The 166,864-nt window shown below is 58.9% G+C and carries 109 protein-coding genes, 30 pseudogenes and 2 riboswitches; of the genes and pseudogenes, 98 read left to right on the forward strand and 41 right to left on the reverse strand.

The genetic code is table 11. The annotated features are described in order from the left end of the window. The coding region (gene groEL, locus IVA96_RS04165; RefSeq protein ID WP_247415474.1) for a chaperonin GroEL at positions 1 to 978 on the reverse strand (978 nt) is incomplete at its 3' end. 85 nt (positions 979 to 1,063) lie between these two features. Next, positions 1,064 to 1,378: a co-chaperone GroES gene (groES, locus tag IVA96_RS04170; RefSeq protein WP_247277985.1), complete on the reverse strand. Its 315-nt coding sequence runs from the start codon at positions 1,376 to 1,378 to the stop codon at positions 1,064 to 1,066. Positions 1,379 to 3,498: 2,120 nt separating this feature from the next. On the opposite strand from groES, the pseudogene IVA96_RS04175 reads away from it, so the two are divergent. Beyond that, positions 3,499 to 4,445 (forward strand): annotated as a pseudogene (locus IVA96_RS04175) (IS630 family transposase). Between the two features lie 106 nt (positions 4,446 to 4,551). Here the strand turns inward: IVA96_RS04175 and IVA96_RS04180 are convergent. Next, complete coding sequence (locus tag IVA96_RS04180) at positions 4,552 to 4,845, reverse strand: hypothetical protein (protein ID WP_346015486.1); 294 nt, start codon at positions 4,843 to 4,845, stop codon at positions 4,552 to 4,554. Positions 4,846 to 5,133: 288 nt separating this feature from the next. Beyond that, complete coding sequence (locus IVA96_RS04185) at positions 5,134 to 6,405, reverse strand: alanine racemase (protein WP_018457197.1); 1,272 nt, start codon at positions 6,403 to 6,405, stop codon at positions 5,134 to 5,136. An 8-nt stretch (positions 6,406 to 6,413) separates the two neighbouring features. Here IVA96_RS04185 and IVA96_RS04190 point away from each other — a divergent pair, with 8 nt between their 5' ends. Then, complete coding sequence (locus tag IVA96_RS04190) at positions 6,414 to 6,836, forward strand: flavin reductase family protein (RefSeq protein WP_083926464.1); 423 nt, start codon at positions 6,414 to 6,416, stop codon at positions 6,834 to 6,836. A 365-nt stretch (positions 6,837 to 7,201) separates the two neighbouring features. Beyond that, positions 7,202 to 7,825: a hypothetical protein gene (locus tag IVA96_RS04195; protein WP_247415476.1), complete on the forward strand. Its 624-nt coding sequence runs from the start codon at positions 7,202 to 7,204 to the stop codon at positions 7,823 to 7,825. 82 nt (positions 7,826 to 7,907) lie between these two features. Here the strand turns inward: IVA96_RS04195 and IVA96_RS04200 are convergent, their stop codons facing one another. Continuing rightward, positions 7,908 to 8,966, reverse strand: a complete 1,059-nt coding sequence (locus IVA96_RS04200) for a pyridoxal-phosphate dependent enzyme (RefSeq protein ID WP_247415478.1) — start codon at positions 8,964 to 8,966, stop codon at positions 7,908 to 7,910. 2,079 nt (positions 8,967 to 11,045) lie between these two features. Between IVA96_RS04200 and IVA96_RS04205 the strand changes: the two are divergent. The 20 genes and pseudogenes from IVA96_RS04205 to IVA96_RS04300 all read left to right on the forward strand — a co-directional run. Next, positions 11,046 to 11,210: pseudogene (locus tag IVA96_RS04205) on the forward strand (HupU protein); the annotation flags it as partial. Continuing rightward, positions 11,207 to 11,711 (forward strand): annotated as a pseudogene (locus tag IVA96_RS04210) (nickel-dependent hydrogenase large subunit); the annotation flags it as partial. The pseudogenes IVA96_RS04205 and IVA96_RS04210, both read left to right, overlap by 4 nt. 339 nt (positions 11,712 to 12,050) lie before the next feature. Then, positions 12,051 to 13,142: a hydrogenase small subunit gene (locus tag IVA96_RS04215; RefSeq protein WP_247415480.1), complete on the forward strand. Its 1,092-nt coding sequence runs from the start codon at positions 12,051 to 12,053 to the stop codon at positions 13,140 to 13,142. 30 nt (positions 13,143 to 13,172) lie between these two features. Then, positions 13,173 to 14,963, forward strand: coding sequence for a nickel-dependent hydrogenase large subunit (locus IVA96_RS04220; protein WP_247415482.1), 1,791 nt, complete (start codon positions 13,173 to 13,175; stop codon positions 14,961 to 14,963). A gap of 16 nt (positions 14,964 to 14,979) precedes the next feature. Then, a complete protein-coding gene (gene cybH, locus IVA96_RS04225) occupies positions 14,980 to 15,723 on the forward strand; it encodes a Ni/Fe-hydrogenase, b-type cytochrome subunit (RefSeq protein WP_247415484.1) in 744 nt (247 codons plus the stop codon). 18 nt (positions 15,724 to 15,741) lie between these two features. Continuing rightward, the gene (locus IVA96_RS04230) at positions 15,742 to 16,326 is read left to right on the forward strand and encodes a HyaD/HybD family hydrogenase maturation endopeptidase (protein WP_247335157.1); all 585 of its coding nucleotides are present in this window, start codon (positions 15,742 to 15,744) and stop codon (positions 16,324 to 16,326) included. Positions 16,327 to 16,351: 25 nt separating this feature from the next. Next, on the forward strand, positions 16,352 to 16,648 hold the full coding sequence (locus tag IVA96_RS04235; RefSeq protein ID WP_247300994.1) for a HypC/HybG/HupF family hydrogenase formation chaperone: 297 nt from the start codon (positions 16,352 to 16,354) through the stop codon (positions 16,646 to 16,648). Positions 16,649 to 16,884: 236 nt separating this feature from the next. Then, a complete protein-coding gene (locus IVA96_RS04240) occupies positions 16,885 to 17,328 on the forward strand; it encodes a hydrogenase accessory protein (RefSeq protein ID WP_247415486.1) in 444 nt (147 codons plus the stop codon). Next, positions 17,325 to 18,182: a hydrogenase expression/formation protein gene (locus IVA96_RS04245; protein ID WP_247415488.1), complete on the forward strand. Its 858-nt coding sequence runs from the start codon at positions 17,325 to 17,327 to the stop codon at positions 18,180 to 18,182. The genes IVA96_RS04240 and IVA96_RS04245 overlap by 4 nt, the downstream gene beginning before the upstream one ends. Further along, a complete protein-coding gene (locus IVA96_RS04250; RefSeq protein ID WP_247335150.1) occupies positions 18,179 to 18,379 on the forward strand; it encodes a rubredoxin in 201 nt (66 codons plus the stop codon). Before IVA96_RS04245 ends, IVA96_RS04250 begins: the two co-directional genes overlap by 4 nt. Further along, positions 18,376 to 18,891 carry a [NiFe]-hydrogenase assembly chaperone HybE gene (gene hybE / locus IVA96_RS04255; RefSeq protein WP_247415490.1) on the forward strand — a complete coding sequence of 172 codons (516 nt, stop codon included), beginning with the start codon at positions 18,376 to 18,378 and terminating at the stop codon, positions 18,889 to 18,891. The genes IVA96_RS04250 and hybE overlap by 4 nt, the downstream gene beginning before the upstream one ends. Further along, entirely contained in the window at positions 18,888 to 19,982 is a 1,095-nt protein-coding gene (locus tag IVA96_RS04260) for a nickel-dependent hydrogenase large subunit (RefSeq protein WP_247335145.1), read from the forward strand. The genes hybE and IVA96_RS04260 overlap by 4 nt, the downstream gene beginning before the upstream one ends. Next, positions 19,975 to 20,316: a hydrogenase maturation nickel metallochaperone HypA gene (gene hypA / locus IVA96_RS04265; RefSeq protein ID WP_247277971.1), complete on the forward strand. Its 342-nt coding sequence runs from the start codon at positions 19,975 to 19,977 to the stop codon at positions 20,314 to 20,316. Before IVA96_RS04260 ends, hypA begins: the two co-directional genes overlap by 8 nt. Further along, on the forward strand, positions 20,316 to 21,200 hold the full coding sequence (hypB, locus tag IVA96_RS04270) for a hydrogenase nickel incorporation protein HypB (protein ID WP_247277970.1): 885 nt from the start codon (positions 20,316 to 20,318) through the stop codon (positions 21,198 to 21,200). Before hypA ends, hypB begins: the two co-directional genes overlap by 1 nt. Beyond that, positions 21,197 to 23,446 carry a carbamoyltransferase HypF gene (hypF, locus tag IVA96_RS04275; protein ID WP_247415492.1) on the forward strand — a complete coding sequence of 750 codons (2,250 nt, stop codon included), beginning with the start codon at positions 21,197 to 21,199 and terminating at the stop codon, positions 23,444 to 23,446. Before hypB ends, hypF begins: the two co-directional genes overlap by 4 nt. Next, entirely contained in the window at positions 23,446 to 23,682 is a 237-nt protein-coding gene (locus IVA96_RS04280; RefSeq protein WP_247301001.1) for a HypC/HybG/HupF family hydrogenase formation chaperone, read from the forward strand. The genes hypF and IVA96_RS04280 overlap by 1 nt, the downstream gene beginning before the upstream one ends. Then, a complete protein-coding gene (gene hypD / locus IVA96_RS04285) occupies positions 23,679 to 24,821 on the forward strand; it encodes a hydrogenase formation protein HypD (RefSeq protein WP_247415495.1) in 1,143 nt (380 codons plus the stop codon). The genes IVA96_RS04280 and hypD overlap by 4 nt, the downstream gene beginning before the upstream one ends. Further along, positions 24,818 to 25,858: a hydrogenase expression/formation protein HypE gene (hypE, locus tag IVA96_RS04290; RefSeq protein WP_247301004.1), complete on the forward strand. Its 1,041-nt coding sequence runs from the start codon at positions 24,818 to 24,820 to the stop codon at positions 25,856 to 25,858. The genes hypD and hypE overlap by 4 nt, the downstream gene beginning before the upstream one ends. Before the next feature lie 8 nt (positions 25,859 to 25,866). Continuing rightward, the gene (locus tag IVA96_RS04295; protein ID WP_247354108.1) at positions 25,867 to 26,034 is read left to right on the forward strand and encodes a hypothetical protein; all 168 of its coding nucleotides are present in this window, start codon (positions 25,867 to 25,869) and stop codon (positions 26,032 to 26,034) included. Between the two features lie 46 nt (positions 26,035 to 26,080). After that, positions 26,081 to 26,296, forward strand: a complete 216-nt coding sequence (locus tag IVA96_RS04300; protein ID WP_247354153.1) for a hypothetical protein — start codon at positions 26,081 to 26,083, stop codon at positions 26,294 to 26,296. 1,528 nt (positions 26,297 to 27,824) lie between these two features. Here the strand turns inward: IVA96_RS04300 and IVA96_RS04305 are convergent. Beyond that, complete coding sequence (locus IVA96_RS04305) at positions 27,825 to 28,067, reverse strand: hypothetical protein (protein ID WP_247354109.1); 243 nt, start codon at positions 28,065 to 28,067, stop codon at positions 27,825 to 27,827. A 127-nt stretch (positions 28,068 to 28,194) separates the two neighbouring features. Between IVA96_RS04305 and IVA96_RS04310 the strand changes: the two genes are divergently transcribed. From IVA96_RS04310 to IVA96_RS04345, 8 genes are all read left to right on the forward strand, one after another. Then, positions 28,195 to 29,580, forward strand: a complete 1,386-nt coding sequence (locus tag IVA96_RS04310; RefSeq protein WP_247277963.1) for a sugar ABC transporter substrate-binding protein — start codon at positions 28,195 to 28,197, stop codon at positions 29,578 to 29,580. 81 nt (positions 29,581 to 29,661) lie between these two features. Further along, positions 29,662 to 30,603 carry a sugar ABC transporter permease gene (locus IVA96_RS04315; protein WP_247277962.1) on the forward strand — a complete coding sequence of 314 codons (942 nt, stop codon included), beginning with the start codon at positions 29,662 to 29,664 and terminating at the stop codon, positions 30,601 to 30,603. After that, positions 30,573 to 31,475 (forward strand): carbohydrate ABC transporter permease, encoded by a 903-nt coding sequence (locus IVA96_RS04320; RefSeq protein ID WP_247415497.1) that lies wholly within the window; start codon positions 30,573 to 30,575, stop codon positions 31,473 to 31,475. The genes IVA96_RS04315 and IVA96_RS04320 overlap by 31 nt, the downstream gene beginning before the upstream one ends. Beyond that, positions 31,472 to 32,413 (forward strand): ribokinase, encoded by a 942-nt coding sequence (locus tag IVA96_RS04325; protein ID WP_247415499.1) that lies wholly within the window; start codon positions 31,472 to 31,474, stop codon positions 32,411 to 32,413. The genes IVA96_RS04320 and IVA96_RS04325 overlap by 4 nt, the downstream gene beginning before the upstream one ends. Beyond that, entirely contained in the window at positions 32,410 to 33,180 is a 771-nt protein-coding gene (locus IVA96_RS04330) for an SDR family oxidoreductase (RefSeq protein WP_247415501.1), read from the forward strand. The genes IVA96_RS04325 and IVA96_RS04330 overlap by 4 nt, the downstream gene beginning before the upstream one ends. Then, positions 33,173 to 34,000 (forward strand): HAD-IIA family hydrolase, encoded by an 828-nt coding sequence (locus IVA96_RS04335; RefSeq protein ID WP_247277958.1) that lies wholly within the window; start codon positions 33,173 to 33,175, stop codon positions 33,998 to 34,000. The genes IVA96_RS04330 and IVA96_RS04335 overlap by 8 nt, the downstream gene beginning before the upstream one ends. Further along, positions 33,997 to 35,112 carry a sn-glycerol-3-phosphate ABC transporter ATP-binding protein UgpC gene (gene ugpC / locus IVA96_RS04340; RefSeq protein ID WP_247415503.1) on the forward strand — a complete coding sequence of 372 codons (1,116 nt, stop codon included), beginning with the start codon at positions 33,997 to 33,999 and terminating at the stop codon, positions 35,110 to 35,112. Before IVA96_RS04335 ends, ugpC begins: the two co-directional genes overlap by 4 nt. Positions 35,113 to 35,146: 34 nt before the next feature. After that, the gene (locus IVA96_RS04345; protein ID WP_256465460.1) at positions 35,147 to 36,922 is read left to right on the forward strand and encodes a phosphoenolpyruvate hydrolase family protein; all 1,776 of its coding nucleotides are present in this window, start codon (positions 35,147 to 35,149) and stop codon (positions 36,920 to 36,922) included. A gap of 28 nt (positions 36,923 to 36,950) precedes the next feature. Here the strand turns inward: IVA96_RS04345 and IVA96_RS04350 are convergent, their stop codons facing one another. Next, a complete protein-coding gene (locus IVA96_RS04350; protein ID WP_247277955.1) occupies positions 36,951 to 37,565 on the reverse strand; it encodes a hypothetical protein in 615 nt (204 codons plus the stop codon). A 1,059-nt stretch (positions 37,566 to 38,624) separates the two neighbouring features. After that, a complete protein-coding gene (locus IVA96_RS04355; protein ID WP_247301015.1) occupies positions 38,625 to 38,786 on the reverse strand; it encodes a hypothetical protein in 162 nt (53 codons plus the stop codon). A 219-nt stretch (positions 38,787 to 39,005) separates the two neighbouring features. Between IVA96_RS04355 and IVA96_RS04360 the strand changes: the two genes are divergently transcribed. The 3 genes from IVA96_RS04360 to IVA96_RS04370 are packed head-to-tail and all read left to right on the forward strand — an operon-like array spanning position 39,006 to position 42,883. Further along, positions 39,006 to 40,256, forward strand: a complete 1,251-nt coding sequence (locus IVA96_RS04360; protein ID WP_247354112.1) for a Tm-1-like ATP-binding domain-containing protein — start codon at positions 39,006 to 39,008, stop codon at positions 40,254 to 40,256. Further along, positions 40,249 to 41,073: a phosphoenolpyruvate hydrolase family protein gene (locus IVA96_RS04365; protein WP_247415507.1), complete on the forward strand. Its 825-nt coding sequence runs from the start codon at positions 40,249 to 40,251 to the stop codon at positions 41,071 to 41,073. The genes IVA96_RS04360 and IVA96_RS04365 overlap by 8 nt, the downstream gene beginning before the upstream one ends. 31 nt (positions 41,074 to 41,104) lie before the next feature. Beyond that, positions 41,105 to 42,883, forward strand: coding sequence for an FAD-dependent oxidoreductase (locus tag IVA96_RS04370; protein ID WP_247354113.1), 1,779 nt, complete (start codon positions 41,105 to 41,107; stop codon positions 42,881 to 42,883). Positions 42,884 to 43,603: 720 nt separating this feature from the next. Here IVA96_RS04370 and IVA96_RS04375 read toward each other — a convergent pair. Then, positions 43,604 to 43,753, reverse strand: a complete 150-nt coding sequence (locus IVA96_RS04375) for a hypothetical protein (protein ID WP_247415509.1) — start codon at positions 43,751 to 43,753, stop codon at positions 43,604 to 43,606. Positions 43,754 to 44,420: 667 nt separating this feature from the next. On the opposite strand from IVA96_RS04375, the gene IVA96_RS04380 reads away from it, so the two are divergent. From IVA96_RS04380 to IVA96_RS04415, 8 genes are all read left to right on the forward strand, one after another. Then, positions 44,421 to 45,278 carry a branched-chain amino acid ABC transporter permease gene (locus tag IVA96_RS04380; RefSeq protein ID WP_247415511.1) on the forward strand — a complete coding sequence of 286 codons (858 nt, stop codon included), beginning with the start codon at positions 44,421 to 44,423 and terminating at the stop codon, positions 45,276 to 45,278. Between the two features lie 3 nt (positions 45,279 to 45,281). After that, a complete protein-coding gene (locus IVA96_RS04385) occupies positions 45,282 to 46,502 on the forward strand; it encodes a substrate-binding protein (RefSeq protein WP_247415513.1) in 1,221 nt (406 codons plus the stop codon). Next, positions 46,503 to 47,591 (forward strand): branched-chain amino acid ABC transporter permease, encoded by a 1,089-nt coding sequence (locus tag IVA96_RS04390; RefSeq protein WP_247415515.1) that lies wholly within the window; start codon positions 46,503 to 46,505, stop codon positions 47,589 to 47,591. Further along, complete coding sequence (locus IVA96_RS04395) at positions 47,578 to 48,312, forward strand: ABC transporter ATP-binding protein (RefSeq protein WP_247415516.1); 735 nt, start codon at positions 47,578 to 47,580, stop codon at positions 48,310 to 48,312. The genes IVA96_RS04390 and IVA96_RS04395 overlap by 14 nt, the downstream gene beginning before the upstream one ends. Beyond that, positions 48,305 to 49,000, forward strand: a complete 696-nt coding sequence (locus IVA96_RS04400; protein ID WP_247415518.1) for an ABC transporter ATP-binding protein — start codon at positions 48,305 to 48,307, stop codon at positions 48,998 to 49,000. Before IVA96_RS04395 ends, IVA96_RS04400 begins: the two co-directional genes overlap by 8 nt. A gap of 78 nt (positions 49,001 to 49,078) precedes the next feature. Next, positions 49,079 to 50,335 carry an amidohydrolase family protein gene (locus IVA96_RS04405; RefSeq protein WP_247415520.1) on the forward strand — a complete coding sequence of 419 codons (1,257 nt, stop codon included), beginning with the start codon at positions 49,079 to 49,081 and terminating at the stop codon, positions 50,333 to 50,335. Between the two features lie 619 nt (positions 50,336 to 50,954). Beyond that, positions 50,955 to 51,479, forward strand: a complete 525-nt coding sequence (locus tag IVA96_RS04410) for a hypothetical protein (RefSeq protein WP_247415521.1) — start codon at positions 50,955 to 50,957, stop codon at positions 51,477 to 51,479. Between the two features lie 34 nt (positions 51,480 to 51,513). Next, positions 51,514 to 51,903, forward strand: coding sequence for a hypothetical protein (locus tag IVA96_RS04415; RefSeq protein ID WP_247415523.1), 390 nt, complete (start codon positions 51,514 to 51,516; stop codon positions 51,901 to 51,903). A 138-nt stretch (positions 51,904 to 52,041) separates the two neighbouring features. Here IVA96_RS04415 and IVA96_RS04420 read toward each other — a convergent pair whose 3' ends face one another. Further along, complete coding sequence (locus IVA96_RS04420) at positions 52,042 to 52,809, reverse strand: serine protease (RefSeq protein WP_247415525.1); 768 nt, start codon at positions 52,807 to 52,809, stop codon at positions 52,042 to 52,044. 392 nt (positions 52,810 to 53,201) lie between these two features. Next, positions 53,202 to 53,984 (reverse strand): enoyl-CoA hydratase-related protein, encoded by a 783-nt coding sequence (locus IVA96_RS04425; protein ID WP_247415526.1) that lies wholly within the window; start codon positions 53,982 to 53,984, stop codon positions 53,202 to 53,204. A 677-nt stretch (positions 53,985 to 54,661) separates the two neighbouring features. Here IVA96_RS04425 and IVA96_RS04430 point away from each other — a divergent pair. Beyond that, on the forward strand, positions 54,662 to 55,987 hold the full coding sequence (locus IVA96_RS04430) for an MFS transporter (protein ID WP_247415528.1): 1,326 nt from the start codon (positions 54,662 to 54,664) through the stop codon (positions 55,985 to 55,987). A 209-nt stretch (positions 55,988 to 56,196) separates the two neighbouring features. Then, positions 56,197 to 58,833: a CehA/McbA family metallohydrolase gene (locus tag IVA96_RS04435; RefSeq protein WP_247415530.1), complete on the forward strand. Its 2,637-nt coding sequence runs from the start codon at positions 56,197 to 56,199 to the stop codon at positions 58,831 to 58,833. A gap of 202 nt (positions 58,834 to 59,035) precedes the next feature. Here IVA96_RS04435 and IVA96_RS04440 read toward each other — a convergent pair whose 3' ends face one another. Next, positions 59,036 to 60,151, reverse strand: coding sequence for a LacI family DNA-binding transcriptional regulator (locus IVA96_RS04440; protein ID WP_247415532.1), 1,116 nt, complete (start codon positions 60,149 to 60,151; stop codon positions 59,036 to 59,038). A gap of 220 nt (positions 60,152 to 60,371) precedes the next feature. On the opposite strand from IVA96_RS04440, the gene IVA96_RS04445 reads away from it, so the two are divergent. The 3 genes and pseudogenes from IVA96_RS04445 to IVA96_RS04455 all read left to right on the forward strand — a co-directional run. Further along, positions 60,372 to 61,580 carry a CoA transferase gene (locus tag IVA96_RS04445; protein WP_247415534.1) on the forward strand — a complete coding sequence of 403 codons (1,209 nt, stop codon included), beginning with the start codon at positions 60,372 to 60,374 and terminating at the stop codon, positions 61,578 to 61,580. A 256-nt stretch (positions 61,581 to 61,836) separates the two neighbouring features. After that, complete coding sequence (locus IVA96_RS04450) at positions 61,837 to 62,991, forward strand: glycoside hydrolase family 88 protein (protein ID WP_247415535.1); 1,155 nt, start codon at positions 61,837 to 61,839, stop codon at positions 62,989 to 62,991. 3 nt (positions 62,992 to 62,994) lie between these two features. Continuing rightward, positions 62,995 to 63,178: pseudogene (locus IVA96_RS04455) on the forward strand (dihydrodipicolinate synthase family protein); the annotation flags it as partial. A 968-nt stretch (positions 63,179 to 64,146) separates the two neighbouring features. Here IVA96_RS04455 and IVA96_RS04460 read toward each other — a convergent pair. Continuing rightward, the gene (locus IVA96_RS04460; protein ID WP_247415537.1) at positions 64,147 to 65,076 is read right to left on the reverse strand and encodes a DMT family transporter; all 930 of its coding nucleotides are present in this window, start codon (positions 65,074 to 65,076) and stop codon (positions 64,147 to 64,149) included. 1,155 nt (positions 65,077 to 66,231) lie between these two features. On the opposite strand from IVA96_RS04460, the gene nodU reads away from it, so the two are divergent. From nodU to IVA96_RS04475, 3 genes are all read left to right on the forward strand, one after another. After that, on the forward strand, positions 66,232 to 67,887 hold the full coding sequence (gene nodU, locus IVA96_RS04465; protein ID WP_247415539.1) for a nodulation protein NodU: 1,656 nt from the start codon (positions 66,232 to 66,234) through the stop codon (positions 67,885 to 67,887). Between the two features lie 1,389 nt (positions 67,888 to 69,276). Next, on the forward strand, positions 69,277 to 69,912 hold the full coding sequence (locus tag IVA96_RS04470; protein WP_256465461.1) for a methyltransferase: 636 nt from the start codon (positions 69,277 to 69,279) through the stop codon (positions 69,910 to 69,912). 514 nt (positions 69,913 to 70,426) lie between these two features. Then, positions 70,427 to 70,615 carry a hypothetical protein gene (locus IVA96_RS04475; protein WP_247415543.1) on the forward strand — a complete coding sequence of 63 codons (189 nt, stop codon included), beginning with the start codon at positions 70,427 to 70,429 and terminating at the stop codon, positions 70,613 to 70,615. Between the two features lie 8 nt (positions 70,616 to 70,623). On the opposite strand, the pseudogene IVA96_RS04480 reads toward IVA96_RS04475, so the two are convergent. Then, positions 70,624 to 71,134, reverse strand: a pseudogene (locus IVA96_RS04480) (acetyl-CoA C-acyltransferase); the annotation flags it as partial. 96 nt (positions 71,135 to 71,230) lie between these two features. Between IVA96_RS04480 and IVA96_RS04485 the strand changes: the two are divergent. After that, positions 71,231 to 71,379 (forward strand): annotated as a pseudogene (locus IVA96_RS04485) (IS5/IS1182 family transposase); the annotation flags it as partial. A 664-nt stretch (positions 71,380 to 72,043) separates the two neighbouring features. On the opposite strand, the pseudogene IVA96_RS04490 reads toward IVA96_RS04485, so the two are convergent. Further along, positions 72,044 to 72,324 (reverse strand): annotated as a pseudogene (locus IVA96_RS04490) (helix-turn-helix transcriptional regulator). 1,435 nt (positions 72,325 to 73,759) lie between these two features. Between IVA96_RS04490 and IVA96_RS04495 the strand changes: the two are divergent. The 7 genes from IVA96_RS04495 to IVA96_RS04525 all read left to right on the forward strand — a co-directional run bounded on the left by IVA96_RS04495 (position 73,760) and on the right by IVA96_RS04525 (position 82,794). Then, positions 73,760 to 75,103, forward strand: a complete 1,344-nt coding sequence (locus tag IVA96_RS04495; protein ID WP_247415545.1) for an NtaA/DmoA family FMN-dependent monooxygenase — start codon at positions 73,760 to 73,762, stop codon at positions 75,101 to 75,103. A gap of 34 nt (positions 75,104 to 75,137) precedes the next feature. Beyond that, a complete protein-coding gene (locus tag IVA96_RS04500; RefSeq protein WP_247415547.1) occupies positions 75,138 to 76,835 on the forward strand; it encodes an ABC transporter substrate-binding protein in 1,698 nt (565 codons plus the stop codon). 53 nt (positions 76,836 to 76,888) lie between these two features. Further along, positions 76,889 to 77,797, forward strand: coding sequence for an ABC transporter permease (locus tag IVA96_RS04505; RefSeq protein WP_247415551.1), 909 nt, complete (start codon positions 76,889 to 76,891; stop codon positions 77,795 to 77,797). Next, positions 77,794 to 78,657: an ABC transporter permease gene (locus IVA96_RS04510; protein WP_247415553.1), complete on the forward strand. Its 864-nt coding sequence runs from the start codon at positions 77,794 to 77,796 to the stop codon at positions 78,655 to 78,657. Before IVA96_RS04505 ends, IVA96_RS04510 begins: the two co-directional genes overlap by 4 nt. A 105-nt stretch (positions 78,658 to 78,762) precedes the next feature. Beyond that, on the forward strand, positions 78,763 to 80,370 hold the full coding sequence (locus IVA96_RS04515; RefSeq protein ID WP_247415557.1) for an ABC transporter ATP-binding protein: 1,608 nt from the start codon (positions 78,763 to 78,765) through the stop codon (positions 80,368 to 80,370). A gap of 594 nt (positions 80,371 to 80,964) precedes the next feature. Beyond that, positions 80,965 to 81,162 carry a hypothetical protein gene (locus tag IVA96_RS04520; protein WP_247415559.1) on the forward strand — a complete coding sequence of 66 codons (198 nt, stop codon included), beginning with the start codon at positions 80,965 to 80,967 and terminating at the stop codon, positions 81,160 to 81,162. Between the two features lie 204 nt (positions 81,163 to 81,366). After that, positions 81,367 to 82,794, forward strand: a complete 1,428-nt coding sequence (locus IVA96_RS04525; RefSeq protein ID WP_247415562.1) for an MATE family efflux transporter — start codon at positions 81,367 to 81,369, stop codon at positions 82,792 to 82,794. Between the two features lie 255 nt (positions 82,795 to 83,049). On the opposite strand, the gene IVA96_RS35555 is transcribed toward IVA96_RS04525, so the two are convergent. After that, positions 83,050 to 83,181, reverse strand: a complete 132-nt coding sequence (locus tag IVA96_RS35555) for a hypothetical protein (RefSeq protein WP_256465462.1) — start codon at positions 83,179 to 83,181, stop codon at positions 83,050 to 83,052. 766 nt (positions 83,182 to 83,947) lie between these two features. Between IVA96_RS35555 and IVA96_RS04530 the strand changes: the two genes are divergently transcribed. Together IVA96_RS04530 and IVA96_RS04535 are read left to right on the forward strand one after the other, a co-directional pair. Then, positions 83,948 to 85,444: a pentapeptide repeat-containing protein gene (locus IVA96_RS04530; RefSeq protein WP_247415563.1), complete on the forward strand. Its 1,497-nt coding sequence runs from the start codon at positions 83,948 to 83,950 to the stop codon at positions 85,442 to 85,444. Positions 85,445 to 85,638: 194 nt separating this feature from the next. Then, positions 85,639 to 86,550 (forward strand): pantoate--beta-alanine ligase, encoded by a 912-nt coding sequence (locus IVA96_RS04535; RefSeq protein ID WP_247415565.1) that lies wholly within the window; start codon positions 85,639 to 85,641, stop codon positions 86,548 to 86,550. 457 nt (positions 86,551 to 87,007) lie between these two features. On the opposite strand, the pseudogene IVA96_RS04540 reads toward IVA96_RS04535, so the two are convergent. Then, positions 87,008 to 87,615: pseudogene (locus IVA96_RS04540) on the reverse strand (integrase core domain-containing protein); the annotation flags it as partial. Between the two features lie 1,863 nt (positions 87,616 to 89,478). On the opposite strand from IVA96_RS04540, the gene IVA96_RS04545 reads away from it, so the two are divergent. The 4 genes and pseudogenes from IVA96_RS04545 (at position 89,479) to IVA96_RS04560 (ending at position 98,857) form a co-directional block, all read left to right on the forward strand. Beyond that, positions 89,479 to 90,366 carry a TauD/TfdA family dioxygenase gene (locus IVA96_RS04545; protein ID WP_247415567.1) on the forward strand — a complete coding sequence of 296 codons (888 nt, stop codon included), beginning with the start codon at positions 89,479 to 89,481 and terminating at the stop codon, positions 90,364 to 90,366. Between the two features lie 1,030 nt (positions 90,367 to 91,396). After that, a complete protein-coding gene (locus tag IVA96_RS04550) occupies positions 91,397 to 91,780 on the forward strand; it encodes a hypothetical protein (protein WP_247415568.1) in 384 nt (127 codons plus the stop codon). A gap of 1,909 nt (positions 91,781 to 93,689) precedes the next feature. Continuing rightward, positions 93,690 to 95,252, forward strand: a pseudogene (locus tag IVA96_RS04555) (peptidase S10). Between the two features lie 1,798 nt (positions 95,253 to 97,050). Further along, positions 97,051 to 98,857: pseudogene (locus IVA96_RS04560) on the forward strand (ABC transporter ATP-binding protein). A gap of 441 nt (positions 98,858 to 99,298) precedes the next feature. Here the strand turns inward: IVA96_RS04560 and IVA96_RS04565 are convergent. From IVA96_RS04565 to IVA96_RS35560, 3 genes and pseudogenes are all read right to left on the reverse strand, one after another. Next, positions 99,299 to 100,512, reverse strand: a pseudogene (locus tag IVA96_RS04565) (IS5/IS1182 family transposase); the annotation flags it as partial. A 43-nt stretch (positions 100,513 to 100,555) separates the two neighbouring features. Continuing rightward, positions 100,556 to 100,918 carry a hypothetical protein gene (locus tag IVA96_RS04570; RefSeq protein WP_247415570.1) on the reverse strand — a complete coding sequence of 121 codons (363 nt, stop codon included), beginning with the start codon at positions 100,916 to 100,918 and terminating at the stop codon, positions 100,556 to 100,558. A gap of 960 nt (positions 100,919 to 101,878) precedes the next feature. After that, the gene (locus IVA96_RS35560; protein WP_256465463.1) at positions 101,879 to 102,007 is read right to left on the reverse strand and encodes a hypothetical protein; all 129 of its coding nucleotides are present in this window, start codon (positions 102,005 to 102,007) and stop codon (positions 101,879 to 101,881) included. Between the two features lie 536 nt (positions 102,008 to 102,543). Here IVA96_RS35560 and IVA96_RS04575 point away from each other — a divergent pair. From IVA96_RS04575 to tnpB (IVA96_RS04590), 4 genes and pseudogenes are all read left to right on the forward strand, one after another. Next, complete coding sequence (locus tag IVA96_RS04575) at positions 102,544 to 102,729, forward strand: hypothetical protein (RefSeq protein WP_247352905.1); 186 nt, start codon at positions 102,544 to 102,546, stop codon at positions 102,727 to 102,729. Between the two features lie 433 nt (positions 102,730 to 103,162). Beyond that, positions 103,163 to 103,357, forward strand: a pseudogene (locus tag IVA96_RS04580) (IS110 family transposase); the annotation flags it as partial. Between the two features lie 120 nt (positions 103,358 to 103,477). Further along, positions 103,478 to 103,855, forward strand: a complete 378-nt coding sequence (locus IVA96_RS04585) for a transposase (RefSeq protein WP_247415572.1) — start codon at positions 103,478 to 103,480, stop codon at positions 103,853 to 103,855. 50 nt (positions 103,856 to 103,905) lie between these two features. Next, positions 103,906 to 104,240: pseudogene (gene tnpB, locus IVA96_RS04590) on the forward strand (IS66 family insertion sequence element accessory protein TnpB). Between the two features lie 230 nt (positions 104,241 to 104,470). Here tnpB (IVA96_RS04590) and IVA96_RS04595 read toward each other — a convergent pair. From IVA96_RS04595 to IVA96_RS04605, 3 genes are all read right to left on the reverse strand, one after another. After that, a complete protein-coding gene (locus IVA96_RS04595; RefSeq protein WP_247415573.1) occupies positions 104,471 to 106,150 on the reverse strand; it encodes an MFS transporter in 1,680 nt (559 codons plus the stop codon). Positions 106,151 to 106,971: 821 nt separating this feature from the next. Then, on the reverse strand, positions 106,972 to 107,448 hold the full coding sequence (locus IVA96_RS04600; RefSeq protein WP_247415576.1) for an Lrp/AsnC family transcriptional regulator: 477 nt from the start codon (positions 107,446 to 107,448) through the stop codon (positions 106,972 to 106,974). A 708-nt stretch (positions 107,449 to 108,156) separates the two neighbouring features. Then, positions 108,157 to 109,404 carry a D-amino acid dehydrogenase gene (locus IVA96_RS04605; protein ID WP_247415579.1) on the reverse strand — a complete coding sequence of 416 codons (1,248 nt, stop codon included), beginning with the start codon at positions 109,402 to 109,404 and terminating at the stop codon, positions 108,157 to 108,159. Positions 109,405 to 109,467: 63 nt separating this feature from the next. Further along, positions 109,468 to 109,555: riboswitch (glycine riboswitch) on the reverse strand. Between the two features lie 3 nt (positions 109,556 to 109,558). Continuing rightward, a riboswitch (glycine riboswitch) is annotated at positions 109,559 to 109,657 on the reverse strand. A 755-nt stretch (positions 109,658 to 110,412) separates the two neighbouring features. Between IVA96_RS04605 and IVA96_RS04610 the strand changes: the two genes are divergently transcribed. The 4 genes and pseudogenes from IVA96_RS04610 (at position 110,413) to IVA96_RS04625 (ending at position 116,375) form a co-directional block, all read left to right on the forward strand. Next, a complete protein-coding gene (locus IVA96_RS04610) occupies positions 110,413 to 111,351 on the forward strand; it encodes a D-aminoacyl-tRNA deacylase (RefSeq protein WP_247415581.1) in 939 nt (312 codons plus the stop codon). An 85-nt stretch (positions 111,352 to 111,436) separates the two neighbouring features. Beyond that, positions 111,437 to 112,660, forward strand: a complete 1,224-nt coding sequence (locus IVA96_RS04615; RefSeq protein ID WP_247415584.1) for a Xaa-Pro peptidase family protein — start codon at positions 111,437 to 111,439, stop codon at positions 112,658 to 112,660. A gap of 390 nt (positions 112,661 to 113,050) precedes the next feature. Further along, positions 113,051 to 114,220: a M20 aminoacylase family protein gene (locus tag IVA96_RS04620; RefSeq protein WP_247415586.1), complete on the forward strand. Its 1,170-nt coding sequence runs from the start codon at positions 113,051 to 113,053 to the stop codon at positions 114,218 to 114,220. Between the two features lie 85 nt (positions 114,221 to 114,305). After that, positions 114,306 to 116,375: pseudogene (locus IVA96_RS04625) on the forward strand (acetate--CoA ligase family protein). Positions 116,376 to 117,071: 696 nt separating this feature from the next. Here the strand turns inward: IVA96_RS04625 and IVA96_RS04630 are convergent. Together IVA96_RS04630 and IVA96_RS04635 are read right to left on the reverse strand one after the other, a co-directional pair. Continuing rightward, the gene (locus tag IVA96_RS04630; protein WP_247415588.1) at positions 117,072 to 118,265 is read right to left on the reverse strand and encodes a glycine C-acetyltransferase; all 1,194 of its coding nucleotides are present in this window, start codon (positions 118,263 to 118,265) and stop codon (positions 117,072 to 117,074) included. Positions 118,266 to 118,277: 12 nt separating this feature from the next. Continuing rightward, on the reverse strand, positions 118,278 to 119,225 hold the full coding sequence (locus IVA96_RS04635) for an aminotransferase class IV (RefSeq protein ID WP_247415639.1): 948 nt from the start codon (positions 119,223 to 119,225) through the stop codon (positions 118,278 to 118,280). Positions 119,226 to 120,475: 1,250 nt separating this feature from the next. On the opposite strand from IVA96_RS04635, the gene IVA96_RS04640 reads away from it, so the two are divergent. Next, positions 120,476 to 121,471: a 3-hydroxyacyl-CoA dehydrogenase NAD-binding domain-containing protein gene (locus IVA96_RS04640; protein WP_247415591.1), complete on the forward strand. Its 996-nt coding sequence runs from the start codon at positions 120,476 to 120,478 to the stop codon at positions 121,469 to 121,471. An 823-nt stretch (positions 121,472 to 122,294) separates the two neighbouring features. Here IVA96_RS04640 and IVA96_RS04645 read toward each other — a convergent pair. Then, the gene (locus IVA96_RS04645; protein WP_247415593.1) at positions 122,295 to 122,858 is read right to left on the reverse strand and encodes a hypothetical protein; all 564 of its coding nucleotides are present in this window, start codon (positions 122,856 to 122,858) and stop codon (positions 122,295 to 122,297) included. A gap of 297 nt (positions 122,859 to 123,155) precedes the next feature. On the opposite strand from IVA96_RS04645, the gene IVA96_RS04650 reads away from it, so the two are divergent. Both IVA96_RS04650 and IVA96_RS04655 read left to right on the forward strand, forming a co-directional pair. Further along, a complete protein-coding gene (locus tag IVA96_RS04650; protein ID WP_247415594.1) occupies positions 123,156 to 123,791 on the forward strand; it encodes a hypothetical protein in 636 nt (211 codons plus the stop codon). 365 nt (positions 123,792 to 124,156) lie between these two features. Next, a complete protein-coding gene (locus IVA96_RS04655) occupies positions 124,157 to 125,038 on the forward strand; it encodes a 3-keto-5-aminohexanoate cleavage protein (protein ID WP_247415595.1) in 882 nt (293 codons plus the stop codon). Positions 125,039 to 125,333: 295 nt separating this feature from the next. On the opposite strand, the pseudogene IVA96_RS04660 reads toward IVA96_RS04655, so the two are convergent. Both IVA96_RS04660 and IVA96_RS04665 read right to left on the reverse strand, forming a co-directional pair. Further along, positions 125,334 to 125,602 (reverse strand): annotated as a pseudogene (locus tag IVA96_RS04660) (transposase); the annotation flags it as partial. Positions 125,603 to 125,621: 19 nt separating this feature from the next. Then, positions 125,622 to 125,725: pseudogene (locus IVA96_RS04665) on the reverse strand (transposase); the annotation flags it as partial. A gap of 594 nt (positions 125,726 to 126,319) precedes the next feature. Here IVA96_RS04665 and IVA96_RS04670 point away from each other — a divergent pair. After that, entirely contained in the window at positions 126,320 to 127,102 is a 783-nt protein-coding gene (locus tag IVA96_RS04670; protein WP_247415597.1) for an enoyl-CoA hydratase-related protein, read from the forward strand. 403 nt (positions 127,103 to 127,505) lie between these two features. On the opposite strand, the pseudogene IVA96_RS04675 reads toward IVA96_RS04670, so the two are convergent. The 4 genes and pseudogenes from IVA96_RS04675 to IVA96_RS04685 all read right to left on the reverse strand — a co-directional run. Continuing rightward, positions 127,506 to 127,905 (reverse strand): annotated as a pseudogene (locus tag IVA96_RS04675) (IS3 family transposase); the annotation flags it as partial. After that, positions 127,838 to 128,152, reverse strand: a complete 315-nt coding sequence (locus tag IVA96_RS35440) for an IS30 family transposase (protein ID WP_346347881.1) — start codon at positions 128,150 to 128,152, stop codon at positions 127,838 to 127,840. The gene IVA96_RS35440 and the pseudogene IVA96_RS04675, both read right to left, overlap by 68 nt. After that, positions 128,092 to 128,595, reverse strand: a complete 504-nt coding sequence (locus tag IVA96_RS35445; protein ID WP_253075122.1) for an IS30 family transposase — start codon at positions 128,593 to 128,595, stop codon at positions 128,092 to 128,094. Before IVA96_RS35445 ends, IVA96_RS35440 begins: the two co-directional genes overlap by 61 nt. Before the next feature lie 165 nt (positions 128,596 to 128,760). Beyond that, positions 128,761 to 128,994, reverse strand: coding sequence for a helix-turn-helix domain-containing protein (locus IVA96_RS04685; protein WP_346347882.1), 234 nt, complete (start codon positions 128,992 to 128,994; stop codon positions 128,761 to 128,763). A gap of 343 nt (positions 128,995 to 129,337) precedes the next feature. Here IVA96_RS04685 and istA point away from each other — a divergent pair. Together istA and istB are read left to right on the forward strand one after the other, a co-directional pair. Continuing rightward, a pseudogene (istA, locus tag IVA96_RS04690) lies at positions 129,338 to 130,850 on the forward strand (IS21 family transposase). A 10-nt stretch (positions 130,851 to 130,860) separates the two neighbouring features. After that, positions 130,861 to 131,600 (forward strand): annotated as a pseudogene (gene istB / locus IVA96_RS04695) (IS21-like element helper ATPase IstB). Positions 131,601 to 131,834: 234 nt separating this feature from the next. On the opposite strand, the pseudogene IVA96_RS04700 reads toward istB, so the two are convergent. The 8 genes and pseudogenes from IVA96_RS04700 to IVA96_RS04735 all read right to left on the reverse strand — a co-directional run. Next, positions 131,835 to 132,083 (reverse strand): annotated as a pseudogene (locus IVA96_RS04700) (DDE-type integrase/transposase/recombinase); the annotation flags it as partial. Positions 132,084 to 132,115: 32 nt separating this feature from the next. Beyond that, a complete protein-coding gene (locus IVA96_RS04705) occupies positions 132,116 to 133,594 on the reverse strand; it encodes an IS66 family transposase (protein WP_247415599.1) in 1,479 nt (492 codons plus the stop codon). 122 nt (positions 133,595 to 133,716) lie between these two features. Next, a complete protein-coding gene (gene tnpB, locus IVA96_RS04710) occupies positions 133,717 to 134,073 on the reverse strand; it encodes an IS66 family insertion sequence element accessory protein TnpB (RefSeq protein ID WP_247415603.1) in 357 nt (118 codons plus the stop codon). Beyond that, positions 134,070 to 134,498: a transposase gene (locus IVA96_RS04715; protein ID WP_247415605.1), complete on the reverse strand. Its 429-nt coding sequence runs from the start codon at positions 134,496 to 134,498 to the stop codon at positions 134,070 to 134,072. The genes tnpB (IVA96_RS04710) and IVA96_RS04715 overlap by 4 nt, the downstream gene beginning before the upstream one ends. A 91-nt stretch (positions 134,499 to 134,589) precedes the next feature. Then, positions 134,590 to 134,947: pseudogene (locus tag IVA96_RS04720) on the reverse strand (IS3 family transposase); the annotation flags it as partial. Continuing rightward, positions 134,948 to 136,311: pseudogene (locus IVA96_RS04725) on the reverse strand (IS110 family transposase). 235 nt (positions 136,312 to 136,546) lie between these two features. Beyond that, positions 136,547 to 136,801, reverse strand: a pseudogene (locus IVA96_RS04730) (transposase); the annotation flags it as partial. Positions 136,802 to 137,025: 224 nt separating this feature from the next. Continuing rightward, positions 137,026 to 137,481 carry a thioesterase family protein gene (locus tag IVA96_RS04735; RefSeq protein ID WP_247415608.1) on the reverse strand — a complete coding sequence of 152 codons (456 nt, stop codon included), beginning with the start codon at positions 137,479 to 137,481 and terminating at the stop codon, positions 137,026 to 137,028. Between the two features lie 762 nt (positions 137,482 to 138,243). Between IVA96_RS04735 and IVA96_RS04740 the strand changes: the two genes are divergently transcribed. From IVA96_RS04740 to IVA96_RS04770, 7 genes and pseudogenes are all read left to right on the forward strand, one after another. Further along, on the forward strand, positions 138,244 to 139,125 hold the full coding sequence (locus tag IVA96_RS04740) for an amino acid ABC transporter permease (RefSeq protein WP_247415611.1): 882 nt from the start codon (positions 138,244 to 138,246) through the stop codon (positions 139,123 to 139,125). A 13-nt stretch (positions 139,126 to 139,138) separates the two neighbouring features. Continuing rightward, the gene (locus tag IVA96_RS04745; RefSeq protein WP_247415612.1) at positions 139,139 to 139,903 is read left to right on the forward strand and encodes an amino acid ABC transporter ATP-binding protein; all 765 of its coding nucleotides are present in this window, start codon (positions 139,139 to 139,141) and stop codon (positions 139,901 to 139,903) included. A gap of 1,243 nt (positions 139,904 to 141,146) precedes the next feature. After that, positions 141,147 to 142,217, forward strand: coding sequence for a hypothetical protein (locus tag IVA96_RS04750; RefSeq protein WP_247415614.1), 1,071 nt, complete (start codon positions 141,147 to 141,149; stop codon positions 142,215 to 142,217). Between the two features lie 521 nt (positions 142,218 to 142,738). After that, positions 142,739 to 143,224, forward strand: a pseudogene (locus IVA96_RS04755) (transposase); the annotation flags it as partial. A 1,399-nt stretch (positions 143,225 to 144,623) separates the two neighbouring features. After that, positions 144,624 to 145,733: a P1 family peptidase gene (locus IVA96_RS04760; protein ID WP_247415616.1), complete on the forward strand. Its 1,110-nt coding sequence runs from the start codon at positions 144,624 to 144,626 to the stop codon at positions 145,731 to 145,733. Positions 145,734 to 146,320: 587 nt separating this feature from the next. Beyond that, positions 146,321 to 146,538: pseudogene (locus tag IVA96_RS04765) on the forward strand (IS630 family transposase); the annotation flags it as partial. 909 nt (positions 146,539 to 147,447) lie between these two features. Continuing rightward, positions 147,448 to 148,219, forward strand: a pseudogene (locus IVA96_RS04770) (transposase); the annotation flags it as partial. A gap of 409 nt (positions 148,220 to 148,628) precedes the next feature. Here the strand turns inward: IVA96_RS04770 and IVA96_RS04775 are convergent. Continuing rightward, positions 148,629 to 149,794 (reverse strand): annotated as a pseudogene (locus IVA96_RS04775) (IS110 family transposase). A 241-nt stretch (positions 149,795 to 150,035) separates the two neighbouring features. Between IVA96_RS04775 and IVA96_RS04780 the strand changes: the two are divergent. From IVA96_RS04780 to IVA96_RS04840, 13 genes and pseudogenes are all read left to right on the forward strand, one after another. Then, positions 150,036 to 150,282, forward strand: a pseudogene (locus IVA96_RS04780) (hypothetical protein); the annotation flags it as partial. 563 nt (positions 150,283 to 150,845) lie between these two features. After that, on the forward strand, positions 150,846 to 151,553 hold the full coding sequence (locus IVA96_RS04785; RefSeq protein WP_247415619.1) for a CoA transferase subunit A: 708 nt from the start codon (positions 150,846 to 150,848) through the stop codon (positions 151,551 to 151,553). Between the two features lie 15 nt (positions 151,554 to 151,568). After that, positions 151,569 to 152,219 carry a CoA transferase subunit B gene (locus IVA96_RS04790; protein WP_247415621.1) on the forward strand — a complete coding sequence of 217 codons (651 nt, stop codon included), beginning with the start codon at positions 151,569 to 151,571 and terminating at the stop codon, positions 152,217 to 152,219. Between the two features lie 2,256 nt (positions 152,220 to 154,475). Next, complete coding sequence (locus tag IVA96_RS04795) at positions 154,476 to 155,285, forward strand: transporter substrate-binding domain-containing protein (protein WP_247415623.1); 810 nt, start codon at positions 154,476 to 154,478, stop codon at positions 155,283 to 155,285. Between the two features lie 435 nt (positions 155,286 to 155,720). Next, a pseudogene (locus IVA96_RS04800) lies at positions 155,721 to 156,692 on the forward strand (IS66 family transposase); the annotation flags it as partial. Between the two features lie 769 nt (positions 156,693 to 157,461). After that, positions 157,462 to 159,333, forward strand: coding sequence for an MBL fold metallo-hydrolase (locus IVA96_RS04805; protein WP_247415626.1), 1,872 nt, complete (start codon positions 157,462 to 157,464; stop codon positions 159,331 to 159,333). 1,296 nt (positions 159,334 to 160,629) lie between these two features. Continuing rightward, positions 160,630 to 161,838 carry an ABC transporter substrate-binding protein gene (locus tag IVA96_RS04810; RefSeq protein WP_247415628.1) on the forward strand — a complete coding sequence of 403 codons (1,209 nt, stop codon included), beginning with the start codon at positions 160,630 to 160,632 and terminating at the stop codon, positions 161,836 to 161,838. Between the two features lie 55 nt (positions 161,839 to 161,893). Then, on the forward strand, positions 161,894 to 163,018 hold the full coding sequence (locus tag IVA96_RS04815; protein WP_247415631.1) for an ABC transporter ATP-binding protein: 1,125 nt from the start codon (positions 161,894 to 161,896) through the stop codon (positions 163,016 to 163,018). Positions 163,019 to 163,025: 7 nt separating this feature from the next. Then, positions 163,026 to 163,919, forward strand: a complete 894-nt coding sequence (locus tag IVA96_RS04820; RefSeq protein ID WP_247415634.1) for an ABC transporter permease — start codon at positions 163,026 to 163,028, stop codon at positions 163,917 to 163,919. A 26-nt stretch (positions 163,920 to 163,945) separates the two neighbouring features. Then, a complete protein-coding gene (locus IVA96_RS04825) occupies positions 163,946 to 164,728 on the forward strand; it encodes an ABC transporter permease (protein ID WP_247415636.1) in 783 nt (260 codons plus the stop codon). Between the two features lie 973 nt (positions 164,729 to 165,701). After that, a complete protein-coding gene (locus IVA96_RS04830; protein WP_018459430.1) occupies positions 165,702 to 165,827 on the forward strand; it encodes an IS3 family transposase in 126 nt (41 codons plus the stop codon). Then, positions 165,809 to 166,747 (forward strand): annotated as a pseudogene (locus tag IVA96_RS04835) (IS3 family transposase); the annotation flags it as partial. The gene IVA96_RS04830 and the pseudogene IVA96_RS04835, both read left to right, overlap by 19 nt. A 7-nt stretch (positions 166,748 to 166,754) precedes the next feature. Next, on the forward strand, positions 166,755 to 166,864 hold a 110-nt coding region (locus IVA96_RS04840), incomplete at its 3' end, for a transposase (protein WP_247415645.1).

A 166,864-nucleotide genomic window follows, 5' to 3' on the forward strand; every position in this document is an offset into this window, starting at 1 on the left:
GTCGATCATCACCTTCTTGGCGCGACCGAGCATGTTGAGCGTGACGTTCTCGAGCTTGATGCCGAGGTCTTCCGAGATCGCCTGGCCGCCGGTCAGGATTGCGATGTCCTGCAGCATGGCCTTGCGGCGATCGCCGAAGCCCGGAGCCTTGACGGCCGCGACCTTCAGACCACCGCGCAGGCGGTTCACGACCAGGGTCGCGAGGGCTTCACCTTCCACGTCCTCGGCGACGATGATCAGCGGCTTGCCGGTCTGCACCACGGCCTCGAGCAGCGGCAGCAGCTCGTTCAGCGAGGAGAGCTTCTTCTCGTTGATGAGGATATAGGCGTCGTCCATCTCAACGCGCATCTTGTCCGCGTTGGTGACGAAGTAGGGCGAGATGTAGCCGCGGTCGAACTGCATGCCCTCGACCACGTCGAGCTCGGTCTCGAGCGACTTGGCTTCCTCGACGGTGATCACGCCCTCGTTGCCGACCTTCTTCATGGCGTCGGAGAGGAACTTGCCGATCTCGGCGTCGCCGTTGGCGGAAATGGTGCCGACCTGGGCGATTTCGTCGTTCGAGGTAACCTTCTTGGAGTTCTTGACGAGGTCGGCGACCACGGCTTCCACGGCCAGGTCGATACCACGTTTCAGGTCCATCGGGTTCATGCCGGCGGCAACCGACTTGGCGCCTTCACGAACGATCGCAGCGGCAAGCACCGTTGCGGTGGTGGTGCCGTCGCCGGCCGCATCGGCGGACTTGGAGGCGACTTCGCGCACCATCTGCGCACCCATGTTCTCGAACTTGTCGTCGAGCTCGATCTCCTTGGCGACGGTGACGCCGTCCTTGGTGATGCGGGGAGCGCCGAACGACTTGTCGAGCACGACGTTGCGGCCCTTGGGGCCGAGCGTGACCTTTACCGCGTTGTTGAGAATTTCGACGCCGCGCAACATGCGGTCGCGGGCGTCTACGCCGAACTTGACTTCTTTGGCTGACATGTGGGTTTTCCTGAATGTTTTACTTGGTCTCACCCTTGGCGACGCCCAGCAGGCGCTCCTCAGGATGAGCGGTGCGAGCGATGGTTTAGGCGGCCTTCTTCTTGGCGGACGCGTCCGTGAGAACGCCCAGGATGTCGCTCTCCTTCATGATCAACAGCTCTTGGCCGTCGATCTTGACCTCGGTGCCTGACCACTTGCCGAACAGGACGCGGTCGCCGACCAGGACGTCGATCGGGATCAGCTTGCCACTCTCGTCGCGGCCTCCGGGGCCGACGGCGATGACTTCACCTTGCGAAGGCTTTTCCTTGGCAGTGTCCGGAATGATGATGCCGCCAGCGGTCTTTTCTTCTGCGTCGATGCGCTTGACCACGACCCGGTCGTGAAGCGGACGGAATTCCATACAGATCTCCTAAGCATTTACACGCGTTGAAAATTTCACGATTGCTAGCAATCGCTGCCTGCGAGTGCCAATGCAGGCGCAGCTGAAATAGGACCGATTTTTTGGGGAACAAGTGTTTGTAGCAGGAAAATCGGCTGGGCCCGCGGGATCTCTGTGGGGCTGCCCCAAATCACCTCTTCGAGTTTGCCGCCGAGCGTCGTTCTTCTTCTGAGTGAGTCGTATGGCTCTGTCTCTCGACCTAATGTCATGTTCAATTCCTCTGCCCTAAATTCGAGATGGTAAAGGCCCGCCGATCTGGTGCCGGTTCAAATGAGAATCGTCGGCTGATTTCGTTCTAAGATTGCGATGCGTTTAGAACCTAACGCGGAGGTCGGGAATTGGAGGTATCGCTCCGCTTGATCGATGATCCGATACTCAGCAACTCGAGGCCAGGCAACGCTGGCTGCGAGAGCTAGCGCAGATCGTTCGGCACCTCGTCCAGTATCAGATCACCTTTGCGCGCCGAAGTCGCTGCTGGGCGGATCGCCCGTGCTCCAGACAGCGTGCGCGCCGATGCCCCGGTTTGCGCGAAAGGGCATGCCGGCATCGCGATAGGTCTATATGCGCAAACAGCTCGCCAAACTGTCCGGCGGCCATGACCTGGCCAAGGCGTTCAACTAAATCCTGAAGCGATGGGCGAGCTGTGAAGACGCCGGTGGCGGCGTGCTGATCAATACCGGAGTCAGCGTAGTTGTGATCTCGACAGGAACAAGAGCTGCACGGAATCTCCGCCCGGTCGCCCCTGGTGCACTTGTCGAAGCCTGGTGAACAGCAGGCTGTGAGCCACCCCGTACCGGCGCGCGACGCCGCAGACCGTCTCGCCAGCCTGCAAGGTCCATCCGACATGACGAACCTTCTCGTCGCAACTCCATCGCCGCCGACCTTCGGCGCCGAACACATCGACTTGCATTCGCCACGTGACCTTAAAGCTAGACTTAAGATGCTGCCTTGTGCTTTGGGCGCGTCTTTAGCTTTGGAGCTTGATAGGATTCATGTTGGACATCGTACACATACTGTGCGCCTCGGATTACCTGCGACACAACCGAGTCGTCCGAAAAGTCTCACACGACAAGCTATCTAAGGCGCTTGAATCGCACCTTACGTCAAAATGTGACGTATCGAAATAGGCGGCGACAGGCTTCGGTACCCGAAGCCCGTCCGAACGAGTGACATAGAGTGCAAATGTCCCAAATCCTAGGCTCATGCAAGATGAGCCCGGTCATCAGCGACTGTCGTGAAGCTCGCTGTGGCTGGTTCATAGAAACGCGCGTCCGACAGATGCGCTTGGCTCACCGCCGGATGGTAAGACGCCGCTCACATTGGGCACAGGCGCGGATATGACGCGGGTTGTCCCCCGGAAGAGCGGGGCTGCGGGAAAGCCGGCTGCCCGGGTCTGTCAGCGGAAAGTCAAATGGTCGCGCTACTCGAGCACGATCATAAGACTAGGGCACGTTGACTGGCGGCATGGACGCGGTCAGCCGCGGCACAAAGCCATCTTGGTGTCGGCCGCGTGCCGCCAACACTATTGTAAGCGCCACAAAAACGATCAGAAGTCCACGCATTCCAAAGAATTACCCACCAATTCCATCGCAATTATGAAACGGCTGACAGCTGATGCGCTTGCTCTAAGCTCGCCGCGAAAATGCCGCCGCGTTCAATGCAGGCTGTTAGGCTTGCAAAGTCGAAAAGATAGGCCCACTCAGTCGCCAAAATCAATATTCCTTGTATTTCCGAGTAAGTCTGCGAACCGGGTGGTCACGCTTGAAAAATGCACCGCGTGCGTATGATGTCCTTGTGGCGGTAAGACGTGGTCCGCTACGAAGCCGATCTCGCGATGCCAGCCCATGCACCGGTAAATTCCGGCATAGGGAGCCGTGGCTCCTCGCTCATGATTCTGGTCAAATGGCTCGCTGTTAGACTCGCGCAGATAACGCCCGTTCTTATAGACCGCGATTCGTCATCTCTCGATCGGCTAGCTTAACTTTGCCTAGAGCGTTTCATTGCTTAATTGAATCGGAGGGGATTCCGGTTTTTGGCGGTTTGTGATTCAAGATGCTGACTGGATTGGAGGCCAGCATCGCATGACCCGACCTCTTTCCCTGGATCTTCGCGAGCGTGTGGTGGCGTCTGTTTTGGCGGGCGAGAGCTGCCGGTCTGTGGCGGGACGGTTTGGTGTTGCGGTCTCGTCGGTTGTGAAGTGGTCCCAGCGCCAGCGGGCGACGGGCTCGGTTGTGCCCGGCAAGATGGGCGGGCATCGCAAACCTGTGCTTGATTCGCACCGCGCCTTCATCGTCGAGCGGATCACTCAGACGCCGCACCTGACGCTACATGGTCTGAAGGCGGAACTGGCAGCCCGCGGGGTCAAGGTCTCGCACAACGCGGTCTGGCTGTTCCTGCGCCGGGAAGGGCTTCGGTTCAAAAAAAACACTGTTCGCCCTCGAACAGGCTCGCGCCGACGTCTCTCGTGCGCCAGCGCTGGCGATCCTGGCAGGCCGGGCTCGATCCGGGCCGGCTCGTCTTCATCGATGAGACCTGGATCAAGACCAACATGGCCCCTTTGCGGGGCTGGGGCCCCAAAGGGGCTCGCCTGCGCGGCTTCGCGCCGCACGGTCACTGGCGCACCCTCACATTCCTCGGCGCGCTCCGCCATGACCAACTCACGGCGCCCTGCGTCTTCGACGGCCCGATCAACGGCGAATGCTTCCGCGCTTATATAGAGCACCTGCTCCTGCCAACTCTGCGCGAAGGCGACATCGTCATTCTCGACAATCTCGGAAGCCACAAGTCGAAAGCTGTCAGGCAGATGATCCAGACTGCTGGCGCCAGGCTCTGGTACCTGCTGCCATACTCGCCCGACCTCAACCCGATCGAACAGGCTTTCTCCAAGATCAAACACTGGATGCGGCAGGCTCAGAAGCGCACCATCGAGGATACTTGGCGCCACATCGGTCACCTCGTCCAGGACATCCAGCCTCGCGAATGCGCCAACTACTTCGCTAACGCTGGTTATGCTTCAGTCAAAATGTGAAACGCTCTAAAGGCAAAACGGGTGTGAGGTACCCATACACCCAGCGCAAAATGTCGCGATGGGCCCAGGAGCGGTCGTCTCAACTCACCCGCATAGCGAGCTAGCCTCACTCGCGGGAGCGTTCTGGCGGTTGAGGATTGTTGGCAGGATTGCTGTCGAACTTAGATATTTGACTGATGATCCCGCTACGGGCGACCGGCTGCAAGTCCGCTTCTAGCGCGTCAGCAATCTCCCTTTCATAGACCTCTTGATCATCCACGTAGAGCGTAAAGGATTTCAGATATTTTTCCTTCTTCTTCGGATCTTCGATCGTTGCCTTCGTCCACCGATAGAGCGGATAACTTTGACGCCGTTTTCCTCTGCCGCGGCGACATACTCCGCAAAGGCGTCGAACTGACATTTCGGTGCCGCACCATGCGCCGTGAGTATATCGAATAGAGGCCTCAGTGCCGGATCGCGAAAATTTCGACGTATTGATTCCGCTACCGCAGTATCGCGGACATCAAACCTAACTTGATATTGCCACTGCGAGGTCACGAGGCCCTACCGCTTCGCCATGCACTGGCTCATTCTATGCCAGTTCGCTCTGGTTACAAAACGAGACATCGCCAACTTCTGCCACCACAAAGCCCACCAGACTTTATGTGGCGAACTTTAGAATTCACCTGATTAGTATGTTCATGAGCAACTACGCGGCGGGCAACACGGTAAGTTCATCCTGCCCTACAGCCACGATCTTATCGACCGAGAACCCGTTGAATCTCGCCATTTGCGTATAGGCGCCCACATTCTGGAATTCAATCCAATCGCCTTCGTGCAAATCGCGTGGCAGTGAATACGAGAATCCAAGCCTGTCCGTGCCGTCGCAAGTTGGGCCGAAGATGATGAAGTCCTGCCACTCCTCAGTCTGGATCGGCCGTCCCCCACGCCAAGCACGGGCGGGGAGCAGAAAATATTGCCGGGCAGGTGAGAGCCCGCTGTAGATGCCCGCGCCGCAGTAGAGCGCCCCGTCTTTTCTTAAGATCACCCGGCAAAACAAAGAGATGCTATCATGAACCAGTGCTCGTCCGGGCTCACACAAGAGTTCAACACGCTTCAGTGCATCCGTTTCGCGCACAAGTTTCGTGATGTCGGAGAGCATGCTCAAGGGAGAGTTATAGGGGACGTTCAGATAATGGCCGGGAAAGCCGCCACCAATATCGAGCGCCGTGGGAGCCGGAGAAACAGCTTCAATAATGTCGACGGCCGCCCGAATGCCATGCAGGTACGGATCGACAACGATCGTTTGGGAACCTGGGTGAAAGGCCAAGCCCGTGGTCCAGCGCGATTGCGCGTTGACGAGACCCAGCAGACGGCTCGCTTCGGCGGGCGAGACACCAAACTTGCCGTTTAAGTCTAAGATGGCGCACGTCCCGCTACACTTGAACCGGACGTAGATTCGTATTTCCGGATCATGCGACGGCAGCACCTCAAGGAGCTTCCGCAGCTCGGCTTCGCAATCGATGACATAGTCGCGAACCCCCAGATCTCGGAACGTCCGTTCGATATCGCGACGAGATTTCACGGGATTCATGAACCATGAACAGGCCCGGGGAACAGTCGAATGGACAAGGCGGGCTTCGGCCAGCGACGCCACGTCGAATCCGGCCACTCCAGCGCGAGAGACCGCGTGAAGAATTTTGGGCAACGGATTCGCCTTCACCGCATACAGCACGCGTCCTGAGAAATGCTCGGTGAATTCGCGCGTGACGGATGCAAGACGCCCCTCATCGAACGTATAGAAGGCATCAACTTCCGCACTTTCCAATGATCTTACCAAGCTCATATTGCACCATTCCTCGCGCGCCAGAAGGGGAGTAGCCAGCGCCGTTGTTGCCGGCTGCGAGAGCAACGACCATGCCAGCGCTCCCCACGCGTTGAACCGCCTGATTACGCTTTGAAACAGCTCGCCATGCGCCACGGCGCGCGATGTCTTCTTTCGTACACGGCTGTGAAAAGCCAGACAAAGATCGAGGGGCCGCGCTGGGTCCCCGCAAACTTCAACGGGTTACCTCGCTCAGCGTCGATCCTCCGCAGCTTCTCGTCAACATCAACAGGCAAGCCTCCTCGTTTTCTCTAATTGCGCGCCACAGGACCTTTGGAGCGAATATCCTTGGCGCGGATCAACGCGACATTGCCGAACGCTTCAGTAATGGCCGATTCAAAGGCAAAGAGCGTTTCGACGGTTTCTCCTGGACGAGAGGTGCCAGTGGCGTGCCCTTGCTTGGCGAGGCATTGGCTGCACTCGAATGCGAAGTCGACGAGATCATCGAACGGTATTCGCACGGGATCGTCGTCGGACGCCTCGTCGACGTCGGACTGTCCCAGCGGCTGTCTGGCCTCGCATATTAAAACTCCGAGTATGTCGAGATCGGCTCTCGCCCGATTTCAACCTGATCGCTGCCGCAGGCTCTCCTGTTTGCTCCATGGCGGACCAGCAGGATTTAGATGGTGAAGCGCGCTAAAGCCATCCATTCAGGCGCAGAGTTGATCTGAGAAGCTGAGCCCGCCTTCTGCGAGCGTGCTTGTTTATCTTTCGATAGAGCGCCCGCAGATTGCGGCCTGTGCGGAGGAGCCCGCGCCACCGCGAGTGTACTTAGAGCTATGGCCGCGATCGTATCGTGCGTTTTTTCATTGCCTGTGCAGCGTTAATGCGCCGAGTGCCTGTTGGCGCGGTAAAACATCGATTTGTTGAACGAGATGGACGCTGAAGCGGCATGATCTTTCCCGATATCTTTGTGCGCATGCCAATTACTTTCACATGGACGCTCTTGACCGTCATCTATTATCTCGGCAACGAGAGCTATTATAGATCGAGAGAAAGAATGATGAATGTGATTGATCAAGCGAACGGTTCGGAGTTGCCGCCCGTCTTGCAGAAGTCATCAAGACGCCCTCCGTGGGTTTTTGGATTTATCGCCGTCTTCATCGGGCTATGCGTTGGGGGTGCATTTTACTGGCCCCATATCGACCGAATGATCGAGGCGTTAACGGCACGTGAAGTCGTCCCAATGCCGGCGTTGTCACCTGAAGACAAGGCAGCGCTTTCGGAGATCCGGTCGGGGCAACAGGAGGTGAGCGAGGAGATTTCAGCGCTTAACCGCAACATCGATGCGCAGCAAGCCGATTTGAAACGGATGTTAGATCAAATCGCAGCCCTGACCTCAAGAATTGAGTCTCTGCAGAACATTGCTGCGCCTCTTCCTGCAGATATTCGTCCGCCGGCAGCCCAGGCCGCATCAAAGCCGACTACAAGAGCCACTCGCCCGCCTAAACCAGAAGGGCCGGTTTCCGTCGGGGGCGCGCCGCTGGTTCCGGAGCCGGAGACGGACCGCCGATGATCTAAATCATGAAGCCTCGAGCCTGCCAGACATGGCCTCACTGAGAGGATGCAAGTCGAACTAGGAGCGAAGATCGCGGTGCTCACGTTCGGTCCTCCCAGGCGCATTCGGTGAGGAGGACGAGAATGCGGCTCGACCGGTCGAGTCCGAGATCGCTTGTATGGCTCGGGTCTGCGAGGGCAGCCATAGCACCCGCCAGGCCCGCTGCACCGGACGGCGTGGTGGCGAGGCCATCATGGGCGGAGAGTACGCGAACAGCATCCACCAATTCCGCCTCGGGCACGGTGATGGCCCGAGCGCCGTGACGCCTGAGCACCGCAACGGCGGGCGCACTCGCCTGGCCGCAGGAGAGCATCTCCGCGGATGTTCGGAGATCGCCCATCACCCGAATCGGGTGACCGGCCGCGAGCGCGGGCGCAAGACACGCGGCGGTTTCCGGCTCGACCGTCACGATGCATCCCGGAGGTGCCAGCCAGCCCGAGAGGCCCTCGGCGATGGCAGCGGCGAGTCCGCCGACACCAGCTTGTATAAAGACGTGTGTCGGACGCCCATGGCCGGCGAAGTCTACTTGATCGCGGATTTCCGCCGCCGTAACGCCGTATCCCGCCATGACGTCGCAAACGATGGGATCGTTCGGTTCGTCGGTCGTGTCGGCGACAAGAATGCCGGCGCCCTGGCAGGCCGCGGCTGCGGCCGCATCAACTGCATTGTCGTAGGTGCCCGGCACCCAGACGATCTCGGCACCCTGATTCTCGATGCGGCGCGCGCGCGCGTTCGGCACGCCCTCGTGCAGGAACACGCGGGCGGGCGCCCCGGCAAAGCGCGCGGCGGCAGCTACCGCGAGCCCGTGATTACCGTCACTGGCGCAGACCAGGGTCGGCTGCCCCTTAGGTCGGGCCGCGAGAAGGTCGGCCAACTGCATGCGCGAGGCCCGGGCGAGCGCGCGCAACCCGGCATAGGTGCCACCAAGCGACTTGAAGCTGCCGAGCATGCGGCGGCCCTCGTCTTTCGCTAGCACCTGCGCCACTCCGAGCCGCTCCGCAAGCGTCGGAAGGTTCAGGAGTGGCGTCGGCGCGTATGCGGGATCGAGGCGGCCAAGCTCGGCTGCGATCGCATTGACTGGTGAAGAGGTGCTGTTCATGCGTTGATCTTGCCCGCTACAGGTGACGGCTGCTGCTGGAGCGTTGCACAGCAACTCTTTCCGCCGATCATAACCAGCTGTACCTGCGAGCACCATCCTCGAGGACTTCGATCGCGCGCTTCTCCCAGGGGCCTTTTCGCGCTCGCGTCCGCCTACGCAAGTTTAAATTGCGGTTGGAGCGATCCCAGCGAAGCTCGACTGAAGGATTGCGGCGATGGCCCTCGCGGGTCCATCTCTGCGACGGAGCCCATCTACACCGACGCGAGCGCCATTGTGCGGGATGCTGCGGATCTTCGCGGATATCACGTCGCAGAACCAGCCGACGTTTCGAGCGAACAGTACTTAGGCTCTTGGGTAGTATTCGCCTGCGTGATCAAGGCGACCGTTTCCGTCATCAAAGTCTGGTCCTCCCTGCATGTGCACTCCGGTATTCGGCAAATGTGTGTTGTGTTCGATTCCGACGCGGTCGTGTTTCAATGCACGCTCATGTGTCGCGAAAACGACATTCCCGAAGCGAGGCAGTGGCGCTTTACAGATCGAAGGAAGTTCTGTCATATTTTATATGCGTTAAGTTTGGCCTCGGCGTGGGTGGCCGCTACTGGGTCACGCGGACGCTATGACATAGTGAACGAGTCTCCCATCACGTCAGCGAAAAGCGTATCGCCAACCGCGCTACTGTGACGCCAGAAAGCCCGGCCTTCCAGTTCAAATTAATCAATTCGCGCCTCGCGGGCTCCCCCGTGCGACTACCACCTTTCACATCCGTAACAGCCATGGCAGGATTTCTGCACTGTCAGCGCGGCGAGACGAGTTAGGATCGTTGGATTGCTCTCGCCCCGCGCGGCCAGAGTTAGAACCTTCTCGGCGAGGCAAGCCTTCAATGAAGACGTCCGCTTTGCTTCAGGCACCATCCGGACAGCATCCTCCAGAGCACCTTTCAGCACAGCATGCAGCTTGGTTTGAGAGGGTGGATATGACATGGCGCAAAATCCTGAAAACTTAGAATCAAACGATGAGGGCCCAGCATGTCCCAGCCTCCTGATGGTCCATCAAGACGGTAACGATGTTTAGTTTTGAGGTGGCGGTCAGTGGCTCAGCTGTGCCCAAAACGAATACAATGACTAGGACCCGTTGAATGTGACAGTGGAGCTTCACCGACAGCTAAATTTTTGTTCTGGTCATTGCTGCGATCTCGACACTAACGCGACCGGAAAGTCGTGCGGCTTCGGCATTGGCGAAGGCATTCTGACGTGGTGACGTCCAGATCAAGCTGAAATGACGCTTGTGCTACGCGGCTTCGTCTTCGAGCCGGACGTGCAGTTGGTGTGTCCCGCGATTGAAGAGGAGTTCGGATCAGCCGAGGCCCGAACGGTCTCTACAGGCAAGCATTGATGGGGCAAGCCACGCCTCTGCATACTATACTCTGGGCTAAGCCGCGGCGATATGTGCCGGCGAGGGGCGCGTTGAGGGTGCGCTAGACACTGCCCCGCGGCGACATAGTGCGTCGGTTCGCGAGGACCTTGCCGATAAAGCGGCTGCCGCAGATCACGAGATCTAGGCATTGACCCCGCTGAGGCCCAGGGCCGCGTTCCAACTTCTTAAGAGCATAAGGTGTCGCCCCTTTGGCCTAGTTATTCATTAGCGCCCGCTCGAAAGCCGATCACCGCCTCTCGTATGTTGAGTATAGCCGCTGCGCTCTGTTCGCTCACTGAGGCGTCAGGACAGGGCTTGCGGACGGCAGCACGGGCGTGGAGTGCGAACCGGAGTCGCGCCGGCCCTCGCCCTGCTTGAAATTCATCCAAGTGGGCGATGAGCCATTCCAACGTTTGTCCACGTGTCTGTTCGGAGGCGCCTTCGCTTTGCGCTGTTGGAATTCAGGCGTGCTCGCCAGCGAAGCGAAAACTGCACATATCGGGCCGATAAGCCGGCTCGGGCACGTGGCTCCGTTGAAGAAGATCTGTCGCGTCAAAAAGCAAGTCGAAGATTGATTGTCTTTCCAACATCGCGCGTACGCACCAGATGTACCGAGGGAGGTCGCGCCGGAGCAAGTCGCTTCGCGTTTCACTGTGGAGAGAGACATCCGCAAAGCTTGCCGGCATTCCGGTCGACTTCCGACCGACATGCCTAAGACCTCGTTCGTGGCGCTCGCGGCTCTGTCGAAGTCGGCGACGCCGCGGCCGGGTGCGGCTGAATGCGACCGCTGTCGTGCTGCCCGGCCGCCCGACGGCCAAGCGCACGCCATGACGCGCTTCACGATGGTCCCCTCAACGCGTCGAGGGCGATCTCGAAGTTGGCCTCGATGTCGAGAGTGGGCGGGCCATGCGCGCGGAGGTGACGGCGCCGCTGTGGCGGCTTCGAGCAGATCCTGGAGGCGCGTCCGCCCATCGAAGCGCGGGCGCTGGCGCCGCGGATCTGCGGCATCTGCTCGGTCTCGCAGTCGGTCGCCGCGGCTGTCGCTCTTCGCGATGCGATGGCGGCCGAGGTCGCGCCGAACGGGATTCTCGCCACCAATCTCGCGCATGAGGCGGAGAAGGCCGCCGATCATCTCACGCACTTCTACATCTTCTTCATGCCGGACTTCGCTCGCGAGGCCTGTGCCGCGCACTCCTGGCATGAGGAGACACGGGACCGTTTCGCAGCGACGCGCGGCCTGCGGCACGCGATGTCTTGCCGGCGCGGGCGCGGCTGCTCGAACCTATGGGTATCTTCGCCGGGAAATGGCCGCATAGTCTGGCCTTCCAGCCGGCCGATGTCGGCGGCCCGCTGGAGCAGGCGCTGATCGGCACTGATGTCGGCGGCGCCGGCGCACGCTCGGTCGCCATCCAACGTCGTGCGCTCGTTCGATCCCTGGATGGTGTGCGCCGCGCATTGAGTGGTCTCTCGCGCGGGGACGGAAACTTCGTTGTCGCCTGAAATCGAATGGTTTCCGTTTTCTCGGTCGGGGCATGCGCGCGCACCGCAATTCGAGCAATTCAAATCTGCAACAATTTGGTATCACTCTACTTTCCTTACGCTCCCGGTGCTTGGCCTGCTTCTTGCTGTCCTTGGCGTCATAGACAAGTCAAAGCCGAGGCGGGACGATTCATGGGCGCGGCGACGGAAACGTTTTACAGCGTGATCAGGCGACAAGGTATCACGCGTCGGAGCTTTCACAAATTTTGCAGCCTGACTGCGACGAGTCTCGGCCTCGGGCCCCTGGGGGCGAGCCGCATCGCGAACGCGCTCGAGACCAAGCCGCGCGTGCCGGTGATCTGGATGCACGGCCTCGAATGCACCTGCTGTTCCGAGAGCTTCATTCGTTCCGCGCACCCGCTGGTGAAGGATGCCGTGCTCTCGATGATCTCGCTCGACTATGACGGCACAATCATGGCGGCCGCAGGCCACCAGGCGGAGGCGATCCTCGAAGAGACCCGCGCCAAGCACAAAGGGCAATACATTCTCGCGGTGGAAGGCAATCCGCCGCTGAACGAAGGCGGCATGTTCTGCATCCACGGCGGCAAGCCGTTCGTCGAGAAGCTGAAGATGGTGGCGGAGGATGCGATGGCGATCATCGCCTGGGGCGCTTGCGCCTCGTGGGGCTGCGTGCAGGCGGCCAAGCCCAATCCGACGCAGGCGACGCCCATCGACAAGGTCATCGCCAACAAGCCGATCATCAAGGTGCCGGGATGCCCCCCGATCGCTGAAGTGATGACCGGCGTCATCACCTTCATCACCACTTTCGGCAAATTGCCCGAGCTCGATCGTCAGGGCCGGCCGAAGATGTTTTACTCGCAGCGTATCCACGACAAGTGCTACCGGCGGTCGCATTTCGACGCCGGCCAGTTCGTCGAGGAGTGGGACGACGAGGCGGCGCGCAAGGGCTATTGTCTCTACAAGATGGGCTGCAAGGGCCCGACCACCTACAACGCCTGCTCGACCGTGCGCTGGAATGGCGGCGTCTCCTTCCCGATCCAGTCGGGCCATGGCTGCATCGGCTGCTCGGAAGACGGATTCTGGGACAAGGGTTCGTTCTACGACCGTCTCACCAACATCAAGCAGTTCGGCATCGAGAAGAACGCCGACCAGATCGGCATGGTGGCGGCCGGAGCCGTCGGTGCGGCAGTCGCCGCGCATGCAGCGGTGACCGCGGTGAAGCGGCTCGCCGGCAAGAGCGAAGACGCGCACCACACCAGCTAAGCGCCAAAGAGATCCAAGAGTAACAAAATCATGGGTATCCAGACTCCCAACGGCTTCAATCGCGACAATTCCGGCAAGCGCATCGTCGTCGATCCGGTGACCCGAATCGAAGGTCACATGCGCGTCGAGGTCAATGTCGACGCCGATAACGTCATCCGAAACGCAGTCTCCAGCGGCACGATGTGGCGTGGGATCGAGGTGATCCTGAAGGATCGCGATCCCCGCGACGCCTGGGCGTTCACGGAACGGATCTGCGGCGTCTGCACCGGCACGCACGCGCTGACGTCGGTGCGCGCGGTCGAGAACGCGCTCGGGATCACCATTCCGGAGAACGCCAATTCGATCCGCAATCTGATGCAGCTTGCCTTGCAGGTGCACGACCACGTCGTTCACTTCTATCACCTGCACGCGCTGGATTGGGTCGATTTGGTCTCCGCGCTTTCGGCCGACCCGCGGGCAACCTCGACGCTCGCGCAGTCGATCTCGAGCTGGCCGCTGTCGTCGCCAGGTTACTTCAAGGACCTGCAAACCCGTCTCAAGAAGTTCTTCGAGTCGGGGCAGTTGGGGCCCTTCAAGAACGGCTATTGGGGCAGCAAGGCCTACAAGCTGCCGCCTGAGGCCAATCTGATGGCGGTCGCGCACTATCTGGAGGCGCTCGATTTCCAGAAGGAGATCGTCAAGATCCAAACCATCTTCGGCGGCAAGAATCCGCATCCGAACTGGCTCGTGGGCGGCGTGCCCTCTCCGATCAACGTCGACGGCACGGGCGCGGTCGGTGCCATCAACATCGAGCGCCTGAACCTGATCTCGTCGATCATCGATCGCCTGATCGAGTTCAACGAGCAGGTCTACCTGCCCGACGTGGCGGCGATCGGTTCGTTCTACAAGGACTGGCTCTACGGCGGCGGTCTTTCCGGCAAGAGCGTACTCTCTTATGGCGACGTGCCGGAACACGCCAACGACTACTCCTCCAAGAGCCTGAAGCTGCCGCGGGGCGCCATCATAAAAGGCAATCTCTCGGAGGTGCTTCCCGTCGATCATGCCAACCCCGATGAGATCCAGGAGTTCGTGGTTCACTCCTGGTACAAATATCCCGACGAAACCAAGGGACTGCATCCCTGGGACGGCGTAACCGAGCCGAACTACGTGCTGGGGCCCAATGCGAAAGGCACCAAGACCGCGATCGAGCAGCTCGATGAGGGCGGAAAATATTCATGGATCAAGGCGCCGCGCTGGCGGGGTCACGCCATGGAGGTCGGCCCGCTGGCGCGTTGGGTGGTGGGCTATGCGCAGAACAAGGCCGAGTTCAAGGATCCTGTCGACAAGTTCCTGAAGGATATGGACCTTCCGCTATCGGCGCTGTTCTCGACGCTCGGTCGGACGGCGGCGCGCGCGCTGGAGTCGGTCTGGGCCGGACGACAAATGCGTTACTTCCAGGACAAGCTCGTCGCCAACATCAAGGCCGGCGACAGCTCGACCGCGAACGTCGACAAGTGGAAGCCGGAGAGCTGGCCGAAGGAGGCCAAGGGTTTTGGCTTCACCGAGGCGCCGCGCGGCGCACTCGCGCACTGGATCAAGATCAAGGAAACCAAGATCGACAATTACCAGTGCGTGGTGCCGACCACCTGGAACGGCTCACCGCGCGATCCGCAAGGGAACATCGGTGCATTCGAGGCCTCGCTGATGAACACCCCGATGGTCAATCCCGAGCAGCCTTTGGAGATCCTGCGCACGATCCATTCCTTCGATCCGTGCCTGGCCTGCTCCACGCATGTCATGAGTCCGGACGGCCAGGAAATGGCCAGCGTCAAGGTCAGGTGAAGCAGGGGGAAACGCCATGATGGATGTAGCTGCACGTCCGGCGGAAGCCGAGCCGGACCTCTCCGCGATAGCGGCCGATGCGGCCGGCGAACATGGGGTCTGCCGTCCCGCCGTCTATGTCTACGAAGCGCCGGTGCGGATCTGCCATTGGGTGAACGCGTTCTCGATCATCGTGCTGATGGTGACCGGTTATCTGATCGGAACGCCATTGCCGTCGGTCGAGGGGGAGGCCTCGGCGAACTTCGTGATGGGCTATATCCGCTTTGCCCATTTCGCGGCGGGGCAGGTGCTGGCGGTGTTCTTCCTTGCCCGCATTCTGTGGGCCTTCGTCGGAAATCACTATTCCCGGCAGATTTTCTATCTGCCGGTGCATCGCAAGCACTTCTGGAAGGAACTGCTGCATGAAATCCGCTGGTATGCGTTCCTGGAGCGCGAGCCGAAGATGTATGTCGGCCACAACCCGCTGGCGCGGACCGCGATGTTCACGGGCTTCACGCTGTTCGTGGCGTTCATGATCGTTACCGGCTTTGCGCTCTATTCGGAAGGTGCGGGTATCGACAGTTGGCAGCACAAGCTGTTCGGCTGGGTGTTCGCGATTTGGCCGAACAGCCAGGACGTTCACACCTGGCATCATCTCGGCATGTGGGCGCTGGTCGTGTTCGTGATGGTGCACATCTACGCCGCGGTCCGTGAGGACATCATGTCGCGCCAGAGCATCGTCTCCTCGATGATCTCCGGCGAGCGGCAATTCCGCGACTGAGAAACTGGAATGATACCGATGCCGACATCTTCGCAAGCAAACCGCATCCTGGTGCTCGGCATCGGCAACATACTGTGGGCCGACGAAGGCTTTGGCGTGCGCGCGGTGGAGAAATTCCACCGCCGCTACGCCGTGCCCGACAACGTCACCATTCTCGACGGCGGCACGCAAGGGCTCTACCTCGTGAACTACCTGGAGGATGCGGATCGTTTGATCGTGTTCGACGCGATCGACTATGGGCTCGAGCCCGGGCAGTTGAAGCTCGTTCGCGACGACGAGGTGCCGCGTTTCACCGGCGCCAAGAAGATGAGCTTGCACCAGACCGGCTTCCAGGAGGTCATCAGCGCGGCCGACCTGCTTGGCCGTTGTCCGCGACATCTCGTATTGATCGGCTGCCAGCCCCTCGACCTCGAGGATTGGGGTGGCCCGCTGACACAGCCGGTGCGCGATCAGATCGCGCCGGCGCTCGAGCTTGGTTGCGAGATCCTGGCCGAATGGGGCGTCGAGGTGATGCCGCGCACCGCGCCGTTGGCAGAATCGGAGCGGCTGCTCGCCAACGACATCGATCATCAGCATTACGAGATGAGGGGGCGGCCGGCCTGACCGGCTGCACCATCGGAGATCCGCCATGTGCCTCGGCTTGCCGATGACGATCGTTGAGACTGACGGGATATCGGCGCTGTGCGAGTTCCGAGGCGAGCAGCGGCGCGTTTCGATGCTGCTGCTCTCGGACCCGCCGGCCGGTGCCAGGGTGCTGGTCTTTATCGACACCGCGGTTCGGCTTCTGCATGAGGCCGAGGCGCGCCTGATCGGCGCCGCGATCGACGGTCTGTGCGCGGCGATCAATGGCGAGGATTGCGATCGCTTCTTCGCCGACCTCATTGACCGCGAGCCGCAACTGCCCGAGCATCTCCGGCTTGATTAGGGCGGCAGCCCGCTCCGCGAGAGCCCGCGTCCTCGCTGGAAGATAAATTTCTATCTGCTAGGTTCATTCATCCGATATGGAAATTAGCTTTCCGTCCTGGGATTGATGCATCTTCTGTCGTGGAAATATATGATTCAAATCAACTAGATAAATCAGGAAAGGTGATAACCGTCCTTGGCACGTACCTTGCTGATCCCTATTCCCAGCAGAATTGTAAGCTTGTCAGGGGAGGTCTGATGAAATTGCAGCAGGGAAGGCAGGAACTGGCGCGGCGTGGCTTGCCGGAGGTGGATGCTGCGACGGTCGATCGTTTTCTGAATACGACCGACGAGGCCCGCGCCATCGCCGTGTTGCTGTCGGCAGGAGACCCCGCGCGTTTTCCGGAGGCGACCGACGTCGCGGTCGTGCTGCCGGAGCTGATCGAGGCATTCAAGGATCGGTTGCGTGCCGCGATGATCGCCCGCGGTGCCGAGAGCGAACTCGGCCAGCGTTTTGGCGTACGCGTGCAGCCGACGCTGATCTTCGTCGCCAAGGGCGAGACACTCGGGCTGATCGCGAAGATCCAGGACTGGTCGACCTATGTCGACCGCATCACCAAGCTGATCGACTGTCCGCGCGGCACGCGCGCCGTTGTCATGACAACCGTCGTTCCCCAACACCGCCAAGGTGTCGAACTGTGAAAGCGGGTTTCTGGACTGCGCCCGAGGGCGCGGAGCAGCCGATCAACGTGTTTCCGATCGGCGATGAGAACCTGAACGCGACGAGCGGCAGTCTGACCGCGGCGGGTGCCTTGGCCAAGCTTGCCAAGCTCGACAGCGCGGAACTCGCCAGGATCTGCCCGAAGGTCATCGAGCTGTTGTCGAAGGTGGCCGCAGCGATCGGGAGCCAGAAGGCCGACATGCCGACGCAACTGTTCCGGCTTGGCAATCTCAACGATCTCGAGCGCAAGCTGATTGCCGACGTGATGGGCGAGGGCGAAGTGGCCGCCGTCGTTGCGCTGCCCGATGGATCATTGGCGCAGATCCAGGAATCTGTGCTGGCCGGGATCTGGCGCGTGCGGCTCGACGCCAATCACGAATATCTCGAGGTCGGGCCGATCCCGGAGATCGTGAAGCGCGCGGCTGCCGATCTCACGGCTGCGGATTTCGAGATCGGGCAGGCCCCCGAAGGTGCCATGAACGTGCTGCCGGTGCTTGCGGAAATCCGCGAGCGGGCGCTCGCATGGTGGCCGGGCATCCGCTCGCAGATCATCAATTTCACGCTGCTGCCGATGAGCCTGGTCGACATGAGCTTTCTCCAGGACACGATCAAGAACGGGCCGATCCAACTGGTTTCTCGCGGCTATGGTAGCTGCCGGGTGCTCTCCACGGGCATTCGCAATGTCTGGTCGGTGCAGTTCTTCAACGCCATGGACGCCATCATCCTCGATACGCTGGAGGTCGGCGGCGTGCCGACGGTGGCGATTGCGGCTGACGAGGATTTCGAGGACTCGGCTGAGCGGCTTCAGGAGATCATCGAGGCCTATTTCAAATGAGCGGGTTCGAGAAGCGCCAGGACGTCGCCGATGTCACGCGGCTGGAATGCGGCATCTGCTGGACGGTCTATGACCCCACTGATGGCGACGGGGTGGCACAGATCGAGCCCCGCACTCCGTTCGCGGCGTTGCCGGAAGACTGGCGCTGCCCGAACTGCGACTCTCCAAAATCCAAGTTCATGGCGATCGAGTCATGACGGCTGATGCGCAAATTCCTGCCAGCGTTGCCGACGCCGACGCGTGGGGCGAGCTCTTGGCAGGAAGCTATCGGGAGATCGGCGAGCGCGCGATGCGCGATCTGCCGATCTACAACGACGCGCTCGGCGTCGAAGCGGTCGGTTTCCGCTGGTTCAACGGCACGATCATCGGCATCATGGTCACGCCCTGGTTCATGAACGTGGTGATGCCGGCGAGCGCGATCCCGCGGGATACGTCGGGCCCGAGCCTGCGAATGCGCTTCCCTGCGGGCGATATCGAATTCACTCTCAGCGAGGTCGGACAAATGGGCCTGATCGCGAGCTGCTCGCTGTTCTCGCCGATGTTCCAGTTCGCGGACATGGTCGCCGCGCGGGCGACGGCCGAAGCGACCCTCGCCGAGCTGATGCTGCCGGCCGACAGCGAGGAGGCGGTCCGTCGTCGCGAGCCCGCAACAAGCCCGATCGATCGGCGTAACTTCCTGCGCGGTGTTCTGACGGAGCGGTGCGGATGAGTCTGGCCTTCCGCAACGAGATCGACATCACGGTGTGGCTCGCCGGCGGCACGATTGCCGACGTCGCGATCCGGCCGCGCAGCCGGCCGCCGTTGACGCGCTTGTTCGCGGGAAAGCCGGCCTCGTCACTGCCGTCGGTGCTGTCGCGTCTGTTCTCCCTGTGCTCGATGGCGCATCAGGTAGCTTTCCTGTCCGCGGTCGAGGCGGCGCGGGGCGAGCATGCCAGTCTCGAGATCGAGCACGGTCGCGTCGTCGCTGTCGTCGCCGAACGCCTGACCGAATTGTTGCGCGGCCTGTTCGTTGGCCGTCTCACGCTTGACGGCCCCGGCGCCGCAGCCGTTCGTGCCATGATGGAGGCCACGGCCGTTCTGGGTGGCAGCATCGCCGAGCGCGGGGAGGCGGTCTCGCGCCGCGAGGCGGTGGCGAAGATCAGGGCATCGCTCGCCGCGCTCGGGATCGCGAGCGAGGAGCAAACCCCCGGGGCCGGCAGCGCGCTGGCGGTACATCTTGCGAATTTCGATGGGCATGCCTTGCTGCCGCCGGTCGTCGAAGAGTCATTCCTGTCGGCAGCCGACGATCTCGAAATCGTCATGCGGCTGCTTGCCGATGGCGCGATATTTTCCGATGCGCCTGATCTCCATGGCCGGATTCCGGAGACCGGCGTCTGGGCACGGCGGGTTGGGCGTGAGCCGATCCTGCCGCCGGGCGCGGGGCCCGCCGAGCGTCTGAAGGCGCGGATCGCGGAAGTGGCGCGGCTCTGCGCCTTCCTAGAGGCGGACGATGGGACAGTCGAGGACGCCGTCCTCCAGAGCTACCGGCTGGGGACCGGCAGAGGCGCGGGTGCCGTCGAATGCGCGCGGGGCCGGCTGTATCATGCCGTCGAGCTCGACGATGAAGACCGCATCGTCCGCTTCGAATTCTTGGCCCCGACGGAGTGGAATTTCCATGCCCGCGGGCCGTTGGTTCGCAGCCTCCAGGGATCCGTTCTCGCCGGGGGCCGGCAGGGGCTGCATGCGGTCCGCACGCTCGTCAGCTCGTTCGATCCGTGCGTCGGCTTCAGCCTCAGCTTCCGCGAGATCGGCCATGCATGAGATAGCGCTGTGCGAAGGAATCATCGAGATTATCCAGGAGGAGTCGCGCAAGCGCGCCTTCGCTAGGGTGAACGTCGTGTGCCTGGAGATCGGTGCGCTCAGCCATGTTGCGCCTGAGGCGATGAAGTTCTGCTTCGAGGCCGTCGCCGCGCCCACCATTGCGCAAGGGGCAAGGCTCGAGATCGTCGAGACGCCGGGGGCGGCCTGGTGCATGGCCTGCTCCAAAGGCGTCGAGATCAAGCAGCGCTATGAGCCATGTCCGTCCTGCGGCAGCTATCAATTGCAGGCGACCGGCGGCGAAGAGATGCGCGTGAGGGAGCTGGAGGTCGATTGATGTGCACGGTATGCGGTTGCAGTGATGCCAAAGCGTCCATCGAACACACCCATGATCATTCCCATGAGCACGATCATTCGCATCATCATGGGCACAGCCACGACCATCACCATCATCATGATCACGCGCCCGGTGATAGCGGGCTGGTCGATTGCAGCGCCAATCCGGCAGGCCAGCAGATCGCCGGCATGAGCAGCGACCGCATCATCCAGGTCGATCGCGACATTCTCTGCAAGAACAATCGGCTTGCCGCCGACAACCGCGCGCGCTTCCGAACCGACGACGTGCTCGTCTTCAACCTGGTCTCGAGCCCCGGCGCCGGAAAAACCTCGCTTCTGGTTCGTGCCGTGTCCGAGCTGAAGGACAGCTTTCCGATTGGCGTGATCGAAGGCGATCAACAGACCTCCAACGATGCCGAACGGATCCGCTCGACCGGCGTGCCGGCGATCCAAATCAATACCGGCAAGGGCTGCCATCTCGATGCCGCCATGGTCGGCGAAGCCTATAACCGCTTGCCCTGGCTTAACGGCGGCATCCTCTTCATCGAGAACGTCGGTAATCTCGTCTGTCCCGCGGCGTTCGATCTCGGCGAGGCCTGCAAGATCGTGGTGTTCTCGACCACGGAAGGCGAGGACAAGCCGCTGAAATATCCGGACATGTTCGCAGCCTCCTCTCTGATGCTGATCAACAAGATCGATCTTGCGCCCGTACTCGACTTCGATCTTGCAAGGACGATCGAATATGCGCGCCGGGTCAGTCCGAAGATTGAGGTTTCGACGGTGTCGGCGCGCTCCGGTGAGGGTTTTGCGGCATTCTATGCCTGGATTCGCAAGCGGATTGCACAGATGAAGCCGACCGAGATGGCCGTGTCGGGATCAGCATGAGCGGCGAGGCCATGGCGCGAGACCGAACACGGCTGCGCCTGCAGGTGCGCGGCGCAGTGCAGGGCGTGGGCTTTCGTCCCTACATCTACGGCCTCGCCGCGCGCTATCGGCTCGGCGGCTTCGTTGCCAATGATCCCGGTGGCGTGGTGATCGAGGTCGAGGGCGACCGCGCCGCCGATTTTGTCGATGCGCTGCCGCTGGAAAAACCGCCACTGGCTCGGATAGACGAGATTTCCGTGCAACCGGTCGGCATCACCGAAAGCGACGAGTTCCACATCCGCGTCAGTGAGCAGGGCAAGGTCTCGACCCGGATCGCCGCCGATGCCGCGACCTGTCCGCAGTGTCTGAGCGAGCTGTTTGATCCGGCGAGCCGCTTCCATCTCTATCCTTTCGTCAATTGCACCCATTGCGGCCCGCGCTACACCATCGCCGAGCGGCTGCCCTATGACCGCCGTACCACCGCGATGAGACGCTTCGCGATGTGCACGGCCTGCGCAGCAGACTATGCCGATCCGGCGAGCCGTCGCTTCCACGCCGAAGCAATTGCCTGCCCGCGCTGTGGGCCAAGGATCAGTCATGATACCAAGCAGATCGCCACTGCGATCGCTGATGGAAGGATCGTCGCGATCAAGGGGCTCGGCGGATATCAATTGCTGTGCAATGCCCGTGAAGATGCGGCTGTGTGGCGTCTGCGGCGCCGGAAGCATCGCAATCAGAAGCCGTTCGCCGTGATGGTCGGTTCGACGGATGTGGTCGGCGAGATCGCTGAAATCGATGGGGTCGGGCTCGCGCTGCTGGAATCCTCGCCGCGGCCCATCGTGCTGATGAGATCCCGCGATATGCTCCCGCCCGCGATTGCGCCGGAGCTGTCGCGGATCGGCGTCATGCTGCCCGTCGCGCCGCTGCATCATCTTGTGCTGAAGGCGCTCAATTCGGCGCATCCGCGAGCGGACGGCGCAAGTTGGGCGATCGTGGCAACCAGCGCCAATCCTGGCGGCGAGCCGCTGGTGGTCGTCAATGACGAGGCCAAACGGCGGCTTGCCGGCATCGCCGACCTGATCGTCACGCATGACCGCGACATCGTCACCCGCGCGGACGACTCTGTCGTGTCGGTGGTCGCGGGCCGAGCGCAGTTCATCCGCCGCGCCCGCGGCTATATTCCCGAGCCGATTAGACTCGCGAAGTCCGTCCCGTCGGTGCTTGCGGTCGGCGGCGCGCTGAAGTCGACGGTCACCGTCATCCGCGGCAACGAAGCCTTCGTCTCCCAGCACATCGGCGATCTCGACACCGCGGAAGGCATTCGCTTTTTCGAGGAGACGGTGGATCACCTGCTCTCGACGCTGGACATCGAGCCGGTCGTCATCGCCCATGACCTGCATCCGAACATGGCCTCGACCCGTTTCGCCGAAGCCAGCGGGAGGCGGCTGATCGCGGTCCAGCATCACCATGCCCATGCGGCATCCGTGATGGCGGAACATGGCGTCGCAGGGCCAGCGTTGGCGCTGGTCCTCGACGGCTTCGGCTATGGCAGCGACGGTGGCAATTGGGGCGGCGAGTTGCTCTCGTGCGATGGTGCACGCTTCCGGCGGCTCGGACATCTGGCGCCGATGAAGATGCCCGGTGGCGATCGCGCGACGCGCGAGCCGTGGCGCATGGCCGCGAGCGTGCTGCACGCCTTGCGGCGCGGCGACGCGATTGCGAAGCGCTTTGCGATGCAGCCGCAGGCTGCGCGTCTCTGCGCTATGCTCGACCAGCCCGGCGTGGCGACGACGACCAGCGCCGGCCGGCTGTTTGACGCGGCGGCGGCGCTGCTTGGTCTCTGTCCGGTGCAGAGTTACGAGGGCGAAGCCGCAATGAAGCTGGAAGCGCGTGTCCGCACACCGAGCCTCGCGGAGGACGGCTGGACGATCGAGAATGGCGTGCTGTCTCTTTTCCCCTTGCTCGAGCGCCTTGCGGTCGATCCGGTCGATGGGGCCGACCTCTTCCATGGCACCTTCGCCGCCGCCTGCATCGACTGGATCGCGCGCGCGGCACTGGAGACCAGCGTAACGACCGTCATCCTGAGCGGTGGCTGCTTCCTCAACGCGATCCTCGCAAGCGAGATCGGGCGCGGCTGCGTCGCCGCCGGGCTCTCGCCGTTGCTGCCTCGCCAGGTGCCGTCCAATGACGGCGGCCTTAGCCTCGGGCAGGCCTGGGTCGCCGCGCTCCAACTCCTCGAACAGCAAGGCCCGGAAGGAAACGCCTGATGTGTCTCGCGATACCTGCTGAGGTCACAAAGCTCCTGCCCGACGACATGGCCGTCGTCTCGATCGATGGCGTCAGCAAGGAGATCTCGGTGGCGCTGATCGAAAACCTCGCCGTCGGCGACTACGTGATCATCCATGTGGGCTACGCCCTGACCAAGATCGATCCGGAGGAGGCGCAGCGGACGCTGGGGCTGTTGCGTGAAATCGGCGCCGAAAGCCGGGAGGCCGCGCAATGAAATATGCCGACGAGTTTCGCGACAAGGAGATCGCGCTGGGATTGGCGAAGGCGATTCGCTCGGAGGCCGATCCGGAAAAATCCTATCGTTTCATGGAATTTTGCGGCGGCCACACGCATGCAATCTCCCGCTACGGGCTGGAGGACATGCTGCCGAAGAACGTGCGGATGATCCACGGCCCCGGCTGCCCTGTCTGCGTCTTGCCAGCGGGACGCATCGACATGGCGATCCTGCTCGCCGAGCGGCCGGACGTGATCCTTTGCGTCTACGGCGACCTGATGCGGGTGCCGGGCTCGCAGGGTGCCTCGCTGCTGAAGGCGAAGGCGCGCGGCGGCGACGTCCGTATGGTTTATTCCACGATTGATGCAATCCGTGTTGCGGAAGAAATTCCCGGCCGCGCGGTCGTGTTCTTCGCCATCGGCTTCGAGACCACGACGCCGCCGACCGCCGTGATGATCCGGCTCGCTGAGAAGAAGCAGCTCAAGAACTTCAGCGTGTTCTGCAATCATGTGCTGACGCCGCCGGCGATGCAGAACATCCTGGAAAGCCCCGATATCCGCAATATCGGCCGCGTCGAGATCGACGGCTTCGTCGGGCCGGGCCATGTCTCGACCATCATCGGCACCGAGCCTTACGAGTTCTTTGCCGAAGAATTCAGCAAGCCGGTGGTGATCGCGGGCTTCGAGCCGCTCGACATGATGCAGGCGATCCTGATGCTGGTGCGGCAGGTCAACGAGCACCGGCATGAGGTGGAGAACCAGTATAGCCGCGCAGTGACCCGTGACGGCAATCTGCGCGCCAAGGAGGAGGTCTCCGACATCTTCGAGCTGCGCGACCAGTTCGAGTGGCGCGGTCTCGGCCTAGTGCCTTATAGCGGGCTCAAGCTGAAGCGGGCCCACGCCAAATACGACGCCGAGGTCCGCTTCGACATGAACGAGCTTCGCGTTGCCGACAGTCCGGCCTGTGAATGCGGCGCCATCCTGCGCGGCGTGAAGAAGCCGGTCGACTGCAAGCTGTTCGGCACGGTGTGCACGCCGGAGACGCCGATGGGGTCCTGCATGGTCTCGTCCGAGGGTGCATGTGCGGCACACTGGACTTACGGCCGCTTCCGCGATCATCAGCAACGGCGCGCGTCATGAAAGCCCATCAGCGCAAGCTCGACATAAGGAACGGCTGCGTCGACCTGTCCCACGGATCCGGTGGCCGCGCGATGTCGCAACTGATCTCGGGCCTGTTCCACGAGGCCTTCGGCAATGAATGGCTGGCGTGCGGCAACGACCAGTCTGCGTTCGATGTCGGCGCCGGGCGCATGGTGATGACGACCGACGGCTATGTGGTCTCGCCGCTGTTCTTTCCGGGCGGCAATATCGGCTCGCTCGCCGTGCATGGCACGGTCAACGACATCGCCATGGCCGGCGCGCGGCCCCTCTATCTCTCAGCGAGCTTTATCATCGAGGAAGGTTTTCGTTTCTCCGACCTGAAGATGATTGCGGATTCCATGGGCGAGGCTGCGCGAGCCGCGGGCGTCTACATCATCACCGGTGACACGAAGGTCGTCGAGCGCGGCAAGGCCGACGGCCTGTTCATCTCGACAGCCGGGGTCGGTGTCGTGCCTGCCGGGCTCGACCTCTCTGCTGGGAATGCCCGCGTCGGCGATCGTGTCCTGATCTCTGGAACGCTCGGGGACCATGGCGTCGCCATCATGTCCAAACGCCAGAACCTCGCTTTTGAGACCGAGATCGTCTCTGATTCCGCGTCGTTGCATGATTTCGTGGCGAGCATGCTGGCGGCCGGCGGCAAGGGCATCCGTTTGATGCGCGATCCCACCCGCGGTGGGCTCGCCGCGACGCTGAACGAGATCGCCCAGCAGTCCGGCCTCGGCTTCCGACTTCAGGAGGCGGCGATCCCGGTGAAGCCAGGTGTTGCTGCGGCCTGCGAACTGCTCGGGCTCGATCCGCTCTACGTCGCCAACGAAGGCAAGCTCGCAGCGATCGTGGCGCCCGAGGTTGCAGCAGCCGTGCTTGCGGCGATGCGGGTGCATCCGTTCGGCCGTGATGCCGCCGAGATCGGCGAGGCCGTGGCAGACGACCACCATTTCGTGCAGATGGCGACGAGCTTTGGCGGCGGAAGGATCGTCGACTGGCTGTCGGGCGAACAATTACCTCGGATCTGTTGAGGCTCAGGATGCGCATTCTGCTTTTGTCGCATTCCTTGAACAACCTGACGCAGCGGCTGCATGTCGAACTCTGCGAGCGTAACCATGAGATCTCGGTCGAGCTCGATATCCATCCCGACGTGACCCGCGAAGTGTTGCGCTGTATCCGCCCCACCTCGTTATCGCGCCGTTCTTGAAAAGGCCGATCCCGGACGATGTCTGGCTGGCGTGCGTTGCCTCATCGTGCACCCCGGCCCGCCAGGTGACCGCGGTCCTGCGGCTCTCGACCGGGCCATTCTCGAGGGCGTCGCGGAGTGGGGTGTCACGGTGCTGCAGGCGGATGGCGAGTTCGACGCCGGTCCGATCTGGGTCTTGTCGGCTCGAGCGATTGCGCTGGCTTTCTTCCCTAACCACGGACACGCTGCAGACCGCGTTCAAAGCGTCATTCCGCTGCGATGATTTCAAACAATAATCGCCGTTGGCAATCTCGCCCATCTTGCCTCTGTCTCATCGAATGCAGGCGGGGGCTCCCAAGGCGGGATTCGATCTGCTCCGCATGCTTTTCTGACGAAGGCAGGCGCTTCGGCTTCGCCAAAGCAGCCTTCAAGTTTACATCTCACCGACCTCATAGCCAGGGGATATCGGATCTCGCCAGTTAAAAAGACTGGCGCACCCTGCGCCAGGCGATGCAGCTATACGCGCCCTACTGGCTCGATCTGTTGATTTGCGCCGAGAATGCGGGTCAGAGCGCAGGATTTCACAGTTAAGACCCTGTTTGTTGCATCAATTAAGATTCAGGTATCGTTAGGTTCAGCAGTCACGGCGAAGCACTCAAATTGAATGTTCCGGTCGCCAAGGAGGGCGCACTCAGACTCTTGCGCCAATCGTGCGCCGAGAGGCTTGGCATTGTCGTCCCGTAGGTCAGTGCTGCGGTGAAGAAGATGCAGGAGGCACCCACGTAACGCCGACAGGAGGCGAGAATGCACGATAGCTCTTATCGTTCCCAGCACGGTTCAGTAAAGTTCTGCGCAATGTGCGGTCGAGGGTTTGGGCTCGTACGCTACTACAGCTGGCGAACGGCACTTTGCTCCAAGAAATGCGTCGACCGGTTCAGGGAGCGGCGGGAAGCCGACCATAAATGGCTTCGTCGGTTGCGGACGGCTTGAGACTGGCGAGATCAGTCCACAAATCGATGATATGCAGTCGGCCGTAGGTTCCCTCGCAATCCAGAAGATCGGCGGGATCATAAGCCGGGTCTCGGAAATCTCATGGCGATCCCGTCTGCAGTTGAGAGCAGGGGGTAGCCAGCCACGCAAAGGCATTTCCCGAAACGTGCAGCAGGAGCGTAAGGCGGCAATGGGATGCATTGCCGACGTCAAACGCGGCGCAACGGACGCCTGTTCGGCTTTAATCCAGCTGCTTGTCTTGGCACAGAGGCGGTCCAACGACAGCGGCGACTGAAGACCCGAGTCGAGAAGTTCCTGATGATGGTTCGCGTACCCTAAAGCTGCCTAGTAGGCGCTTCCACCGTCCTGAAGGAAGATCAACGGGCAGCACAATCCGAAATGAAGGAATCAAATGGATACAGCTGAGACTTCGTCCGAAGTTGCGGGCGCAAACATCATCACTGTTCCGTTCGAGGAGAGAAACCAGATCTCAGAGACCAGGAGACATTGTCAAACATTGCGACGGAGCATCGAGAGTTTGCGCGAATGTCTCAGGACCATTGAGAGCATGACTGGGAGCGTTGATGACCGGCGCGTGCGCGAGAACCTTCAATGCCAAATAAACTCGTTGAATGAACTGCTGCTGCTGAGGCTTAGTCAATTATCGACGATTGATCACGCGTTGCAGCAAACGCTTCGCTCTATCGGGTTGCGGAGCCCGTAGATCGAAACGGGTCCTCGCGTTCAATGCGAGGGCCTGTTTAGGGCCAGGACCTCCGCGAAGGCTGCTTGAGCGCAACTCGAGGAATTGATTTGCACGATCAACCCAACCCCTGACGAGCCTTGCGCTCAGTGCTCTTGAGCAGTTCAGTGGAAGTCATCATAGACGCTCGAGCCGAACCGGCATACGCTTGCGCGGCAAGCTGATCATTAGCCTGCCGTTTTGCATGCGCTGAATAAATGTGCAGCATCACTGCTTCCATGCCTCTAACTTCAATACCCGTCTGGCCCGGCGTCCAATCCGCGATTCTGTGCTGAATCATCCACTTTTTGACCTTACTCAATTTTACCCAACCTGAGTTCGAAAAGCCGGTTACGACGGAAGAATGACCGCTAGCGTTCCCGCCACTGCGGCCTTTCGGATGAGGAGGGCGCGTGGTTTACGGGCCAAAGAGCCCATCGGAGGGGATCATGCCAAGGAAGCTCGCCGCTGGTTGCGGCCATTCTGCCGATTTTGTCAGAAAAGCTCTTATATGCTGCACGCTTTTGGCCGGGTCGGCCATGACGTCTACCCACGCCAAGGCGGACGACATCAACTGGCGGCAGTTCGAAGGTGCATCGATCGTCTGGGCCTACGACATTCATCCGTACGCCGACGCGGTCGCAGCCCAGCTGCCTGAGTTCGAGAAGCTCACCGGCATCAAGGTGACGCCGGAGCTTTATCCGGACGACGCATATTGGAATAAGCTGACGATCCAACTCAGCACGAAGTCACCAAGCTGGGACGTCGTGGGCACGGGGATTCAGCCCGCTTGGGATCTCGCGCCGGGCCAGTTGCTTGAGCCGCTCGATCGATATCTGAACGATCCAAAACTCACCGCTGCAGGCTATGATTACAAGGACTTCTTCCCTGCGCTGCGGGATGCCCTGACCTGGAAAGTCAAGGAGGGCCAGATCGAGCCCGGAAGCGGGCAGGTTTGGGCGATCCCGCATGGTTTTGAGAACATCCAGCTGTTCTACCGTAAGGACATCCTCGACAAGTACGGCCTCAAGGTTCCGACGACCCCGCCAGAGATGTCCGCGGCGTGCGAAAAGCTGAAGGCTGCGGACGGCGCGATTACGCCGTTGGGCGTGCGCGGCGTCCGCTTTTGGAGCAGCATCCACACCGCCGCCATCTCGATTGCCAAATCCTACGGCGTACATGATTTCCTCATCAAGGATGGCAAGCTCGAGACAGGTCTGGAGTCGCCAGAGTCGATCGCGTTCCACAAAGACTATGTCGACATGATCAGGAAATGTGCGGCTCCGTCCTTTGCCAACGACAACTGGTACCAAGTGGTCGATGGTATCAACTCAGGACGAACCGCGATGGCGATCGATTCCAACATGTTCGGGTTCTGGAACGACGTGGCCGGCAAGCCAGCCTCGGGGAAGATCGCCTTCGCACCCTCCTTGCGTGCTCCGAACAGCAAGAACTTCGAATCCAACATCTGGATCTGGTCGCTTGCGATGAACGCTTCTTCCCAGAAGAAGGGTGCGGCCTGGCTGTTCATCCAATGGGCAACGTCAAAGCAGGTCGAGCTGAATGGTGCCGTTGCCGGCAAGCTCGTCAACCCTCCGCGGGCCTCCACCTGGGCGGACAAGGCTTGGCTCGAATATGCTGCCAAGCCTGAATTCAACAACTTCGTCGACACGTTCAAGAGCGTGCAGGAGAGGGCTGCATTGGCCTTTACGCCCCGAGTAGGCTTTGCCGAAGCAATGAATGCTTGGGCGGTTGCCATGCAGAAGATGGTCAATGGAGCCGATGTAAAGACAACCTTGGCTGACCTCGCATCAGAGATCCGTTCCTCTATGTGAAGCATAAGCAAGGGGCGGCAGTCGTAATTGCCGCCTCTTCACATGTTAAAGGTCAATGAGATGGACCTTCGAGGATCCGACGTGATCGCGACACTGCAGTCTTCGACCAGCCAACTTGCCCCATCAAAACATGAGGCGGCAAGGGGTCTTGAGGAGGCGCGTCTCGACTGGTGGAGCATTGCTGCGATCGCTCCTGCTATCATCATATTGCTCGGATTTCTTTTCCTGTTCTTCTATGGCGTGTTTCAATCGTTGACTGACCTCAAGTTTGGGCGGCCGCTGGTCCGCTTCATCGGCCTCGACAATTACGCAGCCCTGATCAAGACAGCCGATTTCTGGAACAGCGTCCGCGCGACCGTTGTTTACGCCGGATCGGCGGTATTTGTGCAAGCCGCGCTCGGTCTCGCACTTGCCAAGCTGTTCGCCACGGAAGTCTTCCTTGCGCGCCTGATGAGGCCCGTCATTCTCCTGCCTCTCGTCCTACCCCCAATGAGCGTCGCGCTCATGTGGACGACGATGATGGACCCGCAAAGCGGGATCATGAACTATCTGCTGTCCCTTGCCGGCATCAGCCGTTTTGCTTGGATTTCAGACCCTGCGACCGCAATGTTCTCGCTCGTCCTGATCGACGTTTGGACCTATACGCCGTTCTTCGCGTTGATCATTTTTGCCGGCCTGCAGGGTATAAATGATGAGATCAGGGAGGCGGCGCGCGTCAATGGCGCGAAGGGATGGGCAATCTTCCTGCACATCGAGCTGCCGCTTATCGCTCCCTACATTCTGATCGCCGCGGTGTTTCGGTTGATCGAATCCCTCAATCAATTCGACATCATCTTCGGCACAACGCAAGGAGGGCCCGGCAACAGTACCGCCGTGCTTTCAGTGCGCGCCTACATTACAGCGTTCCAGAATCTCGCCTTCGGGCGTGGGGCCGCAGTTATGGTGGTCAATTGGATGATCGTGCTGGTCGGGACGTTCGCCATGGTTAAGCTGTGGCGCTTCGTTCGGCAGCGCGTCAGCTGAAAAGGCAACCCATGCGCTTCAGACGTTCGACTGCCACCAATCTGGTCCTGAACCTGCTCGTCGGGCTGTGCGCATTGATCCTGGCCTTTCCACTTGTCTGGATCGTGATGATGTCGTTGAAGCAGCAGGCCGAGATCATGGCCTGGCCGCCGAGTTTCGTGTTCTCGCCGACATTGGACAACTTTCGTGTCTTGTTCGATGTGGCGAAGGCGGGGGCGACCAGCTACGGAACCATCAAAGTCGATTTCCTGACACCGATCACGAACAGTGTCGTGATAGCGCTCGGCTCCGTTCTCGTCTCCTTAGCTGTGGGAGTTCCTGCGGCGTACGTTCTGGCGAGGCGGGATATACCTTTCAAGGAAGATATCGCCTTCTTCATTCTTGGATTTCGCTTTGCCCCGGTGTTTCTGGTCGTCATCCCGCTCTTCAGCGTTTTCCAGACGGTCGGACTGTATGACACCTATCTCGGCATGATCTGGGTCTATCAGGTCGTCACACTGCCGATGATGGTTTGGCTGAGCCGCTCCTACATTGAAGACATCCCAAAGGATATCGAGGAGGCAGCCGCGATGGATGGCGCGAGACCTTTCCGCGTCATGTTGCATATCGTGCTGCCGCTCTTGAAGCCCGGCCTGATCGGTGCCTCGTTGCTCATCTTTCTGCTTGCCTGGCACAACTTCGCGCTCGGTCTCATCCTCAGCTCGACCAAGGCGCCGGTGACGGTGGCTCTTCTCAAGCTGCTCAACCCCGGCGTGCAGTTCTACCCTGTCATGGCCGCAGGGTTGGTCCTGACAATGATCATTCCCGTCATTTTGATCGTTATCGGCCAGCGTCACCTCGAACGTGGCCTCACCTTCGGTGCCGTAAAATGAGTGTCAGGCCATTGATGTTCTTTGGAACGACAAATATCGATCTCTGCTTCAGTGTCGAGCGACTGCCAACGCCGGGTGAAAGCCTGATGGGCACATTGACCCGCAACCCTGGAGGGAAGGCCGCCAATCAGGCCGTTGCCGCTGCCCGGCTCGGGCTCAAGCCACACTTCTACACGCGTCTTGGCGATGACGAAGCCGGGCACTCCCTGTTGCAGTCGCTGCGCGAGGCCGGTGTTCGCGCGGATGCCATCAAGATCTGTGCGGGCGAGATCTCTGGTTCGGCCATGGTTATGGTCGGTGACGACGGCTCCAATATGATTGTCATCGACCCTGGCGCCAATCTGAACGTGACGCCAGATATGATCGAGGGCGCGGCGCAATTCATAGAGCCCGATGCGATCGTGGTCGCCGAAATGGGCATGCCGATCGGAGCGGTCAATCGGCTCTTCGAAATGAAATGCGAGAAGGGATTTAAGCTCATCTTCAACCCGGCGCCGGTGCGGCCGGGGCTTTCATCGGCGGCCTGGCGAAGTGTTGATTTCGTGACGCCGAACCAGGCCGAAGCTTTTGAGCTGACGGGGATCGAGGTGTACGACTTCAACAGCGCCGCGCACGCAGCCATGAGGCTTGTTGATCTCGGGCCGAGTGCCGCGCTGATCACCCTGGGTGCACAAGGCGTATACTATGCCGATGCGGAAACGTCTTTTGCGCTTCGGGCCTTTCCCGTCAAGGTGATTGATACCACGGCCGCGGGAGATGCTTTCAACGGAGCGTTCGCCGCATCACTCGCCCAGCGGCTGCCGTTAAGGGAAGCAGTGAGGAAGGCGCTGGCCGTGGCCTCGCTTTGTGTGACACGGCGCGGCGCTCAAAGCTCCATGCCGAGCGCGGAGGCGGTTGACGAGTTTCTGAAGTCACAAACGATCTTGGAGTTGGAATGACTGAACAGTTCTCAGTTTTAGGTAGAACGGTGCTCGTGACCGGAGCCGGCGGCGGCATCGGGTCTGCCATTGTGAATGCATTTAGGGCAGGAGGGGCGAACGTCCTTGCCACTGACACCAACCTTGCAAACCTCAGAGACACTTTGGCAAGCTTGCGCTATGGCAACGGCGTCCTGCCCATGGCAATGGATGTCACTCGCGAGGAGGACGTCGCCTGGGTCCTCGATGAGATTGCCAAGAACTTTGGCCGGCTCGATGTGCTGGTCAACAATGCCGGCATCAAGTCTGCCCAGCCGCTCCTAAAAGGCAGTGCCGCGACGATCGAGCGCACCATCCAGATCAACTCGGTTGCTGTTCTGCGATGCTCGAAATTAGCGATCGAGCGCTTCATGCAAGCCAGGGGAGGCCGCATCGTCAACGTCGGTTCCTCACTGTCCTCACAGGGGGCAGTCTTCAACTACCAGGCCGGTGGCGCCGACTATTGCTTGTCGAAGGCAATCGTTCACGACGTTACCAAACTGCTTGCCTATGAATGCGCGCCCCTCAACATCAATGTGAACGCAATCGCGCCCGGAATCATCGATACGCCGATGCATGGACGTCCGCGTGAGGAGACCGAAGCTCGCCACAGCGGCCGGATTCCCTTGGGGCGGGTCGGGGTGCCGGAGGATATCGCAGGTCTTGCCGTCTTTCTGGCAAGTCCTGCAGCTTCCTATATGACCGGGCAGATCGTTCACGTGAATGGCGGGATGCTGATGAATGGCTAACACGGGCTTTCGCATCAACTGGCCGCCAATAGAAGGCATCATTTCGGATCTGGATGGCGTGGTCTATCGCGGGAGTGCTGCGATTGCCGATGCTATCCAGGTATTTGGACGATGGCAGGCGGCGGGACTGCCGTTCTGCTTCGTGACAAACAATTCAACGCACACGCCAGAGGACGTCGTCCGCAAACTGGAGGCGTTTGGCCTTGCCATCGCGCCGACAAACGTTGTTACGAGTGCTGTCACCGCCGCCGAACTCCTCCGCGCGAAATACCAGGACCTTGCGCGTGTATTTGTCATCGGCGCGCCATCCCTCGTGAAGGCTATCGCCGACATCGGGCTCGAGGTCACCGATCGGAAACCTGATGCCGTCGTCATGGGGCTGGACCGTCAGATCACGCATGAAAAGATGCGGATTGCGGTGGAAGCGATTTTGGACGGAGCGGTGTTCATCGGTACCAACCCCGATCTCCTCTTGCCGACCGCAGGAGGTTTCGAGCCCGGAGCTGGCGCGACGATCATGGCCGTGGCTGCTGCCACGAAAGTTGAGCCCCTGATCGTTGGTAAGCCCGAGCCGCACATGATTGAGACGGCACTTGCGCGCCTGGGCACCGCTCGCAGTGCCACATTGCTGATTGGCGACCAGATTCCGACGGATATTCAGGCCGGGAGCCGTGCAGGGTTGCTGACCGTGCTGGTGACCACCGGCGTTCCGCCCCGAGAGGATTCATCACTGATGCCGCCCGATTTCGTCGTATCCAGTCTGGCGGAGATCGAGGTGGCGCCGGCGCTGGTTGGAAGCTCGCGACAGAGGAGAGCGTGATGGCCGATGTTCGTTTGGAAGGCGTGAGTAAAGCGTTCGGGACCATCCAGATCCTGCGGAACATCGACCTGACCATCGATCATGGCGAATTCGCCGTCTTCGTTGGACCATCGGGCTCGGGCAAGTCGACGCTGCTACGAATGATCGGAGGGTTGGAGCGCATCAGCGGTGGTCGGCTCTTGATCGACAATGAGGTCGTCAACAATGTTGACGCGGCCGACCGTAACCTCGGCATGGTATTTCAGAGCTACGCTCTCTATCCGCACATGACGGTGCGAGAGAACCTCGCCTTTCCCCTAAGGACGGCCAAGGCTGCGAGGGCCGAGATTGATACCAAAGTCGTTGAGACGGCATCGCTGTTGCAGATCAATCATCTGTTAGATCGTAAACCTCGACAACTTTCAGGGGGACAGCGCCAGCGGGTGGCCATTGGGCGCGCGATTGTACGCGAACCCAAGGTGTTCCTGTTCGATGAGCCGCTGTCGAACCTTGACACGGAATTGCGGGTGCAGATGCGGGTCCAGATTGCCAAGCTGCACAGGCAGCTTGGAAACACCATGATCTATGTGACGCACGACCAGGTCGAGGCCATGACGATGGCCGACAAGATTGTCGTGCTCAAGGACGGCAATATTGAGCAAGTCGGAAGCCCGCATGATCTTTATCACAATCCTGCGTCCCGATTTGTGGCGGGATTCATTGGCTCGCCCAAGATGAATTTTCTCAACGGCCACATCGAGGCTGCACACGAGGCGGGCCTGGACGTCAAACTGGACGCGGGGACGACGGTCTCCGTGCCCGTCCAGCCGGATCAATTGCTCGTCGGCAAGCCGATCACGCTCGGAATTCGGCCTGATGATTTCTCTCCGTCTTCGGCGGTGAGGAAGGAGATCGCAATCGAACTCGACGTCGATTTTGTCGAGCATCTTGGCAGCGTCACATACATCTACGGCAACGCTGGAAATGAAACAGTGGTTGCAAAGGCGTCAAAGGCCGAGCCCCCCAGGGGGCTTGGCAAGGTTCGTCTTGCAGCCTCGCCTGTGGACTGCCATCTCTTCATGGCGAACGGAAAGGCGCTGCGACGGTTGCACGCGCCCGCAAATTGGGGCTAGTTATTGGACCTGCCGTGCAAAAAGCGGGGCCGGTATGCACACGCGGGCGGACCAGGTAAGGGGCGGCGGGATCAGGCAGTTCTTCCGGAACTCCCGTTCGTTTGTGCTGGGAGCGGGAATCGGATCGGGCATGACCGCAAGAGCGGCCGAACGCGCGGGCGCAGATTTCGTGCTCGCGCTTAATGCTGGTCGTTTTCGGGCGATGGGCGGATCGTCACCAGCCTCGATTCTTCCAATACGCAATTGCAATGAATTCGTGGCCGGCTTCGGCAGGACCGAGATCCTGCCTAGCACGAAATTGCCGGTGTTTTTTGGAGCCTGCACCTTCGATCCGCAGCTTGATATCGACCGGTGGCTTGAGCGCATCATCAGATGGGGCTTTTCGGGGGTCACCAACTTCCCATCTGTCATCCATATCGATGACTACAGGAGGTCACTGCTTGAGAAATGCGGCCTTGGCTACGAGCGGGAAATCGAGCTCTTGGTGAAGGCGGCAAAACGCGGCCTGATGACGATCGCCTATACGCGCACCCAATCCGAGGCAAGGCGCATGGTTGAAGCGGGCACTGAGGCCATCTGCATCAACTTCAATCTCAACCGGAGCATCGAAACCGGATCTGCCCCATCGATCAGCCTCGCGGAGCTTGCCGCGCGTGCCAGCGCCGTTGCGCGTGTGGCTCAATCGATTGACAGAAACGCTATCTGCCTGCTTGGCGGCGGGCCAATAACCAAGCCTGACGAACTCTTGGAGATCTGTCGCGAAACGGGTGTCCAGGGCTTTATCGGCGGCTCTTCGCTCGACCGTGTCCCACTGGAAATGTCAGTCCTCGAGGTGACGTCGGGGTTCAAGACCATTCACTTGTTGCGGGAGAAGGTCGATCTCCTGGAGCGTCAGCTTCAGTTAAGTGGGTTCAGACATGGGGTGATCGCACAGTCCTCAGTCATGAAGCGCACCCTGGAGACCGCAAGACGCCTTGGTGCTAGTCCCAACCCTGTGCTCGTTTGGGGCGAGACGGGATCAGGGAAGCGGAGAATAGCAAGCCTCGTTCATTCCTTTAGCGACCGGAAGCACGTGAACGCGGCGCTGTTTCATTGTCGTCGGGGCCTCGCGATCGATATGATCGGTGCGCTGTTCGGCGCCGAGGCCGATGAGAACAGGAGACGCCAACTGTCGCTCCTGGAAGGCGCAAGCGATTCTGCGCTCTTGCTGACGCATGTCGATCAGCTGTCGCGAGATGGGCAAGAACGTCTTGCCGACTATCTTGAGACAGGTACTTTCACGCCGCTGAACGGCGCATCCCTTGTAAGGTCAAACGCCCGGATCATCGCAACCGTAACGGTGGCTCGCGGAGCAAGCTTGGAAAGTGTTCTATGTCCCCGCCTTCTTGCCTTCTTTGCTGGGCTCGACATAGAACTACCCGCTTTGCCAAACCGGCTGGAGGACCTTCCGCAGCTCATTCAACATTTCACGGTGGAGGCGAAGGGAGTTTCGAACGCGCAAACGCTCGGGATAGAAAATTCTGCATTCCTGGCGCTCGCCGGCCATTATTGGCCTGGTAACTTGAGAGAATTACGCCAGATCGTCAACCAGCTGGTAATGCTGCCAGGTACCCACATTACAGCTGATGTCCTAAAGCCCCTTTTGAACGCGTCGTCACCCGCTAAGCCCATAAGTGCACTTTCCGAACGCGAGTGGATCATCGACGGTTTGAAACGCAACAGGCTTCACCGCGGAAAGACCGCCCGCTCGCTGGGGCTTTCAAGAAAAACCCTCTACAACAAGATCAAGAAGCTGCGGATATTGGAATAGGCTACTGCTCCTCACGTCCTTTCGGTCCTCACGTCTTTCGTCCCTGAGGCTTCGAACCGGTGCCCTCCAGGAGCGTGTACTTCGGCAACGACGATGCCTGGTCCTTAAAGCTTACCAGCTCCATCTCATCGCCAATTGCGTGGTTGAGAGCTTCTTCCGGCAAATGGATGATACCGAAAAGATGCGAGCCAAGTCGCCGCTCTGCCGCTGTGATCTGGGAATCATCACCGGCGGTGAACAATGTCTTGAATCCGAGGCTCGCAAACCATTCCATCCGTCGAAGTTCGAGCTCCTGTCCGGTATCAACCGGCCTGCCTGCCGTCGACCGGTCAATGAGGGACGCAGGTGGGAAGTTTATGACCCCCGTGATCCCGGCAGCTTTCAACAAATCGGCAAGATCCTCCCAGCACGAGAAGGGATCGATCATGACGAGCCCCGCATAGACATCAGCGGATGCTTCTTTGTGGAGACTGCGCAGGTCTCGCGAAAGGCAGTCGTTCCAGTCAATGACAGGCAAGGTTGCCATGACGAGTTTGGAGCCTTCTGGAAGGCTGCGCAAAGAGGGCGCATAGATTTCCATGCAGGCGCCCTTGGCTGTACCCGAAAGGTGCGAAACAAGCTTGCCGATCGCTGTCGCCTTCACCGTTTCTACTCAATCTTACCCGTTTGAACGTTTCACTGATCTTATAGGTGATTTCAGCCCGTCTACACTACTGTTGTTGGCCATTCGGGAAGGGTGAAGTCCTTTTCAACGAACACGTGTCAATGCCGAAATATTTGGCAGGCTAGTTCCGAAGAGAACCGAAGGCCGACGGGACAACGTGGCGCCGAACGTTAGCCGACTTCTTACCGAATGCGACGGGATCCGCTGGCAGACCGGTCGTCTGCTTTCTCCCTAGAACTTGAGCCGCTGTTGGAGAGATCCAGCAGCGGCATTTTTTAGCCGTTCGGCAGTGTCATCGGATCGGCGCGGTCACAATGTACCAGGATCTTTTCGCCTTCAAGGCCGCCAAGGACGTCGAAGCCATCGCAAGCCGCGCGGCAAATCATCCCGCCGGATCGCGACGTGATGCGGCAACTGAGCGGACTTGCGGACGAGTGGTTTCGTGTGATCCTCATGTTTGCGGCGTCATCCGCGTGTAGGCAGGTGAGCGTTACGTCGCGGTTCCCTTGCGTTGGCGGCATATCATGTCGAGCGCCGGGAAGTCCTCGCGCCGAAACTCGCGTTGCTACGTTCTGCATAAAGAAGACATCCCCAAGTCCCCGCCGGGGATCGCGGACCATCCCGCGGCGATGCGTGCTGCGGGGCCTTGCAAGGCTGGCGGCAGAGCGCGCGCTTTCCTCAGGAGGTCATGCCACGGTCGACAACGCGCGCGTTCGCGCCATGATCGACATCGCGAGTGGCGACGCGGTCGAGCCCGGCGTGAAGGAGCCGATCTGCCGGTGCTCCTAGATTTTCCCGCACCCAAGCTGCGCTCCTACCTGAGCGACTGTTATAGCGAAAAAAGCCCTCAACGCGCTAGGCCTCGCCAACAGCCCCTTGAAATACGTCTATGTCGTCTGGATCTTGATCCGCTTACATAAATTCGAGGAGGACTGCTGGCGCGCCAATCAAGGCGGCTTTCGAACGGCGCAAGTCCGAGTGCCTCGATGCGCCCCGATGTGCCGGACCCCGGCTTCCACCGAGGACGCCGGCAAAGGATCAATGGGCAGCATTCACCACGGTCGCGGTCGATCCCGGACCGCTGGAGGATGTGGCCAATACCTTCGCCGAATTCTTGACGCCGCAGACAAAAGCCCATGCGCTGAAGGATGGGGCAGCGGTGTAGTCGGATCGATCATGGTTCTTCTCGATCATCACCATCGGCGGCAGTACATCGTCATCAACATGTCGGTCATGGTCATCACCGACGGGACTGGCTGCCCCGCGCGATCTTGAGCAGAAGCGCAGGCTGACAAGTGGCTGGCAAGCGCTTTCACCGCCTCTACCCAATCTTACCCAATTGCCCCTTTTACTCATCTTATGAGCGGTTTCAGCCCGGTCTAGACCACCTGTTGTTAAGAATGGTCCGGGAGGAAGATCGTGTCTCACCATTGCACGGACGACCAGGGGTCGATCCGGGACGGTAACCCGTCCGAGCTGGCGGGCGCGGTCGCGATCGTGGCGACCCTGGATACTAAGGGCGCCGAAGCGTCTTACCTTGCAGGTACCATCAAAGCGTGCGGCCGCAAGATCCTGCTGATCGACATCGGTACATCCAACTTGATTGCCGGGGACAAACAGGATGCTGACAGTGCTCGCGTCTCTTCGCCTGCCGAACTCTTGAAAGAGATAGCCGCAAGCACGCGCAAGAAGGTTGCTGGCCTCCTGCAATCAGGCGCGATCAGTGCGATCGTTGGCGTTGCAGGTGGAAAAGGTAGCGCGGCTTTCGGGGAGATCGTATCCGATTTGCCTTATGGCTTTCCCAAGTTGCTGGTCAGCAGCGCAAGGCCAGCCCTGCTCGCAGAATTGGCGATCCACAACGACATCATCCTCTATCCGACGCTCGTCGATCTTTTCGGAATCAATGCCTTTACCGATCGGGTGCTGCAGAATGCAGGGCGAGCCATTGCAGCGATGCACTATGCGCCCGCTCAAGGTGCGCACAAAAGAAAGATTGTCGCGATCACAGCCTTCGGCGTAACGACGCCCGCGGCAAATCAGTGCATGGCGCGCCTTGCCGAGGCCGGGGTAGACGCGATTGTCTTTCCTGCCAACGGGGCCGGCGGGCGCAAAATGGAGCAGCTGATCGCGGCCGGTGAATTCGACGCAGTCATTGATCTGACCACAACAGAGCTCGCCGACGAACTCTTTGGGGGGGCCGCCAGCGCTGGACCCGACCGGCTCAAAGCAGCGTCGCAGCAATTGATCCCGCAAGTGATCGCGCCTGGCGCGGTCGATATGGTCAATTTTGGTCCGCGCTCGAGCATTCCTGATCAATTTCGCGGCCGCCAGTTCTACTCCCATACGGCCTACACAACGCTCATGCGCACAACGCCTTCCGAGAACGCGAGCATCGGCCGGCTCACGGCCGAGCGGCTGTCGCGAGCAGAGGGGCCTACCATCGTCCTTTGGCCCGCGAATGGCGTTTCCGATTACGACCGCGAAGGCGGCATTTTTTGCAATCCCGAGGCCGACAGGGCTTGGCTCGACGCGCTGAAGGACAATCTTGCCCCGAAGATCGCGGTCCGCGAACTGAACTGCCACATCAACGATCCCGAATTTGCCGAGGCCGCCGCGAGCTGGATCCTCAAACAATTGGGCACGGAGGCTGATTGTAATGCGAATGTTTGAGCGCAATGAAATCCTGTCCAGGATCGCAAGCCAGATCGAAGAACGAAAAGCGGTCCTTGCGGCCGGAAGCAGCTGCGGCCTGGTCGCGAAATGTGCCGTCCTCGGAGGGGCCGACATGCTGGTGGTCTACAGCACCGGGCTGTCGCGCCTTATGGGGCTTCCCACGAGCCGAATCGGCGATTCCAACGCGCGCACGCTCGAGCTTGCGGCCGAAATCCGCAATGTCGTCTCTTCCGTGCCTGTCGTGGGCGGTGTCGAGGCGTGGGACCCTCTCCGGCTCGACCTTGACGCGCTTCTCGACAAGTTCTGGGGGGCCGGATTCTCCGGCGTCATCAACTATCCGACCATCTCCACCATGGGTGAACAATGGCGTGAGCGCCGAGGCCGCGTTGGGCTCGGCTTCGAGCGAGAGGTCGAGATGATTGCGACTGCCCGCAAGAAGAACATCTTCTCGCTGGCCTATGTCGCACGCGCCGAAGACGCCAAAGCCATGACGAGTGCAGGTGCCGACTGCATCGTCCCCCATGTCGGGGCAACCCGTGGCGGGCTCATGGGCCATGAGGATGGGCAGTCAATTCAAGAGGCGATCAGGCGCATTAACGACATCAACACGGCGGCACGAACCGTTCGCTCCGATGTCATCCTGCTTTGTCATGGCGGGGCGATCGCCGAGCCGCAGGACACGATCGAGGTCTACCGGTCGACTCAGTGTATCGGCTTCGTTGGCGCCTCCTCCATCGAAAGAATTCCCATCGAACGGGCGGTGAAGGCCGCGGCAGGGGAATTCAAAGCTGTCCCGCTCCCGCGACATCACTGACGTTCATCGGAAATCTTGCAGCGAGGCTGGAATGGATAAGCCGATCGGCCGATCAGGCAACGATAAGACAATCACATTCCCCCGAGGGAACAGGCTGGATCATGATTGGGAGACCGATGTACTCGTGGTCGGTAGCGGTGCGGCCGGACTATCAGCGGCGCTCTATGCGGCAAAGGCCGGATTGCGAGTTACGGTATGTGAAAAATCTCCGCGAATCGGCGGCACCACGGCGCTGTCGAACGGCATGATCTGGGTTCCTTGTTCGCCCCACGCGCGGTCTGCTGAAATCGATGACTCGCTTGCGAAAGCAAAGACCTACCTGCAGCATGAACTTGGCATCCATTATCGGGCAGGCTTTGTTGAGGCCTATCTTGAGGACGGTCCAACTGCGCTCACAGCACTTGAGAACGGGACAGAGGTCAAGTTCACGCTGGCGTCTGTGCCCGATTATCACTCGAGCCAGGTCGGCGGGGTTGACAAGGGCCGGGCGCTCAGCCCTGCACCCTATGATGGAAGGCTTCTAGGCAGCGATTTTGATCTGATAGGCGACCCTATTCGTGTTGTGCTCGGCGGGATGATGATCTCGTCCGGCGAGGTGAGAAGCTTTCTGAACCCGTTCCAATCGTTTGCTTCGCTCAAGCATGTCTTGCGTCGCCTCAGCCGCTACGTAAGGGACCGCCTAAGTTACAGGCGTGGCACCGAGCTCAGCGGAGGCAATGCCTTGATCGCGCGGTTGCTCGCGAGCCTGCGCAAATACGACGTAGAGATTTGGCCGGCGTCGCCTGTTATAGACCTCATCTTGGAAGAGGGGCGCGTCACGGGGGCAGTCGTCAAGCTGATCGATTCTGAGGTTCGCGTGTGCGCCTCGCATGCGGTGATCCTGGCAACGGGCGGTTTTGCTCATAACGCGCAATTGAGAGCCGAGCTAAGCGGCCCTCACCAGCATGACGACACGCTGGCCCATCCCGATGCCACGGGAGATGGCATTAGGCTTGCGACCAGGCGCGGAGCTGCAATTGACAATGATGTGGCCTCTGCCGGCTTCTGGACGCCCGTGTCGATCCTGAAGAGCGGCAGCTGCTCGCAAATTGTCCCGTACGGCTGGCTCGACCGTGGCCGCCCAGGCGTCATTGCTGTGGGGCCAAATGGCAAGCGCTTCGTCAATGAATCCAATTCGTACCACGACATCTGCCTGGCAATTTTCAAAGGTGGATATCCGGCAGACAAGCGATTCTACTTCATCTGCGATCACGACTTCGTCCGCTTAAGAGGCATGGGACATTTGCTCCCCTGGCCCTGGACCTTGAGCATCGACAAATATGCACGCCTCGGATACATCAAGGTGGGGAAAACGATTGAAGAGCTTGCGAACCGGTTGGGGCTAGACCCTGCTGAGCTTCAAAAGACGATCGAGGAACATAACGCCCACGCCGCCGAGGGGCGCGATCCGCTTTTCAAACGTGGAGAATCGGTTTTCAACCGCACGCAGGGCGATCCTGCCGTGGGAATGAAAAATCCAAATCTTGGAGCAATCAGAAACGCCCCATTTGTCGCGCTGCCGATCGTGCCGGCAACGCTCGGAACAGCGACTGGATTGGCAACTGATACTGACGGCAAGGTCCTGGACGAAAATGGCAGGCCGATCATGGGTCTCTATGCTTGCGGCAATGACATGACCTCGCCAATGCGTGGAATCTATCCGGGAGCAGGCATCACGATCGGTCCGGCCATCGTCTTCGCATACCGCGCCGTGAACAGCATCCTGCTGTCGGCTCATCAGGGGCAAAAGGCTGCGGCTTCTAGAGCTTGACGGTGAAGTTCAGGTGCGTGGCGGCATGTATTCGCTGGGTCGCGAAAGACATGATCCAGACATCAGTGGCAAGCAGAGATCGCTCCGAACGACGCCTTCGGACGCCCCGTCATACAGAACTCATCTCTGAGCGAGGTGGCACTCTCGGCGTTAGAACAGACGCAACTCTTTGGGATATCCAAAGCTCGTCTGGGCTGCATATCATCTCGCGCTTTGTTATTCCGCAGTGAGCCACGATCTCTAACAACACCAAACAAAAACGCTTCATTCGCCGCAGCAGTTGAGTAAGAACGTGGACGCGGCTACGAAAGCCGTGACGGCTGCCCAGGCGTCTGGTTCTTGCCGACGTTCACATCCTGGCCAGGGAGTCCGATCAGGATGTCGCTGTTTTGGGCGATGATCTTGTGACCCTTGGAAAGCGAGTCCCGCCTTTGAGCTGAAATGTGAAGCCAAGTTCGTCAAGCCATAAAGGCAGTGCATGATCCAGTAGTCCTTTTCAACCAGGGCCGGAGCAATGCCCTCCGTCCGCCACAATCCGAATCAGATCCGCCAACTGCGGATGTTTGTGGAGGAAATCACGCGGCATGTAGTTCGTTGCCCCTCAGCGAACCTTCAAAGAACTTCTTGGCGCGTTCACTTCCGTATGCGCTCACCGCACGACGCAAACGCTTCTGGCCGGACTCGGCGGCTCGCTCCGCCGCGGCGCTTGAGCACTTCATCCTAGGCCTCGGCAAGCTGATCGACGTTGTTGACGAGATCTACGAGCAGGAACTCCTTCGTCAGTGACTTCGGGAAGCGTTGCCTCATGCGAAAAGCAAACTCGCGGTTGCTGAGCTCAAACTCCCTGTGGCGCTTATGATTGTAGCTCACGGTTTTGTCGTAGAGCTGCGTCGTGCCCACACCGAGACTGTTGTAGGCGGTTCGGCGAGGCCAGCACAAACGTGTTGTCTTCAGAAACGTCCTTGCGACTTTCTTGTCGTAGGCTGAGCCTGGGAGGTCATTTTCCGCTGTCTTTCAATCATTTTGGGGCAAGGACGGGCGCGCCTGCAACCCGAAGGTCACATGCTTGCGCTTGAGCTCGGCACCAAACAATGAAGCAGTCAGGCTCGGCGACCTTGCGGCGACCAGGCGTCGCACCCCGCGCAAAATTGCTCCAGCATCGGCACGTTGTCGACCACCTCAATGACTGAGCCATCTTGCAGCACGCACACTACGTAGGTGATATGGCGACAGTTGCTTGCTCGTCGAGAGCTCCGCTACCGCAAGCACAATGCCACTTACCAATGCCGCATTACCCCACATTACTCAGATTGCGTTGCGTTCCTGCTAGGCGAACTCGCCCTGCATATCGTGAATAAAACGTCGATCGGCGAGCCATCTTAAGAAACGCACCATCGGCCGCACCTCCAGGTGCCGGGATGAAACCTTCAGGAGCGCCTCGTGTCACCAGCCCTTTGCATGCCAACCGCAGCTCACGCCGTCGATCAATCTGGACCGGAGGATGCGCTCGCAAGTCCGAGGAATGTGACGTAGCGACATGGATACGCTATTTATCGCCGCGTTCGAAGTCTTGAGCTTCGGCGCCATCGTGGTGCTGGTCGTGCTCGGTCTCGGAATCATTGCCAGCATGATGGGCATCTTCAACTTCGCACAGGGCGAGTTCGTCCTGCTCGGTGCCTACATCACCTATCTCGTGCACAGCATCGGTTTGCCGGTCGCGCTAGGCATGCTCGCCGCGCCTATTGCGGTCGGCGCGCTCGGGCTCGCATTGGAAAGACTCGTGGTGCGACGGTTCTACGCGGCGCCGATCGTCGCCATGCTCGGCACCTACGCGCTCGGGTTAATTATTCGCGAGATCGTGCGCGGCCTGACTGGCGGCCTATATCTCTCGGTGCCGGAGCCGGTCGGTGGGTCCATCACCATCGGCACGCTGCATTTCGCCACTTGGCGCTGCGTGATCGTTGTCATGACCGTGCTCGTGATGGCCGCCAGCTATGCGCTGATCGCCTACACCTCCTTAGGCCTGCGGGTCCGCGCCTCGCTGGAGAACCCGTCGCTGGCGCGGGCCTCAGGCATCTCCACCGGCATGATTTACAGCGTGACCTTTGCGTTTGGTGCGGCACTCGCGGGTCTGGCCGGCGCGCTGATCGTACCGGTCTTTTCGCTGTTCGCCGATCTAGGCATCCGCTTCCTTATTCAAGGGTTCGTCGCCGTGATGGTAGGCGGGGTCGGGTCCTTTGCCGGCCCTGTCGCCGGCGCCAGCGCAATCGGCACGTTCAGTGCCGCGCTGCCCTGGCTGATGTCCCCGGTGATCGCCGACGTTCTGGTTTTCGTGTTCGCCATCATTTTCATTAAGGTCCGGCCGCAAGGCCTGGTCTCGGGAAGAGGGGTTTAACTGATGATCAACGCCAGCCAACAACTCAGCCGCCGCCGTTTTCTTCGCAATTTCGCCTTCGCCTCTGCCGCTATTGCAATCGGCCCGGGCAGCTGGGTGATCCGCCCGGCCTGGGCCAACGCCGCGGAAGGCCCGATCAGAGTCGGTATCGCCACTGATCTTACGGGTTCACTCGGCTTTGCCGGCAATACCGACGCTAATGTCGCTCGCATGATCGTCAAGGAGATCAATGACAAAGGCGGTCTACTGGGGCGTCCGATCGAGCTCCTTATCGAGGACACGGCCTCCAACGAGTCGGTCGCAGTCGGCAACGTCCGCAAGTTGATCCAGCGAGACAAGGTCGACCTGGTGCTCGGAGGCATTTCAAGCTCGATGCGCAATGCCATCAAGGACGTCATCATCTCTCGTGGCAAGACGCTCTACATCTATCCGGAGGGCTACGAGGGCAAAGAGTGCATGCCCAATCTGTTCTGCACCGGGCCGGTACCGGCTCAGAATTGCGACCAGTTCATTCCCTGGTTGATCAAGAATGGCGGCAAACGTTTCGCGATGCCGAGCTCCAACTATATCTGGCCGCAAACGATCAATGCCTATGCGCGCAAGGTGATCGAGAGCAATGGCGGCGAGGTGATCTTCGAGGAGTACTATCCGCTCGACCAGATCGATTTTTCCTCCACGGTGAGCCGCATCATCTCCAACAAGGTGGACGTGGTGTTCAACACCATCGTCCCTCCCGGCGTCAGCCCTTTCTTCAAGCAGCTCTATCGAGCGGGCTTCTCCAAGAACGGCGGGCGGCTGGGCTGCGTCTACTATGACGAGAACACACTTGTAATGAACCAGGCCAATGAGATTGAAGGTCTCGCAAGCAGCCTTGACTACTACAAGGCGTTGACATCCGAGGACCCGGTGAGCGCCAAGATTCAGGCGGCGTACGACGAACAGTTTCCTGCCAAGTTCCGGTTCTCGGCAGGCAGCGCCGCCACTGGCACTTATCGAGGACTGAAGCTGTGGGAAGCTGCGGTAAAGGAAGCTGGCACGATTGACCGGGTCGCGGTAGCTGCTGCCCTGGATCACGCCAAGATCGAGGAAGGTCCGGGCGGGCCGGCGGAGATGGTGCCCGGCAAGCGCCACTGCAAGATGAACATGTACATCGGTGTGGCGAAGGGCGGCCAATACGAGATCGTAGCCCGTAGCGCCGGCCTGGTCGACCCGAAGGAGTGCTGAATGTCTCAGGTAACGTCGACCAGCACCGGAACGCGTGCAGCGTCCTGCGTGATCGAAGCGTCGCAGACCCTCACTATCAGTGCGTCTGCAAACGCCGGCCGCCAAGAGGTGCTTCCAGTTATTGAAGTGGCGGTGCTGATCATCGCCGCGGTCGCGCCGTTGCTGCTGCAGGACTACATCACGGTGTATGCGACGCGGGTGCTTATTCTGTGCCTCTTCGCATTGTCGTTCGACTTGGTGTGGGGCTATGCCGGGATCTTGAGCTTAGGGCAATCGTTGTTCTTCGGCATGGCCGGCTATGGCGTGGCACTGCTTTCACGGGATTTCAACGTGGCGTCGATCTTTGCCGTAATTCCGCTCGGTACTCTGATCGGCTTCGTTGCTGCGTTGCTGCTGGCCGGTTTCTTGCTGCTCGGCCGCCACGCCTCCAGCATCGTCTTCGTCTCGCTCGGCACCATGACCGGAGCTTACGCGGCCGACCGGCTGGCGCGCGGTTCTTATTACCTTGGTGGTCAGAACGGAATCCCTTCGATCCAATCGATGAGCATCGGATCGTATGCACTGAGCGAGGGACCGGCTTTCTATTACTTGGCGCTGGTCATTCTGATACTGGTTTACCTATCGTCGCGCTTTCTGTTGCGCTCGCAGTTCGGGCTTGCGCTGGCGGGATTGCGGGAGAACGAACAGCGCATCGCATTCTTCGGCTACAAAGTTCAACACCTGAAGGCAATCATTTTCGCAATAGGTGGCGCGATCGCAGGCATTGCCGGAAGCCTTTATGCGTTCCATGAGGGCTTCGTCTGGACCACCATGCTGGGGGTCGTGATGTCGACCCAGGTCGTGCTCTACGTCCTGTTCGGCGGCTCTGGGACATTGATTGGTGCCGTGATCGGCACCGCAATCGTCGAGGGCCTCAGTTTCTGGCTCTCCGACAACTATCGCGACATCTGGCCGATCATTCTCGGCGTCTTGCTACTGCTCGTCATCCTGTTCCGGCCGCTCGGCCTGATCAGCTTGGTGCTCGGTGAGCGGGAGCGTGTCGGTACCTTCGGCCCGAGCCCGAAAGAGATACGTAATGCCGCTTCTTGAAGCCGCCGGAATATCCAAGGTCTTCGGCAAGCTCACCGCGCTGGACGGTGCCGCGCTCACAGTTGACGAAAACGAGTTTCATGGCCTCATCGGACCGAACGGCTCCGGCAAAAGCACCTTGATGAAGTGCCTGGCCGGGGCGGAAGTACCGACACAAGGAAAGGTCAGTTTCGCCAACACCGACATCACCGCGTTCACACCGACAGAGCGTGCAAGGGCGGGTATGAGTCTGAAATTCCAGATCACCTCCGTACTACCGGCGCTGACGCTGTACGACAACATCCTGCTCGCGCTGCAGGCCCAATCCTCGCTGCTCGATCTGGTGTTCTCGCGTACTCGAGGACGACTGCACGATAAGGTCATGATGATGCTTGCCCAATTCCGCCTTGCCGATCGAGCCTTTGATGCTGCGGCTGCGTTATCGCACGGCCAGCAGCAATGGCTGGAGATCGCGATGGCGCTCGCAGGCCATCCGCGCCTTCTGCTCCTGGACGAGCCGACCGGCGGCATGAGTCTCGAGGAGCGTCGCGTCACCGGCGAATTGCTGCAGCCGATTAAACAGCATTGCTCGCTTATCATCGTCGAACACGACCTGGATTTCATCCGCGACATTTGCGACCGCCTGACGGTGCTCGATCAGGGCAAGGTCCTGGCGTCAGGTACGGTTGCGCAAATCCAGGCCAACAAAAACGTCCAGGAGATTTATCTGCGCCGTGCCTGAATTCCTCGATATCAAGTATCTCGACGCTGGCTATAGACGCAGCCAGGTCCTGTTTGGCGTCAATATCGCCATTCCCTTGCGCGGTGGTGTGGCTATCCTCGGTCGCAACGGCGCCGGAAAAAGCACGCTCATGAAGGCCATCGTCGGCGAGCTGCCGATCTGGAAGGGCGAGGTGCAATTCGATGGCCGCGACATCAAGCGTTGCCGGACCGACGAGCGGGTGCGCGCCGGCATTGGCTACGTGCCGCAGGAGCATTCGGTGTTTGCGTGCCTCTCGGTGCGCGACAATCTCGCGGTCGGATCGGTTTTCCACCGCGAGACATCGGCCGTAGATCGGGTAATGGGAATGTTTCCGAAACTCGGCCAGCGCCTGGATCAGCCGGCCGGAACGCTGTCCGGCGGCGAGCGCAAGATGCTGGCGATCGCGCGCGCGATGCTGGGAAACCCAAAGCTGCTGTTGCTTGATGAGCCGACCGAGGGCGTCTGGATCGGCGTTATCGAGGAGATCACCGAGCGCTTGAGCGAGCTTGCCAGGGACATCGCCGTCATCATCGTCGAGCAACACCTCGATCTCGCAATGCGCATAGCGGATCATACGTATGTGCTCGATCGCGGCCGCGTCGCGCTGTCGGGGCCATCGCAGCAGTTGCGCGGCGACCCCCGTCTTTTGGCGTATCTGGCGCCATAGGAGCATCGCCCCGGCTCTCATCGCGTGGGCGGAGAAGCGGCTTCATCAACTCCATACAACGACTGTGCGGGACGGACAATGTCTGATGGAATTAACCAATTTGTTAATGCGTGCGAAGTCGTCGACGTGCATGAACATCACATGCCCGAGGTCGCCCTCAGCCGCGACGTAAACCTGCTGAAACTGTTTCAACAGAGCTATGCGGCTTGGACAAACTATGTCCTGCCATCCGAACCTAAGGCGACTAGCAGTATGATATCTGCTGCAACTGAGCCGACCACTTGGGAGGCCCTTGCGCCATTCTTCGAGAAGAGCGGCTCAAACGCATTCGTCCGTAACCTCGTGGGTGGAATTGCTGACCTTTACGGCGTTGCTGACAACGGAATTACGCGTGAAAACTGGGAGGCGGTAGACGCCTCAGTACGCTTACGCCACAAGGATCCGAAATGGCCAAGCGAAGTCATTGGGCGCGCCGCCATCAAGAGGATCGTAACGGACCCTTTTCTCGACCCATTGCTCGACCCGCGCCCGGTCCTTGGCGAAAGATACGACGCCGTCCTGCGCATCAACGCATTTGCCTTAGGCTGGCATGCTGAATCTCGCGATCACAATGGAAATTCCGGACATACGTTGCTTGGACGTCTCGGCATGGAGGTGAAAACCTTCGACGATTATTGCGCCGCGATCCGCGAGCTCGTAGCCGGATGCGCCGGGCGCAATCAGATTGCGCTCAAGAACGCGCTCGCCTATGACCGGGATCTAAGCTTTGACGAACCGAACGAAGAGCTGGCTCGGCAGGCGTGGGGGCAAATGTCGCCGTCCCCTGGAGCGCGCAAGGCTTTCAGCGACTTTGTTGTCGACTTGTTCTGTCAACTCGCAGCCGAGGCGGATCTACCCGTTCAAACTCACCTCGGGACCGCGATCATAAGCGGTTCACATCCCTTGCGGATTGCCCCCCTGATTGAGCGTCATCCTCGGACCCGTTTTCTGTTGATGCATTTGGCCTATCCCTGGAGCCGGGATTTATTGGGAATGGCGTTTGTGTACCGAAATGTTTGGTTAGATTTGTGTTGGTCTTTTCTGTTGAGCCCATCCCATTTCAAGCTCGCGCTGCACGAGGCCATTGAAGTCTTGCCGGATGAATCGCGTTTGATGCTCGGAGGAGATTGCCTCCACGTTGAGGAGACGTTCGCGGCGATTCAAAGCGCGCGCCAATTGGTTGGCGAAGTTCTGGACGAGAAAATTGCGAGCGGTTACTTTCGATCCCGCAACGCCGAACGATTGGCGGTCAGGATCCTTTGCGAGAACGCGACCGAGTTTTTTGCAATGTCTTGATTATGGGGACGAGTCACAGGTTTTGACGCTGTTTGTCTTGGTTCGAATCTAGGTTCCCCAGCCGGAACTTTAATGTGAAAAATTCCAAATTTGTCGGTAACTTGTGGCGCGCGGTCTCGCGGTGCGTACCCACGTGCGTACCCAGTGGCGATGGCTAGACCGGCTGGCGTGGCCTCACCAGCGGTTCAGCAGCTCCAAGGGGCGGCTGGCCTCTTCGCCCCCGAACGAAAATCAACCCCAGAGAGTTTTCATTGAGCGCATAGAGCTTTCGGACGATCAGCTTCTAACGCTGGTCATTGAGGCGGATGCGGCTCTATTCGCAGCCGGCGAGGACATCAAGCAGCGGAGCTTTAACGTTCCGCGAGAAGTGATGCGGCGATTGGGCTCCGTCTCCTTCGTTTTGTTTGGCGAAGGCACACCTGAAGTCCTAAGCCGCATCCGAGAACAGTTCTCAAATATTGCGCGCGCGATCTGGCTATTGGTGGCCATATTGGCGTGTTCATGTTTCGAGACGTTTTCGCGCGCGTCGGCGTCCCGCATGCCTATGGACAACAAGTCCGCGTAGTTCCAATCGAGCACGTTGAGCTTACCGACGTTCAAAAGGCGATACTCGCACGAGATGCGGTCGCATTTGAAGCCTACCAATGATCAGTTCGCTGACCTGTTTGACCTTGAATATGGCATTCGGGAGATGCGCTCTTCTTACGCTTCGATGGAGCTGGTGGAACGGTTTCTCAATCTCGCGCGGCTGCATCTCCACGGCGCCGCAGCGATCTTGACGGGGGGCGTCGACCACAGAGGAGCGGTTCAAAGTGGACTGCTTGCTACAGAACTCGCGCTGAAGGCGTTGGTGGCCTCTACCGGGCTGAATGAGGAAGAGATCAGAGAGGGGTACGGGCACCGAGTAAGCGACCTCGTGGACGATATCGAGGCAAAATGGCCAGCCTTCGATGCTGCGCGGGTGCGCAGAGTAATGTCTGCAAATCCAAAGTTTGTAGCCAACCGCTACGCTAAGGAGCAGCCCGCGCGTGTAGCCGTTGGGCATATTGTGATGGGAGCCAAATACATCGCCGCAGAAGTCACCCGGCAGCTGTCGGACAGGAACTTTAGGCAGAACGGCGGCCAACCGTGGGCGCGAAAATAACCTGCTTGAAGTGCCATAGACAGACAGACCGGACGTGAAGAAAGAGCGGACACCCGAAGAAATTGCGCACGAAGAGCGCCGCACGACGGCAATGGGCCTCTACAACACCGCGTGCTCGTACCATCTCGCAGCACGAGAACTGGAGAAGCTCAATCTCCGTGGAACACACCCATCTATGCCGGTCCAACTTCTCTACTTCCATACGATTGAGCTGTTCCTGAAGTCGTTTCTTCGGCTCACGCATTCAGTCGCGCAGCTAAGCTCCCGTGACTTCGGCCACCGCCTGCCCGCGCTGGCCACGGCGGCAAAGGAGAACAAGCTTTTCATCACAAAGAAGGACATGGCCGTGATCGGAATGTGCGATCTCGATAGTGTTCGGTGCCCGATACATCAAAACCGGCTGCTACACTCGGCCTCATGCTGACGACTTGCTCGGGGTATGTAATCGGCTCCGCAAGCGCATCAGGGTAAAGCTACGAAAGAGCAAAGTCATGGTGCGAGACTAGTTTCCGTTTGGCGCTGTTGCAGTACCGCCGGCCCCTCCTGCAAGACAGTCTTAGGATTAGCTATCGTCGTGCTTGCGACCAGAAACGATCTCCGGGACCAAAGACGCCGGCCAAGCAATGCCTAGCTGAGCATCGAGCGGGTCGCTGGAGGACATTCTTCCGGAGTAGACCCCGACAAACCGAGTGGCGATGGGTGCGCCCATCTCGATTGCATTTTGTTCCAAAAGATGCGTCGACCAGCTTCTTCGAATGACTGGAGAGCCGGACATCCCCGGGCGCGAGGCCGTGTCTATAAACATGTGGAGCTGAATGGCAGGCGAGATTCCTGGTTCCGTCGCGAAGCTTCCGCGCTTCCAAACGGGCAATCCAGCTCCAGCAAGGCCGTACGGATACCCCAGCACGTAAACATCCATGCCAACGCTTAATTGAAGGTTGGAGCTTTGCATCTCGTTGATTGGGTACATTTCCACGTCAGCGAAAGCCGTTAGCGCAAGTGCAACTACGTCGACATTCCTTCCGTGCTCGGGGTGCACAAACCAAGCCGGCTCCCCCGTGTCTGCACGCAGCGGTATGAACTTTGCGGTCTTGTTCCCCATCTCGCCTTTAGTGTTGAACCAAATCCTCAACCTGTTGGGCTCTGCAGCAGTAGGCGATAGGTGTTTGCCTGTGTTCGGGTTTCGTCCAGACACGTTGTGCCAGTTCGTGATCAAGAAAAAGCTGTCGCCGTCGATCCAAACGAAGCCGGTCCCTTGGCTAAGTAAGGTATCGTTGAAGTACATCTCTATCGGCAACGCGCCGAGTGAATATTGGTCGATTACGATCATGCTCTGCTCCGCGTCCCTATACCGGCTTCAAACCAGAATGTTTCTCTTAATAGTACAAGCCGCAACATTCACTCTGCGAGTTTCTCGCCGCGCTTGAACGGCTCCAAATCGTTTCGGAGAACCTAGCCTAGTCAATCCACACCTTTGGTCCACTTCGACTGAGAGGGGCTTTGACCTTTGCGCAGGAGGGTCCGGGCGCACCGGCCGAGATGGTCCCTGACAGGCGCCACTGCAAGTTCAATGTACATTGGTGCTCGAAGGGTGGGCACGACAGAATTCTAGATCGCAGCGTTGGCCTGGTCGATCCGAAGGAGTGCTTAATCGGGTGCATCGTGGGCCAGTACCGGCACATGTGGAGCGCCGGCAGCAGCGAAGGCTGGGGATCGCGACGGCTAACTTCCACGATAGTTTGGCGATCGCTTCTCGAAGAACGCGTTCATTCCTTCCTGCTGGTCAGCAGTGTTGAATGCGCATCGAATTGCCTGGCGCTCGAATTCGAGCCCGGCGTCCAGGGTGGTCTGAAAGGCGGCGAGAACGGCCACCTTGGCGAGCTCAGTCGAACGCGGCGGCTTTTGGGCGATCAGTTCGGCGATCTCGAGCGCTCGCGCCTGTGCCTGGCCGCTTTCGACGACTTCAGCGACAAGGCCGGCCTGCATCGCCGCACGGGCAGAAATGGATTGGCCAGTCAGTATCATCAGCATGGCCAGAGATTTGCCTGCCACGCGCGTCAGACGCTGGGTTGCGCCGTCGCCTGGCAAAATCCCGATGTTGATTTCAGGCTGTGCAAACCGCGCTCCTTCGCCTGCTATGGCGATGTCGGCGAGCAAGGCCAATTCGTGACCGCCACCGAAGCAAATTCCCTCAACCGCGGCGATAAGAGGCTTTGGAAAATTGGCGATGTCCCGCCACGCAGAACGTCGCGCGGGATTGTCGATTGCCTCAAACCCGCGCTGCTGCATCTCCTTAATATCGGCTCCGGCAGAAAAGAAGGCTTCGTGCCCGCAAAGGACGACGCAACGAACATCCTCATTGAGCGCAGCCTGCCGCAAGCTCACGCCAAGCTGTGCGATCAGGTCGTTGCTTAAGGCGTTTCGTTTCGACGTCCTGTTCAGCGTCACAATGCGCACATGGGCCCTGGGAGAGGTCGAGAGGATGAGATCGGGCTTGCCGGTCATTGAGGGTGTCTCCTGAAAGAAGTCAGAAAGGCAGCCTATAGACTGAAATCGTTTTCTACGCAAAACATGCTTTCTTTATAGTCAATCCGACTGACCAGGCTTCGAGCAGTTTCTGGCGGCTCAAGAAAGAAATTGCTGGTCAGACTGAGAGAAGGTTCAGCGGCAGCATTTTCCGCGCTTGACTCCGGAATCTAGAGCGCCTACGATTATGAAATCGATTTCAGAACTGCGATGTTTCTTAGCGAGATGACGGCGTAGTAGCGCGGCGCCGTCCAACAAGAACAACAGCTTCTTCACGAGTGCGCTTTGGCAACAGGAGGGATGGAAACCATGGGAATGGGGCACGGGCTCGCGCGCGTTTTGTACGCAGCGCGTTCGGTGGCGTCTGCTCTTGGGCGGCTGCACAGATCGGAATCGCCGCTCGCGATCTCTTTGACTAAGGTCATGCAAGAGCCGGTCGTGCGGCCGCACGACTTGCGAAATCGCGAACCAAGACGGCCTTATCGGCGGCATGCCGCGTACCCCTTGGCGCCTGCGCCTTCACCGCTACGAGCCGGCCCGCTCAAGTCGCGTTTATCTTAGATAGCGCCGCACTCCGCGCAGTAGAGCCAGCGAGCGGCTGCTCGTCCTTGCTTGACCGCGGCATCATTAACGCCATTGACTGAGCTCGAGGACACATGAACATTATTGCTCAACCCAGTGCCATATCTGTTCAGCTTGATAATCAGATTGCGAACAGACGGATGACCGTCGGCCTCGGAGGGGGCGTAGCGCTGGAGTGGTACGACTGGAACGTCTACGGCGTGATGGCGGCGTTTCTCTCGCCGCACTTCTTTCCTTCCGATGATCCCACGACCTCGCTGCTTGCGGGGCTAGCCGTGTACGGGGCGGGCTTCTGCGCGCGGCCACTGGGAGCGGCCTTGCTCGGCCCAGTCGCAGATCGCATTAGCCACAAGCGAGTAATGATGATCTCGGTGACGGCGATGGCGGTTTGCTCGCTGCTGATCTCTCTATTGCCGACGTACCGGGACATCGGCGTCACGGCGGCTGTGGCGCTGCTTATCATGCGCCTTATTCAGGGGCTTGCTACCGGAGCCGAGGCGGGTGTCGCCAATGCAATCGCAATTGAACTGGCGCCGCCCGGAAAGGAGGGGCGTTATCTGGGGCTGATCGGTGGCACTTTCATCCAGCTAGGCAACCTTGGATCCAGCCTTGTTGCGTTTCTGGTGAGCGCATCGGTTGCCCCCGAAGCGATGCGCGAGTGGGCCTGGCGCGTACCCTTTGCGGTCGGCGGGGTGCTGGGCCTACTGATCATTTATCTGCGCACGTCGGTACCAGAGACCTTGATCCATCGGGTTATGCATCGCCAAGATGAGTCGTCGCGAATTCAGGAAACCACCGGCGGTGTGTGGAAGACGCTCTGGAGCGTGCGGCTATCCCTGCTTGCGGTCATCCTGGTGATCGGATCGGTGCAGATCGCCAACTATGCCTGGAACACCGGTCTGCCCAATATGGCGAACACGGTGTTCAAGGAGAATAGCACCTCTGTATACGGAATTATGACGCTGATGGTCTTGATCTGGATGTTGGCCGCGCCGCTTGTTGGCGCCTTCGCTGACAAGGTGCGGCCCTCGCGTGCGTTCACGCTGCTGCGCCTACTTCTCATCCCATGCTTTTTCCTGACGCTGCTTTATTCGGAGAAGGGCATCTCCACGTTCTTCCTTGTCACGGTGTTCGGCGGAGCCATCGTGGGGTTCAACATGGCGCTCTATAACTTCATCGCTACCACCCTGATGCCGCGTGCCGTGCGCACCACGGGCGTAGCGCTCGGTTACGCGCTCGGCGTCTCATTGTTTGGCGGGACCTCACCGTATCTTCTTGTGTGGTTGCAACGCGAGCACATGGCCTGGATGTTTCCTGTCTACGGATCGTTGATAGCGCTCTTAAGCGTGGTGGTCTACCACTTCGCCAAAAGGCGTGGCCGCGTCTACATCGGTGACTGAACGCCTTCTGCCTGCCGCTTGCGCCACCTAGCAGAGGCAAAGCCTTCCTTATCAGACGCAAAGCATGCCGACCGGCGAGTATCTCTTGATGCTGGGCAAGAGCATGGGATTGGGACGAGCGCCTTCGCCAGCAGCGGGACACGTGAGCAGTCCTCATCGCATCCAGGGCCGCTTATGGGCGACGACGTCCATGAACTGGAGTCCATCGAATGAAAACGCCATCGTCACCGCACTTCGCGCCCGTCGACTTGCAGCGATATTTCAACGCCGGTCGCCTGGAACTCGATGAGGGGTTCGGCAGCCGCCCAGGCGACACCGGCTGGATCGATTCGCTTCGAGGACCGCAGACGTATCGAGGCATCCCGTTTCTATTCGGCGCCAACGCCGGAGCGGATGTGCTGGCCTTGCGTCCCGGGGGGCTTCCTGCGGTGATCGCGCTGCCGCCCACATTGGCCAGCTACGTGCTCTTTGTGCAAGTGGTCGCGGACCGCCCACCCGTAAGCCCTCAAGGCTTCGGGGAGATTGGGCCGGCAACGCTGCCTGTGGAAGGCAATTCGCTCGGCGATCGGGTGTCGACATACGTGCTTCGATACGTCGACAGCACCGAGGTCGACGTGCCGGTGCTACGGCGGTTCGCGGTCCAGCAGAACCATATCTCCTGGAGCGCCAGCCCGTTCGCGGCGCTGCCATTACGGGGGCCCATCGTGCACGCAAGCACCGGCGAAAACTGCGCACTCGGCAGAAGGGCGGGCGCGAGCTTCTTCCATGGCGAGACACGCACCGAATCGGGGCGCATGGATCGACAAGGGGAGAACTTGTGGCTTTATGCGCTCCAAAATGCATATCCGGAGAAGGAGCTCACCGCGCTAAGCCTGCGAGCGGAGCAAGAACTTTCTCTTGTCTTTGCGGTGACCACGACAAGGCTCACCCAGCATCCCCTGCGCCTCCAGCCTCGTCGCAAGCTGAAGATGCGGCTACCGCCCGGAGTGCATCTGAATAAACTTGGCGAGCTCGACGTCGATCATCGGGGCGAACAGATCGGCATGGATCTCGGCACGGTGATCTCCGCCCGCGCGGTGCTTGACTACGCGAGATCGGACTGGCTCGGTGACAAGCACGACGTGCAGCCGGTGCGTTCCGAGGACGAGGTCATCGTCGAGTACTCCGCCCATCCCGACGCAAGGCTGTACCTACGCTCCGACGACGGCCGCTTGCACCTTGCCGATCTTCGGTCGCTGGAAGCTGCCGGGAACGCAGGAGACACCTCGCTGGAGGCGGTGCCCATCGCGCCGGCAACAAGGCCCGTCAAAATCCGCATCGTAGAGAAGGGCAACGGCGTGCGTGTCGCCGCGCGCCTGCATGTGCATGGCGCGGATGGGGAGTATCTGCCGCCCAAGGGGCACCACCGCAAGGTCAATGCCGGAAGATTCGAAGACTTCGCCGGGGAGTTTACGAACGGGCTGAACCAGTACGCCTATGTGGATGGCAGCTGCGAGGCGGACTTGCCGATCGGGCCCGTGTTTGTGGAGATCAGCAGGGGCTTCGAGGTGCGGCCCCTGCGCCGTATCGTCCAAGTCACCGCGACCACGGAGGAACTCACCTTCGAGCTGGACAGGGTGCTGCGCTGGCGCGAACAGGGGTGGGTCAGCTCCGATACTCACGTCCATTTCCTGAGCCCGCACACAGCCCTGCTGGAGGGCAAGGCGGAGGGGGTCAACGTCGTCAACCTGCTCGCGGCACAATGGGGCGAGCTATTCACCAACGTGGCCGATTTCGACGGGCGCACGACGCTCGGGGCAAAGCACTTCGGCGGGGACGGAGAGTTCCTCGTTCGCGTCGGCACAGAGAACCGTATGCAAGTCCTAGGACACATATCGCTTCTCGGCTACGAAGGCGAGATTATCAACCCCCTGTCTTGCGGCGGACCCAACGAGGCTGCGATCGGCGATCCTCTGGAAGCGAGCATGGCCGATTGGGCGGAGCGCTGCCGCCAGCAAGGGGGCCTTGTCGTGATGCCGCATGCTCCCAACCCGCAAGCCGAGCGGGCGGCGGACATCGTGCTCGGCCTGGTCGATGCCATTGAAATGATGTCGTTCAACCCGCGGACTGCGCAGATCAGCGCATTTGGTCTGGCTGACTGGTACCGTTACCTCAACATTGGTTACCATCTGCCACTGGTCGCCGGCTCCGACAAGATGGACGCTGCCGCGCTCCTCGGAGGCTCGCGGACTTATGTGCAGCTAGGTGGGCGCGATTTCACGTATCGCAACTGGATGGACGCCGTACGCAGCGGAGACACGTTCATCACAGTCGGGCCGCTCGTTGAGGTGACAGTGGAAGGACGTCGCCCCGGGAGCGCGATCGCGCTTCCCCCTTCGGGTGGCACCATCACAATCGACTGGCGGATCGAATCGGTCAGCGTCGCGCCAACACGGGTGGAGGTGATCCGCAATGGCGTCGCCATCGATGAAGTTCGATGTAGCGAGTTGTCGTGCAACGGCCAGCTCGCGTTGCGCATCACCGAGTCCTGTTGGATCTCGATACGCGTTCGAGGCAGTGTGGCGGGGCGCGAGGCCGACATCGCGGCCCACACCAGTGCGGTGTATGTCAAAGTCGGCGACAAACCGGTCTTTGCCACTGCGGACGCGGTGTCGATTCTTGCACAAATCGAGGGATCGATCGCCTATATGGATACGCTCGCTCCCAGGACTGACGAAGCGCGGCACTCGCGGCTGCGAGCTGCCTTGGAGCTTGCGCATCATCGTCTGCATCATAAGCTGCACGAACTTGGCGCCATTCACCACCATGCGCCTGTCCACTCCGTTCACACCGAGCGCGAGCACTGAGAAGGGGAAAACGTCGTGTGAGCTGCTCTCCCTTCTCTCGCTCCAGCGCTTCGCGGGCAGCACGGCCGCGGCATGTTCAGCCACGTCCACTTTGTGCCGCCACCAGTCATATGTTCGCGCAGCGTGGCAGCCGCCAGAGCCTTGGAGGAATGCAGAAGGCAGGAGAAATCGATTTCAGTGACAGCGCGTCGGCGCGGCAGCTTCAGCCCGGGCTGCGCCTGCGACGCGGTGGGCGTTCGCTAGATCTCGGCGGCCCGGTCGATGACCGCATGACCAGTCGATAGGGCAACAGGACACTCCTGGGAAGTGGGCTTCCAGCGATCGCATTGATCAGATAATCGGCGGCTCCTCGGCCAATTTCAGCTGCCGGAACACTGACTGTTGTGAGCGGCGGGTCCATCTGCGCCGCCAGCTCCACATCGTCAAATCCTGTGATGGAAAGCGTAGCCGGCACCGCGACCCCAATTTTGCGAGCCTCTGCCATTGCACCGATGGCAAGGGTGTCGGTGGTGCAGATCACCGCCGTCGTGTCGGGGTGGTCGGTGAGGAGCTGACGAAGAGCGCTGCGACCCTGGGCAAGCGAATAGTCGGCCTTAATGATCTGGGTGGGCCTGAGCGGGAGGCCGGCGTCCGAAAGCGCGCGCTGAATGCCCTCGAGCCTCGCGCGGGACCGGTCGTTGGACGCAGCAACAACATTGGCGATCGCGCCGAAACGGACGTGTCCAAGCCGCAACAGATACTCGGTCATCTCGCGCGTGGCGCTTTCGTTATCGATTCCGATCGCGGGAATGCCGCCAGCTGCCTTCGAAACATAGGTCGTGATCACAGGCACACCGGCTTGTTCAATCAGAGCCCTCAGTTCACGTCCATGGGAGCCTCCGACCAGTACAATTCCATCGATGCCGCGCTCGATGAGGCTCTGCAGTTCCTGAAGTTCGCGGCGCTGATCATATTGGGAATTCGCGATGAAGAGCGTATAGCCGCTTTCGCTGAGGCGGTTCTGCAGCGCCTCAACTCCTTCGGCAAAGATGCCGAGCGCCAGCGTTGGAACGATGACTCCGATGGTGCGCATGCGTCCCGACTTCAAGGCTCTCGCCGCGCTGTCTCGCGTGTAGGACAGGTCTGTGATGTGCCGCATCACCTTGTCCCGGAGTTCCGGTCTCACGATTTCGGGATGATTGAGGACGCGCGACACGGTCGCAGGGGACACATTGGCCTTTCGCGCGACATCTTCGATCTTCACGCGCGGTTGCTGGCGTCCTTTGGGCTCGATTGTTGGTTTTTTATCCATCCGGTCTGGTCGCTCAGTCAATGGCATGAGTCCGATCCACGTTAGAACATTGGACAGCCAGCGTTCTCAAGCTCTGTATACGCCCGATCCGTCTTATCCAGTGGAACTCTGGTACATGGGCAGGCGCTGAATTGGCAGGCCGGCCATTTTGCTTGACTCTGCAGATCATGATGCTTATTTCTGAAATCGATTTCAGAAGCCGGGCCAAATAGAACACCTCTGATCCAAGAAAACTGAAAGCGAGACCATGGTCGATCTTTTGAAGGGCGTTCGCGTCCTGAGCTTCAATCACTTCCTGATGGGCCCCGTGGCTGCGCAGTTTCTCGCCGATCTCGGGGCGGACGTCATTGCCGTCGAGCCACCAGATGGCGCCTTTCAGAGGAAATGGGGCGGAGCAGACAAGCGGGTCGATGGGCAATCCATGCTGCTGCTCACCGGGAACCGCAATAAGCGAAGTCTCACGCTCGACCTGAAGAAACCTGAAGCCATTGAGATTGCCAGGAAGTTGATCGCGACCTCGGATGTCATGACTGAGAACTTCCGCCCCGGCGTTCTCGACAAGCTTGGCCTCGGCTACGAGGACGCCAAGAAGATCAATCCGCAAATTATCTATGCTGCGGCCTCAGGCTACGGTCCCGATGGGCCCTACGTCTACCGTCCCGGTCAGGATCTACTGGTGCAGGCAATATCGGGGCTGGCCACGATTACTGGAAGCCGCGAGCAGGGTCCAAGGGCCGTAGGTGTTTCAGCGGTCGACCACCATGGTGCTGCGTTGTTTGCGGCTGGCATTCTGGCGGCGCTTGTGAGGAAAACGCGCACCGGACAGGGGTGCCGGGTTGATGTCAGCCTGTTGTCTGCTGCACTCGATCTGCAGATGGAATCCTTTACTTGTTACCTCAACGGCGAGCGGCCTGACGATGTCCGTCAGCCGGGACCGATCTCCGGTTGGTACTACGGGGCGCCTTACGGCATTTATCCGACGCGTGACGGTCATATGGCGATTTCTCTTGGATCTCTCAGCACAGTGTCGGAGGCGCTCGATGTTCCGGCCGATCAGCGCGTTCCAGACAAGGAGGCGTATCGCCGACGCGACGAGGCATCGGCTGCGATCGCCGCAAATGTCGCAAAGCGCACGACGGCCGAATGCATCGCATTGTTCGAGGCCCACGGAATTTGGCACGCCGCGGTCAATGACTATACAGATGTCGTGACCGATCCGCAGGTCGTACACAACAAGAACTTCCAGGTCGTCCGCGGGGCGACGGGCGCGCCGATCACGCTCGTCAGCCATCCCGTGCGCTATGATGGCAGGCTGCCCGAAGTCCGACTGCCGCCTCAGAAACTTGGGGCTCAGACCGAGGAAATCCTCAAAGAGCTCGGCTACGACGACCACCAACTTGAAGACCTTTCCAGGAAGGGGGCGATCGGCGCCTTTACGTCCTCGCGCGCCGCTTGATGACGCTCCCAACGCGCATCACGGCAGGCATGCTAGAGCGCATGTACACACTGGTCATGCGCGTGACGATCGGGCTGAGGCGGATAGCCCTTGAGCGTTTGCTCGTGATCAGGAGCCATAGCTGGAGAAACGCAGCTGCGTGCTCCTGACCCGCTTAAGCCATCGGCTCGCCCGAAGCGAAATCGGTCGGACATTGGACGGTTAGCACCGGGAACGATGCCCTGGGATTTCGGCAAGTGGCAAAGGAGTGTCGGATATGAGCAAGTCGCGCTGGGCACACGCAATAGACCTGATGCAAGCACGAGTCGATCAGACGCTTGCCGCGATGAAAATAGAGTTTCCGCATTGGGCAGACAGCTCGACCGGCAAATGGACGACGACGCCGGACGGCGATTGGACCGGTGGCGCATGGCCGGGTATGTTGTGGCTGCTCGCGCGGCGATCTGGCGAGGCGAAATACCTCGATGCAGCTCGGTTCTGGAGCAGCCGCTTGAAGCCGCGCGCGCAGCTGCAAACCGCGTTCAAGGGCTTTGGGTTCTACTATGGGGTCGCTCTTGGCGACGTCCTGTGTCAAGACAAGGACGCAGCTCTCCTGGCACTGGATGCCGCAACCTCGCTCAAGACGCAATTCGATTGCCGGCTTGGCCTCATTCCGCTAGGCCGCGATGCGGAGGAATCGGAAGATGTTGGCAATTCGTTCAGCAGCATCGACTCTCTGCAGGCGGTCTCGCTCCTGTATTGGGCCGCCGCAAGGACAGGCGATTCCTCATACGCTGGCATTGCGGCGCGCCATACCACGCGCGTGCTCGACATTCATATGCGCTCCGATGGCTCAATCGTTCAGTCGAGTGAGCTAAATCCGTCCACCGGCAAGATAGTCCGCCATTTCACCCACAAGGGATTCAGCGACACGAGTGTCTGGGGCAGGGCGCAAGCTTGGGGGCTCGTCTATGCGGCGATCGCGCTTGCTCACCATCCTCATGAGACGCGCTGGATGGAGCAGTTGATGGCGGGAGCGGACTGGTGGCTTTCGCACGTGCCAGCGAGCATGGTCGCGTTCTGGGACTTTGATGATCCTGACATTCCCAACACGGAGACGGACACGGCGGCAACTGCAATCACGTGCTCGGCGCTGCTAAAGCTGGCGCGGCTCGCGCCGACGGCGGCACTGCGCGTCAGATATCGTGAGGCAGGCGAACGGACGGCAAGGGCCCTGATCGAGACCTATCTGACGCCAACAAAGCCGGACGATCCCCGCCCGCCCGGAATGTTGGTCGGCGCCTGTTTCAACAAGCGTCGCGATGCACGCGCTCAGGACTCGGCCAACAATGCAGAGACGATCTTCGGATCCTACTATCTGTTCGAATCATTGAACGTTCTTGACGGACTCATCGAGGCTGAGAAGATTTGATTAGAAGCAGCCCCTATTGCGATCATGGTCCAGGACGCACCGCTCAGCGGCGTGACGCTGACGGTGCCGATTCTTGTTCGTCTTGCACGAGAGGTGCCGCTCGTCAGCTATTTCAAAATAGAGGTACCGCTGCGCGGCGAAGCTGCGTGCGTTGATCGAGGAGGGTGGTGAGGCCCTCGCAGGCCCGCACTCCGGCAACACGAGGCGGTCGGGCCTGACAGGTCAAGGCACCGGGAGAGCGCAGACGTAGATGTGGCGCGACGATCAAGGACGCGATGACGGCGCTATGGGAAGCGTTGGATCGGGTATGCGGCAAGCGGCTCAACGTGATGATTCCGATCTTGCTGCCGGCCCTTGAGCAACATGGGCGATTGAAGCCTGGCCTGGCAGATCGTGATCGTGTTTTCGCGATCACCCCTGCAACCATCGACCGCTTGCTCGTCGACGTAGGGGTCGCGGCGAGCGGCGGTAGGCGGCGGCGCCGTGCCGGATTCTATTCGACCATCCGACGGAAAGTTCCGATCCGGCCGATCAGTGACTGCCCACAGCCGAATTATGCGAAAACGAAGGTGCGGCGAGAGCGGTTTAGCGATGGGGCTGGCCTCCATCACCAGCCCTCAGAGTGAATCACGATTTGCCGCAAGCGAATCACTTCCGATTCCGTCAGGTAGGAAAATGCTCTAAAGTAATCAAGCGCTATCATGCTCCGTTGACGCCCTATCAGCGCGCGCTGGCGCATGCCAAGTTGACGCGGCTGTAAAGCGGCGCCTACGTGGATCAGTATCGCTCGCTCCATCCGGTCGGGCTCAAGGCCGAGTCTCGCACAAACCACGAGGAACTTGGCAGTTGCGTCGGTCGTCGTGCCGGACAGGTGCGCGGCCTGCAACCCGCTTGCACGAGCTCCGCGCCGGCAACCGCAGCGACGTTCGCCAAGAAACCGTCCGCAGCACGGTGACGGCCGGCGAGGCGCGTGCCACGCACCGAGGCTGCCGTCGGCCTTATAAGACCAGGGTTCGCATGGCCGTCCAAGCTCGACCCGCACATTACTTAGGATTGAGGGCTGGCTCGAGGAGCCGCAATTGACTGCGCTCGCAATAACTCACGTTCGACCGCCCGTTCCGGAGTTGACAGCGCGCGCGTTGCCCAGCTCCTTCTTCAAGGCTTTCTCCCGACAGGAGAGTGGGGTGATCTTTCCGAGCCATGGGGTTGGGAGCGCAAGGCCAGGGGCATTCCCAGGGCCGAGACAAGAACCGCAACGGCCCCCAGCCACTGTGTTGCGGTCAGAGTTTCCCGAAGGAAGATAGATGCGAAAATGGATGTAAGCACGGGAACGAGCGGTAGCAACAGAGCGGCGGCTGTCGCGCTCATTCGCTGCAGCGCGATCCCGTAGAGGAGGAAGGGGATCGAAAAGAGCAGCAATCCGGATCCGGCCACCGGAACAATATCGCCGATGACCACAGAGAGCGTCGGCAATGGGCGAACGCAAATCCACGCAAATACGACCACTGCAAACGCGACGATCTGGCTCGTTGTTGTAAGGCGCAACGCATCCACGCTTTGCGACATCACACGGACCGCTATGCTGTAGAGTGAGGCGAATAGTACGCCGGCGAGTACGAGAGCGACCCCCAGTCCCGGCGTTGCGGAAGGAGCAGATTCAGAGGTCCATTGCAAAAAGCCGACCCCCGCAAAAGCCAACAAACAGAGAAAGACGATAGCACGGTTAGGGATCTCGCCAAGGATCAACCACGCAAGAAGTATGACCATCGGCAGTTCAACTGCGAACAGCATCGCCTCTACCGACGCCGGCAGCATCGATAGTCCGAAGATCGACAGACCAGACGCAAGCGCCGGCTGCAGGATGCCGGCAAGGCCAGCACGCCAATCGCTCAAGCGAGGCGGCGCACCTGAGAAGATCGATAGTACGATCAGGCTTGCGGCACTCACAGCCAACTGCGCTGTCAGAAGCGAGAGCGGTTCGATGCAGCAGAGCGCGGCCTTGGACAGAACGTTGCCGATGCTCCAGCTGACCGTTGCGAGTGTTCCGCAAAGAAGCGGTAGGAAAAGAGGTGGGCTCTCACTCAAGCTTATGACTCCCTTCGTCGCGGCGGTCGGAGTGGGTTCACGGCAATGCACGTTTGAATTCTCGGTTCATGATCTGCCGCCGCCGGATCGCATATCGAATCCTGGGCTCTAGTTGTCCTACCCAAGGGCGAAGCCACGAGTATCGCATGCGTTATTTCTATTAGCCTCGAAGCTTCGTTGTACCGCACCACTGGCGAATGGCATGGTCGGAGGTAATTGGCGACGCCCTTACGATGATCGTACATGCGTTGTCGATCGCATGAAAACAAGTGAAAGAGCGATAAATCCATACCACGATTTACGTCATCTCCACCCCGGGGCAGGCTGCTGCGACCTATGGGGTTGAAGACGGATTGGATCGAGCTGCCGTTCCGCCTTCGAAGGACCTGGATCCGGAGGTGCGTAAGGCGCTCCGGGAGTTTCTAGTCGCATCGCTCGACCGGTACGGCGATTCCCCTCACGTGGTTGATTTCGCAATCCGAGGACGCGCGCCAATGATGATTGGGGAGGACATTATGCCACAATGCAGGGGCCGGCGCTGAGGGCAGGCCTTGCCAAGGCCGTTCAAGGCCTCGGGGCCGCACGCTTCCGCATTTTTCGGAAGCTCGAAAACTGAATCGGTAATCGTGCTTCTGTCCGAAACCACACGTGCCGAATGTAAGTAAATTGCCAGGGTGTCTGCACACGAGACATTCGGCCGAGAAATTGCGACCAGATTCCTCTGGTTTGCACTGGCCCAAATCATGCTGTGGCTACGGGCGAGAACGCAGAATGGGAGGCGCCTTAGTTGCAACCAGCCATCGAGATGACGTCGTGCCACTGAGAATGAAGGCAAAATATAAGTCGTGATCCGAAATCCGATCTCGATCGGGGACGGGGCGACCTGATGGTCTTGGAAGTCTCGTCTTAGGTCATGACCTGGCTGAAATGCGCATCCGCAACCTAGATGCGCACGCTCACGCCAGGCGGGCATCTGGTACTCGGATCTGCGTGTGATACCGCTCGAACGCTTGGCGTCATGCCGCTGATGCAGAGATGGTCCGGGAAGCGCTGACCAAGCGTTGATCGTTCGAGTGCGTCTGTTTGCTCGCTGCTTTCAGCAGCGAAGACGGTCTTCAAATAAATCGAATTGTCTGGGGCTAACATGGAGGCACTATGCGCATCTGCGGTATCAAGCTGACGCATGACGGATCAATCGCTCTTATCGAGGACGGACGACTTGCTTTTTGTGTCGAGCAGGAGAAGCGGGACAACAATCCGCGGTATCAAAGCATTGACAATCTCGATGCAGTTGTCGTCGCCTTAGCGGAGCAGGGGCTGGATGCGTCGGATGTTGATCAGTTCGTCCTCGACGGCTGGTGGGGAGAGGGGGAGTCGGAATTCCAGGTCCTCAGTGGGGCTACGCCAATTACTCTCAAAGGTGCGCCGTATATCGAAAGTCATGCCGACGGCCTGCTAACGTCGCGCGACGGCACGGGCCTGCTACTGGGCGGCAAATCCTTTCCTTACAGGAGCTATCCGCACGTCACGGGCCATGTGGCCGCCGCATACTGCACGAGTCCCTTTGCGAAAGCAGGACAACCCGCGTTCTGTCTGGTGTGGGACGGCGGCACCTTTCCACGTCTTTATTATGTAGAACTCCGCGGCGCCCAGTTCATCGAATGCCTGTTCCCAATGATTGGGCACGCCTATGCGGCCGCAGGTTATCACTTCGGACCGTATAAGCAGGCGACGCGCACCAATTGGGACCTCGGTGTGGCCGGCAAGTTGATGGCCTATATCGCACTAGGCTCTGTTGATGAAAACATCGTCACGGTCTTTCAGGAGCTTTACGAGGAGCACTTTGGGACCAATGCAGAGCTCGCCCGTCCTGACAGTCCGGAGTCTGCGCTTGAAGCTGTGCATGATTACGTCGATGCCAGCGCGCAGCGGTTGAAGTCCAAGGCTCCCGAAGATGTGCTTGCATCGTTTCATTGTTTCCATGAGCGTCTGCTCGTTCGCGAAATGGCGCGTGCTTTGCAGCGCCACTCACGTTTTCCGTCGCGCAACTTGTGTATAACAGGCGGCTGCGCTCTCAACATAAAATGGAACAGCGCACTACGCGCCAGCGGCCTGTTCGATGCTGTCTGGGTGCCGCCCTTTCCGAATGACAGCGGGTCGGCAATCGGTGCCGCTTGCTCGGCAGTGGCGGCCGACAAAGGCTTCGTGCCGCTACAATGGTCAGTCTATAGCGGTCCAGCCCTGCAGCCGAGCGATGTGCCGACCGAATGGGACGCCGCGCCGTGTAGCATGAGTGAACTCGCGACCATTCTCGCCAGTAACAAGGCGGTGATTTTCTTTGCCGACCGCGCCGAGCTTGGGCCTCGGGCACTGGGTAGTAGAAGCATTCTCGCAGCCGCGACGACGGCGCGAATGAAGGATCATCTCAACGATATCAAACTACGCGAACACTTCCGGCCGGTCGCTCCGATATGCTTGGAGGATCGTGCCCGGGACATTTTCAGCCCTGGAACGCCGGACCCTTACATGCTCTTTGATCATCAGACACGAGCAGAATGGCGGGACAAAGTCCCCGCCGTTGTACATCTGGACGGAACTGCGCGATTGCAAACCATTCCCAGATCGTCCCAGCACAAAGTCGCCAAGCTTCTCGTCGAATATGAGAAACTTACGGGTATTCCACTGCTTTGCAACACGAGTGCGAACAACCATGGACGCGGTTTCTTCCCGAATGTCGCAACGGCCTGCCAGTGGGGAGGCGTTGAGCATGTATGGTGCCATGGCATGCTGTGGACGAAAACACAGAAGTGAGCGATTCCCGGTCCAACGGTACCTTTCCCGCTAAGAATGAGCGAGATATGACAGCGGGTCGCTGTCTGCCGGATGTCGCCTACGTTGCGCCGGGAGGGTGCTTCGGGCTGCGGTTGGTGCGGCAGGAGGACGATTTTATGTATGGTCCTCGGCACGGCTACCGCCTGATACAGGCATATCACGGTGCTCGGCGAGCCAGTGCCGGCATGCCGCAGAGCCTAACGATAGGCTTGCTGCGCTTAGTGTTCCTGGCACGGCCGTTGCTATTGAGAGGCAGCAACACCGACTGAGGCTGTGCATTCAGACGTCAGACAGACGCTCTCTAACGCCGTGTGTCCATTTGCGAGAGAATAGGCGTGGGAGCAGCCGCGGTATCGTTGGGACTTGCCAGTGGGCTCATCAGGATCGCCGGTTGCGATCGGCCAGCCATGATAAGGGCGGTAAGAAGGGTCGAAGGTCCGGGAAAAGCATCTTCCCGCTCAAGAGCGGTCTGGGGTCGCCAGAGCGGCAGCAGCGGCCTGGGAAAAGGGCTGATCCCTCAATTTCAAACTGAGACACGGCATTATCGCTCAACACCGTCCAGCGTCCCTGGTGACGGGCGCCGCGAAATGGCGCTGGCGCGACACGGGCTAGTCATCGCACAAGGATGCCGAGATTGGCGGCGACTACCGCATCAGCACGGGACATTTTGCCACAACGTAGCAGTCGGCGCTGAGGACAGGCATAAAGCGAGAATCGGGTCAATGCCCAGAGCCGCAGGCGCTGGGCAGCTTTCGGTACCCGAAAACTGATCAGGTGAGCGCAGTTCGTGCTTCTGTCGGAAACCAAACGTGACAAATGTCAGTAGATCGCCAGCGTGTCTGCAAACGCGACGTTCGGCCGAAAAGTCGCAAGCGATTCCTCTAGCTCGCACTGGCGCATGGTGCGGCAAGAGGACGATTTCATGTATGGTCCTCGGCACGGCTACCGCCTGATACAGGCTTATCACGGTGCTCGGCGAGCGAATGCCAGGATGCCGCAGAGCCTAATCATAGGCGCTTGCTGCGCTTAGCGTTCCTGGCACGGCCGTTGCTATTGAGGGGCAGCAACACCGAGTGAAGCTGTGCATTCAGACGCGTAGACAGATGTTCTCTAAAGCCGTGTGCCCATTTCCCGAGAGAGCAGGCGCGGGAACAGCCGCGCTATCGTTGGCAGTCGGTTGATGGAGAGCGATATGAGGCCGGCTATCCGGCTTCCCAGCTCACCGCTTGCCGGCCGCTGAAGCAGTTCGTCCAGACCGGCCTGCTGGCCGCCGGCGTCTCGCGATGTTGTTTTCACCACAAGATGGAGAGTTAGATGAATGCCCCGCTAGGCGTATCTGTAAGGCGCCAAACGACTGACGTAGATGCAATGCTAGCCGAACTGCGATTATGCGAGCGCCCACATGACGTGGAAGTAAGCGGCCTGCCCCTGCACGTCCTGCCTGGTGTTTTGTCTCCACGCCTAAGTCACGGTCCCGACGCATTGATGTCGAAGTGGCACATCGAACCTGGCGCGACAGTACTCGATCTGGGATGCGGATCAGGCGTACTAGGGCTTGCAGCGCTCCGTGCCGGCGCAGGCTGTCTAGTGGCACTCGACATAAATCCGCAAGCCGTCCTCACGACGAAGATAAACATCGAGAGGTTAGGTTACTCGGACAAAGCCGAGGCGCGCTATAGCGACACCTATTCTGGGCTGCATTCCGGAGAAAAATTTGACATCATTCTCTTTGCCGCCCCCTATTGGAATCGTAAAGCGAAAGACGACCTGGAGCGCTCTTGCTTCGATGAAGATCACAATGTCATGGCCTCGGCTCTCAAAGGTGCGCGGCGCCGCCTAAATGACAAGGGCGTGATGTATGTGCTCTTCTCTGATCAGGGAGATGTCGGGCGCGTCCTGAATTTGATTAATAGGAGTAAGCTGCGCGTCAGGAATATGCATATTTTCCGCCCCTCGATTCCAGAGGGGCACGTCCGGATTATTTGGGAACTCACGGTGCGATGAAAGCTCGTGTATCTCGGGTACCGTTCGGGCCGAGCATGGGCCCAAAAAGAAGGTCCAGGCGCTGCACGGTTCGCTTCGCAAAAGTCATAGAGTTCGCGGTACTTTCCGGCCGACGAGGCGCGCTCGACATTTATGTCGCGGTGACTGACCGCGATGATCACCGAAACCCGTGAAAAGCCCATTCTGGCGCACCTTCACGTAGGTAGCTATAATCCACGGTTAGCCTCGCGCTTCGAGTAGTCGCTCGAGACTTCACCTTGTCGTCGAACTCATCGCGCGGCCGTCCGGCAACGATGCGCCTCCGTTAACCGAAACGGTGTTTTTGCCTTGCGCAGTTGCGGAATGTTGCCCGGATAATCGTATTTGAGTAGCGCCTCAGTGGCGCAACGGCTGGGGATATGTTCCCGGCGAGTGTTGCGTAGCGAGACCTGACCTCTCGGTCGGGTCTCGTTTCCTAGCTCTGCGCGTTTCAACTCGGCCTCTTGTCGGCTCGTTGAGCCTTGCACTCATCCCAATGCAACAGAAGCGAATCGCGATTTTTGTCGCGCTCGAGGAGGAGCGGCAGGTTCTCGAGCGCAGCGCCTTGATCCAGGAACGCGTCGACAGTGACGTGCCATTCAGTCGCCGGCGTGATGCCGTTCTGCTGGACAAGCCAGACCGCTGGGGACTCGCCGTCTGGGACCGCGATCCGAAGGGGGCCTAGGTCGACCACGCATACCCGTCGACATCCTCGCGGGAGAAGCCGTATTTGGTGGCGATCGGATCATCCGAGACGCCCTGCCACATGATACAAGGTGGCAGCGCGATGGAAGCATCCATCGCCAAGGCACCGCCGGATGCGCCCATGCCGACCCGGCTCATGGATTCAGCGCCACCGCCGATCACGAGCTCGTGCTGCCTGTTCATGATTTGGGCCGCAGCGAAATTCATCGCAGCAAGTGCGAAGGCGTAGAAGCGGTTGATCTGCACGCCGGGTACCGTCTCGCCGAGAGGGGCCTTCAGGGCAGCGAACCGCGCAACGTCCGGACCGGCCTCGCCGATCGGGTCGACTACGTCGAGCATAACGTCGTCGACCGCACCTTCGCTCAGATTGTTGAGCTCTTTTTTGCGCCTCGAGGGGCACCGTGGCGAGCCGCAACGCCGCAACCTCATGCAGGGCACCATCCGGCTTGTCGCGGCCGCGCGGGGTGTGAACGTGATCCTAGATATATGCGTCAGCCAAGACACCGCCCGACGTGAGAAAGCGCTATATGGCCCGTCAACCACTCGGACCGGGTCGATGGGAAGATCGCCCCGCTCTACAGCGAGAACGGCCGGCCGGGAGCTGAGACGCCGTTCCGCCATCGAACCAATCATCGGACACATGAAGGCCGAAGGCCATCTCGACGCTGCTACCTTAGCTGCCGTGCCGGGGACGCTGCCAGCGTCGTCCTCTCAGCCATCGGCCACAATTTCCGCCGCATCCTCGTTGGCTTAGAGAACTCTTTGCGCCTGTTCCTGCGGCTGCTTTCCGCCCCCCTCGCCAGCCCAGCTCAATCCGGCTTCTTAACGGACGACCCATCGTTGATATCTGCAGCGATGCCCAATCATGTGCCTTATGCTGCCGCCGGTTTCCTGGCATCGCAAAGCCGGCTTAGAACCGTACCTTTTCGTAGTCGGGCTCCTGGCGGGCCTCGCCCCGGTAGGCAACAGACAATCGTGGCGGCTTTCAGACCTCCCAGCAGCAGCAATCGTCATCGATTAGGGTCGTGTCAGTCCGCCCTATCATTCCTGGTCTTGAGTGCCTTCTGAAGCGCAGGGAAGTCCGATGGCGGCATGGTGGCGACATCCACATTGAGCCTGCTGACATCGACCTGACCATGTTTTCAAGCGCATTAAGAAAGCCATTCCGTTTCATCACGACGAACATGGCGCAAGCTTCTCCTGGCATTCGCCGGTGATATGCTCGCACCAGGCTTGCGGGCTGCCATTGTCGTAATCCAGCGACGCTGCGCACCAATCGAGATCTCTCGTCGCGGCTCCGATTGCAAAGTTATAAATACCAGCTGATCGCGGCCAGAAAGATCGTTGCGACTGCCGAACTCCGGCTCGCCAAATTCCAAGTTATCAGCGAGCTTATGCGACCTGAGCGCTATTTCTTCTTTTGACGTGGACGAGCAGGCTTGCGACCTTTGCGCAATGTCCTACGGGGCGTTGCTCCTTTGGGTGGCTGACAAAGAACTCAGATACATGGACACCAAGTGCTTTGGCAATTCGATCGAGAAGATCTATCGTTGGATTCGCATCTTGCCGCTCAACAGCCCCCATATGTGAACGGTCAATCTGCGCATCGTAGGCCAATTGCTCCTGCGGAATACCGAGATCCACGCGGATCCGCCGCACATTCCAGGCCACAAGCGCACGAGCTTCCATGCGCCAAAGCAGCCATTCGGCAGGCCATAAAACCACTGGCTATACCCGCTCTATTGCCGCAAGTTCGTTCGAACGATAGCGAACTCGCCGCGTGGGCTTACATGAGGAAGTCGGCGTTAGATCCAGATGTCGGGCACGCGGCGCCCAATGAGTTGGTGCTGACGCCCTATGCTCGGTGGCATACTGATATTCCCAGATGCTGAAGACCGTGGGCGCTGACTTGGAAGAAGTTGCCGGCATCCTGTTACTTCTCGCCGGCCCTGCAACCGGTTTCCTCCTGCTGTAGCGACATCGTGCGATCCTGAAAAGCGCCTGGAAGGAAGAGGGGATTCCCGGCGATGATCATAGGCGTCGACCAGCACAGAGAGGCCGTGTCGCGCAATTGTGATCTTGACCTCTGGGCCTACCTGCGCGGCGCTGCGCTGGCTTTCATGGTTGGTGAGCGCGCCGGGGTATGAGGCTGTGGAATCACACGCTCTCTGGCCGGCGCGGAGAATGTCAGCACTTCTGGCGGGCAAGGACGCGGTCACCTCAAGCACCGCGGTGCGCGGGACCGAATAGAGATCCGGGGGACCTTGCAAACACCAGTGTCCGATGGGGGCTGCCAGTCTCACGCAATCCATCGCAAAATGAAGAGCAATCAATCGCATTATTCGATGATGCCGCCGGATCGATAGTTGTCGACGATTGCAAGAATTCGCCAGCGTCAAACTTCTGCTCCGCATCGCCAACTCCAATGCACGTCTCACCTGCGATGTTTGTGCATCGATCCTACGCTGATGGTTCGAGTAAGGCTGCGTAGAAACGAAGGTTCCATCGTTGCATCGGCGGAGTTCGCAATTTGGACGGTGCCACCAACGCGTATCAAATGAATCGAACAAGAGTTCGTCTTAGAAAACGGTACCACTGCACGTTAGTAGATTGAAATTCTCAACTATTGCGTTCACGCGCTATTCACAGCTACACGTTGTCTTGCCATGAGCTGTTCTCGTTGGCGGGCGGAGTAAGGGCAAACTGTTTCCATGAGGGAATTTGTGATTGCAGCTGGGACGGGGGCCCAATGGGCGCGAGGCGGGTTATCGTTGTCTGGTGCGGCATGTGCGTGTCGCAGACTGTTGCTGCGGCCCCTCGCGTTGAGATCCAAAAGAACTGCGCCGCTGCGCAACCGACTCAGCACCACGTTTGGACACACTTTGGCGTCACTTGATGCCCGTCAGCTGGGCCGAGTCACGGCCCATTGGCGAGCGCACTGCCCGGAGTCTCACCCCGAGATTGTTATCTTTGAAGCATCGTCGCGTGGCCGCCCTCCTTCCGGCGCACTCTGGCCAAGCCTCTTCGCGAGGGGTGGGGACAGTTGTCGAATAGCGCGATCAAGATCAACTTGTAATCGAAGGCGTTCCCACCAGCTTCGGAGGTCGCCGCATTTTGGAGTGTCATGTCTTCCGTTGTCCGCACCCTTCATCTTGGTCTCAACCTTCACGGCGCGGGCGGTCACTCCGCAGCTTGGCGTTGGCCGGGCACCAACCCCAGCGCTTTCTTCGACATCGAGCATTACGTTCGTGCTGCGAAGATTGCCGAGCGCGGCTTGTTGGATGCAGTGTTTCTGGCGGATACTCCCGCCATCTCCTATGACGTCACTCGCCAGCCGCCCCTCAACGGGCTTGAGCCTACGCTCGTCCTTTCCGTGCTCGCGCGCGAGACAACGCGAATCGGGTTGATCGCAACGGCCTCGACGACCTACAATGAGCCATACAATCTGGCACGACGGTTCCTGTCGCTCGATGTCATTAGTGGTGGCCGAGCCGCATGGAATGCGGTTACGACCTCCAGCCCCGCGACGGTCGCAAACTTTGGCGGTCGCCAGATCGGACGCGAAGAGCGCTACAAGCGCGCCGAGGAGTTCGTCGAAACCGTCCGTGCTCTTTGGCTGAGCTGGGGGGATGAGACCATTATCGCTGATCAGGCATCTGGAGTTTACGCCAATACCGATCATTTCCGGCTGCTTGATCCCAGCAAGAATGCGTTCGCAATCCGAGGCCCGCTCACCCATCCCGGCTCGCGCCAGGGCTATCCTATCATCGTCCAGGCTGGAGGCTCGGATCCTGGCGTGCGCCTTGCGGCGCGCAGCGCCGATGTCGTTTTTACCGCAGCTGGGGACTTGAAGACGGCAATCGGGGAGTCCGAGCGCCTGCGCGCGCTCTCGCGTCAATTTGGCCGCCGTGCAACTCCACTCATCCTCCCCGGCCTCGTCACCTTCATCGGCGGCACGGAAGAGGAGGCACAACGCCGAAAGAAGGAAATCGACGCGCTGCTTGATCTGACGCGTGCGATGGAGGCCCTCGCACGGAGCATGGACGTGCCGGTCGAAAAACTCAGCCTCGACCGGCCCATTCCCGAGGAGCTCTTGCCCGATCCTCACAATGTTGCGTTCTCGGTTGGTCATCACCGCACGTTCGAAGCATTGGCGAGGGAAGGCCGCACGGTTCGCGAGATCATTGGCAGCGTTCAAGCGTTCGGTCATCGCTTGCTCGTCGGTGCACCCGAGCAGATCGCCGATTCGATCGAATCATGGTTTCGCACAGGCGCGGTCGACGGCTTCAACATCATTCCAGACGTGCTGGAAGACGGCGCGACGGCGTTTGTCGATCTTGTCGTGCCGATCCTACAGAGCCGCGGTCTGTTTCGCACGGAATACCAGGGGGAGACACTGCGCGAGCACCTGGGAATCCCTCACCACGACGTTGCTGCCGAGACGTTGGCGAGGCCGTCGTCTCTGTGACGCAATGTTTGTCCACATACACCGGAGTTTGGAGATGTCTGTTATCGAACGCACGAGCCTTTGGCGTCTCGGCATCCCGCCGAACACTCGAAGAAAGCAAAAGGCGACGGCTGTCCTGTTGGCGGTCTCAACGCTCCTGCAGATCTCGATCATGGCGTGCTGCTCTGCCCAAGAGGCGTCAGCCGGCGGACCGAAACGAGGAGGCACCATTCGCTACGGGCATTTTCAAGAGCCGCCCTGCCTGTTCGGGGGATGGGTGCAGCAGTGGTATCTTCAGCGGCAGTATAGCGACAATCTGGTTGCTCGGAGGGAAGATGGAAAGATTGTGCCTTGGCTCGCAACGTCTTGGACAATCTCCGACGACAGGAAAGTATACATCTTTGAGATCAAGCCAAACGTCAAGTTTACCGACGGGACGCCTCTCGATGCGCAAGCTGTTGCCGAGAACATCAACGGATGGCTCGGCAATGATCCGGATCGTCGCAATCCGACTGCCGCTCCTTACCTCGAAGACAGCTTCGAATCGGCAACAGCAATTGCCCCTCTCACACTGCAGATAACGCTGAAGACGCCATTTCAGCCGTTGCTCAACGTTTTCGCGCAGTCCTCCCAAGGCATTTTGTCACCAACTGCGCTCAAGCGCGGACTTGCCGTGAACTGCAACAGCCCGGTCGGGTCAGGCCCGTTCATCGTGGAGAAATGGAATCACGGGCAGAACGTCGTGTTTCGCCGCAACCCGGATTACAATTCGGCACCAAGTCACGCCAAGCACCAGGGGCCGGCTTACGTTGACGGCATCAACTGGAGGTTCCTTGCGGATCAAACCGTCCGCTATGGCTCACTGCTGACGGGCGAATCTGATGTCGTCTATGATATTCCGGCAGTTGCCTGGAAGGACGCCAATTCCCGCTTCGCCGTCTTGCGGCATATAACAGGCGGCACCCCTTTACGCCTGGCGTTGTATACGGCACGGCCCCCCTTTGACGATGTGCGCGTCCGCCAGGCTTTTGCATACGCTGCTGACCGAAGAGCCGCCGTCGAATTGTCCTTCCTCGGCGCTTTGCCATTCGAGGCTAATGGATCGCTCAGCCAGAGTTCGCCGGAATATATCAGCGGGCTCGGGCGGTCCTATGGGTATGACGTTGGAAAGGCCAATCAGCTCCTCGATCAAGCGGGTTGGACTGAACACAACAAGGACGGCATTCGCCTCAAGAATGGCAAGCCCCTCGTCGTTCGAATCTCCTATTCGAGCGCTTTTCTAAAGCCAGACGGCGAGCAGGCATTGCAGGTCATCCAGCAGCAGGCGAAAGCTGCCGGATTCGAGGTGCGCCTTCAGCCGACCAACCAGGCGGATTTCTTTGCTGGGAAGAATCTCGGTCCGAACGACTACGAGGTCGTGCTCCTCTATTGGGTTGCACCCGGCGCAGAGATCTTCCGCATTTCATGGAAGCCTGATCGGAACGGCGAGCGGAACCGCTTTAATCCGTCGCGCTACCAGGATGAGGCACTGTGGAATGTCATTCAGAGAGCGGAACAGGAGTTCAACGATGGCGGGCGGACTGCGCTTTATCAGCAGGCTGAACGCAATATCGTGGAGAAAGCGGCCGTCCTAGGCCTCACGGTGCTCGATGTCACATTGGCAACCAGCCCAAAGCTGAAGGATGTCTGGCTGGACCGCGGGTCGGTCGGTGAACCCGTCTTTTATGACGCTCATTTCGTCGACGTGAAGTGATGCGTGTAAATAGCGCAGCTCATGTTCGGATAGGCTGGCTTGCGAGCAGGTTCGTGTCCGCTGCGACTGTGGTGTGGCTAACTGCGACCTTCACGTTCCTTGTTCAATGCCTGATGCCCGGCGACCGCGCCCAGATCATCATTAACATGGCGAGTGGCAACGTTGGAGAGGCCTCTCCAGCAGAGCTCGCGGCGGTCAACGCAAAGTACGGCTTTGATCAGCCACTCGTTCTGCAATACGGCAAATACATATGGGGCATCCTGCATGGGGACCTTGGCTTGTCATACCAGCAGCATCGGCCGGTCCTTGACATCATCGCAGAACAGATTGGGCCAACCATCATTCTGGCGGTTGCGGCGCTCATTGCGGCATGGGTCATCGCGGTTCTGACGACCGTCCTCGTCGCCGGCCAAGACAACATGTGGTCAACCTTGCTCAGCGGAATACAGGTGTTCCTGGCGACCGTGCCGCCCTACTGGCTGGCTACGATCCTCCTCGTTGTGTTTGCGGTGCAGCTTCGCATTGTACCGGTCATCGGGGGCAATTCCCCGATCGGGCTCGTTCTTCCAACGATTGCGTTGGCTTTAGAGTTGTCGGGATTCCTCGGGCAAATCGTTCGCAGCGAATTCACGCGTGTCCTCGAGCAGCCATTTGTCATCTCGGCGCGGGCACGAGGTATGGGTGAGCTCGGCGTCAGGTTTCGCCATGTCCTGCGTCATGCAGCGTTGCCCGGCATCACTTTATCAGGCTGGGCGATCGGAAAGCTTCTTTCCGGTGCGATTCTGATTGAGGCGGTATTTGCGCGTCAAGGCCTTGGTGGAGTCCTTGTCGCTGCGACGTCCTCTCGAGACGTTCCAGTCGTCTCGGGGGCTATTCTGATCTCCGCCGGCCTGTTCGCCGTCACCAATATGCTCGTCGATCTCACCTACCGAATCGTCGATCCCAGGATCAAGATGACATGAGCAGGGTAGGTGACTGGAGCGCGTGTTCGCAGCTGATAGAGGCGTCGGCGATCCTCCGTCGTATTCCTCTTAGGGTTCACGTAGCTCTGATCGTCATTGGTTTCTTTATTGTCGCGGCAATCGCGCCGAGTCTGCTGCAGACGCACGATCCGCTCGCGATCGATCTGACGGCACCATTGCAAGCTCCCTCATTCGCGCACTGGTTCGGAACGGACCAATCAGGCCGGGATATTTACTCCCGAATTGTCGAAGGAGCAGGCCAGTCACTCACCATCGGGCTTGGCGCAACTGCGCTGAGCATCGGCGTTGGGCTGGTTTTTGGCATCATTGCCGGCCTTGTGGGTGGCGCGCTCGACAATGTTCTCAGCCGGCTTTTGGACGTGCTGTTCGCACTTCCCACGCTGTTCCTCGCGCTTCTGTTCGTGAGCTTGTTCGGTCCATCGGTGCTGACCCTCGTTATAGCGGTCGGAGTTGGCACAGCTCCGGGCTATGCTCGGATGATCAGAGGACAGGTTCTGTCTGTAAAAGGGGCGCCTTATGTGGAGGCTGCCAAGGCCCTCGGCCATCCTTATCCACGTATCCTATGGCGGCATATCATTCCGAACGCGATGAGCCCGCTCACGGCGATGATGACGCTTGGCGTTGGGCAAGCGATCGTCTGGGCGGCGGGTGTTGCGTTTCTCGGTCTCGGCGTCGCTCCCCCGGCGCCTGAATGGGGCGCGCTGCTAAATGCTGGGCGAAACTATGTGATCTTCGCATGGTGGCTTGAGATCATGCCGGGCATTGCCGTGGTGTCGTTTGCTCTCGGCCTGACTGTCGTCGGACGCTATTTGCAGGATCTCCTGGAAGGAAAGATCTAAGTAATGCTCCACGTTCCTAATCAACAAGTGTCCCCGCAGGCGAACCTTCTGACAGTCGATTCACTCTGTGTCTCATTCGGGCGGGATCTTCCTGAGGGAACAGCCGTGCGCGGCGTCTCATTCTCTCTCCAGGCTGGGCGCTGCCTGGCCATTGTCGGAGGGTCCGGCTCCGGCAAGAGTGTGACTTCGCGCGCCGTTGTCGGTCTTGCCGGCCGCCGGGCTCATGTCCATGCGCGTCAACTGACCTTCGCCGGCACTGATCTCACAGCTCTCGATGATCGCAGCTGGCGGCGCGTCCGCGGCAAGGAGATCGGCTTCGTTCTGCAGGATGCACTCGTCGCGCTCGACCCGCTACGCCCGGTGGGCAAGGAGATTGGCGAAGCATTGCGTCTCCACCGTGCGGTTGCATCAAGCGAGGAGCTCGAACGGCGCGTCGTCGCGCTCCTTGAGCTCGTCGGGGTGCCTGAAGCAGCGGTCAAAGCCCGGCAGCTGCCGCATCAACTATCCGGTGGCCAGCGCCAACGCGCGCTCATCGCTGCCGCTCTGGCCCTCGATCCACGCATCCTGATCGCCGACGAGCCGACCACGGCTCTCGACGTCACCGTGCAGGCGCAGGTGCTGGGATTGCTGGAAGAGACCAAGTTGCGGGGCAAGGCGCTTCTCCTGATCAGCCATGATCTGGCGGTTGTCTCCCGGATAGCTGACGAGGTCTTGGTCATGCATGAAGGCAAGGTGGTCGAGCGCGGATCGGCAGACCAGGTCTTCCAAGACCCTCAGCACACCTATACCCGCCAGCTTTTGGATGCGGTGCCCTCTGCGCGCCTGCGCGGCTCTCGCCCCTCGCGATTGCCCGCTGCTCGGGCGTGGAAGCCGCCGTTACGGTCTCAGGAGCAATCACCATCGACATTCCCTTCGGTCGTGCTCAGCGCGGCACATCTTGTGAAGCGATTCAAAGGACCAGATGGCGTGCTGCGCACGGCCGTCGATGGTATCTCCTTTGAGCTGCGATCCGGCGAGACTCTGGGCGTCGTCGGGGAGTCCGGATCTGGCAAGTCAACGATGGCACGATTGGCGCTGGCGCTTGACCCGCCCGATGAAGGCGCCGTTCTGTTTCAAGGTCGGGCCTGGACCACGCTAACCGAACGCGACCGCAGGGCGCGGCGCCGGGCCATCTCGGTCATTTACCAGGATCCTCTCAACTCCTTTGATCCGCGCTGGTCTGTGGGACACATCATTTCCGATAGCCTCGCAAGTGACGTGGAGAGCAGAGACGAGCGCTATGAGCGCGTTGTCGAGCTTCTTGATCTGGTCGGACTATCCCCAGCCCTGCTGGATCGCCGGCCGCTCGAACTCTCGGGCGGTCAGCGTCAGCGCGTTGCGATCGCCCGTGCGATCGCTCCAAGGCCCGCTGTGATCGTCTGTGATGAACCGGTCTCGGCTCTCGATGTCTTGATTCAGGCGCAAGTGCTGGACCTGCTGACCGATCTCAAGGCGCATCTCAACATGAGCTACATCTTCATTTCGCATGATCTCGGTGTAATCCGCCAGCTCAGCGACCGCGTCATGGTCATGCGCCAAGGGCGCGTCGTCGAGACCGGCACCAGGGACGAGATATTCCTCAATCCGCGCACCGACTATACGCAACGCTTGCTCGCAGCAGTCCCAAGCCTTGCGCGCGGTGGGGTCGCCAATCGTTCATTCAGCCGCGTCTAAGAAGACGCCGGCATAGATGGGCTCGTTTCAATGCTCTGTGATGAACGCCGTTTCGACGATCGGGCCAAGGCCTTTGGCGATTGAAGGCTCGAAGGCGCGTCCTTTAGGCGGCACAGGCGATGCGGGCAAGCTTGTTGGCGAGTGCGATCGCTAGCGCCCCCAAAGGTCACGAGCGCCGGGCGCGGAAGTACCTCATCCCCTTCTTCGGCAAGAAGGGCCTCTCAGAAATTACTGGCGTGAACGAGTACCGCATGCATCGGATTGCAGATGCCAAAGAGAGGTGGGGAAAAGCGCGACCTTCCTAGCTCGTCCTCAATGTCTTCCCATATGCTGTTGTAGTCAGTCTATTCGTGCGTTGGTGAGCGGGAGGTTGTCACATCCGCATCCGCCTGTTGGGATTCCTGCGGTGCAAGTTGCCGAGCATCTAAGCGCTTTGGGCTCGTCCATGATGCGACTGTGGGATTTGCGACTATGCTGTCGGGCCCAGGACACGTGCGCTTGAGCAAATAGCCTTTACAAGTCAAGCTCTCGTAGTTGGCACGAGCCTTGAAAAGGAGCTGTCATTCAGCATCGCATGCTCGAGGAATTGCAGTGATGGCTCACAAGATGAAGGCCTCTCAGTTCACCTATGCCGCGCACGGTTCCGTCACCGTGGACCAAACCAATATCGCGGTTCGCGCCGGCACCGACCGCCCGATGCCGATGACCGACCGTTCGGCGTGCCAGCCACCTGCTGCGTCTTCTTTGCGCTTAACACGCGCCAAAAAGTCGATGCGATTGCGGAGGCACTGATCAAGTTGCTCATCAGCGGGCGAGCAGCCGTCAGACCCTAAGCCCAACGGCAGGTCTAAGCCGACGCGCGCCTCCTCTGTGAGGCGCAGCTGCCCAGGCGGGCCGCCTGTTTCCGCATCGGTAGGCCATCACGAATTCAGGGCGGGAAAGATCCCTCTCGGCGGAACAACTCGTTTGCGGACGAGGCAGATCGAGCAGCAATCCATGAACAAAATAGTCGAAAGAAAACCAGTATCAGCTTTGCGATACGCAATGACGAGACGAGCGGCTGGCCAACACCTCACTGTCGAGCTCAGCGAAATTGTGAAGCTCGCATGGCCCATGGTGTTGACCCAGCTTGCGCAGGTCGCGATGATGACGACAGATCTTGCCTTTATCGGGCACATCGGGCCTGAGGCACTCGCCGCGGCCGCCCTGGCCGTCACGCTCTATCTCGTCAGCTTCACCTTTGGCGCGGGCCTGCTCGCGCCGATCGCACCTTTGGCGGCGCAGGCCTATGGCGCCGGGAATTATGCGATGGTACAGCGCGCACTGCGCACGGGGCTGTGGGCGGCGCTGATGCTATCGTTTCCGATCATCGCGTTTGCGTTTGGCGGAGAGCAAATATTGCTCGCTTTCGGTCAGGCGCCAGACGCGGCGCGGCTCGCCCAGCAATATCTGTTCGGACTGGCCTTGGGCGTGGTGCCGGCGCTATGGCTTCAGGTCATCCGTAATTTCATGAGTGCGGTCAATCGGCCGGAGCCGATCTTGTGGATCACACTGGCGGCTATCCCCCTCAACGCCCTGCTCGTGTATCTGCTGGTCTATGGGAAGCTCGGGCTGCCGCGGCTTGAGCTGTTCGGGGCCGCGCTTGCGAGCACGTTGGTGAACTGTGCGATGTTCCTGGCCGGTTTCTGGCTTGCCACGATGCGTCGTCCTTTCCGTCACTACCACGTGCTTGCAGATCTCTGGCAACTCGATTGGCCCTTCTTGCGGCAGCTGATCGTGATCGGAACTCCGATTTCAATCGCCTCCCTGATGCAGTACGGAGTTTTGTCGGCTGCCGCGCTCCTGGCCGGCCTAATCAGCACCAGTGCACTCGCTGCTCATCAGATCGCGCTTCAGATCACCGTGATTACATCCATGATCGCTTTCGGCATCAGCATGGCGGTGGCCGTGCGCGTTGGCCATGCGGTCGGCCGCAGCGACGGTTCCGGCATCCAGCGGGCAGGCCTGGCCGCGATACTGCTCGGTACCCTCATCGCTGCCCTGCTGACGGTTGCGGTGATCGTCGCGCGTTTTGAGATCGCCGAGCTGTTTCTGGACAAATCGGCCGAAGATGCCGACGCAACGATCGGACTGACTGCAGAGCTCCTTATCGTCGCAGCGAGCCTTTTTGTCACTGATGCAGCGCAGAGCATTGCGGCGGGCGGTCTGCGCGGACTGAAGGACACCCGGGTGCCGCTTCTGTTCGTCGGCATTGCGTATTGGCTGATCGGCTTCTCACTTGGCTACGTGCTTGGTTTGAAGATCGGGCTTGGTGCAATCGGTATCTGGATTGGCTTGTCAATCGGGACAACCATCTACGCGGGGCTCCTCGTCCTGCGGTTCCATCTGCTGGCGAGCAGGCGTGCTCTCAGAGCCGTCACTTGATGGCGTGAATCACGGTTATTGGCGTGATAATCTTAGGAATGCGAGGCTACTTACTTAGTGTGCGCTCCGCCTTCATACCGAGGCAAGCCGTTTGGTTCGGAAGAAGATGCTGAACCGCGTAGTCACCAGGAGCTGCGGGCCTTTCTAAGGCACATCGAAACGAATGTGCCGGCCAACTTGGCCCCCATCTGGGCAGCACTCCACTGAAGCATCCAAGGTCAGGACCTGGTTCGCCCGATGTCCGCGCTGGCACGTTCACTTCACACCACCCATGCCTCCTGCCTCGATCAGGTCGAACGCTTCTTCACGCTCATCAACTAACGCGCCCATCCGGAACGGCCGACGTCGTAAAAAAAGCGGCAGCTTTCTCCGCGCTTGCGATTTCACGCCCCTTCATGTGGACCGCTTAGTCCCAACTCCACCCTCTAGTACCTCGCGCGACTTTGTCGGCGAACTTCCGGGACGTAACTGCGTCGCCGGGATGAAAACTGAGGAACGGAAGGCGGGCGGCGATTTGTGGCTCAATGGTCCGACATCTGGAGAATGCGCGTACGTGCATCGAAGGCAACTATTACTCGATCGTCATAGAGAGCGACATTGGCTTTGCGGTCGAAGGCATAGAGAACAAGCGGGACTTGCCGTCTCGAGCGTTGCCAACCATTGTCCGGTTTGTGACGGAGAAGCGAGTGCTGTCAGTTACGAAATTCTGGCGGCGTCCGCCGCGCCGTTTCTGGACACGCATTCAACGTCAATTCAGGATAGGTGAGGGCTGGCACAGACATTGCTATTGAAGTGCGTCGTAAAGGCCGAATGCAAGAATAACGACCGCATGAAATTGTGGAGGTACCCCAAGTTGCGGCTTCTTCGGTCTGCTGTCGACACACTGATAAGTATCCGAATGGGGAAGTCGTGGGGAGATCAACTCCGTCTGCCACAACTCGCTTAGGCTTATGTGGGTGTCGACTCGTGATGGCACAATTCCAAAGGGCCGGCCAGGAAATTTACACCCTGATGAGTGATGATGCCTGTGTCGCAGAAATAAATCCAACGAGCGCTATGGGGCGCATATCGAGGCTACCTGAAACACGCAGGCGATGCAAAATAACGCCCGCACAGGAGGCTGAGAAAGTGCGCTCGTCATCGAGAATGGAAGATGTCGACAGTGACGCAAGCCACCGATACCAATAGCCAGTTCAGCGTGCACGAGGAGCTGGGAATCCGTCCAACGACGATAAACCAATCCTCGGCAGATGGTGACTTTGTCCGCTACTGGAGCCGAAACAGTGATCGCGCGTCCGCGTTGGCTGCGGTGGGAAACCGAACCGAGGAAGCTATCAAGAAGACCGGCATCGGCCTGCAGCTATCCTGCGAGAACTTTAACGGTCACGATCTATCCGGATTTCCATTGCGGCGATGCATTCTCAATCGTGCGCAACTTCACGGAGCGAAGCTGGATGGAGCCGATCTGTCCGAGGCCAACCTTATCTGCCCAGGATTAGAGCGAGCAAGTTTCCGCGGAGCCAAGCTCGATTTTGCGTATATGCATGCAATTGCCGCTCAGGTCTGCAGTTTCGATGATGCAAGTTTGCGCAATCTCGTCGATGCAACAGGTAGCCTGTTCCACGGATGCAGCATGAGGAGAACGCGTTTCGACAATGCAGTCCTAAGTGGCGTCCTCTTTTATCAGTGTGACGCAAGCCAGGCTGTCTTTGATGGCGCCGAACTGCAAGGATCGACCATCAATGAATGCTACCTGCCTCGCTCGTCCTTCCATTTTGCCAATTTGAGCCAGGTTACAATGACCAAGGCGCATCTCACCGGCAGCTCCCTTCTGCAGTCAAGGGGAGAGTGTCTATCGATCCTGCGCCCCACTTCGGTCGATGGTCTTGTTCTAGAGAACGCTCATCTTCCCTATTTCAGGCTTTCAAAGGCGAGCGGTCGCATCCTGGCCAAAGCGCTGGCCGCCCCCTTTTCGGATTTCAGCCTCTCAAATCTTGCAAAGGCAGAGCTTGAGGAGGCAGACCTATCTGAGGCGCGACTTCTGTCTGTGAATCTAGCCAGCGCCAACCTCGTCGGCGCGGTGCTTAACGGAGTATCTGTACGCTCTTGCCAGCTCGATGGGGCTGATCTATCTCGCGCATCAGGAGAAACCATTTCGATCACCGAGAGCACGATGCGCTACGCCCGATTGGGCGGCTTTCGTGCGCGCTGTGCGTTTATACGCGACTGCGATCTCGATGATACAGATTTTTCACAGGCGTATCTCTATCGATCAATGATTACAGGTGATCCTCCGCAATCTATGGCCTTGAATCGCGCCAATTTCGAAGGAGCAAACCTTGTTCAGTCATATATTGCAGCAGGAATGACCGGCAGCAACCTGGAGGCCGCCCGTACCGCATATGTTCGAATGAATCAATCGTCCCTCCGCAAGGCCAACTTGAGTGGAGTTACGCCGTTCCAAGCAAGCTTTGTAAAGACTGATTTTTCGGATGCAGAGATAACGACTTTTGAACCGCCGTTCTTTGCCGACAGGTGTCCTGGGCTCCAGGCCGCTTTGGAGGGGGTGGAAGATCAGAAATACAAACCTTCAGAGTATCTGGCTGACTTCTCATCGCTAATGAGACGCGGTCGAGAGGGATCGAGCTGATTTAAGCCGAAATGCGCATGGCGATCTAGACCAGCTGTCATCCCAGAAGGAAGATGGAAGAGCACGATGCGCCCCGCTGTGGCGGCGCTCCCAGGCGCTCTTTGCGCGGCCAGTGTGAGGGGTCGCTCTCACCACGCTTCCTGTCTGATCGAGCAGCCCAGCTGCTGTGAATCAACAAGAGCGGAGCAGGAAATATGCATCTAGCGTCTCTTTCAGCTGGCAAGGCCTTCATTGCGGACATGGCAAGACAAGGTCGAACGATCGGCACAGTACATACTCTGGGTGCATTGCATCAGGGGCACGCGGAATTGATCAGAAGGGCCGCAGTCGAGAACGATGTGGCCATTGTCACGGTCTATCCGAACAAGATCCAGCTCAGCCCGGGTCCTGAATACGAGTTCAATTTGGATGATGACATTGCGCTTGCGCTAGGAGCGGGCGCTTCTGCTGTGATTTCGACGACGGACGCGGAGATGTTCCCGCCAGGATATCGAACGTTTGTGTCTCAAGGGGATTATCCGCTGCGTGCGAACGGGCCTCATGGGCTCCTCATGGAAGGTATCACCGGATGCATCCGATGGATCTGTTTCGCTCGACCATCTCGCAGTTATTTCGGCTTGAAGGATATTGGACAGGCTCTTCTCGTAAAGCGAGCGGTGGCAGATCTGCTTCTTGATTGCGAGATACGATTTGTGCCGACAGTACGATACAAGAATGGAGTGCCTATTTCGTCACGTTTGCGACACTTCAATCGTTCCGAGCTGGACGAGCTTTCGTCCCTCTTCTTGGCGCTGGACCACTTGAGAAAAGAGGCCGCGCGGGGAGTATCTTGCGCCCAAGACCTGATAGACTCGGCAAGACCGCTGATCACATTCCGACGGTTTGAATTGGAATCTCTTCGCATTGTTGGCGCGGACAGCTTTGAAGATCAGAAGCAGATCGAGCTTCCCTTCATAATCAGTGGAGTCGCCCTTGGTCGCGGCCTCAGAGTGCCTGACAATATCTTTGTACCGGATCAAGATTCACTTTTGCATGGTCCTGCTGATATATGGATCGACTTGCCCGAAAGGTGGGAGTCTGGCGATCATGCACCGGCGCGGGCTTGAACAGATCAGCGGCGGTTCGCGCATTGGTCGCCCAATCGGCTAGGCGGCTTCGAAATGTCATTCCAACCTGCTGCCTGTCTCTGGCGAGTTGCCCTCGCTCCAGCCGAAGCTCTTCGGCTTTGCGCGACACCTGGAAATCCTTAATTGCCAATTGCTCCTCGAAAGGCTGACGGGTCTCCGGGAGGAGAGAACCGCAAGGGACTCTGTGAGGCGAACGATGGTCCTGCCGTGCATTGATTCCGTTGACCGCAGACCTGGTTGGCGGATCACGTGACGTTGATCGTGCTATTCGCGCACTTCCTCTTTCGCGGCGACTTTCATGACCGAGCAGGTTGCTGACCTATACAGATCGGGGAATTGCAGCATGGGCAGAGTGTCCCCATTGGAATGTCCCTCCAGTGAAATAGAGCTGGTCCCAGTTGTTTCCGCGTCGATAGATGGGACTGCTGCCGGGGCGTTAGGCTGCGATACGGAATGGCAGCGGGTAAAGTAGGCTTGATCTGGCGTGCTGCCGCCATGACTGGAATGGGGACGCCTACTGTTATGGAAGTTGAGATATAGGCCGATCGGGCTGCGCGCCCGGCTGACGCTGTCAACGGCACATCTCCTCGTGTTTGACGTTGCTCCAGAGCCGTTCGACAAACACGTTGTCTCGCCATGCGCCGTTCCGTCCATGCTGATCGCAATACCGTTGTCGGCGAGCACGCCGGTAAAAGCCTGTCCAGTGAACTGAGAGCCTGAGCCGTGTTGAAATTTCCGGCTTGCCGGGACGAGCCAAGGAATACGCCAGCGTTCGACGCAGAAGTTCATGGTGATCGACAGTCGCCACGACAGACCGCGACGTGCTGCGCAGTCCAACACCACAGCGAGATCGGCGAAGCCAATCGCCGTCAGAATGTAGGTGATTTTCATCGCCAGACTTGGTTCGGTCGCGTAATCTCCATGACGCGCAGCAGATATGGATGGATCTTGTGGCCGGGCTCGGGTCTGGTGGCGCGCGGATGGCGATAGAGCGTCTATCCCAATCCGCCGCATCGCCGTCTTCACATGCTGGCGGCCGATCTTGCTCTCTGAGCCGTCGTTGCTCCCTATGGTTGAATTGATCGAGGTACTCTCCAGCAGCATTGAGCTTCCTACCGGGTCGCCTCGGATCGGAAACATGCCGATGTCACTGTGAGGCGCACCCATCCGAACAACAATCGAGGAGCTTGAATCGGCCGTAGGGTCAGGTTGTACAACACGACGGCGGGATGTCCGCGGAGCATAGGCAATGAAACAGCTCTCTCTCTGTATGATACTTTATGTTGTTTGCGGACTGCTTGGGTTGAATGAGATTGCGCTCGCGGACTCAACGCGGCGCTACGGTTGCATCATAGACGGCACCGATCGAGAGCCGACAGGCGATCGGAATGGGCGCACCATTGTCAGCCTTCAATACACCTGCCGCGTTGCCGATGGTCTGTTGAAGGACGCGGGAATTACGGGACTGTCGGTCAGCCAGTGGGACAGTGAGAAAGGAAGGTACTTGGCTTCTATCGACATGTGCGCTCCACGGAATTGCGGTTGGTCAGGTGTTGGAGGGGACCGGTTCCTCTGTCACGGAGGACAACAGGGCTGTTGGCACCGCAACTTCCGGCAAGATGGTGTTTAAGTTCGCATCCGGATCGTTGGCGGCTCTCTCAGGAAGAACCGTAAAATTCACGACCAAACCCGTCAGTTCTCGTCAATTCGAGATGGAATTCACAGATTGGCCTGAAGCCGCTCACCCGAAATGACTCGCGTCGCGATAACGGTCATCTCGTTTCTAAAGGTCGAGTCGAGCTGTGAAGTCGCGATGTTTCCATTCCTGGCTCCGCGACCAAATAGGGTGGTGAAGTGGAGCTGGCACGTCGTGGCGCGCATTGGCGAACGTAAAAAGCATTTTGTGAGATACAATCAATTCCGAAATAGAACGTCAATGGAAGCCGAGACGAATTAGCACGCCTTGGTGTGCGTTGCGTGCACGGGTCACTCCGCCGAGGTCGTCCGCGGCTGGCGGTGCGGGCCGTCTCGGCTTTTCCGAAAAAAAGGCTTGTCACGGCGCTCAACGTATCGGACATTTGTGCGAGCGATGCACGTCAAGTCGCGACTTAATTCAATCCTCTAGATTGGCAGCGATGTTGAATCCAAGCTATTGACACAAGTCCCAGTTCACGTTGAAGCATCCTCCTGAAACGGAATCCCGCAAAAGGAGTGATATAGCCCGTTGTTAAACCGCAGCGGGAATTGATATCGCGGATAAGATTGATCTCTCGCTTCGGGACTGCGCGCCTGCTCCGTATGTGACAGGCGGATGAAACCGTCGCGCAAATTTACTAAATTCAATACGACGAAACAAACGTATTTCTAACTTGCAAATTGCATATTGAAATATGATTAACTTGTGGTAGAAAAGTGCTGCGTAGTCGCGCTGATTGATGAGACCGCGAGTTATCCGCTTCGTCCTCATAAGCTCGAACGTACCTGTTGCGGACGTGTGAAGAGTTGCCTTCCCAAAAATATCTTTAAGCTTAGCTCCCGGACAGAGCGAACATTTCTCATCGGCGAAAAGAATGCTGGTTTCGTTTCATGGACTGGACATCTGTTGACCGTATGATTGCGATGTAAGAGCGAGGTAATCGATCATGTTGCACGTCGATCCCGGCACCGCTGCCCGTCGACTCGTCCTCTGGTCAGAGGCGATGCAAGAGTCGGAGCTGTGCGCGACAGAGCGGGTCACACGATGGTCGTGGTCTGTAGCCCAAGATGCATTGCAGCCTTTTGTGGCGAGTGCTGCAACACATTGCGACCGAGTAGGGTGCATCACCAGGCCGACTTGGGTGGCTTCTGTTGTCGGTCCCTCGACCGAGTGGTCACGCAGCTTTGTTCGCGCATCACGATAGCGAGAGAATGAGCATGAGCAACATGACAGATAACATTATCCCGCGAGCGGATATCGTCAAATCCACGGCCCGGCTCGGTGCCGAGATCAAGAACGTCAGGCTATCAGATGAATTATCAGACGAGATGATCCGGGCTATTAGCCAGTTACTCCTTGAGCACAAGGTCATCTTCTTCCGTGATCAGGGACATCTCGATGATTTCGAACAGCATCGCTTTGCCTTCAGGCTTGGTTCGCTGGTAACGCCTATAGATATGAAGCCGGATCGTCGCAGCGGTCATGCGCGCCAGGTGCACACGGACGTCAGCTTCGGTGACGAATGTCCGAAGATCTCGGTGCTGCGCGGCGTCGTGATACCGCCTGATGACCGTGACACAGTTTGGTCAAGCACTGCGGCCGCGTATCTTGATCTTCCGGAGCCGCTGCGGATGCTGGCCGACAATCTCTGGGCAGTGCACTGCAGCACCTATGATTGCACCTTGACCAGGCACTCCGCCGAGATGGATGCAAAGCAATTTGGTGATGTCTTCACCGGAACCATCTGCGAGGACGCGCGTCCGGTTGTTCGCGTCCATCCCGAGACGGGCGAGCGCTTGCTCGTGCTCGGAGAGTCCGTGAGGGACTTCGTCGGCCTGGAAAGATATGCGAGCCAGAAGCTGTTTGACCGCCTTCAATCTTACCTCGCCTCGCCCGAGAATAGCGTAAGATGGAGCTGGAAACCAGGCGACGTTGTAATCTGGGATAACCGCGCGACCCAGCGCTGCGTCATCGGAAAATCCAGTGACCGAGATGGAGTCGAGAGGCGTTCTATCGATGGCGATGTACACCTCAGTATCGCTGGTCCTCGCAGCGTGGCGCGCTCCAAGCCAAAGCTGCAGACGGCCAAGGCTGCCTAGTGTGGCCACTGATGATCTGGTCTATCGTCAAAGAAGGAAGTGATCTGAATTGAGCGTCACCAAGGCTCTCCTGCGCGCAATGAAGCTGAGTAGCTGATGCGTACGCCTTGGCCTGGAAGCTCGAATGGATTCGCGCAAGGCACACGCATCCAAATTGTTGGTACTCCTCATGTTCGCCTCCGAAACGAGCCGCTCTCTTGCGTGCAGTTCTGAATGAAGTTTGCAGAGAACTCCCGGCTGATGAGACTGGCACCCGAACGCACGTAGCTTCGAGAATCCTTGAAGCTGCGTCACGAGGAGAGACGTCCATTGAGGTCCTCAAGCAAATCGGCCAGACGGCGTTGACCAGCTCTCCGACGATGTGGCCTCAGAAGGGCTCCCACTGTGTTAATCCGGCAGCCGTGGTCGGGGTGGCGAGCTCACAGGAAGCCAACATGGATTGACGATATGTGCGCGAAAAGGCGAGCCACCGCGCGACTGATCCGCAGCGACGATTGGCTCAGGATCAGGCAATTGGCTGCCTCCAAGCCAGTAGGGGCTGCCGCATCAGGTGCTGAATTGAACCTCTTCTTCGCCGTTCGTTAAGGTATTTCAGCCTCCGCGAATGATTGGTGGCCGCTATGGCTGCGGTCAAGGCGACGCATCCAAAAACCCTCAGCCAGGCGAAGATGCTATGAAAAGTTCATCCGCGTCACTGCTCAAGATTGACGGCGCAGGTTCGCACATCTGGTCTTGCCGAGCAGGCTCCATTTACAAATCATGTGATCTCCGCTGCGCGTGCTGCGGTCTAGCCGTTCACGAGCAGTGCGCTGATGCCTTGTCACACCGCTCGTACCCGCATTGTATTTATCGCAAATCTCAAAGTCCGGCCCGACCGCAGACAAGTGCGGAGCCGCGGCGAGCCATTCCTCGATGATGGGTTGTAGGGGTCAAGCATCGATGGCACATAGCTGCCCGATGAATGCCCCGCTGCTCACCCTCTTTCCAACCTCGCCGAGCTCTCGGGCTCCGGATCACGTCGGCGCGGACGATGCGCGCGACGCCGCAGCAACTGTCCGCAGTGATCCTTCCGGCGGCGCTTCCGACGATCTTCGTCGGCATTCGCCTCGCGAGCGCCTCGGTCATGCTCGTGCTCGTCGCATCCGAGATGGTCGGTGCCAAAGGCTATTTCATCAGCCAGTACAGCTTTTTGATCCCGCAGATGTACCCTCGCGATTACAGTCGCCGAGCTTACGTTCAGTGCCATCCTGCAGGTGATCGAGGGACATTTCACGCAATTGAAAGCGCTGGCCTCCTTAATGGTCCGCAGAGCTCCGATACAGGGGACGTACAAGCTCGTCGCGCCGTTCTCGAACCGGGTCTGGATGTACCAGCCATGTCACCCACGATCCTGGAGCGCGATCGTATCAGCTGATTGCTTCCGACGACGGAAGCGATGGAAAAAAATAGAAAGTGGGCGATTGGCCTCACTGACTGCGGGATGTGTCCGCGCCCAGTCTGGCCGCACCGGAACGGTGATCGTGGCCAGTGGCACCCACGCTCGTTCGAGCGTCACCGGATCGCGCAACTGGGCGACTGTGTCGGTGCGGATGTCGAGCCACTCGAATGATCGACCATGGACAGTGACAAGCTGAGCGGGCCGGAGTGTGGCGAAATGATCTTGACGAGAAACCCTTATCACTCGACAGACTCGAATTCCATGTTCTTGAGCGAGTTCAAGATGATGTTGCGAAACTGTTCAACTACCGGAAGTAGTGGCTTGACGTCCCTGGCCGGAAGACCGCTAGAGTGGGTCGCCCCATGGCACCCCGTTCCTAGAACAGAAACGCTGTAGTGATGGTTTCTTCGTCCAGAAAGGCTTAGTCGGCGTTATTTGCAACGGCAATACTGCCTCTGAGACAACGTTGCGTGCAGCTCCGATTGTCCTGCGGGTACGTCTGACCTTCGACGCGCTTGATGCCTGCGATCTGATCTTCAATCCGCCCACTAGCGTGGGGCGAAGTGATTGCGACACATCGCCCCACGACGGGACATGCTCGCCCCGCTCACTCGAGAGCGCACCGGAGTTCGTGACGCGACATGCCGCCTTGGACGAGGCGACCACCCGCCTGGATCGAAAGTGATGAGGGCTATGCCTTCGGGTTTCTTTTCCCGGCAGAAAGCTTGGATCAGAACTGGCCTAATTTGGTGTCCCAAACGTTTTCTGGGAAGCTCCTACTGAGCATCAGTCTCTCGCCAGTGGCTGTGGTGCCAGTTCGGCGGAGCAATGCCGCAGAATGCAAGGCTGACAGAGCATAGCCGAGCCCCTGGCAAAATCGGCCTGACCTCGCAATCTGATTTCGCCGCGATCAACCCACTCGCCGCAAACAAAGCGAACGCCGGCGAAAAAGTCCGTTGCGGGTGCAGTGCGGTCGTGTATTGTTGCAGTGCGGCAGCGCCTCGCGCGACCGCCGTCCTCCTTGGGCGTTTCCTCCCTAGACTTGGGCCGCTTGTCATTCGAGCGGCCCTTTTTCTTGCCAATCAATCCCAGCATTTAGCTGGTTTTGTCGATCGCCCTTCGCATTTGCGACATAAACCTGGACAAGGTCTGAAAACCCAATTGCCTGAATCCACCATTCTTTGCGAGCGCCTCCTTACCTATGCTGGCGCAAATTATGCTGGCGCGGAGCTTTTTTGATCCCTTATCCCGTTTCGTTCCAGTTGCGGATTGAAACGCCAATCCTCTGGGAGATTAGGAATTCGTGGCGTCAGCCGTACGCTAAAGCGCGACGGAATTCCGCGCCCAACTCACGTCGAAGATCATCCGGCAGGAGCGATCAGGGCAGGTTTCCCAATCTGCTTCCTGAGCGTGCATCAAGCTGGGGCAACACAATGCGCGCTCACGAGTGGTGTCGCGTTGGATCGCGCAATGGCGCCCTCGTATGCAGCGCATAGTTCAACATGCATCTCGGTCGTGAGCAATGTAGCTTGTTGAGCTTGTTCGCCTTGCCGCTTGCCGTGCTACATCGCTCCAGATTTGTCCCAGAAGCCACCGCCTAAGCGGCTATAGCCGAGTGCACGAAACGCATCTATGCGGCGAGATTCAGTTGTTCCGATGCAGGATGCAGCGCGCGTTAGACGCTCTTAAGGCATCCGTTTGCTCGTCGAAAAATGATTGGCTTTTTCAAGCACCGCCTCCTCACTGGCGCTGCTGCTGATCGCCATGGGGTGAATACTACCGGACTTGGTAGGTTTGGTGGTCCTCGATTGTCAGGTAAGTCGTTGGGCCTTCTTGGGAGACACGGTGGTCGGACAAAAGTGCGGCCGGGACGGGAGGAGACTCGATGCAATTCGATTGGACTGCGCTGCGCCGCGCCTCTCTTGCGCTGGCTCTGTTTGCCTGTGGCGTGATCGAGAGCGCTGGGGCCGACAATCCGCCGTCGCGCCCCGAGGCACAACGCTGGCCGACCAGAAGGGCAGTCCCAGCGCGCGCGGCGGCCAAACACCTGGCACGCCGTCAGCGGCCGAGCAGCACCGCCTTCCGCCGGACTCCACCACCAGGCAAACGCTCGAGCAGCCCGGGCGGACGCTCGCATTCACGGCGACCGCAGGTTCCATCCGCCTGTTCGACGACAAGGGGGAGCCGCAGGCTGACATCGCATACACCTCCTATCAGCTCGACGGTGGCGACCGCGCCACACGCCCCGTCACGTTCTTCTTCAACGGCGGGCCTGGTGCATCGTCGGCCTGGCTGCAGCTCGGCAATGCCGGTCTGTGGCGGCTGCCGATCAATGCCGACGAGGTCACACCATCGACCTCTGCGGAGGTGAAGCCCAATGCGGAAACCTGGCTCGATTTCACCGACCTCGTCTTTATCGATCCGGTCGGGACCCGCTATAGCCGCTTCGTCGCGAGCGGCGAGGATGTCCGCAAGCGGTTCTTTTCCGTAGACGGCGATGTCAGCGCGCTCGCTCTGGTGATCCGCCGCTGGCTCGAGAAGCACGACCGATTGTTGTCGCCAAAGTATGTCGCGGGCGAAAGCTATGGTGGTATTCGCGGGCCAAAGGTGGTGCGCCAGTTGCAGAAGCAGCAAGGTGTCGGCGTCAAGGGCCTGATCATGATTTCGCCGGTGTTCGACTTCCGCGACTTCGGCGGCACGAGTCTTCTTCAATACGTCGCAAAGCTGCCGAGCTATGTCGCAATCGCATCGAAGGGAAGGGGCCGGTGAAGCGGGCCGATCTCGTCGAGGTCGAAGCTTACGCAGCGGCGAGTTCTTGACCGACCTGGCCAAGGGCACCGCGGACAAGGAGGCGGCCACGCGGCTGGCCGACAAGGTCGCCACGCTAACGGGAATAGACCAGGCGGTGAGTCGCCGGCTCGCGGGCCGCTTCGATGTCGCCGAATTCCGCCGCGAGCTCGACCGCAAGAACGGCAAGGTGACCGGCCGCTTCGATGCTTCCGTGCGTGGCCTTGATCCCTATCCGGATTCTAACAGCTCTCGCTTCGGCGATCCCTCAGGGGAGGCGCTTCTGGCGCCACTGACCAGTACCGCCGTCGATCTCCTCACGCGCAAGCTGACTGGCGGCCGGACGGCTCCCATGAGCTAATCAACGGTGCGGTCGGGCAGGCCTGGGATTTCGGCCGCGGTCCCGCGCAGTCGGTGTCGGAGCTGCGCGAGATCCTCGCAACAGACGCGAAGATGACCATGCTGGTCGGGCACGGCCTGTTCGATCTCGCAACGCCCTATTTCGGCTCGCAGATTGTGCTCGACCAATTGCCCGCCTTTGCGTCGGCGCCGCGCGTCAAGCTCGCGGTCTATCCGGGCGGCCATGTTCTACTCGCGTGACGCGTCGCGCCAGGCTTTTCGGGCAGAGGTCAAAGCCATGATGAAGCCGGCCCCCGATTAAGTCAAAAAGATGCTCTCGTGCGTGGCGTATGTCAGCGTTTTCTTAGCTGCGAGACCACAGCTGCAATCCTGGCGTGAGCTTGCGATTGTTTTGGAGATTCCGACTATGACCCATCTTGTTCGAAGCCGGCGGCTTTTTTTGGCGGCGTCACCGGAGCGCAAATAGCCAGCTGGAAGTGCTCCATCGCGCGCGGCCACGTTCTTCATCGCGGATTAGTTCTCGGCCCACCTGAGCGCCTCCTCTTAGAAGCGCAGTGAGGACCCGATCGGAACGCACGAGCATCTGGTCTTTCTTGGCGCGAACCAGATCCAACGCGTGCGGCCTTCGATTTCACGAGCAAAGGAGGAATTGCCCACCTCCGTCGCAGTTGCGACGTCTGGGAAGTGCTGCGGACATCAAACAGATCATAGAGAGCGACGCTCTTGTTTTCCGCTATGGAGCTCAACCAGAACGGCATTTCTGGGCTGCTGTTGTAAGCCGAATTAGTGTGGAGTAGCCCCAGCATCAACGACCTGCTACGCTGGCTTCGCGACAAAGGGAGGGCATGATCATCCACACGCATTTGAGCTTGCGGGCGTTCAAGCTCAGCCGTGCTCGACAAGGTCGTAAGGCATTCTTTCTGGCGCAGATGACCGCAGATCCTGTTTGGTTCCTAACGGCAAGTATGACGACTGTCGCGCTCTAAGCACTAGCTGTCACCCGAGCGGCGTCCGGTTTTCCGATCCCAAACAACAGCTTAACACGTTTGCCGAGAAGCTGGCACGGCTGTTGCTACTCAAAGACAGCGAACATTCGAACCGTCAATTGCATCGTTATGTGCTGCAGCCGGCTGCGAAAAATGCAGTTCGGCTGCACCTCGTTGCATAGTGGTGCTGGAGCAAGAACGAGGCAATGGCCAGACCGAGTAGATCTGTTCCGCTGGAATTATTCGGGCGCGTGCACAGGGCGTCCCATCTGAAAGGAACGCGCGGCTTGTCTCGACGTGACACGAATTGTTTGCGTACGCGACATTGTGCACGCAAGAACACCGGCAAGACCAATCTCTTGCGCGACCTCACATCGAGCGCTCGCCAGAAATGGCGTCGAAAACGACGTAACAGGATCAGACTGTTTAAGGGCGTCGGTTGCGCGTGGCTCGGCGCTATAAGCCTAAAGCAGCCATGTCGCACATGTTTCATCGATGGACGTGTGTGCAAGTCGGTAATGTGCACCTAGTAAAGGTTAGGATGCGATCAGAAGTTCGTTCTTGGCTTGCCACAACGATTGCGCTCGTTGGAAGTGGTGCCGCCAAACCAGCGGATCTTGGGCCTGCAGTGAACATCCCGCCAGGACTATGGAGCTGGAGCGAAAGATCAAATTGCGTGCTCGTCGGCGGCCAGTACGGCCGTAAGTCCTACGGTCCGTCAATCGATCGTAACGTCAGCGATACCTCTGGGCTCTTGCAAGATGGCAAGATCTGCCACAAACGAGGCTGCTGCGGCGGCGATATCACCCGCCGACGACCATTGAGATGGATGTGCTCACGCACTTCCCATCTTGCAGGTTGCGCCCGATCCATGTGCAAACGGCGCCTCATTCCTCGAATCGGCGACGATCCGCCTCATCGTGTCTTATTCAACCATCGCGCGCCGACTCCCGCTGTCCTTGCAGGATTTTCGGCCGTGCCGTTAATCGCCGGCGTTGATAAAGCCCGTCGCCGAGCTGTTCCAAAGCATCCAACAACCGATTGTTTCAATGAGTCATCGTGCGCCAATCCAGATGGAGCCGGCTCGCGCTGTGAGTGCGGCCGGATCGCGTCATGAATGTTTACGATGACCAACGACCCGCCGCGATCCGCGAGGTCATGCCGTTTGTATTCCAGCACTGGCTGAAGCAGCCTGTCCGCCTCACGTTCGTTCTCGTCGGTTTCTTAGGCGCACCGATCGCCGACCTGTTCATGCCGCTTTATTCGGGCCATCTCGTTGACGCATTAACGTCGGGTCCGAACGATCTGGCCGCGCGGCATGCGGCGCTGGTTGCATTCGGCAGCATCGTCGCCCTGGGTCTCATCTCGCTGATCCTACGGTTTGTTGGCCTGAAGGCGATTGTGCCGTTCACGCTGAAGACGATCGCCGATGCAACATGCGAAGCCTTCATGCGGGTGCAGCGCTTCTCGACTGATTGGCACGCCAATTGCTTTGCCCGCTCGACCGTTCGCAAGATCACGCGTGGCATGTCTGCGCTCGACCTGCTCAATGCCACCATTCTGATGGCATTATGGCCATCGCTCGCGGTGCTCGTGGGCTCAATGATCCTGTTAAGTCTGCACTGGCCAGGGCTCGGCGGCGTGATCGCACTCGGCGCGGTCATCTATGTCGCGATTACGATAGTGATGACGATCGGCTATATCGCGCCATCGGCACAAGAAGCCAATGCCTGGGATACCAAGGTAGGCGGCACACTGGCGGACGCGCTCACCTGCAACGCCGTGGTGAAATCATTCGGCGCAGAGATGCGCGAGGATGCGCGTTTCAATGGTGTCATCAAGCAATGGCAGGCACGGGTGTCGCGCACGTGGCAGCGTGGGAACGGCTTTTATCGTGCAGCACGTGATGCTTTTGTGCTTTCGCTGTTTGGTAATCGGCGGCGCTATCCTGCTGTGGATAGCCGGGCGGGCCTCGGCGGGCGACGCCGCTATTATGTCATCCACGCCTATTTGCGTGAGGTCGGCATGCACATCAACAATCTGCAGCGTTCTGTGACCGACATGACGGAACTTGTTACTATCAATCGAGAGCAGATGGGCATCATCGATGCACCCGGTGCCAAACGATCGAAATTCGAGGTGGAAGGATTACATTCGAGGATGTGACTTTTCACTATGGGGGTAACCGCGCGCCTTTGTACGATGGCCTGTCGATCGACATCCGCGCCGGCGAACGCGTTGGACTTGTCGGCCGTTCCGGTTCGGGCAAGGCTACGTTTATCAAGTTGGTGCAACGGCTCTATGACCTCTCCGGCGGCAGGATCCTGATCGACGGCCAAGATATTGCCAAAGCGACACAGCAATCGCTGCGTAGCCAGATAGCGGTTGTGCAGCAGGAGCCGATCCTGTTTCACCGCACGCTGGCTGAGAACATCGCCTACGGCCGGCCCGAGGCCGACATGGCCGCGATCGAGCAGGCGGCGTGGCTCGCCTATGCGCATGACTTCATCCTGCGGCTGCCGAAAGGGTATGGCACGCTGGTCGGAGAGCGCGGTGTAAAGCTGTCGGGCGGTGAGCGGCAGCGGGTCGCGCTGGCGCGGGCGTTCCTAGCGGACGCGCCGGTGTTGATTCTGGACGAGGCCACTTCGAGCCTCGATTCGGATCGGAGGGGCTGATCCAGCAGGCGATGGAACGGTTGATGAACGGACGCACTTCGATCGTGATTGCGCACAGGCTATCGACGGTACGCAACTTCGAGCGCATTCTGGTGTTCGATCGTGGTGAGATCGTGGAGCAGGGCAACCACGGCTCCCTGACCCGGGCGGGCGGCATCTATCGATGGCTGTTCGAACGGCAGGCCACGCACGACCGGTTCGACGAGCCCGTTCAACAAGTCGTTAACGGAGTTGGCACGACCTGATCCGGCTCGAGATCATAAGGACGTCGGGAGCTAGGGGAGTAAGCTTTGTTCCGAACACACGTGTCCGAGACGTCAGCGGATCACTACGTTTTTCGTTTGTGAAGGGCTGCCAGCCATTCCGCCTCAGGTAGTGCTGCAGTCTTGCTCTTAAATGAACCAACGTCGTGCTCTTGCGTGTCGGGTAGCCAAGCAGGCAAGAACCACCAACCACCCGGGCGGTAACTCTTGCTGTTCCTTGTCGATCCGATGATTCGGACTGTAAACCAGCCGGGATCGACGTTGACCCGAGTTCAGGCAATTCGAGGCCTGCAAGCCAGAAGGACCACCGCATCAGATGGGTGAATCGAACTTCTACTTAATCGTTCATCAAGAAACGGATTCTAGCTTCGACGAATTATTGGCGGCCGCTATGAGTGCGGTCAGGATGAGGCACCAATGAACCCTCAGCCAAGAAGATGCGGCAGAAGTTGTGTCCGACGTCGAAGAGGATGACGTTGGCGGAATCTCCAGCGCGTCCCTTGAGATAGCAGTGTCCGATGTGACCTTCAGCCGGCATATCCCGATGATGGGCTCGATTGCGGAGCGGCGGCGCAGCTCGCGCCTAATGGATGGACGACGCCGCGCCTCTGGCCGGAGACGAAGACGCGACCGGAGTTTTTGCGGCGTGGCCGCGGTATCTTTGCCGACATAGGCCCGCTCGATAGGACAGCCCGTGAACGCCTAGGGGTGGTCAATGAAGGCCCGCAAGGTGTGAGCGCCGTAGGGATTATCGGGCAGCGACCTGCATACAGGACGAACAGGCCGCCGGGAGTCCGGCGGTTGTTGATGACGATATAGGACTTCACGGAGCTCGTAGGGCGGCGGCCTTGCCGATGCAATCCACCTCCGGGGCATGGAAGGAATAGAGCTTCCATTCGCGGTGGCGCTGCTGCTGCGGCGGTGACTGGCCCGTCCAAGGGGAAGTGCAGACCCCTTCTCCAAAGCCGGCTGACCTTCGATCTTGGGGCGGAGAGTGATCCGGCCGGGCCGGCTGCACAGGATGCGCAACTGCCGCTGATGCCGCTTGAACTGCTTGGCATAAGCGTAACGGCCCTCCATCATCGCCGCAAGATTGCCGAAGCCCGACGCCGTGCCGTCTCGCCAGGCACAGATCCCCGCATGCAGCAGCCTGGCGTCAGTCGGCAAGCTGATGGCCTTCGGCTGCACCGTGGTGTCGACGGTGACTCGCTTCAGGTCCTGAATGCGTAGCGCGCCGCCTCCTGCCCCACCCCCAGGCTGTCGGCCAGCAGCAGTTCCAGCTCGTCGCCGAGCCGCTTGCGCCAATGGGGCAGGGGCCAACGCTCGTTCGGGAACGTGCTGGAGACTTCATAGCGGTGAAGTTCGTAGATCCAGGGGCTGCAGTCCCTTCGTCGGAGAGGCTGCAAATGTGTTGAGCAGCAACAGCCCGATCACGAACCGGCTTCCGATCCCGGGTCTACGCTCCTCGCTGTAGAGCGGTGCGACCTCGCGATCGACCGAGTTCAGTCCATCTTGCCGCTAAGCTACACCAAATCGTGCTTCAGGTTGATGATCTGATCCAGTGTCGCGCGAAGCAGCTCGTCTTCCTCCCTCGCTTCCGTTCTCGCTCGCCTTTCGCTGCGATCGCGTAAATACAGCTGGCGCCTCGAAGACGCGCCCAGCAATCCGACCCGGGCACCTTTATGCTATTGATTGAGCAAATTCACATAGCCGGCAAACCAGAAAACCATCCTTTCCGTTCATGCGATCGACAATCTCGCAAAAAGTCGGCCCTTTGAACAGATCGTTAGACAAGGTTAGGATGGATTTCCCCCAGAACCTGAATAGCAAGGATGAGACCTCTGCGTCGATCAGTTGACGCATCAAATCGACATACTTGCGCCCGACTAGGCCACTGTTCATATAGGTGCCGTCCTCAAAAACATGTACTAAAAAGGCTCGGAAATCCAGCGCTTGCAGGCGTCGTAGATCCCGCCCGTTCATTCCTACGAGGCTCGTGGAAATCCGGATGCCATGGCCAGATGCGTGGGCATGCTCAACCATTTCGGTACAATCCGGATTGAGTCAGGGCTCCGAGTATCCCGACAAGCTGAGGTCGACAGCTGCTGGTACGCGCGCCAGGCATTTCTTGAAATCTTCAACAGAAGATACTTTGCCTGAGATACGGCTCTTTGTCGGGCGGCGAACTTGTCCTGTGGACAATAAGAACATCCGACCACGCAGCCCGTGGTCGTAGTTATTTCCAAGACCTTGCCGTCGGGAATCACAGAACAAGGCAGATCCTGTGAACTCATCGGGTGTGATTCATTCATTCTCAGAGTTCTCCCACACGTCGGGAACTTACAAAAGCCCGACCGAGGACCGCGAACCTTGCCTCGTATAAGGGCTTACTCATGGGCGCCCCGGCAATCACCAGCCAACGCAGGATGAGTGTGCAAGGCTGAACCCATCGATCGGGATGAGTGGTTTACTGCCGTAGCCGCACTCAACAAACTCGCCAAAAGCATCGCGGCAACCGGGCCCATATCAAGGCAGCGCGGGACCCGCTGATTTGATCCGTCTCGGCACCAGGCCTGCAACAAGGACGGTAAGCGTCGAATGAACTTGCATTGATCTGCAGTCAAGCTCGCTCAGGATAGGGCAAGCGGGAAGGCGGACAAACTCAACACGCTACGTTGCTCACGTCGAGATGCATGTTGAGAACTTTCCGCTGCATGCGAGGCCGCCGGTCGCGAGAGCGCGATCCAGACGGGCCACGCACTCGTGAACGTTCGCCGCCTCATGGGCCATGGCCGCCTCGATGGCGTCGAGACAGCGCGCGTGATGGGCCGCCTCTATTCGGCGGCACGGCTTTACGTCAACTTCTTCCAGCAAAGGGGCTAAAGTGATCAAGCGCTATCATCCCCCGTCGACGCCCTATGAGCGTGCATTGGCGCATCCAAGGTGACTGCGGCCGCGAAGAAACGGCTGCGCAATCAGTATCGCTCGCTCAATCCGGTCGGGCTATTGGCCGAGATTCGTGCAACTCAGGCCGAACTCGGCAATCGCGTCGATCGCCGTGCCGGACAGGACCGCAGCGACCTTCGCGAAGAGGCTCGGCAAGACGGCGACGGTCGGCGAGCCGCGTGCCACGCACCGGCGCACCCATCGGCCCTACAAGACGAGGGTTCGCATGCGTCCAAGCTTGATCGCCATATCGCTGTGATTGAGGGTTGGCTCGCCAAGCAGCCGCAGCTGACCTGCGCTCGCGATTGTCTGCCGGCTGAGCGAAAAATACGCCGAGGAGTTTGGGACGAGATAGCATTCGATCGTGCAGCGTCTGCTGAGGCGAGCTCAGACGGAAGGCTGCCGAACAGCTGGTTGCTCGGGGCCCACTCGACGACGCCACGACCGCAGCCCCATTGCCCGGGGTTGTGGACGGCTCGGGCTATGCAGGGCCGACCCGCCCACAGCCCCTCTTGTCGAACAAGCCGGGAAAGCCACTTGGCGCGGCCGATCAATCGGCATCGGATCGTCATCGGCAATGGCGCCATCAGGGTAACATCTGCAGATGAAGCAATACGGGGGGCAAATTTTGCAAACGATGACGCAATTGCGATCCGCGCTCGTGAGCCAGGGAGCTCCCGCTATCGTAGAGCTCTCCCAATCAACCGATTCGGAGCGCTACCATGAAGCAATACGTCGGGTTGGATGTCTCACAAAAGGAAACTTCAGTCTGCGTAATCGACGAAAGTGGGCGAATAACGTTCGAAGGCAAGGCCAAATCCGAACCTTGTGCATTGACCGAGCTACTTCGCAAACGTGCGCCAAATGCCGAGCGTATCGGTTTTGAGACTGGAGCGATGACGAGCTGACTTTGGCACGAGCTCCGACGCCTTGATCTTCCTGTCTTCTGTGTCAATGCCCGCCACGCACATGCCGTACTCTCGAGCCGCTTGAATAAAAGCGATCAAAATGACGCCCGAGGACTAGCCGAGCTGGTTAGGGCCGGCTGGTACCGAGAAGTGAAGGTCAAGAACGAAGAGAGCTAAAGGACCCGGGCCGTTCGGTGGCGCGCCTGGTCGGAATTCGAAGGGACATCGAAAACCAGGTCCGAAGCATCCTCAAAGAGTACGGCCTGCTGTTCTCAAGAGCTATAGGCCTTCAATTTCGGAAGCAGGTCAACGACTTGTCGGGTGATAATCACCACCTGCGTTCCTCTCTTGCTGGTCCATGATCAGGTCTGCGCGCAGCAAAGCAGATTTGACGAAAGAGATTCGCCGGCTCGCAAACGCGGATGAAACGACGCGGCGCCTGATGACGGTCCCGGGCGTGGGCGTCGTAACCGCCCTGGCGTTCAGGCACACGTTCGACGATCCTTCACGCCTTCGATGTGCGTCGGCCGTTGGGGCTTATCTGGGGCTTACGCCTCGACGCAACCAGTCCGGCAAGATCGATCAGAACGGCAGAATCTCACGCTGGAGCGATCGACTTCTGCGAACCTAGCTCTGCGAAGCCGCAACTGTCCGTATCGCTTCGCCGAGTGCCGCCTTGTTTGACGGACGCGAACGCTGCAGGTCCTAGGGGTAATCCTAGGAGAAGCTGACGATTTCGAGGGCGGAGGTGATCACATCGGTCGAGCGTCGGCGCCGGTGGTCGCAGGATGAGAAGGAACGGCTTGTTGCAGCATCGCTTGAGCCCGGAGCCAGTGTTTCCGAGGTGGCTCGCATGGCTGGCCTTCATGTAGGCCAGCTGTTCAGGTGGCGCAAAGAGCTTTGCAAGCACGGTGAAGTGAGTATAGCGCCGTTCGTGCCGGTCGAGATTGGGCCGTCTGTGCCGCAGCTGGAGGTGGCCGAAGCGCCATTGACGACGGCGGTGCGTCGACGGAAGAGCCAGGGCATCATCGAAATTGATCTTGGTAGCGGGCACCGCATCCGGGTCGATGGCGACGTTGATGGAGATGCGCTACGTCGCGTTCTCGATGCTTTGGTCCGCCGATGATCCCGGTTCCGACGGGCGCGCGAGTGTGGCTCGCGACAGGCTACACGGACATGCGCCGAGGCTTTCCGTCGTTGGCACTCCAAGTGCAGGAGGTGCTGCGCAAGGACCCGCTCAGCGGTCATCTGTTCGTCTTCCGCGGTCGCCGAAGCGATCTTGTGAAGGTGATCTGGCACGATGGCCAAGGAGCATGCCTGTCACCAAAAGACTCGAGAGAGGGCGGTTCATCTGGCCTTCGGTTGCGGGCGAAGCAGTGACGATCTCGCCGGCGCAGATGAGCTACCTGTTGTCCGGAATCGATTGGCGCGACCGCAAGAAACCCAGCGTATTTAGCAGATCGGGTTTGATATCCGTCCTCCGTTTCCTCCTATCCTGCAACATCTTGTGACGAAGCGGAAGTTCGTTTGCCACAAGCGCCACTTGCTCCATATGCTGGGCCGGCTAAGCGAGGCGCGGCTGAGTATACTCGGCGTGCCGATGAAGCGGGTTCGACGGAAGGAGGAGGTACTTGCAGCAGATGCCGTCATCGGAACCGCTCTCGGTCCAGTGCGGCAGCTCTGGACTGCTGTCGAAGAGCCTGCGCGATGCTCCATCCGTCACATCAGGTTTTGACAGTTACTACGTTCGATTCCTGTTATAATCACCGAGCAAGGACTCGTTGGCGGTACGGTCGGGTACATCGTCCTTCCACCGAACGGAGCCAAAGGGGCGCTCTAGCATGCGCCGGATACGCACGGGCTCTGGACCGACGTGAAAGGACGCCGCTTGACGATCTAGCGCGCGTTCTGAATGCGTCGCGCGGTTGCGTTGACGTAGATAATCAAGCCACGTCGGGCAATGGTAGCGCTCTGTCCACAGTTCAGGATCAGCGATATCGCGAGCAATCGACCAGCCATACGCACCATTCCGCTTTCGGAACAGCTGCACATCTTGCATCACGTTGTGAAAGGCCCGCGCATTCTCTTGTGCCACGCGGTATTCGATTTCGATCACAACCGGTCCACTGCGATGGGTTAGCGCAAGCCGAACATCAGGATGCGCGAGCGCTGCAGCATCCTCGCTTCGCAGGTTTATGCGAGGCATACGGAGCCAGAGCCCCAATAGTGGAGAAATTAACATCAGCACTGCTGATATCAAAAGCGCCGTCTCGACACCGGCAGCATCGGTCAAACGACCCCAGCCCCAGCTACCGACAGCAATGCCTCCTGAGCTTGCTGCTTGGTAGGCTGCGAGCGAGCGTCCCGCAACCCAGCGCGGCGCCGACAGCTGCACGCCAATGTTGAAGAGGGCCCAGGAGATCATCCATACGGCCCCCGTAAGGACAAGAGCGGCCGATGTTAAAATCAGCTCGTGGCTCAACGCCACTGCGAGGAGCGCCCCACCCATTGACAGTGCGCAGGCGCGAATTGCTGCTTCACCGCTCAGGCGCTTCCGTACTTGGGGTACATATAGCGCTCCAATTACCGCGCCAAGTCCGAACGCGCTGAGAGCTATCCCATAGATCTGTGCACCCCCTCCAAGGAGATCACGGGCGATCAGCGGCATTAGCGCGATGATGGCACCTCCGATCACGCCGGTGATCATGGAACGAATCAGCACAATTTTGATCGAGGGCGAGTTAGCGATGTAGCGGATCCCAGAAACGATGGCGCGGTTTAGTTTTTCGGGGGGAAGATATGACGGTTCGGAAATTCGCTTCCACAAGAACAGTGCAACAAGCAATGGCAGATATAGCAATGCATTTAGGGCAAACGAAGCTACTGCGCCGGCTGTCGCAACCACCATCCCGCCGATCGCCGGTCCCACGCTGCGTGCGATGTTGTAGCTAATACTGTTCAGCGCGACCGCAGCTGGAAGTGCTTCCGCCGGCACTTGCTCGCTAACTGAGGATTGCCAGGCAGGATCCATCAGAGCCACGCCGCTGCCGATTACGAAACACAGTATCAGCAACAAGTCTGGCGTGACCAGCCCGAGCCAGGTAAGCGTCGTCAGCGCGGTCGCACCAGCTAGCGACATGCCGAGCGCGACAAGCATCACGATCCGCCGATCATACATGTCCGCAATTGCGCCTGCAGGCATCGAAATCAGCATAACCGGTAGCAAAAACGCGGTCTGGACGAGTGCAACTTTGTCCGCCGACGTTGTCATCTGAGTCATCGCCCACGCTGCGCCGACGCTCCGGATCAGGGCGCCCAGGTTCGTAAGCAGACTTGCGAGCCAGATGCGCCGAAAGGTGAGGTGGCGGAATGGCGCGGTGATACCTTCAGTGCTAATCGTTCGAGGCTTGGAAGGAGTCATCTAGCTTGCTGCCTTACCCCGGATGGTTCGAAGAATGAGGGTGACGACGGGGTGGTGGCAAACCGGCGGGCCCGGTCACTCGATTTGTGCTGCTTAGATGTATGAGAAACCTGAAAAGAGTCAGCTTCACTCCAAGAGTTCAGCCTCGCCCTATGCCGATCCTGACGAGTGAACCTTGCTCTTGGCCTGCAACTGCGCGCTTCAACGACACGGCTCATTCCCTAATCACTCCCTGCAAAATGCACCCAGCGAAGGCCAGATGTCACTCAACTGAGCCAGAGGTGTTATCCTTTTGGTCATATATTGATCCCAAAAGTTGATTTCCCGCGGCAGACTCGGCCGAGCGAGCCGCGGCGTCATTGGCGCCGCAGCTGAAGCGCGGCCGATCTTCTTAGATCTGTTCTATTTTTCGCCAGCGTAAGGGTTAGCATCGATGTGAACGCATATAGACGGAGCCATACTTTGAAACTGCCTGGAAATTCCATCGCGCGTAGCCGCATAGAGCACATTATCGCCGGAAACTTGCGCCGTTTTACTTGCACCGAGCGACAAAAAAGGGCGCTATCGAGCTGTGCTGGCCAAGCCGCCGTCTCTCGTCGGTGAGCGTTTGCAAGTTCATCGACAGAGTCATTCAGCTCGCTCGCGCCACGAAGCGCCCCCCGATGACCAGTTGGTGTTGCTAGCCTGGAGGGGACGCCACTCAGTCGAAAGTTGCGCACCAATGCGCGAAGACCTGGGCTCGTTTCGTAGCCGGTACCGCGAGACCTTGCCCAACATGGTGATGAAGCAGGTAAGCCGGATCTGGTGGTGAGACACTCTCTTCAATCCTCGGACGGAGCCTCAATTGGAATAGCAAATCCGGCTTTTACCCGATCCATGACCACCATGGTCTTGAACCCCTTGATGTCGGGGTTTTCACGAAAAAATCGCCGCGTGAACAGCTCATAGTCGTCCATGGTGCGTGCGGTTATGTATAGGACAAAGTCAGCATCGCCTGTAACGTAAAACCCATTGACGACTTCAACGGATGATTTGATCGCCTTTTTGAATCTGTCGATTATGTCCGAGCGCTCCCGCTCCAATGTCACCAGCACAAGCATCTGAATAGGTCTTCCAACCGCCTTGGCCGAAACAATCGAAACGTCCGCCTCGATGATGCCGTCCGAGCGAAGCCTCTTTAGCCTGCGTTGACAGGCGGTAGCCGAAAGCCCGGCCAGTTCGCCGATCGTCTCGGATGTAAGACGGTTATTCTTTTGCACGACCTCCAGGATGCGAGCGTCGATTCGGTCGTATCGCATAACAGGCTCCACGCTAAAGATGATATTCTGCAAAGGTGCCGCGTCTTCCGCAGAAAAACATCTTCCGTCAGCGAAATCTCGCCGAAAAACATCTTTGCGACATCAGTATCGTCGATCTAACGGCAATTACAAGAATTATGCTGCATGGCTTTCAAAATGCGCTTCGAAACGCCCTTCGTCCCGTGACGCAGACGTCACGACGATGAGCGTCAGCTGGGCGAACAGCAGTTGGTGTCGCTCCGCAGCGCTTGGGAGTCGACAAGATGTTGAGCTTAGCGATGCATCTCAGTTTCTGAGACGAAGAGTCGTTGGATCGGGTTGGTTTTACGCTTGGGTGAGCGGCGCGGAACGGCTTTGGTGGGCCTGATCTGGGCCGCGCAAAGGTGGCTTCCTGCCCTTAATTGCGACGGTACTTCACGGTGTGTACGGCGTGCGACCTGCTAAGCAACGAACATCGCTCATGACCCTACTTGGTCGGCGTCAATTCGGGAACAGTAGCAACAACAGAGTCATACGAAAGGCTTTCGGAAGGAACGGTGCCAAGTGGTTCACACGGGTTTTACCTGAATAATGCATTGCGGGAAGCAAGTCGCCCGGCACTGAAGGTCGTATCACCGAGAGCGACTGCACAATCCGCTTGGCGCTTTCAAGCGACATGCTCCCGCCCCGATATCGGCGGGAGCATGGACCAGAACCCACTCAACAGGATCAGGGCACGGATGCGCTCAACCGAGTGTTGCTGCCGTCTGTCGTAATGACATCAGCGATCATTTCAGCTGTAACAGCGGATAATGTCCAGCCGAGATGACCATGGCCGGTGTTGTAGAACACATTCGCGCGTTTGCCTCGGCCAACCCTCGGCATCATGCTAGGTGTCATAGGACGCAAGCCCGCCCATGGCACCACCTGCGCGGTGCACACATCCGGAAACGATCGCTCTACCCAGCGTACCAGGGGCTTAATTCGGTCCCAGCGGATGTCGCGGTTTTCGCCATTAAACTCGGCGGTCCCCGCGACCCGAAACCGATCTTCTCCTAACCGGCTGGTCACGATTTTGGTAGCCTCGTCGAGCAGGCTGACACGAGGCGCAGCCTTTTGGCTCGTTTCGTCTCGCAGCTCTACCGTGATGGAGTACCCCTTGACGGGATAAATGTTTATGTTGTCCCCCAGCATTGAAGCAATGCGGCGGCTGCCGACTCCAGCGCAGACCACTGCGCGTTCGGCATTGATTTCTTCCTTCAGCGAACCTCGTTTCCAGTGTACGACCACACCGTCTCGGTCGGACCGCATGCCGCAGATCTCTGCATCAAAGACGAAGCGTACGCCCCCTCGCTCGCAAGCCGCAGCGAGGCCGCGCGTGAACTTGTGAATGTCGCCGGTTGCGTCAGACGGGGTAAAGAAGCCACCATAATACTGATCGCGCAGAGCTGGCTCTATTGTAAGCATTTCAGAGGGCGTCACGGGACGGCGATCCAATCCGCCCTTGAGCAGCAACTGATTCACGCGAGAGGCCGCATCGAAGTCGGGCTTGCTCGAATAAACGTGTAAAATGCCTCGCCGCTCCAAGTCGAAATCGATGCTCTCCCGATCGGCTAGCTCAAAAAGATGCCTGCGAGCGGCTATCGCCAGCTTCGTCGTTTCGATCGTGTTGTGGCGGTAGTTTCGAATCTGGCTTACGAACTCTGCCAGCCAAGTATATTTGTGAAAACTGGGGCTTGGGTTCAGCAACAATGGTGCGTCTTTGCGCAGCATCCACCTCAAGCCTTTTACGATCGTTGCGACGTTATTCCAGACCTCGGCATTGCTTGCCGATAATTGGCCGCCGTTCGCAAACGAAGTGTCCATCGCCGGATAGCGCTGGCGATCAAAGACTGTAACCGAATAGCCGCGGCGGGCCAGGGCATAGGCAGTTGTAACTCCGGTAATACCGGACCCGATTATGATGATCGTGCTCATCGTGTGCTCCAAGACAGGATTAAATGAACGGTGAAATGGCTTTCGCCACGTCTCCGTCCCCAAATCTGTCCGTGCACCTGAGAGCTTTGTCCGCAATCCTCGTGGATCACGGTCCCCTTCGGTGGGTGCTGACCGGCACCTCTCTCCAGATCGTCCTCGGTGTGCGGTCCTGGGCCTGAGAGTTTCCTTGGGGAGTTGCTCCGTCGGCGGTGATAACCTTTGCAGGCTTATCACGCTCTCCCGCACACCATCATCAGACACGATAACACTCTCAGACGTCCTCACTACCTGTCAAGCCGTGATGAATTGTCGGACGCCAAAATCGGCGGCGTAAGCGATAACCCGATGTTTGCCCCGGCTCCCCACCCAGATTAGCAGGTGGTTTGTTGCCTAGTGCTATGCTGATCTCGCTTTTTGATGATTGCATTCGCTGGATGTCCCAGTGTTCCCAGCGAGCTATCGGCGGCTAGCGAGGAAATACTGCGTGGTGCCCAAAAGAACGCAGAATTTTTGCGTGGCGACGCTCTAATAAATCTGCGGTGGTGTAGGACCCTACAAAGCTGTGCCTGGCATGCATCTCTTTCAAAGTCGAGCCAAAATAGAGGTCTGCACGCCTGAGGCGGTCGCTCTGCTCGATGTGGGGCTCTTCACACCACTTGCGTCGACGTCTCTGGCATATGGCGGCAAGATTCGCTCTTGTTCGTCGCGTAGTCAGGTTGAGTTCGCTGCTGGTCCGGGGGTCCGCTGCCGCGATGTTCAATTCGCGCGATTTCCGCTCGCTGCTTCGCCAAACAGGCTAGCCCATAACAGAACTCAGTTCGCGAGGGGCGCCGTTGTGATGCTATTCGGGCTTCAGTTAATCGCCTCCCGCCCGCCTGGTCTCGTCGCCGTGCCAGCTCGGATTGTTCAAAGAGCATCGTGTTTTCCGAGAAAGTCGAAAAGAGGGCGCCAATTTGAAGATAGACGTCCTGCGCTCTCGATCGGCTTTGAACTCGGCGGAGGGCCTCGATGAGACATGCCGTTTTTGTCTTCTGCGTCGATCGGGAAAAGGACCCCGTCGCGGGGCGCGTTCTGGATGCTCTCAAGGCCGAATGCGCTGTTGTTCCAACGAGTTTCGAAGTCGATGGGCACTCCGTCCTCGAAGTCGCTGGCTTGCATGACGCCAGAATTTCGATCGTGGCCACGAACGAGGTCGTAAGTAACGACTATGCGCGCTACGCGCCAATCTTGAATGAACGCTTCGGTGATGCCAACGTTATTGGCATCGTGAATTGGCACGAGGGCGCCAATGCGCCAAACGCGATCTTCTCGGTTCAAACGACCGGCGATCTGGGCACGGGGACCTTCAGCGCGGTCGACCCCCGGATTACGCGGGGGCTTCTTCTAGCGATCGAAACCGAGCGGGTCACTTCCGGTCTTGACTCCTTTCGCACTTACCTGGAAGCGACTCATTGGTCGGGCGTCAAGGCTGGTGATGCTGGTACCCGTCTCGCTGACCTGCGAGCGTCGGCTGTCGATGTCGAGATCGGGAGCTCGCCCGAAGATTGGGCAAATCCTGGTGCGGCTCGAGTGCTGGCGCGATCGCTACTGCAAATTTTCGATCGCATTGAGGAGCCGGTACACTCCGTGCTCTGCATCGGAGGCGTTCATTTCGAGCCGAGCTTCACGAACGCGGTATTGCAGTCGCGCGATCGGCCCCCGATCGCGGCAAGTCACGTCCTACCAAACCACTGGCTAGTGTCGGATGGCTATGACCAGGAAAGTCGTTTGGTCGATCTAAGAGCTTGCGTGCATTCGATTGTAGGCGGAATCCAGAGCATCGTGTACCACGACAAGCTAAAAGCGCCTTTCAAGGGAGTTGCTCGCCTGCTCGCAGAGGAACTCGGTGTTCCGATGCTTTCGCATAAAAAACTGCGCGCGGCTCTTCCGAAGGTTATTGTCGAATGAGCGCGCGAAGGCAGCCATCTGCTGTCGAACCGGCATCTAAACTGTCGGTCGTCTTGCGATTAACGTGTTTCTCTGGAGAAGAGCGATGAACGATGTGGGGATGGGTTCGATTAGGACCATTCAGTATGATCCGTTTCCCCGGATCGAATACGAGGGCCGGGTCGAGCGTGCGCGGCGTTTGATGAAGGAGCATGCCATTGACGCGGTTCTAGCGACGTCCGAACACAATCTGCGATATTTCATTGGTGAGCCTAGCACCACCCCGCAGCAGACAACCCGGCCGCGATTTCTTCTCATTCTTTCGTCAGGTGACCCCGTTGCCGTCGTCCCAGAGGGAATCGACCAGTTTTATAAAGACACGACCTGGGTAAAAAATTGCCGGAGTTGGCCTAGCCCAAATCCGAAAGATGAGGGTGTGTCCGCACTTGCCGGAGTGTTGCGTGAACTACTGCCAGAGGACGCCAAAATCGGCGTAGAGCTTGGTGCGGAGAGTAGGCTTGGCTTCCCCGCAGGAGATTTCTTGCGTGCTGCCGATGCGATCAAGCCTCGAACGTTCGTCGACGCATCGGATCCGATTTTCACGCCCCTGCGAATGGTCAAGTCTCCGCTAGAGATTGACAGAATTCGAACTGTATGCAGGCTTGTTTCGGAAGCATTCGAAGATTTAGCATCAAAACTGCGTCTGGGTATGACGGAACGCGAGGCCTGTCGCCAGTTCGAATCCGAATGTTTCAGTCGCGGTGTCGAGAAGACAAGCAAGATAGTGGGTGTTTCTGGCCGCGGGGGATATACGCGTCCTTACGGTGTTCCGACCGACAAAATTCTGTCGGATGGAGACGTGTTGTTTATTGATGCCGGCTGCCTGTTCGACTTTTATTGGAGCGATTTCGATCGACACTTTGCTTTCGGTGCGCCTGATCCGCATACCCAGGATGCCTATCAGGTCGTTTGGGATGCCACCGAAGCGGGAATTGCCGCCGCTAAACCTGGCATTCCGATCTGTGATGTCTGGAGCGCAATGTCAGCCGTACTAAATGGCTCAAACAATCGCGGTAAAGCCACCAACATTGGCCGAATGGGACACTCCATGGGCTTATGGATGCCGGAGTTACCGTCGGTCCAACCGGACGACAAGACAATACTAAAGCCAGGCATGATCATTAATATTGAACCGAGCATCTCATACCCCTCATATTTCGACGGATCACCGAAGCTGATGCTGCATGAAGAGGTGGTTGTCGTGACCGAAACTGGCTCGCAGTTGCTCACTTCTCGTGCTCCGCCAAAAATGCCAGTGGTGGCCATATAACAAATAAGAAGACGGAACGTAGCAGAAAGAAAGGGCATGCCGAGCTCTCGCCGTAAGCCTGAAGCGGCCATGATGTCTCATTGGCGTTTTAGGCCTGCGTCTCAATGGCCGCACGAAAGTGTGGGATATCAGCGAGCCGGCCTAAGAGACTGTGGCAAATTGGAGTTCACGAGTAGAGTGCAGAAGCCGACACGGTCTGCGCCAAATAGATGCGGCGCTCCTGCCGTGACGTCTCTACATTTTGCTTATGGCGTACTCCATTGCGAAAAGGTCAGAATGCGAGCGACAGCAGCAAAAATTGCGGCGGGCCGCTCCACGCGTGCGCACCGAACTCCGCCGCACGCTCGAGCGGCGCTGTATCGATAATGGATTTGGATTTTAAGGTCTGACATGCGTAGTGTTGATCAGTTTCGTGATTTGCAGGGAGAGGTAACCTCGTGGCGCCGCTATCTTCACGAAAACCCCGAGCTCGACTTTCAGGTACACAATACGGCGAGGTTCGTGGCCGAGAAGCTCGCCTCTTTCGGTATCAATCACATCGAAACGGGGATAGCTGAAACCGGCATCGTTGCTTTGATTCAAGGGAAGGGTGGAGACGGTCCCACCATTGGGTTGAGGGCCGACATGGATGCGCTGCCGATCCTTGAGGCCTCAAACAAGCCGTGGTCCTCGAAAGCGCCGGGCAAAATGCACGCATGCGGGCACGATGGTCATACGGCGATGTTGTTGGGCGCTGCGAAATATCTTGCCAGGACGCGCAATTTCAAAGGCTGCGTCGCCTTGATTTTTCAGCCGGCAGAAGAAGTGGAATTTCCCTCCGGCGGCCTGAAAGTGGTCCAGGAAGGAATCATGGACCGTTTCAGCATCTCCAAAGTCTTTGGGATGCACAACGCGCCGGGCACAGAGATCGGCAAGTTCAGCATCTGCGACGGGCCGATCATGGCCTCGCAAGACGATTTTGACATTGTCGTGAAGGGTCGCGGCGGCCATGCGGCCAAGCCGCATGAGACCATCGATCCAGTCGTGATTGCGGCGCAGATCATCGTCGGCCTGCAAACCCTGGTCTCGCGCAACACGAATCCGATCAACTCGCTCGTCATCTCAGTGACCAAGTTGAATGCCGCCAACGCCTACAACGTCATTGCCGACCAAGTCGAAATGGCCGGCACTGTCAGAACTCATGTTCCGGAGCTACGAGACTTTGCCGAACGCCAGATCATGGCGGCAGCCCAGGGCATCGCGCGCGGATTTGGCGCGGATATCGAGTTCAAATACCGTCGATCGGTCCCGGTGACCTTCAACCACACTGAGGAGACCAATCTGGCGATCAGGGCGGCAGGCAGTCTGGTCGGGGCCGCGTCTGTGGACGAGAACATCAAACCGCGTATGGGCGCCGAGGACTTTGCCTACATGCTCGAGGCGCGGCCGGGCGCTATGATTTTCATTGGCAACGGGCCGACTGCCGGTGTGCACAACCCGGCATATGACTTCAACGATGAAGCGTTGCCATATGGCATCGGATATTGGGTGAATTTGGTTGAGACAGTGCTGGCCACGTGAGTACTCGTCCTAGATCCCCGAGCACCGGAAATCCCGCACGATATACTTTCGGGCGCAGTCGCGTGTCCGCTTGGAGCTTGGATCAATGCATAGGCTGAAACGACTTCTGTGTCCGAAAACAATCGCTGTATTTGGAGGCAGGCAGGCGGCAACTGTTGTCGCACAATCGGTCAAGATGGGTTTTACCGGCGAGATCTGGCCTGTGCATCCTAGTAAAGACGAGGTTGCCGGCTGCAAGACCTACCGCTCGGTGGCTGAACTGCCCGATCTGCCTGGGTTGGTGTCAACCGCCACCTCACCATCGAGGTGATCAAGGCGCTGGCCGGACGTGGTGCCGGCGGCGCCATCTGCTATGCTTCCGGCTTCCGCGAAGCCGAGGCCTATGACGAGTATGGTAATCGGTTGCACGTCGAGCTCGTCGCCGCGGCCGGCAAGATGCCGATCATCGGCCCGAACTGCTATGGCCTGATCAACTATGCCGACGGCGCGCTCTTGTGGCCTGACCAGCATGTCGACAACAGGCTAGGGGACGGCGGTCGTGGTGTCGCAATCATCACACAGTCGTCGGCCATAGCTCTCAGCATGTCGATGCAGAAACGTGGCCTGCCGATCGCGTTTCTGATGACCGCGGGCAACCAGGCCCAGACTTCTCTTTCCGAAATAGCCCTTGGCCTGATCGAGGACGATCGCGTCACGGCGCTCGGTCTCACATCGAAGGCTTCGATTCTGCGCCCGGCTTCGAAAGACTGGGGATGCGAGCGCGGGACTTGAAGAAGCCTATTATCGCGATGAAAGTTGGCCGCTCCGATCAGGCGCGGCAGGCGACGCTGTCGCATACAGCTTCGCTTGCCGGCGCCGACACCGCATCCGGCGCCTTCCTGAAGCGACTCGGCATCGCCCGCATCAATTCTATTCCCACCTTCATTGAGGCTCTAAAACTTTTGCACGTTACCGGTCCTCTGTCTGGTTACCGGCTGTCGTCGATGAGCTACTCGGACGGCGACGCCTCCATCATGGCCGATAGCGCTGAAGGGCATCTTGTGCATCTCCCGCGCCTGACTGACCAGCACCGCGCGCATGTGAAATCAACGCTCGGGCCATTGGTCGCGGTGGCCAACCCACTCGATTATAACACGTTCACCTGGAACAACGAAACAGCGTTGACGGCTACCTTCACGGCGATGGTGTCGGGTGGTTTCGATCTCAAAGTGGCCGTGGTCGACTTTCCGCGTCCCGACCGGTGCCCGGAGGCCGCGCCTACTGGACGATCACACGCGCCTTCGAGGCGGCACTGAAGACTAACAAGGCGCAAGGTGCCATAGTGTCTTCGCTGCCCGAGAACCTGCCGGAAGAGTACGCGGCCCGCCTGGTGACGCGAGGCATAGTACCGCTCTTCGGCATTCCGGAAGCTATGGAGGCAGCTCAAGCAGCTGCGTTCATCGGTTCGGCTTGGCGTTCGGCAACCCCTGAGCCTATCGACAGCAGCTCTGCCGTCGTCCCCGGGAACGGACGAGTGACATTGGACGAAGCTGAGGCCAAGAATCGGCTGATCAAGACCGGTCTTCCGGTGCCAAAAGGCGAGCGGGCCAGTAGCGCGGCGGAAGCGGTATTTTCGTCCATGTCGCTCGGCTTTCCTGTAGCCCTGAAGGCGCTGGGGGTCGCCCATAAATCAGAAGTCGGAGCCGTGCGGCTGAATCTCAAGGACCCCGATGCGGTCAGGGAGGCGGCACATGATCTGTTGCCCCTCGGCACCGGGCTGTATGTCGAACGCATGATACGCGAGGGTATTGCTGAACTGATCGTCGGTTTCGCCCGGGATCCGATGTTTGGCCATACCAGGACGCTTGGCAGCGGTGGTGTGCTAGTTGAGCTTATGCGGGATAGCGTCACGCTGATGCTGCCCGCAACGCGCGACGATATCGAGGCCGCGCTGCGCGGCCTGAAATTCTACCCATTGCTCGAAGGCTATCGCGGCAAGCCTAAAGCCGATCTCATGGCGTTATTTGATGTGATCGCGGCCATCGCTGGCTTCGTACAGAAGAACGCTAGCGAGATAGATTAACTGGACGTGAATCCGCTGATCGTCTGTGAGCGAGGCAAGGGTGCCTGGATCGCTGATGAATTGCTTATACTGCAAGAAAGGAAGAACCGCTGACGTCGTCACCATGTACGCAAGGCGCCGTCGTTGAGTCATGTTCAACCGAAGGATACCATCGTAAGAGCGCCCGGGATGAGTTCGTCTTCCGTCCCAGACCTTAAGGCTCCAGCCATCGGCAACTCGGTTCACGAAGACCATGGCGTCGCGGGCGTCCACGTGACCTCACAAGCCGGCGATCTTCTGCGTCGACGCATGACAGTCGGCGGCCGATTTGACGATCGCTTCGGTCCGGCTTGATCTACGCGTCCGATGATTTGTTCTGCAGCGTCGGAACTTCGTTCCGTGGACTCGCCGATGCGGGGCGGCCACATCGGGCATAGCTGTATTGGCAGCACATTGCGTTGAGGTTCTGTACGCGTTTCGCTGGATGCCCCGGCGACGACGCTTCCGAAGAGGGGTGGCTTATACCTGTAATGGAGCAGATTGCTGAGCTGGGATCGAGGCTGCTCCATGGCGGCAACAGGGGCGCATAGCTAGTGTGATAAGTGCTTTTCGCGGAACCATTCGGATGCGGATTTGGTGATCAACCTCACTAACTAATCGTATCACCCGACAACTTCGGAGATGAACGTCGAAGCACGATTTGGATAAGCGGAATTAGGCCGGAGCGACCTCGCCTACGCTGCGGGGCCAACTCAGTGCCGTAATGGGCAGGTGGCCCGGACACCATGATCAAGGCTGAACCGGACGTAGCTAACTCCTGACAACATGGGGCCGGGCCAATTGGAATGCTGCGATCACCCTTTCGATGTCGTCTGCACAATGGGCAGCACTTACCTGCATGCGAATCCGCGCAGCACCTTGCGGTACAACGGGATACGAGAACGGAACGACGAGAATATCGTGCGCAAGCAAAGACTCAGCAATCCCGAGCGCGACTCCCGCATCCCCGGTCATCACGGGGACAATTGGGTGATCGTTACCCAAAACTTGGAATCCCAGGCCGCTCAATCCTTGACGTAGCTGACGAGTGCGAGCAGAGAGATTTTGCCTGAGATCGTCTGCTTTTTCTGCCAAGTCGATTGCAGCCAATGAAGCCTCACAGATCGCTGGCATCAATGAGTTTGAAAAGAGGTATGGACGCGCACGCTGTCGTAGCCAGGAAATGATCTCACTACGGCCTGACACGTATCCTCCAGAAGCGCCGCCAAGTGCTTTGCCGAGCGTGCCGGTAAGAATATCAATCTGATCTTCGACCCCGTACCGCGCAGGCGTTCCGCGCCCTTCTGGGCCGACAAAACCCACGGCGTGAGAGTCATCGACCATGATCAAGGCGCCGTAACGTTTAGCTAGCTCGCAGATCCCAGGAAGATTCGCGGAGGTGCCATCCATGGAAAATACGCCATCGGTCACAACGAGCACTGTTCGGCAGTGACTTGCCTCGCGTAGAGCGTGCTCTAGTTCGTTCATATCATTGTTGGCATAGCGAAATCGCTTCGCTTTGCAAAGCCGAATGCCATCAATAATGCTTGCATGATTCAGGCTGTCGCTGATTACCGCATCGTCAGCTTCGAGCAGGGCCTCAAACAGCCCGGTGTTCGCATCGAAGCACGAACCGAATAGGATAGTGTCTTCCGTGCGAAGATAGCTGGAAAGCCTGATCTCAAGTGCTCGGTGAACTGAGTGCGTGCCGCAAATGAATCGCACGGACGACATTCCAAAGCCATGTCGTTCGAGACCTGCATGCGCGGCTCGCACCAGGGCCGGGTGATTGGCCAGGCCGAGATAATTGTTGGCGCACATGTTCAGGAGCTCGCGCTCGCCAAGTGCGCGCAGGTGTATATGCGTCGACTGAGGCGAGGCGATCTCTTGCTCGTCTTTCAGGAGTTTTCGCGATGAGAGCTCATCGAGATTGTCACGAATTCGCCCGTCAAGTTGCGAACGCATGGGCATTTCCCATTAAGCATAAATGACAGCAGTGGACCAAGCCGGATCTGCGTGCTTTTGCCAGTAGAGATTCGTCAACCGGCGCGTGACGGAACCGACTTGCCCCTTGGAAATCTTAGTGTCGTCGATGCGGGTCACGGGCATGATGCCGCCGGCTGTGGAGGTAATGAACACCTCATCAGCCGTTTTGATATCATCACGGGTGATTTCGCCAGCGGAGGCGGGGAGCCCAATCTCAGCGCAAAGATCGAGGACGGTTCGACGCGTGATACCGGGCAGTACCCCAAAAGCGGGTGTCCTCAACGATCCATCTTTTACAAGGAACACATTGAAGCCTGGCCCTTCAGCAACATGTCCGTTTGTATCTAGGATCAGCGCGGTCTCGGCGCCTTTGTCGTAGGCGTCGAAAAGGCCCTTCACCAGATCGAGCCAATGATAATTCTTGATCGTGGGATCGACTGAATTTGGTGGGATGCGGACGGTTTCGCTGATCGCGACGTGCAAGCCTCTTTCCAGTTGTTCCTTGTTGGCTACGGAGCCATAAGGCACAGCAAACGCGATGAAGCGGTTCTCTGCTTGGCGGGGATCACGGCTGAATGTCGGCGATGAACCACGCGTGCAGATCATCTCAACGTAAGCCGATTGATGACCGGACAAGGCGACACACCGATCGAGGATCGACGCGATTCTCTCGCGATCGTAAGGCAGCTTCATTCGAAGACGTTCGACGCCTGCCAGAAATCGGTCAAGGTGCAGATTCAACCGGAAAAACCGGCCGTTCCAGACGTGCACCGTGTCATACGTTGCGTCAGAGTGCAACAGACCCCAATCGAGGACGGAGATCTTGGCCTCGGACATCGGCAGATACTGCCCATCCATGAAAGCTATGCCATGAGGGTAGCGCCGTTTGTCGATGTGATGCTGATCGATTGCGGAAAGCACTGGTGAGAGCTCTGTCATCGGAATCAATGAAACTTGGAGGGATGGAGACAAGGAACAAATTCCTGCCCTGCGGAAACAAGGATCTCGGTCATGTTGCTCCATCAAGGATGTCGAGGATCGGAAATGCCGGCCCACCGGACCTAGTCACGTAGGATGTTAACAGCCCCACGGGCCGCATTCCTCCGATCTGGCAGCTCGCCTAGCCTAAATTCTGCGTCTGAATGGAATAAAAGCGTTCACATGCGTCAGGCGCGATTTGAGTCCCACGTTCACGTCGGTGATCCGCCTGCGGTCCGACGACCAAGGTCCCTAGAATTTCGCGGCCCAGAATGTGTGCGGCGCATCCGATGAGTGGTGTGTGACCGGTCAGTGAACGTGGTGCTTCGCACAATACGAGCCACATAGATCGGCGGCTCGGCACAGAGTGTACAAGTTTGATGCGCCCCGATTGTGTGGCGCGAAGGTGCCCTGAAGCGGTTTTAGGTTCGGTTGACTCGACCGGCAGCAAGTTCGAGGATCTACCAATCGTCACGAAGACAGATGGGGTGACCTTTGGAGGTACACCGGCCATCGGCAGTGCCGAGCTCGAGAGCTTTGTCGCTCAACTGGAATGGATGGGGTGAAGCTTTGATGGGCACCAATCGAGAAACTAACCAACGTGCGGGCGCTGATGGCAGCAAGATCGCTTGAGCTGGAAATCGGTAGACGAATTGCACAAGCCTGTAAGACAGGTGCATGAAGCCAGCGAGTGTTGTGCGTCCATTTCGGGTCTAACTAGCGTTGCCGAACCGGCCGCCGTCTGGCTCCATTGAATTATCGGATTGGGTTGCGTTCCCATTCGTGTATATTCTGACGGCTCGCGCGAAACTGGCTCACAGCATTTGCGCTATCTCGGTCCTTTTCCAAAACGCAGATGAATCTCGGTGGCTTCCGTGATGAATCTCCGGATGAATGCCTCAACTAATGTCGATTAAATCGCAGGAATTCTGCTTCGTGACCGGTCATATTGATGAACCTCAGCTTCACGAGCCGGTAGTATGTGTTTGAGCGACTTTGCCGGATACGAGGTGAAGATATTCTTCGAGCTATAGGTGAGCAGCGGCCCACCGGAGTGTGCCCCGCCGCTTGCGATGAGTGGAAACAGCTTAAGCGGGCGGATTGCGATCGGAACCTGACCTGTGTAGCAGCTCGGATTTCGGAATGCGCGAGACGCTTAGCTCTAATTCATGCCTGAGAGTAGAAGGTCAATGTCAATAAATTCAAAGTTCATGTCTGGGAAGCTGCCGCGGACAGTTGGGTTGTTGGGAGGCGGGACGATCGGCGGCGGGTGGGCCGCACGATTTGCTCTCAACGGAGTAGATGTGCGGCTATATGATCCGGCTACCGGTGCCCTCGAGCACGTCCAAAACACGTTGGACCATGTGCGCCGGATATACCAGCGACTGACGCGGACCCCGCTGCCAAAGGAAGGCTCTCTGACGCTTGCCAACTCGGTACCGGACGCAGTGCGCGATGTGGATCTCGTACAGGAGTCTGCGCCGGAACGTTTGGGGCTCAAGCAGGAGCTGCTCGCGGCGGCGAGTCGTGCGGCGCCACCTGACGCGCTGTTCTGCTCCTCGACGTCGGGTCTACGTCCGACGTTGCTGCAGGCGAAAATAGAGCATCCCGAGCGTCTACTCGTTGCGCACCCGTTCAACCCCCTATATTTACTCCCGCTCGTTGAGCTCTGCGCGGGGCAGCAGACGGCGCCGGATGCCGTCGCGCGGGCGGACGAGATTTACCGTATGATCGGTATGCACCCGCTCGTAGTGCGCAAGGAAGTTGATGGATTTATCGCTAACCGGCTGCAGGAAGCGATGTGGCGCGAGGCGCTGTGGCTGGTGCACGATGGCTTGGCGACTGTGCAGGAGGTGGATGACGCAGTCCGCTACTCCTTCGGCTTGCGCCGAGCGGTGGTTGGTCCTTTCCGGATGAGCGGTGGCGCGGCTGGAATTCGCCGCTACCTGGAGCAGTGGGGGCCCATGCTAAAATGGCCATGGACGAAGCTCACTGAAGTACCGGAACTCACCGCTGACTTTCTAGACACGCTGGCGGAGCAATCAGACGCGCAGGTGAAATCGGATAATCTTTCAGGCTCTGAGATTCTAGCGAAGCGCGATGAGGCGCTTGTGGCCGTGCTGCAGGGGTTGCGCGATCAGGGATTTGGTGCGGGCGAGACCCTGGCGCGCTGGGAACAGGGGCTGCGAGACCGTGCCGCCGGTTAGAGATATCTTGTGGTGGATTCAATGATGGCTAGCAATCGATATGTCGGTCCAGCTGAGACGCTCACGAGTCCCTGCTGGCCTGGGGGAGGGCTGCGCGTGCGCATGGCTTTTCTGAACTCTGCTTCCGCCTCAGCTATGCTGACCCTCGCCAATTAGTCCATGTCTGAACGCGACGAGGAAAGCGCTGTCCTCCGAATGCAGTGGTTCGGGGGCGCAAGGCCATTGCGGTCGAGCGGAGTGCTTTATTTGGCTATTTCTGATTTGATATCCAAACGTGGGCACAGATTTGCGGAAAATAGATCGCCAAAGGCCAGGTTGATCTCCACAAAAGGCCAGGCTGATCCTAGCAATTTGTCTAACGCCGGATAATGGTCTTGCGCCTATACAGGGCCGCCGTCTCGCTATGACCTCTTCCACGTTGAGACGCAGGCGAAGAAGGATGGCGGGTAAGCGGCAAGGGCCTGGTCCCGGCGAGGTGGCACACAAGATAGTCGTCTCACCACGTACGGCAGGCGAGAGGCGGGACAACAAATGAATTGAGCTCCTCCTTGTCGATGAGCACGCGCTAGGCCTAAGAACTCGTGGGCATGGTTTGTGTGCCGCCGAGATTACGCTCGAGAAAGTACGCGTTGGGCACTCCATGTCGTGATCCGGCGGGGCACTCCGCGTCATTTCTGGGTCGCGAACTAAGCGGTCGCAGAAGTTTGCGCAGAAAGCGTCGGCTCCTAGGCGAGATGCTAGCAATCACTGTTGACTGCTTGGAACGCGCGAGCAGCTGGCAGGGGCTGCAGCACCCGTCGGCTGACATGTTTGTCGAGCTCGATCAGTCCCGCTCGAGGCAATGTATACCGCTAAGTATGCGAGCGAAGGCAACGGGATCGATCGCGAGCGCACGATTTCGGTGGCAAAGTCCAGATCGATCGATCGGCAAAGCTGATCGGCCAGGAATCAATCCAGCTGCATGGCGCGGCGTCGGCATACGATGGAGTACAGCATCGACTAGTATTTCAAGCATGTCGCCATGCTCGGCGTCCTGTTTGGCGATACCGAGTATCACCTGAGCAGCCTTGCCAAGCTCGGAGGACGCAGCAACGGTCGAACAGGCTGAGGAACGAACGCCGATCATTTGAAGACTTAACTTGATCGCAAACGGTCTGGCAGCAGCGAATGGAGCGGACGGATCAGCGACTCCGCCGAGGTAGCTCGACATCGCGCTAAGTTGAGTGATTGGCAGCCGCATGATTGTCCGGGCGTTCGAGGCGCCCTGCGATAACATGAGGCTCCCTTGTTGACTGGGGTGTTGTTTGAAACCGCGGAATCGAATTGCAAGAGAAAGAATTGTGAGAGGCGAGCTACCAAGACGGACAGGTGCGGCGAAAACCCCCATCCACCGGCTCCCCGCGGAATAGTAGTAGGCGATGTGCCTGAACCTCTTTGCGACGCAGGCACCCAATCATCACGATGGCGCGAAGCTTCGCAATTTCTCACGAAGTCACACAATTCCGCCCCCTTTTGTGCTGAATTCGGGGAAACTCGGCTCCGAAGGGGGTTATTGTTTATAGTCAACCATCGCGCGTTAACGATTGGACATTTCATGGCGCCCCACAAAAGAAGCTGTCTCGGAATCCTGGACTTTGACCGTGAGCCGGGCTGGGTAAGGCCTAAACCGCCTCCAGGTTCGCTGATGAGTCCGGACACTTACGGTTTTCCCGTCGACATCGAGAGCGTCAAAGGGTCTACGGTGGATCGCACGATGAGTGGTGATCTCACCCTCGTCCCGGCCTACATCAACGCCGCACGCAAGCTGGTCGAACGAGGTGCCGTGGCTATCGGTTCCAACTGCGGTTTCGCCATCCGCTACCAGGCCGCGGTTTCGGCTGCCGTGGATGTCCCTGTGATGTTATCGTCACTGGTCCTTTTGCCTGCTCTGCTCCGCCAATTTGCGGCGAGCGCCCAAATCGGCGTTGTCACGTCGGATTCGACGCTCTTTGCCGAAGATCTCCTTGGCATCACCGACGAAGCCGAGCGCGCGCGGGTTGTCCTCGTTGGCATCGAAGGCGGCAACATGTCGCGGAATTCGGCGATGAACCGGCCGACTGAGCTCGCTGAGATCGAGGAGGATGTCGGCGTCTGCGTCAAACGGTTGCTTGACGCAAATCCCAAGGTTGGCGCGCTGCTGTTCACCTGCACCCTGTTCCCGGCGATCACACCTGCGATACGTCGCAGGTTCGGGCGGCCGATCTACGACATCTCGACCGCGTGCAGACTTGCGCTAGAATCTGCTGTATCTACGGGACTCGTACACGCGCTCAAAGAGTAGCTTGTCCAGGTTGATAAAAGCGTCAAACCGCATGACCTTCATGTACCCCTGCCCGGTTTGGGATTCTTGGCTTAATATGAATGGGCATATAAATGTCGTCCCGTGCTTCGAGGTCTTTTTTCGAGGTGCAGACTCTAGCATGCCGAAATCTTGGATTGCGGCTGACTTATTTCGAGGAAAGCCGATCTATTTTCGGGGAAGATCTCCACATAACCGACGTCCGTGCGATCAAGGCGAGCGTGCCGCGGAAGGTCGGTCGCTGCGCGACCCTCAAGCCCGCGCACCGCAGCGATAAGCGCTTAAGACACTGTTCTTTCGACTCCGTTTCGGGACAGTCCCGACGGTTACCAATAGAGGAGTCTCTGATGTCCCGAAAAGTCATTCTGACGTGCGCAATCACTGGCGGGAATGCGGCAGTCGTTGCAAAACATGCGCGCATACCCAAGACCCCTTCGCAAATTTCGGAAGCGGCCATCGAAGCAGCGAAAGCAGGCGCTGCCGTTGTTCACGTCCACGTCCGGGAAGAGGATGGGGCGCCTTCGAACCGTCTGGAGCTTTATGAGCAGGTTGTAAAGAAGCTGCGCGACTCGTCTACCGATGTCATCATCAACCTGACATGCGGAATGGACGGGAGCATTACCCTCGATTCCCTCGACCCGCCGACGCTTGGTAAGGCCACTGTACTCAAGAGCCCCAAGGATCGTGTCCTTCAGGCGATCACGCTCAAGCCGGAGATCGCCACACTTGATTGTGGCGTTTTGGCATTCGGCGAGTCGATCTATGTGGCGCGAATGTCCGACCTGCGCGAAATGACGAAGCTTATGCAGGACGCGGGCGTCAAGCCCGAGATCGAATGCTTCGAGCTCGGCCACATCGAAAATGCCAAGAGGCTTATTGCGGAAGGCACTCTAGAGGGCCCACCGCTGTTCCAGTTCTGTCTCAGCACCGGTTACGGCGCCCCAGCGCAGCCGATTGTCATCCAGGCGATGAAAGAGATACTGCCTCCCGGCGCGATTTGGGCTGGATTCGGCTGCGGTCCGGACGAAATGCCCACGGTCGCGCAGATTGTGAGGCTGGGAGGACATGTCCGCGTAGGATTGGAAGACAACATCTACCTACGTCGCGGTGTACTGGCATCAAACGCCGAACTCGTAGACAACGCAGTCGGAATTATTGAGCGCATGGGCGCCAGCATCGCCACGCCGGCCGAAGCACGACAAATGCTCGGCCTAGTGAAGTGCGGCTAGGGGACCCTTTTCTTTCGGGCGTCAGCTGAGACCGGAGTAAACGCGTGCTTTTCTGCGGCCCGACGGGAAAGGTAAGGAAACAGTCCTACTCATCTGTTACAAATGGGTGCCTGCGATCCATACCCGGGTGACTTGCTCGTCAGTTCTGTGCGTCAAGTTCAGCAAAATCGATCATGGGTCCGGCCGAGCCATCCCCTCGGAGCCGCCGTCGCTTGCTTCCCCAAAAGCGTAGCGCTGGCGGGCGACGGCGGCGAAGAGGGGTGGCGTTCATCCCCCTTGGTGGGCCTGAGCATCGTCAGGCCGCTTGGCGTAGCGCCTCCTTCTTGTGCTCCTTCAGCAGATCCATGTTGAGATAGCGATGGTCCTCGAGCCAAGCCTCATGGCGCTCGATGGTCATGCTCCCGCACCAGCCTTAAACAGCTCTCGGCATTGGGGAAGATTATAGGTGCGCCGCCTGATCTCCTCGTTGAGGCGTTCGAGCATAATGGTCGACTTCATGTGATTGCTGTGCGCCAGTGGCAGGTGGAAGTAGGTCAAGGTCTCCTCGATGTTCTCCTCCACCCAGCCGGCGCCTTCTCCGAGCCTGGTAGCGCTCGAACAGCTCGGTCGAGAACCGCCCCTGCCGGTTCTGCGGCACCTTGAGCTCGATCTTGCCGACCCGGGTGATCAGCGAGCGGGATAGTAGCCGCAGCAATAGCCAAGTCGTCCTTCGACGCTCCCCTTTTCCGTACCTAGCGTCTCCGTCATCTCGGCTTCGAGAATTTCCTGCACCGCACTCTAGATCAGCGGCTTCAGGAACTCCCTGTCCGACCTCAACCACTCTTTGACTGCAGAGACATCCGTCCCAATCTTTGTCACGGTCGTGGTGGGTCCATGCTCCTCTACGAACGATTATCTTCTCCATCACCGGACTTACCATGACCGCTTCAGCCTCTCAGCTTTTGCAGAACACCCCGCACACTACCTGCTCATCGGCATGTGCGTCGAATTAGAACAAAGATGCGCGTGAGATAGGAGAATAGTCGCCAGTCCAGGGGACTCGTACGGAGGTGCTATACAAACTCCTTCGTTCTGCTGGATCGCGCCGCCGGATTTGCACGCGCGCTCCCAGCTCTTTGCAGGAAACATGTGCTGAAGAGAATTACACTGCGGCAAAGAGGTGATCTCATGGAGATCGGCGCGATTGTCGGAGGTGCTTTTTGAGCGCGAGCGTTTGCTCCTCCCGTTGCGTGCACAAGCAAGCACCGTGAACATCTCAATGCTGTTGCAAAGAGGGAAAGAATGGCCGAAGTTGTAACCACTCGCCGGGAGGGCGCGATCTTCGAAGTCACTCTCGACCGCCCCAAAGCAAATGCCATCGACGCGAAAACTTCTCGGCTGATGGGGGAGACCTTTAAGGCGTTCCGCGATGATCCGGAGCTGCGCGTTGCCATTCTCAAGACGGCCGGCGACGAGTTTTTTTGTGCTGGCTGGGACCTAACCGCTGCTGCAGCCGGAGAACCAGCGAACGCCGACTTTGGAGTCGGTGGATTCGGCGGGCTGCAAGGCCTGCGTGACCTCAACAAACCGGTAATCGCTTGCATCAATGGTATGACGGTTGGCGGCGGATTCGAGCTGGCGCTGTCCTGCGACTTGATCTATGCGTCCGATCATTCCTCTTTCGCGCTGCCGGAGATTCGTGCCGGCCAGCTCGCCGATGCGGCGTCGGTCAAATTGCCGAAACGTATTCCTTTTCACATCGCGTTGGACCTTCTGTACACAGGTCGTTGGATGACTGCCGCTGAGGCACACCGCTGGGGTTTGGTCAACGAAGTACTTCCGAGGGAAAAACTTGAGGACCGCGTGTGGGAGATTGGGGGACTGCTTGCGAGCGGCCCTCCCCTTGTTTTTGCCGCTATCAAGGAGACGGTGCGCGTGGCTGAGCCGCTGAGCTACCAAGATGCCTTGAACCGAGTGAACAGGCGTCAGCTTGCAACGGTCGACATACTCTACGGTTCGGAGGACCGTCTTGAGGGCGCGCGTGCTTTCGCAGAAAAGCGAGCTCCCGTATGGAGGGGGAGGTAGTTGTGTCGCGCGGAGCGCCCTCATCGCGTGAGATGCCGTGAGGCTCGGGCGCCAGAAAGCTGCAACCAGTGTACGCGAAGCGTTGTTTAGGGATCTGCATTGTCCATTAAGTGCATGCAGCGTGCCGAGGGGAGCAGGAGACGAGCGGCGCGGGGGCTCTTGATCCTGGAGCAGATATCGTTGTGCTTACCCGATCTATTCTAGAGTCAAGGTGGCCTCTCTGCCAGACTAACCCGACTTCGCGAAGTAGGGTTTCGATGATCAGAGCAGTGCCTATGCTCCGCGACATACTCAGGCCTACAAGATGCCGCTCATCAAAGAGACTGTGGATCGCGGCCTACCTTCGGTCATCGCAAGCTCAGAAACACTAAACTGAGCTGTTGCCGCTTTGATGGACACCGGGTTAAGCTAATCCCACCTTACGCTCGAACTCAACCGGGCTGAGATAGCCGATGCTCGAGTGCCTGCGGATCGTGTTGTAAAATCGTTCGATGTAGTCGAACACATCGGCTCGTGCCTCGTCTCTGGTCCGGTAGGTTTTGCCTTCCGTCCGTTCGGTCTTGGGCGACGAGAAGAAGCTCTCCATCGCCGCGTTGTCCCAGACATTACCGGAACGGCTCATGCTGCAGATAATGCCGTGGTCGGCCATCAAACGCTGGAACTGCTCGCAGGTGTACTGGGCGGATTCAAACGGTCGTCGCAACACCGACTGTTTTCACTCATGACAGCAATTCGTCAAGCGCTTCTGCCGGCGTTTTCCAGCCCAGCGTCTTTCTCGGTCGGGCGTTGAGGGCCGCTGCCACAGCGGCTATCTCGTCGGCGCTGTGGATGCTCAGGTCTGTGCCTTTCGGGAAGTACTGTCGCAGCACCGTTGGTGTTTTCGTTAGTCCCGCGCTGCCAAGGGCTCTGCGGGTCGCAGAAGTAGACCTGGATGCCCGCATCGATCTTGAGGCGGTTGTGCTGAGCCATTTCGGCTCCTTGATCCCAAGTCAGCGAGCGACGTAGTTCTTCGGGCAAAGTGACGATCGTGCGCGAGATCGCGTCGCGCACGGCTCCCGCCCCGTGTCCGCGAGCGCCGGTCCGTTCTTCTTGCGCGGCGCTTCGCCATGCCGCGCCAACCGGGGAAGGTGCAATAGCATTGTGAAGCGCGTCGTCCGCTCGACCAATGTGCCGATCGCCGAGCTGCCAAGACCGAGGATAAGATCTCCCTCCCAATGTCCCGGCACTGCTCGATCGGCCGCTTCAGCGGGTCGCTCGCGGATCATGATCTCCGGCGAGACAAAGCCCTTGCCCCGCCTGCGTACGCGTCCCCTGGGCACGCGCAACACGCGCCCGGTTCGTAAGCAGGCCGTCAGCTCGCTGCGCAGTACACCGCGGCCCTGAACGAAGAGAGCCTGATAGATGGCTTCGTGGCTGATGCGCATCGTCTTCTCGTCCGAGAAGTCGATCAGCAAGCGTCGGGCAATCTGCTCAGGGCTCCATGCCTTGGCCAATCGTCGATCCTTTCGCCGGCCATGCCGGCGGCCGTTCCACCGAACGGAGGGGCCGGGAATACAAGCTCGGCTCGGGGCTACGACGGCGCCGGCTAGTCTCTCCTCCACACAAGTGAGCAAGGCTTCGTTGAGCGCAAGCTTGGTCGGTTTCGGCCGGCGGGCAGATCAGTCTGCATGCCATTGGGCAGTTGTTGCCCGATACTCCAACCCGCCGCCGCGGGTGGCCGCGTTCCTACGCAGTTCACGGGAGACTGTCGAAGCAGCTCGCCCCAAGCGGCGCCCGATCTCCTGTATGGAATGGCCCTGCACCTTTAAAAGGGCGATGTCCTCGCGTTCAGCCAACGAAAGGTAGCGCACGGAGAGAGGTTCGGCCGAAGATCTGAACATCGCTGGTGGCATGCCGCCTGCCTCTCGGAACAATTTGCTTCCGACAGGTTGCGATAAGCCGGCCTCAAACGCAGCATCTTCGCGCTCTGCCCCGTGGCAATCGCCTTCCAAAGTCTATTCTGTTCATCGCGTCGTGCAACAGACGGCCGGCTGCCGATTCCGAGACGATCGCGCGCGCCGTTTCGATTTGATCGCGCGCGGCATTCCGAAGCGATGGCGCGCAGCATTCCGAGAATTGTCCGCGCAGGATTCCGAAGCAATCGCGCGCACTTTGGAGTTAGGAGGACCTGATCGTTGGGGCATTTATCCAGTCGGATAGCGACCGGAGAAATGGATGCCGACGAGGAGGGTTACGATGCGCCACGTGCGCGAGATTTTGCGTCTGAGCCTTGAAGCAGGGGGTATCGACGAGGGTGATTGGTGAGCGAGCCGGGGTCGGGGCGACGACGGTTCGGGATATGCTGAAGCGGTTTGCACGCTCGGGGCTAAGTTGGCCAGTCCCTGCGGAGATAAGCGACGCCGAGCTGGAAGCGTGCCTGTACGGCTTACCTGGGGTGAAGCCCGGCCGGCGCAAGCAGGCGGAACCGGACTGGTCGGCGGTGGCACGTGAGCTGAAGCGCAAGCATGTGACGCTGCAGGTTCTGTGGGAAGAATATATCGGCGCGCACCCGGATGGCTATCGCTACAGCCGTTGGTGTGACCTGTTCCGGCGCTGGAAAGGCCGCCTGCCTCTGACGATGCGGCAGAACCACGGGGCGGCGAGAAGATGTTTGTCGATTACGCCGGCGACAGGGTGCCGGTTGTAGTCGACCGCCGGACCGGTGAGGTGCGCGGTGCCCATCTGTTTGTGGCGGTGCTCGGCGGATCGAGCTTGTCATTTGCCTGCGCGACGTGGACCGAGCAGTTCGCCGATTGGATCGAGGCGCACAATCGCGCCTTCGCCTTCTTCGGCGGCGTGCCCATCTTCTGGTCCCCCACAACGCGAAGGTCGCGGTGATCAAGGCGTGTCACTTCGATCCGATGGTCAACCGCAGCTATACCGACATGGCGCGCCATTACGGCACGGCGGTGCTCCCGGCGCGGCCGAGGAAGCCGCGGAAGGCGAAAGTCGAAGCCTGCGTCGGCATTATGGGTTCTGGGCCGCTTGCGTAACCGGATCTTTTACAGCCTGGCCGAGGTGAACGCTGCGGTCGCCGAGTGCATCGCCGATCTCAACGACACACGGGTGCTTCGCCAGTACAGCAAAACGCGGCGTCAGCTGTTCGAGGAGATCGACGCGCCGAACCTCAAGCCGCTATCGATCGAACGTGGATCCATGCTGAGTGGAAGCGTTGCCGGGTCGGGCTCGATTATCACATTGCCATCGAGCACCACCATTACTCGGTGCCGTGGCGCTTCGCCCGCCGCGAGGTCGAGGCCCGCATGACCGCACGCACCGTCGAAATCTTCCTTGATGGCGAACGCATCGCCGCCCACATGCGTGGAAGCGGCAACGGGCGACATACGACGATCCCCGAACATATGCCGTCGAGCCACCGGTGCTACCGTGAATGGACGCCATTGAAGATCCGGGAAGAGGCTGCGCGGATTGGGCCGATGCTGTCGCTGCTGGTTGAGAAGATCATCGAGGATCGGCCGCATCCCGAGCAGGGCTACCGTCATGCCTGGGCATCATCGGACTGGAGAAGCGCTTCGGCACCGAACGCCTGGAAGCGGCCGCGCGGCGCGCGCTGGAGATCCAGGCGCGCAACTATCCCTCGGTCAAACCGATCCTCGAGAAGGGGCTCGACAAGATCCCGGTGCGCAAAGCCCCGGAGCAAACGCCGATCTTCCACACCAACATCCGGGGCCCCGGATATTACCACTGAAAGGACTGCAATGCTCAAACACCCGACACTCGAACTGCTGGGGCAACTCGGTCTGGCAGGCATGGCCAATGCGTTCATCGAACTGGGAAGCAACAGCGATGCGGCCAACCTCAGCCACGCCGAATGGCTTGCCCTTCTCCTCGATCACGAGGCGACCTACCGCAATGGCCGCGCCTTGCGCTGCGCCTTCGTCATGCCCGGCTAGGCCACCATGCCGTGCCTGAGGACGTCGATTACCGCGCTGCGCGAGGTCTCGATCGCCGACTGTTCGATAGGCTGCTCAAGGGCGACTGGATCGCCGCCCATGAGAGCTTGGCCATCATCGGGCCGGCCGGCGTCGGGAAGAGTTGGTTGGCCTGCGCCATCGGCCACAAGGCTTGCCGTGATAATCGCTCGGTGCTCTACACTCGGCTGCCGCGCCTGATCAATGACCTGTCCCTGGCCAAGGGTGACGGCCGCATCGCCGCGCGCATGAAAAGCCTCGCCAGGGTCGATCTCCTTATCCTCGACGATTGGGGGCTTGAACCGCTCGACGGCAATGCCCGTCACCACCTGCTCGAAATCCTCGAAGACCGGTACGGGCGTCGCTCAACGCTGGTGACCAGTCAGCTCCCGGTGGCCCGCTGGTTCGATCTGATCGGGGATCCCACCTACGCCGATGCCATCCTCGACCGCCTCGTTCACAACGCTCACCGGCTCGAACTCAGCGGCGAATCCATGCGCAGGTCCACCATCCCCGCTGCCGCTTGACCAGACCCCAAACACAGTGACATCTTGCCGTGACGATCAGGTGCTCGACCTGCGCGCGATCAGATCGGAACGCTGCGCGGCATCAGATCGGAATACATGCGCGCGATCGTCGGAATCCGCAGCCCCCGGCCTGGCGATGGCAATGGCGCCCGTCCTGACCGCGCCGATCGCCGATTTACAACCTTCATCGCAACCTCCAACGTCATGGTGTTGCGACGACCGTTTGAATCCGCCCTGACTGCCTTGGTCGGAGTGGTGCAACAGTGCTTCCGGCTTGCCGCGTCGCCAGACGGCCGTCAGCAGGGCATGGGTCACCAACTGAGCTGTCATGGCGGCGCTCATCGACCAACCCACCACCCGGCGTGAGAACAGGTCGATCACTGCTGCGACGTAGAGCCAGCCCTCGGCGGTCCAGAGATACGTAAAATCGGCGACCCACTTCTGGTTCGGCCGCTCGGCAGTGAATTGCCGGCCAAGGAGGTTCGCCGGCACGGTCTCGAGCGTAAGCGTCGTTCTCAGGCCACGGCTTTGAGGGCTTGAGCGCGGTAAGCCCAGGGCAATAGCTGGTCGATGTCGCGGTTTCGATGGCCGTTGACGATGCTGGTGAGCGCGTCGATCAGGTAAGCAAGCGGATCGACGTCATTCAGCTTACAGGTTTCGACCAGGGATGCGATGATCGCCCAGTGCTCGGCACCGCCGTCGGAGCCCGCGAACAGCGCATTTTTCCGGTTGAGCGTGATCGGACGGATCGAACGTTCGACGGCGTTGTTGTCGAGCTCGATACGGCCATCATCGATGAAGCGCGTCAGACCCTCCCAGCGTGAGAGCGCATAGCGGATGGCGTCGGCGAGCTTGGCCTTCTGGCTGATCAGGGCGAGTTTTGCGTGTAGCCACTTCTGGAAGGTATCGGCAAGCGGCTGGCCTTTCTGCTGCCGCACGAGGCGACGCTCCTCGGCGCTGCGGCCGCGGATGTCCTTCTCAATCGCGTAGAACTCGGCGATGTGCTTGAGCGCCTCGCTCGCGATGGGTGCCGGGCCAGGTGTTGCGAGCTCATAGAAGTTGCGGCGCATGTGCGCCCAACAGAACGCAAGCTCAACGTCGCCCCGCTCAGCGAGTTTGGCGTAACCGGCATAGCCGTCGACCTGCAGGATCCCCTTGAAGCCTGCGAGATGAACGATCGGTCGATCGGCTTTGCGATCGGGGGCATAGACGTAGGCGACGCCCGGCGGATCGACGCCGCCCCATGGTCGGTCGTCTGCCGCATAGGCCCAGAGCTGACCGGTCTTGGTGCGCCCGCGGCCGGGATCAAGCACCGGCATTGTTGTCTCGTCGACGAACAGCTTTGGCCGTTGCCTGAGCTTGCCGAGGAGGCGCTCATGCAACGGACGCAGGTGGAAGGCTGCTTGTCCCACCCAGTCCGCCAACGTTGAACGATCGAGCTCAATGCCCTGACGGGCGTAAATCTGCGCCTGCCGGTAGAGCGGCAGGTGATCGGCATATTTGGAGACCAGCATCTGGGCGACGGTAGCCTCGGTCGGCAATCCGCCCTCGATCAGCCTGGCCGGGGCTGGCGCTTGTATGACCCCATTCTCGCAGGCCCGGCAGGCGTATTTGGGCCGCCGGGTCACGAGGATCCGGAACTGCGCCGGGACCAGGTCCAGCCGCTCGCTTCTGTCCTCGCCGATCCGGTGCAACTCACCCTGGCAGCAGGGACAGGTCTTGTCCTCGATATCGACGATGACCTCGATCCGCGGCAGGTGCGCCGGCAACGCGCGACGGTTGCCGCGGCGCTTGCGAGCTCGCGCATCACGGCCTTCAGGTGCACTGACGTTCTGTGCCGTCTCGCCGTACGCGGCGACTTGCTCGACGTCTTCCAGGCCCAGCAGCATCTGATCTTCGGGTAGCGTCTCCGCCCGCCGGCCAAACCGGTGTCGCTGCATTTCCTTGATGATCTGACGCAGCCGTTCGCTCTCGCACCGCTCGGCAAGCAGCATCGCTTTCAGCGTCTCGAGATCGTCAGGCAGGGCGTCGCTCACACCCAAATCAGAGCATATTCGCCGTCATCTTGCGACGCGTTCGGCGCTCCTGATTCACTTCGCCGCAGTACTGCCAACAGCTATCCGGGCTGCGCTGGCGCCGGCGTCTCCCGTGCCTCATGCACAAGCCGCCAGTCGAGTCCTTCCAGCAGCGCCGACAATTGCGCCGCCGACAGACGCATCACACCGTCCTCGATCTTCGGCCAGCGGAAGATCCCATCCTCAAGCCTCTTGGCGAACAGGCACAGGCCCGTTCCATCCCAGAACACCAGCTTAATCCGGTCCGCCCGCTTGGCCCGGAACACATAGACAGCTCCCGAGAATGGGTCAGCCCCCATGGTCTCGCGCACCAAGGTCGCAAGCCCCTCCATTCTCTTGCGGAAGTCTACCGGTTTGGTTGCCACCATCACCCGAACCGCACCCGATGGACCGATCACCGGCTTGCCTTCAGCGCCTGGACGATCGACGCGATCATCGTTGGGTCCGCTCCGCGACCGGCCCGGATCGTGATGCCGTCGACTTCGATCTCGATGATCCCGCTATCTGCCTTACGCGCCACTTTGCGCTCCTGGTGAGCAGCCGGCGCCGGTACCACCGCGTCCACTACCGCTTGCACAAACTGTACTTCGTCCGCTTGGGAATGACCGCCTGCTGCTTGTCGCAACTGACGGCGCCAGCCAAACAGCTGCTGCGGCGACAATCCATGCCGTCGGGCCACGGAACACACCGAGTCGCCACTCGCCACGATCTCCGCGACGATCCGCGCCTTGTCCTCGTCGCTCCACTTCCGCCGACGACCGGCTCCGGTGAAGACCTCAAGCCGCCGCACCGGCTCGGTGATAGCAGTATGCACTGTGTCCATTCTAAGCCTAACGGTCAAAACCGAACCGCAGACTCGCAGATCGCCCCATCATCCGGTAGGTGGCCGCTGAACAGCGCTTACTCTCGAGCTGCCGGTCGCCGCTGTCCTTCGGCAAGCGCCGGCGTCGCGGCCGCGCCCGCAAGCCTTGCAGGCGCATCAGTCATTTGATTTGGTGGAGGCCACAGTTCGCCCCATCGGCAAGCAGATCACGCCACACCCGGCGCGCACCATAGGTGCGGTCGCTCGCTATGAAGCTGGCCTTCCACCTTGCCGCCGAGCTCTTCGTCGCTGCGGGATCTGGCGCTGGGCGAGCGATTCAGCCAGGCATGGAAGCCCGACCGCGACACCGCCAGCGCATCGCATAGCCATGCCACCGGCCAGATCGCCCGGTGCTTCGCAATGAAGACGAACTTCATGTCGCTTCCTTCGCGAAGAAGGCTGCGGCCTTCCTAAGAAACAGCCAATTGGCCGCCCGGGTCCACTTGCAGGACGAAGCCGAGTGACTTGGCACGTCGCCTCAGATTGGCGACGACACGGCTGCGATATTGTTCCTCGTAGTGATCAGCACCTGGATCCCTGTAGGTCATGCCGTGCATAAGCGTATTGTAGAACAGAACCGCTATTTTGCGAGCGGTCGCCGTCACCGCCTTTGCCTTGCCGGCGCGCAAAGCCAGCCGTCGATAGAATGCGCCAAGCGCCGTATCGCTCCGCCCAACCGTCGTCGCTGCGAGCCGCAGCAGTGCCGCTGCTCGACTGGAGATCGTCGTGTGCGCGAAGATAGTACCTTGCCACCGGAGATCTTGTTACCTGGCGCGAGGCACAGCCAGGAGGTGAAGTGCTTGGCGGTCGGCCAAGCCTTCAGATCCGTGCCGCACTCGCCGATTAGCTTCAACGCGAGTGATGGCCCCAACCCATGGATCTCAGTCAGATCAACGCCGAGAACGCCGTATAATGCGGTCCTGACGTCGAACGACGGTGTGTTAAGCTGCCTGGTCTTCACCCGCGGCCTGGAGAGCTTGCCGATTGGCTTGGCTCCTTTGTCAGTCAGCGCCGCGATCAAGGATTCCAGCTTGCGGTCACAATCGAGCATCTTGGCCTGGTAGGTGTCGTAGAGCTCCAGCGACTGGGTCAGTGCGAAGACATGTTCGTCCCGATTGTTGCCCACCAGTGCGGCGCGGATGGTCTCGATGGAGGAATGGCAGCGCACGTCGCGGTAGGTCGCCAACACGTCAGGATTCCGCTCACCCGGGACAATAGCTCGGATAATCCGCATCCCGGGTCGCGCCCGTTATGTCGGAGACGACGTGATGAAGTTGCAGGTTCATCTCCATCAGGGCCTTCTGCATGTGCTGGATATGTGCGGCTGCATATTCGACTAGCCGCTCTCGCTGGCGGAAATAGGCGCGTAGCGTCGCGATATCGGCATCAGGCCGAAAGCTGCCGCGCAGCAAACCGTAGGAATGAAGCTGGCGCAGCCAAGCGGCGTCGCTGACATCAGTTTTGCGTCCAGGCACGTTCTTGGCGTAACGAGCGTTGACCAGGATGACCTCGAACCCTCGCTGCTCCAGAATCTCGTAGACCGGGATCCAATAGACCCCCGTCGATTCCATCGCGACACTGATTACGCCGCACGCTTTGAACCAATCCGCCAGTTCGTGCAGGTCCTGCGTGAATGTGCCAAACGCACGCACCGGCGTGTCGGTGCACCCTGGATCGACCGCCGCCATGTGCATTTTGACCCAATGTCGATGGCGGCGGCTCCGACGTTGACCGGCTTTAAATCTGGGCGGCCACCGGCAGGCGTCTTCGGCATTGCAACTCCTCCGTCAGTCATGGGACTGGAGGGTCTGGGTTATGCCAATCGTCATCTTCCTAATCGGGATCGCTATCGGAACAGCGTCACCAATCTCAAGTTCGCATGCACCCATGGACCACGTTTTTTTACGGGGACTGCGCCTCCAATAAGCTGACGGCCGCTACCCTCCAAATCGAGAGGATAGCATTGTCTGTTTCTACCGCGCACAGGCGGGCCGGGGCCCGTGATGGTTTTTTAGGATATCCCGCTCGGCCTTTAACTTGGCGACCTCACGGCGCAACCGCTCGATCTCCTGCTGCTCCGGCTTCATCTGCCCGTGGCCGGCAAAGGCCTGCACCGGATCGGAGCCGAACTCTTTCACCCATTTGCGCAGAACGCTCTGTGGACATCCCAGGTCGCGCCCGGCCTGCGCCACCGACACCCCACGCTCCCTAACCAGCTTGACCGCCTCGATCTTGAACTCGCGACTGAATTTCCGTCTCTTCATCGCCCACCTCCGGCTTCATGAAACACCAATCTCGGTGTCCATCAAACCGGCAGCAGCTCAAACTTCCACGACAGCCATACGTCGCAACCATCTTTAGGCTAGCGCGAAGCTGGCCTGATTGTGTTGCAACCTTGTGAAAAGTAATCTCCACTCCCTGAGAGGGTTGGGGTGTCTACCGGGGCAGTTGTTCGGCATACCGAGCGCGCGGCCGGCTTAGAACAACGTCACCCGTGAGAGGTTTTTCGGCTAATCGACAATTGCGGAATGGCGTCGGCCGGCGGGGTGCCCCACGCAGCGAAGTAACTGCTGATCGGAGCGTTGAACAGCGCCACCCTCCGGCTCGCTGGGTCAAAGCAGAGGTTAAGTGTCTCGACAGTGCAGGCGACATCGCCTGCACTTTCAATGCGATGAAGAAGATGAAATCGCTTGGTGTCCGCGGCAATCAGGGTTGTGCGGATGTCGATCGATGCCCCCAAGCGCAGTTCGCGAACATAACGAACATAGGTCTCAGTCATGACAAATTGAAGGTCTTGGCCAGACGCACAATCGCGCTTAGCACGGCGCCATACTTCAATACTCGCAAGATCAGCTATTCGCTGATAGGTCAAGAAATTGACGTGATCAAGCTTGTCCAGCCACTCCTTATCAACTGCGCCTTCCCAAGTCTTGATCCAAGCCATGGTTCGCCTCCGCAAAGTTTGTCCTGATTCGCGCAAGGCAGAGCAGAGGCCCGTCCCGACCGCTATCGTTCGATCCAGTCCCTTACAGTCTTCTGGGTATCGTCGCTTGCTAGCGAGATACGCCATTCGCTTAGCGACATTCGAACGGTCGGCCTCGGCGGCTTCGAAATGACTTGAAAGTCGAAAGCAGTCGCATATGAGGCGAGCCAAGTCTCGAGTTGAACATGCTGCTCCATTTTCGAATGGGGTTCCCGGTAGAACGTGGCACGCGCCGTCATGAACAAGGTTTTAGCGGCATGTTGGGGCTTATTTTCTCCAATTTAGGACCGAATCTAATCAAAATCCTGCTTTCAATATCTTAAATGCGGGGTTTTATGTCGCACCGTCGAAGTTAGTGATACGCTGGCCTTCGAGCGCCTTGGCAAAATTGGAGCGAGGCAGACGGTGAAAATGAGATAGCGTATTTGTCTGGCGCCTAAGAACGTCCTTGCCACGTGATATCGTTTATCAGGAGCAGCACCCCGATCCAGCGCGGCGACCTAAAAAGTATTGCGCATGCAAAGTTGTAATGAGCGCAGTTTTAGTTCTAGACCCGCTGAGAAAGTGATGCCTCCCGCGTTCGCAGGAAATTCCGGGTCTCGCGAGTGACGTGCTGACTTTCGACGGGTTCTAGGCGAACATTGATGAAAAGCTGCGGTAAGGGAACGCGTAGTTTTCTTCCTGCGGGTTCAATGTCAAAGGCGGGCCGGGAGACAATTGGGCATGTCAGGTGTATCGATCGGAAAGCGAGCCGCCGTTGAGCAGGATCGTGTCGTGGAGGACATCTCTCGATTAGAGCGCGTGCGACGCAAGCATGTAGGGCGCTATCTAAGTGCTCTTGCGGTCGTGGCGCTGGTCACGTGGCTTGTGATGGCCTTTGTCCATGGTCAAATCGACTGGCCGGTTGTGAGGCGCTATCTTACAGTCCGTACAATCATCCTTGGTCTGGGGAACACCGTTCTAATGGCCTTCTTGGCAATGCTGCTAGGAATTCTGATTGGGGTGGCGGTCGCGATCATGCGCCTCTCCGACAACCCTCTGGTCAAGTGGGCGGCGGCTAGCTACGTCTGGTTCTTTCGCGGCACGCCGTTGCTACTGCAGTTGCTGCTTTGGTTCAATCTTGCGCTGGTGTTTCCCAAGCTCGGCATTCCGGGCCTCTTCGAGCTGCGTACGGTAGACGTGATGACGCCGTTTATTGCAGCGTTGCTCGGATTGGGCATCAATCAGGGAGCCTATACCTCGGAAGTGGTGCGCGCCGGATTATTATCTGTCGATCAAGGACAGTATGAGGCGGCGAGTGCGATCGGAATGCCCCGTCTTCAGGCGCTGCGCCGAATCATCCTACCGCAGGCGATGCGCGTCATTGTGCCCCCGATTGGCAATGAGCTCATCGGCATGGTCAAGCTGACATCACTCGCCAGCGTGATCCAGTTTTCGGAAATTGTTCACAACGCAGAGAACATCTATTACGTGAACAACTACGTAATTGAACTGCTGATAGTTGCTGCATTCTGGTACTTGATCGTGGTTACCGTGCTTACGTTCCTTCAAATGCGATTAGAGCGGCATTACGCACGCGGCGCCCGCAATACAAAACCACGCTAGGCTGGAAGAACACATGAATCCCATCGTTAAAGTCAGCGGCGTACGCAAGTCTTATGGTGCATTCGAAGCGCTTAAGGGGATCAACCTGGAGGTGGAGCGTGGCGAAGTGCTCTGCATTATTGGTCCATCGGGCTCGGGAAAGAGCACTTTGCTCCGGTGCATGAACCAGTTGGAAGTCGTTGATAGCGGCGCTCTGTGGGTGAACGGCGAATTAGTCGGTCACCGTCAGGTCGGCCGAAAATTGTATGAACTTTCCGGGCGTGATATCGCGCGACAACGCCTCGCGACGGGCATGGTGTTCCAGCGCTTCAATCTCTTCCCCCATAAGACGGCGCTGGAAAACATCACCGAAGGTCCGGTGCAAGTACTCAAACAAGAGCGCAAGCAGGCCGAGGTCGCCGCCCGTGAGTTGCTTGCGCGGGTCGGACTATCTCATAAGTGCGATGCTTATCCGGTTGAGCTATCGGGTGGTCAGCAGCAGCGCGTCGCAATTGCTCGCGCTCTCGCGATGAAACCAGCGTTGATGCTGTTCGATGAGCCGACCTCCGCGCTGGATCCCGAACTAGTTGGCGAAGTGCTTGTCGTGATGCGCGATCTCGCGCGAACTGGAATGACAATGATCGTTGTTACTCACGAACTCGGTTTCGCGCGGGAAGTGGCAAGTCGAGTGATTTTCATGGATCAAGGCCAAGTCATAGAAAGCGGCCCCCCGGCCCAGGTCCTCAGCAGCCCCACGCATGCCCGAACCCTGAATTTTATTTCAGCCGTCCTCAATTGACACCGCGTCTGTCAATCGCAAGAAGAAAGTTGTCTCAGCGATCGGTGCCTCCGCTTATAAAGTTCAATGCTCAAGATCCGGGATGTCAAACTGTGCGGGTCCTCTGTTTGCCGGCGTCTTGCGCACCTAAGATCCTGATCTAGACCTGATCTTCTCTTGAGCTGTGGTAAGGAGCCTAGGGTGGTTCTCTTCGAACGCCGAATACTAGAAGTGGCGAGGAACTTAAGCAGAGCTGGATGCAATCAAATCCCGACCGACCGATCGACCTGAGACGCCTTGCACACCAAATCTGGTCACGCATTCGAGTAGCAGCCGGCCCTGCTCGGTCCCCGGCTGGTGGGCTAATCGCCACTATTTTGGCAGCTCTCACATCGTTTGCGAATTGCCATCGACGACACAGAGCACGCTGCGTGATTACTGATTGCTTTCAGTGTCTAGACTAGCTCGCGCAGCAGCAACCGCGATAACGCCGATGGCCGAGTGTCTGCTGAGATTGTTGTAGAAGCCCTCGACGAAAGCGAGGATGATCGCGCTCGGCTTCATCGCGGGTCGCCTAGTGAAGCTGATAGATCAGTTCGGTTTTGAGCGCGTGGAAGAAGCTTTCTATACGGAAAAGAGCTCATCGGGATTCGAATGAACACGAAGCCGGCGTTCCGCATGCCGATCTGGGCGGCAAGCATGGCATCAGCGACGCCAGAATCTAAAAAGAGTTCATAGGTTTCGACGGATCTCGTCCTGCCGCATCTTCGCGTCGACCGACAGATCCGCCGCCTTCTCGCCTCGAGCCGGCATCAGACCGTCATACGTCGTCTTCCATACCCTCGGTCGAGCTCGCTCATCATCGTCAATTCAACACCCGTGCCGAGGCAGCCGCGACATCCTCGCTTTTACAATCGAACCCGACTCCCTTGCGCCATCGGATATGTGGCCCGATCGAAGGGAGCTAAAAGGCGCCTAGCATGTCCAGCCGTTAGGGGAAGATCAGTTCCAGGAAGGAGTCTGCGCAAAGGAAGTGATGTTATCCACGATCGCGCGAGCTGGCTCAAGTGAGCCACAGCCCCACGCCTCTATGAGCTTATCAAGCCGTTCCCGTCGTGCAACCTCCGTTTCCTAGTAGTTGCGGACTATCGTTGTTAAGGATTTCATACCGCTATGTCTTCTTCGCCTGGGCACTATTCACAGTCACTTATTCACCCTCGGCACGTTGGACAGGCTCAATTCGAACGGTACAGGGACGCTGATAATGACCAGGATAAACGTGGCGCTGGTGTTTGGGGGCGGGCCTCCTGGACCGCTTGGGCATGACATGTCAGTGGAGTTCGCTCGATCTGTGTACGAAGCGTTAGACAGGAAACAGCATAGTCCAATATTGGTGGCTGTCGCACCAGACGGCAAGTGGTGGCTGCAGGAGAATACAAACGGGTTTCCCTTAGGCCCGGGTTCGTCAAGTGCTCAATTGATACTTTTACCGGGGGGGCGCGGCAAAGCGTTGCTCCATCGATGCAACGAGAATGACAGTACATGTAACGTTGATGTAGTCTTCCCAATTTCGCCCTATTACTGCACGGGCCTGCTCGAAATAGCGCAGGTGCCTTTTGTAGGTTCCCGGTCGCCTGCGCCGGCGATATGTGGAGATAAGCAAATCGTCAAACGAATATTGCGCGATGCAGGTCTTCCGATCGCTCGGTCTTTAACACTGACAACTAAAGAAGCGCTCAAGTTTCAGTTTGTACAAGAGGCGCTCGGCAGCCGTTCGCTGTTTGTAAAGCCGGCAAGCCTTTATAATTCTATCGGCGTCAGCAAGGTAACTTGCGAAGCAGAGTTTGAGGCTGCTGTCGACCTTGCATTTAGATATGACAGCAAGGTCTTAGTCGAGGAGTACGTGCAGGCGCGAGAGCTTGAGTGTGCGGTGTTGCCGGACACAGAGCAACCAAGCAAATTACTCTGTTCATGGCCAAGCGAGGTCATTCCTGATGAGCACACCTTCTACACGGCTCAGGCTAAACTTGATGAGAAAGGTGTAGTGCTCAAAACCAAGGCGGAGCTTGACGAAGCGGAGGCTGATCGAGTGCGCTCGTTGTCTTGTGAGGCGTTTAGAGTGATCGGCTGCGAGGCGATGGCAAGGGTGGATTTCTTTATGCGGCCCAATGCAGAATTGCTGATTAACGAGGTAGGCGTCTCGCCTGCTCTGGGTCCCTCCAGCGCCTTTCCGAGAATGATGAAGGAATGCGGTATTCCGTACAATGTCTTGGTACAGAGGCTACTGGAAGATGCGATTAAGCGCGCGGAGCGGGCTAAGAATCCCATAACCTGAAGGGCGCATCGCGCTTCAGGTTTCACTGGGTCGCAGACTCGAGATCCTTGACCTCGGAGACGATGGCCGCGTGTATATGCATCATCAAAAGTGTATATGCATGATCAAAGGACGCTCCGAAAAGATTGGGAAAGAGATTTTTTTCGACCCATTTCGAGGCTGCTTGCGGGTTGGACGATTGTTCTGAAGGATGAGGGCACGCACTGCTATTTGCCGACTCAGAGCGGCTGCGAAGTACAAGGTCTCGCTTCATTTTAGTGTGCAGCACGACGTTGGCGGCTTTCCGGACATAAACGGAAATGGGGTTGCGACCCGGCAACGCGACCCGATCTCCGTGGCCAGCGCGCAAGTTCGGACTGAGTTTATTGAGGCCGGGAGCGCATGCTTGTACCCGATCGTTTCGCGTTGATCGCATGATGTTCTATCGGCGACAAGCGCTGAATTCCAGCGTCAGTGCTAGCACTACTTTGGCAGATTGTCGGATTCCTCTGAATTTTTAGGATTCCCGAATCGATTTTTCAATGATTCATGGGTGGTCGGCTCTTGGAGGGCTGACCATGGCGGAATGGGAAGACGAACTCGAAGGCTGGCTGAAGCCGTTCTTGCAGCGGTTGGGTCATAAGACCCGGCAGCGGATGTGTCCCCTTTACGTTGCGGGATTGATCGGTCCTGGCGATCGCAAGAGCGTTCAGCCGATGGCAGAACGCCTCGCAACCGGCAACTACGATCAGCTGCACCATTTCATCGCCGATGGTGTCTGGGACGAGTCATCGCTGGAATCTGAGTTGCTCAACCAGGCCGACGGGCTTGTCGGCGGCAAGGATGCGGTGCTGGTCATTGATGACACCTCACTGCCGAAGAAAGGTGAACGGTCGGTTGGTGTTGCGGCTCAATACGCGTCGGCTCTCGGCAAAACGGCAAATTCGCTGGTGTCTTTGACGCTTGCGCGAGGTGAAGTGCCGGTGATGATCGCTTTGCGTCTCTTTCTGCCTGACAGCTGGACTAGCACTGGTGCCGACGGCGACGTGGAGCAGAACGAAAATTGCGTTGATTGCTCGCGGGGCCGCTTTGCCTATCGTTCGGAGTAGCTCCCGACGAGGTTGGATGCCTCTGTGTCCCTCCAGCCTAATCTGGATGCGAGGCCTCATTCCCTTGTCACCGAAAGTTGACCCTTCGAATACGAAGCCGGTCATATTCGAAGAACCAACAACGGAAGTGCGCTCCGGGCGCGGGTAGCGCGACTTGGATTGCTGGTCCTAGCAGCGGTTGCCACCTGAACCCGTCTACGCCCGATGCGGGGATATTTAGCTTTCCTGCTACAGGTATCTCCTAGAGCGCAGCGCCAAGAGGATCTCGTGTGGCGCTGTCCACCCCACGCCAGGTGCGGCAATCGGCCAAGGCGCTCATGAGCCTGCAGACGCCGAAGTCTCTGGTCCGGGGGCGTGCGATCAATTCGTATGACTACGCCCTCAGGAACTCTTCGGTTAGTTTGCGGCTCCCCGCACGATCAGTATGAACGTTGGCCCAATAAGCGTGCTTGATGCATCAATCCGGCGGAATTGGGCACGTAAAAACGCATTTCTGCACGTCAAGGGCGACATTTGCAGAAAGTGTCCTAGCTCCTCGTCCAATACTACTCAAAGTAAAATGGCTGCGCTGCGTTCTTGCCCCGCGCGGGAAGTACTAGGAAGTTGTAATGACGATTATGGGAGTTCGATCGCGTGATTTTATGCTAACGTCTGAATGCGCCAGTTTAAGGCTACATTGTGCGAAGGATCTGCTGCTTGGGCCGCCGGCTCGCGGGGTGAAAGGAATCACAGTTTTTCGATGTCTACGTGAGGGCTTTCTGATGAGGGACAAGCGCCGGGAGCCACCGCTTCCTCATGCCGAGCCGCGCATCGCGATCCTGTATGACGGGCTTCCGCTGAAAAAGTCATGGCCGGCTTCACCATCCCTAAGTATCAATTTCGGCGCGGGCCTGGAGCCGAGCGCGGCTACGCTGAGCAAGCAACCGATGACGTGATAAGGGTCGACGCGGAGTTCCTCGCCCAGATCGAAGCGCGTCTGCCGCTTGAGGGTGAGCCCCTAAGGATTGGACCTTTTGAGTACTTCCAAAGCTCGCGGTGCGGCCTCTGTCATCCTGCTTGGTCGCTTCGACTGGAGGCCGTCGGTGCCGACGAACTGGTTTTGATCCAAAGCGACTCGGGAAGCCGAGGTCTTTTGCCTCGTCGGTGACGAAGGCTACGACTTAACGGTGCGTGACTTGGATCTGTCGCGACGTCCGGAGCGACCATAAACATTCGGCACGAGTTATTGGTGCGCTAATGGCAACATAGAAGGTCAAGACCGCTTCTAAGCTGGGTCTCCGAAGCCAGAGAACTAAAGCTCGCTTGTTCTGAGGACCGCATGAGCACTATCGAGCCGCATCTCCGCACGCCCTCGGGCAAGCCCCGCCTGCGCGCCTTTGCGCTCGCACTGGACGGCACGCCTGGTCGCTTCAATGCCATCACCGACGTGCCAGGCGTTACGGTCGGCTACTCAACGCTAATTTCCGGCGACGGTCCGCTGCAGGTCGGAACCGGCCCGGTCCGCACAGGTGTAACCGCGATTCTCCCGAGACTGCGGGGGGAACTCGCAACCCCGGTGTTTGCCGGCGTGTTCAGCCAGAATGGCAATGGCGAATTGACCGGCGCGCACATTATCGAGGAGACCGGCGCCTTCAGCCTGCCAATCACAATCACGAACACCCACTCCTGCGGCGTTGCCCGCGACGGCACGCTGCGGTGGATGCACCGCGTGCTGCCGGCAGCGCTCGATAGCGCTTGGGGACTACCAGTGGCGGCGGAGACCTATGACGGCTTTCTCAGTGACATCAATGGCCAGCATATCAACTTCGAGCATGTCGCCGCAGCACTCGATGGCGCAACAGGCGGCGCCATCGAGGAAGGCAGCGTCGGCGGCGGGACCGGCATGATTTCGTTCGGCTTCAAAGCCGGGTCGGGCACCGCGTCGCGCATCGTCGAATGGCACGACAGTCGCTATACGGTCGGTGTGTTCGTGCAGGCCAATTTCGGTAAGCGGCGCAATTTCACTCTTCGCGGTCGGCGCATCCGACCGGACCTCACCGACCCAGCGGTATTCGAAGGTACGCCCCGCGCCGAAAAGGGCTCGATCATCGCCGTCGTCGCCTCCGACGCGCCGTTCCTGGCGCATCAAATGAAGCGGCTGGCCAGGCGCGTGCCGCTCGGCATCGCCTTGACCGGCGGCTATGGCTATCACAGTTCGGGCGATATTTTTCTCGCCTTCTCGACCGCCAATTCCGAAGCCGCGCTGGCTTCAGGCCGCATCGCTTGCGCGGGTTTCATTCCGGATATCGATATCGACCCGTTCTTCGACGCTGTGGTACAAGGCGTGGAGGAGGCGATTCTAAACGCGCTAGTCGCCAATGAGGACATGACGGGGCGTGACGGCAATTTCGTGCCAGCGCTGCCCAAGGAATGGCTGAACAACTGGTAGCTGGTCACGAGGCATCAAAACATCGACGCTGCGCGGCGAGCCGGGTGCCGACTGATGATGCCCCCCGTCAAGGGGAAAGACCACCTGATGGAAGGAAGGCGGAAGACACCGCGAATTGCCACTCCCATTCGGTCGACAGCCGGCGATGCACGCGCGTAAAGCTTGAATGAAGGCTAGTGTCCCGAGGCACAAGTTCGCAATCTTAGATTCGTGCCAGATTCGCACCGCTGAGGCAGACTGAAGATTGCAGCAGTCACGGAGGATATATGGTGGCTCAGCGACTTGCGCCGTTGGTATATTGAGCGATGATGAGCGTGCCGAACTTCAGTCGCTGACAACGCGGCGAAAGGCGGTGAAGGCGCTGGCTGTCAGAACCCGGATCGTGTTGACCTACGCGGAGGGCGGTCAGAACAGGAAGTGGCGGCCAAGTTGGACGTAGAGCGAGGAAAGGTAGGCAAATGGCGGCGGTGCTTTGTGGAGCGGCGCGCGGCCGAGTTGTACGATGAGCCGCGCTCGAGGGCACCGCGCACCATTGACGATGGTCGCATCGAAGGCGTGATCGTGAGAACGCTGGAAAGCTGACCACCGGCCTCTCAGTGTCGAGGGTGCAACGCATCTGGCGGGCCTTCGGGCTCCAGCCGCACCGGCTGGAGGCATTCAAGCTCTCGACCGATCCGAACTTCGTGGCCAAGGTACGCGACGTTGTCGGCCTTTACGTCTCGCCGCGGCACACGCCCATCGTTCTGTGTGTTGACGAAAGTCGCAAATCCAGGCGCTGGACCGCAGTCAGCCGATGTTGCCGATCCCGGAGAGGCTATGACGAAAAGGGTACCACATCGCGGTAGTTGCTTGATTCCCGTTTTGCGCGCTTCATTATGCTCGAGCACATTCAGGTAGGTCTGAGGTGCAATATGTTGTACCGGATGGGCGAACGCCCTGTTGCAGAGCCATATCCTCTGCCGCGGCTCCAGGCCTTCCCTCGAAGCGAGGTCGCATAAGATGAAACGCCTGGATGCGGATGTGGTCCCGGCGAACATCTTGACCAGCTGCGCGCCGCGCCCGCACCAAGTCGCGCCGCCTCTATGAAGCGCGTGTTGTACCCAAACATAGCTAAGCTCGCCGTCCCGATGCAGACGAGCTTAAAACGATTGCGTCGCGCCGATCGAATCCGCTCGCCTGGCTTGCGTGGTGTGAGCGACGGGGCGCACACTCTGCAGATCATGCCCATTGCCCAGAGTGACGCTGATCGTGGTAGCCGCACGATCCAGCCTCGTAGACGAACTCGACTCACACCATGTCGACGCGTCAAAACTCCAAGCAGGTTTGCCGATCGCTGTCGGATCGTTTTTAATCGTGCCGACATGGCGAACCTCGCCCGCTCGTCCAGCGTCCGCCACCGGCACGCTAATTGTCTCCTTATCTCAAGACCAACGAAGGCACAAACCTCTTGCATCGCATCATCTCCTTCCTTGCCGGGCAACCCCGGGATACACGCATATGCAACCCCAGGTGAGAAAAGGCCATGTCATCTGGCCAGCGACCGTGGGATGCGCGGTATCGCTGACTGCGGTCAGATGGCTATCTGCTGGAGGCAATCGATTAGCGCAACCCGCAACACAGCTGGTGGCCGCAGAGCGCACGATAGGTTGCGTAATAATCCCGTGAGATTGCAAAAGCGCGCGCCAAATTGCGGCTTTTGTGAATCCATCGGTGCATAGGTGAGGGTCCTGAGAAGCTGCCGGAAGACATAGACGCGCTGCAAACGGCATTGCTGGCGACGCACGGCCGAACTTGCCAGCGTTCGCGCCCAGCATTGCGACGACCATGCGCTGATCGCTCACCTGAAGCTCGAAAAGCTGAACTGTGATCGTTATGGCCCTCGTTCAGAGCGTAACGCAAAGCTGCTGGAAAGCTAGAACTGACGCTGGAGGAGCTCGAGGCCTTAGCGACTGAAGGCGAATTCGCCGCCGAACGCGCAAGAGGCCGTCGCGCCAGCCGTTCCCGGACCATCTGCCTCGCGAGCGGGTGCTCGTGCCGGGACCAACATCGTGCGCCTGCTGCAGCGGCTCGTGGTTTGTCCAAGCTCGGGAGGACATTACCGAGCCGCTGGAGGTGATTCCGAAGTTCTGGAAGGTGATCCAGCATGTACGGGAGAAGTTCAGCTGCCGTGATTGCGAGAAGATCAGCTAGGCCCCGGCGCCGTTCCACGTCATCGCCGAGGTTGGGCCGGCCCCAGCTTACTGGCGATGGTGCTGTTCGGGAAGTTCAGCCAGCACCAACCGTTGAACCGGCGGCCCAACCCTATGGTAAGGAAGGCGTGCCGATCAGCCCGTCGACCCTGGCCGACCAGGCTGGTGGCTGCGCAGTTGGGGCCAGTGTTTGATTACTCGCGAGATCGCGCCGGCGAGCGTCCCCAGGCGCATCTGGCCGGCTATAGCGGTATCTTCCAGGCTGTTGCCTATAGCGGTTATGGCAAGCTTTACGACTGGGCAGCAACGTAGGTCCGATCGCTGAGACCGGCGTGCTGGGTAGATGCCTGACCGTTCTTCGTGATGGCTGATCTAGCGGAGAATGCGTGCCACAAAGTACATGGCAGAAACTCAGCGGTGATCTTGCCATTGGCGATGGAAGCAGTCCGCCGGATCGATGCCCTGTTCGAGCCGAGCGCGGCATCAACGGGGAGACGCCCGAGGGGCGTCGGGCCGTGCGCTAGGAGCGCAGTGTCCCGCTGGTCGCTGATCTGACGGTCTCGATGCGCGAACAACGCTCCAAGCTCTCACGCCGCAACGATGTCGAAGGAAGGACTACATGCTCGAGCGCTGGGATGCGTTTACCCGCTTCTCCGACGATGGCCGCATCTGCCTGTCCACGGATGTGTGTTGAGAAGCTCTCCCGTCAGTTCATGACAACTTTTTTTGGCTTGCGCTCGTACGCCTGCTCGACGCGTGCGACGTAGCCAGCTTCCCGCTCGCGGAGTTCCTTGATCCAGTAGTCCCGACCCGGGCCAGCCTTGTTATAGGCACGCGGCGCCTCAGCCTTGAGTGCCACCTTCCGGAGTTTCATCGCTGTAAACGCTGGGCGCGCGTAAGCATAATCTTTCCCGGTCGTCAGGATGTGCCAGATCATCACTGCGAGCTTACTTGCCGTTGCGACGGCCGCGACCCGGGCCCATGCTTCCTCTGGATGCGGTTGAAGAAGGCCCGCAGCGGCCCTGGCGCCGTCTTGGCTGACCAGGCCGCTTCAACCAGCATCTTGCGGGCGTCACGATTACCCTGTTTCGAAATGCGACCATGTCTTGCCGGGCGCTCTCCCGATTGTCGAATCCGAGGGGTCAAACCGAAGTAGCTGCTCAGCTTATCCGGTGACGGGAAGCGTGCGATGTCGCCGATCGAAGCCAGCACAGTCGAAGCAACGACCGAACTCACACCGCGAATCGTCATCAGCTTGAGGGCCCGTGGATCATCCAGAGCCTCTTGCGCCACGACTTTGTCGATCTCCAACAGCTGTTTTGTCACGCGTTCGAGTTCCGCGATCAGACGCTGGAGCATCGCATATTCTTCCGGTGGAAGCGACAGACTCTCGAGCCAACGTTGCCCGGACTTGCCGAAGAGGTGGCCTTTGTAGGGCGGCATGAGATTGGCATGCAGGATTGCCTTCATGCGTCCCTTAATTCTGACGATCTGCGCCAAGACGCCAGCGCGCTCCGCCATCTGGCGCCGGCGGCCGTAGGTATCCTCGTCGGCAACCCAGACCTCAGGCAAAAAACCGGCAGTATGCAACTTTGCCAGGGTTTTAGCATCGATCTTATCCGTTTTGATTCGCGCATAGGCGATCGCTCGAACAAGCCTCGGGTTGGCGACCGCAACGCGCTTAACATGCCGGCGCAGAAGACGTTCGACCGCCGCGCTGTTGCCCGTCACCTCGATGACCGCTTCATGCTCTCGGCTGAGTGTTTTGGCGAACGCGACAAGTCTATCGTGGACAAGATCTACACGGAGTCGTCGGGTTATCACACCGTCCTCCAGAATAGCGACCTGGGCGAAGGATCGGTGGATGTCCATGCCGACGATTCTCATGCTTGGTTCTCCTTTGTTTCGGAGCCAGTGGCTTGCACGACATCTACGGATCTGCGCTCACAGCGCAGCCGGGCAAGTCGTAGGGGGCAGCCAAGTAACACGCGAGCTCGCAGCTCATGGACAGGACGCCTGCCACCGTTTCATGCTCCAGACGCTCCTATCTCGGCCTTGGTAAAACCCGGAAACGAGGCGTCGACAGCATCATGCCCTTTAACAACGCCCAGTAAGAGCTCTGCGCGGTATCGCCCTCGGGCGGAAGTCTTGGTTCTCGTGGCGGCGACCGTGCCGCGGTGACGTACAGCCTGATCGTCACGGCCAAATTGAAAGACGTGGATCCACAAGCCCGGCTCGCCGACGTCCTGGCTGAGAAGTCCCGGCCGAGCGAGTTGGACGACGGGGAAACCATGCCCGCTAACGGTGGTGCGGTCTCGTCGCGACCTGGCCGAGATCACGCTCCAGACAGTTTCGGATGAACCGCGGCGATCTGGGGAACGTCATCAGTCCAACCATGTTCATTCTATTCATGGTTAAGCTTCAGAGTTGCGCAGCTCAATCCGTCCAGACAATACAATTGTTGGCGTGATGCCGACTATGCAGTTGCTCAGTTTCGGGCGCCGGAATCGTCACGACCAATTCCTGCGCTAAGAAGAAAAGTACGCTGAATATATGCGCATCATAGCCGAAAACGCGGCCGACTTTCTCGGCAATTGACCTATATAGCGCGCCTCGTGGAAAAAACGAGGAAGCTTTCGAACTGAATGTGCGAACGCAAAGCGCGGTGATCTCCGAGCTTAGACCGTTCGTCCCAAATGGCGCCAAAACATTGCATGATACGAGCTAAATATGTCGACTTAACAGGGCCGGTCCAAGGCGGTCATCGACGTTGATGCGCTGCCGCGCAGTGATGCGCACGTAAGTCCCGTGTGGCGTACTCGGCAATGGCCCTTTGTGCGGTCCCCCTCCGTGCGGTCCCATCGAACAAGTTTCACTAGTCGGTGCTTCCGGGCATCAACCCCTTCTATAAGTCACGCAATTCATGAACAAGGTCTATCCCGACGCCAAGTCGGCTCTCTCTGGCATTCTCAAAGACAACATGATGATCATGTCCGGCGGCTTCGGCCTCTGCGGCATCGCCGAGGAGCTGTCGGACGCGATCCGCGAGTCCGGCGTTAAGGGCCTGACGGTGGTCTCCAACAATGCAGGCGTCGACGGGATCGGTCTCAGCCGCCTCCTCGAAACCCGCCAGATCAAGAAGATGATCTCGTCCTATGTCGGCGAGAACAAGCTGTTCGCCCAGCAATTCCTCGCCGGCGAGCTGGAACTCGAATTCAATCCGCAGGGCACCCTGGCCGAGCGCATCCGCGCCGGCGGCGCCGGCATCCTGGCCTTCTACACCAAGACCGGCGTCGGCACGCTGATCGCCGAAGGCAAGGAAGTGAAGGAATTCGACGGCGAGAAGTACCTGATGGAGCGCGGCCTGTTCGCCGACCTCGCCATCGTGCATGCCTGGAAGGGCGACACCGCCGGCAATCTCATCTACCGCAAGACTGCGCGCAACTTTAACCCGATGATGGCGACCGCCGCGAAGATCACGGTGGCCGAGGTCGAGCATCTGGTTCCCGCCGGTGAACTCAATCCGGACCACATCCATACGCCCGGCATCTTCGTGAAGCGCATCGTCGAGGTCGGCACGGCCAAGAAGCGCATCGAATTCCGCAACACCCGCCCGCGTACTGCCGCCTAAGATCAGGAGAGTCACATGGCCTGGACCCGTGAACAGATGGCTGCGCGCGCCGCGAAGGAATTGCGTGACGGCTATTACGTCAATCTCGGCATCGGCATCCCGACGCTGGTCTCGAACTATATCCCCGACGGCATTGACGTCAGCCTCCAAAGCGAGAACGGCATGCTCGGCATGGGCCCGTTCCCCTATGAAGACGAGGTGGACGCGGACCTGATCAACGCCGGCAAGCAGACCGTGAGCGAACTGCCCTCGACCTCGTATTTCTCGAGCGCCGATTCCTTCGGCATGATCCGCGGTGGTCACATGGATCTGTCGATCCTCGGCGCCATGCAGGTGGCCCAGAACGGCGACCTCGCCAACTGGATGATCCCGGGCAAGATGGTCAAGGGCATGGGCGGCGCGATGGATCTCGTCGCCGGCGTCAAGCGCGTCGTCGTTGTGATGGAGCATTCCGCCAAGGACGGTCCGAAGCTGCTGAAGCAGTGCAACCTGCCGCTCACCGGCGAGCGCGTGGTCGACATGGTCGTCACCGATCTCGCCGTCTTCACCATCGACAAGCACGGCGACGGCGGCATGGCCCTGATCGAGCTCGCCGACGGCGTCACACTCGAGGAGGTCAAGGCCAAGACCGAAGCCGAATTCCGCGTGGCGCTGAAGAACACGTAAGGTCTTCGCAAGGGACCGCGTGTTAATAGCGTCTTCTTGTGCCGAAGACGCTGGATTCATCGCAGCATCCGCCGTGTCCCCGTGCTGCGGCGGGCTGAGCGGCGGTCAATGAGGGGAGACACAATTGTATAGAGCATGTTGTCCAGTATCGAAATGCTCTTATTTCATGCGCCCTGCGCAAGAAGGCACGAAGCCCGTCCGTGCCAGAATCTGAGCGTCTGCGCAGTAGACTGCCCTTTAACTGTTGCAAGTAAAGCTCTGTCGTCACTGTCGGAATGAACAAGTAGCTGTTGCAGCCGTGACATTCATCGGTCGGCCGACGAGTTCGCTTCACCCGTCCGCGTGTTCTTGCGCAAGTTCGGGTTCTTCGCGGGGCCCTTGGCGCACTAAACCAAATTTTGCTCGCCTCTGGATCATATGCAGCCTTTAGTAACGCTGCGACACCAACGCCACCGCTTACCGGATTGCTATCCGTCGTTGCCGGACGTTTCATCGCGTCGATTGCTTTCCTCGTCATCGACGGTTCGGATGCGTCGGCTGTACGTGAAAGTATACGCCAAGCGATAAGAAAAAGGCTCATAGCATTGGAGACGTTGCCATTACAGTCGATTGTGCATGAACAGCTTTCAGGAGATACCCACTCGCGCGCTTCAAAAGAGACGCACCGCACGCGAGCGATCGACAACAGCAAAAAAACGAACGGTCAGACCGAGCAGCACCGATAAGTGCCCGCCATCAGCAGAAATACCACCAATACTGGATTGAGCGAAGACACGAGTGGGTCGTTCAGGCAGCTGTCGCAGCGCTTCGCTGAGTACGGCAGTGTACCCTGCATTATCAGGTTTAGGATCCGCACGTAGCCCGGCCACGAGGTGTCAAAAACCCTGTTCCGCCGCAACTCGGGTTGCCTCGTCATAGTTACCATCGACACGAAAGTATCTGCGAGCCAAGGCGGGCAATGGCGGAGATACGATCCCGACCCAGGCCCGAATGAACGAAGATTACGCACTGGGCGCCGACAAATTTGGGTCGGTGAGCAACTGATCGGCCGTGGTCGCCATTAGTAGCGCAAGAGAGATCATACCTGCTGCAACGGCAGGCGTTTGCAACTCCGGGGCTGCCGACTAGCTTCGTCGAGCCAGTATTCGGAAAAACAGCAGGAAACCCCAAAGCTTTGGAAACAACCCAAGTCGAGAGGACGGCCTTCGTTCTTATCGAACCAACTACGATCTCACGAGTAAGGCTCGTTAGGGAAATCACAGGAGTTTGTTTGTAGCCATCGCGCAATCCGAGAAATCGTTCTACCTCGCGAGCGGCCGCCAAGTTGAAATGTCACCGTCTGGCATGGAGGGGATCCCGGTAATTGGCGCGGTTGAGGTTGAGCAGGTTTTGGCTCAACTATTTATCGTTGGTCTGTATGTAATCTGATAGCAAACATCAAACGTTGCGATCGCCTAGGCAATGTCCACGATCAAACGTCGTGGTTCGATGTTTGAGCCGCAATTCAGCAAAAAGATAATCATTGGCGCAATAGAGCATACTACGCCGGTTGCATGAGCCGGTTCTTGATCATATCGCGATTAAACAGGAGGGCGTTTGTGGAGGACGCGTCGGTCCAGCAGGGTGTGAAAGGGGATGGCGTGCGGTGAAATCGAGCAAAAAAAATTGATATTTGCAGATTTTGGGCTCAGCTCGGGCCTTTCGCGCGCCAATTCATCCCGCTAAAGCAATACAGTAGCGATTAAAAGGGATCTTGCTCATAGTTAGGCCGGGAAGCCATCTCGATGCGGCCGAAGAGTAGGAGGTGGCCAGCCATTTTACCGAGTCCGTGTCAGCGGGTTTACCGACGCATCGTTCGGAGAAGCAAGCGCACCTCGCAGCAAGGTCTCTGGCTGCAGTACAAACCTGGGGCTGTCAGCGTGCGAGCCATGCTAATTCGAGCACTGGACCGGCGTCGCGCAACCGCAAACCCTGAATGGATGCGCACTGTAGAAGTGTTTAGCGCCCGATCCAAAAACCGGTGTGACAGGCATGGATGTGGTTAGGGTGCATCTCAAATGACGGGAATCAGGTTGGTGGGCCGAGCTTCCGTGCCACGGCGGTCCGGGGGCGCGCGATCCGACCGGCTACCGAGTGATCCAGTGCTTGCTCGCATTCGGGAGCCAATCGCATCTGCTTCATTGAAGCGGAAGCACGACGTTTCAAACTAGAAAAGGGGGATTCAAAATGTTCTCAAACCGGGCCGGCCGCCTAACGATGAGCGTTACTGCAGCCATATTTAGCTTCATGGCCGCCGATGCGTACGCGCAAGCCGCAAAGAGAGTTATCAACGCAATGGCGCTGACGACCTATCCTCCGTTCGAATTCAAAGATGAAAAGACTGGCAAGGTAGCCGGCTTCAACATTGATGTTCTAGAAGCGATGGCAATGAAGATCGGAGCGGAGGTCAGCTGGACCGAGACAAGCTACGCGTTGATGATCAGCTTTGCGCCGCTGAATACAAAGCGCGCCGATATCCTGTTGGGCACAATGGGGGATACGCCCGAGCGTCGAGCTAATGCGAACTTCATTGATTACGTATATTCTAATCAGATATTTTACACCTTAAGTGCGAAAGCCGACCGTTTCACGAACATCGAGGCTTTATGCGGCAAGCGCGTCGCTGCGACACGTTCAAGCCTTATCGAGATCCAGGGAATCGCGAAATGGAGCGAGGATAATTGCGTCAGAGCCGGCAAGCCAGCGATTGAGGTGGCAGCCAGCGAGAATACGGCGCAAAGCCGGCTCCTCGTACAACAGGACCGTGCCGACGCCTCTATCACTGGTGAAGGCGTCATCGCGTATCAAAACAAACTGGAGGGGAACCGGTACGCAATAATTAGTAAACCTGTGGTCAAGTTGATGACCGGTTTCGCTTTTAGGAAAGATAATCTTCAATTCGGAGAAGAATTAAAGACGGCCTTAGCCGCGATAATCGCCGATGGCACCTATGGCCAGCTTCTGCACAAGTGGGGTTTGACCGACCAGGCCAGCATTGGGCAGCCAATGATCAACGGTCAGCCCTAATTGGCCGATCGTGGCGCCGACCGTCTGAGGCAGGCCTTGGACAGTAAACGCTCACACGGCGAAATTTGCCCGTCGAGGTGGGTGAGACAGCAAAAAGTGTTCACCTGGCAGCAGCGGCGCGCCAAGTGCGGGCAAAGAAGCGCATCAGCTGCATCCGTACCGTGATGGCGACGCCAACCGCGATCGTCGAACCGGAGCGCGCCAGGCTATCTTAACACCTGCGGTTTCGAGGGAACGCATTGCGCAGAACGGGTCACCGCCAGACGGCTGATCTGCATGCCTTCGCCAAGCTGTTTCTATGATCGAGCGACGATCAAACCAGTGAGCCCCCGCTCGAGCGGTCACCGCGATGCACCGGCCTGCGCCTAATGGATACTATGATCCTATCGATAGCCGCCGTCCATTGAGCCTCCTCCGGACACGGCAGGCGCACGCCAGCGCGCTGAACGGCGTCCCGCCAGCCGTGGTGCGCTTCCGGCCCATCTGCCGCATATCGCCGTCACGATTGCCCCGGAAGTGCCCTGCTGCCCGTGCTGCCGCGCGCCTCTGCATGTGATCGGTGAGGAGACCTCACGGCGGCTCGACGTCGTCCCGGCGCAGTTCCGCGTGATCGTCACCCACCGTCCCAAATACGCCTGTCGGGCCTGCACGGATGGCGTGGTTCAGGCGCCGGCACCGGAGCGGCTGATCAAGAGCGGCTTGCCGACCGAGGCGATGGTCGCCCATGTGCTGGTCGCCAAATATGCCTGGCACCTGCCGCTCTATCGGCAGGCTCAGATGCTGCTGGCGCAGGGCATCGACATCAAGCGCTCGGTTCTGGCGTTCTGGGTCGGCTATGCGGCCGCGGAGCTTCGTCCGCTCTGGCTCAGGCTGCACGAGACCATTCTGACCGCGCGCAACATCGCGGTCGACGAGACCACAGCGCCAGTGCTCGATCCCGGCCGCGGCCGTACCAAGAAGGGCTTCTTCTGGGCGATCGCACGCGACGATCGGCCGCGGGGCGGAGCCGATCCGCCGGCAGTGGCCTACACTTACGCGCCCGGTCGCGGCGCCGTCCACGCGCTGAAGCTGCTCGACGGTTATCGCGGCATCGTGCAATGCGACGGCTATACCGTCTACAAGACCATTGCCAACACCGCGCCTGACGCGGCGATCACGCTCCCCTTCTGTTGAGCTCATCTGCGGCGGCGCTTCTTCGACGTTGTCCAGGACGGTCCTGCCCCGATCGCTGAGAACTGGGCCTGCATTGCTTCGCTGATCGAGACCTGCAAGCTCTGCGGCGTCGAGCCGCAGGCCTATCTGGCCGACGTCCTCACCAGACTCGTCAACCTCTGGCCGGCCTCGCGTCTGGACGAACTCATGCCCTGGGCGTGGAGCGCCGAGCAAGCTAACAGCCTCGCCGCTTGATGAACTCGCTTCCTCGATCGCGACCGATCCAGCCGGCTCCATCGCCACCGGCTCTGTGCCTTCCGGCATCTTCAACAACCCGTCGCGCACCGCCTTGCGCCAGGCCGACAAATGCTGCGGCGACAGATCATGGCGCCGCGCGACGTCCGAGACGATCGCGCCCGGCACAACGGATTCCGAGACAATCCGTCTCTTGACCTCGTCGCTCCAGCGCCGCCGGACCCGTAGCTGCGATGCGTCGACAACATGCTCGATTATCTATGCAAACCGTCCTCTTCAAGACGGAACTCATTTTGCCTATCTGCTCAACAGCAACAAGGTGCGGGAGACACGCCGCTTACCTTGTAGGAAAGGAACGGTCGAATGGATTCCAAAAGCCTTGTTGCCGATGAGCCACCTAAATCGACACCTTTGCGATACCAGCTCTATACCCTAGCGGCAGTTCGAAGAGCACTGCATCCCGAGTATGTCTGCAATTTAAATGGTCACCCGCTCCCTGTAGCGGCCTACGTCGGCTGCGAGTCACTAGGGGATAATGAAATCCGGCGAAAGAGGTCGATCCAACATCCGATTTAGGCTCGAACGGGAGTTTTTTGCATTAACCGACCTTGGAATGTTTCTACTCTGGAGGAGCCGAACTTACCGACGAATTGGTGAGCTACTGGGGCGATTACGGCCATCGCAGAGTTTAAGACCCGCATGGGCTGTGGCAATCGTCGTCGAGTGTGGATCGGCCCCACCATTAGTTTGGCTCTCCGAAGGATTTGATATGCCGTTGATACAGCGCTCCGAAAATCTTTGGGAGTTTCCGGACACCTGTAACGTTTACGTTCTGAAAAGTGGTACTGAGTGCCTCCTGATTGATGCGGGGTCTGGCGCTGTTATGCCACATCTTGCGACAATCGGCGTCGACCGCGTCGCCTGGGTTCTACATACCCACCACCACAGGGATCAGTGTTGGGGCACGCCGATTGTTCAGGAATCCGGCGCTAGAGTTGCCGTCCCGGAATATGAACGCCATCTGTTCGAAAATGTTGAGGCTTATTGGCAGGTTCGACACGTTTACGACAACCTCAATGACAGCAACACCTTTTTCTCGTTGGGGGTCAACCTCCCGATCGATGCTACTCTGGAAGACTACGGCACCTTCCTTTGGAAGGAGTACGAGTTCCGGGTGTTGCCGGCTAAGGGGCATACATATGGTATGGTTTGCTTGATCACCGAAGTGGATGGCAAAACAGTTGCTTTTACCGGCGATCTGATGACAAGCGGGGGAAAGCTCTATCAGCTCCACGCGATGGAGTATGACTACGGCGATTTACTTGGCATCGAATTTACGATGCAATCGATCCTCGCCTTAAAAAAAGAAGGTGTCCATGTTGCCTATCCGTCCCATGGGGCGACGATCCGCGAGGTGAAGGCCGATATTGAAAAGCTTGAATCGCGCCTGGAAAAGCTGGCCAGCATAGGCAGGCTATTTACGTCGGGCCGCGTTGCCCGTTTCAGTGACGAGGAGACTCTCCGAGAGAGTAGACTTCAGTCGATTACGGAGCATTTGCTATGGGCAGGGCCTTACACCTGCTCCAATTTCTATGTTGTGCTGAGTGGGAGCGGCCACGCAATGCTGATCGACTATGGATTGGCCTCTATTGGGCATCTCCATTGTTCCGCCGATCACGACGGATTGCAGGCTCTGCGTTTCATCGAGCATCATATTGACCAACTGCGCGACGATTATGGAGTGCGGGACATTGAACTCGTTGTTCCTACGCACATTCATGACGACCATATCTGCGGAATACCATTCCTACAAAGGCGTTTCGGCACACAGTGCTGGGCTCTCGACCGCGTTGCTGAGATCATTAAAGATCCTGCTGCCTGGGCAAGTACGCCATGTTGCTTCCACAAGCCGATTGAGGTGCAAAGGATCCTGAGTGACGGCGAAAAGTTTCGCTGGAGAGGATTCGACTTTGAAGTTCATTACGCCCCGGGGCAAACCGAATATCACGCAATAGTTCTCGGTATCATCGATGGTAAGCGGATCGCCTTCGGAGGAGACAATCTGTTTCTTTTTAATCCACAGGCCGGAGGGATTAACCGCGAGATTCTTGTTCAATCTACTGTTATGCGAAACAGCTTTCAGCTGGAAATGCATCACCGATGTGCGACTGTCATCCAGAAGATGAACCCCAACCTCGTGTGTCCAGGGCACGGAAAGCTGATTGACGTGGATCAATCGAGGATAGCGGAATACACCGACTACATCGAACGTAAAGAAGCAGCCTTTCGAGAAGTGGTAAGTGAACCCGCAAACCACTTTATCGATCTGTTCTGGGCAAGAATGCTCCCGTATCTCTCTGAAACGAGCCCAAACAGTCAGCTCACATACACAATAAAGATACGCAACAACGTGGAGCGCACGGCTGTCTATAGCGCTCGACTTTTGCCGGCCCTTGGCTGGACTGCGCACGATCAAGTAGCAAGCATTACGCTCCAGAGCGGGGAGTACGGAGAGATATTGCTTGGAGTAACTGCACCGTCTCAGCCAGATCCACGGCGACGGCTTTTGACGGCCGAAATTCTGATCGACGGTGTGTCGCAGGGACCCATATGTGAAGCTATCGTGTCAACCATCCACTGATCGAGGGCCTCGACCTTAGCTATCCGGTGCCAACGACCACACTTTATATTCGTTAGGCCACGCAAAGCCAGTCCCCCCTACGATGATGACGGCCTCGTGTCGCAAGCAGGCGTTGAAGCACATTGCCGCATTCTACGCGATTTAGCAGCTCCACGGCCGCAACGTCGAGGAACGCGCGGGGCAGAAGAGTCGCCACTGATGCGTTTGAGGCTTCACTGCACGCCTGCTGGCTTCCTGATCAAGAGGAGTTAGTTCGCTAAAGGGATCCCCCGTTGTTGAGACTGGCTGGCTTCGTCGATGAACTGATGGTGAGAAGATCACGATCGTTTTTCAAATAGACGTGCGGAGTCGCGTCGACACTCGGCGATATGGCAGCCGACTGGCGACGAACGTTTCGGATCGGGGCGATGATGAACGGTCGGCCTCGTGGCCGCATGGTGATACCGGACCCAACTCCGGTCGACTGTTGCTGAAGCGGCGGCGAGTCCATAAAGATCGTCTCGGCAGGACTGGTCGAGTAACCGTGAACCCGACGAGATCTAACCGAGTTGTCCCGGCCGTTGGGTATTCTGGAGTGGCGCTGATTGCGATAGCAGCAGGCGCAAGAATGATCGCAGCGCGTCGCACTGACATGAGCAAAAATATGCCGCCTTAGCTCTGCTGGAAATCCGTTCGCCATCGACTTCTTCGGCTCCGGTGCCAGCGCTAGCTCGCTGATCAAGTCGCTTCGGCGAGGGGCTTGGAACTGTCGCTTTGTTCCAAGCGAATGGACCCTGGCCGCTTCGTTTGGCGGCCGCCGGTGGTCAGCATATTTTCGCTGGCCGTAGATCAGACTTCTCTTTGTTGGCGACGTTGGAGTGACCTGACCCTGGGCAAAGCTGGCGGCCCTACGTAGATTGCATTAGAAAACAATGGGAGAGTCCGGGCCAAATCGCGCTACAGGGTATGCTGCAGGTTTACGACTACAGCGTCGAACCGCTGCCCGGAAGGCTCACGCAGGCGCAGCTGACTAACGTGGCATCAAGACCTTGTGCCGTCGTTTGGCGGGACGACCATCCGGGGCCTTGAAATTGTGCAACCACCGCGGCCTTTCACGATCGGTGCGTAGTTGCTCTCGATCGCGCCAGTCATTTTCAAACCGCAAGACTCATTGCCCTTGGACTTGCTGCCGGCGGGTTCCTTCGGGTGGGAAAACGGCAAGGGTGGCCAGGATTTTGCAGCATTTCCCCGCCATCACGGTCAATTTCACATTCATTGTTCGTGAAGATTCGACGACATTCGCATCCGCAGCGGAGCATGATCGCGAAGAAGACTAACGGCATAGACCAAACTCTAGCCGACTCCGCGAAGATTTACTTCGACCAGCGCTGCCAAACAGGGAGGCTTGCTTTCATGAATAACCGTCCAATCGGCACAATCAGTCGCCGCCGTGCCGTAGGCTTGATCATCGCCGGGCTTGCCGCACCATCAGTCATCCGTTCGGCTGCCGCTGAACCTGCTTTGCCAGAGCAAACAACCATCCCAGATATCCTGAAAGGCTCAGGAGAGGTCCGCATCGCCTCGTGGGGTGGCTCATATCAGGCGGCACAGCAGAAGGCTTGGTTCGAGCCTTTCGAAAAGGCGACCGGGATAAAGGTGCGTGCTTTTCCGGATGCTGACCCCGCGAAAGTCAAAGCAATGGTGGATACTGGCAATCTCGAATGGGATGTGATCAGCACCAGCCGCAGATCGATGATGCGCCTGAATACGGGGGGCAGCTACTTCGAAAACATCGACTACTCGCTCATAGATGATGGTGTGGCTAAGGAATACCGCTTCGACTATGGGATAGAGATGATGACGTGGGCTCAGGTGTTGGGGTACCGAGCTGATGCGTTCAAGGGCGCTGCGCCCGCGAGTTGGGCCGATTTCTGGGATACAGAGAAATTCCCTGGAAATCGGGCAATGTACGGTATTGGGGCTGGCGGTCCCCCCGAGATGGAATTCGCGCTGATGGCTGCTGGTGTGCCGGCAGACAAGGTCTACCCGATTGACGTAGACAAGGCGCTGGCCAGCTACGACAAGATCAAGAAGAGCGTAGTCAAATGGTGGGAGACTGGAGCTCAGCCGATTCAGATGTTGACTGACCGCGAGGTCGTCATGACCACTGTCTGGAACGGGCGCATGGAGGCGCTCAAGGAGCAAGGTGTGCCGGCAGCGATTTGTTGGAATCAAGGGCTCTTAAGGCGCGATTCCTGGGGCGTGCTCAAAGGCGCAAAGAATAAAACCAATGCAATGAAATTCGTTGCCTATTCCACGATGCCAATTCCACAAGCCCGCTTCGCGATGTCCATTGCGTACGGGACTACCAACGAAGCCGCCAATAAATACATCCCGCCAGAGCGGTTGGCGATCCTGCCGAGTTCGCCCGAAATCAAGAAGCAGCTCGTTCTTGTCAACGATGATTGGTGGTTTGAAAACGGACCCGCGACCCAAGCGAAGTTTAACAAGTGGCTGTTGGGCTAGGTCCTTGTCAGCATCAGCATCAGCATCGGCCTTAAGGCCGCTCCGAAAGGTTTTCATGAAGCAAGCGTTGGGTTCTTCGTTGCCTCGCGATTCCAATTCTATTTGCGGCGCATCAGTGTGTCTCAACGTCTTGCAGAAGAACTATGGCGGCGTCAGCGCCGTGGCCGGCGTTTCACTTGATATCCAGAAAGGTGAGTTTCTCACCCTTCTAGGCCCAAGCGGATCGGGCAAGACAACAACGCTGATGATGATCGCAGGCTTCGAGGACCCGACTGCAGGCGATATCACAATTGATGGGAAATCTGTGGTAGGGCTGCCTCCCTACCGCCGCAACATCGGGATGGTTTTTCAAAACTACGCTCTTTTTCCTCATCTGACCGTTGCCGAGAACATCGGATTTCCTTTGAAGCAGCGCGGCGTACCAAAACCGGAAAGAGAGAAGCTGGTCGGCCAGACTCTCGAGTTGGTGCACCTGCCTGGGTATGGTGGTCGCTATCCGCGCCAGCTCTCAGGCGGGCAACAACAGCGAGTAGCGCTCGCTCGAGCTATTGTGTTCAAACCACAGCTGCTTTTGATGGACGAGCCGCTGAGTGCGCTCGATAAGAAGCTGCGCGAGAACCTGCAACTCGAGATCCGTCGCCTGCATGCCGATCTTGGCATTACCTTCATCTTAGTCACGCACGATCAGGAAGAGGCGCTTACAATGTCGGACCGCATCGCGGTTATGAACGATGGAGAGTTGGTGCAGGTAGGTCGTCCCGAAGAGCTTTACGACCGGCCTTCCAGCCGCTTTGTAGCTGGCTTCATTGGCGAGTCGAACTTCCTACCTGCCACCGTACGCGGCACTGAAAACGGCACCGTTCTGGTCGAGTGCCAAGGCGGTGTAATGCGGGCCGTGCCACTGGGGACTCCCGTGAGTGGATCAAAGGTGGCGCTGACAATTCGGCCCGAGCGCTTGCACTTTGCCGATGGACGTGTTGACTCCGAGACGGCGGTTAACGTCATGCCCGTTACCGTAGCTGAAGCTGTCTTCGCTGGTGAGCGCTGCAGGTATGTTTTGAAGACTGATGATGGGACCTCAGTCATTCTTAGGGAGTCTACGAGCGCTTCCGTCCGTCGCCGTGCCATTGGAGAGCGCACAAAGATCGTTTGGTCGGTAGCCGACACAATCCTGGTATAAGACACACATGTCTGACGAGGTTATTAGTATGGTTCCGTCGTCACTTCTGGAGCGCAAGGGGCGTGCTAGGCTGACGAAGGCAGCCATTCCGTTACTACTCGTAACACCACTGTTCGTATTCATGGTCGTGCTCTACGCAATACCAGTTTGCTCGATGTTGTTGCGCAGCGTCAGCGCTCCTAACTGGTCATTAGTACATTATGCGGCGCTCGTCGACGACATCGTATTTGTCAAGACCTTTTGGACGACGCTCAGAACGTCATTTGTTGTTACCCTTGCCAGTCTGGTGCTCGCTTATCCCGTGGCCTTGGCACTATCACGTGCCCGGTCTAGTGCACCATTTCTTCTGATAGTGATTCTGTTGCCATTCTGGACGTCGATACTGGTGCGTAGTTATGCTTGGATGGTGTTGCTCGGCCGTCACGGCCTGATTAACGAGATGCTATTGTCTCTTGGCATGATCGACGCTCCATTACGACTACTTAACACCACGCTCGCGACCGAAATTGCAATGACGCATATCATGCTGCCCTACATGATTCTGCCGATCGCCAACTCTCTCCGGCAGATTGACCCCTCTTTGCCACGAGCCGCTTCCGCACTCGGCGCTACGCCTTGGGGGGCCTTTTATCAGGTGACCCTTCCCCTCTCGATGCCCGGCGTAGCAGTGGGCGTGCTTCTGGTTTTCGTTCTCGCTCTTGGGTTCTATATTACCCCCGCTCTAGTGGGGGACTCTCGCGAAATTACGATTTCGATGCTAATTGCTCAACAGGTCGATCAGCTTAATTGGGAGTATGCGGCGACACTATCAGTCGTCCTCTTGGCGACTGCGCTCGGCTTAATCGCCGCAGCACACCGCCTGCCCGGTGTCGGCAGCGCCTTTCGGATGAGCTTGCGATGAGCGGGAATCTTTTAGTGATACGGATCTTGGCGACGACAATCGTCGGGTCGATACTTATGTTTCTCGCGTTCCCGATCTTCGTGGTGATCGCGGTCTCGTTCTCCTCGGCGGACTATCTGACGTTTCCGCCGCCCGCCTTTGGTTTTAGATGGTATGCAGCCTACTTTGGTAACGCTGCTTGGCTAACCGCAACCTGGCTCAGTCTCTGGGTTGGAACGGCGGTTGTTTCACTCTCAGTAACGCTCGGCACGCTAGCCGCGATCGGCATTCAACGTTTGCAGCAGCCGTTGCGCGTCGTTGTGACCAGTCTCGTCCTTTCGCCACTAATCGTACCGACGATAGTTGTCGCGATCGGCATTTACTATGCGTACTCTCGATACGGCGTAATAGGTTCGCCTGTTGCGATGGTGCTGGCGCATACCTGCCTGGCGGTGCCCTTTGTGGTGACCACCGTCACTGCCAGCCTTGCCGGCATCGATCGAAGGTTTGCACAGGCGGCGATCAGTCTGGGGGCTACGCCTAGTGGGGCTTTCTGGCAGGTCACGTTGCCGCTGATCAGGCCCGGTATCTTTGTCGGCGCGCTTTTCGCATTCCTTACGTCCTTCGACGAGGTGGTTGTTGCGCTGTTTTTGTCAGGCTCCGGCGCAGTCACCTTGCCGCGGCACATGTGGGACGAAGTGCGCTTCCAGCTTGACCCCACAATCGCGGCAGTTTCAACGCTTACGGTGTTTCTGATGGTATTGCTGGTCAGCGCTGCACATTTCTTGCGTAAGCGCAGCGAACAGTTGGGTAAGGATATCTCGCACTGACTGTGGTTCGATTTGCAACGAAAGCACGCACTGTAGGTCGAAGGCATTTCTGCAGTTCATAGTTTGCAGGAAGGTTGCAACGGCGCCGCATTGTTGGGCAACTATTGCGGGCCGTAGCGAGGCCGGAAAATGACGAGCCAAACCAGGGTAGCGCCTATCCGCATCATGGCCGACCTTGAGCGGCGCGTGTTTTGGTAGCAGCGCGAAAGCACGTTTTTCGCCCTGGATAATAGCTATCGGGCGGTTCTGTGCTAGAGCGCGAGCCCTGCGGGTTCAAGATAGGAAGGACTCGGTTGCCTCGCGTTGGCCTGACCCAGCATCTGTATATTAACTGCAGAGCTCTCCGCTCGATGTGATCGTGTTCGTCGGTTCGTTACATACAACGAACGCTGCAAGCCGTTGTTGGTAAGCGTCGTTCCGCTCCCACCTTCTCGCGGCACACAGGATAGGCGAGTTTCACGATCTCTTTGAAGGGATCGGCTTGTGTCTATGCTTGACCATACGCTTAAGTCGGACGTGACGGCGCGCCGGCTGGAAGTGATCACGGAGACGGGACGCCGTCGTTGGTTCGTGAGCGTCATGCAGGGACCACGCGCTGAGGGCTGATCTGGTCGGCTAGGAAGATCTCGCGGAATAGTTTGTCGCGAGGTCACAATGTCGAAGGATAGTCGTAAGGATAGCGATAAGGATAGGCATACGCCTATCCTTGAAAACGGCGCCGACACGCTGCAGCGTGTCGAGATCATCACCGGGACGGGCCGGCGTCGGCGCTGGTCGACCGATGCGAAGTGACCTGCCCCTGCGTATTTCCTCCAGATGGAGTTAGAGTCCGGCCGAAGAAGGACGGACAGATGAAGCGAGCAAGGTTCACGGAAGAACAGATTATCGCAGTGTTGAAGGAGCATGAGGCTGGGGCAAAGACGACGGGGTCTCGGAAGCAACGATCTACAATTGGAAGGCCAAATTCGGCGGCATGGACGTTTCAGAGGCGAAGCGGCTGAGGGCGCTGGAGGACGAGAACGCGAAGCTGAAGAAGCTTCTGGCCGAGCAGATGCTCGACGCCGCCGCCCTTCGCGAGCTTCTTTCAAAAAAATGGTAGGGCCCGCCGCCAAGCGCGCTGCGGTCGCGCATCTGCAGGCCGTCATGAGCCTGTCGGAGCGGCGGGCCTGTTCGATTGTCGGAGCGGATCGGAAGATGATCCGCTATCGCTCCAGCCGTCCTCCGGACGCGACTCTCCGTGGCCGGCTGCGTGACCTTGCCAACGAGCGGCGGCGTTTCGGCTACCGCCGGCTGTTCGCGCTGCTGCGGCGGGAGGGTGAGCCATCGGGGATCAACCGGATCTACCGGCTTTATCGGGAAGAAGGACTCACCGTCCGCAAGCGGCGGGCTCGCCGCAAGGCCGTGGGGACCCGTGCCCCGATCCTAGTCGAGGCGATGCCCAACGCGCGCTGGTCGCTGGATTTCGTCCACGACCAATTCGCCAACGGTCGGCGCTTCCGCATTCTCAACATCGTCGACGACGTCACCAAGGAATGTTTGGGCGCCATTCCGGATACATCGATCTCAGGACGACGCGTCGCTCGCGAACTGGCGGCCGTCGTCGAACGACGCGGCAAGCCAGGAATGATCGTGTCCGACCACGGCACCGAGTTCACCTGCAATGCCATGCTCGCCTGGTGCAGGGACGCAGCCATCGACTGGCACTTCATTGCACCGGGAAAGCCGATGCAGAACGGCTTCGTCGAGAGTTTCAACGGCCGGATGCGTGACGAGCTGCTCAACGAGACTCTCTTCTTCGATCTCGACGACGCCCGCGCCAAGATCGCCAATTGGGTTGCCGACTACAATCTTCAGCGGCCTCACTCGTCGCTGAAATACATGACCCCCGCGGCTTATGCCGCCCACCTCACCGCAACGGACGATCGGCTACGCAACCCCGACCAGCTCCGCCGATCGTCCGTTGCTCCAACCGCGCCACTTGGCGTACAAAACCCCGAGGCTCTAACCGCGGCCGGATGAAAGTTCGGTGGCAGGTCAGAAGGCGGCGATTGTCGCGGAGAGTTTTGCGCCGGGTGCAAGCGTGTCCGCGCTGGCGCGGCGACACGACATCAGTCCAAGTCTGTTGTTTCTCTGGCG

Origin of the sequence: Bradyrhizobium sp. 159, assembly GCF_023073795.1 — a bacterium.
Classification (GTDB): Bacteria; Pseudomonadota; Alphaproteobacteria; order Rhizobiales; family Xanthobacteraceae; genus Bradyrhizobium.

Excerpts from the sequence above, each read along its gene's own strand:
- groES (WP_247277985.1), bottom strand. The coding sequence starts at position 1,378 with ATGGAATTCCGTCCGCTTCACGACCGGGTCGTGGTCAAGCGCATCGAC.
- IVA96_RS04180 (WP_346015486.1), bottom strand. The coding sequence starts at position 4,845 with ATGTCAGTTCGACGCCTTTGCGGAGTATGTCGCCGCGGCAGAGGAAAA.
- IVA96_RS04190 (WP_083926464.1), top strand. The coding sequence starts at position 6,414 with ATGTCTTCTTTCGTACACGGCTGTGAAAAGCCAGACAAAGATCGAGGG.
- IVA96_RS04195 (WP_247415476.1), top strand. The coding sequence starts at position 7,202 with ATGATCTTTCCCGATATCTTTGTGCGCATGCCAATTACTTTCACATGG.
- IVA96_RS04200 (WP_247415478.1), bottom strand. The coding sequence starts at position 8,966 with ATGAACAGCACCTCTTCACCAGTCAATGCGATCGCAGCCGAGCTTGGC.
- IVA96_RS04215 (WP_247415480.1), top strand. The coding sequence starts at position 12,051 with ATGGGCGCGGCGACGGAAACGTTTTACAGCGTGATCAGGCGACAAGGT.
- IVA96_RS04220 (WP_247415482.1), top strand. The coding sequence starts at position 13,173 with ATGGGTATCCAGACTCCCAACGGCTTCAATCGCGACAATTCCGGCAAG.
- cybH (WP_247415484.1), top strand. The coding sequence starts at position 14,980 with ATGATGGATGTAGCTGCACGTCCGGCGGAAGCCGAGCCGGACCTCTCC.
- IVA96_RS04230 (WP_247335157.1), top strand. The coding sequence starts at position 15,742 with ATGCCGACATCTTCGCAAGCAAACCGCATCCTGGTGCTCGGCATCGGC.
- IVA96_RS04235 (WP_247300994.1), top strand. The coding sequence starts at position 16,352 with ATGTGCCTCGGCTTGCCGATGACGATCGTTGAGACTGACGGGATATCG.
- IVA96_RS04240 (WP_247415486.1), top strand. The coding sequence starts at position 16,885 with ATGAAATTGCAGCAGGGAAGGCAGGAACTGGCGCGGCGTGGCTTGCCG.
- IVA96_RS04250 (WP_247335150.1), top strand. The coding sequence starts at position 18,179 with ATGAGCGGGTTCGAGAAGCGCCAGGACGTCGCCGATGTCACGCGGCTG.
- hybE (WP_247415490.1), top strand. The coding sequence starts at position 18,376 with ATGACGGCTGATGCGCAAATTCCTGCCAGCGTTGCCGACGCCGACGCG.
- IVA96_RS04260 (WP_247335145.1), top strand. The coding sequence starts at position 18,888 with ATGAGTCTGGCCTTCCGCAACGAGATCGACATCACGGTGTGGCTCGCC.
- hypA (WP_247277971.1), top strand. The coding sequence starts at position 19,975 with ATGCATGAGATAGCGCTGTGCGAAGGAATCATCGAGATTATCCAGGAG.
- hypB (WP_247277970.1), top strand. The coding sequence starts at position 20,316 with ATGTGCACGGTATGCGGTTGCAGTGATGCCAAAGCGTCCATCGAACAC.
- hypF (WP_247415492.1), top strand. The coding sequence starts at position 21,197 with ATGAGCGGCGAGGCCATGGCGCGAGACCGAACACGGCTGCGCCTGCAG.
- IVA96_RS04280 (WP_247301001.1), top strand. The coding sequence starts at position 23,446 with ATGTGTCTCGCGATACCTGCTGAGGTCACAAAGCTCCTGCCCGACGAC.
- hypD (WP_247415495.1), top strand. The coding sequence starts at position 23,679 with ATGAAATATGCCGACGAGTTTCGCGACAAGGAGATCGCGCTGGGATTG.
- hypE (WP_247301004.1), top strand. The coding sequence starts at position 24,818 with ATGAAAGCCCATCAGCGCAAGCTCGACATAAGGAACGGCTGCGTCGAC.
- IVA96_RS04295 (WP_247354108.1), top strand. The coding sequence starts at position 25,867 with ATGCGCATTCTGCTTTTGTCGCATTCCTTGAACAACCTGACGCAGCGG.
- IVA96_RS04310 (WP_247277963.1), top strand. The coding sequence starts at position 28,195 with ATGCCAAGGAAGCTCGCCGCTGGTTGCGGCCATTCTGCCGATTTTGTC.
- IVA96_RS04325 (WP_247415499.1), top strand. The coding sequence starts at position 31,472 with ATGAGTGTCAGGCCATTGATGTTCTTTGGAACGACAAATATCGATCTC.
- IVA96_RS04330 (WP_247415501.1), top strand. The coding sequence starts at position 32,410 with ATGACTGAACAGTTCTCAGTTTTAGGTAGAACGGTGCTCGTGACCGGA.
- IVA96_RS04335 (WP_247277958.1), top strand. The coding sequence starts at position 33,173 with ATGGCTAACACGGGCTTTCGCATCAACTGGCCGCCAATAGAAGGCATC.
- IVA96_RS04345 (WP_256465460.1), top strand. The coding sequence starts at position 35,147 with ATGCACACGCGGGCGGACCAGGTAAGGGGCGGCGGGATCAGGCAGTTC.
- IVA96_RS04355 (WP_247301015.1), bottom strand. The coding sequence starts at position 38,786 with ATGGTGATGATCGAGAAGAACCATGATCGATCCGACTACACCGCTGCC.
- IVA96_RS04365 (WP_247415507.1), top strand. The coding sequence starts at position 40,249 with ATGTTTGAGCGCAATGAAATCCTGTCCAGGATCGCAAGCCAGATCGAA.
- IVA96_RS04370 (WP_247354113.1), top strand. The coding sequence starts at position 41,105 with ATGGATAAGCCGATCGGCCGATCAGGCAACGATAAGACAATCACATTC.
- IVA96_RS04380 (WP_247415511.1), top strand. The coding sequence starts at position 44,421 with ATGGATACGCTATTTATCGCCGCGTTCGAAGTCTTGAGCTTCGGCGCC.
- IVA96_RS04385 (WP_247415513.1), top strand. The coding sequence starts at position 45,282 with ATGATCAACGCCAGCCAACAACTCAGCCGCCGCCGTTTTCTTCGCAAT.
- IVA96_RS04390 (WP_247415515.1), top strand. The coding sequence starts at position 46,503 with ATGTCTCAGGTAACGTCGACCAGCACCGGAACGCGTGCAGCGTCCTGC.
- IVA96_RS04395 (WP_247415516.1), top strand. The coding sequence starts at position 47,578 with ATGCCGCTTCTTGAAGCCGCCGGAATATCCAAGGTCTTCGGCAAGCTC.
- IVA96_RS04405 (WP_247415520.1), top strand. The coding sequence starts at position 49,079 with ATGTCTGATGGAATTAACCAATTTGTTAATGCGTGCGAAGTCGTCGAC.
- IVA96_RS04410 (WP_247415521.1), top strand. The coding sequence starts at position 50,955 with ATGCGGTCGCATTTGAAGCCTACCAATGATCAGTTCGCTGACCTGTTT.
- IVA96_RS04420 (WP_247415525.1), bottom strand. The coding sequence starts at position 52,809 with ATGATCGTAATCGACCAATATTCACTCGGCGCGTTGCCGATAGAGATG.
- IVA96_RS04425 (WP_247415526.1), bottom strand. The coding sequence starts at position 53,984 with ATGACCGGCAAGCCCGATCTCATCCTCTCGACCTCTCCCAGGGCCCAT.
- IVA96_RS04430 (WP_247415528.1), top strand. The coding sequence starts at position 54,662 with ATGAACATTATTGCTCAACCCAGTGCCATATCTGTTCAGCTTGATAAT.
- IVA96_RS04435 (WP_247415530.1), top strand. The coding sequence starts at position 56,197 with ATGAAAACGCCATCGTCACCGCACTTCGCGCCCGTCGACTTGCAGCGA.
- IVA96_RS04440 (WP_247415532.1), bottom strand. The coding sequence starts at position 60,151 with ATGCCATTGACTGAGCGACCAGACCGGATGGATAAAAAACCAACAATC.
- IVA96_RS04445 (WP_247415534.1), top strand. The coding sequence starts at position 60,372 with ATGGTCGATCTTTTGAAGGGCGTTCGCGTCCTGAGCTTCAATCACTTC.
- IVA96_RS04450 (WP_247415535.1), top strand. The coding sequence starts at position 61,837 with ATGAGCAAGTCGCGCTGGGCACACGCAATAGACCTGATGCAAGCACGA.
- nodU (WP_247415539.1), top strand. The coding sequence starts at position 66,232 with ATGCGCATCTGCGGTATCAAGCTGACGCATGACGGATCAATCGCTCTT.
- IVA96_RS04470 (WP_256465461.1), top strand. The coding sequence starts at position 69,277 with ATGCTAGCCGAACTGCGATTATGCGAGCGCCCACATGACGTGGAAGTA.
- IVA96_RS04475 (WP_247415543.1), top strand. The coding sequence starts at position 70,427 with ATGCAACAGAAGCGAATCGCGATTTTTGTCGCGCTCGAGGAGGAGCGG.
- IVA96_RS04495 (WP_247415545.1), top strand. The coding sequence starts at position 73,760 with ATGTCTTCCGTTGTCCGCACCCTTCATCTTGGTCTCAACCTTCACGGC.
- IVA96_RS04500 (WP_247415547.1), top strand. The coding sequence starts at position 75,138 with ATGTCTGTTATCGAACGCACGAGCCTTTGGCGTCTCGGCATCCCGCCG.
- IVA96_RS04510 (WP_247415553.1), top strand. The coding sequence starts at position 77,794 with ATGAGCAGGGTAGGTGACTGGAGCGCGTGTTCGCAGCTGATAGAGGCG.
- IVA96_RS04520 (WP_247415559.1), top strand. The coding sequence starts at position 80,965 with ATGGCTCACAAGATGAAGGCCTCTCAGTTCACCTATGCCGCGCACGGT.
- IVA96_RS04525 (WP_247415562.1), top strand. The coding sequence starts at position 81,367 with ATGAACAAAATAGTCGAAAGAAAACCAGTATCAGCTTTGCGATACGCA.
- IVA96_RS04530 (WP_247415563.1), top strand. The coding sequence starts at position 83,948 with ATGTCGACAGTGACGCAAGCCACCGATACCAATAGCCAGTTCAGCGTG.
- IVA96_RS04535 (WP_247415565.1), top strand. The coding sequence starts at position 85,639 with ATGCATCTAGCGTCTCTTTCAGCTGGCAAGGCCTTCATTGCGGACATG.
- IVA96_RS04545 (WP_247415567.1), top strand. The coding sequence starts at position 89,479 with ATGAGCATGAGCAACATGACAGATAACATTATCCCGCGAGCGGATATC.
- IVA96_RS04550 (WP_247415568.1), top strand. The coding sequence starts at position 91,397 with ATGCGCGCGACGCCGCAGCAACTGTCCGCAGTGATCCTTCCGGCGGCG.
- IVA96_RS04570 (WP_247415570.1), bottom strand. The coding sequence starts at position 100,918 with ATGGTTGAGCATGCCCACGCATCTGGCCATGGCATCCGGATTTCCACG.
- IVA96_RS04575 (WP_247352905.1), top strand. The coding sequence starts at position 102,544 with ATGAAGCAATACGTCGGGTTGGATGTCTCACAAAAGGAAACTTCAGTC.
- IVA96_RS04595 (WP_247415573.1), bottom strand. The coding sequence starts at position 106,150 with ATGACTCCTTCCAAGCCTCGAACGATTAGCACTGAAGGTATCACCGCG.
- IVA96_RS04600 (WP_247415576.1), bottom strand. The coding sequence starts at position 107,448 with ATGCGATACGACCGAATCGACGCTCGCATCCTGGAGGTCGTGCAAAAG.
- IVA96_RS04605 (WP_247415579.1), bottom strand. The coding sequence starts at position 109,404 with ATGAGCACGATCATCATAATCGGGTCCGGTATTACCGGAGTTACAACT.
- IVA96_RS04610 (WP_247415581.1), top strand. The coding sequence starts at position 110,413 with ATGAGACATGCCGTTTTTGTCTTCTGCGTCGATCGGGAAAAGGACCCC.
- IVA96_RS04615 (WP_247415584.1), top strand. The coding sequence starts at position 111,437 with ATGAACGATGTGGGGATGGGTTCGATTAGGACCATTCAGTATGATCCG.
- IVA96_RS04620 (WP_247415586.1), top strand. The coding sequence starts at position 113,051 with ATGCGTAGTGTTGATCAGTTTCGTGATTTGCAGGGAGAGGTAACCTCG.
- IVA96_RS04630 (WP_247415588.1), bottom strand. The coding sequence starts at position 118,265 with ATGCGTTCGCAACTTGACGGGCGAATTCGTGACAATCTCGATGAGCTC.
- IVA96_RS04635 (WP_247415639.1), bottom strand. The coding sequence starts at position 119,225 with ATGACAGAGCTCTCACCAGTGCTTTCCGCAATCGATCAGCATCACATC.
- IVA96_RS04640 (WP_247415591.1), top strand. The coding sequence starts at position 120,476 with ATGTCTGGGAAGCTGCCGCGGACAGTTGGGTTGTTGGGAGGCGGGACG.
- IVA96_RS04645 (WP_247415593.1), bottom strand. The coding sequence starts at position 122,858 with ATGGGGGTTTTCGCCGCACCTGTCCGTCTTGGTAGCTCGCCTCTCACA.
- IVA96_RS04650 (WP_247415594.1), top strand. The coding sequence starts at position 123,156 with ATGAGTCCGGACACTTACGGTTTTCCCGTCGACATCGAGAGCGTCAAA.
- IVA96_RS04655 (WP_247415595.1), top strand. The coding sequence starts at position 124,157 with ATGTCCCGAAAAGTCATTCTGACGTGCGCAATCACTGGCGGGAATGCG.
- IVA96_RS04670 (WP_247415597.1), top strand. The coding sequence starts at position 126,320 with ATGGCCGAAGTTGTAACCACTCGCCGGGAGGGCGCGATCTTCGAAGTC.
- IVA96_RS04685 (WP_346347882.1), bottom strand. The coding sequence starts at position 128,994 with ATGCCACCAGCGATGTTCAGATCTTCGGCCGAACCTCTCTCCGTGCGC.
- IVA96_RS04705 (WP_247415599.1), bottom strand. The coding sequence starts at position 133,594 with ATGCTGCTTGCCGAGCGGTGCGAGAGCGAACGGCTGCGTCAGATCATC.
- IVA96_RS04715 (WP_247415605.1), bottom strand. The coding sequence starts at position 134,498 with ATGGACACAGTGCATACTGCTATCACCGAGCCGGTGCGGCGGCTTGAG.
- IVA96_RS04735 (WP_247415608.1), bottom strand. The coding sequence starts at position 137,481 with ATGGCTTGGATCAAGACTTGGGAAGGCGCAGTTGATAAGGAGTGGCTG.
- IVA96_RS04740 (WP_247415611.1), top strand. The coding sequence starts at position 138,244 with ATGTCAGGTGTATCGATCGGAAAGCGAGCCGCCGTTGAGCAGGATCGT.
- IVA96_RS04745 (WP_247415612.1), top strand. The coding sequence starts at position 139,139 with ATGAATCCCATCGTTAAAGTCAGCGGCGTACGCAAGTCTTATGGTGCA.
- IVA96_RS04750 (WP_247415614.1), top strand. The coding sequence starts at position 141,147 with ATGACCAGGATAAACGTGGCGCTGGTGTTTGGGGGCGGGCCTCCTGGA.
- IVA96_RS04760 (WP_247415616.1), top strand. The coding sequence starts at position 144,624 with ATGAGCACTATCGAGCCGCATCTCCGCACGCCCTCGGGCAAGCCCCGC.
- IVA96_RS04785 (WP_247415619.1), top strand. The coding sequence starts at position 150,846 with ATGAACAAGGTCTATCCCGACGCCAAGTCGGCTCTCTCTGGCATTCTC.
- IVA96_RS04790 (WP_247415621.1), top strand. The coding sequence starts at position 151,569 with ATGGCCTGGACCCGTGAACAGATGGCTGCGCGCGCCGCGAAGGAATTG.
- IVA96_RS04795 (WP_247415623.1), top strand. The coding sequence starts at position 154,476 with ATGAGCGTTACTGCAGCCATATTTAGCTTCATGGCCGCCGATGCGTAC.
- IVA96_RS04805 (WP_247415626.1), top strand. The coding sequence starts at position 157,462 with ATGCCGTTGATACAGCGCTCCGAAAATCTTTGGGAGTTTCCGGACACC.
- IVA96_RS04810 (WP_247415628.1), top strand. The coding sequence starts at position 160,630 with ATGATCGCGAAGAAGACTAACGGCATAGACCAAACTCTAGCCGACTCC.
- IVA96_RS04815 (WP_247415631.1), top strand. The coding sequence starts at position 161,894 with ATGAAGCAAGCGTTGGGTTCTTCGTTGCCTCGCGATTCCAATTCTATT.
- IVA96_RS04820 (WP_247415634.1), top strand. The coding sequence starts at position 163,026 with ATGTCTGACGAGGTTATTAGTATGGTTCCGTCGTCACTTCTGGAGCGC.
- IVA96_RS04830 (WP_018459430.1), top strand. The coding sequence starts at position 165,702 with ATGGACGTTTCAGAGGCGAAGCGGCTGAGGGCGCTGGAGGACGAGAAC.